Below are 230,686 nucleotides of genomic sequence, written 5' to 3' on the forward strand. Positions count from 1 at the left end.
CAGCACATTGCCGCGCAGCGCCACATAGTCCGGCACCACCAGCGGGATCACCGGCAAATCCTGCATCACCAGACATTCGGCGTCCTTGTAGACCTCCGCCCGCTGGGTGGGATCGGGGATCGCCATTGCCCGCTCGATCAGGCCGTCGAACCGGGCGCTGGTCCAGCCGACGGGATTGAAGCGGCTGCTGCTGCTGAACAGCTCGTCCAGGAAGTTCATCGGGTCGGGATAGGTGGCGGTCCAGCCGAACAGGAAGGCGTCGTAATCGCGGCGGCGCGAGCGCGCGATGAACTCCTGCCGCGGCGCCATCACCAGCTTCGCCGGGATGCCGGCATTGTTCCACTGCGAGACGTAATAGACGAATTCCCGCCGGTATTCCGGCACGACGGTAACCTGGAAGGGCTCGATGCCGCGCCCCTCCGGATAGCCGGCCTCCTCCAACAGGCGCTTGGCCAGCATCGGGTCGTAGACCAGCGGCTCCAGCTTCTCGTTGGACAGCAGCGCCGGCGGGACGATGCCGTTGTGGACGCTCGCCACGCCGCGGAAGAAGCGCTCCACCATGGCGCTGCGGTCGATCAGCAGCGACATCGCCCGGCGCACCCGCAGATCGCCGAACGCCTTGACCCGCCGCGGGTCGAGCGCCACCACCCGCATCTGCATGCGCGGCACATTCGACAGCGAGCGCTTGAAGCCGGGATCGTCCATCACCCCGCGCAGCGCATCGGTGTCGACGAAAGTGAAGTCGATCTGGCTGTCGTTGAACAGCGTGATGCCGTCGTTGCCGATGCCGGTGGCGAGGAAGGACACCCGCTCGAACGGCACAGCACCGCCGCGCCAGCCGGGGTTGGCCTCCACATCCATGCGGATGCCGTCGCTCGACCGCACCAGCCGGTAGGGGCCGGTTCCCGCCGACAGGCTGCGGAACCAGTCGGGGCCGGCCTGTTCGGCCGCCTCGACATCGACGATGTTCAGCCGGGCGAAGGGGAAGACGGCGCAGGGCTCGTCGCAGACCACCTCCAGCGTCCGGTCGTCGATCACGGTGATGCCGGACAGCTCGGCGGCGGTCTTCGCCCGCAGCTCGCGAAAGCCCCGCACCTTCGACAGCGCCAGCACGGCGAAGTTGGCGCCGTCGCCGCTGAGCGCCGCCTCGAAGCTGCGCTTGACGTCGCGCGCGATCAGCGGCCGGCCGGTGTGGAAGGTGACGCCGTCGCGGATGGTCAGCCGCCAGCGACGGGCATCGGCCGACGCCTCCCAGGCGGTGGCGAGGCCGGGCAGGATGCGGCCCTTGGGATCGACCGTGGTCAGGCTCTCATACATCGAGCCGAGGACCTGACGCGCGACCAGATCGCTGACGGTCAGCGGATTGAGTCCGCCGGGCAGGGACTTGAAACCGATGCGCAGGGTGCCGGCGGCCATCGCCGGCCGGGGCAGGGCCGCGGCAAGACTGGCGCCCCCGAGCAGGCCGCCGAGCAGGCTCAAGAAATGTCGTCTCCGCACCGCCTGCATCGCTGACCCGTACCCCCGATAGTCTTGCAGGCAATCCTTAACACGGGGCGGGGCAGGCGGTCACCCTGGCCGAGCGCCAGATGCTTTCGCAATCGAAAGCAACTTTAACGCGCCTTCTGATTGAAGGACAACCGGAGCGGGCTTTCGTAATCGAAATTGGATCCCCTCTCCCCGCTATCGGCGGACCTATGGTCCGCCTGTCGCGTCAGCGCAAACGAAGTTTGCGCGTGAGCGGGGGGAGAGGGAGGAAACCTCAGCCGTTCAGCAGGGCGTCGATGCGGTCGCGCAGAGCCTGCAGCCGCTCGCGGTGCTCGCGCTGCAAGGCCTGGGCGACGGTGTCGATGGCGGCCAGATCCTTGTCCATCCGGTTGATCGCCTTGCCCAGCACCCGCATCGGTTCCGCCGTGCTGGACGCCGCCGGGCGGGCGGCCCGAACCGCACCCACCGTCAGTCCGCCGGTGCGCGCCGTCTGCCACAGCCGGCGCAGCTCCGCCTCGTCCTCGACGAAGGCCAGCTCGACCAGGGCGGAGCGCGACACCGCGTCGGGGTTGGCGCGGTAATCGGCCAGGATGTCGTCGGGCAGGCGCAGCACCTTCAGGCGCTTCGACACCTCGGCCTCCGAACAGCCGACCGCCGCCGCCACCTCCGACTGGGTGTAGCCGTGCGCCTCGATCAGCTGGGACAGGCCGCGGGCGAGGTCGATGGCGTCGAGATCGACGCGCTGGACATTCTCGATCAGCGCGATCTCTTCGGGCCGGCCCTTGGTGATGATGGCGGCGATGGTGCCGCGGCCGAGCAGCCGGTGGGCGCGCAGCCGCCGCTCGCCGGCCACCAGCCGGTAGCGGCCCTTCTGCTCCGCCTCCTGGACGAGGACAGGTTGCTGCAACCCGTGGCGGGCGATGGAGTCGGCCAGCGAGCGCAGGGACTCGTCGTCGAACACCGTGCGGGGCTGGCCGGGATTGGTCTCGACGGCGTCCAGATCGACCTCGACCAGCCGGGGCAGCATGCCGCTCAGCCCGAACATGCGGTCGGTCTCGGCGGCGAAGCCGGCCTCCTTGGCCTGGAGCACGGTGGCGGCGGTCTGCCGGGTCAGCTTCTTAGGCGGCATCGACGGTCTCCTGCAGGCGGCCCATGGCGGTCAGCAGCGCCGAGGCGATGGCGGCATAGCTCTCCACCCCCGGTGCGCCGATGTCGGCATCCAGCGTGATGACGTTGGCGCCCGCGGCCTGGGCGTAGATGGTTGCGCGCGGCACCGGCGGGAACACCCGGCGGCTCTCGCCCCACAGGCGCTGGATGTCGTCGAGCGACGAGCGGTCCTGGGTCTGGCGCGGGTTGACCATGGTCGGCAGGATGCCCAGCACCTCCAGCCGCGGGTTCAGCCGCCGCTGGATCTTGGCGACGGTGTCGAGGAAGGCGCTGACGCCGAGGATGGCGTGCGGCTCCGCCTGGCAGGGCACCAGCACATAGTCGGCGGCGGTCAGCGCGTTGATGGTGACGGCACCCAGGTTGGGGGCGCAGTCGATGACGATCACGTCATAGCGGTCCCGCACCCCGTCCAGCATCTCGGCCAGTGCCGTCTGGGCGTTGGTCAGGTTGCCCGGCAGCTCGGTGTCGGCACTGGCCAGCGCGATGCTGGAGGGCACGACGTCCAGCCCCTCGACGCTCGTGGGGCGGATCACCGCGTCGAGCGGCGTCTTGCCCATCAGCGCATGGTAGAGGACCCTGCCCGCCTCCGTCAGCGCGACGATGTCGGTCTGCGGCACGCCGACATGGACGGTGGCGTTGCCCTGCGGGTCGGCATCGACCAGCAGCACGCGGTTGCCGGCACGGGCCAGGATGAAGGCCAGATTGATCGAGGTCGCCGTCTTGGCGGTGCCGCCCTTCTGCAAACCGACGGCGACGGTGGTGCCGCGGCGGGGCAGGGGGCTTTCCGGCCGTTCGAGATCCAGTAGAAGCAACCGGCCCAGCACGTCGCGCGGCAGGGCCTCCTTGCCGGTTTCCCATTTGCTGAGCCGCTGCTTGTCGTATTTGCGGCCCGTCAGTTCATTGACGAACGCCGCCATCTGCGTCTGGGTCAGGCCGCGCCGTTCCCGCAACGCCTTCAACTGTTCCCCTGTCACGCCCCGTCCTCCTGCCCCGGCACCGGTCGGCAGCGACCCTAGCAAGTCGTCGCGACTCCGGCAACGGGTGTCTACCGGATGGGGAGGGGATCAGCGCGCCATGGGCATCGACCGGCGGGTTCACACCGTCTCGTCGTATTCCACCTTGGGAACGTCGATCCAGTTTTCCGGCTGGCCCTGGCTCTTCTTCCAGAACAGCACCGGCAGGTCGGCGTTCAGCACGCGGCCCAGCACGGCACCGCGCGCCTTCATCGTCTCCTTGTATTCCGCCGTCTCGACGATGCGGACGCCGTAGCCGGGGATGCGGTCGGCGGCCAGGACGGGATTCAGCGCGTTCTTGAACTTGCGCAGGTCGTTGTCGGAGCCGACGCGCTTGCGCAGCGGCTCCAGCGCCATCCAGAAGGCATGGCCGCGGGCGAGGTGGGCGCGCGCGATCTCGTACAGGCGCTTCTCCACCGGCTTCAGCGCGAAATACTGGTCGTCGTAGCTCAGCAGATTGTGGCCCAGCGCCGCGCGGGTGACCCAGCCCGACAGCGTCAGCTTCAGCCCGCGCACCGCCCGCTCGCCGTCCTTCTTGCGCTGGTAGAGCAGCTTGTAGTCGGAAATCCACGAGAAGGCGCCGCTCTCGCCCTCGCCGCCGGTTTCCAGGTTGGTCTTGATCTGCGTGCCCTGGAGCCGTTCCAGCGCGCCTTCGATCTTGTCGTAGGCGCTGCCGCCGGCGGTCTTGCCGACGATGCGCTGGAGGTCGCTGGTGGTGAAGTGCAGCTCGCCCAGCTTGGAGCCCTTGCCGGAGTCCATCTTCTCGCGCAGCAGCGAGATGGCGTAGAGCAGCACCGCCTTGTCCCAGATCGTCGCAACGCCGACATTCTTCGGCGCCCGCACCTCGATCCGCACCTTCCCGTCATCGTAGGTCGGCAGCGATTCCGCCTTGTCCTTCGACAGGCCGAACAGGCTGTAGACCATCATGTGGCGGTCGTTCTGCACATCGCCGGTCAGCGGTGAATCGAGCCGCAGAGCCAATTGCAGCGGCCGGTCGAGCAGCTCGGCGTTGATGGTCTGGGTCATGCGATCTCTCCGCTGGTCCCGGGCGGCCTCAAGTGGGTTGAACCCATAATCCACAAGCCTGCCGCCCGGTTCCACACTGCCGGGCCAAACGTCGCCGTTCTGCCGAAAGATTCCCGCGGGCGGCGCCGAATGCCCGGTCGAATGTCGCCGTTCTGCCAGTTTTTGCCGCCGGTGGCGGGGGAGGGCCGTCGGACGGGAGCCGGACGCGGATTCGGCGGGGGCCGGAGCCGCTCCGGCCGGCCCGCGGTGGCGGCAACGTCTGCGTTCTGCCGTGCCGGGGAGGAACGGGGCAGGGGAGCATCAGATCAACATATTGATTTTCCTTGGTTATTACATGGCTTGGGGTCGAGGGATCGGGCGGGAAGGCCCCTGGGGAGGGCATCGACTGGCAGAACGGCGACGTTCGGACGATCCGCCGAAGGGCCGATTCCCACCCGATTCTCCGCCGATTCCATAGCGGGGAGGGGAGGGGAGGGGTGGAATCCGCTCCATCATTCGGCAGAACGGCGACGTTCGGCTGGGCCATCCCATCCGCCCAAGCCGCCGACGGCCAAGAATCTTTCGGCACAACGGCGACGTTTGGAGCCGAATCTTTCGGCACAACGGCGACACTTCGACCCGGACGGACGGAGGAACGGTGCTGCAAGTGCTTGATTCCTCCGCAAGAATCCAGGCAGGCGTCCGCGAAATGCCGTCCCCCGGCGATTCTTCCAAGACCGTGGACAGACGCGCAACGCCACGTACACATTTCAAAAAACGGGCGAAAACCGCCCTCATGCCGTCGTCGTGCGCCCATGCCAGCTCCTGGCCGGCGCCACGCGCCGGTGTGACGGGCGGTATTCGGTCCAGGCAACGTCAATCTCAGACAACCTGAATCTCAGGCAATCCGAAGAGGGCATCGTGACGGAGAGCATCATGACGTAGCGGAGGACCGACCTCCGGAAACACGAAGGGCCCGGATTGCTCCGGGCCCTTCGTGTCGGACGGAGGAGACCGAGGAAGACCCCGGGCACCCCACATCTGGCGGTTTGGCGACTCCATGATGGCAGGGCAGGCCCGCAAAGCCAAGCGGATTCACTGCGAATCCGTTGACGCTCTTCCTTTGTCTTCACCCGTCCCAGGGATCGACCGACAGACGGGTAATGCAATGAAGCCATACATCGACATGTACAGGCGCTGGATTGCCGTGCCCGGCATCCAGGCCGCCGACATCGCGGTGTTGTCCGCGCTCTACGCCCATGCCGACCGCGACGGTGTCTGCACCGCCACGCAAGGCGAGCTGGCCGAGGAGCTTGGGCAAAGCCGCGCCTGGTTCAATGCCGTGCTGAAGGGCCTGCAGGAGAAAGCCGCGCAGGACGCTCCTTCGGACTCCGCGGCGGCGCTGGTCTGCGCCAAGCCGCGGCGGGGCCTGCGCGGATTCGCCTATCAGCTGGCGGGGATGGAGGGCTTTACCGCCGGCATGTCCTGTCAGCCGGCTGACAGCAGCGGTTCGCCGGCCGACATCTCCATAGACTTCCAGAATCCTGAATCCTCCTCCTCCCTCCAGGGCGGGGGCCTCCAGAGCGGGGGGATGGGTCGGCAGGACGAGGCGTTGCCGGCCGACTGGCAGCCCGATGCCGCCGATCTGGCCTGGGCGGCCCTGGAGCGTCCGGAGGTCGATGCCGGCCGGGTGACGGCGAAGTTCGTGTCCTGGTGCCGCAAGGCCCACCGCCGCAACGGCTACCGCCCACCGGATCCGGGGGCCGCATGGCGCCGCTGGATCGCCCGGGAGCTGGTGGCCCCGGTGGAGCAGCCGGTGGAGCAGCCAGCCGAACAGCCTTTCGTCCAGTCCTCCACCGCCCAACCCCGCCGGGAGCCCCGCAATGACCGTCGCCCCGAACTCCGTGCCGAACTCCGAAGCGGTGGCCTGCGTGCCGGCCCTGCGTCCGATGCCGCCGGCCGCAACCGCGACACCCTCGCAGCCTTGCGGCTTCGCCTCGCTGGCCAGGCTTGACGCCGCGGATCTGCGGTTCGAGACCCAGGATCTGGCGCCGGACGAGATCGGTGCGCTCGCCGACCGGGTCGAGCAGGCCATCGGCACGCTGACCCCGCCGATCGGCATCGAGAATGTGCTGATCGGGCTGGAGAAGCTGGCCGACCGCTTCGCGCTGGAGCTGCCCGACGCCGACCTGCTGGAGGCCGATGTGCGGGCGATGGCGGACTGGCCGGCCGACCGCTGGATGGCGGCCTTCGATGCGGTGTGGGCGGCTTTCCGCAGCGGCTGGAGCCGCTTTCCGACGCTGGGCGACTTCCGCGAGGCGCTGGGCGCCCTGCCGCCGGCGGTGGAAAGCCGCGCCGCCGACGATCTGCGGCGGCTGGCGGGCCGGCTGCGCCAGGAACAGCAGCTGCGCGCCCGCACCGAGGAGCAGCGCCGCCGCACCCGCGCCCGCGAAGCCGCCCTGGCCGACCGGCAGCGTGAACTGGCGCTTCAGCGCGCAGCCGAACCCCTGCCCGAACTCCCGCTTGTCCGGGGGCCGGTCGACCAGCATTATCCGCCGGACCACCAGAGAGTGCCGCCAGCGGATGAAACCGAACCATCGCCCGCCACATCGCCCGGCCGGGACCGCCGACGCACAGGCGCTGCTGACCCGTGCCGTCACCCATCATCAGGCTGGGCAGCTGGCCGAGGCGGCGACGCTCTACGAACAGGTGCTGAAGCGGCTGCCGCAGCAGGCGGACGCGCTGCACCTGTCGGGGCTGATCAAGGCGCAGACCGGTGCGGTGATGGAGGGGATCGAGCGGATCCGGCAGGCGGTGAAGGCCGACCCGAGCCAGCCGCTCTTCCATGCCAATCTGGGCCGTCTGCTGGAGGCGGCGGAGCAATGGGAGGATGCGGCGACTGCCTTCCGCTCGGCGGGCCGTCTGGCGCCGCTCGATCCGTCGCTGCCGCGGCTGGAGGCGGCGGGCTGGACGCGGCTGGGCCGGCAGGAGCCGGCGGCGCAGGCGCTGCTGCGGGCGATGGCGCTGGAACCGGCGGATGCCGGCACCGCGGCGGATCTGGGCGACGCGCTCTACGATTGCGGGCGCTTCCTGCCGGCCGCCGACTGGTACGGGCGGGCGGCGGCGCTGGAGCCGCACCGGATCCTGGCGGCCTTCAACCGGGGAGCGGCCCTGCGCGACGGCGGCCGGATCGCCGGGGCGGCGGCGGCCTTCCGGGCGCTGGCGGGACGGGCGCCGGAGATGGCGGAGCCGCTGGAGCAATACATGCAGCTGTCCCGGCAGCTGGGCGGCAACGGAGCCGCTTGGGCGGCGACCCGCCGGCTGCTGGCGCTGGTGCCGGCGCAGGCGGCGGCGGTCCGCAGCCTGGGCGGTTCCGGGACCGGGCCGGCGCAGGAGCTGGTCTGGCTCACACGGCTGGCGCGGCTGGACCCGCTGGCCGAGGATGTGGTGCTGGCGCTGGCCGGCCGGCTCTATGGCCGGCGGCGGATCGCGGCGGCGGAGCGGGCATACCGCCACGCGCTGGCGCTGAGGCCGGACTCCGGCCTTGCGCTGTCGGGGCTGGGACTAGCGCGGGCGACGCTGGGGATGGCGGGGGCCGTGCCGGCGGTGCTGCGTGCGGTGCGGGTGGCGTCCGACGATGCGGCACTCGCCGCCAATGCCGGATCCGCCTTCCAGCTGGCCTTGCAGCCGGAGGCGGCGCTGTCCTGGCACCGGCGGGCGCTGGTGCTGACGCCCGACGATGTGGCGGCCTGGGTCAACATCGGCACCCTGTTGCTGGAGGCCAACGCGGCGGAGGAGGCGATCCCGCCCCTCGACCGCGCCAGACGGCTCGGCGAAATCGCGCAGGACATGGACCAGCTGGCGCTCGCCAACTCCAATCTCGGGGTCGCCCGGATGGCGCTGGGGCTGCATGGGGAGGCGGTGGCGGCCTTCCGCGCGGCGCTCGACCGGACGCCGGACGACGCGGCGATCCGCTCCAACATGCTGTTCTGCCTGTGCTTCGACGACCGGGCCGATCCGGTCGAGGTCTTCCGCGAGCATCGCGCCTTCCAACGCCATCTGCCGGCGGTCCCGGCCGTTCCCCATGCGGTGGAGAGCCGCGACCCGGAGAGGCGCTTGCGCGTCGGCTACCTGTCGCCGGATTTCCAGCGCTATCCGGGGCCGGGCTATCACTTCCTGCTGCCGCTGATCGAGGGGCACGACCGCGGGAGGGTCGAGGTCACCTGCTACCACAACGACCGCAGCCGCGATGCCACCACCGAGCGTTTCCAGGCGGCAGCCGACCGCTGGCGCGACGTGGCGGTGCTGACCGACGAGGAACTCGACCGCCGGAATCCGGGAGGACCGCATCGACCTGCTGGTCGATGCCGGCGGCCACATGTCGCGCAACCGCATGGCCCTGATGGCGCGCCGCCCGGCGCCGGTTCAGGTCAGCCTGCCGCTCTATCCCAACACCACCGGCCTCGACGCCGTCGATTACCAGCTCGCCGATCCCCGCCTGGCGCCGCCGGGGGCGGACACGCTGCATGCGGAAAAGCTGATCCGGCTGCCGGGCTGCGTGCTGTGCTACCGCCCGGCGGAACTCCGCCTTCGCGCCGCCGATCCAGCCGCCGCTGGAGCGCCGCGGCCACATCACCTTCGGGTCCTTCAACAACATCACCAAGGTGAACGCCGCCACCATCGCGCTGTGGGCGCGGCTGCTGGCGCTGGTGCCGACGGCGAAGCTGGTGCTGAAATGGCGGGGCTTGGGCAGCGGCGGCGGTGCCGACCGGCGCCTGCTGGCCGCCTTCGCCCGGCACGGCATCGCGGCGGAGCGGCTTGAACTGCGCGGCATCACCCCGGATCCCTATCAGGACTACGTCACCATCGACGTGGCGCTCGACCCCGTCTTCGCCAATGGCGGAACGACGATCTGCGACGCGCTGTGGATGGGCGTGCCGGTGCTGAACCGGACCGGGCCGACCCTGATCGGCCATTGGGGGGCGACCCTGATCGATGCCGTCGGGATGGCGGCGTTGGTGACGAGGGACGATGAGGCCTATCTGGCGCAGGGTGTCCGGCTGGCGACCGACCGCGCCTTCCTCGACGCGCAGCGAGAGGGCCTGCGCGAGCGGATGCGGCGGTCGGTCCTGATGGACGAGCCCGGCTATGCCCGCGCGGTGGAGGCCGGCTATCGCACCGCATGGCGCCGCTGGTGCGCCGGGCTGCCGGCGGTCGCCTTCGATGTGGCGGCCTTCGACGTTTCAGTAGGGGAGGGGCGGTGATGAGCGTCTGCGATCTGGCGGCCGTCCGCAGCATCCTGGTCGTCAAGCTGGACGAGGCCGGCGACTTCGTGATGGCGACCCCCTTCCTGCGGGCCTTGCGCGCCGCCGCCCCGCAGGCGCGCATCCTGCTGGCGGTGCGCGAGGCGGTGGCGGAATCTGGCGCTGACCTGCCGCTGGGTCGACGGGGTGGTGGCGCCGCGGCCGAAGGAGGGCGGCGGCATCGATTTCCGCGGCATCACCCCCGGCGGGCTGAAACTGTTTGCCGAGTGCTACCGCGCCGGCTTCGATCTGGCGCTGGTGCCGCGCTACGACTTCGACCGCCATGGCGCGACGACGCTGGCCGCCAACAGCCGGGCAAAGCTGGTCGCCGGTTTCTCCGAGCGGGTCACGCCGTGGAAGGCCGACGGCAACCAGGGCTTCGACCGTGCCTATGGGCTGGCGCTGGCCCCGCCGCCGGGGCGGCACGAGGTGGAGCAGAACGCGGCGCTGCTGGAGGCGCTGGGCGCGGGAGCGGATCTGGGGCCGCTGGAACTGGCGCTGACGGCGGAGGACAGGGCGGCGGCGCGGCGGCTTCTCGGGTCCGGCGACCGCCCTGGGGATGGCCGGCCGCTGATCGTGGTGGCGCCGGGCGCGGCCAGCCTGCGCCGTGTCTATCCGGCCGAGCGGCTGGCCTCGGTGGTCTCCGCCGTCGCGGGCGCGCTCGATGCGCGGGTCGCCGTGCTGGGCACCATGGAGGAACGGCCGGCTGCCGGCGCGCTTCTGGCGGCACTGCCGGGACGGGCCATCGACCTGACCGGCGCCACCCCGCTGCGCGTTGCCGCGGCGGCGATGGCGGAGGCGGCACTGGCGATCACCATGGATTCCGCCCCGGCCCATCTGGCGGCGGCGGCCGGGGTGCCGGTGGCGGTGTTCTCCTGCCATCCCATCGGCGGCGATCCCAACCATTTCCACGCGCCGGAGCGCTTCCGGCCCTGGACCGGCGGGCGAGAGGAGCGGGCGCTGGTCCTGCGGCCCGAGGCGGCGGTGCCGCCCTGCACCGTGTCCTGTCTGGCGGCCGAGGCGCACTGCATCGCCGACATCGATCCGGCCGACGCCACGCGGCGCATTCTGGACATGCTGGCTGCGACCATGGGAGAGCGGGGATGAGCGATCCCATCATCCATGTCAGTTTCCCGTAGCCGCCGGACGCCTATCCGAAGCCGCATGCACTGGCATGCCCAGCTCAGCCGCGATGTGTTCGATGCGCGGGCGGGCTTCTCGCCCTGGCGCGTGCCGCTGGAGCTTGGTCTATCACGGCGGTCCGCGGAAGAACTCGGCGGAGCTGATCCAGACCCTGCGCGACATCGGCTTGCAGGAGAACACTGACTTCAGCGTCGCCGCCCATGTGCCGAAGGGACGGGCCGACCTGATGGCCTTCCTGCGCCAGAATTTCCTGATCGTCGGCAACACCTCCTACTTGGAGACCGGGCCGATCAACATGATCGAGTATCTGCTGTCGGGCTTCGCCATCTACGGCCATGGCGACTGGTGGGACGGGGCGGGCAACCCGCGCTTCGGCTGGTCCTACGACCCGGCGGCGCAGGAGACGAACCGGGAGAACCTGCGCCACATCTTCCACGAGCTGGGGCCGGCCGGTCTGGCCGCCGAACGCGACCGCGTGCGCACGGCGTTCCTGGAGCGCACCGACAATGAGTGGCCGGCGCTGCTCGGCCCGCTCTGCCGGCATGTGGAGGCGCTGCTGGACAGCGACCATCCTGGGCGCATCGGCGGTTGAGTCGGCTGCGACAGGCCAAATCGTTAAAGTTGCTTTCGAGTTGGAAAGCCTGCCACGGTTCAGAGAGCTGTCGCATATGCCTCCCTGTCCCGGGGCTTTCAGCGGATCTTCGATCCGCCTGACGCCGTCAGTACAAACTTCGTTTGTGCGAGAGGCGGGAGAGGGCATTTCCCCGCCGCAAGTGGGAGATAGGGGTCTGAGTAGCAGCGGAACAGAAAACCTACATAAGGATTTCACGGTTTGTCGTCTGGATTGGCAGTTGTTTCGGGATTTTTAGGATTGGCCGTGCTGCGTAACATCAAACCGGGGTTTGTCGGACCATATGTGACCGGTAGCCGCCATCGTAGTGATAGGCCGAGCGGTGAAGCCGCAAAGCCGTCGTCAGCTCGGGCACAGACGTAACTGGTCGATATGAGAGGATTGAAAATGGCCGAAGATGCTGGCGTGATAGCTGTGGACCATACGGGATTCTCGGTCGCCTCGTTGGAGGAGGCGATCCAGTTTTGGACTGAGGCGATGGGTTTCGACCTTGCTCGCCGAGGAGAGATGGGTGGGGAGTTTCTACGGGAGGCCACGGGGGTTGACGATCCGCGCTGCCGAATGGCGCTGGTGACGGCTCCAAACGGTTACCCTGTCGAACTCCTCGAATATTCGACAGGCCGTACGCTGGGCCAGACACCTCGTAGCGCAGGTGCGATCGGTGCCGCGCACATCGCCATCACGGTTGCGGATATCCGCAAGGCGATCGCGCGGGTTGAGACGGCGGGGTGGGCAGTGAAAGGTTCGCCGCAGCCGATACCAGCCGGCCCCCGATGCGGAACAATGGTCGCGTACATCTCCGGTCCGGATGGTATCACCATCGAACTGATGCAGCCGCCCGTTCAACATTCCCGCGTCGTGTAACGCCCCTTCGGTCCGGGAAAGCTCCTTGTGCAGGTTTTCTGTTCCGTTGCTACCCAACCCCCGAGATACGCAGGAGAAAAGAAAATCGGCAGATCCACGATCAGGTGGATCCGCCCGAGGCGAGGAGACTGAAAGCCGGTACCCGAACGTGCCTGTAAAGGCACCGGCACTCCGAAAGGCCCGGCTGCGCAGGACAGTGCAGCCAAGCCATCCGAACCGAGCGTCTCCTATCTCTGTGACAGGGTTACCCGGCGATCAGGCCGCGCAGCTGCCGATTTGCGACAGCCAGCATGGCGAGATCGACCGCCGGCTGGGCGCGCAGTTCGGCCAGAAGCTGTTCGACCCGCTCGACCACCAGATTGCGGGTGGCGATCCGGCCATCGACCGCCGCGGCCTCGCGTCGCCTTCGCTTTCCAGCACGCGCACGGTCAAGGCGCTCTGGTGGGCGAACAGGTCGTCGACGATGGCGGCGACCGCCTGACGCTGCCAGTGGTTGTCGACCTTCGCCGTGCTGGCGCGGTCGCGCAGCCATTCCAGGCCGAAGCGGCGGCCAAGGCCGAAATAGACCGAGGCGACGCCCTCCACCGCGCGGCCGGTGCGCTCGGCGATCCGCACCAGATCGGGGGCGGCGGCGAGAACCGGCAAGGCGGCGATGCGGCGGGCCGAGATCCTCCGGCACGCCCTGGGCAATGGCGTCGGCGATGCGGGTGGCGAGGCGCGAGGACTCCTCCTCGTCGAGGAAGCGGTCCAGCCCGGCGGCCGAGCACTCCACCCCGGACGGAAGGCGGCGGACTCGCGGCCCAGATCCAGCGGGTGCGGGCTGTGGGCCAGGAACCAGGCCACCGCGCGGTCCAGCAGGTGGATGGTCTCCAGCATCAGCGCCGTCTGCAAGGCCGCCGGCACGACGGTGTCGAGCGCGTCGATGGCGTCCCACAGCGGGCGCAGCTGGAACACGTCGCGGGCGATGGCATAGGCGCGGGCGACATCCGCCGGGCCGAGGCCGGTCTTCTCCACCATGTCGCGGACGAAGGTGGGACCGACGCGGTTGACCAGGCTGTTGGTGACGGCGGTGGCGATGATCTCGCGGCGCAGGCGGTGGCGCGAGATCGCCTCGCCCTGGCCGTCCCGCAGCGGCTGCGGGAAGTAGCGCAGCAGATCCTCGACCGTCGCCGGATCGTCCGGCAGCTCCGAGGCCAGCAGATCGTCGTACAGCGTGATCTTGGCATAGGCCAGCAGCACCGCCAGCTCCGGCCGGGTCAGGCCGCGGCGCTCGGCCATCCGCTGGGCCAGCTCCTCGTCGGTCGGCAGATACTCGATGGCGCGGTTCAGCCGGCCGTTGCGCTCCAGATTGCGGATGAAGCGCAGCTGGGCTTCCAGCAGGCCGGCCCCTTGCGCCTCGGCGATGGTCAGGGCCTGGGTCTGGCGGTAGTTGTCGGCCAGCACCAGCCCCGCCACCTCGTCGGTCATGGCGGCCAGCAGGGTGTCGCGCTGCTTCAGCGTCATGTCGCCGCGCGCCATGACGTCGCCCAGCAGCGATCTTGATGTTCACCTCATGGTCGGAGGTGTCGACGCCGGCCGAATTGTCGATGGCGTCGGTGTTCAGGCGGACGCCCTTGCCGTCGCGGCCCTTCTGCGCGGCCTCGATGCGGCCGCGCTGGGTGACGCCCAGGTTGGCGCCTTCGCCGACCACCTTGGCGCGGATTCTGGCCGCCATCGATGCGCAGCGCGTCGTTGGCCTTGTCGCCGGCCTCGGCGTTGGTCTCGGTCGCGGCCTTGATGTAGGTGCCGATGCCGCCGAACCACAGCAGATCGACCTCGGCGGTGAGCAGGCGGCGCATCAGCTCGACCGGCGACAGATGGGCCTGCTCGATGCCGAAGCGGGCGCGGACCTCCGCCGTGCAGCTTCCACCGTCTTGGCGCTGCGCTCGACGATCATGGCGCCGGCGGAGAGCTTGGAGCGGTCGTAATCGGCCCAGGAGGAGCGGGGCAGGGCGAACAGCCGGTTGCGCTCCTCCCAGCTGGTCGCCGCATCGGGATCGGGGTCGAGGAAGATGTGGCGGTGGTCGAAGGCGGCCAGCAGGCGGATGTGTTTCGACAGCAGCATGCCGTTGCCGAACACGTCTCCCGACATGTCGCCGACGCCGACCACGGTGAAGTCGGTGGTCTGGATGTCGGTGCCCATCTCGCGGAAATGGCGCTTCACCGATTCCCAGGCGCCGCGGGCGGTGATGCCCATCACCTTGTGGTCGTACACCGGCCGAGCCGCGCGGACGCTGAAGGCGTCGCCCAGCCAGAAGCCGTGGTCGATGGAAACGCCGTTGGCGATGTCGGAGAAGGTGGCCGTGCCCTTGTCGGCGGCGACCACCAGATAGGGATCGTCGGCGTCATGGCGCACCACATCCTTCGCCGGCACGACGGACCCGTCGGCGGCGAAGTTGTCGGTGATGTCCAAAAGGCCGCGCATCAGAATCTTGTAGCACTCGATGCCTTCGGCGAGCGCCGCCTCTCGGCCGGCGCTGACGGGCGGGGGACGCTTGACGACGAAGCCGCCCTTCGAGCCGACCGGCACGATGACGGTGTTCTTCACCATCTGCGCCTTCATCAGGCCGAGGATCTCGGTGCGGAAATCCTCGCGGCGGTCGGACCAGCGGATGCCGCCGCGGGCGACCTTGCCACCGCGCAGATGGACGCCCTCCATGCGCGGGCTGTAGACGAAGACCTCCACCCACGGGCGGGGCAGCGGCAGCTCCTCGATGGAGCCGCTGTCCAGCTTGAAGGACAGGTGCGGCTTGGGCGCCCCGTCCGGCCCGGTCTGATAGGCGTTGGTGCGGAGCGTGGCGCGGATCAGGTTGACGAAGCGGCGCAGGATGCGGTCGTCGTCGAGGTTGGTGACGGCGTCCAGCGCGGTCTCGATCTGCTCCAGGATCGGCGCCTCTTCGACAAGGTTCTTCGGATCGAAGCGGGCGGCGAACAGGCGGGACAGCAGGCGGGCGGTCTGCGGGTGGGCGGCCAGCGTCGTCTCGATGGTGTCCTGGGCGTAGGCGAAGCGGGCCTGCTTCAGGTACTTGGCGTAGGCGCGCAGGATCGTGACCTCGCGGCCGGCCAGACCGGCGCGCAGCACCAGACGGTTGAAGCCGTCATCCTCCATCCGGCCGTCCCAGATGTCGGCGAAGGCGTCCTGGAAGGTCTGCTTGACCTTGACGCAGTCGACCGGCAGACCGTTCTGGGTGCGGGCGGCGAAGTCGTGGATCCAGACCGACTGGGCCGGAGTGGAACCGCCGGCCGGGCGGACCTCGTAGGGCTGCTCGGTGATCACCTTCAGGTCCATGTGCTCCAGCATCGGCAGCACGTCGGACAGCGGCACCGGCCGGCCCTGGTGGTAGATCTTGACGTGCAGCTCGTCGCCGTCGGCCTCCAGCGGGTGGAACAGCACGATGCCGAGCCGCTGTTCGGTCAGGGCCCGTTCGATGCGGTCGATGTCGTGGACCGCGGTTTCCGCCGGGAAGGTCTCGCGGTAGCCGGCCGGGAAGGCGTCGGCGTAGCGGCGCAGGCGGGCGTTGCCGGTCTCCTCGCCATGGGCCTCGACCAGCGCGTCGCGCATGCGGTCGGCCCAGCTGCGGGAAACCTGCACCAGCCGCGCTTCGATCTCGCCGATGTCGACGGGGGAAGCTTGCCCGGCTCCGTCTTCACCATCAGGTGCAGGCGGGCGAGCGCGCTGTCCGACAGCTGGGTGAAGTAGGAGGTGCAGGTGCCGTGGAAGGCGGATTCGAGGACCGACTGGATCTTGCGGCGCAGCGCGGTGTCGTAGCGGTCGCGCGGCACGAAGACCAGCGCGGAGACGAAGCGCTCGAACGGGTCGCGGCGGACGAACAGAGCGAGGCGCTGGCGTTCCTGCAGGTAGAGGATGCCGACCGCCGTCTCGAACAGCTCGTCCGACGGGGTCTGGAACAGCTCGTCGCGCGGGTAGGTCTCAAGGATGTTCAGCAGCGCCTTGCCGTCATGGCCCGACGGGTCGAAGCCGGCGCGGGTCATCACGCGGGCGACCTTGCGGCGCAGGAACGGGATCTCGCGCGGGCTGCGGTTGTAGGCGACCGAGGTGAAGAGGCCGACCGCCAGCGTGACGCCGACCACCTTGCCCTCGCCGTCGAAGCGCTTGACCAGGATGGCGTCGAGCGGGACCGAGCGGTGGACGGTGGCCTGCCGGGTGCCCTTGGTCACCAGCAGGGCGCGCGGCTGGTGCAGGAAGGCACGGATTTCCTCCGGCAGCACGGCGGCGTGGCCGTGCTCGTCGAACACGGTGATCTCCGGGGCGCGCAGCACGCCCAGCCCGCTGCCCTCGACCAGCTCCAGCCAGGGCTCCTGGCCGGCGCCGCCGATGGTGGCGGTGTAGAGGCGGCTGCCCAGCAGGGTCATGTTGCCGTCGTCGATCCAGCTCAGGAAATCGGCCGCCTCCTGCAATTCCTCGGCGTCGGGGGCGTGGGCGATGTCGTCGCGGGCGGCGCGCACGCGCTCGCGCATCGGCATCCAGTCCTCGACCGCGGCGCGGACGTCGGCCAGCACCCGCTCGATGCCCTCGCGCAGGCGGGCCTGGGCGGCCGGGTCCGACAGCGGGTCGATGGAGCAGTGCATGAAGGATTCGTCAGTGCGCGCCGTCGGCTTCCTCGCCGGGTTCCAGCAGCTCGACGATGCGGCCGTCGGCGTCGCGGACGACGCGGGTGACGGGATGGATGATGAGGTGGACGGTGACGCCCTGCCGGTTCAGCTCCGCCGTGACGGAATCGACCAGGAAGGGCATGTCGTCGTTGACGATCTCCACCACCGAGCGTTCGGCCTGCCACCCGTGCTCGTCCAGACGCGGCGCGTAGACGCGCACCTTGGGCCGGCCTGCGGTGCGCTGCTGGCCCCATTGCCACATGGCCAGTGCCGCGCCGTAAAGCTGTTCCGGCGTGCTGCGCAGCAGGTCGTCGGGGGCACGTTGGCGTAGAAGCGCTTCACGAAGCGCTCCGCCCGCGCGTTCGGAACCCGGCTGCGCACCAGTTCGGCCAGCTGCTGCCGCAAGTCGCCTGCCAGATCCTTCGTCGCCGTACGCATGATGGTGGTTTTCTCCTCTCGGGTTTTTCGGGCGTGTCTGCTTTGAACGCGTTTTTCTTTTGATTGGTAGTACCACCCCCCGACGACTTTTCGACGGCAAATAAACGGCAGGATTTCTGACCAAGCGGCGATTCGCACTCCTTTTGGGGTATTTGTCCAAAGATTCGGACAACCCAGTCACATGTTCGCCGAATTTATCCATAGCGCATTCACATCCCCGCCATGGCTCCGCCATCGCCGATGCCGCGGCAAAGGCGCACAGCGCCCATCCGCCGCATCCGGCGGTGGACGGATCGGTGCGCCGGGAGGGAGAAGCCGACTCGAAGTGGGCGGGAGGGGGCGGAACCGGCAAACCGGCGGAAATTCAGGAAAACCGACGGGAAAAAAGGTAAGCTATACTGTCCTAACGGCGTTTCAGATCGGCGCCGGGGCGTTTTCGGACAAGCTATCGACAAGCCGGCGGGCGTGGGCGGGAAGATCGGCAAAATTCCGGGCGCACAGCACCAGCAGGCGGGGCGCCCAGGGGTCGCTCAGCGGCATGACCCGCAGGCCGCCGCTGTCGAGCGCCCGCAGGGCTGCGGTCTCCGGCACGATGCCGACCCCGACCCCGCGTTCGACCAGCCGGCAGAGCGCCACCGGTCCGCGCACCCGCACGCGGTAGGACAGGCTGCGGCCGGCGCGGGTGGCGTGGCCGTTCAGATCGTCCTGCAGGGCGCTGCCGGCGCTGAGGCCGACGAAGGGTTCGTCCAGCAGGTCGGCGAAGGAAATCCGCTCGTGCCCGGCCAGCCGGTGCGACAGCGGCAGCACGGCGACCAGCCGGTCGCTGCGGAAGGGGCGGGTTTCCGAGCCCGCCGAGATCGACCATGTCGGCGACCACGCCGAGGTCGGCCAGCCCGGCGGCCACCGCCTCGACGATGGCGTGGCTCGGCCGCTCCTCCAGATCGATGTCGATGCTGGGATTGTCGGCGAGGAAGCCGGCGAGCGCGTCGGGCAGGAATTCGTTGATCGCCGCGGTGTTGGACAGCAGCCGGACATGGCCCTTCAGTCCCTTGGCGTATTCCGCCAGCTCGCCGCGCATGCGTTCCAGCTGGTGGAGGACGAGGCGGGCATGGTGGACCACCGCGCGGCCGGCCGGTGTGGGGCGAGACGCCGCGGCGGAAGCGTTCCAGCAGCGGGATGCCCAGCGCCTCCTCCATCCCGCGCACCCGCGCGCTGGCCGACGCAAGCGCCATCGCGCTGCGCTCCGCCCCGGCGGTGATGCTGCCGGTCTCGACAATGTGCAGGAACAGCCGCAGGTCGGTCAGGTCGAAGCGCATGGTCTGTCTGGATGGAACCATAAAACCTTACGAGAGCACCCATATAACGCACTCGCTGGAACCATAAAATAGTTCGCCACAACCGTGCTCGGAATGGACTAGCGAAGTGTTTTTGGTTCTGTGGAAATCCACATAAAGACAATCTTGTTTTGTAAAATTACCGCTGCGACCAGCACCCTGTTCTTGAATTTCAGTCTTCCAGTTTTGGCTCACCTATGTTTCGAAGGCCATGGAAGAAAATTTAACTGCATTTGAATGTTATAATAATAAATTTGAGTCGATAATAGTTTTTCTGAGAGAAAATTCACCAAAATTCCGTGATCTTAATTACTATATCCCCCATCGCAAAATCTGAAAGTTAGAATATTCTGGACCCGTTATGCCAAATTCTGGTGATAATTCCCATAAGTATATCGCTGATGACCAGTTTTTTTCGGAGGAAAATCAACTATCCTTCCGATAAATGCTTTTTGTGGGAGGCTGCTATGGGATGTGACGCCACATTGCGTGTCTCTGGTGCTCGCGCTTGCTTTTCATGCGCGGAGTTCAAGACTGAGCGTTCCTCCTATCCGGTCATCACGCCATCTGCCGCCCGCGGAATTTTTGAAGCTGTTTATTGGCGCCCCAGACTGCGTTGGGTCATCGACCGAATTCATGTGCTCAAACCGATTCGCTTCCAGTCGCTAACGCGCAACGAAGTCGGCGAGCGCATTTCGGCTATTTCCGTACGCCATGCAAAGCAGAGCGGTGACATTCAAAGTCTGCCGCGGAACGCCGCGGACATCCGGCAGCGCCGAGCCACGACTTTTTTGGTTGACGTCGATTATTTGATCTCCGCTCGCCTTCGTCTGACGGATGATGCGCCAAGCAGTGACAGGCTGGATGAACCCCTTACTATCTTTCGTCGTCGAGCCCGGCGCGGTCAGTATTTCCGCTCGCCCTATCTTGGCACCCGCGAGTTTCCAGCCGATGTCGCGTTGTGGGAGGGGCCATTGCCTGAGCACCAATTGCCCGATGACCAGCGCGACCGCGATCTCGGCCCGATGCTGCTCGACATCGACTACGCCAACAATCACGCCGCCCGGTTTTTCCACGCCATTCTGCGCGACGGCGTTATCAGCGTTCCACCCTTTGTTACGGCGGTGCGGCCATGACGGTCCTCGCCTCTCTTACCTCCCATTATGGCCGGCTGGAACGTCGTCGCGATGTCCCGTCCTTCGGTTTCACGCGTGAGCGCATTGCCTTCGGGCTGGTGCTATCGGCAGACGGCGAGCCCGTCGCCTGTGACGACCTCCGGCTTCCCGCTGGAGAACAGAACCGCGGCGGCGGGCAGTCGATGGCGGTTCCGCGGTCGTTCACGCGATCCGGCATCAAGCCCCGGCCCTTCTTCCTCTGGGACAACAGCCACTTCGTTCTCGGGCTCGGCAGCTCGCCGGAGGGCACGGAACCATCCGCTCATCCTGCCCGTGCCGAGGCCTTCCGTGATTGGCACGAGCGGCTGCTGGATGGCACAGAGGATCCCGGCCTCCTGGCGGTCTTGCGCTTTCTGCGCAGCTGGACGCCAAGTCGCTTCCGGCGAGCGCCATTCTCGCCGGCGATGCTCGATCGCACACTTGTTTTTCGCCTGCTCGACGATGTCGATGCCGCCGGTCGGCCGCGCTTTTTGCATGATCGGCCGGCAGCCCAGGCCGCGTGGGAACCCCATGCCACTGAGGGTGACCGACCCAAGGCAATGTGCTTGGTCACAGGCCAGGTTGCCCCGGTTGCTCGTCTGCACCCTGCGATCAAGGGTGTGTGGGGAGCCCCGACAACCGGCGCATCACTGGTGTCTTTCCACCAGCCTGCTTTCAGATCCCATGGCAAGGTCCAGGGTGATAACGCTCCCGTCTCGGAAGCTGCTGCCTTCCAGTACGGCGCGGCGCTCAACGCGCTGCTGGCACCGGGCAGCCGATCCAAACTCCGGATCGGGGACATCACCATGGTGTTCTGGGCTGACGCCGCCGTCCGTGGTGAGGCGGCGGCCCGTCGGATCGAGGCGCTGGTGGGCAGCCTGTTAGCGCCTACCGGACCACCCGCTCCTGCCATCAATGAAGAGGGGTGCCCGGTTTTTCGCCGTCGCTGGGAATGGCTGGATAAGCCTGCCGCTGCGCAAGCCGCCGCTATTGGCGTAGAGCCCAGCGTCCGCGTGTCTATCCTCGGCCTCATGCCGAACGGTCCACGCCTGTCGGTGCGGTTCTGGCAGGAGGTGACCGCGGGGGAGCTGATCGATCGACTGACCGCTCATTGGCACGATCTGCGGATCGAGCCACTAGCTTGGAAAATACCTCCCTCACCGGCGGCGCTGCTCTATGCCGTAGCACGGCAGGGTCGCTCCGGATCCGTTCCGCAGCAACTCGCCGGCGACCTGATGAGGGCGATCCTGACGGGAGAGCGTTATCCGTCGACCCTGTTGGCGGCGGTCCTCCAGTGTTTGCGTGCCGGCGAACCTGTCGATGGCCCGCGTGCTGCCCTGTGCAAAGCGATCCTCCAGCGTGCTGCCCACCGGCACCGGCGTGGCAGTGCCAATCCACACACCGATCCGGCCATGGAGGTGTCAGTGAGCCTCGATCGTAAGGAGTTCGATCAAGCCTACCGGCTCGGACGGCTGTTCGCTGTTCTTGAGAATGTCCAGCGTGCCGCCCTGGGACGGCTCAACGCCAGTGTCCGGGACCGTTATTACGGTGCGGCCTCGGCCACGCCGGCCAATGTCTTTCCTCTGCTGCTGCGCACCACCCCCCATCATCTGAAGGTGCTGCACAGGGAGCGCGTGACCCGCGGCCTCGCTGTCTGGTTCGAGCGCGAAATCGACGAGATCATGCGCGATCTGGACATGAATCTTCCGCGCCAACTGCAGCCGATGGCACAGGGCCGCTTCGCTGTCGGCTATTACCACCAACGCCATGCTCGCAAACCCGATTCAGAGGTTGCCGATACGGTTGCTTAACCGGAGGAATGAGCCCATGCCTGCTGTCTCAAACCGCTACGAGTGCGTCCTGTTTTTCGAGGTGAAGAACGGCAACCCCAACGGCGACCCCGACCTTGGCAACCAGCCTCGCCTCGATCCAGAAACCAGTCATGGGCTGGTGACCGATGTTTGTCTGAAGCGTAAAATCCGCAATTACGTCAGCCTGTTTCACGGTGATGATCCTCGCTTTGGAATCTACCTGCGCGATGGTGCCATTCTCAACCGGACGCACCGTGACGCCTATCGGGCGGTACGTCCTGGCGAAGCAGCGGTGGCAACGGCCGCCCGGCTGTCACCGCGGGACGATGACGAGGCGGCAGCTCTGCGTCGGTTTATGTGCGATCATTTCTTCGACGTGCGCACCTTTGGCGCTGTGATGGGCTTCGGGGTGAACTGCGGTCAGGTTCTCGGCCCAGTACAACTGTGCTTCGCCGAATCGGTCGAGCCGATCCTGCCGCAAGAGATCACGATCACCCGCATGGCAGCCACCGCAGAACCGGAAGAGCGGAACCGGAAGACGCAGAGAGCAAAGCGGCCCGGTCAGGACCTAAGGACCAACTTGGATAGTCTCACGCCGCTGCAGGAAGGAGAGGCAGCTTCTGACGACGAGCGCATTGAAAACCGGACAATGGGACGCAAGTACCGGGTGCCTTACGCCCTTTATCGTGTCCATGGCTATATCTCGGCCAAACAAGCAGAGGGCATCAGTTTCGATGAGAGTGACCTCGAGCTGCTGTGGACGGCGTTGGAGCGGATGTTCGACCATGACCACTCGGCTGCGCGTGGGGAAATGGCCAGCCGGCGGCTGATCGTCTTCCGTCACGATAGTGCCCTCGGCAATGCATCTCCCGCCAGCCTATTTCGGCGTGTCACGGTTCGGCGCCGGGTACAGGGGGCAACGTATGACCTTGCCAGCTCCGAGCTGGATACTCTACCGCCAGCACGGCGGTTCGAGGATTACGAGATCGACCTCGATCTCACCAACATGCCGGCCGGTGTAGAAGCGATCGTCCGGTTTTGAAGAAGCTTGTGGTTTGGTGGCTTGTCCTTGTTCCGCGCGAACCTCAAGCGCACAGCCGAATGTCGGAAGGTTCGTAATTGGTCAAAAGTGCTGAATATCTGTGTGTTAAAGGAGCTCGTAAAGCGATTGGATTTCCAGTCGCCGAGTCCTCATGAGACGGTTCGCAGATTTGGTACGGATTCAGTTGTTGGAACACGGATTTATGGTTAAGCAATTGCATCCCCTGCGGATGCGCGGATTGAAACACGATTGGACCAGGTGCCGACCCCGCGCCCTTATTGCATCACCTGTGGATGCGCCGATTGAAACATGGCCAGCAGACGCTGGTAAAGATGATGCTTAAGGTCTTGCAGCGTGGATGCCGCTTGCCTGTTCAACTCGGAAAGTCTGCATCTCTTGCGGGTGCGCGGATTGAAAACTGCATATCTTAGAGGCTGGCCTTATCACCGCATCGTTCATGTCGCGTGCGGGTGTGCAGTCTAAAGGTGATCTTCGCGATCATTGACCACTTGTGCTTCCTTTTAGTCAGATTCGGTTTGTTGCGAGCGTACGCTTTAGCGACATCAAACGGAGGAAATCAGCGGTTTAATCTCCAGTCCCATTGAGGAACCCAAGCCATGAAACCGTTGGATGAGGTCGTTTTCCGCTGGGAGGTTGCGCCTGTTCGCGCTCAAACCTCTTTTCGCCTCTCTTACCGATCTTGTTCCGGTTGGTACCAGTCAATCAAGTGTGGCGTCCAATTGCCCTTCGGGAGCTTGCTCGAACGCGATCTGATGGTGCTTCAGGACATCGACCCGGAGATTGATGCCTTCGCCCTCAAACCCGAAACCGTGATTTGGGCGGATGGAGGGAGTGAGCGGCGCTACATGCCCGACTTCAAGGTGATCACTCGAAACAACCGGGTCGTCTATCGCGAAGCCTTGCCCCAGCGGAAACTCGACGCCGACCCTAGCCTGAAGGGGCGACGGTCAAGGATCATCGATGCTTGTGCGGCGCGGGGGGCAAGTTTCGAGATCTGGACTGAAGCGGAAATCCGCAGACAGCCGCGGTTGACAAACTGCAGCCGTATCCGTGCCGCCGTGGCTTTCCTGACCCCGACCAATCTTTCCGTTGTTCGAAATGGGCTCGCGGCCGGCTGTCCGGTCAGCCTTGGCAGTCTGCAGATCGCACTCGGCCCGAACCCGGAATTCGTCGGCGCGTTACTTGGCCTCGTCGCTGTTGGCGAGCTCGCGCTCGACCTCAATGCCGCGATCACACCTGACACCGAGCTGCATCTTGGGAGGACCCCATGGCCACTTGCCGGCCCCTGGAAAAGCCGCTCAGGCACCCTGCTTTGAAGGCCACCGAGACCGCCCGGCTTTGGCCCGCCCACTTCCCAACCTTTCGGTCCTTTGTGGGTGCTCCTCCCAAGCATCGGGAGTTCGAGTATTGGCAGGGTAGGGTCACACTTGATCCGTCTGCGCGCGTCAGCTGCGCCGTGTGCTTGGAGCGGGGAATGGCGAAAGCTGAGTTCGAGCAGCGTCAAATCGATCTCATCGTGGTGCATCCGTTTACCGGCCGGTCCCTGGGTCGGCCCTGGCTGACAGTGCATTTGCATCGTGTCAGCCGCATCGTTTTGGACGTGCGCCTGAATTCCGAGGATTGTCTTCGGTCTTGAAGACCTCGCCTATTGCTAAGAGCGCGGATTCTGGACCGGTCGAGGTCGAAGGAAATCAACCGCCTCAGCGCATCGGGACAAGGTTTTGATAGGCGCTCTTAAGCCTGGAGCGAGCCTTTCGCAACAAGAAAGGGATCTTCTGTCCCGCTCGGATCGCACGGAGGTTTGCAGTTTTGGGAGGACCGTATGAGCGCAGTGCCGCTTAGGTTCCAACCGGGAGATAGCCTGACCATTCGTGATGACGCCGCTGGGTCGGCCCTTTGGGTGGTGGTCGAACGCAAACGTGGCGGCTATTTACTCAAGCCGTTGGCAGGTTCCGATCCACGGACATGGTCGGACGATGAGCTTGACGACGCCTACGCCAGCCGCCGGCTAACTTATTACCCTTGCGACGTCAGGGGCCTGCCAGAGCATCTTGCCGAGATTCTGGATAAGACCTGGGAATACTGGCCAGAGGAGGTCCGGCGAGACGCTCAACGCCGTTTGGCCTATGTGATGATGGCGGATGCTCTGCGTTCCGCACACTCGACATGGCTGGATACCTTCACAGCTGCGGCCGAGGCCGTTTATTCCGCTCACCACGAGGAATGGGAAGCTGAAGACCGTGAACTCATCGCCAAGCGTGCTGGTGAGGCCATCGGCCGTCGTCGGAAGCCAGACTGGGGTAGTGCAGACTCGGTCGCTCGTTCTCCCATCCGTAAGCCGCATCCGTTGACCGTTCGGGGTTGGTACCAACTGTGGGACCATTACGGCCGCGATATCCGCATACTGATTTCTCAACAACATCGCCGTGGTAAACGTCGGCCGGGGCTGCCGCATGTTCCTGGTGCTGCTGACCATTATATGCTGATGAAAGAGGCCGTCCAAAAGCACTACCTCAGCATGCCACGTAAGCGGAAGACCTATGCTTTTCGAAAATATGAGGACGCCTGCAGGGCGGTCCAACTGCATCCGGCCAGCTATCGAACGTTCCGCTTGTTCATTGAGCGCAGCTATACCGATTACGAAGAGTACCAAAGGCGGTATGGGCGACGCGCAGCTTACCTGAAGTTTGGGATTTTTGAGCGCACCGAGCTTCCGGAACGACCATTGGAGGAGGTCGAACTCGATCATTGCCTGATCGATCTGATCGCAACGCATCCAATCACCGGCCGTCCCCTCGGCAGGCCGTGGCTGACAGCGCTTCTCGACCGTGCCACCCGTGTGATCCTGGGCGTTCACCTGAGCTTTGAGGTTCCCTCTTACGCTTCCCTGCAACGCGCATTGGCTCACGCTTTTTGGAAAAAAGACCTGTCTGGCATTGAGGGGCTTGAGCATGACTGGCCATGCCATGGGATCCCCGAGTGGATTTTCACCGATAATGGCCGGGAGTTGCGCTCCGATAGTCTGCGGCTGAGCGAAGCGATGCTGGATTTCGGTGTTGTCAATCTGCCGGTCAAATCACCCTGGCTCAAAGGGGCAGTCGAGCGGCTGTTCGGCTCGATTGGCGTCCAGGTCTTCAGTCACCAGGAAGGTACCGTGCTTTCTCGCACGAAGGATTTTTACAATCCAGTGGCGCGGGCTCGCCGGTCTCTGTTCGAAATCAACCAAATATTGCTAAAATGGATTGTAGATGAGTATCATGTCACGGAACATCCTGCGCTTGGCGTCACACCTCTTGAGAAATGGCTCCAATTAACTCTGCTTTACCCAGTCCGGCCTGTTCCCAGCTTCGACCAAATTATCCGCATGACCGGTGACCTTATTACCGGCTCCATTTCAAACGTCGGTGTTCACTACGAAGGTCTTCTCTATGCAGATAAAAAGGTACTGGAAGAGCTTAGGGCGCGACGTGGAGGATTGAATAAGAAGTGGACATTGCGGATAGATCCGTATGATTTGGGAGAAATTGCGATCCTTGATGACGAAAACGGCCAGTGGCATGTGTTGCCCTGTACCGACCAGGATATTTCCCGTCATATTAGCAAGTATCAGCATCGTGTCCATAAACTGATGGCCAAGCGCAACCTTGCCGCAGGTATGCCGATCACGATCGAGCATCTGCGAAAGGCGAAAGCCCTGGCAGAGGAGACCGTTCGCATCCAGTTCGAACACGGGACTCGCACTAGGACGGCGGCCCGGGCAGCCCGCTACGATTCAAATGGTGAAACCTTCACACCTCTGGCTGGTGGTTCGCTGACAGCCAACCGTAAGTATTCCTCGCTGGCAACAGCGGCGCTCCCATCGCCCGTTAGTATTTCTGTTCAATCTGAAATGCCAGCCGCTCGAGCCCCTGTTCCGCTTCCATCACTTCCGACACCGCCCTCTCCATCATCCATCCACTCTGATTTGGAGGATGAGGTTGAAAGGATTAGCGAGTCATGGTTCAAAAGCATGCGATGAATGCTGTCCACCTTCAAGGTATCGATCCCATCGTTTCCTTGGAAACGGCGGTGATGCCTCATCCCAGTCACGTTGAAGCTAAGGCTGCCATTGCTCGATTGCACAGTCGCTTTCAACCAGCAGGGAGCAGGTCATTGAAAGCCCGGGCTTTGTTGATTGTCGGTGGAACAGGAGCTGGAAAGACAACTGCTTTGGAAGACTACCACAGCGGGTATCGGGATCGCAGTCTGGAGAACACGATCAACGGCGCCGCGATCGTCTCGGATGCTGCTCTGCAGGACGCTGACGAACGTCGCATCATCTATGTCGAGGCCGCTAAAGGAACCACCCAGCGTGCGCTTGTTGCTGCGCTGCTCGGTGCGTTCGGCTATAGGGCGTCTGACCACTGGAACACCAGCGATATCATTACGAAGATTGAGTTCTATGCGGAGCAAATGCATACCGAAATGATCTTTATTGACGAGGGGCATCATTTGGTAAGCAGCACAAATCCCGAGCAGACAGAGGATGTCGCTGAATTCATAAAATCATTGCTCAATCGGACAAAGCGTCAGATCGTCATCGCAGGGTCTCCAACTCTTCTTCAGATCACCCGCTACCAGCAGCTCCATCGTCGTTTGCAGCCATCGGTCATTCTCACCCCCTATCATTGGGGCACGCTCACGGGACGCCGTAATTTCCTGCTCATTCTTAGTACCTTTGAAAAGTTGCTCCATCTACCGGAGCCCTCCGGCTTGGCGAAGCATGATTTTGCACGACGCATTTATGTGGCCACCGGCGGCGAGATTGGCATTGTATCGAAGTACCTCAGTGAAGCTCTATCCCGTGTGAAGGCTGAGAACCTCCGCACCATCGATATGAAGCTGATGGCTGAGGTCCATGACAGCTGGCATCGGAGTTATGCGCCTGATCAGATTCTGGACTTCGATATCCTTCTTGATGATGCTGATTTGCTGGAAAAGGCTTCGGCTAGTCGAGAAATTGATAATCCATTCCTTTGTAGCAATTCGGAGTTGAAATGCCTATGGAACAAACTGCAGGCTGACCGTGACACGCTCCTGGCTTCTGTGCGTGTTGGTGCGGACGGCTCACGTGTCACCAAGCTCAAGGCGACGGGGCGCGCGCCTTATACGCCTTTCACTCGGTCATGAAAAGGCCACCCCCTCACCTTCAGCCCATTCCTCTGCGGGTAAGACCGGCTCTGTTCGAGCCGGCCTACGGGCTTCTTGGGCGCTTGGCTGTCCGTCACGGCCACTCCATAAGCCAAGCCTTTGTCACTGAGATGGCCTTTGGCATCCCAGACTTTCTGCATGAAGTCGAATGTGGCCGTCGTTTGGCTGAACTCGCACGCCTGACCAGAACGGCTGAGGCGAATGTCGTCGCGTCCACGCTGGTCACGGATCCGACAGGAACTCTGTGGATTGGTACTGAGCGAGTCAGCGCGACGGCAAACCATCGTGCCGTCAGTGCTGCTGGACGCGTTTGTCCGCACTGTTTGCGCGCTGATATCGAGATGCGGGATGGGCCAGTGACCTGCCGCCCGCACCGAAGGGTTTGGTGGGACTTGGTCGGAGTGGTGAGTTGCCCGCTCCACAAAGTGCTGTTGCTTCACGTCTGCCCCAATTGCGGGATGCATCCGTCACGTGCTCCGGCGTCACCGCGCTATTGCCGGTGCGGTCAGGATCTCATCGGGCTGACTAGTTCCTCCCTCGACGACACGGATCTTGCGGCGGACCGGTATCTGATCGGGCGCCTCGGTGTCGTTGCAGCGTCGAGGCATTCGTTTCTTGATCGCTTGCCCCTGCACGACGCTGCCGTAGCAATGTTACGAATTGGGCAGGCAGCTGTGCTTGGAGCGAGAGTGACGCGCTTCAAGAACCATAAGATCGAACCGACATTGCAGGCCAAATTGGCCTCGATAGGGTTCCGAGAAGCCCTATCGTAGACAGGCGGTACGGCCTCCCGCGCACCTCTTTATCCAGTCAGCGTCCGGGGGGCAGGAAGCTGAGGTCGCAGGCCCAGACTCGTTCACCGCCGCGGTCAGCGATGTCGCGGACCACGCCAGCCTTGCCGAGCTGCTCCACCAATAGATGCACCCCACGCAGCGACAGGCCGCAGCGCCCCTTCAGCTCGCCCGCCACCCGGCTGATGGTGAAGGCGGGACGGTCGTGCAGCCAGTCCAGCACGTCGGGCAGCCGCGAGCTGCTGCGCCGCGGCGTGGTGGCCAGCCGCGCCTCCCAGTGTTCCTGGACCAGATCGAGGTGGTGCAGCCGTTCCAGCTCATGCGCCACCAGCTCGGGCATGCTGTCGAGGACCCAGCGGGTCCAGGCGCCCTCGGTTCCGGCCAGGGCAAGCCGGTAGCCGGTGACGTCGCGGGCAAGCGCCGCCGTCAATGGTGGCCAAGCATGGTATAGGTGACAGGCACTGCGGATCAGCTCGGGGGCGCCGAGCCACACCACCACGCTCCACCACGAGGTCGGCGGCCGCTCTGCCGCAACCGCAGCCCGCAAGGCCGCGCTCTCGGCATCATCGTCCGGATTGCGGCGGTCCGGCGCACCTGGGTCGGGGCGCAGCGCCAGGGCGCGGATCGCCGCCGCCGCCCCGAGCAGGCCGGGGGCGGCCTCCAGGGCCTCGGCCACCGCCTCCAGCGCCGGACCGGCATCGGCGGCGCGGGCCGCGCCAAGGCCGACCGGACGGCCGCCCTGGGCAACACTCCAGCGCCGGTGCAGCTCGTCCAGCCAGGGTTGGGTCCAGGGCGTCAGCGGCGGCGGGAGGGCAGCGGCCTCGTCGCCTTCCTCGTCGTCCAGGTCTTCGCTGCCCCCGAGGTCGACCGCCTCCAGGGCAGCGATCGAGGCGCGCACCGCGGCCACGACATCGGTCGGGGCCTCCTCTGCGGATAGAAGCACCTTAGGCTGGACGGTTCCACACTCCGGCGGCAAAGTGGTGGTCAGGCCGGCCGGCAACTGGGCGAACAGCGGCACCAGCAAGGCGGCGCGGGCGGCCTCGCCCCGGGCATGCTCCGGGGCAGCCAAGGCACGCTGGAAGTCATGGGCGTCGAGGCGGTGGCCGTCGAGGCGGATCACGGCGGCGGCCGAGCGGCGGGCGGCATCGGCGGCGAGGCGCCGGCGCCGCGCCGGGTCGGCGAGCGCCTGATCGAGGCGGCCGAGCGCGCGTTCGGCGGCGAGTAGGGTGGGGAGGAGAGAGAGGATCATCATCCTCGGCACCGAAAGTTCCATGAGAGTTCAGTCGATTGCAGTGAATGTAGGTAGCTACATCGACATCGCCAACGCGGAAATCCTCAAAACGATAACGACTTGATAATGACACTTATCGAGGGGTTATCATTGACGGATTCAAAAAAGGGCACCATCCTGGCGCCTGATCTGGCCGTTCCCACCGTCCTTCCGGCGGGGCGCGGCCCCCGGCGGATCGTCCCTCGCCAGTCATTGCGACAGCAATGGCCAGCGGGTGCTCCGCCCTCACGCCGCAAGGATGTGCCCGCGATGAGCGACCGTCAAGATACTCCCGACGCGGTCCTTCCCGAGCACCGGCCCGACCGGCCGATCACCACCGCCGGCGAGGACACGCTCGGCCGCGGCGAGTTCGTCCGTCGCCTCGCTCGCGCCCTGGTGACCCCGGCTGGCCGGGCTAGCGGCGTGGTCGTCGGGCTGACCGGGCCGTGGGGCAGCGGCAAATCGTCGATCCTCAACCTGCTCGAGACTGAGATCAAGACTGCCCATGAATCGGCGGTGGTGGTGCGCTTCGACCCCTGGCTGGTCAGCGGGCGCGACGATATTATTACGCAATTCTTCGCCGAGCTTCTGGCCACGATCAAGACGGTGGGCACCAACAATCCGCAAACCGGCAAGGTCGCGGCTCAACTGACTGGCCGCCTGACCAAGTACGCGGCGAACTTAGCACCGGCGACCGCACTACTGGGCCTGCCCATCCCTGGTCTGCGGGAGGCGCTGAAAGCGGTCGGAGAGGCGTTGGATCGGACGGAAAGCCTTGCCGCTCAGCATAAAGATTTGAAAGCCTGCCTTGAGGGTGTCGAAGTACCAATCGTCGTTCTTATCGACGAACTCGACCGCGTCGAGGATGCCGAGGTCCGCGCGGTCGCTCAACTGGTTCGTGCCGTTGCCGACTTTCCCGGCATTTCGTACCTGCTGGCTTACGACCGCGACCGTGTCGTCGAAGCGTTGGGTGCAGGGGCGGCTGACGAGAGGGAGGCGCGTGGCAACGCCTATCTGGAGAAGATCGTCCAGTTGGAGCTGCCGTTGCCCGTCACTCTGACGGGCGAGATCATGGCCCTAGTGATCGCAGAGCTGGAAGCGGCGGCGCCGGCGGGGCTCCTGCCGGTCGGTTGGCGCAATGACCCGCGCTTTGACCAACTCGTGTCGACTGCCGCCGGCACGCTGATGGCCACGCCGCGCGACATCCGTCGGGTCTGCGGCATGTACGCGGCTCTGGCGCCGATGGTCGCCGGCGAGGTCGACTGGGCGGACCTGCTCGGATTCATCATCCTGCGCGCCAAGGCGCCCGAAGTGATCGAAGCCATCCGCCGGCAGCCGGCGCTGGTCGTGCAGGATCCCCCATCCATCGGGAAGGCACCGACTGGCAAGAGGTGCTCAAGGGCGGGCGAGCCAATCCGGGAGAGCTGATGCTTCGGTTGGGCGTGGACGTAGCGTCGCCGGCGGCGCGCCTGCTGGGGGTGCTGTTCCCACGTCTGAACCCCGGCGAGATCCGGGAGGATCGCGAACCGCCAGACGGTCTGCGCCGGTATGGCGCGCTGATGACCCTGTTGCGCCTTGGTCTGATGCCCGGCGCCATTTCCCGACAGGATGTCATGGCGTTTCTCAAGCTTGGTGATGAGGCCATGCTGGAGCATGTTCGGTCCGCCGCGATGAAGCAGCGGCTCTGGGCCTTGCTCGACCGCTTGGCGGGAATTTACGACGATGTCGGGGATGGCGATCCGACGCGAACCCTTCGGGTGCTCGGCGCGATGCCCCGTGTGGTCGTCTCGACGGCCAGCGTCGCCAGCGGTACTGGGATCGGCACCGTCACCGCGCTCTGCCGCTGGTTCGATCGGTTTGCCGAGATTGTGTACCGTCGTGGTGACGGGGCGCGGCTAGAAATGGTCCGAATCGCCCTGTCAACTCTCATCGGCGCCGGTGAGTTCGATGCCCCGAGTTGGCTCCTGCGCCACCATTTTTTTGCCCATGGGCTCTTCGGCCAGCCCGCGCGGGAGCCCAGCGGGTGGCTTCCGGCCGCGATCGTGCGGGAGTTGGCCCATGACTTGGGCGCCGCCGTCGTGGCCGCCCATATCGGTGATCGGCTGCTTGCCAGCGTCGAAAGCGCAGAGCCCCTGCTGCTGGCCCATGAGGTTGATGTCTGGGGAGCGGAGCACCGAGAAGCGATGACTCGGCAGATTCAGCACGACGATGCCGCGCTGGTCAGGTTTGTCCGGGCCTTCCACGGGGAAGGTTATGTCGAAGATGATGTCCTCGAGCGGTTTGTTGACACCGCGATCTTGCGGTGGCGACTCAATACCGTCGATGAGCAGGCTCCCGCATGGAGCGAGTTCCGATTCCAACGATCCCGGCTGAGGGCCATTCAACGTCTGGGAGCCGCGTAATGTCCACCAGCCCATGGTCTGGGGCACCTGACAGCCACGTCTTGGCCGCATGCTCCGAAAACCCGTTCGCGATACTATAGTCATGACCCCGGTGAAGCGGCAAGGAGGGGCGGCCATGGATGAGGCGGACGCTGCTGCAGCAGTCATCGCCATTCCCTTCGCCTTCGTGCCGTCGCTATCCCGCAGCGATGTCGAGGCCCTGCGCGCGGCCTTTGCAGCCCGGACTATGGCGGCGTCTACCCGGCGCGCGCTGGTCGGTGATGGCAAGCTGTTCGTGACCTGGTGCGGTCAGGCCAAGCGCCAAGCGATGCCGGCCAGCCGGGAGACGGTAGACGCTTTCCTGGCCGCGGCTTCGGCCGATGGGCGGTCGCTCGCTACCCTGCGGCGCTACCGCAGCTCAATCGCCTGGTGGCACGCCGCCGGCGGCTTCGCCAACCCCTGCGCCGGGTCGGCCGTGGCGGTGCCGGTGCCAGTGCCCGACTTGACCGACACCGCGATGGCGGCGCTGCACAGCTTCATGGACGTTGCCCAGCGCGGCTATGCCAAGGCGACGCTGCGCGCCACCGAGGCCGACATCCGCCTCTTTGCCGGCTGGTGCGGGCAGCAGGGGTTGTCCTGGCTGCCGGCCGAGCCGATGACCGTCGGGCGCTACATCCGAGAACTCGGTGGCTCTCGCAAGCCGGCGACCGTGGCGCGCTATCTCGCGTCGATCAGCCTGATCCACCGCGCCGCCGGGCACACCGACCCCTGCCGGCACTGGAGCGTGACGCTGGAGCGGCGCGGCCACGCGCGCGAGGTGGGTTCCGAGCGGCTGCAGGCGGCGGCGCTGACCGACGCCGTTCTGGCGCCGATCCTCGACCGTCTCGATCCCGCCCAGCTCGACCGGCCGAAACCGCTGAAGCCGATCGATCTCCGCGACCGCGCGCTGTTGCTGGTCGGCCGCGACACCCTGGCCCGCGCCGACGAGCTGGTGGCGCTGCGCTGGGCGGACCTCCTCCCGGTCGATCTTGCCCTGAACCCAGATGCGCGGCCGGGCGAGGCGACCATTCGCATCCGTCGTTCCAAGACCGACCAGGACGGGCAGGGCGCCGAGGCCTGGCTGTCGGCCGAGGCGGTGGCGGCTCTCGCCGCCTGGCGGGCGGTGGCACCACGGTGGCCGGCCGACGCGGACGGGGAGGGGCCGCACACCCGGGACGGGGCTTTTCTGTTCTGCCACCTGTCGCGCAGCGGCGCCGGCGAACGGATGAGCACGGCGGCGGTGCGCCGCGTGGTGGAGCGGCGCACCGGCGAAGCCAACCCGCTGGCCGTCGGCTTCAGCGGCCACAGCTTGCGTGTCGGTGCCGCCCAGGACCTGCTGGCCGCCGGCGTCGATCTGCCCGGGCTAATGCAGGCGGGGCGCTGGTCCTCGCCGGTGATGCCGGCGCGCTACACCGAGCGCTTGCGGGCAACAAGGGGAGCGGTGGCCCGGGTCCGCAGAGCGCGAGGATCGGCTGACACCTGATTGCCCATCCAAGATGGAGTCTGCCGGGTCGGCTCTATTACGAGGAATAAAGTCCGGACGGATGCTTTGTCCGCTGCTTTCTCTTGTGCATCCTTGAATTCCAGGACGAGTGCCCCACGACATCGTCCGGTCTTGATCAGAAGCCGGCACCGATTCGGGCAGCACCCTCAACTTCACTCACTTGACGACGGCGTGTTTCATAACGAGCATACGTCGAAGCCCAATCGATTTAGGCGGGAGGAATGGGCGGCAAAAAGGAGCCGTGACATGGCAATGCAGATGCTCGATCACCCTGAGGTGCAGGAGGCAGGTATTCCTGATCGCCAAGGGATTGAACGGGCATTGCTGTCTGGCAAACCCTTTGCAGGCATCACTCTGGAAATTCCAGCTCAGAGGCGATTGTTTCGTTATCTGCTCGACCAGCCAGACCTTCCCTCGTCACCCTTTCCTCTGCCTTATCTGGACGGCCTGAAGGCCGCCTTTCTCGGGGATGACGCAACTGAGCGAGACGGTCATGAGGTGCCTGGCGTTTCGGCAATGGACGCGGCGGACAAGGCGACAAAAGTCCAGTGGCTGTCCCGCATTGAAACCCGGTCCTTTGGTGGCCTCAACGCTCTGAACGGCGAACCCTTCATTCTCAACATCAGCCGCGAAGGAGTATGTGTCGAGGGTTACAACGGCCGGGGTAAGACGTCACTGGTCAGCGCCATCGTGTGGGCCTTGACCGGCCATCGGCTCATTCCCCAGGCCGGCCCGGTCAAGGATGTCAATGACGCCCATCCGCTTTATGAGCCCGCCGTCCCCGAAGGGCAACTCAAGGAGACCCGCCTCAAGGTGGCGCGCCGCTGGCCGCCGGTGATCGCGTATCCTTGGAGCACCCCGTCCGAGGACATCACCGCGGTCAAAGGCCGAGCCGAGGTGATTCTGACCTTCACGGACGACGCCGGCAATACGACGGAACTCCACCGCTCTCTTTCCGAAGATGGCGTCATGGAAGAGCCGGATTTCACCGCACTGGGCGTCCCTGACATCGCCGTCGAGATCGCCGTGATGATGCCCAACCGCATCCCATTCATCGGCGTGAACACGAGCGAGAACGAAATTGCCGCTCTGGTAAAGCTGCTTGGGCTTGAACCCCTGGGTAGGCTCGCCGATCACGTCAGCGCCCTGATCCATGGCAACTCCACCTTCATGAGGTCGCCGAGCGCCAAGGATATCACGGACGCGGAGCGGCGCTTCCAGGAGCACGTCGGGCGTGCCGACGAGGCATTGCGCGGGCTTTCGATCCATGTTCCGCCGAAGGCTGCGCTGTCCGCTACGGTTCGGCATGAGCGGGAAGCGCAGGCACGGCAGTTCGCCCAGGAACTCGCCGGACAAGCTGCGAAGATGCTTCAAGCCGTTGCCGGCATCATTGCCGATGCTATTGATTTGAGCGTGGAGGGCAATCGCAAATCCGTTGCCGGGGCCATCGCTCGTCTGCACGGCTGCTTCGACGGTGACCGGCTGCCAGAAGTTCCCCTGGTCATCTTGTTCGAGGCTCTCCGTCAGGCGGAAGAATCGGAACAGCTCGCACGCATTCGGCAGATCTTGGTGGAGGTTCGTGACAAGTACGGCCGTGCCCAGGTGATCCGCGAACGGCAACTGGCCGATCACGCCTTGCGGCTCAAGGCCGTGGCCGCGCGTTTTCACCACGAGACGCATGGGGAAAGCGTACCGGTCACCCATTGTCCGTTGTGCCGCAAACCGCTCTCGGACGCCGACGGGCAAGCCTTGGCCCAAGAGCTCGAGCAACTGCGGGAGGAAGCAGGACGCGTTGAAAAGACCTTCAGTGAGTGCTGCCGTGAGCTATCGGACGAGGTAGTTGCCTCCATTCCGGAAACGATCAGGAAGCACAGGGGCACGGACCCCGGAGCCGATCCAGCGCGTAGTGTGGCCGAAGCCTTACGGCGCGTTCTCGAAGACAACATGGATCTTGGCATCGTTGCCCAAAAGGCACGAACGACCGCCGTCCGCCGACTGACCAGCGCTCTGGCTGACCTGCCGACCTGCAACAGTCATCAGGCTCGCACTCTCGATGGGCCCCCACTTGTCGGAGAAGACGATCGGTTGCGCAAAGCGTTCGATCGTGCGGGTTGGCTGTTGATCTGGGCGGAGTGGTGGTCTGCGGCCAAGCCTGCCGTTGCTGCGGCTTGGAAAGCCGCAATGGGGACGGCAGACGATCCCAAAACCCTTCTGGGCGCTTGTGCGGCAGTGGACGACGCCGTTGATCGGGCGAAGCCATTCGAGACCGCCGCAAAAGCACTGGAGGATGCGGCCACCGCGGCGAAGCGCCACGATGACCTGGGTCGGGAGCGTGACCTGAAGGACGCCATCAAGGAAGCCCTCTTGCCGCTCCGTGAATTACGGACCTACGTGAACCAGGAGGCGGAGGCGGCACTGGCATCGGTTTCCGATCGGGCGGCAACCATATTCGAAAGCGTATACGACGGCCGCATGCTGGTCGCCCCGGAGGCTGTGGCAGGTCAGAGAGGCCAGACCCAATTCATCGGCGCTTTCGGTCATGGCGGACATCGGGTCGACGCCCGATACTTGGCCAATACGTCGTGGCTCCGTGCATTTCTATGGTCGTTCTACCTCGCTTTCCGCGAGCGTGCGATCCAGCGGTTCGGTGGCATCCCCCTGCCTTTGCTGCTGGCCGATGATCCTCAGGTGAGTTTCGACAGCGCGCACGCCAAACGCTGGGTACAGCATTTCCGCGGCATGGCGCAGGTGGGGTTGGCTCAATTCATCATTACGAGCCACGACGAAAATTTCCTCAAATGCTTGCGCCTCAACAATTTTCCTGCCCGGCCCATCATGGTTCTGGGGCTTAATTTGAACTCTACTAAGCCGAACCTGATTTTCGATGGGGATGCATTGAAGCGGTGTTGGGAAGAGTTTCAAGGGGCTAAGACATCGAATTGCGATGTGGAGCGCCATGCACAGAATTACATCAAGGCCCTTCGCGAGCATGTCGAGGCCGTGTGTGAGGGGCTGCTTCGCAATGCTGGCGTACGTGTCACCGACACGACGGTAGGCGGACTGTTGAAAGAATTCAAGAAGGCGGACATTCCGGGGTCCTTGCGGCTGGGAGGAGTTCAGGAATTTGCGGATGAACTGGAAAATCAGTCCGTGTTCCGCCGCACCATGAATGAAGCCCATCATGAGGCCGGGCTTCGCCAGCTCGACAGCAAGGATGCCGAGCTGGTTCACCAAGTTTGGCAACATGCGTTAGAAAGTCGGCTCTTTGTTGCGTGTCGGGAAGTCGAACTGCATCAGGCCGGCAACGGCACGGTCGCCCGCGGCGCCTTGGGGCCGCCGGCTAAAGTGATTCCGCTGCGCGGGAAAGACCATTTCCTGGCCCGACCGTTGCTTTTCGCCGGGCGTGTTGCAGCACTAACCGGCGGTCGGGTGGTGATCGAAGCGCCGGAAGTCGAGCAGAAGCCGCGGAAGCTGGCTCCTTTCGGCGCGGTGATGGCAACCACCGACAGCTTGGCGCCCTTGGTTCGGGCTGGCGATACGATCCTGGTGCATATGGTAAAGCGGCCGGCTGACGGCGATCTGGTCGTTGCGGCCGCCGGCGACCGTCTGCTGTTGGGCCGGTTGCATGAGGATTCCCCTCAGGCTCCGGTTGTCAGTCTCGCAGCCATGTCGCAGACAGTGGACCGACCGGTGGCGCCGGTCCGCTTTCCCCGCGGAAGTGCGGAACTGAAAGCCGTGACGGGCGTGATCTGGCGTTCCCGTATTGCCCTTGGGGCACTCGGTGTAGCCGACGATATCGCTGAACTGGGCAGCGACGATGCCATCGGTCTGCCGGCCGATGCCTACTTATTCGAGGTCGACGGCGTCAGCGCCGAACCACGGGCCTTGGACGGGCACTCGGTCATTGCCGGAGCTTGGGTAGACGGGATGGGGATGCTCGACCTGGAGGGGAGGATCGTCATCGCTGCGTGCGAGGGCGAAGATGACACGGAGCAGTTCTATCTAAAACGTATTCACTTCGACGGTGAAACGGCGTGGCTGGTCAACATCAACCCCGATCACAACTCTCTGCCAGTGCGTGTCTGCTGCAGCTTGACGTTTCTGCCACGCCTGAAGCGGTTGGCTCCGGTGATCGGGGTGCTGTTCGATCGTCGGAAATGTTGAGGGGCAATCGTCCATTTACCCTGGATAATTCACCAGGTTTGAAGCTGGGGCGGTGGGCGCGAGTTTAAACCGCTGAATTCGTGTATGATTCTGGTGCTGAAACAGCCTCACCACGGATCAACTGTAAAACAGCACGCGGTCGAGGCCCCAGAGTTCCCATCTTTACCAACACGTTCCCACGCCGATCGGCGTCAGAACCCTACGCCGATTCACAGCCTCAGACCTCCACGCCGGTTTGCCGGCCGTGCCGCATCCCGGACTGGTTCGTCATTGTGTCTGCCGCCGCAGAGCCCCTTTCCCTTTGCCTGGACCGGAGCCGGATTATTCCGACCCCGGTGGAGGGCGCTATCAGTGCAGCAGCTGGATCAATGGGGGGCTCGAGCGGGCAGCAAGGTGGCCGATGCGGGATCGCCGAAATCGGGCGCCGACCGGCTGCCGTCCTTTATCCAACCCCGTTGATCGTAGCCGATCATCAGGAACTCTTGTCAGAGGTAGATAGGGCCTTTCGAGCGGACAGAAATTCTTCTAGGCCGGGATGTCGCAGGCTCTTCTTCAATTGTTGGAGTGATACCCGGCCGGCGGACAGCAGTTCCACGGCTTGGTCCTGCCATCGTAAGAGCCTGTGATGAAGCAGTTGATCGGAAAACTCGTCGCCCATGATAGAGCTGGCGCCCGGTAGTCCTCCCCCGATGTAAGCATCGCAGATCGCGAGTGTTTCCCTCTTCGTTTTGACAAACTGCACCGCCAGCAGGGCAACAATGGCATCCGGTGGGCATGAATTGGCCCAATGCTCGACGTACAGGCGCGACCATACGGTTTCGACATCGCAGGCGGCGGACGCCTCAACCAGAAAGCAGGTGTCACGGGTATAAGGGGCCATGGCCTGGACGGAGCTGAGGTCGGGCCGCTCGATGATGATCCGACGATAGCCATGGGCATGGGCGCTCTCGATGGAGGGCAACACAGGCAGGCCTCGGAAGTACTCCGACAGCGGGGCCTCCCCGCCGTAGCCGATGCGGTCGTTGGCGATCACGCGGGCGGCGGGGCCAGCGTGATCCGTCAGCGGCATCGTCGCTTCCAGCAACCCCTTGGCTTCTGTTTCGAAGAATCCGGTTCCCAGGACCACGCAGCCGAAGGGGCGGCGCCGGACGCCTTCCTCCAACGCCCTGGAGAGGGCCTCGGGCAGTTGCTGCGTGGTTGTGAACGTTTGCGCCGCCGGCAGCAAGGCGTGGCTATCGACGAACGGTTCTTTGACCAGCATCTCGCCATCCTCTGTTACGATGCCGAGCACATCGGTCACCACCTCTTGCGGATCGTCGATGTCCAGGCGCAGCAGGAGGTCGATATCCCTGTGGAGATTGGTCGGCTGGGGGGTCTCCACCAGGACGATGACGCGAACCGACGCGTCCTGGACCAGGTTGCTGGCACAGATCATTCGGTCACTGTGGTCCCGCCAGGATTCCTGCACGAGGAGTAACGGCCCGAGCACGAGCAATGTACCGCTCGGAAGGCGGCTCAAACCCGGCGAGAAAAGACCGCTGTCGCCAAGGTTGATCGCCGAGCCAGAATCGGCTCCCAAGCCTTCGGTGTAGGTCAGCGCGCTATCGGTTGCGGCTTGGTACCGGCGAATCGCCGCATCAACAGCCTCTTCCGAGGTGGCCACGTACAACCCGGGCATGGGACCATCCGGCCAGATCGTCGTCGCCATGCGCTCCGGTGCCCGCTCGCTGAGAAGCGCCCGCTCGAGCGCTTTCGGGGCGACGGCAACGCCGTGTTTCACCTCCAGGCGTCCGGTCAGCCGGGCGATGGCCCGGTCATCGAGACGGGCTTCCGCAACTCGGGCCGGAAAGGCAAGAACCTCGGGCCAATTGCGCAGCCCTGGGAGGGCTGCGAGCAAATCGAGTGCATGGCCATGCTTGATCGTCAAATCATGGGAAGCGAGATAGGCACGCAGGGGCTCAGCCAATCCTTTGAGGATCTGGGCGTCCATGATGATCTCCATCGGGCATCGAACCGGTGCACGCGTTGCGGAAAGCCCTTGGGGATCACAGTGGATGATCGGCAGGAACTTGTTTGCACCGTCTTCGTCAAACCCATGAGGGCGCGTGCGGCTGGCGACGGCAACCGGAGGGAATCATGCCACCAGCCAAGCAGATTTTCAACCGCGCATCGTTTGGGATGATGTTCAAGCATCTCAGCAGCGAAGGCCCGAACTGTAAAACAGCACGCGGTCGGGGCCCAGAGTTTCCATCTTTACCAACATGTTCCCATACCAATCGGCGTCAGAACCCTACGCCAATTCACAGGCTGTCGCGAAAGGGAGAGGTTACGCGCCCGGATTCTTGCACTTCAAACCTTTCCTAGACCTCAGACAGTTGACTTCGTTGAATCTTGTGGGGCTCGCAACTGCATTCTTGTTATGCGACCAAAGCTGTTTGATGCTGAAAATTTTCAATGAAAAGTCTCAGGTGAAAGCGACAGGGGTGGTCATCCAAGACACCAGCGCCGCGGCGTGGGCCAACGCCCGGAGGTCGCTGCCGCGCTCGGCCAGAGCCAGATCGCGGTTCACCGTCAGCGGCAGGCCTTCGAGGAAGGCGGCGAGGCGGTGTGGATTGGTGGCGTGGCCGTCGGTGACGGCCTGACGGCAGGCGGCGCCCAACACACTCCACTGCGTCCAGGCCGCGCGCAGCGGATGGGCGGCGAGGGCGGCGTCCAGGCGGCCCAGCGCCAACGCGGTGCGCTCCAGGGCGCGGGCGGCAGGGTCGGGGACCGGCATCAGCATGGGGGGATCGTCCGCGCGGAGAAGGGGAGGGGACCGAATTAAAGCAAACCGGCCTGTTTCTTCCAAGGTCCCTATTTCTGCCGGGCGGAGGCGTAGCTTCCGATAAGGCCACATTATCGGAAGCTATGTCTTGCCGCCCTCCATTCAGGTCGTTACAGTAGCGAGCCGCTCGCCCCCGGTTTGACACCAGTGGCAACCGGCGCCTCGTTTCGGCCCTTCCAGAGTATCCTCCGCATGCAGATCGACTGCCCGGTGTGCCGGTCCAGCGCCACTCTTGAGCCCAAAACCGGTGACTTCAGCCGGATCACGTGCCCGCGCTGCGGCGCCTTCCAAATCAGCGGTTCTGCCGAAGCGATGCTGCCCAGTCGTTTGGATCGAGATGACGTGGCTTGGGCGCGTCTGAGTCACGCTCTCCGGATCGGTGCCGCGGCGGGCACGCCGCAGATGGTGACGAGCGGAAACCTTGATGAACTGGTGACGCGCCGCCTTCCGGGTATGGCGGAAACGCTGCCGCGCCTCCTGAGGATCATTGGTGGCCGCTTGGCGGATCATCATCATGGCACGGTGGTACTCGACCCGGCCGCCGTCGCGTCGTTGGTCGGCGTGGTTAATGAACGGGACGTTGCCGAACTGGTCGCGGACGGGATCAGGAAGGAGTTGATCAAACCTGGCGCGCGGGATCTTGAGGTGGGCCTGACCGGTCAGGGCTGGGCGGCGATCGACGGAGGCAATCACGGTACGCAGGGAGGAGGTGCGTACCGGCCGCCAGCAAGCGATACCCGGGAACGTCAACATCCTCCTGCTCCGAAACAGCGCGCGATGGTCCTTGCTGATTGCAACAACTGCGGGCCGGGACGACGGGCTGATGTTCTCTCCCGGACCGAACACGAGCGTCCGTTGGGTGAGGATTCTTGGATCAAGGAAGTCTTCACCGTTCTGGAGTGCCGTGGTTGTGGGATCCCTTTCGTGAAGCGGGAGATCACCTGCTCAGAGTGGGAAGACGTGCAGCATGACCCCTTCACCGGTGAAGAAGTCTCTACATTCCGGTGGAAATCGCCTACTGGCCGGCACGCTCTGCACGCCAAAAGCCGACGTGGGTCGCAACTCTTGAGGACGAAGCATTGAGGCAAGCCGTCGAAGAGGTCTACGAGGCCCTCGATCATGACCTCCTGATGCTTGCGGCCATCGGGGTGCGGACGGCCTTTGATCGTGCTTCTGTAATCCTGTTGGAGCGGGATGCGGGCAGCTTCAGAAGGAAGTTGGAAGAAACCGAGAAAGCCGGCCACCTCACTGCTCAGCAAAGGCAGGCCCTGGAAATCGTGACGGACGCCGGCAACGCGGCGGCACATCGTGCCTTCCGACCGACGGCTGAGAGCGTCAACACTTGCGTGATAGTCATCGAGCGCTTTCTTGAACAAGCCTTCGTCCTCGCTGCAGCGGCCACAAAGGTTAAGCGTGAAACGCCGCAGCGTTAGACGGATAGATTATGCAATATGGGAAAGGATTGATGAGCTTGCTGCTCTCAGGTAGCGTTCCTGATGTTGCTGGTCTCAAAGTACCCCGAATGTCGTCTTTCGACTATATTTCTTGGCCAGACCGCCAGAATGCGACCTGCATTCGCACACTGCTGAAGGAAGGCCCTCGGTCAATTGCACAGACCCCAGCATGGCCGGTATCGGCATGACCAGGAGACCAAAAGCCTCGCCGACTATTAGAACGGCCGACGCTGTCACGGTGACGATGGGCACCGCCCTTGAGCGTCTGACCGCGACGGCGGAAAAGGCGAAGCAGTTCGCCGATCAATCGCGCTCGACCAGCACCAAGCGCGCCTACAAGGCCGACTGGAGCGACTTCAGCCGCTATTGCGACGCACATGAGGTGGCCTCCCTGCCGGCAACGCCAGAAACCGTCGGGCTATACATCACGCATTTGGCGGAGACCGGCTTCAAGGCGTCCACCATCCAGCGCCGGCTCTCTGCGCTCCGTGAAGCCCACCGCATCCAAGGCCTCCCGCTCGACACCAACCATCCGGCCGTGCGCGATGTTTGGCGGGGCATCCGCCGCGCCATTGGCGCGCTTCGCAAAGCGAAAACGCCAGCAGTGGCCGATGACCTCCTGGCCATGGTCGGTGCGCTCAGCGACGATCTGAAGGGCAAGCGCGACAAGGCCCTGCTGCTGTTCGGCTTTGCCTCGGCGCTCCGCCGCTCGGAGTTGGTCGGCCTTGATCACGGGCCGGGTGAAACGGCGGATGGCACGGGCTGGATCGAGGTGCACACCGAGGGCATTAAAATCCGCCTGACCTCGTCCAAGACCGACCAGGAGGGGCATGGACGCTCCATCGGTGTCCCTTATGGCGAGCGCCCGGAAACCTGCCCGGTGCTGGCCCTGCGCCACTGGATGATGGCTGCCGGGATCGTCCATGGACCGGTGTTCCGCTCCGTGAACCGCGGGGGCTATGTCCAACCGGACCGGCTGTCCGACCGCGCCGTCTCCTTGATTGTCAAACAGGCTGCCAAGAATGCTGGCCTTGATCCGGCTGAGTACGCCGGCCACAGCCTTCGCAGCGGCCATGCCACCACCGTCGCCATGAATGACGGCGACGAGCGCACGATCCAGGCTCAGCTCGGGCACCACAACCCGGAAATGACGCGACGGTACATCCGGGAAGCGAACGTGTTCCGGCGCAGTTCGGCCGGCAAGCTCGGGCTCTAACTCCCGGTGGCTGAGGAGGCCCGCCCTTGAGGCCTGAACGGAGCCTCCCTCTTCGCCGCGCAGGAGCAGGCGCCGCCCGCCCTCCTGCATCTGGACTAAACCAGCTTCCACTTGCGTTTGGCGATTCTGCTGCGGTGGACCGAGTAGTTCTCAGTCGTGAAGGTGACGCCTTTGATATGATGCGCGGTGATCTCGTCGGCCACGACGCGTAGCGTGTTCTCGCGGGTGTCCTCGCTCGGATCATACCGCACGGGTTTGAACATGCTGAACAGGCTGTTTTTGGGCTTCCGCTCTTCGACCTTCTCAGGCGGTGGCGGAACCTCTTCCCACAGCCGGTAGTCGTATTCCTCGCCGTCCTCGGTAGACAGGCACTGCATCGCCGACAGCTCTGCGCCCTCCGGAAGCACCATCATCTCCACGCGGGAGGCGTGATGGAAAAGTGCAACGTTGCGATGCTCTCCAGGGCACTGGACGGACGGAAACAGGATGCCGTCGAGCCCCGGCGCGGGCCGCCGCGCCAGATAGTCCGCGATCATCTGGGTGACGAGGTATTCGGTCGGTTCGTCGTCGGGCGTCACGGGCATTGTGATCCGCTCGCTGAGCCCCTCCACGAACTTGGCGAGCACCAGCCGGTCAAGGTAGTTCTGGTCGAAAATGCTGCCGGTGACATCCACGGACTGTAGCGCTTTCACATCGAGCAGGCGGACCGGGCGGATCAATTGGAACTCGCCGATGAGTGCTCGGCTGCCGACGGGCGGTCGCACCTCCGCGAGGGCGACGGCCTTTTCGGACGCGCCGTAGAACATGGAGATGCCGTTTGCATTCATGCGGCCCGCGCGCGCGAGCTTTCCTGGCGGCGGCCCGATGTGGATATCCGGCCGCTTCATCGCCTCTTCGAGGTCTTCAGGCCTGTGGAACACGCGTGCACGGAAGAACGATCGGTGCTCGGTGTTGGGTCCCGCTGTGATGACCACCGGACGACCCTCACGCGTGACGCTGCTGTCCATGTCGGAGAACAGGCGGAATAGGAACGTTTCCGCGCTTTGGTTGAAGAAACGGGACTTCGACTTTCAGGGAGTGTTCGATGCTTTGCCATTCGAAGGCGAACTCCTGGTCATCGACGCCCTTCTCCTCATACCGGCTTTCCTTGGAGAACTCCCACTTCTCGCCCATCTGAGCCATCTCGATATCGCAATTGCGGAGGTCGAGGAAGTCGAGGACATCGCGTGCGATGTCCTCCTCGATCATCGCAGCGCCCTGGATGACGTACAGGACGGGTTCGCCGGGGGGGCCCACTCGTAGTCGCTTTCCTTGTCCCACTGGAGCATCCGCTCGTAGTCGTCACGCTGGTTGGACGTGCGTTGGTAGTGCCGTTCGAAAGCGCCTTCGATGTGATCGGCCAAATCCTCGATCGTTATGCAGGGTTCTTCTTCGTCGTTGCAGTAGTCGCAGGTGGCAACCTCTCCTTCCTTTACGACGCGTTCGCGCAGGAAGGGCTCGCCGATGCAGCCGCAACAGATTTTTCGATTGGAATTGTCTGGCAAGAGAACCGTTCCAGCTTTGCCTGAAGATTGAGCGGACAGGTCTGCGCCCCGTCACTTTCTAAACGGCAGACTACCCTCTCCGATAGGGCGCCGGAAAGCGTCAAACCTAGGGTTTTTGGTTGCCTGCGGCACCCGTAAGAGCGATAGGCCGCGAGGGCGCAACGGGCTTTCCCACCGGCGATCCGCACGCCTGCGCCGACTATGAGGACGTCGGCGGGCAAACCGCCGAACCACGACAGCTGCAGGGCAACGGTGACCACGTTAGCGAAGGCTGCCGTCTCCAGCATTGTTGGCCGCGGGCGCAGGACCCGGCTAACCGGTGGTGGCGACGGCCGGGCGCCTCGGACCATTGGCGCCCGCTCTGCGGTCCACCAGTTCGGCGCAGACGACAGAGAGGGCGACGCCGGCAAGTGACCCGGGCGCCACCATGAACTCCGCGGAGTTGAGGACCGGCGCAAGCCACTCCGTCCGATCGACTTGCGCGACCGATCGCTGCTCCCGGTGAGCCGCGACACCCTGGCCGGCACCGAAGAGTTGTTGGCGCTGCGCTAGGCCGACCTCAACGTAGTGGAAATTGCCTTGAATCCGGCCGCGCAACCAGGCGAGGCGACCATTCGGATCCGCCGTTCCGGAATGGACCAGGAGGGGCAGGGCGCCGTGGCCTGGCTATCCGCTGAGGTCGTGGCGGCGCTCACAGCTTGGCGGGCGACGGCGCCGCGGAGGAGTACAGATTCAGGAGGGGAGGGTTGAGCCGACCGCGCTTTGGTCTGAGCACCAAGTTGCCGAGAAGCCGATTAGCATGAATTAAGTATAGCACGAAGACAGGCCTCGTCATACCGCAACCGGTAGGCCAGACGCATTAAGAGCAATCCTTTAAGATGAAGTTCAGGGGAGAGTTACGCCCATCGCCTGAGTAATACGCAAATATATATTTAGGTATTGGCGTCTCCGGATACCACTGATGGAGGAGGTTTTCCTCAATGCTTGCTGATAACGCTAGTCGGTCCTACCTCTCAGGTCTGGGCAAGTCTGGGCGTGAGCGCAACGGGATTTAGGGAGGGTGATGCATGATCGAAGTACCCCCTGGCGTCGAAGGAACTGGCGGTGGATTCTTTGCCAGATTGAGCACAACGCTGACCAGATGGAGAGACCCGCTCCAGGCAACTGGCGCGATCATTGGTATCGGAATTGCGCTCTTACCGATTGCGAACGCTTTATGGGTCCGGATCAAGCGTGTCTTCCTCGCCGCGTTCAGCCGGCCTGGTGTTGCGATTGAAGTGGACCAAGAGCCTGTCAAGAGCTTGTCGGTCGAAGACCCTCAAGTGAACCCTAGCAAAGACGAAGATGGTGGCAAGAAGCCAACCAAGAGATTGCCGGCTGAGGCACTTGCGACAATTCTTAGTCTCTACGAAAACGGTCGTGAGATGATGGGCGACGATTTCACCATGGAAGCACAGCAGAGGGGGAGAGTGGAAGAGAAGGTGTTCCCATAAGTTGATTGCTCGCCTTTGGCTACCGTTTACCTAAATCGGAGGAAACTATGATTGTCGATTCTCGTGATCCTGACGTGAACACTCAGGTGGTGCTGAGCCGGCCAGCAGCCGCAAGGTCAGTAAGTCTATCGATCCTCCGGGCGTTTCCTGCGGAATGCCAAAACCCTACAATCGAAGCTACGGTCAGTCGGGGGTTCGCCAAACAAGTTTTGTGTTCAACGACAATCTTCATGCATGGCGGGAATGGTGATCTCATTGGCAAAATCACCATTGGGGTTGATTACAAGCTTATGGAGCAGCAGGTTAATCAAGGCGTGATAATCAAAATAGATCCCGCTTTGCCGCTAACCTCCCAGCTTTCAGGTCGTCTGGATGACCTGATCTCCCATATCAGAATTGTCTCCAAAAATCTTGATCTTCAGTCGATCTCTGCGGTATTCTACTACCGTCCTGAGGTGGCCGCCAATCCGACGCTTTTGGAGAAGGCTCGACAAGCATGTGGCACTGCCCCGTTGTCCAAAAAGGACAGCGACACCCTAACGCAAAAGGTTCAACAGCTTCAGGCAAAGCTGAACGAACTCGAAGATGCGGAATACCTGAAGGTGCATTTGGTGCCGCATGCGCTTCCTGAAATGTGCATAGATTTTATTCATAGACTTTAGGCTGCGGAGTTGCTCCTGCGTCCGCAGGAGCAATTCACCCATGGCAGCGAAGTGTTGTAGTGTCTAAGTCGACCAGGGGCCGCTGTTCCGGTCGATCTACCTCTCCGGTCGGGTGCGCGATGCCTCTTTGCCAACCAGTGTGGTGTCGGTAAGCCTCAAGCAATTCGCCGCTGCGGCGGGGATGGAGCCGGAGGCCGTGGCGGATGTGCGGCCATTCGACCCATGTCGGCGCCGCCCAGGACCTACAACAAGCGGGGACCATCCTGCTCAATCTGCAGACTAAGAGACTGCTTTCAGAGTGAACCGTGGCGGTTTGCGGCGGAGAAGACCGCACCCTACAGTCGGCAGGAGGAGGATAATCCGCTTCATCCCGGTCCTATAGGCAGTCGAACCACTCACTGGCCTGGATCGATTGGTCCCCGCCTGTTGCATGGGCAGTGCGAGCGCATCTGCCCCCCTGCTCACGTCGCCTTGTTGGGCCAGGGCCAGGGTATCGCCCCGGACACACTCTCGACCGTCTGAGCGGTGTGACCGATCTCGATCGCCTGCAGCCGCAGGCCGACCGCCTCGGGCAGCTGTCCAACCAACTGTTCCGCTCGCTCCGGAGTCTTCGCGCGGGTGTGCCAGACCTGCACCGGTATGACACTAGCAGGTCGCGGAAAAACGAACATATTTCGGCTTTTTGCCTCTGCTGAGGCTTGGAAATGGCGTTTCCACCGCCCGTTTTTGTCAGAATGGAGCGCCTTTTCGCGCTCCGAGACGCTCGGAGCCGCCGTTCAGGCGGACTCCGGGCGTCATTATGCCGCCGCCAGCAGCTTGGGCCGGCGGATCAGGTTGTAGGCGGTAGCGGTCAGGGTGAACATCCAGCCGACGCGGGCCGTGCCGAGATGACGCGTTTTGCGCAAGCCAGCTCCCTTGATCCAGCCGAACAGCTCCTCAATCCGTTTGCGGATTCTCAGGCTGACGGCGTAGCCGGGGTGACGGGTGGTCCGGCCGTCGACCGCCGAGCGGCGGTTGCTCGTGTTCTGCGCGACGTGCGCAGCGGCGCCCAGGCTGCGCATGTTCGCCACGAAATCCTTGGTGTCATAAGCCTTGTCGGCGCCCACCGTGATGCGGTGGCGGTCGGGGATCGCCTCGACCATGGACACCGCCGCTTCGCGTTCAGCCAGACCGGTGGCCGCGGTGAGCCGGACATTCACCACCAGGGCGTGACGGTTCTCCATCAATGCATGGCCCATGAAGGCCAGCTTCGCCGGCTGCCCGTTGCCCTTGCGGTACAACCGCGCCTCAGGATCGCTGGTCGAGGCATGGGTCTCGTTGGACCGCTTCTCACCATGGAAGTCGCGGTCGCCGTTGCGTCCCGGCCCCGGCGGCTCGCCACTGCCATCTTTGGGCCGGAAGCTCTTCACCGACGCCCAGGCTTCGATCAGCGTTCCATCCACCGAGAAGTGCTCGTCCGACAGCAGCGCCTTGACCCGGGGTTGACCCAGAACGGCGGCCAGGAACTTGGCCGCCACATCGCCGGCCAGCAGGCGCTCACGGTTCTTGGTGAACACCGTCACGTCCCACACCGGGGCGTCCATCGACAAGCCGACGAACCAGCGGAACAGCAGGTTGTAGTCAAGCTGTTCCATCAACTGGCGTTCCGAGCGCACCGAGTAGAAGGCCTGGAGTAGCAGCGCCCGCAGCAGCTTCTCCGGCGGGATCGATGGTCGGCCGATCGTCGAGTACAGTCCCTCGAACGCCGGCGACATCACCTCCAGCGCTTCATCAACGATGGCACGGATCGGTCGTAGAGGATGGCTCGCCGGAACACGGGCCTCACAGCTCACATAGCTGAACAGCCCCTCGCTGTGTTCGTCCAATCCCCGCATCGTCACCTCACCGGCCGCAGTCTCTTCAAACGGAGAGAATCACGACCGGCAAGCCGGGCATAGCCTTTTTCCGCGGCCTGCTAGAGCCTACGGAAGGCGGCAGAACGGCGACGGAGGGAAGCAATGACCGACATTAACGACACACTCGACGTCAATGCTCCGTATTCCAGAGCATCTTCAGCCTGCCATTGAGAGCTTTTGGAGCCATCAGGTGGCGCTTCTTCAAACTGCTGCCACATTATCATAGAATAGGATCTGGGATAGCTTTTGCGTTAGAAATGGTATCTATGTATACAATTTCGCTATAACGGTTGTTGGGGGGCGTGATGGCTCATAAAATTCATGCGATCCGATTTAAGCAGTGGCTTTCAGAATGGGACGAATTCGCATTTGATTTGGAGCATCATCGGCGTAAGCCCGATGAGCATATCCTGCTTTTCTCCATGCCCGCAGTCCAACTGCGTGCCCTGAGCGGTGTGTACCGGCGAGTTCGAAGTAACAAAGGCGGTGAAGGGCTTCAACGCCTCCATGACCCTAAGCGATCGGCGGCAATTCGTGACTTTGTTCGATTTGGACACCCTTATAGCAGCTTGCCCATGGCTGCCCGTGATAAAACCTCAGCTGCGATGCGGAAACCTGGTTGGTTGCCAACGGCTATTGTTGTCAATATCCTCACGGCAGATGACGAGCGGCGCGGGCGTAAAGTCGCGGCCAGTGATATAGTCGAGATTAATGTTGAGGATGAAAATCGTGCTGAACTAACTCTGCCATATTCTAACCGCCTTGAGCAATGGTCTCCTTCCGACTTGGAACCGTTCGAAGTCATTGATGGCCAGCATCGGTTATGGGCCTTCGATGAGGCGCTCAGGGATGGCAGTTTACCCGGAGATTTCGAGTTACCGGTAGTTGCCTTCACCGGCCTTGATGTAGGCTGGCAGGCGTATTTGTTCTGGTCAATTAATGTCTCTCCAAAACGTATTAACCCTAGCCATGCATTTGATCTCTTTCCGTTGCTGCGTTCAGCAGAATGGTTGGAAACTCTTTCTGATTTGCGGATATACCGCCAGGCGCGAGCGCAAGAGCTAACGGAAATCCTTTATAGTCAGCCAGAGAGCCCGTTTCATAATCGCATTAACATGTTGGGAGAATCTTCAAAAACGGCGCCACTTGGTGCAGGTGTAACTCAAGCTGGCTGGGTACAGGCAATTACTATAAGTTTTCTTTCAACGGGTAGCGGGCGATCAGTTAGCGGCCTTTTTGCTGCTAATATCACACCTGCAAGCGGACCTCTTCGCTGGTCACGTCCTCAGCAGGCGGCATTTCTGATCGCTATATGGAATGCAATTTATGAACACGTTACTTGTTCTACGCATGAATGGGTTGACCAACTTATTCGCCCAAAAGGGCAAGAAACCTTGGATTATGACCCCGCACAAGCATTTATCGGTAACAGGACAATGCTTAATCAGGAGCAGGGTGTGCGCGGTATATTGGCTGTAGCAAATGATATATTCTTTTCACTTGCCCAGCGAAAACCAGGGTTATTTGAATTGGATACTGCTTTAACGCCTGGAACAGCGACCAATTCTGAAGATGTAACAATTGCACTAGATGAGCTAAAGCAATCCGAGATCTTTAAAAAGATTAGCGATTTCGGGATGGCTATTTCTCATTTCGACTGGCGGTCTGCGGATGCGCCAGGAATCACTGAGGAGCAGCGCATGCTTAAGCGTGCATTTCGCGGCAGTAGCGGTTATGTGGCACTGCGCGAGCAACTCTTTCGTCATCTCACTAACGGTCCCGAGGATATCGCGGAGGTGGCGGGCGAAGTTTTGAAACGGCTATCCTAATATGAATGCCCCATTAGAAGTGACCGACAAATCGATTCTGGCCCTTGCTGATCCAAGCGCCGTTGTCAATGCTTTGAGCCGATTTCGTACGCAAGCCTGCCCACCCTGGCTGCCGGCCGCGCACCCATATCAAGATGGCATGCTTCCGACAGGAAAAGCCGCTTTCGCTGCGGTATCCGATTCTGACATGCTAGAGGTAATCGCTATACGGGGGCCTCTCCACGCTATTGACGGCTGGAGTTACCTTGGAAGGGCTTTTTCTGCCTTGCTAAGTGGGCAAGCTCACGCTGTACGACATCTATCTTATTATGCAGAACTGCGAGCTGCTCTCTCAATACTTGCGAGTTCCAGTATCGGAATATTCAATCGACGAAATGCGGTTATCGACGCATTAGGCAAATCCCATATAATGTCCGATATATCTACCCATGAAATGGCTTGGCTTGCGCTGGCCGAGTGGTCGACGGGGCCATCGAGCATGGAGCGACTAATCAGTCCAGTTCAGTTGGCTGGCGCGTCTCTGCTTAAGTCTTTCCGGGAATTTTTTCCTGCGCAGACTTTAGCTGGTGCGCGTGAGTTAATGTATAACTGGGGCTTCGATCTTCGGCTGGGTGCGGATGACCGCGACCAGCGAAATTGGTCAAGCTATCAACCGACCGCACTTCGTCCTATTTCAACTACTCCGGCTCAGGATGTAGCATTTCTTTCAATGTTTTGGAGGACACTCCGGCCGAATGGCGTGGAGATTGAGCGACATTTGTTGCGCATTCTTCTTGAGACCGAGGCAAGAAACCATGGCCTTGAGGTGTCAGATTATGCGCACAGCTATTCCCGATTAGATGAAATAACTAAGTCCATCGTATCCTTCGATTTTCTGACTCGGGTTAGTGATCCTTATGACCACCAATTCAATTCCTGGCTGGCGAACACTTCATATCCGGCACACCCTTATGCAATGATGTGTCGGGCTGGTCTTCTTCTTAGATTGGCAACGGGAATGGCTGAAGAGAATCTGCGCGCTTCAGGCGTCCATCCTTCGCATCATTTTAATGATTGGTGGCAGGATTTTGGTGCTTGCCATGGTCTATGGGATCCGAATTTCCCACCTTTGGCCACTGCTGACCTTTGGGAGGATATTGATCTTGCCCTTGAGGAAAGTGCTACTGCGCCTAACAGTCATCGATATGCATGGCTCTCAGCACTGCAGGGTAACGCCATGCGGATATGTGAAGCAGAACGTGCTGCCCTATGGAGTCTCTTCCGATAAAATACATGGGAACTAAACTTTAGTGCCTGTTTAAGAATCGGCGGAAAACCCAATACGTGATGGAAACGCAGGAACTCTTCCCCCCGCCGGCATGCTTTCTATTAGCCGCATTCTCTAACAGGCTCTTAAATGTTCAGTGAGCTGATGTGGTGGACGGCCCTTCCACCTTGTAGGATCGGCGGCAAGCTGATGCCGTTGAAGAAACCAACTCAGAAGGGCCGTCCATGGGAGAGGTGGTGACGATCGATCTGGACTAGGCGAAGAATGTTTTCCAGATCCATGGAATTGCCGCGAATGGAAAGATCCTGATCCGTCGGCAACTGCGGCGAGGCGAGGTTCTGAAGTTCTTTCAGAGCGTGTCGCCTTGCCTGGTCGGGATAGAGGCCTGTGGCACGGCGCATTTCTGGGCGCGCAAGATTGCGGCTTTCGGGCATACGGTGAGGCTGATGCCGCCCGCCTACGTCAAACCGTATGTGAAGCGGGGCAAGACCGACACGGCTGATGCCGAAGGCGATTTGCGAAGCGGTCACGCGGCCGACCATGCGCTTTGTGGCCGTCAAGAGCGTGAACCAGCAGGCCGCGCTGATGCTGCACAAGACCCGCGACTTGCTGGTGCGGCAGGGAACGATGCTGACCAACGGGTTGCGCGGGCACCTTGCAGAGTTCGGGATCATTGCGGTCAAGGAGCCCGGCGGCGTGAAGGCAGTGACCGTGGCCCTCCATGAGGCGCAGGATCGCTTTCCGGAGCTGGCGCGCTTGGCGTTGCACGGCATCGTCGAGCAACTCCGGCAGCTTGAGGCCGAGATCGAACGGCTTGAGAAACACATCCTCGCCTGGCATAGGGCCAACGATGCCAGCCGGCGTTTGGCGACCATTCCCGGCATCGGACCGATCACTGCAAGCGCCATCACCGCGGCCGTGCCGGACAGTACGCTGTTTCGCTCCGGCCGGCAGTTCGCCGCATGGCTCGGCCTGACGCCGAAGGCCCAAAGCAGCGGTGGCAAGGAGCGCCAGGTCGGCATCAGCAAGCAGGGCGACGGCTATGTTCGCGGCCTGCTCGTCGTCGGCGCAACCGCAGTGATGCAGTTGGCCCGCAAGGACAACGCCAGCCGCAGTTGCGCGACGAAGCTGCTGGAGCGCAAGCCGGCGAAGCTGGCCGCCGTGGCTCTGGCCAACAAGACCGCGCGCATCGCCTGGGTGGTGATGACGCAGGGAGTGACCTACGCTGCGCCGAGCGTAGCGTAGACAGCATCCATCTCGCGGGCGTCGGATGGCTCGGCGGGGTGGGGGCAAGGGTGGTGAGACGTCATGACGAACCGGCAGGACCGGCGATCAGCCAAACCCATGGGGACCAAGCGCCACCGAGCACGATGAGCTGATTTGGGCGTCGATCCGCGGAATTCATCAAGGCCAGCAGCCAGCGGCTGCAACAACAGACCGGACACATGGATGCATCCTTCTCGGCCCGTCAACGCGGATTTCCCTCTTTCGCCGGAGGTGCCGTCCACACATGGTCGAGCAAGCCGTTCTGATCGAAGGCCGTCTTGGCGTCAGCTCCAGCCAAAAGCTGGTCGGGGATCGCATCCGGGATAACAGGCTCTTTGCATCGGGCCATGGTGGGCCTCCTTCCGTTCTAGGATAACCCCGCCAAGTACGAAATTCCTGACACTCTCACTCAAGTTGTGAGTTTGACTCAACATCGTGATATTGAAGGGTAAAGATCCATCTCCTCGACGGAGACGACCCGTGGCTCTGACTACTTTCGATGTCCGATACGCCGGAACCCTTTACCTAAGCCCGGACGGTGCTTGCAAGCTGACGGTGGCTTTCGAGCCGAGCGCGCTCGCATATCAACACGCAACCGGGCAGTCGCCAGCGCCGGGCACGGATCTACCGCGCCGGGACGTGATCCGGTTCGATGCTGACGCCAGGGAAATTGAAATCACACCGATCATAATTTATCCACCGAAGGATCGATTCCTCCGACCCCGCTTCAATAATATCCGGACGATACTCTTCGAAGGGTATGAAGTCGTTCTGCCGCAAACGCCCGATGAAGTAAAAAACGCACTGGCGGTCCTGCCGGAGGGCTTTTATAAGCGCGCTGAATACGGACTAGGCCTGCCTAAGGTCTACCTCCCGTTCATCAAGCAGATTGAACATCTGACGAATGTTACGCGCCTCGTGGTTTCCAAGGTGCGTGATCCGGCACTGAATGGTGACACCCTAACTCTTGGGCATGACCAAGTTGATGCCGCACTTACCTACCTCAGCCGTATTGCCGATCGCCACCAACGACGGAGCCTTCAGGAACGTAACGCCCACGTCTGGAACCATCTGATCTCGCCACTAAATCCCGACACCTATCCTGAAGAGGTGCCGCCATACACGGAAGATACCATCTTCGAGACTCTGAACGTGGTTCGTAGCTCGAAGCTGAAACTTTCGAGCAAGGATGAGACCGCCCTTGTGTCGGAAGTTCAAAAGCGGGTCAATGATCTCAAGCGCGCGGCGCCAGAGAAGCTGTTCCAACTCCATCGCAATATCGAACTGGTCAATCTCGATACCCTCATCGTGAATTTCAAGAAATTGTTAGATCAGCCGAAGAAGACTGAGAAGCGGTGGCAGAAAATCTTCGATCTGAACCCGTTCATACTGTCGATGATATTTGGATACCCCGTGGTAAAGGTCTTGAGGGAAGCGAGCGTTGGCGCTCCGCATCTTGATGGCAGCGGGGCCAAGATCGCCGATTTTCTGGCGAAGAATCCAGTCACCAGTAACGCGGCACTTGTCGAACTGAAGACGCCGCAAGCAGAGCTGCTCGCGGCCAAGCCCTATCGTGGGGCGACAAATGCCAATCCGGTCTACCAGCCGCACGCCGACCTATCGGGCGCTGTGGCCCAGGTCCTTGATCAGCGCTACCGCCTACAGAAGGATATAGCGACTCACCGGAGCAACAATCGTGGGCTTGAGCTCACAACCTATCACGTGGATTGCGTCGTCGTGGCGGGCCGGACGCCAGAGGACGAGGATTGCAGGCAGTCGTTCGAGATTTACCGCCAGAGTCTAAAGGACGTGCGTATCGTCACCTTTGACGAACTTCTGATTAAGCTAGAATCGCTTCGCGAGTTCCTAGCCACGACCGCGCGGCCGGCCGCAGAAGCGGACGAGGCCGCAAAAGCGCACGAACTTATTAGGCCGGAGGACCGCTCAAAGTATGAGGCCGAGGACGACTTCTACGACCTGGAAGAAGACGAAGAAGACATTGTTCTCGACGACGAACTCGATCCCGACGATGTGCTTGATCCTGACGAAGCTTGATCTTGCAAAGTGTGATGTCGATAAGACGCTGGCCGACGGGGGAACGGGCTGATGCCTACTCCCCGCCGACCGTGCCCTTCAGAGCAGCCCAGCCTTGGACTTCGACTGTTTGCCCACCACGACGGCGATCTCCTCGTCGGTGGCTACAGCAATCCCGATCCCGTTGCATACCGGCTGCTCATGTCCGCTCCTGACCGATAGTGTTGAAAAAGTCGGTGTTGCCGGCCGCTTGAAGCCCTGATTCAATCCTCCTTGGCAGAAGGAGGACGCAGCGGTGATGGGCGAGCGGACGGTGATGCAGGAGGCACTGTTCTACGAGTTCAGCCTCGAGCGGCACGTGCCGTCAGATCACCTGCTTCGCTCGATCGACCGGTTCGTCGATCTGTCCGGCATCCGCGTGCATCTGCGGCCGTTCTACAGTGAGATGGGACGGCCCTCGATCGACCCGGAGCTGATGGTCCGGATGCTCATCATCGGTTACTGCTTCGGCTTCTGCTCGGAGCGCCGGCTGTGCGAAGAGGTGCATCTGAACTTCGCCTACCGCTGGTTCTGCCGGCTTGGCCTGGAGGGGGCCGTTCCCGATCACTCGACCTTTTCCAAGAACCGTCACGGCCGCTTCCGCGAGAGCGACCTCCTGCGGAAGCTGTTCGAAACCACGGTGCGGCGCTGCATGGAGGCTGGGCTTGTTAGCGGTGACGGCTTCGCAGTCGATGCCAGCCTGATCCGGGCGGACGCGAACAAGCAGCGCTCGGCGGCGGGATCGGAGGAGGTCGACTGGGAGGCGCTGGCGGCGACCCGGCGCTCGGTCCGGGAGTATCTCGACACGTTGGACGAGGCGGCCTGGGGCGCCGCCAGCGAGGTGAAGCCCAAGTTCGTCTCGCGCTCGGATCCGGCCGCGCAGTGGACGGGGGCGCACAAGGGGCATGCCTTCTTCGCCTATGCTACCAACTATCTGATCGACCTCGACCACGCCGTCATCGTCGATGTCGAGGCGAGCCGTGCCATCCGCCAGGCGGAGGTCGGCGCCGCCCGCACCATGCTTGACCGCACCCAAGACGGCTTCGGGCTCTATCCCGAGCGGATGGCGGCCGACAGCGCCTACGGTTCGGCCGAAATGCTGGGCTGGCTGGTCCATGAGCGCGGGATCGAGCCGCATATCCCGGTCTTCGACAAATCCGAGCGCCGCGACGGGACCTTCGAACGGGCCGATTTCACCTACGATCACGAGGCCGACGCCTATGTCTGCCCCACCGGCAAGGAGCTTCGGCCGAGGCGGAAGACCTATCGGACGCCGCGCCCGCTTGCCGATGAGGACGGCGTGATCCGCTACCGCGCCAGCACGCTTGACTGCGCGCCCTGTCCGCTCAAGCCGCGCTGCTGCCCGAACACGCCCGCGCGCAAGGTTCCGCGCTCCATCCATGAAGGGGCCCGCGATTTGGCGCGCGCTATCGCCACCACGGACGCCTACGCCACCTCGCGGCGCGAGCGGAAGAAGGTCGAGATGCTGTTCGCCCACCTCAAACGCATCCTGAGGCTGGACCGCCTGCGATTGCGGGGGCCGAACGGGGCGCGCGACGAATTCCACCTCGCAGCCGCCGCTCAGAACCTCCGCAAGCTCGCCAAGCTCATCCCGATGTCGGAACTCAGGCCAGCATGAGGGGCATTTCCCCGCTGACCCTTCGCTGACGCCACAGCGGCTCGCTGCCGACAACCGACTTTTTCAACACTATCGGTCAGAAGCAGATGCTTGAAGCCATCGCGAAAAGGACGGATAGCGAGCGCTGATAGCGTCGATCAGTCTGCTGTATTGGCTTGGCCGGTCGGCCGCGCCCCCGATATCGATCAGCGCACCAGCAGACGTGCGTGCCACCGCGGCACCGGAGAAAACTCACGCATCGTGGCGCTGCGCAGCGTAGACTCTGCCGGCTTACAGCGTGACCCTCCACTCCATCTAAGGAAGTCGGGGGCCGAATACGACCGATGGGAGAAGCGGGGGACCGTCCGCCACCCCAGGGCCGCCAAACAGGAGACCGATCCGATGGGACGTTGGTGCAAAAAGCCGGACTGGTGGTGGTCTGCGGGGCGAGCGGGTATAGAGGCGCCTCCGCTGAAGCCGAGAGCCGGATGCCGTACAAGGCCAACGAGAGCCGTCGTCACAAGATCCCAAAGGCCCGGTACCGGGTGGAGAACTGGGCAGCTTACGATGCGGCGCTTCGCCGTCGTGGCGATCTGACGGTCTGGGTGACACCTGAGGCGATCGCCGCCTGGACGCCGGCGAGGACGGGCCAGCGTGGTCGGCCTGCGCACTACTCCGACATTGCGATCGAAGCCGGGCTGATGCTGCGCTTGGCCTTTGGCCGGCCGTGGCGGCAGACGGAAGGCCTGCTAGGTTCGCTCATGCGCCTGCTCGGCCTGGAATTGCCGGTCCCGGATCACACAACGCTTTCCCGGCGCAGCGCCGATCTGGAGGTCGCGTCCGCGCTGTCCAGGACGGACGGCCCGGTGAGCGTGGTGATCGACTCCACCGGACTGAAGGTGTTCGGGAAGGGCGAGTGGCACCAGGAAGAGTACGGCGGTCAGGCACGCCGATCCTGGCGCAAACTGCACTTGGCTGTCAGCCCAGACATTGGCGAGATCCTTGCCTCCGACCTGACGAGCAACGAGGAGGGCGACGCCTCCCTGGTCGGCCCGTTGCTGGACCAGATCACGCGACCAATCGGCGCGGTCCTTGCTGACGGCGCCTACGATGGCGAACCCGTCTATCGTGCCATTGCCGAGCGTGCACCGGACGCCGAGGTGATCATCCCGCCGCGCGCCACCGCGGTGACCAGCGACACTGCCGACACGGCTCCCACTCAGCGCGACCGCCACATCCAGATGATCAAGGAGCGTGGTCGGCTGGGCTGGCAACGAGCGGTCCACTACGGACGGCGCTCTCTCGTCGAGGTGGCGATGCTCAGGTACAAGGTTCTCATCGGACGCAGCCTGCGCGCCCGGACTCTGCCCGCGCAGAAGGTCGAAGCGGCCATCGGCTGCAAGGTCATGAACAGGATGACCAGTCTTGGCATGCCGGCCTCCCGCAAAATCACCTGATCACCGCCGGCCGCCGGCCGCCGGCAGAATCCGCCCTCACGCCGATTTATGCGCTCAAGTCGTGCCACTCGCCTTTCCCGAACACCTTCAGCCCGGTCGAATCGATCACCACGTTGACCGGCCCATGTGTCGTGGACAGCGCTGACGCGACCTCCAGATTCGCGCTGCGCCGGGAGAAGGTCGTGTGATCCGGAACCGGCAGGTCCAGGCCGAGCAGGCGCATCAGCGAGCCCAGCAAACCCTCGGTCTGCCGCCATGGCCGGCCGAACGCCAAGCGCAGCATCAGCCCGGCTTCGATCGCCACGTCCGAGTAGCGCGCTGGCCGGCCGCGTCGGTCCGAAGCCAGCGGCGTCCAGGTGGCGACCGCCTCCGGCGTCACCCAGATCGTCAGGTCACCGCGCCGGCGCAGCGCCGCATCGTAGACAGGCCAGTTCTCCACACGGTACCGGGCCTTTGGGATCTTGTGGCGGTGGGGCTCATTGACCTTGTACGGCATCAGCGGCTCGACTTCAGCGGGGGGCGCCTCTATACCCGCTCGCCCTCCCGACCACCACCGGCCCGGGCTTTGTGCACCAACGTCGCCTGGTGCGCGACACGGCCGGAAGCGACGACTGAAAGCTGCCGGGCGGACATCGGGACTGCCGTTCCCGCATGGCGCGGCTGCCTGCCCGGCGTTCCCGTGGGCTGCCGAACCCACGCGGCTCAGGTCGGCGGCAGCAACACCGTCCGATCCAGGACATCCGCTACGGGAATGACGGTCTCCGGGAGTCTCTCCAAATCAAGCGACACCTTCGTGTCGAACCAGGAGAGCCTCCGCTGCTCCGCGGAGGTTTCCTGGGTAAGCGTTGCGGCGTGGAAGTCGCCATGGACCAAGGCCAGCACCCGCCATTCCGGCGGAAGAATTCTCAGGATCTGTGCCAGCGCCCGGCTTGCGGTGGCGGCCGATTGCTCGTCCATCGCATGCCACGGATCGTCGAGGACCAGCAGGCGCGCGTCGTTGTCCATGCGGGGGGCCAGCAGGAGAAACAGCGCTAGGGTGAGGACATTGAGTTCCGCCGTGTTCAGGATCGCCTCAACCCCGATGCCCAACCCTTCCGACCGCTCGATCGCGATCGGAAGGCCCGTCCCCTGTTCGTTTACCGTCAGGCGCAGCGGGTCGTAGGCCCACCGCGCCGTGGTCATCAGCGCGACGATTTCGTTGACCGCTTCGGCGAATGGATCGAGTTTCCGCATGAAGGAACTGCTCAGTTCCATTTCCTTCCTGCCGTAGTCCTCCAGGCTTTCGGAAAGTTCGGCCAGGTCGGCCAGGCGTTGCGAGGGTTCGATGCCGGGGGTCCGGCCATCCTCGACGCTCCGCAGCACATGCTGCACCCGGTCGGTGATCTGCAAGGGCAGATTGGCCCAGCCCGGCGAACCGATGTCGACGTCGCCGAAGGCGATCCGACGATAGGGCGGCTCCATGGCCCGGACGATGGCTGTTCCGAACCCTTCCATTGCGGAAGGCGCATCGATGGAACCTGCCAGGATGGGGGTCAGAGTGTCCAGCGCCTCCTGCCCCTTGCGCGTGAGCGTCCGGACACGGCGGTCCCCTCCGGACGGCGCGTTGTCGTCTTGCGGGTAGACGTAGGCGGCACGCTCCACATAACGGAGCAGGTCGGCTTCGATATCGTTCGCGAGCAGCCGGAAATTGATCCGTCCATCGAGTTCGGCCAATCCCTTCAACCCTTCCAGGGCATGGGCCTCGCTATCGTCTTCCGCCGCGGAATGACCGTCCGGCTGGTGTTCGGCCGCTTCCAGCATCGCGTCCGCCGCCGCCGCGAGAGAGGACAGGGACGAGACGACCTCATGGAGGGCGACAAAGCGCTGCAACTTTCCCATTGTGGCGTTGCGGTCCCTTATGGCGGCCCGGCGGTTTCCGTCACGTCGGGAATGCCAATCGGACACGCTCCGAAGCGCCTCCGCTGCGGCGGGAAGGTAACGGCGTGCCACCTCCATGCGCTCATGGAATTCCTTCACCACCTTGTCCAGATGCTTAGCCAGCTCGTCCGGCGGGAGCGGAGCGATCTCGATGCCGAGGGTTTCAAGATCCTCCGGACGAAGGGGATGGAGCAGCAAGGATGCCAAGATCCTGTGCGCGCCCGCGCCATCGGCGTGGATGAGCGAGGATATATGGCGCCGAAGCTTGACGCGATCCGTTCCCGGCAGCTCTCCGCCCGTTCCCTCCGCCGCTCTCTCCGGAAAAAAATGGCCGATGACATGCGTGTTCTTGCCGAGCGCCTCGGCCAGCCTGTCCCGTGCCTGGGCGAAGCGCCGCTCCTGGTCGGCGCCGAGGTCGAATGCCTCGTCGAGGGTTGCGAGCCGGCGCACCGGGTCGACCGCCGACAGACGCTGCATGTCCTGGATGTCCAGACGGAAGGCGAGTGTCGCCGGCCGGGATTGCCCAACCGGCAGAGGTTCACCTGACCAACGCCGCGAGATCGGACCGCGACGCAGGGTGACTCCGACATCGGCATCGGGATCGTCAATCGGCCGCAACGCACGCATCACATCGGCGTAGGATCCGGCCGACAGGCTGCGCAGGCGCACGGAGTCTCCGGTCAGCGCGAGTTCGACCGCCTCTGCTATGGTCGATTTGCCGGTCCCGTTCTGTCCGCGGATAACCGTGACCCGTTCCGAAAGGGTCAGCGTGAGGTCGCGCATGCTGCGCAAGGTGCGGATCTCAAGCGTGACGGGGACATCCACGCCGCCTTGCTCTCCCGCATAGGACTCGTAAAGGCGCCGGGTTGCCGGCAGCAGCCAGCAGAAGGCACGTGCGAGACTGCGCGGCCCGAGAGACTCCACATCGAGGAGATTCAATCCGATGCCGTGCAGAAGGTGGGTCTCCCGGTTGATACGTCCGAGCTGGTGGCGGAGATCGGCGATTTCCCCCTTCGGCCGTCCGAGCACCAGTTCCACGGCCGGTGCCGGCCGCGCATGGCCATACAGCTCGGCGGCCAGAAAACGCAGGTAGCCGGCCTGCTGGATCAGCGCTTCCGCAGCCGTCGCGCGCGATGCGCCCTCCTCCGGCGCGGACGCGATCTGGACGATACCGAGGACGTTGAGCACCGGGTCGATCACCAAGGCATCCAAATCCGCGATGTCCAGATGGCCGAAGCAGCGAAGGACGGTGCCCTTGTTCAACAGCACGACGCTGCGTCTGTGCGGATCGCCGGCGGCGGCAAGCCGCGGCCCGTCCTCGGCCACGGTCAGCCAATGGGCGATGGAGCTGCGGATCGTGTTGCGGTCGGGGATCATGATCGGGCCGTTCCCTTGCTCAAACCAGGCTCAGAGACCTGCGCGCCAATGCGGGGAGAGACGATCCGGCACCGAGTGCGAGGTCGAGAAGGATCCGGTCGGCGGAGCGCGCGCCCCCCCGAGACGCGGTGGCCGACAGGACCATTGTGTGCACGGTGTAGCCGGTGATGGCCCGCGACGGGGCGACGGTCAGCCCGGCGGCGACGAACGCCAGCAGGTTGACCACCGGCGCCGTCGCTCCGGGGGCCATTGTCGGGACTATCGCGGTCGCGGTAAGGGCTGGCTCGTACACGCTGGCTCCTGTCGGCGCGCCGGCGGCCAGCGCATGTATCGCAAGCTCCACCACCGCGAACCAGGCGGTGGTGGCCGGTTGCTCGGTGTAGGCGACGAACGCATCGGGCGGGACCACGCCGCGCGCCCACCGGCGGACCCGCTCCGCCAAGGCGAGAAGCTTGGGGTGGAAGGTCCAGGTCCAGGCGGTGTGCCGGGTTACGGCCACCCCCACGGCGTTCCAGGTGGCGGTTGCAGCCTGCCGGTCGACATCCGCTTTTTCCCTGGCGACGAGACCGTCGAAGGCGGCGAGCAGCCGGTCACGGTCCAACAGCGGCGCGGGCGTTCCTTGAATCATCCGGTAAACGGTGTCCAAGTGGGTTTCCAGCGCCCGTCTTTGCAGACGGCGGACGACGCCGTGATACAGCCAACGGAGCATCACGTCGTAGTCCGCGGTGACCGCGCCGCCCGGCAACCGGAAAGGCAGGTGGATGCGATGCGGATCCTCGACCAGCGCCGCGTGATCCTGTCCCGCCGCCAGCCTTGCCTGCCGCAGCAGCGCGCCGGAGTGGAAGCTCGGACTCTCCCCCGGAGCACTGCTTGCCTCGAAGAAATAGGCGCAGGTCTCCCGCGTGCTGCGGGGTCCCCCGGCGCGTCCCATCTCCTCGTAGACGCTGCGGAACGTGTCATGAATCACCGGATCCCGGGCGGAATATCCCATGAACACCACGTCATGCGTGCGGATCAGCGACCGCAGCAGGTCGCGTGACCAGGCATCGTCGCGCCAATGCTGGATTTCGCGGTAGGTATAGACGATCGCCGCGAGCGCGCGCCGCATCTGCCGCGCCGACTCCCGCTGGCTATCGAGCACCGGAGCGCCCGCCGGCGATCCGCACAACAGCCTCAGATCGGGTTCGGCGCTGGCGCGCACCTTTCCGTAACCACGCACGCATCCATGGATTTTCAGGACACGGGCGCCATCCGGTCCGGCTCCCCAGTCGAAATACTGCCGCCGCTGGGTGATGACGTAAACGGTCGGCCCCTCCTCCAGACAGGCCGGATCGTTGGCCCGGAAGCCGTTCAGCCGGTAAGCGCCTTCGACCAGCGTGTCGAAGTTGGTAGTGAGCAGAACAGGAAGCAGCCCCTCGCGCGCCAGACGGGCCAGGGCATGCTGGCGGGGAAGGAGACGGTCGGCGCCGCCGCCCCTCAGATAGCTGTTGCGAACCATGGTCCGGTCGGTGCCGCCCGGTTCTCCACCCATGATGTCGGAGCCGGCGAAACCAAGCGTATCGAGGAACAGCGCCTTTCCGGCCGTCGTGTAGGGCTGAACGCCCTCATGCTTCATCGCGCAAAGCGCGTGCGCGAAGCCGACGTAAAACGCAAGCGAGAGTTGTTGCGGATTCCCAAGGGTGATCGTGCCGCCGGCAAGCTTGGCATGCAGCGTCGCGGACAATCGGCGCTCTTCGACTGCCACGAGGACGGAGAGGAGTCCCACCGTTGTGTCGGTGACCCCGTCCAAGGCCTTGATCAATTCGCCGAACGCTTCACAGAACCACTCGTTCACCTCGTAATACTGATCGGCCATTCCCGACAGGCTGCTGGCGACCAGAACGTCATCGGCGGCGGCGGCGGCGATGGCGGACGGCTTCATCCAAAGGAAGCCCGCAAAGGACTTCCAGATCTGGTCCATCGCGTCCGTGGCCGCCGTCACCCCCAGCACGGCGCGGGAGACGCACAGAACCTCGCGGAACGCGGTCAGGCGCAACAGAAGCGCGCCCATCAGCATGCGGGCATCAGTGCCTTCGTTGTCGATCGACACTCCCGAGCCGACGAACATCAGCGTCCGCCCGGCGGACACGGTCTCCACCACGCTCGCCAAGGCGTTCAGCGAGGCTTGCTGGATCGTCGGGGAGGCAGGAAGGGGCGGGGGCGACGGGACGGCACCCATGCTTATTGACCTCTGCCCTTCAGCATGGCGCTGCGGTACCCCTCGGTCGCCGCCTGGCGGATGCGGTCGATCATGTCGGGGCGACGGGCCTCCACCCAGGCGGCCCACACCTCGTCCAGCGGCACGCGCTGGAAAAGCGGGGATTTGAGCTGTCCGTTCAAGAGCAATTTGGGCGCATAGGTGGCGCGCAGCGCCCGATCCAGTTCCAGCAGCCCGGCGCTGCTCGGTTCGGTCAGGGATGCCGGGCTCGGCTCCGCCTGCACGCTTGCATAGGCACGCAGAAGCAGGCCGGCCTCCGCGGTCAATTCACCCGGCAGTTCCATCTCGTCGAGATATCGCTTGGCGTCCTTGGGAGCGAAGATCAAGGCGTCGCGCACACTGCCGACAGCCGGCAATCCCCTGTAAATTCGGACGAGGAGGTCGTGCAGTTTCAGCTTTGTAGAACTTATTTCCTCGCCGGGGAGACTCTCATAAAATCTGAGAAATGCAATTGATAGGGATTCATCGCCTTCCTTTTGAATGGCTGCGAGACCATTGAAGAAATCTTGCATTTCCTTCCGATTTCTATGGACATTCATAAAGAAGGCAAAAGGTCCATAGACAACAAGATGACCGTAAAGCCGGCTTGCGGAGGAACCAGAAAGCGACGGCTCGCGGGCAAGGTTGTAGCCCGGCAAGGGATTTTCCTTATTGAACGAGAAATGGTGCTTGCGATAGCTCAACAGGCTTTCCGGATTGCCGGAGTCGGTCTGCCATTCTTTCAATAGAAGGCCGATGACGATGCTGGAGCAGAGGATGCCGAGCGCAATCCGCATTTCATATTCGGCCGCCATGGCCAGCGGTATGTGCCTGCGCCCGATATGGATGCCCAACTGGTCGACAAAAGACGCCAGTGCCGGGGAAGCCTGATCGAGGGAGAGGCCGACCATGTCGGCATGATTGCGCAAATCGCGAATCCGTCTCTGCGCTTTCGGCGGCAGGTCCAAATCCCGCGACAGCAGCAGGACCACCGCATCGTATGGGCGTGCGGCAAGGGCGCGGAGATCGCGATCGCGGTGCGGATCGAGCACGTCGGCGCGGAACTGCCGGCGATCCGTGCGATGCAGGTCGAGGTCATTGGCAATCAGGCGGGCATGACGCCGCGCCGATGGCGCGGAAACAACGGCAATTCGGAGGAGTTCCATGGGGCGCCTTTGCCATTCCCGGTCGCAAGTCCTTCAGCAAGATCAGCTTATGAAAGGTCGCATTCTTTCTGTCAACTCGCCGCCGTGTTGCATGGATGCGGTCGGTGTCGTAGGTCCATGCCCCGTCTCCGCTCTGGTCGCCCGCTATGCCGTACAAGGCCAATGCCGCTCGTCGCCATACATTTCCCGGCCGAATCGCACAGTGACGAATTGGTCCGAGTACGATGCCGCCCTGCGCCAGCGTGGCAGCCTTACACTCTGGGTCAGCGAGACGGCGATCGAGCAGTGGAAAGCGGCGCCGCGCCGAACGCCGGGTGGACAGGCGAGCTATTCGGACCTGGCGATCACCACAGCGCTGATGCTGAGAGCGGTGTTCCGGCTGGCGCTGCGGCAGACCGAGGGGCTGCTCGCCTCTATTCTCCATCTGCTCGGTGTGGATCTGGCGGTTCCGGATCACTCTACCATCGCCCGCCGTGCCCGGACGGTGACGCTGCCCTCGGCGCCGCGCTCGAGCGGTGGGCCCGTCCACCTGCTGCTGAACGGCACCGGGCTGAAGCTGTGCGGACCGGGCGGATGGCTGATTGAGAAGCACGGCACCAAGCGGCGGCGCTCCTGGCGCGTCCTGCACCTTGGGATGGACATGGGCAGCGGGCGGATCGTCGCGACCATGCTGACCGACCGCGATGTCGATGATGCCTCGCAGGTTGCTCCTTTGCTCGACCAAGTCGCCGAGCCGGTCGCCTCGATTGCGGGCGACGGCGTCTACGACCGAACCGGGGTCTATGCGGCGGTCCACGGGCGCAATCCCGAAGCCGCGGTGGTGGCGCCACCGCGCCGCGATGCCGTGCTCAGCGACACGGCCGAGACCGCTCCCACCCAACGCGACCGTCACATCCAGATGATCACCGAGACCGGACGGATGACGTGGCAGCAGACCAGCGGCTACAACAAGAGGGCTGGCGTGGAGAGCCAAATGGCGCGCTGGAAGGGCGTCTTCGGCGAGGCGCAGCGCTTCCATTCCGATCAGGCGCAGGTCACCGAAGTCGCCATTGGCGTCATCTTCCTCAACCGCATGCTCGACCTCGGACGCCCGAACTCCGTACGCGTTGCCTGATCACCAACGGAGCTGGGGCGTCTCTTGCACCGCTCGCCTCGCTGCAACACGCCGGCGCAGTTCGTCAACGCACCGAGATTTGCACCAACTGTAAAGGCCGAATGAAGTTTGGCCCATCCGCATTCTCGGTGCATCCCCGATGCAGATCGACGCGAGGATGAGCACATAGAGGGAACTCCTTTCCCTGCAGAGCACCGGTTTCCTTGTCCAAATCACTGCTTTCGTTGCTCCCAGCCGGCCTTGTCGTCGACCGGGTTTCGGTCGACGCTGATCGCATAGCCATTACGGCCCACATGCGGGCCACAAAGGCGACCTGTCCGCTGTGCCGTCGCCCCTCCGCACGCGTCCACAGTCGGTACTCCCGACATCTGGGCGACCCGCCGTGGCAGGGCCGGATTGGCGAACTCCACCTGCAGGTTCGCCGCTTCCGGTGTGCGGCGGCGGACTGTGCCCGCCGCATCTTCGCCGAGCCGCTGCCCACAGTGGCGGCCCCTCGGGTCCGGCGCACCCGGCGGCTTGCCGAGGCGCAGCGCGCCATTGCACTGAGTGCTGGCGGAAATCCTGGCGCCCGTCTGTCCTCCCGGCTCGCCATGCCGGTCAGTGGTGACACACTGCTGCGCCTGATCCGAGCAGAGCCGATGGCGCCGATTGTGAATCGGCTCGCAAGCGGGACCCCATCAGAAGCGATGTAGCCCTTTATAAATGAATGAATTTTAATCACCGAGGTAGGATCCTGATCGGCGCCGATCAAGACCGCACCCCAGCAGAATTTTTCTCAACCACTTCAAGTGACTGTGGTGCGTCGGTTCGTGGTCCCGGTTGGCTGCTGGTTCACACCTGAACCCGCAGAACGATCTGACGTCCCTGCCACGGCAAGTCAGCGATGGTGCACCAATAGTGGCTGTGAACGTGGTCCGATCCCGTTCCGCAGGTCGGACAAGTTGCCACCGTTCCAATCGTTCCGGCGGTGACGACGATGCGATCTTGCTCAATCATAACCGCCGTCGCCTGAAGGCCGGCCGGCACCAGCGGCAGGGCGTGATCCGAGATCTGCATCATGTGAATCTCCCCGCTTCACATGTGCACCAATAGCTACGAGCCGTCCGTCTCAGCACCGAATGCGCGGATGAACCCCTATCTCAAGCCGATTGACACTCCTGTTTGCATATGAAAACGAGATCTCCATTCGGGGGAACTTAAACGCCCGTTGCGGCACTTTCGACCGGGATAACGTCGGACAATCCGAGCAGGCTCACTTGCGCTTCGGGGAGCCGATTCAAGATTGGCATGCTCACTGCGGCGGGGAGGGGGGTTGTGTCGGTTCCAAACAACCAGTCGAAATCGAACGCGTCTGGAGCCTCCGGATCGAAAGGCATCCTGCTTTGCAAGATGGAGATATCGACCCAGCGCTCCGATGCCGTGTTGTCGATCAGTCGAAGTCCAAGCGTTTCCAGATGACACAAGTCCGACCACTTGGTAATATGCGGACTCCCGTCCACCGCTTCCAGCGTCATTTTCCGATACCGGCTCTCGCCTTTTGCGTTGCGCCAGCAGGCATGCAGCGACGCCGCGCCATCGGCCTCGCGGTAAATGATCAGATCGACGCCCTCAACCTTGTCGTCGTCGTCGTCAATTCCGGCCGAACCGACTTTCTTGAAGAGCGGCACGGCGTTCCCGGGGTCGCTGATTTCGAATTGCAGACGGTTCAGGTCGAGCGGTGTGTTCGCCGCGCGGACATGCAGCCGCAGCTGCTTTATTCCAGAACTATGGCTGGCGAAAAGATCGAATTTCGCGGTCTTGTAGCGATCGCCGACATCGGCGTCCGGGGCCTGGTTCTTTACTTGGTGGATCTCGGCGCGCAGCTCGATTTCACCGACCTTCACCGAGAGGTCGTCTCCGGCACGGATGGTTGCCGCGCCCCACTCGTCGGCAAGGACGGCGTCGTGGAAGAGGTCGACCTGATGGCCGACCTGTTCGGACGCCTTAGTGAAGACCAGCATCAGGCGACGATGCACGTGAAGCGGATTAGGCCGCCGCGAAACGGGACTGCCCACGCGCACGAGGCCCTTGCCGCGTTTGTGAAATACGAACAGACCCCGTCCAGACATGGTCGACTGTCCGGCCGCGGCTGCGGGTGTGAAAAAGCCTTTCAGTGCAGAAACCAATGTCATCTGCGGTTCGGTTTCTTGCGGCTGGGAGACCATGAGTTGCCGCATGTCGCGAGACGTGCGCGCCCATTCGATGATCGTCGCTTCGGATTGCCGCGTCGGCCGGGTCGAAACCTTCCCCGACAATACGACGGGGCCGGCGGCCGCGAAGATCACCGACGAGACAAGCCGCGGCTGGTCGACGCCGGCGCCGGCAAGACTATCGCTCTCCTTGCAGAAGAGACTGAGACGGAACCGATTGTCGCCCATAGGCTTGAGCAAGACGGCGACGACGGGTTTGCGCCATAAGGTCACGTATCCGTCGCCACCATCCTTGAACAGCGCCGCCCTAAGCACCTCGACGCCTTGGTCACCGACCTTGACGTAGGTGTCGGACTGCCCCGGCGCCTTTTCGGCGGACCGGATCTCGAAGGGTAATGCGGCGTCGATCCACGTGTCTGTTGCGACGTTCGACGTTCGGGGCGTTTTCGGATCCATCCAGCACCAGCCGGGATCCGCGAACCGAGTGAGCTGGATCCCGAGGAAGCTTTCCTCCATTTCTTCAGGCGACGCACCGTCCCCCTCCTGTGAAGCGTCCACGTGGATGACGTACTGACTGTTCGACCAGGCCGGATCCGGGGCATTCGGCGCATCGAAATGCAGCCCGATTGGCCCTTCGGTCCGCAAGGTTGCCGCCTTCGATCGTTCCGCGGGCACGCTGTAGTAGCTGAGGCGAGGATCCGGGCTGAACTGCTTGCGAACGTCCTCCAGCCTCAGGCGTCGTGTCCCGGAGCCGTCGTCCTTGAGGACGAACCTGTTGGTGATGGACAGTTCCGCGCAGACGCGCCCCGCCAATCCGAGGAAGGCGAAGGGTTGTTCCGAAAGGACGCATGTCAGCGATGTCCGTGTTGCCTCTTCGATGCTTCCAAGCAAGGGGATGAAGGCCCGTAACTGGGGACGCGCCAGCGGTGCCGCGTCGAGATCCGCCAGCACGGCCACGCGCGCGGCCCAGTCCGCGGTCGCCAGCCACGTCCGCCGGCCATCCATCAACGGGCCGTAGCGCGATACCATTTCGAGCTTGAAGCGATAGTAGGTCGCGGATCGCTCCGGCCATTGATAGTCCATCAACGGGGTGGTTTCCTCAGCCGGGCGCAACCGGAACAAGCGCGGATTCCCCTCGGCGCCTCGTGTCCCGAACGCGTCGGTTTCAAAGTCGCCAACCTCGATGGGAACCACTTGGCTTGGCACGCTTGACCGTGTTCTGCCGAGGGGGACGACAGGCCCAGGCTGCGGCCTGCCATCCGTCGGATCAATCCAGTGATAGATTGGCCGGCCGGTGAAGGACCATTGCTGGGTGGAAAGCCTGGCGCGCGAGAACAATCGCAGCGAGAGAGCGGGGGCAGCGTCGACCGAGAAGCTTCGCGACGTGCCGTGGAGGCGTATGGACACCACGTCTGAAGGGAGATGCCCGAGCTTCGAGCCGCTCTCCTTTCCAACGAGGCCGGTCACGTCGGCCAATTCGGCCATCGCCTCGACGACCAGGCGAACACCGTCGAAGAGGAAATAGCCAGTCGACGCCTGCGACGTCGATCCGACCGCAAGTTGTCTCATCCGTGGGTCGAAGATCCCTCGGATCTTCCCCGTCTCCGGCGACGTCTCGAACAATTCCCGATCCACGGCCGGGGTGATCCAAAGGTGTGTCGCGGTGCCGACGGGAACCCTGAGCTGGTGGTCTTCGAACTCGAGGTCGGGGCCCTTTGCGACGATACTCAATTTGTGCTCGGCGGCCTGGAAGATTGCGTTCACGAAGGCCTTCACTCTCAGGACGGCGCGGCGGAACGAGGATTGGTCCTTGTGGTCATCGTCGGTCAAGATAGGCTTGTATGTGTCGAGAAAGCTTGGATCATAGGGCCGCACCGGAATGAACTGTTCCTGCGCTTCCCGTCGTCCGGACTTGGGTTCGACCGTCCAGTCCGCAAAGGCCGCGCCGATGAGGAAGCCGCTGACCGCCGGGTCGGGCAGCTTGTGCATCATGCTTTTCATCGGATCGCCGATCACTTCGAAAAGAGCTCGCGCCTCGCGCAGGGCCCTGAGAAGATCCTGGGTCTTCTTCTTGTCGCCGGAACCACATGTTTGAGACCACAACGCCGTGTTCCGGCCCCAACGTTCGACGTCTTCGATGGACGCCAACGGCACCGAAAACCTGATCGTTCGCTCGGATGGACGCGTCCAGCCCGCACCGGGGGCAAGCAAAAGCAGATTGGCCTTCCGGTCGCTGTTCGCCTGCCCCTTCTCGTTCATCGGGTCGGCGAAGCTCAATGCCTGTGCCCCGCCCGAAGCCAGTTTCAGGCGAAGCCAGTACCTCTCCTGCGGAGGATGGAAGCGAAGCGATATCGTTCGCGTCCCGGGATTGAATGCCGCTTCCACCAGACCGTGTTCTCCATCTGGATGAGTCTTGATGACGACGATGAGATCGTGGATATCAAAGGCTTGGTCGACCATCACCTCATGAAGTTCGACAGTCACGCGATCGTCCTTGGCCAGCGGAAGTCCGTCATCCTTGCCCAAGGCCCCAAGACGATCGCCGGCGCGATAAATGTCCCGCCACCGCGACGATCGAGGCAAGCCTTCCAACGCGATCCGAGGGTCATCGAAACTGATCGGATGCACGTCGCCGGGTAGGCTGTCTTCTCGAAGCTCGGTCCCGTCGGTGGCGGCAAGCGGCGTTTCCGAGATCGCCGTTCGCCGCAGGCATGCCCAACCCGAGCCGGACGGCCAAAACATGCGATCGTCGGGTCCGGGCGCTTTGGGGAGAAAAGGTGCGATTGCGGTTGCGGAACCGGAACCGATCCGCGTGCTGACGGCGCTCGGCAATAGTCCCGAAGACGGTACCCAGAAGGCCGACAACCCGTAGACCAGGCCGTAGGCGAGCGTCGGCACCGGTTCATGTTTCGTGTAGATCGCCTCTTTCATGGCAAAGGCCGACATCGCCGTGGACGCTTCAGTGAAGGGCGCCATGGCGGCGGGGTGCTCCTCCGAGCCGGGCTTCAACTGCCCAGGGCTCGAAAGCGGCGACCCGGAATAGGGAATGAACATGCCCCAACTGCCTGGAGCGGCGGTCGGGATGGTGGCATCCACGGTGACGTCGACGTTGTAGGCTTTTGGACCGTCGACCTCCAGGCCGACAAGGCTGACGTGAATGGGCGCGTTCGTCTTGTCCGCCTCCTCGTTCGGGTGATATGCGCGAACGAGAAAGCCAAGCCCGGAAATTCGGGCGCCCAAGGACTGGATCTCCGGCGTGCCCAAGTCTTCCGAATGGTCGAGCGGCGCGGAGGCGATCGGCATCATGAGCGCCTGGGGCTTGTCGTCCGGGCGAAAGACCGTCTTTTCGGATTCGTCGGGGTCTGCGACGAGGGCATCCAGCCTGGACGCCATCTCCCTCTCGAGAAGGGGCCCCAACCCCTGGCGCAAGCTGTCTTCGCCCTTGACGGCGAGCTTCGGCGCCACAAGCCACAGCCGGTCCAAGGCCCCAGGAGGACCCGGGATACTCGTCGCGTCGTCCAGCCTGCGCCAAAGTGTGTTGCTCGATCGAATGGCCTCGCGAATCTTGCGTGTCCGATCGGCGATGACCGGCGTATCCTTGACGCCGTCGTAGTCCAGCACCGCCGTGAGTGCCTCCGTGCCGAAGTCCCTGCGCATGGCGGCGGCGGCGTCGAAGTCCTTGTTCAACTGGATACGGAAGGCCGCGAATGCCTTTTCCAGCGCGTCGTCGAGGTCGGGAACGTGGTCCAGGTTGGTGCCGTCGGTATAGGCGGTCTTTGCCACCGAAGGTCTCAGCGTCTCGTCAAGGATAGTCCAGAGCCATCCTTCGACGCCCTCTTCGCTTTCGAGCTTCTGGGTGATCTTGGCCAATTCGGCGGACAGCAGGTCGAGCTCCGCCATCCACCTATCCCGGGATATCAGCGGAGCATCCATTTTGGGACCAAGCGACGCCTTTATCCGCCCCAGTTCATCCGGGTCGGGAAACATCTTCACGATCTCGGGAAGGAGCGTCTCCGGCGTTGCCCACGTCGCAAACTTTTCCCAAAGGCGTTCGTGAAGATTGAGATAGAGCTTGCGCTCGTCGACATCCAGGCGCGTATCGGCGGCCTCGAACGTGCCGGCAACGAGCCGCGTCAACCGGCCAAGCACTTCTCCGAAGCGCCGCACCCGCGATCGCTCGTTCGAGACCGGCAGAAGAAGACCGGTGATGCTCGGGTCGAAGAGTGTAGCCACCGAGGCTCGGATAAACCAGCGGAGACCGTCGGGCGAGAATAGTTCCTGGCCCTTGGGTTGGAACTCCTTCATGACTTCATCGATGCCCGCGATAGTCCCCAAAATGGTCGTGGGCCAGAGCAGGGATGACGCCCTATCCTCGATCCGTACGACAAGGCGATGCAAGGGATCGGCATGCGGCACGATGTCGACGCTTCCGTCGGGCCGCAATCCGTTCGACAGCTGGGCGTCTTCGTACTGCTTCAGAAGCGGGGTCTTCGTTTCGAAAGTCTCGACGATCGTACCGGCGGGGTCTTCCCACTCCATCGCAAGGTGATACAGCGCCGTCTGGCTTCCTTCGTGGAGCTTGCCCACCACCTTGACCTTGGTCGGCATTCCTCGTTCGACCGGGATAAAGACGATCACCTCGTCGCCGGGACCTGCCGCCTTTGCGACGAGCGCACTTGTCAAGCCCGCGTGCTGCGCCACCGGCGCCGGCCAGCGCGCAGAGGCCCGAAGCAGATCGACGGCCCTGGCGTTGCGCATATCGGCCGTTTCGCGCTGCGGGGTCACGAAAAATCTTGGCTTGGACGCCGGGGCGACGCCTGCTGACTCTTGCCCGTTCAGCGTCTGCAACGCGTCGCGGCACTTCAGCAGCCACTTCATGACGTCTAGGCGACCGGGAGGATTGCCGGGCATCAGGTGATTTCGTGGGAGGAGGGCGACGTGGTGGGCATCGCCGGCCTCGATGCGATAGAGATGAAACTCGCCGAGCGGCGCCCGAACGGCGAACTCTTCGAACGTTTGCTCGGCGTCCCGTTCCATTTCGTCGCTGACATCCTCGTCGGACGTCACTTCAAGCGCGAGGTGGACCCCGAAAACGCGCAACGGATCGGCGAGACCATGCAGGGCAGGGGGCTCGGGTTCGGCGACAATGTGGATGACATTGATCATAGCGACTTTCTCGCCTCATCGAGTTTGCGGAGCTTTTCGAGGGCATCCCTCGCGCGGTCGGGCGCCTCGCCGGTGACGCTCGACTGGCTGGCCACCTCCGTGCTCGAGCGCCCGTCGCGCAGCTTGTAGCGGACCTGGGTCGAATATTTGAGCTTGAACCAGCGCGAGATCCTGACCTCGACGCTGAGCTGCCCGGTGGCGTCTATCCGCCCGCTCTCATGGTAAGACATGGACAGCATCAGTCCGAGATAGACCGTGACCATGCCCCAAAGCGAAACGTTGCCGGCGATGACGAGCACCATCGATACCGAAAGCCCGTCATCGGGCTGTGAGGGCGGGCCGATCCGCTTCTGGTATCGAAGGACGATGCTGAGCGTGATGTAGACGCCGCCGCTGACCGGCCCGAACGAGAACGCCAGCGACGCCGAACCGCCGACGCCGGCCTCCACCACCACCAGCAAGGTCTTGTCGAAGGGCCGGTATTCCGTGTCGACCTGCAAATAGCCTGTCCCACCTATCACGAAGATCGAGAAAATGAAGGGAAGGTCGCGGCGGGAAAGGTTGAATTGGTTTGCGATCACGAAATCGGGAAACGCCCTGAGCGAAAATCGATTCGCGATCTGGATGTTCGATACGCCCGACGTCCCGAAGTTGAAGGACAGCGGCGGAAGCGCGAACTGATGCTCGACGCCGACGATCTGCTTATTCTCACGCAGATACTTTAGGGGGCCGACGCCATCTCCGCCCAAGATGGAACCGAACATGTCCTGGATGAAGCGCATGCTTTGATGGATCCGGATCTTGGTCGGATCGATCTTGAAGTCGAGGTCGGATTTGCTTGAGTAGCTGATCCTGACGTCGGCAAGCGTCAGCATGACCTGGCCGGCGACGACGGCCTCGAGATCGGTTCGCAGTTCCGCCATGTCGGTGACATCGGCATTGAGACGGTCCTTGCTGGCCTCGGCGCGCATGAAGGCGGTGAACTGGCTCCTAACCATGAACAGCGTGAACGGACCAATTGAAAACATGCGCTGGCGATCCGGGAGCGCTGCATTGACGTCGACCCTCACCCATGCGCGGCCGGCCTTGGTATCCAGGTCGTGCGTGACCTTCACGGCGTCGCGAATGCCGTCCGACACCGGAGTGTCGGACATCAGGTGGCTCAGGTCGATGCCGCCTATCCTTGAGACGATGTCCTTGAACTTGCAGCCTTCCGGAATCGAGACTTTGAGCGAGTCGGCGATCTGCTTGACGTTGAAGTCGAGGCCTAGGGCCTTCAGCGCATCCCCGAGATAGTTGAGCGTGGCCCGCACTTCGGGCGTCTCCAGCACGCGCCTAGCCTGGTCGCCATACATTCGGATGCGGTCGGCATTGGTCTGCAGCCCTGCGATCTCCGGGCTATGGGCGAGGAAACTGACGAGATTAAGCGCCTTGCCCGGCAATCCAGACGGATCGCCCTTGAGGAGTTCGTGAAATCGTTCGACCCCGCCGTCGACATACGCGCGGGCGTGGTCTCCGGCGGAGGCCACCTCCATCGCCACGCCGTCGAGCGCGGCGAGGACAGTGCGGGCGGATCGCTGGAGCTCATCGACTGCGTCCTTCGCGCACTTCCAATTGGCCTCAAGCTCGGCGATCCGTTTCTCGAGCGGGCCGAGCTTTAGTTGCTCGGTCAAATCGGCGACGATCGCGTCCTTGTACTCCTTTGCCCCCTCGAAAAGCTTGTCCCTTGTGCCGACCAGCTTTTTGCAGAGATCCATGGCCTTCTCGGCCATCCCGTCCGAAAGCCCCTCGAAGTCGTCGATCGCATCGGTCAGCTGCAACGAAAAACCGTTGACCGCGGCGCGAACTGCGGTCCGCGCCTGGGCCAGCCAAATTTCGGCGTCCGACGAAGAGGGCCACGCCACGCGCTGGAGCATGGCATCGAGCGCCGGATCGACGACACGCATGGTGAAGCTTTCGACCAGCGCCTTCGGCAGCGCCGAGCGGACCTCGCCGACCTGCCCCTCGAAACGGGCAAGCCATCGGTCCACCGAACCGAGCGCGGTGCCGGCCGCGCTATCGATCGTGGAAAGTTGCGCGTCGAGCCGGGCAACCACATCCTCGACCACTTGGTCGAGGACATCGGACGCAAACTCCCACAATGTCGAAAGCTCGTTCGCGCGCTCTTCGACGGACCGCACCGCTTGGCTCATCGTCCCGGCGAACGTACCGGCAAGCTCGCGGATGTCTTCGACCTCGAACTCCTCCGCCGCCTCGGCGAAGGCCGATATGAAACCGGTCGCGCCGCCGAGGACCTCGACCGCGCTGGTGCTCGCTTCGTCGAGGCTCTTTTTCACGAGGTCGAGCGAATCGGAAGCGGAGATGGTCGCTTCGTCGATCTTCCGTGTTGCGTCGGCCTTCAACTTGTCGATGTCGGGAGGGAAGATCGCTCCCTTCAAGGCGGCTAGCGTCACCTTCGCCTTTTCCTTGGGCGCGCCTTCCGTCAGCTTGTCGATTTGCGCCTCGATCTTTCCTACTTCCGCGGCGATCTCCGCGGAGTTGGGCAGGGTTTCGATCCTTGAGACAAGTTGCGACCTCTGATCCGCCAGCAGGTCCTGGACCGATGCCAGCCTTGCCTGCGCCGCCGCCTCTTTCTTGACGATGCTTGCAATGACGGTGGTGAGCTGCGCGCCTAGGCCACGGGCACTATGGGCTATTTCGGACGCCACGCGGCGACGAGCTTCGTCGAGCGCCTGCTCGATGTCCTTTCCGACGGATCCGACGACTTCGTCCAGTTGGCCAATCGCTCGGTCGAGTCGGTCGCGCGAAAACGGCTTATCGCGGTCGATCGCCGAAGACGCCGCATGCAGGCGGCTGCGGGCGCGCGCGATGCCGGCGTCCGCGTCCACCTTCCAATCGGCGACGATCGCGCGGGCGGTCGCCACGCCTTCGCACAGGCCGCCGATCACTTGGCTGGCTTCATTCGCCAAGCCGGAGATCTCGTTTTTGATCGCGTCTGACAACGTCGCGCGGATCCACGCCTCTGCCCCCGGCACGTCCGGCGGTAACTTGTCGAGTTGGGCGATCGTCTTCTGCTGCGCTTCCTCGACCGCGCGCAAGACCATCAGCTTGCGCCGACGCAGGCCGTCGGTCGCCGCCTTCGCCAGCGCGCCGCAATCCGATTTCTCCGCCTTCAACATGACCTGGGCAATATCCTTGCCCCGGCCTCCGACAAGCTCGGCAGCCTTCGAGATCAGCTCCGGCCCAAGATGCTTCAGCAGCTTGTCGACCGCGACATCCGGATGCTCCAATCCACCGATCGTCTTCTTGAGTTCAGCGAGCACGTGCAAGGTTGCATGCTCGTCCTTGGCCGCCTCCAGCTCTGCCCGGAGCGATTCAAACTTCGATTTGAACGTTGCGAAGCCGCCGAGATTGTCCTGGTCCAGGCGGATCGGCAGAGCTGCCTGGATAAGCCCGATCGGCAACCTGTCCGGCGCGGTCTCCCTGATGGTGTCGGCAAGGGCCGCTATCGGCGCGACCATGTCCTTTGCTTTGAGCTCGAAGCCTCGCATGAAGCTTACGCTTTCGACGCCGGCATAGACCGGTTTGTCACCCATGCCGGTGTTGATCCGTGTCCGCACGGGGGAGGGTGCCAAGCGCCATGTGAACTGGCGCAGACCGGGTACCAGGCGGGAATCGGTGGGACGCCTTTCCTTGCGGTCCACGATGTTCGAGTCCTGGATCGCTCGAAACACTTCCCGCTGAACGGACGGATGGCCGGCCTGGCAAAAATCGACATGCTCCCGCGCGGGCCAGACGTCCGTATCGATATTGCCTGCCTTACCCTCTTCGGTATCCGTGAAGAAGTATAGCAGCTGCGTGTCCCGGCATTCCTGCGCACTGATCGGGTCGTCGATACGTCCCTCCGCGCGGGTCAGGAAGGCGACATCCGGCTCCGGAAAGACCTGTGGCCTAATCTCGGCTTCGCCGCGGTTCCAAAGCGGGACTATCCAACCGAAACGCCCGAGGTCGCGCCCCCAGGCGCTGTTGACGGCGATCTTGCGGGAGTTGAATCGAACGCCTTCCAGAAAACCGGTGCAAATCGGATCGACGCCCGGCACGTCGGGATAGCGCCGCTCCGGTTCAAGGATTTCGACGAATTCGTCGAGCTTTCGAATCACCGCGCGTTGGCTGCGCGTTTCGGTATCCTCCGAGACGAACTGCGCCGATTCGGACGTGTCTCGAAGGAAGGTCACGATATGGCGGGCTCGATGCCATAGCCCGGCAATGCGGCCGAGGACCTCGACCCGATGCTCCTGCAGGTGCTTTTCCCGGGTGACGGTGGCGATCGTCACATAGCCGTTGAGAAAGCTAGCCTTCTGGTCGGCGCTCAGGCCGGTCGGAGAAATCGCCACCTTGTCGAGTTCGCCTCCCGTGGCGGTCACGGCGCTTGCGACGACACGCGCGACATTGGCGGACTCGATCGGCCAGAGAGCACCACCCGCGAGACCGTGCTCGGCAAATCGCGGCGGCTTGATCGGTGCGTCACACGCGACCGGATCCGGGAGGACGCGCGGATCGTCGACGGGCGGAGCCAGGAGCGCCGTGTGACGGAGCGAGATATTCAGTCCGGCCTTGAGATGGGCAGGAACGAAGGGATTGGTCGACGTACGGTCCAGAGTCCAGATTTCCAATCTTTCCGGACGTTTCTGCAATGCCTTGTGGAGCTTGCGCCACCGTTTCTCCTGTTTGTCGGCGGCGCTGTTGTCGACCGGCAGGGGCGTGATGCCGGTCACCGCGCTCAGCTCGGCGACCCGCGGCCCGATGCCTCCGTCGGTGATCGGAGGGACGAGAAGCCCCGATGCAAGGCCGTAGACGGCTTCCGAACGCAGGGCCACAAGTCCAACGCCGATGCCGAAGTCGCCACGCTGGCGGAAAAGGTCGCGCGCCGCATATTCCGGAAGCAGGTAGTTCCTTTGCAGGTCGCTCGGACGCACCCATAAAGTCGTGGGCGGCGAATAGCGCATATCGACGGCCAGCCGCCGCACCACGCCGTTGACGGATTTCAACGCCGGGCGCAACGGTTGGCCGCGGGTCACCGCATCATGCAATTCTAGTCGCCCGGGCTTGTCCGCGTCTTCTCCCACCGCGCCGGCCGGCCGGTCGAACCGATAGACCTCCTCGCTCTTGCGCAGCTGCCAAACGCCGCTGTCGGAGTCAAAGACCGCGACGATGAGAGATTCGTCCGTTCCGCTCGCGTTGAATGGTCGCCTGCTGAACCGGTACGCCGAGAACGGCGCGTCGGTGAGGACCGTGAAGCGGATCGGATAGGACGGTTTCGCCGACATGTCCTTCAATTCGGCGACCAGGTGGCGATCCTGGTCGTCCCTCACCGCCTCGACAAGTCGCATTTCGAGTGGTGACTTGCCCGTGTCGTCGTCATGCGCTCCACCGTGGCTGTCCTCCCGGATCAAGATATCGGCGGGGCGCTCGTCGCGATCGCCATGCGCTATGTCCGCCGTGACCGACCAGGAGTCGTTGAGCGCCAGGCGCAGGCTCAGTTCCAAGCTGATCGTCGGAGCGGCTTGCGCAGCCGCTCGCTGATCCGGCCGCGAACGGTGCGGGGGCCTGATACGGAGCGTTCCCGACGGCTCTTCGCCTTGCCCGGCATCGACGAGAAGCCTGGCGTGGCCGGCCATGGCCACGGAACCCAGTCGAGCGGTCGATAGGCCAAGGGATTGAGCCTTGTTGTCGTTCCAAATTGTATAGGAAGACCCGCCACGCTCGCGCAACTCCTCCATACGCGGGTCGTAGGCGAGTATAAGCGGGAAGCCTGCCGCCGACGGGTCGGACTGATGCCCATCATCGAAGCCGGGCATTTGCATCGTGACCGTGAGCGGATCGTCGTGCTCGGCATGTCTTTGCCAGCGGACGCGATCCATGGCATTGATCCCGTCTTCATCGGCTGGCAAGTGGTGACGGTCTTCGGGCTGGCGTCGGCCGACCGCGGCCTTTGTGTCGAGGGTAACGCCGAAGGGCAGAGGTGCCGCTGTATTGTAGTCTCCAAGCAAAAGATCGACGCCGGTACCGAGCAAGCCCTTGGTTTCGATCTTCGCTAGGGCGATCAGCGGGACGGCGATCTTCGCGGCTTTGGGCCGAAAGGCGATTACCGGCAGCACCGACTGCGGCAGGCGCCGGCTTGCTGCCAATCCTTGGCGCACGGATGTCGATATGCGCGAAACTTCCTGCAATCCACCACCCAGGAGGTCGTCGACGGCCGCATTGCCGCCCTGGGGTACCCCCTCGGGCGACAACTGCGCCTCGGGCCTTGCCCGCACGACGACGTGCAATTCCCAGGCAATCTCTACTTTTCCGGTCTTAAGTCCGGTCTTAAGAGCGAGGCCTATCGTCTCGTCCGAAATCTTGCAGGTGGCTACCGTTTCCGCACGGATCTGCTTCGTGACGAAACGTGGATAAGGCCGGCCCATCAGCGCCAGCACGTTCCCTTGCGGCATGTGCGTCGATGTGTGGGTTACCGCGTAGACGTGTCCGTCGGCGCTTCGCTCGGAGAGGACTTCCAGGGTGCGGGAGCTTGCCTTGCCGAGCGATCCAATACCGCTCCTCAACGCTAACTCGCGGTGATCCGGCCAAAGGCCGGAATTACCGTTCAGGATGGTGAACCGACCGGAAGTTTCGGCCTTGTCGGAATAGCCGAAGTGTCCCAACGGTTCCCCGCGATCCCCATCATAGGAAGCGCCGCCGGGACGCCCGGAAAAAGCGCCGTCCGAGCTGGTGAAGTCGGAATCCACGTCCCGGCTCGTGGGAACCAGGACCCCGGACGCGAGCGCGCCGGGTTCCCCCTCACCGAGGCGCGGCAACGCGAATGCGATTTCGATGCGAAGATAATGACGTGCGGCGTAGTTTTTGTCGTTTGCCGTTCCAAAGCAGACGATTGAACCGGCTGTCTGCTTCTTCACCTTATAGGTGGCGACGAGGGGAAAGCGCTCGGTCGGCACGTCCGCCTTGCGATCTCGATACTGGTCGAGAACGATCGCGTCGTGGATGACGAGCGTGCGTCCACGTGTACCGGACCCGTCTTCGGGCTCGCAGATCCAGAAAGACACGGCCTCCTTTTCGAGAAGCTCCTGGATAATTTCGTCCGTCTTCGAAAAGACGTTCCACTCTTCCGCAGGGGGTGTCGCCGGCGGATCGGGCAGGGCCGAGCCTCGCCATTTGCCGACGCGTGCAAACGCCCTAGCCTTCTTATCCTCCGGGCCGGCGACGTAGAAGATCTCCAGTAAGTTCCCGACGACCTTAAATCGGCTTTTCCATCCAAACTCGTCAGAGTCCGACGACTTGTGCAGCCGGAAATTTCCGAAAAACCGGAAAGTGCGTGTAATCATCGGCTATCCCCCTCGGCTTCCCTGGGTGTCGGACATGCGGGAAACGTTATCCTCCGGCTGCGGGAGGCTTCGATTCTGCTGCCTTGGCGGCAAGGTCTGTTGCATGGCTGACGGCAAGCATCAGCGCCATCGTCGCCCCGACGGGTGGTAGACCGGGAACCAGGACGCCTTCATTGGGTATTGCCAGGACGAGTCCTCGGTCGCGAGATTGCGAATGCTGGCGAAGATCGCGCCGCCATATGCGATGAGCAGTCCGACGGTGATGCCGTCTACCGGCTGCCGGAAATCATGAGCCCGCAGCCTCCAAGGTTGTTGGAAAGCCTTGCCGCAACATCATTGAATTATGGCAGGGACCACAGCTCGACATCGAATCCATCCTTGATGTCGGACATGTTTCCGCTTCCAACGAAGCCTGAGCCGGTCCACAGGTCGAAATGCCCCGTCGCATCGCTCCAAGCCACATGATAAGCTATGATGCCTGATCTGGCCGGAATATCCACGCTCTTGCCGGGTTCCTTGCTGATTCCCCAGTAACTTTTGCCAATCAATGCGTTGACAACCTGACCCATAGTCTTCACCTTAATTGCAAGTGGTTCGCCATTCCCTGTGATCGCCTCCTTGTATTGCTGCGGAATGGCGAGACCCGACCTCATGAATGCAACGGACAGCCGTATCGCACAAGTGTTGGCGTATTTCGGATCGTTGACGAGGTTCGGCCATTGCCCGCCGAGACTTTGATAGAATTCCGCCTTCGGAGCCGCCGGATAGTTCTGCCGGAGTTTCGAGAAGCTTACGCTCATCCTATCGTGCTCCCTTTGGTTCGTGGCGGCAGTTTCCGCTGGCCCAGATCAAGTCAGAGCGTCACCGACAGGTTGACGATCGCGCCGGGCGCAAGCACCAGCGGCCCGCCCCCGGCTTGTACCTTTACGATCGCACCCTGATCCGTTTCGGCGGTGACCCAAACCTCGTAGAGCTGGTTCGGTTGGAGCGTGTACCCCCCATTCTGAGGGAAACGGTTGTTGTTCCGCAGCATCAGGGCCAGCACGCTCGGTCGCCGGAAACTGACGGTGCCGGCAATGGGCAGCGGATCGGTGCCGTCGCCCCTTGGCGGCATCGGCCCTCCTCTATGCACGATTGCCGGGCCCACGGTGCCAGTCTTCAGGGTCACGGTGACGGCAAGCCATGCAGCGTTCCCAGGGGGGCGCTTCTCCACCTCCTCGACCGTGCGCTGGTCGCGGTATCCCAGGGTGGACATGATGTTGTGGACACCGGCGCTGCCGCCCGCCAGGATCAGCGCCGTGACGAAGGACGACATGAAACCCGATGCATTGCCCGGGGGAGCTTGGTAGGCATTGATCAGAGCCGCGAGGATATCGAGGTCGAACAGCGTCACAATGATGAAGCTGACGATGATCATGATCGGCGTCTTCACGCCTCTCAGGCTGAAATAGGTCAGAAAGATCCGCCAGTTGAAGATGATGGCGAACGCATTCTCAAGCAGCACCGCGACGACGAACAGCATCGTCAATGCGCGCAGGGACTTGGTGTAGACATCTCCCTCGCCCAACGTCACGGCCGGCAACTCGGCCGCTTCCGCCGGGACGGGCAGCATCATGGACAGGCTCAGGATCAGAACCGAGAGTGCGTTCCTCATGGCCGGTGCCTCCCTCCAGAGTCTGTCAGCGGGATACCGTGTAGTCCAAGAAGAGCGGTTCGCCTCTGGCCCGACTTTGAAAGTCGCTCCAAGCCGCCTCCTGGCCGTTGCCCTCCGGGGCCATGGCTTCGACATCGGTGTCGGTCTGGAACACCCGTCCGGAGGCCTTCTTCCGCAACGCGTCCTTGATCGCCTTCAAGGGGTGATCCCAGCCCTTCTGTGTTTCGGCCCAGGACCGCACCGCGGTGATCATCGCGGTGAATTCCTTCGCGTGCTTGCCCTGTCCCATCCATGCGAGGTTCGGATACTCGTCGTCGGCCGTTCCGTTCAGGGTGGCATTGTGGCTTCCGTGATGCCCGACCTTGTAGAGAACCGTCCGTGCCAGGAGGTCCCTTGCCGTCACCGGCATGCCGTCGTCGTGCCAGTCGCGCTTAGCCCAGGACAGCCAGTTGCCCCGTTGGGCGTCGGCCGCGAACAGCAGGACCTTGCCCCCCTTGCCGAGTTCGAAGGCGAGGACCAAGCTGCTGTTATTGGTCTGGTCGTTCATCGCCAGGGCGAATTGCTCGGAGGAGCCCAGCCAGTCCCGGTCGATGCGCCGCCAGGGCGCGTTACCCGGCGCCTCGAGTTCGGCCTCAGGCGATGTCCTGGGCGGCGGCTCGGCCGGTCCGTAATGCTTGGTGAAGAAAGGGCCGTACTGGCGGTCGGTGAAGGCTGCCTCCAACGGCAGAGCGTAGCGCGTGGCGAACGGCGCGCCCTGTCCATTGCCGTTGCGCGAGGTCACAGCAGCGGCAAAATAGGAGGCGAGGGAGGTCCGCATCGGCGCTACCCCATGAAATTCTTCGCCCGCTTCCGGGTCGAGCAGGTCGAGCAGTTCCTCATCGCGCGGCGGTCCCAGGACGAAAACGCGGACGTCCCTGGTTCCGGGAATGGTCATGATCTCCTCGTGAGGGATGAGATAGCGCGCACCGTGCTTCGCGCGCTCCCGGACCAGCTTCATCGCCTGCTTGTTCATGGAGACCCCGCTCCCGGCGGCTCCAAACAGTTCCTGGCCGACGGCATCGAGATCCAGTGTCTCCTCGTCTCCCCCCAATTCGAAGGCCAGAAGGTCGTCGATCCGCCCGACCTCCTCCTCGTCGCCGCCATCGGCGGCCAGACGGTGGCGTGCTTCGATCAGGGCCAGGATGCGGTCCTTGAACCGGATGCGCAGCTTTTCGGCCAGAGCGTCCTCGGGATCCTCGGTCCACGCCATCCAACAGGTGCCGATCTTCAGATCTTTGAAATTCTTCTTGGTGAAGCCGTTGACGTGGTCCTGGTGCTCATGCGTCATGACGACGACGTCGATGTACCCGCCGGTGCTGTCGACGATGTGCTGCGCGATGTCGGCGATCTTAGTGTTGATTTTACATGGCGACCCGGGTTTGTAGCCGCAGTCGATGAGAACGTAGGCGGGCTCGTCATCGATCTCGCCTGGGAAGGCGAGCAGAAAGCAGTCCCCATGCCCGGTGCGGTACAGCCGCACGACCGCGGTGCCTTGCAGCGGAATAAGCCGGGACGCTTTGGGCGCCGTTGCGGCGGTGGCTGGATCGGCAGTCTGGGTCTGTTCATCGACCGACATGTCACGCTCCCTCACTGTCCCGATGCAGCAGCGCGAAGGGTTCGCGCGTCCTCGACCTCGCCCGCGCGATCGCGAAGGCGTTCGGCGGCTCTAGCCCGCCTTCCGTCAGGAAGCGGCGCTGCCGATCCAGCGCCGCATCGTCGGCGATGGTTGCAGGTGTACGGATGACCCGGCGCACCTGCATGGTCACCGGGTCAATGAGCAGCGTGCAGCCGGACCGGTAGCGGAAATCGCCCTGCTCCGATCGGCTCAGGTCTTTCTCGGCATCCTTGCACCGCTGCAGGGCGGGGTCGAAATAGCCGCGCCGTCGCTGAGTGATCTCGACGACCAGGGTCGGCAGGGTGGAGCCGCGCAGGGTCCGCCTCAATGCCGTGCGGACGGAATGGACCTCAATGGCGACGCCGCCGGACCGAGACCGGAAGACCGTTGCTGGCACGCGCTCCGGCTCCAGTTCGATCCCAAAGGCCGGGGCGAATTCTCGTCCTCTGCCATGAACCAGCCATCGCCAGAGAACCACCGCGTTGGTGCCGATCCCCTCCCATGTCCTGCGGCGATCGCCTTCGAGGTTCCATGGCTGCAGCTTCCTGGATGATTCACGGCCGGCGGACTGCGGATCCTCCTTGTCGGCGGCATCCTCGGCAGCCAGTCCCTCGATGTCCATTTCCTCGTCAGCCAGCGTGTCGAACAGCGTGCTCACCTCCTTAGGGGAGACGCCGATGCCGGCCTCCTCCATCGCCTCCTCGCCGCTCGGCCACAGCAGACCGCCTACCGACATGCTGCGCATCCCGGCCGGATAGATGCCCCACTGCCGGAAGCTCTCGACGAAGGCGAGGCGGTAGCCGTCCAGGTCGTCGGGGTTGAGGTCGTAATCGGCTGTAACGATGCCGCGCAGATAGGAGCCGAAAGTGATCCCCACCGGCGGGCAATAGTCGATGGCGCGGATGCACATCTGCAACGCTTGATTGGCGCAGCGCGACGCCTCGTCGGCAAGGCGGTTGGCGAGATCGGGATGGATCTCGCCTTCACGGAGCACGCCGGTCCCCTCCGTAGCGATCCGGTAGAGGTCGAGCGTACGGGACCGGTAGACCTTCAGGAAGGCGCCGAACACGGCGGCCACGAGGATCGCTCCGCGTGCGTGCGCCTCGCCGACGCTGTCGAGGGCATGGACATCCGGTTTGTGTGGTTCCCACTGGCCAGTATCCGGGTTGATCCGGCCGAGCGCATCGCGTAACGCGCTGCCGCGGCCGGAAGCCCTGCCGAACTGTTGGGCCAGCTGTGCGAGGAGATTCTCTCCAGCCAAGTTGCCGCGCGTGCGAGCGATCTGGTTACGCAGCACGCCCGGATAGGAGAAGCGCTGAAACAGCGCGACGATGTCGGCGAATGCCTCGTGGAATGCGAGGACGTCCTGGTTGACCGGTTCGCCGAAGCGTGGGTGGACGCCATCGAGCAGTGCATGCGTTGTCTCGTGCGCGATGATGTCGTGTGACAGGCTGGTGAAGACCAGAGTGCCTGGCGCGTTGTTGGCATCTCTGCGTCCGACCGGGAAATAGCCGAACAGCAGCGCCTTCTTGGTCGGGCTGTAGTAGGCATTCCTGTCCCGCAGGGCATGCGGATAAATGCGCAGCCGGCGCACGAACTGCACCTCGAAACGCTCGCTACGATGCGCGGACCATAAGGCAATCCGGCCGAGCGCCCGTTCGAAATGCCCGATGGTTGCCATAGCCACCGCATAGACCATCTGCTGATGGAATTGCGGGTTGCTCTCCGACGGCGCCAGCCCGTCCTGGGCGAGGATGCGCGGGTCGTTCAGGTCCACCGGCCGATAGGCGGTGCCGCTCGCCGGGTCGACATCGACCACCTCGATATATTCCCCGACCGGGCCCGGCTGCAAGTCGGGCTCCCAGGGGATGGCGATGGTGATCTCGCCGATGGCCGACGTGTCGAACTGGCTCGACAGGCTCGGGTCGAAGGCGAAGATGCGCAGCTTGCGCCACACTGGGTCGGGAATCAGATCGCTGTGCGTCACGCCTCGTCCTCCCGGTCAATGCGCCTGGGCATGTGCGACTACGGGCCCGCGCGACCACCCGCCCGGCCCACGCTCATAAAGGGAAAAATTGAGAAGGTGGCATCATCTAAACTGGTGATGCCCACTAACGGCACACCATATAACTCAAGTGTCATCACAATCTTTCCTGGAAAACAAGCTCCCATTTGGCGAATTGTCTGGATACCATTCGATAAATGGCAAGCCCATCAGGAGGACTATTTCGACGCAGCCTAAAGCCGTTATACTTAGACTTCAAAATTATTATCTTGCGAGACAATTTCCGAATCGCACGAGAAACTTGGCGTCGCGGCACATCGCAGGGCCTCCAAGTATACGTTTGGCGGTATGGGAAGGCTCAGGACCTCTCGACCGACACCTGGGAAGACGCAATTGCCGGGATGCAGCACATCACGGACGGATGAGCACTCCGATCGGTCTCGCAGACCTCGGAAAACCTGTACCCCCCACCAGCGAATGGGAGAACGACATGACGGAAAAAACGGACGATTCCGTGTCCGGCGCTCCGCCGGAGCCGACTTTGGACGAGCGTGCGGCTTCCTTCCGCTGGGAAGGCAACGGTCTGGAGTCGGGAATCGGTCTCGGGGCGTCCGGTGGCGGCTTCCGTGCCATGCTGTTCCACGCCGGCGCCCTGATGCGGCTGAACGAGCTCGGCCTGCTCTCGAAAGTCAAGCGCGTGTCGTCCGTTTCCGGCGGCTCCATCACCGTCGGCCGGCTGGCCTCGGTGTGGACCGCCATGCATGTTCCCGGAAACCCGGTGCTCCAAGGATTCCGCGAATTGGTCGTCGAGTCTCTGTTCGACTTCTCCGCCCGGCACATCGACGTGGTGGACGCCATCACCGGGCTTCTCCCCTGGACCTCCGCGGCGGAGACGCTGGCGAAAAGCTATGAGCACATCATCGAAGGGAACATCACGCTCGCCGGCATGCCGGACGAGCCGCGGTTCGTGTTCTGTGCCACCAACCTGCAGACTGGTGTGCTCTGGCGGTTCTCGAAACCCTACGCCGGCGATTATCTGGTCGGCCGCATTGAGAAGCCGGACTTCCTGGTCGCCGAAGCGGTGGCGGCGTCCTCCGCCTTCCCGCCTGTCCTCTCTCCGCTGGTGCTCAAGCCACCGATCGGCGCCTTCTCGGACTGGCCAGATGCCCGCCCCACCCCCCCGCTGAAAGACCTGGACGACCTACGTGCCCGCGTCATCCTCACCGATGGCGGCGTATACGACAATCAAGGCATCGAGCCGATCGTCAAACGGTACATGACCCTTTTCGTCAGCGATGGAGGCGCACCATTCACCCGGTCGGCCGCAGTGGCCACGGACTGGTTGGGACAGCTGCGGCGGATTCTCGACGTCACCGACAACCAAATACGCGCCTTGCGCCGCCGCGACCTGATCGACCGAATGAAGCGTGGCAACGCCCGATTCGGCGACGAGAAGCGCCCGGACGGCTGGACGGATCCACGCGACCGCATGGGCGCCTATTGGGGGATCGACACCGATCCGGAGAAGCTCGCACCGCCGGATGCGCTGCCCTGCAGCCAGAAGTTGACGGACGAGCTCGCCCGGGTGCCGACCCGCCTGAGCGATCTGGGTCGGGAGACGTCGAAGCGCCTCGTGAACTGGGGCTACGCCATTTGCGACCGGAGCGTCAGGGCCAGATACCGAGGCCCTGACCAGCCGCTGGCGGCTCCCGCCATATGGCCCTATCCCGACGCCCCGCTCGGCTGATACCCTGCTCGGCTGACAAAGCAGGGACGCCCCGACAGCCTTCGAGGCGAACGCTGCGCCGTCGGGCGCCGAGCCCACTAGCGGCGGCGGACGGCTGCGCCGGCATTGTCACGGGAAGGCTTTGGCACGAAAACTGGGCCGGCGCGCAGCATGCTTCGATTTCCTGACGGGCTCACGCCGCAGCGGTCGCTACCAGCCAGTCGGCCTTGGCCTGCGCCCGGACGGTGCGCAGGGTACGGCGGGATACCAGGTGGCGTTGGAGGTTGAAGCAGTTGTAGACGGCGGCGTGCAGGGAAACGAAGCGCTGAGCGGACGCGGGCGATTTGAACCGCTGCATCTTCCGCTCGCGTCGCCGCACCGGCTGGTGCGAGACTTCGGCGCGGTTGTTCGTTCGCCGCCCCTGTACATGGTGGGCGGTCAGACCGAGTTCGCGGAAAGCGGCCCTGTAGGACCGGAGCTTGTCGGTCGTGACCCGGATGGGGTCGAAGCCATACTTCTTCAGCAGCTTGCGCATCAACTTCAAAGCCGCAGCCTTGTCACGCCGGCGCTGGACGAGCACCTCCAACACCTCGCCTTCATCATCGACGGCCCGCCACAAGTACAGGAGCCGGCCGCTCACCCTGATCACCATCTCGTCCAGATGCCAGCGCGGATTGGGCTTGGTCCGGAGGCGCCGCAGGTTGCCGGCGATGGCCGGCCCAAACTTCAGGACCCAGCGGCGGACGGTCTCGTAGGACACCTCCACGCCGCGTTCAGCCAGTAGCTCCTCGACGTCCCGGTAGCTCAGAACGAACCGGAGATACAGCCAGATCGCATGCTGGATGATCGAGGGCGGAAACTAATGCCGGGCATACGAGAGCGGCGACCTCCGAGCAAGATAATGCCACCACGGTCGCGCCGCCACTGTTCCCGTGACAATGCCACCTGGACGGCTATGGCGGTTCGGCTGTTGCGGGAGCGATTGTCCCTTCCCGACTTCGACCCGACCGTGCCCCGCCTCGAGACGCTGACGGCCGACAAGGCGGCAAAGCGGCTCGGCATCTCCATCCCATCCGTTCACCGCCTCATCCAACGTGGCGTCTTGCCAGCAACGCAGCTTATCCCCTCAGCCCCTTGGCACATCCCAGCCGCCGCCTTGGACACGGATGCCGTACGAACGGGCGTGAACGAGATAAAGGCGCGACGCCCGAAAAACCTCGTTGATTATCATAGAGATGAAATGATGCGGTTGCCGGGACTCTGAAAGGAGGGATGCACTATGTCACGCGCTTCGGCGATCTGGTGAAGATCATCTGGGATGACGGTCAGGGCAGCTGCCTGTTCATGAAGAGGCTGGAGCGGGGGCGTTTCATCTGGCCGACTCCGGCGGACGGCGCTGTCTCGATTTCGGTCGCGCAGATGGGCTATTTGCTCGAAGGCATTGACTGGCGCCACCCGCAGAAAATCTGGCGGCCCACCGCCGTTGGATTAGCGCGGCAAAATGTCTCGTGGGGCGGCTCTGGGTTCGGAAATCCAACAGTTCCCGGGCGTTCCGGGGTAGACTGGTGCCATGCTCGCCATCCTGCCGACTGTCTCTTCTGCCGACGAGATCGCCGACCTGCGCGGCATCGCTCTCGGCCGCAAGGCATGGCTGTTCGCCGGCTCCGACCGTGGCGGCCAGCGGGCGGCGTTCATGTTCAGCCTGATCGTGCGCCAAGCTCAACGACGTCCACCCGCAGGCGTGGTTGGCCGGCGTCCTGGCTTGGACCGCCGACCTGTCCCAGTCCCGGCTGTATGAACTCCTGCCGTGGAATTGGAAGGCCACCCAGGACCGCAGGGCCGCTGCCTGACGGTCGCATTCAGCGGCCACCGCGGCTCCCACCGGATGCTTATCTTACTATCAGTGGAAAGGAGAACCAGAACATGAAGGATGTGGCGCGCGACAGTGTGACGGCCTGGAGCCAGCTCCGCGCCGCAGGCGGCCTCGAGTGCAGCGGGCGCGACGAGGACATCGAAGAAGCACTCCGAACGGCACTGAGACCTTCGGCTGCAACGCTGCGTGACGCATTGCTTGCCTGTTCCACGGACGATCTGGTTCGGGCGTTTTTCGGTGTCGCCGAGCCCTATGTGGTGATGTTCCGCGCCATCTTGGACTTTTTCCAGGCGGCAGGTGCCCGCGAGGGGCGAAGTGCATGGGCGATCCGGATCGAAGATGAACACCTCGATCTTGTGCATTTCCAACGATTCCTCGAACATTGGGACGCTGTAGAGAGCGAGCTGAATGTTCCCGCCATCGACTCCGAGGGTGCATGGGCCGTTCACCGTGGATCGATTGATGTGGCGGGACTGGATAAGGCACTAGAATTCCTGGGTGCGGGCACGACAGGTCATACGGGACTTGATGACGTCGACCAATGGCTTGCGGCGTACGCCCGTGGCGTGTACGGGCCTTTTCCCACATCGCTCCATCCAGGGCGGCTTCCACCGGAGTTGTCCGACGCCGCTGCCATCGCCATGGCGTCGGTTGACATCATCCGCCAGCTTTGGCCGAACCGCAAAAGCATGATCGAAGAGCACCGTGCCCGCGGATATGCGATTGATCGAGCGGACGGCTTCAGCCCACGTACCATCGCTCAGCACGAAACCGACTACCGGCTCGGCAGCACCGTTGCGTGCCTCGGACGGTACCCGATGCTGGACGAAGCCGCCCGTGTGGCCTTCGCGCGGAACCTTGCTGCTGAGTATGCGGTCTATCCACGGCGGCGAATTGGTGTTCGCATCGATCTGCCCGAACTGGAACGCATCCTTTCCTTGCCGCTCTGGCAGAAGCGCCATGAACTTTATGCGGTATGGCTCGCGACAGAGATCGTGAGCGCCCTGGCTGACCACGAGATCGAGCTACACCACGAGGACGGTGCGATCACCTTTGCGTTTCGGGAGACCGTCGTCGCCACCGTCCGCAGTTCTTGGCCTACCGTCAAGCTTTACGCAGAGCGGCGCAGTCCGCTGGCCGCCCCAATCGGCCATGGTCGCAGCGCCAACGTCCAGCCGGACTACAGCCTGTGGCGGGATAGTGGCGGGAGCGAAACCTGCGGGCTCGTAATCGAGGTGAAGCACTACAAGCGGCATTCCACCCGCTTCCGCGAGGTCATGGTCGACTATGCCCGTGCACACCGCGATGCCAAGGTCGTTCTCGTCAGCCACGGGCCGGCCCGCGAGCACTTTTTCGACGTTGATGCTGATGTACGCGATCGTTGCCAAGCCATCGGGGAGCTGACCGCTAGTCATCATGCAGCGCGGGAAAAGCTCCGCACCTTGGTGAAAGAGTATGTAAAGGCTCCAATTTCGCGCGGGATGTGTGTCGCATCGGCCGTTGTTATCGACATTTCGCTGTCGATGGCGTCCGTGCTCGATTCGGACGACTTTCCCACACTGCTGCTGGGACTGGTTAGCGACGACAGAATCGATACTGTGCTGGTGGATAATCAGATACGCCTACGGCGTCCTTTAACGTCGGCTTTGTCCGCCGTGCGCACAACGCCACGTGGAACCTCCACCGATCTGCGAGGTTCCACTCTCGCATTGCTCGACGAACACCCCGTCGTTCTGGTGGTCACCGACGCCGAAGGACTCTATGGTCTCGATGGACTGATCATGGAGCGGCTGAGATCCGAGAGCATCGGCACCGTGGAGGTTGATTTTGTCCTCATCAGGCGCGGTTGAGTCGCAGGATCGTATCCATCCGCCGTGTAGCTCCGCCGCCGCATGCCGCCTGTCAGAACCTCGAACGGCTGGTAAGCCATGACGCTTTCCATTCGCTTGAGGCTGCGCGATGATGTGCGCTACGCAATCCTCCGACGTCGTCATCGCGTTCGCAAGGCGACGCTCACTGGAGTCTTACGAACAACGCTACCAGAGCCGGCTCTGTTGCAAAGTTTGCCGGCAGGCGCGAGATGATGATTACGGGCATTACCGCCGACGCTATGCGTGCTGGAGTTCGAGTTGCTGGCTGATGAACTGCACGGCCTCGGCGAGCACGCAGGGTCCGACGTTGAAGGCGCGTTCGACGAGGCGCGCCTCGCCCCGCATGTCGCGGGTGATGTTGAAGCTGGACGCTTGGCCTTTGCGGAGCGCCCGCATCACCTCAAAGCCCTTGATCGTCGCGTAGGCCGTCTTCAGGGTCTTGAAGCCCCTCACCGGACGGATCAGCTGCTTCAGCTTGCCATGGTCGGCCTCCACCACGTTGTTCAGATATTTGACCTGCCGGTGCTCGGTCTCCTCGGGACACTTGCCCTCGGCCTTCAGTTCCGCCAGGGCTGGCCCATACGTTGGCGCCTTGTCGGTGTTGATGACCGTCGGCGTCTCCCACGCCTTCAAGCCGTTCAGCGCCTTGGCCAGGAAGCGCTTGGCGGCGGTGGTGTTCCGCGTGGAAGAGAGATAGAAGTCGATGGTGTTGCCATGCTTGTCGACAGCTCGGTACAGGTAGGCCCACTTGCCGCCCACCTTCACGTAGGTCTCGTCAACCCGCCAGCTGGTTGACCGTGGGCAGCGCCACTGCCAGCGTAGCCGCTTCTCGATCTCCGGCGCGTACTTCTGGACCCAGCGGTAAATGGTCGAGTGATCGACCGAAACGCCGCGCTCGGCCATCATCTGCTCAAGGTCGCGATAGCTGATGCCGTACCGGCAATACCAGCGCACTGCCCAGAGCACGATTTCACCCTCGAAGTGGCGACCTTTGAAGTCCGACACGGCTTGGCTCCGTCCAACCTCCAGCCATTCCGCCGCCTGCCGGCAAACTTTGCAACAGAGCCGCTTAAAGCATAACAAGAGTGAGAGCTTGTCCGTTGGCTTCAACAATGACCGATATATGAGCTTGGTTTGGATAGGTTTTTTTGAAAGTGACGTATCCACTCGCGGCGCAAAGTGGATTTGGTTAACAGTTCGCTTCGGATCAGAGGCTGTCGCGAAAAGGGCCGCTATCGTCATGTAGAGGCCCACAGCCTTCCTCCCTGAAGGCATTCAGGCTTGTCCGGAAAGCCGTCCGACAATCGATTTGTCCGGAAAGCCGTCGTAGCCGTGGGTTTCCGGACACTGGGGCGGCTGACCGCCAAACGGCGGTTTCCTGGACGAACAGCACCATCTTGCTCAACTCACGCAAGAATTGACTTCATGTGCATTCCATTCGTACAGCTAACTCTCCAATCGCTTGGGGGAGCGCTGTCCGATGTCGATCCAGACGGGTACCAGTGGAAACGATACGATCATCGATGGCCTGACCGATGACGCGCTGTACGGTCTGGATGGCGATGATCGCCTCGATGGTGCCGGGGGCGCCGACAGCCTGTTCGGCGGGGTCGGCAACGACACCCTGAGCGGTGGCCCGGCCGATGCGGTGGTCGGCTCCACCCTGGCCGGCGGCAGCGGCGACGACCTCTACCTGATCGCCAACCTGCTCGACCACATCGTCGAGGCGGCGGGTGAAGGCACCGACGAGGTCCGCACCGACCTTGCGGCCTATACTCTGGCCGATGGGGTCGAACACCTCACCTATACCGGCGCGGCCGCCTTCTCCGGCAGCGGCAACGAGTTGGACAACCGTCTCACCGGTGGCCTCGGGGCCGACAACCTGAGCGGGCTGGACGGCAATGACACGCTCGATGGCGGCCTGGGCGACGACACCCTGGTCGGCGGGCTGGGCGACGACGTCTATCTCGTCGACGACAGCGCCGACGTCGTCACTGAATTGACCGGCGAGGGCAGTGACGAGGTCCGCACCACGCTCACCGCCTATACGCTCGGCGCCAACATCGAGGCGCTGACCTTCACCGGCACCGGCGCCTTCAGCGGCACCGGCAACGAACTGGACAACCGCCTCCAGGGCGGCGCGGGCAACGACACCCTGGCCGGCGGGCTTGGCCTCGACACGCTGGTGGGGGGCGCCGGCAACGACACCTACATCATCGACGATGCCGCCGATCTGGTGGTGGAGGTTGCCGGCGAGGGCACCGACGAGGTGCGGACGGCGCTGTCCGCCTTCACCCTGGCGGCCAATGTCGAGGTGCTGACCTACACCGGCTCCGGCAGCTTCGCCGGTACAGGCAGCGCTGGTAACGACACCCTGCGCGGCGGGGCGGCCGACGACACGTTGGCGGGGGCTGCCGGCAATGACTGGCTCGACGGCGGCGCTGGCGCGGACAGCCTGATCGGCGGTACCGGCAACGACACCTACATCGTCGATCAAGCCAGCGACATGGTGGTCGAACTGTCTGGCGAAGGCAGCGACACGGTGCGTAGCGCCATCGACTACACGCTGGGCGCCAATGTCGAGGCGCTGGTGCTGACCGGTGGCGCCCTCACTGGCACCGGCAACGAACTCGACAACAGCCTGACCGGCACGGCGGCGGACAATGTCCTGATCGGTCTGGAGGGCAACGACACGCTGAACGGCGGGGCTGGGGCAGACACCCTGATCGGCGGCACCGGCAACGACACCTATGTCGTCGACAACGCCGGCGATGTGCTGATCGAACTGCCGGGCGAGGGCATCGACACGGTGCAGAGCTCGATCAGCCACACCCTGCTGGCCGATTTCGAGAACCTCACCCTGACGGGCTCGGCCGCCATCTCCGGCACCGGCAACGCGGCCAATAACCTGCTGATCGGCAACAGCGGCGCCAACCTGCTGACCGGTCTCGAGGGTGACGACACGCTGAATGGTGGCGGCGGGGCCGACACGCTGATCGGCGGCACCGGCAACGACCTCTACGTCGTCGACAACGCCGGCGATGTGGTGATCGAGTTGGAGGGTGAGGGCATCGACACGGTCAGCGCCTCGGTCAGTTGGACGCTGGGCGCCAACATCGAGAACCTGACGTTGACCGGCTCGGCGGCGATCAGCGGCACCGGCAACGAACTGAACAACGTGCTGACCGGCAACAGCGGCGCCAACATCCTGGACGGCGCGCTGGGCGCCGACAGCATGGCCGGTGGGGGCGGCAACGACGTCTACATCGTTGACGATGCCGGCGACGTGGTGACGGAGTTGGCCGGCCAGGGCACCGACGAGGTCCGCACCAGCCTGGCGGTTCTACGCGCTGGGCACCAATGTCGAGCTGCTGACCTACACCGGCAGCGGCCCGTTCACCGGCACTGGCAACGATCTGGCCAACCGTCTGACCGGGGCCGGCGGCGACGACAGCCTGTCGGGTGGCGCCGGCAACGACACGCTGATCGGTGGAGCCGGGGCCGACACGCTGGACGGCGGAACCGGAACCGACACTGCCAGCTATGCGACGGCCGCGGCCGGGGTGGTGGTCGATCTGGCGAGCGGTGCCGGCACGGTGGGCGATGCGACGGGCGACGTGCTGCTGTCGATCGAGAACCTGACCGGCTCGGGCTTCGCCGACACGCTGGCCGGCGACGGCGGGGCCAACCTGCTCGACGGCGGGGCGGGCAACGACAGCCTGTCTGGCGGGGCCGGCAATGACACGCTGATCGGCGGCGCCGGGTCCGACACGCTGGATGGCGGCTCGGGCAGCGACACCGCCAGCTATGTCTCCTCGACCGCAGCGGTGGCGGTGGACCTCGCCAGCGGTAGCGGCACGGTGGGCGACGCCGCGGGCGACGCGCTGCTGTCGATCGAGCATTTGACCGGCGGGGCGGGCAACGACACGCTACGCGGCGATAGCGGGGCAAACCGGCTAGACGGTGGTGCCGGCAACGATGTGCTGGAGGGCCGCGGCGGCAACGACACGCTGGTCGGCGGCTCGGGCAGCGACACCGCAGTCTACTCGGGCAGCGTGCGCGACTATGTGGCGACGAAGGTCGGCTCTGACTGGACGATCCAGGCGACGGCGTCGGGCGAGGGCACCGACACGCTGCAGGGGGTGGAGTGGGTGCAGTTCGCCGATGCGCTGCTGCGGCTGGACGCCAACAACGCACCGCTGCTGCCGGGCAACCTGACGGCGGCCACGGATGAAGACGCGGCGGTGCTGTCGGTGGATTTGCTGCAAGGAGTCTTCGACTTCGAGGGCAGCCCGCTGTCGGTGACGGGGCTGAGCCAGACCGGTGGGCCGGCGGCGGCGGTGAGCCTGAGCAACGGCGTGCTGGGGCTGGACCCGGCCCAGTTCGGCTGGCTGGCGGCGGGGCAGAGTGCCAGCCTGACCTTCGCCTATGGGGTGTCGGACGGCAGCGACGCGACGGCGCGGACGGTGACGGTGACGGTTGCCGGCCGCAACGACGCGCCTCAGATCTCGGTTCCTGCCCCTCAAACCATTGACGAAGATACTAGCCTTGATTTTCCTGGACTCACCATTGCCGATATCGACACAGGCAATGACAAAATGCAGCTGTCGTTGACAGTTAGCCACGGAACCTTAGTTTTTACCGACACTTCCAGCCTGACGATTATAGCGGGCGCACAGGATAGCAATGCCATTACTGTGGAAGGAACACAGTTGGCGTTGAACGGAGCACTGGCTACGCTGCGCTATAAAGGGGCTGCGGACTACAATGGGGCCGACACGCTTCACATCGACGTATCTGATTCCGGTGGCGCAGGCGGGCCTGTTCTGACCGACAGCAAAACGGTCGCTATTTCTATCTTGCCTGTCAACGACGCACCGCAACTTCAGACGCCTGCTTCGCTGTCGGCTTTCACAGGGCATGATCTTAAAGTGCCCACGATTGGCCTCAAGGATGTTGATGCCGGACTCACGCAAATGAGGCTCAGCATTGTTGCCAACAACGCCACCTTATCCTTCGGCGCGACCGGCGGACTGACATTTATAGACGGCACAACCAATGGAGGCACCTCCATGACGGTGGAGGGCAATCTGGCCGCGCTGAGTGCTGCTCTGGGATCGCTCACCTACTGTTCGGCATCGGGTTTCACGGGTAGTGGCACGATCACCCTGTCGGTATCTGACAATGCCGGTACTGGGAAAGGTGGCATCCAGATCGCGCATGCAACTATTCCCGTTACCGTTGTGGCCAATGGGCCATGCTCCAACGATACCATTGTCGGAACCTCAGCTCCCGAAACCTTCGATACCGGATGCGGCAATGACATTGTCGACGGCCGGCGCGGCAATGACACCATTCTTGGTGGTGCCGATAATGATACGCTGATAGGCGGAGCCGGTAACGACCAGCTCTACGGAGGTACCGGGCAGGACACGCTGAATGGCAACGGTGATGTCAACTATACCCTGTCGCTGAACTATTTCCAGGCGACCAGTTGGACGTCACAGAACCTGTATCCTCGACAAATTGGAGATATCAATGGCGATGGGCGGGCCGACATCGTTGGCTTCGGTTCGAATTATCTTGTTTCCGCTTTCGGTCAAGCCGACGGAACCTTTATAATCGCCTCATCCAGCCAGACCATCTTCACTTCAACTTCCGGCTGGGCCAATCAAGATGGTTACCGGCGATTGCTCGGAGACTATAATGGAGATGGAAAGGACGATATCTTCGCTTTCCATCCCGATGGTCTTTATATTGGATTGAGCAACGGAAACGGAACCTTCACCAACATTGGTATGGTGAACAATCTGTTCGGGAAGGCACAGGGCTGGAACAGTCAGGATACCTTTCCACGTCTTGTCGGAGACGTGAACAACGATGGGTACGACGACATCATAGGCTTTGGAGGTGGGGGCGTTTACGTCGGCCTCAACCGGCAGGGTAACGGCTTCAACTATCTAGCGTTGACGGATTCGGAGTTCGGCTACACCGGGTGGAAGAGTGACAACACCTATCCGCGTCGGCTTGCCGATATCGATGGTGACCATAAACTCGATATCGTCGGCTTTGGTTCCAACGGCGTCTATGTGGCCCGTGGCAACGGCGACGGAACGTTCCAGCCGTCGCAGCTGAAGCTCCAGCATTTCTCCACCGGCAGTTCATGGACTTCCCAGCAAGTTTATCCACGGATGCTCGCCGACATCGACGGGGACGGTTGCGACGACATTGTCGGATTCGCTGAACATTGGACCGAAGTCGCCTACGGCATAAAGGGAGGGAATGGAGCCTTCAGCGATGTTGTCACCATCGGCAACGCCTATAATCAGGATTCAGGTTGGAACAGCTACGATCATTATCCTCGTGCTCTGGGAGATGTGGACGGTGATGGTTCCGCTGACATCATTGGATTTGCCGACCAAGGTACTTACACTTGGTTACTTGGTGACAATGATACTCTCCAAGGTGGAGTGGGCGACGATCTGCTGAACGGACAAATGGGAAACGATGTGCTTGATGGCGGACCCGGCAGTGATACTTTGACCGGCGGAGTTGGCAAGGACATCTTCTTGTTCTCCAGTCCCTGGAATGGAGCCGATGTCGTCACCGACTTCCAGTCCGGCACCGACTGGATCGAGGTTGTCGGCTCTGCGTTCGGCAACCTGCCAACCGGCCAGCTTGATGCAGGCCGGTTGGCGTACAACGCACCGGGCGACGCCGATGACCGCTTCGTATTCAACACGACGACAGGTGTATTGTCCTACGATCCCGATGGCAGTGGCGCAATGTCGGCAACCACCATTGCCCTGTTGAACGTCCGCTCGCTGTCGGCAACTGACATCTGGGTGGTGCCATCGGCCTGAGGCTGCAGCCGGGCTGCCGGTTGTCCGTCAAAGGGTGGGAAAGCGGACGCTCTGATCCAGGCGGATCAGAGTGTCGCGAAAAGGAGGCCCCGCGGCATGAGCACCGTACCCATGGTGACGGGCTGGGCGCCGCTGTCGCCACCCCGGTCAATCAGCCCGCCTGCCGGTGCCCACAGCGGCTATCGGGCTTCATTGCCGGCGCGGCGATACCGCGCCGCGTGCGCCATCCTACGGCGGGAAAGGCCGATCTTGATGCCGATCAGCACGGGGGCGGCGATGACGAAGAGCAGGGCGACGGCGATGAACGCCGTGTCGAAGGCGATCACCGTAGACTGACCCGTCACGGACCGGCCCAGAAGGCTCGTCGCGGCCCGGCTCGCCGCCGCCGCCTCCAGCCCCTTCGCCGTCAGCGCGGCTGCGGTGGTCGTCAGCCGCTCGATGAGCATGGGGCCGCCCGCGGTGAGGTGGGCGCCGAGGACCGCGGCGTTGGCCGCGACGTCATGGTCGATCAGGGTCTGGAGCGCCGCGACTCCCATCAGGCCGCCGAGCTGGCGCCCTATGTTGAAGAGGCCGATTCCGGCCGCCAAATTCCGGCGGTCGAGAGTGCCGAAAGCGATCAGGGTGATCGACAGGAACAGCAAGCCAAGGCCTAGGCCGCGCAGCAGGATCGTCGCCATCATATCGCCGGCGCCGCTCTCGGTGGTCGAGCCGGACAGCATCCACATGGCGGCCATGATCGCCAGGATGCCGAAGGGCACCGTCGCGAACGGGGACGCGGCGCACCTGAATCAGAAAGGCGACCATCAGGAGCGAGCCGATGAAAAACGCGCCGCTCGGTAACAGAAGCAGACCGGCCTCGGTGGGGGTGAAGGCGAGAACGGACAGGGCGAAAGACGGAATTCAGGAACGCGCTTCCGAACAGGGCGGCTCCGGCGACGAAGCTGACGATGAAGGCGAAGGAAAAGGCGTCCGATGCGAAGGGGGAGACGTCGAGCAACCCCCGGCCCTTCATCGACGCTTGCTGGGCCAGAAAGACCAGCAGGGCGGCTCCGCCGGTCACGGCCAGCCACAGGAGGCGGGGCTCCTCGAACCAGTCCCACCGGCTGCCCTGGCTGAGGACGCAGGTGACGCAGAAGAACGTGACGGCGATCAAGGCGAAGCCGATCCCATCGAAAAGACGGGGCGCGGTCGCGGCGGGCATCGGCCCGTCGGCGATCAGCAGCAGTCCCGCTGCCGCCAGGGCCAGCGGAAAGACGCTGAAGAAGATCCAGTTCCAGGATTGGCTGTCGAACAGCCACCCCTGGAAGGCGGGGGCGATGGTCGCGGGAGCGACGACGGCTCCCATGGCGAACAGGGCTTGAAGGACCGGCTGACGGGACCGGGGGCAGGCGAGAAAAAGGATCGCCTGTCCCCCGACGAGCAGGATGCCGCCGGCGAAGCCCTGGATGGCGCGAAGGGCGACCAGCAGGTCCAGCCGATCGGTCAGGGCGGCGATGCCGCACGCCATGCCCATGACCAGGGTCGAGGCAACGACCACTCCGCGCGGAGGGATGCGGGCCGTCAGCCAGGGGGCGGCCATGAAGCCGATGAGCTTGAGCGTGGTGTATCCGATGTCCAGCCAGGCAAACTCGTCGGGGGTCGCATGCGTGTCGCCCATGATGTCGCCGCGCCCGAGCGACAGGACGGTACCGGCGACAGCCTCCGTCAGTGTGGCGAGCAGGATGCCGGCGACGAGGAAAACTTCGGCCGCAGCCCCCTCGCGGACCGGCATGGCGGCGGGAGCCGTGGTGGGGGCGGCGGTCATCGGTCGCCTCCCTGGGCAACTCCCTTGGCGATCTCGACACGCGCCGACAGGCCGGGCACGAGGCGGCCGGGCAGCCGGTTGCCGACGAGCCGGATCTTCACCGGCACGCGTTGGACGACGCGAACGAAGTTCCCCGTCGCGTTGTCCGCGGGCAGCAGGCTGAAGGCGGACCCGCTGCCGGGCGCGAGGCTGTCGACCACGCCGTCGAGCGTCCCGTCCGGATAACCGTCAACGGTGACGCGGGCGCGCTGACCGGGCCGGATGTGTTCGAGCTGGGTTTCCTTGTAGTTCGCCACCACCCACACATCGTCGACCGGAACGATGTCGAGCAGGGAGGCGCCCGGCGCGACGAGGCGGCCGACGCGGACCTGGCGGTTGCCGATGATGCCGCCGACCGGCGCGCGCACCACGGTGCTCTCGAGATCGATCCGGGCGAGGTCGCGCGCCGCCTCAGCCTGGGCCACGGCGGCGGCGGCGGCGTCGCGCTGCGCCGCCAGGACGGCGAGGCGCTGCTGCTGGGCATCGACCGCCGCCGAGGCGGCCGACACGCCTGCCTCGGCTTTCAAGCGCGCCGCGTCGCTTTCATCGAGGTTGGCTTGGCTGACGGCGTTGCCGCGGATCAGTTCGCGGCGGCGGTCGTAGGCCTTGGCCGCGAGAGTCATCTCGGCCATGGCCGACCGTCCCTGGGCTTCGGCCTGCCGGATCAGGACGTACTGAAGCCGGGTCTCCGCATCGACGTCGGCAAGCCGGGCCCAGGCGGCGTCAAGGTTGGCCAACGCCTGGGCAAGCCGCGCGCGGTAATCGCGGTCATCGATCCGGAACAGGATGTCGCCCGCCCTGACGGTCTGGTTGTCCTCGACCTCGACGGTCATGACGTAGCCGGCAACCTTGGGGGCGAGCGAGGTCACGTCGCCGCGGATATAGGCGTTGTCGGTCGCCGTCCCGCCGTTCGAACCAGCCCAGAACCATCCGCCCGTCGCGGCCAGCACGGCTCCGAGGCACAGCAGCACGCCCGCGGTCCTTCTTTTGCCGGGGGGCGCCGCGGCGGCGCCGACCGCGGAACGGTCGCCGGTGACGCTTGCGTCAGCGACGGCGGCCCCCCTGCCCTCGATCCTGTCCATTCCCTTATTCCCTGTTGGGTGTGACCGGCCGCCACCGCCGCGTCGGAGTGTCGCCGGAGGGGAGCGGCGGCCGATCGCTGCCGCTCCCCTCCGCATCCGCTCAGGCCTTGGCGGCCACCGGGAGACGGAAGGGGGCACCCATCCGGTTGAAGGCGTTCATCGCGGCGATGGCGATGGTGAGATCAACCATATCCTTCGGTTCGAACGCCTCCGATGCCGCCGCATAGGCGGCGTCCGACGCGTGGGTTTCGCTGACGCGGGTCACCTCCTCGGCCCAGGCCAGGGCCGCGCGCTCCGTATCGGAGAACAAATGCGGGACCTCTTCCCACACCGGCACCAGCGTGACCTTGTCGACCGACATCGTCTTGCGGAGGTCGCGGCTGTGCAGATCGATGCAGTGGGCGCAGCCGTTGATCTGCGAAACCCTGAGGAACACCAAATGGATGAGTTCCTCGGGCAGGTTGGTGCTCTTCGTGACGTACTGATGAACGCCGAACAGAGCCTTCGCGCCATTGGGCGCGACCTCGTGCCAAGCCAAGCGTGCCATGTTCTTTACCTTTCCTGGATATGATCGATTGCGATAGCCGCTTCGCCGGCCCATGGCCGCCGCAGGGGTGTTTTTGAAGTCCGTCAGCGCTCGGTCTGCTGGCCGAGCCAGTCCTCGAACCGGATGGTGCCGAGGCGGGGATTCCGGCCGGGGGTCAGCGATTGATCGTTGAGAACGTCGCCGAAGTAGCGCGCGTGGATGTCCGGCACGACCTTGCGCGTGTCCTTCGTCGCCAGCAGGAAGCGCCGGACCAGATCGTCGAGCGGGATCGCCTCCGGACCGGCGACCTCGAGCGTGCCGCCGACCGGCGGCGCGAGGGTGACGTCGGCGAGCGCCGCCACCACGTCGTCGGAGGCCATCGGTTGGATCAGCGCCGGCGACAGGCGGATTTCCCCGCCGACGGTGGCCGACTGCGCGATCCCGCCGACGAATTCGAAGAACTGCGTGGCGCGCAGAATGGTGTGGGGAATGCCGGACGCCTTGACGAGGCTTTCCTGGGCGAGCTTCGCCCGGAAATAGCCGTTGTCGGGAAGCCGTTCACTGCCGACGATCGAGAGGGCGACGTGGTGGCGGACGCCGGCGGCCGCTTCGGCGGCGAGCAGGTTGCGGCCCGAGGTCTCGAAGAAGTCGAGGACGGCCTCGTCCTCCCACACCGGCGCATTCGCCACGTCGACGACAACGGCGGCTCCGTCGATCGCCTGGGCCAGACCCTCGCGGGTGATGGTGTTCACCCCCGTCTTCGGGGAGGCTGCGAGCGCATCGTGGCCGCGTTCGCGCAGCGTCTTCACCAGCTTCGATCCGATGAGGCCGGTGCCTCCGATGACGACGATCTTCATGGGTTTCTCCGCTTCTCTCGACGGGAACCAGCGCCGCCGATGGGATGGAGAATGCCTGGGCGTACCGGGGAAGTCCTTGCGGCGGGCTTGGATTGCCGTTCAAGAACGCTTGCTTTTCCGTCCAAGGAAGCCATGCGGCGCGCCTTGACGCGAACGGTGCAGCCGGCAATGCGCCGCTGTGCTATCACTGGCATGGAGCGTTCACCCGTCGCCCCGGACAGGGAGCCGAGGGGGATCGGCCCGGGGGAGATGGCGACCTTGCGGTTCATGTTCGGAGAGTGCGTGCTCGATCAGGAGCGCCGGGAACTGACGCTGCGCGGGCAGGTCGTGGGCGTCGGCCCGCAGGTCTTCGACCTGCTGTTGCATCTCGTCCGCAACCACGACCGCGTCGTCAGCAAGGACGACCTGCTGGAGGCGGTGTGGAACGGACGGATCGTCTCGGAATCGACCATCACCAGCCACATCAACGCGGTCCGCAAGGCCATCGGCGACAGCGGCGATGAGCAGCGCCTGGTCCGCACGGTCCCCCGCAAGGGGTTCCGCTTCGTCGGGGCGATCGAAGGCGGCGCGACCGGGGAGACACGGCAGCCCAGCGGATCGGAAATCGCCAGCCACGCGTCCGGCGAAGACAGGGAGACACCGTCCGGTCCGGCCCTGCCGGGCAAGCCCTCGATCACCGTGCTGCCTTTCCAGAACCTGAGCGGCGACGCCGAGCAGGACTATTTCGCTGACGGGGTGGTGGAAGACATCATCGCCGCCCTGTCGCGCATCCGCTGGCTGTTCGTCATCGCGCGCAACTCAAGCTTTGCCTACAAGGGCCGGGCGGTGGACGTGACGGAGGTCGGCCGTGAACTGGGCGTCCGCTACGTGCTCGAAGGCAGCATCCGCAAGGCCGGGAACAGGGTGCGCATCACCGGACAGCTCATCGACGCGACGAGCGGGACGCATCTCTGGGCGGAGCGTTTCGAGGGCATGCTCGACGACCTTTTCGAATTGCAGGACCGGATCGCCGAAAGCGTCGTCGGCGCGATCTCGCCGCAGATCGAGCGGGCGGAGATCGAGCGCGCCAAGCGCAAGCCGACGGAAAGCCTGGACGCCTACGATTACTATCTCCGCGGCACGGCGAAGCTGCACAGCGGAACCCGCGAGGCGATCGACGCGGCGCTGCCCCTGTTCCACAAGGCGACCGAACTCGATCCGGAATTCGCATCGGCCTATGGCGGGGCGGCCTGGTGCCAACTCTGGCGCAAGGTGAACGGTTGGATGACCGATCGGCCTCGGGAAATCGCCGAGGGGGTCCGGCTGGCGCGGCTGGCGGTGGAGTTCGGCCGCGACGACGCGGTCGCCCTGACGAGAGCCGGGCACGCGCTCGGTCACTTCGTTGCCGATCTCGATGGCGGCATCGCGCTCATCGACCGCGCCGTGTTGCTCAACCCAAATTTCGCCCCGGCTTGGTTCCTCGGCGGCTACCTGCGCGCTTTCCGCGGTGAAACGGAAAGCGCGAGCGAGCATTTCGCCCATGCCGCCCGCCTGAGCCCGCTGGATCCGGAGATGTTCCGGATGCAGACAGGAACGGCGCTCGCGCATTTCTTCGCCGGGCGCTACGATTGCGCCGCAGCCTGGGCGGACAAGGCGTTGGGTAACCTGCCCGGCCTCTTGGTCGCTATCGCCCTGACGGCGGCGAGCCACGCGCTCGCCGGGCGGATGGAGGACGCGCGGCAAGCGATGCGGGGGCTGCGCGCACTCGACCCGACCTTGCGCGTTTCCACGCTCAAGGAGTGGCTGCCGATCCACCGTCCCGAGGATATCAGGCGGCTTGCGGAGGGGCTGAGACTGGCTGGGTTGCCGGAGTGAACCCGGCCCTCGCCTGAAGCTTCGACGGATGCCGTTTTGCCTCACAAGCCGCCGCCCCCGGCCGGCCGCTGCTTCCTCCAGGTCCTGCACATCCCGGCGTCGACCGCCCCGCCCCGGGGATCACCGCGCCGGCATGCCGTTGAGGATCGGATTTTGCACGCATGCGGGCATACGCGCTGCAGGATCCTCCCGCTGAAAGGATGTTGCGAAAGGGAGCGGTCGGGGGGGGGGGGGGGGTGCATGACCAATGTGTAAAGCTATGCCTTACAGAATTCCATTGACACACCGAGTGTAAACCACCACTTTACACCCATGATCCGTACCATCCAAGACAAGGCGCTCCGGCGCTTCTTCGAGACCGGCAAGGCGGATAAGCTGCCAATCCAGGGGGCAGCCAACATTGCCCGCCTTGGCCGCATCCTGCTGGCGCTCGATGCCGCCGGAAAGCCGGAGGAATCTGAATCTGCCCGGCTTTTACTTCCATGGGCTGGAAGGCGCTCCGCCACGCTGGTCCGTGCGGGTCACTGCCAACTGGCGCGTCACCTTCGCATGGGACGCTCCCGACGCCATCGCTGTCGATCTGGAGGATTATCACTGATGACTGAAACCCCTCTGCGGCGCGGCCTTGCCCCGCTCCACCCCGGCGCTCTCCTGCGCGAGGACGTACTCCCGGCTTTGGATCGGCCCGTTACTGAGGTTGCCAAGCTCTTGCGCGTGTCGCGCCAGACCTTGCATGCCCTTCTGAGGGAAGAACAGCCAGTCACCCCGGCCATGGCCCTGCGGCTGGGCAAGCTGTGCGGCAACGGGCCGGAGCTGTGGCTCAACCTTCAAGCCAAGCATGACCTTGATCGGCTTGGCCGCGAGATGGCCGCCGATCTCGCCGAGATTCCCACCCTCAACGCCGCCTGAAACCTGGGGGGGCGGCGTCGGCCGCCCTTGTCGCGAAAAGGGCGCATGTGCCACCGTGGTGCATCGAGGTGAGCGGGGACGGACGGAACCCGTGTTCCGGTCTTTTCAAGAGACGCGGACATAGCTCGGGCGTGCTAAACCGAACATGCAGTTGAGCAGGTTGGCCGCAATCATGAGCTCGGTACGCCGCCCGTCGTCGCTGTGGGCGCGCAGGCGATCGCCAATGACCTGTTTGTAGCGCGCGATCGCCGCCTCCGCTTTGGCCCGCGCGTTGTAGCCGGACGTTCGCTGCCAAGCCATGCGGCCGGTCTCGGCAATCGCCAGAAGATGGCGGTCGCGCTGGGTCGGCGCCGCCTCCGCGGTGGCGCTGAGGGCCGCATCGCGCCGCGGCGGGGCGATCACCGCCGCTTCCGGGTGGCGGGCGGACACGACTGCGCACACGTCGGTTCGGTCGTAGCCGCCGTCGCCGATCAGCACCTCTACCGGAGCGTTGACCTGATCAAGCAAGGGGCCGACTTGCGAGGCGTCGTCGACATCGGGCGTCGTCAACGCCAGAGCGACAATTTGCCCCGTGCCGGCATCGACGCCGACATGGAATTTGCGCCAGGATCGGCGCGTCTTGGAACCGTGCTTCTCGACCAGCCACTCCCCGGGTCCGCTGAGTTTCAGCCCCGTACTGTCGACCAGCAGGTGCCATGGGCCAGCGGTCCACGGACGAATTGGCACGGCCAGAGTGCGGGCGCGGCGGCTCAGGGTGGTGTGGTCCGGCACCGGCAGGTCGAGCTGGAGCAACTGCATCAGCGAGCCAATCAGCCCCTCAGTCTGGCGGAAGGCCATATGGAAGAGCGCCCGCAGCGTCAGCGCCGTCTCGATTGCCACGGCTGAATAGCGCGGCTGTCCGCCACGAGTAGTCCGCGGGGCGGCGCGCCAAGCCTGAATGGCCTCATCACAGAACCAGATCGTCAGGCTGCCACGCTGGCGCAGACTGGCCTCATAGGCCGACCAATTCGTCACGCGGAACTTGGCACGGGGGAACTGGTGGCGTCAGCAGTCTTAGCAGGGAGACCATATCGCCACCGGAGTGGCGAAGGCTTATCGGGAAAGGTCTAGCTTGTCGGCATCATGCTCAAGCACAGCGATCAGCCGCTCCAGATCACCAGCGACCGATACCGCATCAATCGGTCGACCGGACTCGGCCAATGATCGGTAATGCAGCCATAGGCGCCGTGCCTGCGCTAATCCCGCCCGAGGCGTGGGTTCGTTCATCTCGCTCATTCTCCTTTTCGTGACACTCTGATCCCTCAGGACCAGATTGTCCATTTTGCCGCCGGTTGTGCAACTCCGCGGGAGGTGAGTTTCAGCGTGCCGGCTACGCTGACCAGCCGACGCTCTTCTGCGCCACCACGGCGGCCACCAGTTCCGGCTCTCGCTCAATCACCAGAAGCAGAAATCTGAGTGGAGGCGTCAGGCTGAGTCCGGCTCCGCTCCCAATCGTGCAGGTGATTAACCGAAAATCCGAAGCGGACGGCGAATTCTTCCTGAGTCAGGTCAAGCTTCAGCGCGGATTCCGCGAACGTTGACACCGCCAGGGGGGTGAATGACGCGCACCAGTTCGGGCGGGGCGCCGGATAGATCACGGGGAACGTCAGGGTCCTCGGCGATTTGGTGGGCTATGTCCTTGTCAGTCATGGCATCGATAGCTTCCCAGTCAATATCAGCGAGGGCTGCGGCAATCTGCTCAGAAGTGAGGGGTAGATTGGTCATCGCGCCTTTACCTCTTGTGATTCGAGGCCAAGCCATTTCCCTGTTCTTCTTGCGATGGATCAGGTTGTCGGTATGGTCACCGCGCTACACTCCAGCCCCTGTTGTTATGAATGTAACATGGACCGTCTATACTAACATCAAGGGGGAACTACAAACATACCGTATGAAGTGGGATGCAGGTGAAACCATGTGATGACGGATGCAATCTAGCCGCAGGTAACGAAAGCATTGGCATGATCAAATCCACAAGAATTGATAAAATAATGGAGATATGAAATTCCCTCTATCATTGTATCAAAAAATAAATTTAATCTACTTCATATGTTCTTCAATCAGACGAATTGCTTCACACGCGTCGAACCCCAGTGCTTTGCTAAGAGAAAGGAACTCTATTACATCGAGACGCCTCTCTCGGTTCTCGTACTTTGCCACAAAGGATTGAGACCTGCCCAAGCGCTTTGCCAACTGATCCTGTGTCAATCCGGCGTTGTGTCTGGCGTCCACCAGAACCGTGATCAGAGCACGGTAAGCAGAGGTGTGGATGGACTTCACGAGCGGGCGCCGAAGGAGAAAAAGCCGGCACCTCCGCTAAACCCATTTCCGGATTATCCCAAAATCGGATATTGCTCTCTTCCCTTTCCGTGGCTCATGACCACCTCGCTATGACCATGCCATTGCAATCAGATGCCTCACATGTGACCTCAGCTACGAGCAGGGACAATGTTCTAGCTGTTCTTGACGCCAAACGTGCGGAGTTGGACGCACATCGTCAGAAGCTCATGGAGCAGTTGGCCAACACCGAGAAAGAGATGGAATTGCTTCAAGGCACCATCCAATTACTTTCGAGAGATATGTTATCTCCAAGCATCCCCCAGTTCTTTTCGTCACCTCTCCGGATGCTTCCAGATTTTCGACGTGGTGAAATTAGGGACTCGGCATTGAGAGTGTTGAGAGAGAAATCTTATCCATTGTCAACGCAAGAAATTGGGCAAATTATATGCTCACAGAAATCTTTGGATATGCACAAAAGCAATTTCAAGACGTTTTGTCTGAGAATAAGCGGCAGCCTGCGCAATGCTGAAAAGGAGTGTCTGGTTTATGCTGTGGGTCGAACTGAAACCGGCGCAATTCTCTGGTTTGCGCCTGCGATGGAATGAGTATCGTAGCATGATGAAACCGTCATGCTGATTTTGATATTACTCAAGCATCAGATTAAAAAGCGGCAGGAAATATATAAATAGATCACTTCGTTAGAATTAGATTAATCTGGGGGACGGGTTGGAAAAGGGCATGCATCATGACCACTGTGAGCCTCTCCGATGCCAAGGCGCACCTATCGCAGCTCTTGGAGCGTGCTGCAGCAGGCGAGGAAATCATCATTTCCAAAGCTGGTCGTCCGATGGCACGGCTGGTTGCGTTACGCCGTCGCACCACACCCCGGCCCCTCGGTCTCCTGCATGGCCAAATAAGCATGGGCAATGACTTCGACGCACCTTTGCCATACGAAATGATGCGCTCGTTCCTGGGCAAGACGCCGTGAACTTTGCGAGCGGTGCCATCGCTCGTAGGGCACTATCGACTTCACTCCTAGGAGGTGTTCGCAATCGACCTCGTCGGTCCCACCGGAAGAACCTGAGTTGGCAGCAGCGCCAGGGCGGCGGCTTCCGCGCCGTCGATTTCTGGATCGACTGGGAAGCGAGCTGCGCCATCTGCCCAAGCGACAAACAAAGCCAGAGTTGGCGCGATTATAGGGACAAGTCGGGGAGCCCCTACGTCAAGGTCCGGTTCAATCCCGCCGACTGTCGGGCCTGCGAGGTGCGCGCGCAATGCACCCGAGTGACCGGTGAGAAGTGGGGGCGCAATCTCAGGCTATGCCCGCGCGACGAGCACGAGGCGTTGACGGCCGCCCGAGCGCGGAAGGAGGCAGACAGCGAACAGCCACTTTACTCCTTGCGCCAGTTAGTGGAAGGCACCTTGTCCCAAGCGGTGCGCGGCTTCGGACTGCGCCGCGCCCGGTACAGGGGCATCGCCAAAGCACCTGCAGCACGTGGCCATCGCGGCGGCCCTCAACCTCGACTGGATCGCCGCGTGGCTGCGAGGGCGGCCACTCGCCCCGAGCCGCCGCTCTCGCTTTGCCGCACTGGCCGCTTGAGCAACCGACCCTGCCTTATTCGTGTACAGTTTCCTACTCAATTCGTTTCAAATGATTCGCCAACAGTATCGGGTGATAGAGCGAACATTCTGATCTGGAAAGAGCAGAATGTCGCGGAGGTGAGAGACAAGTGCCTGAAGCGGCAAGCTCGCCATCAATCAGAAATGTGGGAGCCTGTAGCTGAAATGCTCCGCTTGGTCATATCGGCTCGCAGTGGTTCGGCATCACTGAACTTACGAGTGGTCATCACGTTGGAGACGGGGACAAGGTCATTGCCTGCGCTGGACTCATTCTGGAATGAAATGGCAAAGTTCCGACATGCTGATCAATGATTTTGTGCCTTTACAGCCATCAACGCTCGAGACAAAACTCGCGCTTCAAGTGTATAAAAACACGCGCATGATATACAGATTATCATTGTTATTCCCAAGATTTTACTGAACTAATTTATGGTTCCAAAACAGCCTTCAGAAACCATTTTATGGTTCCAGCGTTGCGTTTTATGGTTCCAGATTTCGGCGATTTCCCAATGAAATCAAAGGGTAGCAATTGCACTTTATGGTTCCTTCCAGATCTGGTCTGGATGGAACCATAAAACGGCTCTGTTGCAAAGTTTGGACGAAGGTACCTGAGGCCGGTCGCCGGCATCACTGCCGGGGTCAAGCGGCCTGGAGCTCCAGTTGCGTGGTGACGAATTGCACGACCTCAGCAAGCGCGCAAGGGCCGAGCCCGAAGGCGCGCTCGATCAGGCGAGCCTCACCACGCATGTCACGGGTTAGATTGAAGGCGGCCGCCTGTCCCTTGCGGAACGCGCGCATCACCTCGAACCCCTTGATGGTGGCGTAAGCCGTCTTCAACGTTTTGAAGCCCCGCACCGGGCGGATCAGCTGCTTCAGCTTGCCATGGTCGGCCTCGACGACGTTGTTCAGATATTTGACTTGCCGGTGCTCCGTGTCCTCAGGACACTTGCCTTCGGTCTTCAGTTCCGCCAAAGCCGCCCCATAGGTCGGCGCCTTGTCGGTGTTGATGATTGTCGGTTTTTCCCATTCCTTCAGGCCGTTCAGCGTCTTGGCGAGAAAGCGTTTGGCGGCGGCGGTGTTCCGGGTCGGCGAAAGGTAGAAGTCGATCGTGTTGCCGTGCTTGTCGACCGCCCGGTACAGGTAGGCCCACTTGCCCCCGACCTTTACGTAGGTCTCGTCCACCCGCCAGCTCGTTGACTGCGGGCAACGCCATTGCCAGCGCAGCCGCTTCTCAATCTCGGGAGCGTACTTCTGGACCCACCGGTAAATGGTCGTGTGGTCGACACAGACGCCGCGCTCGGCCATCATCTGCTCGAGGTCGCGGTAGCTGATCCCGTACCGGCAGTACCAGCGGACCGCCCAGAGCACAATCTCGCCCCCGAAGTGGCGACCCTTGAAATCCGTCACGGCCCGGCTCCCTCTCTCGTTCGGGCCATTCCGCCGGATGCCGACCAGCTTTGCAACAGAGCCGGCTGATTGACCGGGGTGGCGCCAGCGGCGCCCAGCCCGTCACCATGGGTACGGTGCTCATGCCGCGGGCCCTCCTTTTCGCGACACTCCGATCCGTCTGGATCAGAGCGTCCGCTTTCCCACCCTTTGACGGACAGGAATGTGAGGGTTGCTGATACTCGGAATTAAAAGCCTCAGTGCGCCACCGCAAAGCCAACGCCCATAGACGTGGCGGAGAGACACTCACGAAGGATCGGCCAGGAGTGGTTTGATCGCCCCCCCCGCTGCCGATCCTTGTTCACAAGGCGGCATGCTCCTTGACCGCCTCCTCGAGGCGAGCCTTGAGATTGAGGAACCGCGCGTCGATGGCCAGCGGGTCGTCGCGGTTGAGCGTGATCATCGCCGCCCTTGCTTCGCCGCCGCGGATCACCTCCAGTGCCTCGGCTTCGATCCCCGCCACGATGGCGGCGGCCACGGCCTCGGCGCTTTCGCGGGTGAAGCCCAACTCCGGGCCGGCGGTGTTCGACGCCATCATCGGGGTGTCCGTGGCGCCGGGATAGACGGTCAGCACATGGACGCCCTCGCCCTTCAGTTCGCGGCGCAAGGCTTCGCCGAACCGGGCCAGACCGGCCTTGGCGCCGGCATAAGTGGCATAGAACGGCGCGCCGACGAGCCCCAGGCCCGACGAAATATTCACCACCATCCCCTCGCCGCTGGCGCGCAGCACCGGAAGAGCGGTCCGCGTCAGCAGGATGGGCGCGGCCAGATCGACGGCGATCATCGCGAGGATGTCCTCCTCGGTGACCTGCTCCAGCCGTCCGGCGCGGACGCCGCCGGCGTTGTTGACCAGGATGTCGAGCCCGCTCAGTGCGCCGAGCGCGTGGTCGAGCGTCTGCCGGCGCCCCTCGGTGGTCGCGACATCGGCCACGATGCCGGTCACCGATGTTCCAGCCCTTTGCAGGGCCTCGACCGCACCGGCCAACTGGTCGGTGCGCCGACCGGTGATGGCAAGGGCCACCCCCTTCTCGCCGAGCGCCCGGGCAGTGGCAAAGCCGATGCCGCTGGAGCCGCCGGTGATCAGCGCGCGTTTTCCAGAAGAATCATGTCAGCTCCGTATGGATCGATTGTGGAATGGGACCTGTCGGATGGGGACGAGAACAGCATTTCGCCTTGCGTCAGGCGACGGCGGGCTTGCTCCACTCGTTGCCCTTCATGAAGGCGTCGAGCGGCGTGTGGGTGATGTGGTTGGTGTAGTTGCTCATCACCTTGGTGGCGACGCCGAGCACCACCTCCAGGACGTTGCGGCGGGTGAAGCCGGCCGCCAGGAAGGCATCGACATCTGCGTCGGCGACCCAGCCGCGATTGCGCACCACCAGCGTGGCGAAGCGGTGCAGCGCCTCCAGCCGGGCGTCGGGCAGTTCGCTGCCGGCGCGCAGCGCGGCGATCACGTCCTCGCCCATCTTCTGCATCCGGGCGAGCGTGGTGTGGCCGGCCATGCAGTAGTGGCACTCGTTCTCGAAATTGGCGGTCAGATAGACGACCTGCTGCTCATGGGCGCTGAGCGTGGTCTTGGCGAACAGGTCCCACAGCGCCGTGTAGCCGGCCAGCAGTTCCGGCGATTCCGCCATATAGGACTGCAGGTTGGGCACGAAGCCGAAAGCGGCCTTCACGCCCTCGAAAATCGGCTTTGCGGCCTCCGGGGCGGTGTCGAGGGTATGGCTGGTGAACTGGGTCATGGTGGCGGGTCCTTGTTCCGTCGGTTGCGTTCGACGGATCGGACCTTGACCCATTCCAGAGACAGCGCGTAGGCGGGCCGCGCGACTAATGCCTATGCCTTCTGGGAATGATCCTGCTGGGAATGACGTCCACACAAGTCTGCGTCCTCCGCTGGCGCGCCTTCGCCGTTCACGATGGTGCCGACGAACTCCGCGAAGGCGCGTGCCTTGGTGCTGGCCAGCCGGCCGGTGGGGAACACCGCCCACAGGTCGATCGGCGGCAGCGTCCAATCCTCCAGCACGCGCCGCACTGAACCATTCGCAAGCTCGGGACCGAACATCCAATCCGACGCGACCGCCAGCCCCAGATCGGCCAGCACCGCCGCCCGAATGCCCTCCGCCGCGCTGACCCGCAGCCGGCCGCGCACCACCACCGACGCTTCGGTCCCGCCCCGCCGGAACGCCCAGCCGTTGCTGAGCTGGCTGTAGACCACCGCGTCATGATCGGCGAGATCGGCCGGGGTGCGCGGCACGCCCGCGCGGGCCAGATAGGCGGGCGTCGCCACGACCGAGCGGCCACCGCTGGCGATCCGCCGCGCCACCGCCGTCGAGTCCGACAGCATGCCCATGCGCAGGGCGACGTCGATCCCCTCCGACACCAGATCGATCACCCGGTCGTCCAGAATCACCTCCATGTCCAATTCCGGATGCCGGCTCAGGAATTCGGGCAGGCGCGGCACGATCATCAGCCGGGCGAAGGTGGTCGCGGCGGAGATGCGTAGCCGGCCCGACAGCCCGGCCCCGGCGCCCCGTGCCTCCAGCTCCGCTTCATCGGCCTCCCGGATGGCGAGACGCGCGCGCTCGTAAAAGCGCAGCCCCGCTTCGGTTGGCATCAGTCCATGGGTTGACCGCAGCAGCAGGCGCACCTGCAGCCGCTCCTCCAGCTGCGCGATCGTCTTGGAAATGGCCGGCTGGCCCACCCCCAGCTGCCGGGCCGCGCCTGAGAAGGATTCCGTCTCCACCACCCGCACGAAGCTGGCCATCGCCTGCAATCGGTCCATCGTTATTCCTGACAGGAATTGCCGTTATCGCTCCGGCCGGTCTGCCGCCCGGAGATTGGAATGGCGATAACTCTCCCATCGGCGGCGACGCTGCAAGGGAGAAGCGAACCATGATCGAGCTTTATGCATTTGCGACGCCGAACAGCGTCAAGGTTCCGATCGCCCTTGAGGAGATGAGCCTTTCCTATGACCTGAAGCCCGTCAACATCCGCCAGGGCGAACAGAAGGCCGCGGACTTCCTCGCGCTGAACCCGAACGGCAAGGTGCCGGTGCTCGTGGACGGGGCTCTGGTGCTGACGGAAAGCGCCGCCATCCTCGTCCACCTTGCCGAGAAGACCGGCAGGCTGCTTCCGCAAGACGGCACTGACCGGGCACGGGTGTTCGAGCAGCTGTTCTTTCACGCCTCTGCACTCAGCCCGGCCTTCGGTAACGCGGGGTTCTTCAAGCGCCTCGCCGCCGAGCCGCAGCCGCTCGCCGAAGCGCGCTTCACCGCCGAGGCCAACCGCGTGCTCGACCGGCTCGACGCGCTGCTCGGGGAGCGCCGCTTCGTCTCCGGCGACGACTTCACCATCGCCGACATCGCCCATTTCGGCTGGCTGTGGCGCCGGGAGTTCCCAGGCATGACGCTCGATAGCCGCCCGAACCTCGTCCGCTGGTTCGACGCCGTCGCCGCCCGGCCCGCCGTTCGACGCGCGATCGCCCGCGTCGAGGCTCTCATCCCCCAGGTTGCCTGACACCGCCGATCCGAACCAAGCCAATCCAAGGAGTGACCCTGATGTCCCGTTTCGAGAGCTACCGGAACGCCTTCGCCAATGCACGCCTGACCCGTTCGGACAGCGGCGTTCTGGAAGTGAAGCTGCACACCGACGGCGGCAAGCTCGTCTTCAACGGCCATACCCACGAGCAGTTCGTCGACCTGTTCCATCAGATCGGGTCGGATCCTGAAAACCGGGTGGTGATCCTCACCGGATCGGGCGATGCCTTCATGGACGCCATCAGCCCTGAGGGCTTCGATTTCTTCAGTCCGCGCGGTTACGACAAGATCTTCCGCGAAGGCAAGAAAGTGCTGATGAACATCCTCGACATCGAGGTGCCGGTGATCGCCGCCCTCAACGGGCCGGTGCTGCTGCATTCCGAATATGCGCTGCTCGCGGACATCGTGCTGGCCACGCCGGAAACGGTCTTTCAGGACAAGCCGCATTTCGATTTCGGCATCGTCCCGGGCGACGGCGTCAACCTGCTCTGGCCGGAGGTGATCGGCAGCATCCGCGGCCGCCATTTCATCCTGACCCGTCAAATCCTCGAAGCCCAGACCGCCAAGGACTGGGGCGCCGTCAACGAGATCGTGCCCTCCGGCCAGCTGCTCGCCCGGGCGCATGAGATCGCCGAAGGACTGGCCGCCCTGCCGCCGCTCACCAGTCGCTACACGCGCATCGCGCTGACGCAGAAGCTGCGCCGGATCGTCGACGAAGGCGCCGGCTACGGCCTGGCGCTGGAAGGCATCAGCGCGGCCGAGGTCGCCCGCTCCGCCGCCGCGAACGGCTGATCCGCATTTTTCCCTCCACTCCCTACGACCACGGAGATCCCCATGTCGCTCCAGGAAGAGCTCGACGCCTTCAAGGCCGATTTCGAAGCGGGCAAGCCGCCCTACAACGTGCCCCGCTCGGTGATCGACACGATGCACCGCGCCACCGCCGAACTGATCGCCTCGGGCGCTGCCGGCCGTGCGCTCAAGGCCGGGGACAAGGCTCCCGCTTTCACGCTCAACGACCCCGACGGCAAGGCGGTGTCGTCCGCCGCCCTGCTGGCGGAGGGGCCGCTGGTGGTCAGCTTTTACCGCGGCGTCTGGTGCCCCTACTGCAACATGGAACTGCAGGCGTTGCAGGCGGCACTGCCGACCTTCCAGTCCCTCGGAGCAAACCTGCTGGCCATTTCGCCCCAGACGGCCCCGAACAGCCGCAAGTCGGTGCGTCAGAATGCGCTCGATTTCCCGATCCTGTCGGACCCGCGCAACGACGTCGCCGCCGCTTTCGGCCTGCGCTTCGAGTTGCCCGACTATCTGGTCGAGCTTTACAAGGGGCTGAAGAACGACCTGCCGGCGTTCAACGGCGATCCGAGCTGGACCCTGCCGATGCCGGCCCGCTTCGTCATCGAGCAGGACGGCACGATCCTCTACGCCGAGGTCAATCCGGACTACACCCGCCGCCCCGAACCCGAGGACATGCTGCCGGCCCTGCGCAGCGCCAGCCGGATGGCGGCCGCCTGATCTACACTCATCCCCCTCGCTTCAACAATGCCCCCCGCCCCTCAGCGGAGCGGAGGCTGGAGGTCAACGATGAAACGCAGCTTCCTGATCACCGGCGCGAGCAAGGGCATCGGCCTGGCCCTGGCCCACCGGCTCGCCGCACACGGACACACGGTTATCGGCATCGCACGTACCCCGACCGATGATTTTCCAGGTACGCTTTACCCACTCGATGTGGCCGGCGAAACGGCAACCAGCGCTCTTGCCGACCTCGTCGCCCGCCACGCTGTCGACGGCGTGGTCAACAACGTCGGCCTCGTGCGTCCGCAGCCGCTCGGCGCAGTCGAGTTGCCAGTGCTGGAGGAGGTGATGCGGGTCAATCTTCACCCGGCGCTGACGGTGGTGCAGGCGGCATTGCCGGGAATGAAGGCGCGCGGCTGGGGGCGGATCATCAATGTGTCGAGTCTCACCGTGCTCGGCGCCGTGGAGCGCACCGCCTATGCCGCTGCCAAGGCCGCTTTGGTGAGTTTCGCGCGCGGCTGGGCACTGGAGTTGGCGGGCGACGGGATCACCGTGAACGCCGTGTCGCCGGGGCCGACCGAAACGGAGTTGTTCCGCGCCAACAATCCGCCCGGCAGCGTTGGCGAGGCGCGCTACCTTGCAGGCGTACCGATGCGCCGCTTCGCCAAGCCGGATGACATCGCGGCGGCGATCGCCTTTCTCTTGTCCGACGAGGCGGGCTTCATCACCGGCCAGACGATTCATGTCGATGGTGGGGCTTCGATCGGAAAGGCGGGGTTCTAAACGAGGGTGGCATGAACCGGCCCGGTTACCGACCTTCCGAAAGACGGACCCGGCACGCCTTTGCGGATCTTCCGGTGCAGCCGTTCGGGGTTCTCGCGAACGGCGCCCTTGATGCCCTCCACTTCGTTGCCGGCCGGTCAGGGGGCAAGCTTCACGCCGGAGAGACGTTCGCAGATCGCGATCAACCGCTCCTGAAGCCTGCGGTCTCGGCTGGCTGGATGAACCTCGCGGGGCTGCATGTGATAGAAATAGCGCCCCGTCACCGACGCGGCCGGATCGTTGCTGACCGCAAGCCAAGCCTGTGTCCGGTGCGCCTGGTCGAGGTCGTCGGGAGCCCCGGGACCGCCCATGCGCGTCGCCACCCAGCCCGGTTCGAGCGCATTCGACAGGACATCCGGCCAATATCCGGCAACGGCAAAGGCCAGCAGCACATCGTGCAGCTTGCTCTCCGAATAGGCCTGGGTTCCATCCCAGCGGCGCGTCTCCCAGGTGATGTCGTCCAGACCCGCGGATGCGGTGCGATGCAGCCCGGAACTCAAATAGACCAGCCGTTTCGGCTGTTCGATCAACGCGGTCAGGATGAACGGCGCCAGCGTGTTGATGGCGAAGACATGCGGCAGGCCATCGGCGGTTTCGATGCGCCGCGGCTCGCGATAGCCGATGGCGACATTGTGGATGACCGCGTCATAGGGGCCATGCCGGTTGGCTTTCTCGGCAAGCCGCCTGGTGGCGCGAATGGTCGAGACGTCACCCTCGACCACCGCATGGGCCGCAGGCAGAGAGCCCGCGGCAGCTTTGGCCCGCTCGCTGTTTCGTGCGTGCAGGACGAGCTCATGCCCGCTCTCCGCCAGCAAGGAGGCTGTCATGAGCCCAAGACCCGTCGAGGAGCCGGTGATGAATATGCGTGCCAATGATCCTCTCCTTCTGTTGGGAAGTCTTCCGCAATGCCCTCTCATTCCGGTGCGTGTTTCAGCGCGATCAGCAATGCGGGAATGCCGATGACCGCGGAGATCGGCATGATCGACCACGGCCCGGCGTGATCGACGATCACCCCTCCAACAAAGGCGCCGGCCGCAATGGCGCCGTTGTAGGCGGCCACGTAAAGCGAGGACGGCGCCTCGGGTCCGTTCAGATGGGCCGCCGCCTTGAATACCCAGGTCTGCATAAGAACCGGCAAAGCGGTATAGGCGGCACCCCAGACCAGGAGAAGCGCGATGACAAGCCCACGGTTCGTGCCGGCAAAGCTCAGTGCGGCGAGGCTGGCGATCAGGACGATCATCGTGACGAAGAGCGTCGGCCGGTATGCGCGCGCCATGATCGGCCCGATGCCGAAATTGCTCACCAGACCCGCGGCGCCATAGGCCAGCAGCATGCCGCCGATCCATGACGTCCCGAAGCCCGTGATCTGCTCAAGGAACGGCGCGATATAGGTGAAGGCAAGGAAATTCGCCGTCATGATGAGTGCGGTTACATAGACCGCCGCACGCAGGGGCGGTTCCCGCCATGCCTGCGCGACCGTGCTGTGGTTGCCGTCATGGGCCGCGCCGAGATTGGGCAGGGTCAGCCACATCTTGATGAAGACGGCGAAAGAAAGGACCGCGAGCGCGACGAAGACGATGCGCCAGCCGGCGTAATTGCCAAGGAAGGTGCCAGCGGGAATGCCGAGCACGGAGGCGAGAGCCAAGCCGCCATAGACCGCTGACGTGGCCCGGACGGCGTGTTTTCCGGGAACGATCCGCACCGCCATGCTGGCCGCGGTCGACCAGAAAATTCCGATGGCGGCGGCAACGATCAGCCGGCTTGCCAACAGCACGGCATAGGTCTGCGCGAAACAGGTCAGAACATTGCCGAGCGTGCAGGCCAGAAGAAGGCTGAGCATCAGCCACTTGCGGTTCCAGCGGCGTGTCGCCGCCGTGAGCGGAGTTGCCGCAATCGCCACGAGCAAGGCAAACCCCGTGACCAGGAACCCGGCCTGACCGAGCGATACGCCGACGCCATCCGCCATCTGAGGCAAAATGCCGATGGGCATCAGTTCAGTGCTGACGAAGGCGAATGTTCCGAGCGACAGGGCAACGACCGCAAGCGCTTCGGCCAGTGGCGAGCGCCGTTTGACTTCTTCGATGAAGGCATCTCTTGGGGCGGATTCACCATGATGCTGATGAAGGGCGTTTTCAGTCATGCCAAATCTCCGGCTTTGGGGTTCGACGACCATGCCGGAAATTGATTGCTGCGCGTAACGTCGATTTGTCGTTTAACTCATGACTGAAAATCACATATTGCGTGACGAGGAAAAGCAGGACATCCGGAGTGTCGGGGATGAATTTCGACGGTCGTATCCTGTCCGGCGTTGGCGTGCTGGCCGCTGTCGTCGAAAGAGGAACGTTTGCCGGTGCAAGCGAGATGCTCGGCCTCACCCCTTCCGGGGTCAGTCGCTCGATTTCACGGCTGGAGAACCGGCTGGGTATCCGGCTTTTCGATAGGACGACCCGATCGCTGCACCTGACCGATGAGGGCGCGCGCTTCTATGAGGCCGTCGTTTCGCATCTGGAAGGCATTGAAGAAGCGGCTGGCGCTGCATCGGGGGCTGCCGGTTCGGTGCGCGGCCGTTTGCGGGTCAATGTCGATCCGTTCTTTTCCGGGCTGGTGCTGGCACCGCATCTGCGCGGTTTCACAGAGCGTTATCCCGAGCTTCAGATCGAGATTCACACCCGCGACGATGTGGGTGATCTGGTCTCGGAAGGTATGGACGTCGCCGTCCGCTTCGGGCCGCAGCCGTCGTCGTCGCTGATTTCACGGCACCTGCTGGAGACGCGCATCCTGACGGTGGCGGCGCCTTCTTATCTCGCGGCTCACGGCAAGCCGAAAAGTCCGGAGGAATCTCTCCCGCCACGCCTGCATCCAGTTCCGCGATCCCCTGACGGGACGGCCATTCGAGTGGGAATTCCAGCGCGGCAAACAGGTCCTCCCTGTCCCGACGACAGGGCCGCTCCTGCTGACCGATGTCAACACCATGCTGCAGGCCTGTCTTGCAGGAGCCGGCGTGGCACAGGTTATGTCCCTGGGCATCGGGCACTGGATCGCAAGCGGTGCGCTGATCGATCTCTTTCCGGACTGGCCTGACGAAACCTTTCCACTTTACGCCATTCAACCGTCCCGCCGCCACCCGGCGGCCAAAGTCCGTGCCTTCCTGGATTTCTGCGCTGAGCTCACGAGGAATGAGCCGCCTGACGGCTGCTAGGGTCCGGACTCATAACCAGTATGCGACGGTTGCGGCGATACAGACGGCGGCCATGATGTTGGTCGCGGATCGGTCGTAGCGTGTGGCGATGCGTCGGAAATCCTTGAGGCGTCCGAACATACGCTCGATCACGTTTCGGTTCCGGTAGAGGTAGGGAGAGAAACAGTTTTTCCAGCGTTTGTTGGCACGCGGCGGAATGTTGGGGGCGGCACCCGCGTCCTCGATCTTGCGGCGGACGGCGGCGCTGTCGTAGCCCTTGTCACCGTGCAGGAGATCGGTGGCGGGCATCCGGTCGAGCAGACGGTCGGCGGCGGTGCAGTCGGCGACGTGGCCTCCCGTCAGCAGGAAGGCGAGCGGCCGACCGCGCTCATCGCTCAGGGCGTGGATTTTGGTGGTTCGACCGCCCCGCGACCGGCCAATGGCCTGGGCGGACGTTGGTGCACAAAGCCCGAGCTGGTGGTGGTCGGGAGGGCGATCGGTTATAGAGGCGGCCCGCTGAAGTCGAGTCGCTGATGCCGTACAAGGCCAATGAGCCCCCGCCGCCACAAGATCCCGAAAGCCCGCTATCGTGTAGAGAACTGGGCGGCTTACGATGCGGCGCTGCGCCGGCGCGGTGACCTGACGATCTGGGTGACGCCGGAGGCGATCGCTGCGTGGACGCCGCCGGCTTCGGGCCGCCGCGGTCGGCAAGCGCGCTACTCGGACGTGGCGATCGAAGCCGGGCTGATGTTGCGGTTGGCGTTCGGCCGGCCGTGGCGGCAGACCGAGGGTTTGCTGGGTTCGCTCATGGGCCTGTTCGGCCTGAACCTGCCGGTTCCAGATCACACGACCTTCTCCCGGCGCAGCGCCAATCTGGAGGTCGCGTCAGCGCTGGTCAGGACAGACGGGCCGGTCAGCGTAGTGATCGATTCGACCGGGTTGAAGATGTTCGGCACTGGCGAGTGGCACCTGGCAAAGCATGGTGGCCAAGCGCGTCGGAGCTGGAGAAAGCTCCACTTGGCAGTCGATCCCGATACCGGCGAGATCCTCGCCGCGGAACTGACGACCACGCAGGACGGCGATGCCTCGTTGGTCGGCCCGCTGCTCGACCAGATCAAGCGCCCGATCGACACGATGCTGGCCGACGGTGCGTACGATGGTGAGCCGGTCTACCGCGCCGTCGCCGCCCACACCCTCGACGCCGAGGTGATCATCCCGCCGCGCTCCACCGCGGTGCCGAGCGAGACTGCTACCGGCGCACCCAGCCAACGCGACCGCCACATCCGGAGGATTGCCGAGCGTGGCCGGCAGGGCTGGCAGCGGGACGTCCGCTACGGCCGCCGCTCCTTGGGCGAGGTCGCGATGATGCGCTACAAGCAGCTGATCGGGCGCACTTTGCGCGCCCGGAACTCTGCCTGCCCAGAAAGTCGAGGCGGCGGTCGGCTGCAAGGTCATGAACAGGATGACCGGCCTCGGCATGCCGGCCACCCGCAAGGTCGCCTGAACGACAACTTTTCAGAGCGGTGTCCGTCAACGCGCCGAGTTCTGCACCAACGTCCCCGAGCAGGCTATTTCAGGCGACTTCGTAGTGGGTTATGGAGCATGCCAGATCCGGTTTCCTCGAACAGTTTCCTTCGGTGCGACGACGCCGATAGACTGCAAGTGGTTGAAAACTGCATCTGTGAAAGCCGTTGGCTGTTCAACACACGGCAAATGCCCTGCTCCGGTGATAACCTTTAGTTGAGAATTGGAGATGGCGTGTCTGAGTGCCTCTGCTTGAGGCAGTGGAGTTGCCTGATCCTGCTCGCCCACGACCACCAACGTCGGACAAGCAATCCGCGCGCAGTCACCACGAAGATCAGCATCACTGATCGCCATGGCGCATCCGATGTAACCGGCATCAGAGGTCCGTGCGACCATGTTCACATACCCACGCACACGCTCAGTTTCTTTTTCCAGGAAGGCGGATGTGAACCAGCGAGGCATCACGCCGGCAGCAATGCTTGCCATGCCCCCGGCCCGAATGGCCTCGATGCGGCTTTGCCAAATCTCCGGCGGACCAATCACGCTTGCCGTATCGGCCAGCACCAGCGAGAGGACACGGTCCGGTGCCTTGACGGCCAGTCTTTGCGCCATCATTCCGCCGATACTGAGACCACAGACATGAGCCTGCTCAATGCCAAGTGCATCCAGCAGGCACAGCGCATCGCCAGCCAGCATGTCCATGCTGTAAGCCCCCGGCGTCGCATCTGTCAGTCCATGACCCCTCATATCGTAGCGCAGAGTTCGAACGTGGCTACCAAGGGCTTTCACCTGTTCGTCCCAGATGTGGAAGTTCGTGCCAATTGAATTGGCGAACAGAACCACCGGGGCATCTGATGGACCAGCCAGTTCAAAGTGAACTGTAATATCGCCTGCCGGAACAAACGCCATCTTTCTTCCTCCTCACATGTCGTCATTTCCGCTCAGCAAACGGAGCGTGCATGGTTGTTCTCCTGTGACCCTCACACCCGCTCGATCATCACCGCGATCCCCTGGCCGACGCCGATGCACATGGTGCAGAGCGCCGTCCGGCCGCCGGACTGTTCGAGCTGGTGGAGTGCGGTGGTCGCCAGACGGGCGCCGCTCATGCCGAGCGGGTGGCCGAGCGCGATGCCGCCGCCGTTCGGGTTCACATGGGCGGCGTCGTCCGGCAGGCCAAGCTCGCGCAGGACGGCCAGCGCCTGGGCGGCGAAGGCCTCGTTCAACTCGATCAGGTCGATGTCGCCGACGCTGCGCCCGACCCGCTCCAGCAGCTTGCGGGTGGCAGGCACCGGGCCGATGCCCATCACGCGGGGCGGCACGCCGGCGGTGGCGCCGCCGAGGATGCGGGCGCGCGGGGTCAGGCCATGGCGCTTCACCGCCGCTTCGGAGGCCACCAGCAGGGCGGCGGCGCCGTCATTGACGCCCGACGCGTTGCCGGCGGTGATCGTGCCGCCGGGGCGGACGATGGGCTTCAGCGCCGACAGCGCCTCGATGGTGGTGGCGCGGGGATGCTCGTCCGTCGTCACCACCGTCTCGCCCTTGCGGGTGCGGATGGTGACGGGGACGATCTCGCGGGCCAGGCTGCCGTCGGCGATGGCGCGGGCGGCGCGCTCCTGGCTGCGCAGCGCGAAGGCGTCCTGGTCGGCGCGGGCGATCTTCCAGTTGTCGGCGACATTCTCCGCCGTCTCCGGCATCGAATCGACACCGTAGGCCGCCTTCATCGCCGGGTTAACGAAGCGCCAGCCGATGGTGGTGTCGAAGATCTCGGCCTGACGGGAGAAGGGGGCGTCGGCCTTGCCCATCACGAAGGGGGCGCGGCTCATGCTCTCCACCCCGCCCGCGATCATCAGATCGGCCTCTCCCGCCATGATGGCGCGGGCGGCGGTGGCGAGCGCGTCGAGGCCGGAGCCGCAGAGCCGGTTCATCGTCGTGCCCGGCACCGCGTCGGGCAATCCCGCCAGCAGCGCCGACATGCGGGCGACGTTGCGGTTGTCCTCGCCGGCCTGATTGGCGCAGCCATAGATGACGTCGTCCACCGCGGCCCAGTCGACCGAGGGGTTGCGCTGCATCAGGGCGCGGATCGGCACGGCGCCGAGATCGTCGGCGCGCACCGACGCCAGGGATCCGGCATAGCGGCCGATGGGGGTGCGGATGGCGTCGCAGATATAGGCGTCACGCATGATGTCATCCTTCCCCGCCGACCTGCCCGTGGGCGGCGGCGGTGCGGGCCTGGAGGTCGCGCAGCGCGGCCAGCGCACCGGCGTCCGGGATTTCGGTGGTCTTCAGGTCGGGCGAGATCTTCAGGTCCCAGCCGGTGGCCGCCTTGACCTGCTCCACCGTCACGCCGGGATGGATGCTGGTCAGGGTCAGTTCCTTGGTCACCGGGTCGGGGGTGAGTATGCCGAGGTCGGTGATCACCGCGGTCGGTCCGGCGCCGGGGATGCCGGCCTTGGCGCGGGCATCCCCGCCGTCGAGATAGCCCGCCGAGGTGACGAAGGGCAGCGTGGCGACGAAGGCCTTGGGGCTCTGCTTGAGGACGATGAAGACCTCCTTGGCCTGGGAGGCGATCTCCGGCGCGCCGCCGGCACCGGGCAGTCGCACCTTGGGCGCGTCATAGGGGCCGATGACGGTGGTGTTGATGTTGGCGAAGCGGTCGACCTGGGCGGCGCCGAGGAAGCCGACGTCGATTCGCCCGCCCTGCAGCCAGTAGCGGAAGATCTCCGGCGTGCCGACCACGGTGTCGGCGGTCAGCGCGAGGTCGCCGTCGCCGATCGACAGCGGCAGCACCGTCGGCTTGGCGCCGATGGGGCCCGATTCATAGATCAGCACGACGTCCGGCGCATGGGTCAGCCGGGCGAGGTTGGCGGCGGTGGAGGGCAGGCCGATGCCGACGAAGCAGACGGTGCCGTCCTTCAGCAGGCGGCTGGCCGCCACCGTCATGATCTCGGTCGCGGTGAAGTCTTCGGAACCCATCACACGGCCTCCTTCATGATCTGGGCCATGCTTTCGGCCAGCACGCGGCGGAAGCCGGCGAAATCGTCGGTGTCCAGCACATGGCGCTGCATCCAGGCCTGGAAGGTCTCGCGCGAGCGGGCGATGGGATCCCAGGCCTTGTAGAAGCGGTTGTCGCGCTCCGAATAGCCCTGCGCGTAGGACGGATAGGCGCCGCCGGGGACAGGGCAGACGGCCGACAGCGCCCAGTAGGGCAGCACGCAGGCGTTGGGCGGAGCCTCGAGGTCGTCGACGATCTCCTCCACCGTGACGATGGAGCGCTTGGCGGCCAGCACGGCTTCCTTCTGGACGCCGAGGATGCCCCAGAGCAGCACATTGCCGCGGCGGTCGGCCTTCTGGGCGTGGATCACCGTCACGTCCGGCCGGACCGACGGGATGGCGGCCAGCTTTTCGCCGGTGAAGGGGCACTCGACGAAGCGGATGTTGGGGTTGACCTTCGGCAGGTCGGAGCCGGTGTAGCCGCGCAGCAGGGCGAAGGGCAGGTTGGAGGCGCCGGCGACATAGGCGTTCGCCATGCCGGCATGGCTGTGCTCCTCGGTCTCCAGCCGGTGGGGCCAGCCCTGCTCGACCGCATCGCGGAAGCGGTGGAGGGAGCCGACGCCGGGGTTGCCGCCCCAGGAGAAGATCAGCTTCGCGGCGCAGCCCATGCCGATCAGCTGGTCGTAGATCAGGTCCGGCGTCATGCGCACCAGCGTCAGGCTGCGACGGCCCTGCCGGATGATCTCATGCCCGGCGGCATGGGGGATCAGGTGGGTGAATCCTTCCAGGGCGACCGTGTCGCCGTCATGGATCAGGTCGCGAACCGCCTCGTGCAGAGACGACAAGTTCGCCATTGTTTGCTTCCTTTCTTGCTCAGGTCTGATGAAACCTCAGAAGACCGATTGGCCGGTCCGACGCAGATCAGTGCGCCGCGGACAAAGCTTCTCGCCCGACGGGCTCCTTACGGGTGCGGATCAGCCCAACGGCCAGCGCTGCAACCAGCAGTGGGATGGCTATGGCGACGTAGTAGCCGGTGATCCCCCCAGCTTGGAGGAACCAGCCGCCGGCTGCTGAACCGATGATCGAGCCCACGCGCCCCATGCCGATCGCCCAGCCCGTGCCAGTGGCACGCAAACTGGTCGGGTAAACGTTGGCAATCAGATAGTTGAGCGCGATCTGTTGGCCGCCGACACCAAACCCGGTTGCCCCAACCAGCACGAACACCAGTGCCCAGTTGTCGCCGGCGGCGAAAGCCAGAGCCAAGCAGGTGGCAACACCGCAGGCAAACATGGCGAGGAGGATGCGTCGGACATCAAGCCGCGCCAGCGCGATCGACAGCGGAATGGCGCAGGCGATGAAGACGCCATTGACCGTCACCGTCCCAAGAGCAGCCCGTTCGGTCGCCAAACCGGCGGAGATCAGCACGGTCGGCAGCCACAGCAGCAACATGTACCAGGCGATCCAATTGAAGAAATACGTCGCCCAGATGGCCAACGTCCGCAGCCGCCATTCCGGCGCCAGCAGGGCTGACACACGCGATTTCTCCAGGCGCGCCGGAACGACAAAGCTGGTGTCCGGCGCAGGCCGCTCACCGGTCGTCCTCTCCAGCAGCCGCAGGATTTGCTCACGGTTCCGCTCCTGATCCTGGGCCACCAGGAAGTGCGGCGATTCCGGGAGAAGAAGGCCTGCAACCACCAGAAGCGCAAGGGGGGCCGCTCCGCCGGCAAAGAAGATACCTTCCCAACCGATCGCCGGCAGCCAGGAGGAAGCCAACAGCCCACCCAGCATCGCCCCGGCCGGGAGGCCCAGCAGAATACCGGTCATCACGGTTCCGCGCCGGCGAACCGGGCTGTATTCGGCAACCAGCGACAGCAGAACCGGCGTCATTCCGCCCATTCCGAGGCCGGCGAGGAAGCGCAGGACGACGACGTGCTCGGGAGCGGTGGCAAAGCCAGTGGCCAGTGAGCTGATGCCGAATAGAAACAGCGCGGAGAGAATGGCAGGCTTGCGGCCGAGACGATCACCGATCGGACCCAGCGTCATCGCTCCCACCATCATTCCGATGGTGCCGGCCATCAGAATGCCGGCCAACCCGCCTTTGGGGGCAAGCCCGAACGTTTTGGCAATCGACGGGCCGGTATAGGCAATCGCCTGTGTATCGAACCCGTCCAACAGCGCACAGAGAAAGCAGAGAAGATAAAGGCGCCATTGGAAGAAGCCGATCGGCGCCGCGTCGATGTAATCCTGTAGGTTCTTTTGCAACGATCTCGTTCCTCAACAAGAGAGGGACGACGTCCCGCACCGCTAAGGCCGGGACGCCGCTGTTGTGGTTGGCGGGAGCAGCAGCCCGGTCAGTCGATGCTGCTCGCGGCCGGCAGCGGGCCGGCGAAGGACGAGGAGGCAGCCGTCCGATGAGCTGGCTGCGGAGCCAACCTGCCTTTCACCACCATGAACAGCCCGGCCAGGATGACCGGGATACCGACGATGGCGAAGGCGGTCGGCAAGCCGAGGCCGCTGGACAGAACGGTGCCGCCGACCATGGAGCCGAGAACCGATCCGCTGCGCCCGACGGCGTTGGCCCAGGCCACGCCGGTTGCCCGGTTCGCCGTCGGGTAGAAGCCCGCCGCCAGCGCATTCACGCCAACCTGCGCACCGGCCAGGCAGAAGCCGGCGCCGAACACGGCGGTGGCAAGCAGGGCAGGGGAGGTGGTGGCGCTGCCGATCAGCGCGATGAACAGGGCGGCGGTCGCGTACGCGATTCCCAAAACCTTGTGCGGGTCGACACGATCCATCGATGCGCCGATCACCAAAGCGCCGACGGTGCCGCCGAACTGCAGCATCATGGTCATCAGCGAAGCATCCTTCAGGGTCATGCCTGCGCTGCTGATCACCGTCGGCAGCCAGCTCGACAGCAGGTAGAAGACGAGCAGACTCATAAAGAAGGTCAGCCACAGCAGCAGCGTGCCGGCGACCAGCCCTGGCTGGAACAACTGCCCCACCGGCGAGCCTGCCGGCCTGTGCACGCCGATGAACCGCGTGCCGGCCAGTTCCGCCTCCGGAGCGATCCGCTTCAGGATTGCTGCCACCCGCTCTGCCGGGGCATTCCGCAGTACGAGAAAGCGCACCGATTCAGGCAAGGTCAACAGCAGAACCGGCACCAGCAGCAACGGCACGACGCCGCCGAGCAGCAGAACCGACGACCAGCCGTAGCCGGCCACCAGCTGTGCCGCCGCCAACCCGCCCAGCGCCGAGCCGAGCGTGAAGCCGCAGAACATCAACTTGGTCAGGAAAGACCGCCGCTTGTCCGGGCAAAACTCTGAAGTCAAGGTGATGGCGTTGGGCATCGCTCCGCCCAACCCCATGCCTGTCAGGAAACGCAGTACCGTCAGTTCGGTGATGTTCGTCGCCCAGGCGGACGCCAAGCTGGTCAGCCCGAAGAACAGGACGGTGAGGATCAGCGCGCGCTTGCGCCCGATCTTGTCGGCCAGAGGCCCAAAGATGAACGCCCCGATCATCAGCCCGAACAAGCCGGCACCGAACAGTGGCGCCAGTTGGGCCGGCGCCAGCTGCCATTCGGCGCGCAGCGCCGGAGCGATGAAGCCGATCGCCGCCGTGTCGAAGCCGTCGATGGCGACGATCAGGAAACAAAGGCCGATCAACGTGACCTGGAATGCGGAAACCTTGTGGGCATTGATGAAGTCCTGGACGTCGATGACGCGTGATGTCGATGACACGGGCGTTCCTCCCTGTTGACGCGATGGACCGGAAAAAAAGGCTGCGTCGTTGCGCAGTGGACCCACCCGCGTGCTCCCGCGGAGCAGGGCAACGCTTTAGGGTTGATGGGCCTGGATGCCGACGGTTCGGCCGACGCCCACTTGGCAGTGGGCGCCCCTCACGTCATTTGGCGATGGGTTTGTCTTCCGCTCTCGGCGGTCAGCCGAGGGTGTTCAGCCGATGCTGCCACCGGCAACGAAGCAGGTTTGGCCGGTAATGTACGATGCGTCGTTTGACGCGTAGAAGCAGATCGCAGCGGCGATTTCCTCTTGGGTGCCCATCCGTCCCATCATCGTGTCGCGCATGACCTGGTCGTAGGTTTCCCGTTGCCAGATCGTCTCCTGTTCGCTCATCGGCTTTGGATTGCGCGGGATGGCACGCTGTCCATTGTCGACGGCCCCCGGGGAGACCGCGTTGACGCGGATCCCCTTGTCCGCCAGTTCCATCGCCATACAGGTGGTCATGGCATGCACCCCGCCCTTCGCGGCGGAGTAGGGAACACGGTAAATTCCGCGGGTGGCGTTGCTGCCGACATTGACGATGCTGCCACCGCCTTGCGCGATCATCACCGGGACCACCGCCCGGCAAGACCAGAGGGTCGGCCAGAGTGAACGGTTAATCTCCTTCACCATCTCCTCCTCCTGGTATTCCCAGAAGGGCTTCATCCAGATGGTGCCGCCGACATTGTGGACGGAGATGTCGATGCGCCCGAACGCCTCGATCGCGGCATCGACCATGGCTTGAGCGCCGGCATAGGTTTCCAGATCGGCGGTGAGCGCCAGCGCCGGGGCGCCCTGGCCCAACAACTCCTCCGCCACCTGATGCACCAATTCGGAACGGTCGACCAGCAGCAGCCTGGCTCCTTCACCTGCCGCCCGTGCGGCAACCGCTCGCCCGATGCCCTGGGCGGCACCGGTGACAATCATCACCTGATTATCGAAGCGTCCGCTCATGGTCATCGGCCATTCCCTTCGCTGGCGGCGAATTTCTCATAATGGAAGCTTGCCGGGGTCAGGCCGCAGTCGCGGAAATGGGTGCGCACGGCCTCAACCATCGGCGGTGGGCCACAGAGGTACACGTCGACATTCCCGCCGTTCAGATGCTCCGGCTGGAGATGGTGGGTGACGTATCCCTTCAACGGATGGCTGCTGCCCTGGTCGGCCACGCAGGTGGTGAAGGTAAAGCCTGGGATTCGCTCTGCAAATCTCTGCAGCGCCTCGACCTCAACGAGATCGTGGTCCAGGGTGACACCGTAGATGAGGTGAACCGGGTGCGAATTGCTGCCTTCCACCGCAGCGATGCGGTCCAGCATCGACAGGAAGGGCGCCAACCCTGTACCTCCGGCCAACATCAGTACCGGCCGTCGGACCTCGCGCAAATAGAAGCTGCCGAGCGGTCCGGTCAGGGTCAGACGGTCCCCCGGCTTGGCCCTGCCTGTCAGGTAGCCGCTCATCAGCCCGCCCGGCACGTTGCGGATCAGGAAGGTCGCAAGCTCTGCCCCTGGCGGCGAACTGAAGGAGTAGGAGCGCGTCTGTCCCGTGCCAGGCACCTCGATGTTGACGTACTGTCCGGGCAGGAAGGCCAGGCGCGCGGCATTGTCCAAGGCCAGGGACAGTCCGATGCTGCTGTCCGACAGGCGGGTGACGGACACCACCTCGGCCGAGACGTTCATCGCCCTTGTTTTGCAGATGTCCGACGATGCGGCGATGCGCAGGACGATGTCGGATGCCGGACGCATCTGACAGGTCAGACAGTAGCCCTCCTCCGCCTCCGCGTCTGTCAGGGCATCCTCGATGTAAGAGCCGCCGTCATAGCGCCCGGCCTCGCAAAAGCTCTTGCAGGTGCCGCAGGCGCCGTCGCGGCAGTCGAGCGGGATGTTGATGCCTTGCCGATAAGCGGCATCCGCGACCGTTTCACCGAGGTTGGCATCGATGAAGCGGGTCAGTCCGTCCTCAAAGGTCAGCGCGATGTGAAAGCTCATGAGTTCGTCTCCCTGGCTTTGAGACGCACAGAAGGGCGTCGGGCCAGTTGTCGCCCGTCCGGGATGATCGATCCCGCCCGGCCGATCAGATGTGGTAGATGTCGATGACGTGGTGGATGTAGTCGTTTTTCAGAACCACCGTCTTCTCTTTGATCAGTGGTGTCTCACCCGAAACATCCAGCGTGTAGAAGGACGTGCCGAAATAGGTGTCGGTCGCCTTGTAACGGAAGCTCAGCGTGAACCAGTTAAAGCGCAGCTTGCAGACACCGTCACGCTGCTCGATGACTTCGAGGTTGCTGATATTGTGCGAGGTGCGCGGTTCCGGCAGACTGGTGGCGCTCGACCGTTCCGTCTTGATGCGGAACACGCGATCCTCAAGGCCGCCGCGGTTGCCATAATAGATCAGGGAGATCTCGCGCTGCGGGTCGGTGGTCAGCGCGCCGTCATCATCCCAGGCGGGCATCCAGAACACAGCGTCCGGTGCGTAAAGCTGCACCCAGTCGTCCCATTGTTTTTCATCGAGCAGGCGGGCCTCGCGGTGGAGGAAGGCCTGCAGAGTCTCAGGAGTGATGGTCATGCGTTCCCCCGTCAAGCCAGCGTCTTCAGGCCGGACGATGCCTCTTCCACCGCCACGGCGCGGCGCATGGTGTCGAGCCAGTGCTGGTGCTGGACGACGAACAGCCCCTCGTCTTCGGTGCGCAGGCCGCTCATCAGCGGCTGCAGGTCGATGGCCTTGGCCGCCTCGTCGGCACCCTCCACCCAATGGGCCGCTCCGCGTGACAGGTCGTTCCAGGGGGCGGCGCTGCCGAGATAGCCGGTTTGGCAGGAGCGGAACTCCTCCAGGTCATCGGGGGTGGCCATGCCGCTGGCGTTGAAGAAATCCTCATACTGGCGGATGCGGCGGGCGCGGGCCTCCGCACTCTCGTTCTTCGGCGCGATGCAGTAGATCGTGACCTCAGTCTTGTCGACAGACAGCGGCCGATAGGTGCGGATCTGCGAGCTGAACTGGTCCATCAAGTAGACGTTGGGGTAGAGGCACAGGTTGCGCGAATTGCCGATCATCCAGTCGGCCCGCGCGGCCCCGTACTGTGCCGCCAACTCGTCCCGGCGCTCATAGAGAGGGCGGTCTTCGGGATTGGCCCAGCGGCTCCACAGCAGCAGATGACCATTCTCGAAGGAATAGAAGCCGCCGCCCTGCTTGGCCCAGCTTCCGGCGTCCATCGCCCGCACGCTGTCGCCGGCGGCGGCCGTCTTGCGGTGGTTGGTGGTTGCCGCATAGTTCCAGTGCACGGCGCTGACGTGATAGCCGTCGGCTCCATTCTCGGTCTGGAGTTTCCAGTTGCCGTCATAAATGTAGGACGAGGAGCCGCGCAGCACCTCCAGCCCATCCGGCGACTGGTCGACGATCATGTCGATGATCTTGGCGGCCTCACCCAGATGCTCGGTGAGCGGTGCCACATCGGCGTTCAGGCTGCCGAACAGGAAGCCGCGGTAGGATGCGAACCGGGCAACCTTTGTCAGGTTGTGCGATCCCTCCCGATTGAAGGCGTCAGGGTAGCCGGCGGACTCCGGGTCCTTGACCTTCAGCAGCTTACCAGAGTTGTTGAAAGTCCATCCGTGGAACGGACAGGTGTAAGTTGCCTTGTTGCCGCGCTTGTGCCGGCACAGCATCGCGCCACGGTGGCTGCAGGCGTTGATGAAGGCGTTGAGCTCGTTGTCCTTGTTGCGGGCGATGATGATCGGCTGCCGGCCGATGAAGGTGGTGAAGTAGTCGTTCTTGCCGGGGATTTGGCTTTCGTGGGCGAGGTAGATCCAGTTCCCCTCAAAGATGTGCGTCATCTCCAGTTCGAACAGCTCAGGGTCGGTGAAAATGTCGCGCCTGCACCGATAAATGCCCTGCTCTTTGTCCTCAACGACAGCGCCGTCCAGCCGCGCCATGAGATTGGCAGTCATGATCTGGTCCTCCACAAGATGGCGGGAATGGGGCCGGGCATGGCCCCCCGGAAGATCAGGCGGCCGTGGCGCGCGGACGCTCAGGAAGCGTGTTCAACACGCCATCCAGTGCGGACGGGAGAACGAAGTCGAAGGTGATGGTGGCGAAGGGCCGGTTCACGCCCATGTCGTGGAGGGCGGTCGGGTCCGTGTGGTGCTCGACCCCGGGGATCAGGCCGTCGCGGGTGGCGAAGGCGAAGTCGTCATGGACGTAGGGATCGTCCTTGATGTTGATCTGCGTCGTCAGCGTCCGATAGCCCGGTGCCGACACGAAGAAGTGAATGTGCGCCGGACGATGACCGTGGCGGCCCAGTAGGGTCAGGAGTTTTTGGGTCGGCCCGTTGGGCGGGCAGCTGTAGCCCGACGGCATGATGCTGCGGAAGCGGTAGCGCCCCTCGGCATCGGTGACGACGGTGCGGCGCAGGTTGAAGTCGCTCTGCGACTGGTCGAAGTAGGAGTAGTTGCCACGGCTGTTGGCGTGCCAGACCTCGACCTGCGCACCGGCAACCGGGTTGCCACGGGTGTCGAGGACCCGGCCATCCATGAACAGGATTTCGCCGTCGTCAGTGTCGTCGTCGAGCCGGGCTTCGCCCTGGCAGACGGGAGCACCGGCCACATAGAGCGGACCCTCGATGGTGCGCGGGGTGCCGCCGTCCATTCCGGCAGCACGCTCCTTCTCATCCTGGCGCAGGTCAAGGAAATGCTCGACACCAAGACCCGGCACCAGCAGTCCGACTTCATTGGACTTCCCGAGCTCGGTGACATAGCTGCAGGCCGACCAGAATTCTTCGGGCGTGACGTCCATCTCGTCGATCAGCACGAAGAGATCGAGCAGCATGCGGTCGACGACCGCTTTCACCCGCTCGTTAGCCGGAGCAATTTGGGTGCCGGAGATGCGCTTCGCGAACTCTTGGATCTGGTTCTTGTTCATCGTTTTCTCCCTAAACTTCGGTTATGGCTGCCTCAGCGGCGGGTAGGCGGCGACCGGCTCAGCGGTCATCGTCGCGGATGGACGAGGGATGGCGACACAAGGCGGTAACCGTCATCGCCATGTAGGGGAAAAGCGGCAGCGAGGTGAGCAGCGCGTGAAGTTCGTCCGCGCTTTCGACATCGAAGATGCTGACATTGGCGTAGCGGCCAGCGACACGCCAAAGGTGCCGCCACTTGCCCTCGTGCTGCATCTGTTGGGCGCGTTCGCGCTCGACCCGCTTCAACTCGTCTGCCACCTGTGGCGCCATGTCAGGCGGCAGGCGGACATCCATTTCGACCTGGAACAGCATGGTCTTGGCCTCGATCAAGGGGGGTGTGCGAGTGTTACCGGCCGTCACGCCGGAAGAAGGCGATGCGGTCCTCGTCCAAGTCGATGCCGAGGCCCGGCTTGTTGGGGATCTGAAGGCTGAAATCGCCATAAGCCAGGGGTTCGGTCAGGATTTCCTCGGTCAGCAGCAGCGGACCGAACAGCTCCGTGCCCCAGGCGAGCCGCGGGAACGTGGCGAAGAGGTGAGCGGAGGCGATGGTGCCGATCCCCCCTTCCAGCATGGTGCCGCCGTAAAGCCCGATCCCCGCCGCATCCGCAATGGCACCGACGCGGGCCGCAGCCTGGAGACCGCCGGACTGGGCGATCTTGACGGCGAAGACATCGGCTGCCGCCTGCGATGCGATGGTGAAGGCATCCTCTGGCCCGTGAAGACTTTCGTCGGCCATGATCGGCACGATGAAGCGTGCGGCCAAGCGTGCCAGTGCCGAGCGATTGCTGCGCGCCACCGGCTGTTCGATCAGATCGACGCCTGCGTCCTCCAACATTGCAATTCCGCGCGACGCGGTGGCTTCATCCCAGGCTTGGTTGACGTCGACGCGCACGCTTGCTCGGTCGCCCAACGCGCGTTTGATCTGAGCAACATGCGCGACATCGTCAGCCACCGGACGCTTGCCGATCTTCAGCTTGAAGATGTTGTGCCGCCGCAAAGACAGCATGCGCTCGGCTTCGTCGATGTCCTTGGCCGTGTTGCCGCTGGCGAGCGTCCAAGCGACCGGCAGCGTGTCACGGTGACGCCCGCCCAGCAGTTCGGAAACCGGGAGGCCGAGCCGCTTTCCCATGGCGTCCAAGAGCGCCGTCTCGACCGCCGCCTTGGCAAAGTGGTTGCCAACAACGGCTCTGCCGACCTGTGCCATGGTTGCGGCAACGCGGGTGGGGTCGCTGGTTCGCAGCACCGGGGCTATGTAAGTGTCAATCGCCAGCTTGATACCTTCGGGGCATTCTTCGCCGTAGCTCAATCCCCCGATCGTTGTCCCCTCACCGATGCCCACAACGCCGTCGGAACAGCGAAGCCGGACTACGACGATGGTCTGCCGGTGCATGGTGGCCATCGAGAGCACATGCGGCCGAATGGTCGGCACATCGACAATGAGGGTCTCGATGCCGTCAATTCTGGTCATCCTGCGGCTGTCCTCGGCAAAACTTTGTTGTGCCACCACGCTATCTGTTGCCATGCGTATTGTGAAAGACCGTGTTGGTCTGGTTTGATACCCTCCAGGTATGGTATGGCGCGGCGGCCTTATCTCACGGCCGCCGTGCTCAATGAGGGAGAGGCTCGTTCATGGAACTTCGGCATCTCCGCTACTTCATGGCAGTCGTGAACGAGCGGAACTTCACGCGTGCGGCAGAGCGCCTGAACATGGCGCAGCCGCCGTTGAGCCGACAGATACAGCAATTGGAAGAGGAGCTTGGCCTTCAACTCATCGAACGGGACAGCCGTCCCCTGCGTCTGACGGAGCCAGGGCGCTTGATCTATGAACAGGCGGTCCACGTGCTGGAGCGCGTCGATGAAATCAAGGCGTTGGCTCGCCGCCTGCGCCACGCCGAGCATAGCCGCTTCACCATCGGCTTTGTGGCGTCCACACTCTATGGCTGGCTGCCAGAGATGATCCGCCGTTACCGCTCGATCCGTCCGAATGTGGAAGTCTCGTTGGTGGAGTTGACAACGGTCGAGCAGGTCGCGGCGCTCAAAGAGGGTCGCATCGACGTCGGCTTCGGCCGCATTCCGCTGGAGGACGCCGCCATCACGCGGACTCTGCTCCGCTACGAAGCCATCATTGCCGCCATTCCGTCAGGGCACCGACTGCTGGAGCAGGAGCGCCCGCTCCGTCTCGACGACCTGACAGCCGGAACACTGGTTGTTTACCCCAAAACTCCGCGACCGAGCTTTGCCGATCAGGTGCTCGCGCTCTATCGCTTCCGAGGGTTAAAGCCAGACACCATTCTGGAAGTGCGGGATGTGCAGACGGCGTTGGGTTTGGTGGCAGCCGATGTCGGGTTTAGTTTGGTGACCGCTTCCGTACAGCATTTGCGGCGGGACAAAGTCGAGTATCGTCCACTTGAAGAAGCACATGCTGTCTCGCCGCTTTTCATGAGCCACCGGGTCAACGACACGTCTCCAGAAATTGCAATAATGCTCGATGCGATCCGCGATGTTTATCGCGCCAACCACGTTGAAAACGAACTTGGTGTCTGAGTGTGAAGTTGCTCAGTGCAGAATGTTGTGCCGGACATCAGGTGTACATCGCCCATCAAGCGGCCGATCAGCCGCTCGATGTGACCGCCAACATGCGGAATCTTAAGGGGCTGCGGCACCGTCCTGATCCCATGCCGCATCAACCTCCGAGCGGGAGCCGGGCCGATGAGGGCGGTACCGCGCGGCGGTGTCATTTGGCGCTCGGCATCTCGAACAACTTCGGAATCGGCACGCCGGCCCGGATGTTCCGGATCCAGCCTTCCTCCTTGAGCAGGTGGGCTTGCGCGGCCGCCAGCACCGTAGCGGCCTGCTCAAGGGGGACGACGACCACGCCGTCGTCGTTGCCCAGCACGATGTCGCCGGAGCGCACCGGGACGCCCGCCACCGAAATCGTCCCATCGATGATACCGCCGAAGCCGTGATGCGGCCCGCGCGGCACGACCGACCGGCAGAACATCGTGAAACCGGCTTTGCGCATGTCCGCGACATCGCGGATGGCACCGTCGATGACGGCGCCCCCCAGCCGGCGATGGATGGCTTCCTCCGCCATGACGCCGCCCCATACCGCCGTGTCCTCGACACCGCCGGCATCGACCATCACGATCTCGCCCGGCCGGGCGCTGCTGATGAGCGCGCAGATCGGGCCGCAATCCCCGACCATGGTCGTCACCGTCCGGGCTTGCCCGCACAGGACCTGACCATCCGCGATCGGCTTGATCGTGGCGTTCATCACCTGGGTGCGGTTCATGCAGTCGGAGGCGACCGCCGGCGGAATCGCCCGCCAAGCGTCGAGTTCCTCGTCGCTCAGGACCCGGAATTGGGTTTCGTGCTGCTGGAAGGCCATGGCTCGTTCCTGATGATGGAGGGCGGGGTCCGGCGGTTAGGAAGCCTTTGCGTCCCAGCCCGGGTTGACGTTGTTCCGCAGCCGTCCCTCGAACAGGAAGTCGAGCAGGATCTCGGCGGAGAAAACGCGCATGTCGCGATAGCCGGCCTCGGAGTAGAAGGCGGCGTGCGGCGTCAGGACGAGACGTCCGGCAAGCCAAGCCTCCTCCGCCTGCCACGCCGCGATCAGCGGCGGCGGCGGCATGGGCGGTTCCTTGGGCAGCACGTCGAGACCGGCGGCGGCGAGATGCCCGCTCTTCAGCGCGTCGTGGACCGCGTCCACGTCGACGAGGCCGCCGCGCGCGATGTTGAGCAGGATGCCGCCGGGCTTCATCGACGCCAGTTCCGGCTTGCCGATGATGTTGCGGGTCTGTTCGGACAAAGGCACGTGCAGGCTGACCACGTCGGAGCGCGACAGCAGTTCCGGCAGGGTCTTGACCCGCTCGATCCCGAGGCCGAGTTCGTGGCCCTCCGGGAGATAGGGATCGACGTAGATCACCTTCATGTCGAAGGCGGCGGCCCGGCGCATGATCGCGGTGCCGATGCGGCCCATGCCGATCGCGCCAAAGGTGGCGCCCCGGATGCGGCGCACCACGGGGACGTCTTCGGCCAGGAAGCCGGCCACGAGATCGGCCCTCAGCCGCGCCTCGTAGGAGCCGAGCCCGCGCACGAGGTGCAGCAGCATGGCCAGGGCGTGGTCGGCGACCTCCGAGGTGCCGTAATTGGGCACGTTGCAGACCGGAATGCCGCGCGCCCGGCACGCCGCGCCGTCGACGTTGTCGAACCCGACGCCGACCCGCACGATCACGCGGCATTTGTCGAGCTTCGCGACAACCTCCGGCGTGATCCGCATGCGGTGCCAGACCAGGATCGCGTCGCAGGAGCGCCAAGCCTCGTCCGGGATGGCCGCCGGGTCGGTCTCGTCGAACACAAGGTAGTCCAGCCGGTCTCCCGATACGCCGCGCTCGATGTCGAGGTCGCGGAGATGAACGTCGGGGACCAGGACCTTGAGAGGGTGGGTCATGGGGTTTCCTTGAGGAAAGGGCCGTCACAGGACCTTTTCGAGAAAGGCTTTCAGCCGTGGGTCGGTCGGATTCTGGAAGAGCGTCCCGGGAGGGCCGTGCTCGACGATCACGCCACGGTCGGTGAAGAAGACCTCGTCCGCGACCTCCTGGGCGAAGCGCATCTCGTGGGTGACCAGCACGCAGGTCATGCCCTCGCGCGCCAGATCGCGGATGACGTTCAGGACCTCGCTGACCATCTCGGGGTCGAGCGCGGCGGTGACCTCGTCGAACAGGATGACCTTGGGCTGCATGGCGAGCGCGCGGGCGATGGCGACGCGCTGCTGCTGGCCGCCGGACAGTTCGCCGGGATAGGCGTCCTGCTTTCCGGTCAGCCGGACCTTGGCGAGCAGGGCGAGCGCCCGCTCGCGCACAGCGGCCGGGTTCTCGCCCAGCACCTGCACCGGCGCCATGGTCAGGTTCTGCAGCACCGTGCGGTGCGGGAACAGGTTGTACTGCTGGAAGACCATGGCGACCTGATGCCGCAGCGGCACCAGCGCCTTGTCGCTCGTCAGCGTCTCGACCGCGAAGGGGCCGACGCGGATCGTTCCCCGGTCGATCGACATCAGGCCGTTGATGCAGCGCAGGATCGTCGATTTGCCCGAGCCGGACGGCCCGATGATGCAAACCACGCCGCCGTCGCGGACGGACAGCGACACGCCCCTGAGGACCGTGACGGGGCCGAAGGATTTGTGGACGTCCCGGATCTCGATGAGCGGGGCGGATTGCTGGGAATGCCGGTGATGGGTCATTGGCGAACTCGCACCCGTTGCTCCAGCCACCGCGTCAGGATGGCGATCGGGAAGCAGAAGAGGAAGAAGAGGAACAGCACGTAGAGATAGATTGCCGTCGCGTAATGCGCGCCGTCGCTGGCGATGACGGTGCGGGCGACCGAGAGGATGTCGTTGGCGCCCGTCACCACGACCAGGCTGGTGCCGATGAACAGCATGGCGTAGGTCGTCATCAGGTTCGGGGTCATGAACTGGATCGCCTGGGGCACCACCACGCGGCGCAGGATCTGCAGCCGGCGATAGCCCAGCGAGCGGGCCGATTCCCATTGGCCGGTCGGAACCGCCTCAACGCCGCCGCGGAACACCTCGGCGATGTTGGCCGTCACCGGCAGCGCCAGCCCGATGATCGCCTTGATCACGGGCGAGAACGAGAAGATCGTCCCGAACGCCTCGATCTCGAACGGCAGCAGATAGAGCATCGCGTAGAGCACGACGAGCCACGGCGAGTTCCTGAGCACGTTCATGAGCAGGACCGACGGGGCCCGGACCAGGAGGGATTGGGAGATCATCCCGATGCCGAGCGCGGTGCCGGCGACGGCGGCGATCATCATCGCCCAGATGCTGATGACGATGTTGGCGGCGAAGCCGCCCTCGAACCGGCTGAAGTCCGGGGAGCCGCTGAGAAGCAACGGCGTCCGCGCGGCGAGCGCCTGGAGGACGCGTCCGGTCTCCGCGCCGTAGACGGTGACGAGAAGCGCCGCGAGGACCAGCGTGACACCGGCGGTGCCCAGCGCGAAGAGCTTGAGTTCCGCGTTCATGGCCGTCACGACCCGTAGCCGGGGATGCGGAAGGCGGCGGCGATACGGCGCACCACCAGCACGGCGAGGCTGGCGATCACGAGGTAGATGACCCAGATCAGCAGCATGACCTCCAGGTTGCGGAAGGTTTCCAGCATGATCTGCGTCGCGCCGTACATGATGTCCGCCACGGCCACGAGCACGGCCTGGGACGAGGTCTTGATCAGGCTGACGATGTTGCTGGTCATGGGCGGGATGCTCATCCTGAGGCCGATGGGCAGTTCGACGTGGCGGAAGGTCTGCAGCCGCGAATACCCCAGCGAGCGGGCGCCCTCGACGGTCTGGGCGGGCACGGCGAGCAGCCCTGAGCGGATGATCTCGACGGCGATCGCGCCGTTGTAGAGGCCGAGCGAAAGCACCACGCAGGTGAAGCCGGTGAACAGCGGGATCCGTCCGCCCGTCACCGGATCGGTGAGCGTCAGGCCGATCTCCGACAGCATGAAGTACAGGAAGAACAGCTGGACGAGCGGCGGCGTGTTGCGGAACAGTTCGACGAAGATCGTGACCGGCGATTGCAGGAACCGCACCTTCAGGTGAAGAAGGGCGGCGCCGGCGATGCCGATGGCGAACATCAGGACCATGCCCAGCAGACTGAGCAGGATCGTCGTGCCGATGCCGCGCAGCAACCATGTCTGATAGAGGGGATCGAACAGCCAACTGAAATCGAGCGTCATGCCGGAATCCTCACGGTCTGACGTTTGGCGGGTTTCTGCATGCGTTCAGTCCCGGCCGTTACGGATGAGCGGAACCGCGTCGAACTCGTCGAGCCGGTTGATGCCCAGCAGCGCCATGGTCCGGGTGATCTCGTCCTTCATCAGGGACAGGGCATGCTCCACGCCGACCCGGTCGCCAGCCGCCGCCGCCAGCAGGAACGGCCGCCCGACGAAAACCAGTTGGGCGCCCAGCTTGACCGCCTTCAGGACGTCGCTGCCACGCCGGACGCCGCCGTCGAACATCACGGTCAAGCGGTCAACCTGATCGGCGATGCGCTCCAGCAGGTCGAGCGAGCCTTGGGCGCAGTCGATCTGCCGGCCGCCATGGTTGGAGACGATGACGCCGTCGACGCCGATCTTTTCCGCCATTCGCGCGTCCGGAGCGGACATCACCCCCTTGAGGACGAGCTTGCCCTTCCAGCGCTGCCGAAGCCGTTCGATGTGCGTCCAGGACAGGCTCGACCGCCGGCCGATGTCGCGGACGAGCGTCCGGGAGAACACGGGCGGCCCCCGCTCCGCATCCATGTTCTCGAAATGCGGCGCGTTGCGCGTCAGCAGGCTGCGCAGCAGCACGCGCCACAGCCAGACCGGCCGCGTCACCCCCTGCCACGCCAGATCGGCGGTCGGCCGCACCGGCGAGCGGAAGCCGTGGCGCGCGGCGAGTTCGTGCTGACCATGCACCGCCGTATCGACGGTCACCACCAGCGTGTCGAAGCCGGCGCGCTCCACCCGCTCGACCAGCGGAAGGATGCGCGCCTCGTCGCCGGGAATGTAAGCCTGGAACCAGCTCGTCGCGCCGGCTTGGCGCACCTCCTCCAACCGGGTCAGCGAGGCCCCGCTCAGGATGAACGGAAGCTTCGCCCTCGCCGCCTCCTGGGCGAAGAGCACGTCGCAGTCCGGCGCCACCAGCCGGCTGAACCCCATGGGCGCGATGCCGAACGGGCTGGCGTAATCGACCCCGAAGATGCGCGTCGACGCGTCGGTCCGGGAGACGTCGACGAGAACGTTCGGGATGAAGGACCGCTCGGCGAAGCTTTGCAGGTTCCGGCGATGCGTCGCGCCGTCCTCGGCGTGGCCGGAGACGTATTTGAAGATCGCCCGTGGCAGCCTCCGTTCCGCCATCGGTTCGAAGTCGTTCAGGCACAGGGCCTGCTCCACGACCCGTGGCGTTCGCCGCGACGTGACCTCGATCTTGTGCATGCTGTCTTTCCGATCATGCGGACGAGCCGGCCGCGGTGGAGGGCCTCAGTTCGCCGCGGCGGCCTTCACCTTCGCGTCGGCGGCCCGCTTGGTCACGTAGTCGCTGACGCCGAGCTTGTACTTCTTCTCGCCCTCGACCATCAGCCCCGACGCCTCGGCCCGGATGATGGCCTTGTTGACGGCGTTCAGGAAGGCGGGTTCGTTCTTGCGGACGCCGCCGCCGATGGGGATGTAGTCGAAGGTGTCGAGCGCGATCTTGTACTTGTCGCTCCAACCCTCCTCGGCGACCTTCATGTGAAGGTTCGGGCCATCATACGCGATCGCGTCGCACCGGTTGTCCTGGAAGGCCTTGTAGATCTCCGAGGTTCCGGTGAACAGGACCAGATCGGCGCCGTATTTCTCGATCAGCGTCCGGTTGTAGACGTTGCCCTGGCTTCCACAGAGCTTGTGTCCCTTGACGTCTTCCCAGGATTTGTACTCCGCGCTCTTCGGCGTCAGCAGCACCATCCCGGCCATCAGATAGTATTCCGCCGTGTAGTCGATGATCTTCTCGCGCTCGGCCGTCTTGCCCAGCGTCGCGAAGATCACGTCGATGCGCCCGGCGTTCAGCAGCTCGATGCGGTTCGAGGCCACGACCGGAACCAGTTCGATCGCGGTCTCCGAGCCGAACATGTCCTTGGCGACGGCGCGCGCGAGATCGATCTCGAAGCCGGTCAGTTCGCCCTTCTGGTCGAGGAAGCCGAAGGGCACGTAATCGTTCCGGATGCCGGCGATCAGCTTGCCGCGCTGCTTGACGCGGTCGAGCTGATCGGCCTTTGCCTCGGCGCAAAAGACGAGGCTGGTCGCCAGCAGGGAGAGGAGGGCAAGCGGCTTGGCGAAACGAGGCGTCATGAAGATCCCCTTTTGCTTGAGCGCACGAAAAATCGATGGGATCGGCGCTTCGGAGCCTATGATCGCGTTGTCTTTCATAATGTCATAATAGATAATTTGCCCCTGAGAATAAGCTGAACTTATGGCTGAGGCCGATGAACGTCCGACAGATCGAGGCCTTCCAGGCAGTCATGGCGAGCGGCAGCGTGACGCGTGCGGGGGAGCGGTTGAGCATCTCGCAGCCCGCCGTCAGCCAGTTGATCGCGCAATTCGAACGGAGCTGCGGCTTCCGCCTGTTCAACCGCCAGGGCAGCAAGATCACGCCGACCCGCGAGGCCGAAGCGCTCTACAACGAGGTCCAGCGCATGTTCATCGGTGTCGGCCAGATCGCACGGGTGGCGACGGCGCTGCGCGACCAGAACTGGGGCTCCGTCAGCGTCGGCGCCTTCCCGGCTATCGCCCGGCGTGTGCTGCCAGAGATCGTGTGGAGCTTCTGCGAGGCGCATCCAGACATGCGCTTCCGTCTGGAAAGCATGCGCTCACGCAGCCTGATCGACGCGGTCGCGGCCCAGCATGTGGATTTCGGCCTGAGCATCCTGCCGGGCGACCGTCCCGAGGTGGTCAGCGCGCATCTGCACCGCCTGCGCGGGGTCTGCATCCTGCCGGCCGGGCATCCTCTGGCCGAGCGGCACACCATCCGCGCCCACGACCTCGCGAACGAGGATTTCATCTCGCTCGGTCCGCAGGATCATTCGCGCTTCATGATCGACCGTGTGTTCGACGAACTCAAGGTGCCCCGGCGCAGCCGCATCGAGGCCGGCCAATCGGAGACGGCCTTTTCCTTCGTTGCGGCCAAGGCCGGCGTCGCCGTGGTCGACCCGATCAGCGCCTTCAACAACGACGACACGCGCATCGCCGTCCGCCGGTTCGAGCCCACCGTCGAATTCGACATTTGGCTGATCCGGCCGAAGGCGGCGCGCTCGTTCAATCTGGTGGACAGCTTCGTCTCGTTCACGCTGGAGCGGCTGGCGGTGTTCGCGTCGACCCTCAACGCAGCTTGAAGGCCGCTCCAGCGCCCGTCCGTTCGGCGGCACTACGACCTTTTCCGCCCCGGGGACCGCGACCTGCACCCCCGCTGGTCGCGGTCCGGGACCGGCTGCTGGAGGTGACCGCGCCGGACCGGTAGCGGACCCTCATTCCCCACCGGAATGGGCTGGCTTACGGTGCCGGACGGGCGCCGCGTTCGAAACAGAGTGCAGACCCCTTCATCAAGGCGGACAATCGGCAGCGGTCAGCCCACCGGGACGGCGATGAGCATCAGCGGGACATGATGCTGGCAGCCGTACATGTCGCCATCGCCGGACGAACCCTGGGCGCGCGCGCGCCTGATGGTGATCTTGATCGCGTTGGCCATGTCGATCTCGAAGAAGGACGACACCTGCGAGACGTCGATGCCGTAGGCCCTGGCGACCGACTCCGCGCTGATCGCACCGGTCGCGCGAACGGCCTCGTAGCGATCCTTGTCCTTGAACAGGATGTCGAAGGTGATCCGGTAGGGGCCCGCATTCTTGCTGCGGACGATGTCGGCCAGATCCTTGAGCGGGCGCGTGTTCATCTCAGAGATCCTCGTAGCGGACAGGGAACAGCTCGGTCGGGGTGTCGACCTTCATCAGGTGGTAGGCGCTGAACTCGTAGACCGGTCCCAGATCCAGGTCCGAAGGGGAATAGGGGAAGGCGAGGTTGCCGGATGTGTTGATGATGCCCGGGTAATGGTAATGCAGCATCGCGCCGCTGATCTGGTGGCACGCCGCATGGGCCAGTTCCTGGTCGGCGGCCGTCACCTCGATCACGAGGCCGATTTCGCGCTGGGGCGCCGTCTCCGGCTCCAATTCCTTCATCACGCCGTTGCCGCCGTAGACGTGGAAGGCCACGGCGACCGGCGCCGGGGCGAAGTAGTCCAGGGCCTTCCGGCGGACGTCGTCCAGGATCGCGTCGAGCGCCCGGATCGTGGTCGGGCAGCGGATGCCGGCGATGGCAATGGAGCGGTAGCCGGCAAGCCTGGCCCCTTCGAGCTTCACGTAGTAATCGGTCGTTTCCGTCAACGTGGCGCCGCGCACCCGGACCTGACGCTCCCCGACCTGCTCGAACGAGCAGCCGGACAGATCGATCTCATGGCCAGGGCCGGATTGCTTGAAGGGGTTCTCGCGTTCGTACAGCGAATGGGCGGCGACGGATTTGACCGAGGCGCGCCTCGCCGTGCTGCCGGGCTCCAGCAGGAAGCTGTCCTCCTCCACCGTGCCGAGCATCACGTCCATGGCGAAGGGCTCGGCCGAGAAGGCTCCGCATTCGAGGATCTTCCCCATATGGATCGCCAGCGCCGGATCGGCCCCGCGCCAGATCGGGAAGGCGGCGATCACCGAATTGTCGCAGGCCCGGCCGGCGATGACGACGTCCGCGCCGCCGTCGAGCGCTTCGCAGATCGGCTCGTGCCCCATCTGCGCGACCAGCGTCACCGTCTCGTCCAGAAGCTCCGCGGTCAGGGGGGTACCGGCTTCGAAATCGACGATCTCGCCCGCCGCGACCGCCCGTTTGGCCCGCTCGATCGGGATGTCCGAGCGGATGGTCGCGAGCCTGAAGTTCAGGCCCTGCTCCTGGGCGATCTCGCGGACCAGCCGGGCCGTCCGCTCGACCTGGACGCCCGACCCGGCACCGCCGACGCTGCCGACGATGACCGGGATGCCGGCCGTGCGGCCGGCGCGGATGAGCATGGTCAGTTCCCGCTTGATGCTGACGTCCGACACCAGCGGCTTGCCGGAGCCGAGATAATGCGGTCCCGGATCGGTCGATCCGGCGTCCACCGCAATGACGGCCGGTCCCAGCGACATGCCGCGGGCCAAAGCGTCGTCGCCGAAACCGTATCCTAGCGTCCCCGTCGGGGTGAGCACTGTAATTGCGGCCATCAACCACCTCGAATCGTCAACGAAGGGGGGATCGGGCAGGCACTTCGTTCCTGCCGGCGATCCGGTTGCTCCGCTGGAATTGAGGGCTCGGGCGCCGGTCGGGTCAAATCGCTTATGGCGGCTCAGCCATAACCAGGGGATATGCCCCTCGCGGTGCCTATTCCGGCGCGCCGATCAGCTTCGCGAGCTCCGCGATCCTGGCCGCCAGCCGGGTGCGGACATGCGCGATCAGTGCTTGCGAACTTAGCGAGATGTCGCGGAAGCTCGGCGTGACGACCCAGATGTCGTAGGTCACCAGCGGCCGGAATGGGCGCACGACAAGCTGGGACGGAGCGAAATCGACCGTGCTCAACGGATCCACGATGGCGACGCCGACTCCGGCGGCCACGAAGGAGCAGCAGGCTTCGGTCAACTGCGCCTTCAGGACGATGTCGCGTGCGGCGCCGCATTCGGAGAAGGCCTGATCGACCTTGAGCTGGGCCCGGTCCTCCTCGGCCATCGCGACGAAACGCTCGCCATGCAGATCCCCGGCTTCGATCACCGGGCGACCGGCCAGCCTGTGACCGGCCGGCAGGATGCAAACCGCGTCCATCGAGCACAGCCTGTCGAAACGGACCCCGGGACGCTCGGACGCGACCATGCCGAAGCCGACATCGACCCCCTGCGAGGCGACCCGGTCGACGAGAAGCCAGGAATTACGGCTCGACAGCGTCACCCGCAGCCCCGGCTTCGACCGCAGGAAGTCCGCCAGGATCGGCGGCAGGACGCGGGTCGCGAGCGACGGAAAGGCGACGATCTCGATCTCGCCATAGTTGAACTGCCGGATGGCGCGGGCCCGTGCCGACACGGAATCGACGCCGAGAAAGACCCGTTCGACCTCGGAGTACAGCATCTCGCCTTCGGCGGTCGGAATGACGCCGTTCTTCTGCCGATGGAACAGGGAGAAGCCGCAGGAGCGCTCCAGCAGCAGGATCAGCTTGCTCACCGCAGGCTGGGACAGATGCAGCTTTTCCGCCGCCCGCGTGAAGCTTCCCAATTCGACGATGGCCTTGAACGCTTCGAGCTGCCGGATGTTCATAACCGGAGGTTATCGTGGATCGCCGCGCGGCACGAGCGTCCCTTTGGGTAGCGTCGAGCGGTTGTTCCGGTGCTCCGTAGGGCACCATGGGGGGCTCTGTTGCAAAGTTTGCCGGCAGGCGCGAGACGAGGCGTTGGTGCACGGATGGCAGCGGGGGCACACTGGGCCACTCTGCGACCTTGGTTCAGGTGGGGCGGACGGAGTTCGGGCGCGCTTGATCGATCATCCGATTCAGGATGGTGGCCTCGGCTTGCTGGCCAGGCAACATGCGGGCACGAAGCTGGTTGCCAAGGATGCGCTTGTAGCGCGCCATCGCGGTTTCCGCCTTGCTCCGCTTCCCATAGCCGGTGTGCCCTTGCTATCCCAGGCGACCGTGCTCGGCGATGCTCTGGATGTGGCGGTCCCGCTGTGTCGGCTCGGTGGCGGCTGTTACCCTGGGCACCGCCGTAGCGCGCGGAGGGATGACGACCGTGGCGCCGGCATCCCGGGCGGCGATGGTGCCGCTGGTCTGGCCAAGCAACGGGCCGACCTGGGAGGCGTCGCCGTCGTCGGTGGTCGTCAGCGTAGCGGCGACGATGGTGTTGGTGGTCGCATCGACGGCCAGATGGAGCTTCCTTCAGCTCCGGTGCCCGCGCACGCCATGCTTGTCGCGGTGCCACTCGCCGGCCCCATAGACTTTGGGCCCGGTGCTGTCGATCACCAGGGTGACCGGACCCGCCGGCAAAGCCGTCGCCAACACCGATTTCCGGCGGGCCGCCCGCCGGCTGATCGTGGTGTGGTCAGGCACCGGCAGGTCCAAGCCCATGAGAGCAAGTAGCGAACTGAGCAGCCCTTCGGTTTGGCGCAGCGGCTGATGGAAAACCAGGCGCACCATGACCGCAGTGTCGATCGCGGTCTGCGAATAGCGTGCCTGACCGCTTGGCGTCTTCCGCGGTGGCGCTCGCCACGCGGCGATCGCCGCGTCGCTGACCCACTGCGTCAGGCTGCCGCGCCGCCGCAGGCCGGCCTCATACGCCGCCCAGTTCGTCACCTGGAACCGCATCTTCGGGATGTGGTGCCGCCGGTCATCGTTGTGTATGTTCGGCATGCCGAGGATGACCAATTCACGGGAGATCGTGGAGACACCCTTTTACAGGACTACCCGCGATCAGCAAATCCACCCTTCGCCGCCTCCGTGCACCAACGCCGGTTAGAGCTTCAAACCTTCAAAAAAGGTCTTGAGTTCCCGAGCAAGGGCATCGGGTTGCTCTTCCGGAATATAGTGGCCGCTCTTCGCTATGACACCACCTCTAACATCCTTGCCCAATGGTTGCATGGCCTCGAAGATGTTTGGCGCACTGCCCACATCTCCGCCAAGCGCCAAAATTGGAAGTTGGAGTTTGTGAGCGAACAGTTGCTTGTTCTGCTCCATATCCTCAATGACCGCCCGGTAATAGCCCAGCATACCGCGCATGCCGCCAAGCATCCCGTAGACACGTTCATATTCCTCAATGTCGGTGGCATCGAAAGTTGCCATGGCGTTTGCCGTTTTCCGATTGAAGAACCATTCGATGAGGACACGTTCCCGACCCGCCAACAACGCTTCCGGCAGGTCCTCGATCATGTTGAACAGGAAATGCCAATTCCGCCAGTAATCGGGATCAGCGACCTTGATCGTCGGCTGCAGGGTGACGCCGGGAATGTTCGCATCAAGGAACACGACACCGCCCAGTTCTTTTTCAAATTCATGCGCATAGGGATAGGCAACCCAGGATCCGACGTCATGGCCGACGAGAAAATGTCGTTCGACGCCCAACGTCTTCAACAGGGAATTGACGCGACGGGCCGTCGTTTGGGTGTCGTAACCCCCAATGGGTTTGTCGGAATCTCCTTGTCCGGGAAGATCGAGTGCGATGACGTGAAAATCCGACGCAAGCAGCGGCATGACCCGGCGCCACGCGTACCAGCTCTGCGGGAAGCCTGCGATCAGCACCACCGTTGGTCCCGATCCGCCGACCACGCAGTGGAAACGCAATCCCGATGCCGCGATCAGCTTGCGCTGGAACGGCACCCCTCCCAATTCCATAGTCCTCGACATGATGGCCCTTCGTTGGTTGGAACTCACAGCGGGTCGCACCCGTTCTGTGGCGGGGCAGGTTGATCAGACCGACTGAACGATTGCGATCAGTTCGACCTCGACGGGAGCGTTGTGCGGCAACTCCGCGACGCCGACGGCGCTTCGCGCATGAGCACCTGCCAGTGAGCCGAAGCGCTCCAGGAACACATCAGACGCCGCGTCGATGACGGCACCCTGGCTGTTGAAGCCTGGAGCGGAGGCGACAAATCCCGTCAGTTTGATGACACGCTGGATGTTCGCCTCGCCCACACTGTCCGAAAGCGCGGCGATGCACGCCTCGGCGCAAAGCCGAGCGGCAAGGCGGGCGGTGTCCAGATCGACTTCCGCCCCGACCTTTCCACGAACCTGCAATTCTCCGGCGATGCGGGGCAATTGTCCGCTCACATACGCGACACCAGCATGGACGACGACGGGCGTGACGCGTGCGCTCGGTGTGGCGGTTGCGGCACCGGTTGTCTTGTTCATGACCATGTTCCGTGTGACTTGGAGTGCATCAGTCGAAATGGGTCATATCGGCTGGAAGAGGTTGGCCGAACCATTTGACGAAGATGGTGTTGAGCTTGCCGTTCTCGATGTTCTTGCGAACCCAGTCATTCACCCAGCCAAGAAGTTCCGGCTCTCCCTTGCGCACGCCGACACCCATCGGGTAGGTTTTCATGGTGAATTTAAAGTCGAGATCGAGCGACTTGTTCTGCTCCTTGATCACGGCAAGATCGGAGAGCGTCGATGCCAGGTATTTCTGTTGACCGGTTAGCATGGCGGTCTTCGTCGTCGCCTCATCGGCGTATCTCACAACGGTGACGTTCGGGACGCCCTTCGTAATCCGCGCAAGCTCAATGTCCGCGGTGACGCCGCTGGCGACGGCAATCGCCTTGCCTTCGAGGTCGGCCGGATTGCGAATGGTCTCCTTGCTCGGTCCGGCAATGTTCAGGGGTATGGTGCCGTAGGGTGCGGAAATGTCGATTACCTTTTTCCGATCCTCGGTGATGGAAACCGCGGCAACGACGATATCGACCTTGTTGCTGATCAGGAAGGGGATGCGGTTGGGCCCGGAGACATTGACCGTCTCCAGCTTCACTCCAAGATCTTTCGCCAACAACTCAGCGGTTTCAAGGTCGGAGCCGATGGGTTCGGCCTTGTCGTTGATCGAGCCGAACGGCGGGTGTGAAAAATCAATTCCAACGATGATGCTGCCACGGCTTTTGATCATGTCCAGTTTGCCGGCGGCCGACGCTGGCAGCGCGGCGACCAGCAGAGCCGCCATTCCCACGCCCATGCAGGAAAACCATTTCAACATCTTACTCTCCTGTTCGTAGGTTGTTGTTGCAAGCCGTCTCCAAAACAGCGGGAAGAGCTTGCTTGTTTTTCGAGATACAGAGTATCTGGCCGATGATGTGGCCGGAAAGGCAGGAATCACTCAAATCGTTGATTAAAGATCGCTCTCGACGAATTGCGTAAGTTCTTGAGTCTGTGGGTTGGCGAGCAGACTTCTGTCTCCCGTTTCCCAGACCCGTCCCTGATGCATGAACACGATCTGGTCGGCGACCTTCCGCGCAAACCCCATTTCGTGCGTCACCAGAATCATGGTCATCCGTTCGCGTGCGAGCGATTCAATCACCCGCAAAACCTCGCCGGTCAGTTCGGGATCAAGCGCCGAAGTAACCTCGTCGAGCAGCAACACACGTGGCTGCATCGCCAGGGATCGCGCAATCGCGACACGCTGCTGTTGCCCTCCGGACAGCTGCTCCGGATAACAGGACAGCTTGTCGGACAGACCGACACGATCCAACACATGCTCCGCCAATTTCCCGGCATCGCTCTTGGAGAGCTTGCGCACCCGGATCGGCGCCAACATGACGTTCTGAGCAACGGTGAGATGGGGGAAGAGGTTGTAACTTTGGAAGACGATGCCGACGTCTTGCCGAAGCCGACGGAGATCGACGTTCATCTTCCCCAGCTCCCGTCCGCAGACGGTCAACGAGCCGCTGGCGATTTTTTCAAGCCCGTTGACGCAGCGCAAGGCCGTGCTCTTCCCCGACCCTGAGCGACCAAGCAAGGCGACAACTTTGCCCTCTTCGACCGACAGCGAGATGCCCTTCAGAACTTCGAGGGTGCCGAAACGCTTGTGAACGTCTTCAAACTTGACAATCGGATCCGTCATTTCGCAGCCTCTCGTGTTTTCCCAAAAGAGCGTTCCAGTCGTCTGCTGAGTTTGGAAAGAGGAAAGCAAATAAGGAAGTAAAGGGCTCCCGCGATTGTGAATACAACAAACGGTTCATTGCTGTTGTTGTTCACGATGCGGGCTGAGTAGGTTAGTTCCATGAAGGCCAACACCACTGCATAAGAGGTGTTTTTCACGATTTGGACAAAAAATCCGATGGTCGGAGGCGTAGCGATCCGTACCGCTTGCGGCAATATGACGAGGCGCAGGGTGTCGAGGCTGGTCAGAGCAAGGCAATCCGCCGCTTCCCATTGCAGACGCGGCACTGCGCGGATGCAGCCCTTCCAGATCTCGGCAAGAAACGCTGCCGAGTAGGCCGTCATGGCCAAGGCGGCGGCTGCCAAGGTTGGCGGGTCGAAACCGGCGAGCCCCGCACCGAAATAGACGGCAAACATCAAAATCGGCAATGGGATGCCTTGCACGACGTTGATGCCGAAGCCGGTGGCCAGGCGTGTCGCCATCGATTTTGCGGTCAGGCCGAGAGCCAAGGGAAGCCCCAGCAGAGAACCGCCGACAAAGCCGATCAAGGAGAGCAGGATCGTCCAGCCAGCGCCTTGCAGGATGAAGAGTGATTGTTGCGTGGTCAGGTTGAGCATTGCAGCCTCACAAGGGGGTTCGCAGGCGGCGGTAACGTGTGAAAACCAAAAGACCAACACTGGACAGCGCCGCACGCATCAGGCCCGTCATTCCGATGTAGAGCGCGGCAACGATCATGTAGATCTCAAAACTTCTGAATGTGAACGACTGGATGTACCAAGCAACACCCGTCAATTCCTCAGCCGAAATTTGATACATGATTGATGTTGAAAGCATCATCAGGATCGATTGTCCGACCAACGCCGGAAACACCCGTTCAATCGCCTGAGGCAACTCGATCGCTGTGATCCGCTGCAGAGGCGACAGCCCAAGGCAGTCCGCCGCTTCGATCTCTCCATGTGGCGTCGCTTCCAACCCGGCCCGGATGATCTCTCCAACATAGGCGGCAAAGTTGATGCTCAGCGCCAGGACGGCGGCCATGAAGGGAGACAACCGCAGTCCGAGGGATGCGAGCCCGAAAAAGAGCCAGAATGCTTGAATAAGGGATGGAGTGTTGCGGATGACCTCCACATACACGGCCGCGATGCGGGCGATTGTTGGGGATCCATAGACGCGGGCCAAGGCGCACAACACGCCAAACGCGGCCCCAGGGATCAACGACGCGACCGTCATCACGAATGTCCAGACGACACCCCAGGCGATTGCCGGCCAATAGTCGCTGAGGAAGCTGAAATCAAGCTCTCCAGCCATCGGAGCCTCCCGGTGATGAGCCGGAATGGCGCGCGGAACCCAACCGTCCGAGCGGTTCCAATCCGGCCGCCAGGAAGGCTTCGGCGGCCGGTTCACCCGTCAGATGATCGAGGAAGCGATGAGCCAGCTCGGGCTGGTCGGTCTGCGCGAACACCGCTGCGGCGAAATGGGTGTAGGCACCGTAGGGTTCCGGAAAGGGGCCGACGATGTCGGCCCCGGCGACCACCATAAGCTCGCTCATCTGCTGCACGGCCAGTTCAGCCTCACCGGAAATCAACAGTTCGGCCGTGAAGCCCTTGGGTATGACGATCGCCTTCCGACCGATTTCCCAGGAGATGCCAAGTCTCTCGACAAGAGATTTGAAGAAAATGCCGCTGGCACCGGATTGCGAGTAGACGATCGACTTTGCCGCGAGCAGCGCGTTGACGAAGGCGTCCGGTGTCGAAACATCGATGGCCTCGGTGCCGGCCCGCTTGGCCAAACCCACTGCCGTTCGCGCGACGATCACGCGGCTGTCCGGCAGCAGGGTTCGATTCCCGGTGAGTGCGTCGAGCGCCGTGTCGATCGCGACAATGACATCCGCCCTCCGCCCCGCCGCGATTGTCTGAAGAAGGACGGTGGTGGGATCGTATATCATGGCCAACCGGTGGCCGGACTGCGCTTCAAAGGCGGGCCCGATCCTCTCCTTGAGCGGACCGAGGATTCCAAGTGTGCTCATCACCGAGAGTGACCGGTTGTTCATGGTGAATCATCACCTTCCAATGTGGTGGGTGTGCCGGTGCATTGCGCAGGTCGATGCGCGGAATGGACTGAAGACGCAGCTGGTTGCCGGATGGAGCGAAGACCCGTTTCGCCCGTCGGCGTTGCCATCACCGGTTAAATATCCATGACATATACGAGTCCGTCAAGACGGAAGATCATGGTCGATAAGAATCTTAAGTAGACGCATGGATCACACAGGCTGAATGCCCGCAGAAGGCTGCTCGGGACAAGGCTGATGTCGCGTCCCCGCCGCGCCGGAAACGGAGGGACGCGTTGAAGCGCCAACGTGCAAATGCGTACGAAACGCAGTACGCGACGTGGATCGGCGACGTGGGTCGGCCGTCCCCGGAGGCTGGGTTCGGCGGAAAGGCCGATCGATCGTCGGGACCCGGCCCGTCAGGCCAGGGGTGATCTCAACTCGGACAGGTTGGGGCGCAGTGGACCAACCGACTTGTTTTGCAGCAGCCGAACCAGGCGACGTTGGGTGTATTTGGCATGATCCGGCAGCAATTCGATGAGCGCGGGCCGGTCACGCCTGGCGACAGCTTCGATGATCTGATTGTGCTGGTCGAGATTGGCGGCGAACTGTTCGGACTGGAATTCGGGATCCGCTTGTTCTGCTTGGTAAATATACACATTCAACCTGCGGACATGCCGATGCGTCGATTCGGCGAAGTCGTAAAACAGCGCGTTGCCGATGGTGTCATGCATCCGCAGATGAAAATCCTGGTTGAGCTGCGTGATCGCGAGAAAATCCCGACGCTTCACGCTGTCGGTATATCGGCGCTGGATCGCCATCAGGTCAGGAGCCAGCGACGGATCGTCCAGACGGCACATCTGACCGAGAATGGACTCGGCAAGCTGGTGCGCGACGACGATCTCGCCCATTTCGTCGAAGTCGAGTTTGCGCACATAAGTACCGCCGCGCTGCGGCATGATCTTCACGAAACCCTCCGCCACCAAGCGGTTGATGGCTTCCCGGGCCGGCGTCCTGCCCAGTTTGAAGCGGTCGATCAGGATGCGCTCGTCGATGCGGCTCCCCGGTTCAAGCGTCATGTCGATGATTCGCGAGCGGATCACATCCAACGCGGCGTCGGTCTGCGATATCAGGCGTGCGTCATCGGATGCGCTGCTGAACACCGTCCGGTGAGAGTCCTCGGTCACCGGTATGTCGGCCATCACCTTCCGCCCCCCTTGCCCGCGCCGTTTCGTGGTCGATTTCGGAGTTATTTCTTTGGTCATGCCTGCCTCTTAGGGGCGCGTATATGTGAGCATCGCAAACGCCGGTCAAATACGGCAATTGCCACCATTCCTGTTGTGCCCGAGCCATCCCTGTTTGTCGATCATCAGTTTATTGCCTCCGCCCAACGGTGCGGGACGCGCTTGACGCTATCGCCACAGAGTAATATACGTCGCATATACGAACCACATTCCGAGGCGAACATGCAAACCGCTTTCGAGTTGTTGGAAGCCGCAGCCGGGCGGACGGTCCGGCGCGATATCGGACGTCTTGTCGCTTTTTCGCAGGGCAACCTGGAGAAAGCCGCCAAATCCATTGCCGAGCATCCAGCGCCACATGTCGGAATCATCGCCGGCTTCTTCGTCCGTCATGCGGAACCGCCGTCGCCGGAAACCGACGGGCTCAATGGGCTGGGCCAATTGGCCGCCGGGTTGACGGAAGCCGGCATCAAGGTGACGGCCATTTCCGACGCTCCCTGCGCCAAGGCTGTGTGGGCGGTAACCAAGGTCCTGCCGCACGATGTCGGGCTTGAGATCGTGTCGGTGAGTCCCCAGTCCGTTCGTCAGCTCCGCCACAAGCTGGAGGCGGACGAGTCACCGATCACCCATCTGATCGCCATTGAGCGTTGCTCCCTTGGTTCGGATGGCAAGCCGCACCGCGAGCATGGTTGGGATATATCGGGCGACACCGCGCCGCTCGACTATCTGTTCGAAGATGCCGGATGGAAGGCGCCCTGGAAGACCATCGGCATCGGCGATGGCGGCAACGAGATCGGCATGGGTGTCCTGCCCGCCGACATCGTGGAAAAGGACATTCCCAACGGGGCCTTGATCGCGGCGCGCACCGGCGCCGATTTTCTCATCGTGGCCGGTGTCGCCAACTGGGGCGCCTATGCGTTGCTGGCAGCAGTCGCCGCTGCACGTCCGGATCTCGCTCCCGCCCTGCTCAAGCATTTCAACGGGAAGACCGAACACGATATTCTGGACGCCGCCGTCAACATTGGCCAAGCCATCGACGACAGCCGCGTCGACCGCCCCGGTCAGCTCCAGATGACGATTGACCGCCTGCCGCTCGCCGATCACGTCGCGGTGGTGGAGGAGATGGCAGCGATCGTCAGGCCGTCCTAAGGCAAACCGCCGTCTGGCACCCGTCCACGCCGGCCCTTGGGATCGGAATGGACGGAGCTGGACCCACCAAGCCGGAGTTGCGCATGTCCATCCCCTGCCTTCGTTCCTTCGACGGGCGTCTCAGCGCGCACATTGGATTTCTGTTCACGGAACAAGCGTTCGCCGAGCGCCCGGAGGCGGCCCGCCGCGTCGGCTTTGGCGCCGTGGAGCATCCGAACCCGTTCGACACTCCGGCGCCGGAATTGGCGCGTCGCTTGTCGGATGCCGGGCTGCGCTTCGCGCAGACGGGGTTTCCCGCCGGTGACGTGACACGTGGCGAGAAAGGGTTCGCGGCGCTTCCCGAACACGTCGCCCGGTTCCGCTCGAGCGTCCAGCCGACCTTGGATTATGCCGAAGCCATCGGTTGTCGCCTTGTTCATGCAATGGCCGGCGTCAGGCCCGCCGACGTGGCGAACCCGTTGCTTTGGGAAACCTATCTCGAAAACCTGGCCTTCGCGGCCGACGCGGCGGCCACCAGAGGGATCGATATTCTGATCGAGCCAATCGGCCCGGGCTCCATCGCCAATTACATCATCGACGATCCCCGTTTGGCGATCACGGCGATCCATGACCTCCGGCGCCCCAACGTGGGGCTGCTGATGGACGTCTATCATTGCGTGTCCCTCGGTCACGACCCGGTTCGGCTGATCACCGAACACGCGGCGATCATCAAGCATGTCCAGATCGCCGATTTTCCCGGCCGGCACGAGCCTGGTTCCGGCACCATCGCCTTCGATCCGATTTTCGAGGCGCTGAAGGCCGTTGGCTACATCGGCTACATCGGCTGCGAATATCACCCATCGCTGACGACGGCCGCCAGTTTTTCATGGTTGCCGACCGCTCCCGGCGATGCGGGAGCTCAATTCACAGGAGTGCGATGATGAGTTCCCCCCGCATTGCGTTGCTGCACGCGACCCCGGTGGCCATGGAACCGGTCCATGACGCGTTCGCCCGTCTGTGGCCCGACGCCGAATTGGTCAACCTGCTTGATGACGGGCTGAGCGTCGATCGAGCGAGGATGAACGAACTTACGGAACCGATGACCGAACGGTTTGTCAGCCTCTGCCGGTACGCCGAGAGCACCGGAGCGGACGGACTGCTCGTGACCTGCTCGGCCTTCGGCCCGGCGATCGAGCGTGCCGCGCGCGACATGAGCATTCCTGTCCTGAAACCCAACGAGGCCATGTTCCAGGCGGCGATCAAGGCCGGGAACCGGATCGGCATGATCGCGACCTTTCCGCCTGCCCTGGCGACGATGCAGGAGGAATTCGCCGAGGAATCACAACGGCTGGGAGCATCGGCCCAACTCACGTCCATCGTCATTCCCGAAGCGATCGAGGCACTTCGCCACCATGACGTCGAGACGCACAACGGGCTGATCGCGGAGCGCGGGAAGCAGTTCGAGGGGTACGATGCCGTGATGCTGGCGCATTTCTCGACCTCGCGGGCGGCACCGCTCCTGCGAACGAAGATCGGTGCGCCCGTCCTGACCGCCCCGGACGCGGCCGTGGCCAGGATGCGTCAGCGCGTGCTTGGAACGTCGCCTCAAACCTTGGGAGGCCGGTGATGCTTCTTGGCGTGATTGCCGACGACTTCACCGGTGCCACCGACATCGCCAACACGTTGACCAAGGGGCTCCCCGGGTCATGTGGCCTGATGACGACCTTGTTCCTGGGAGTTCCGTCGAAGTCCGCCGATCCGGCCTGCCAAGCCGGCGTGGTGGCGCTGAAAAGCCGATCGATTGGTGCTGCGGATTCGGTTCGGCAATCCGTGGACGCATTGCGGTGGTTGCAGGCGCAAGGGTGCCGTCAGATCTTTTTCAAATATTGCTCGACTTTCGATTCCACCCCAGCCGGCAACATCGGGCCGGTCGCGGACGCTCTCAGCGATGCGCTCAACGTCTCGGGGATCGTTGTCTGCCCTGCCTTTCCTACAGCCGGACGCACGCTCTATAACGGGAACCTCTTCGTCGATGGGGTTCCGTTGGCCGAGTCCAGCATGCGCGCCCATCCGCTCACCCCGATGACCGACAGCAATCTGTGCCGCTGGCTTGGTTTGCAAACGGAGCATCCGGTCGGCCTAGTGCCATGGGAGATCGTGCGGCGTGGCTCTGGAGCAATCCGCAACGCGTTGGACGCCGCCGCTGCCCGTGGTGAGAGATTGATCGTCGTTGACGCGATCACGGACGAAGACCTTGTCGCAATTGGGCGATCCTGCGCCGACGCGCCGCTCCTGACCGGCGGCTCCGGGTTGGCGCTTGGGTTGCCGGACAACATCCTTCGGTGGTCGGAGGCCGTGACGGACAGGCGGGATTTCCCGTTGGTGAGTGGCCCGGAGGCAATCCTTGCCGGCAGTTGCTCGAAGGCGACGTTGGCGCAGATTGCGCGGCATCGGATCAGCCATCCCGCCGTCAATGTGTCCGTGGCCGACGTCATGACGGGCAAGGTCGACGTGGAGCGCCTTGCTGCGTTCGTGCGCGAGAATTCCGGTCGGGCGCCCCTGATTTACTCGTCCAGCGAGCCGGAACAGGTCGTGGCGGCGCAGACGTGTTACGGCACGGACGCCGTGGCGAAATCGCTTGATGCGTTGTTTGCCGATTTGGCGTGCCGATTGGTCGAGGGCGGTCTCGCCCGTCTTGTCGTTGCGGGTGGTGAGACATCGGGGGCGGTGGTGTCGGCACTTCATCTCGATGCCCTGAGGGTTGGACCCGAGATTGCCCCAGGTGTTCCCGTCGTCGCGACCCACACCGGTCCAACGCTGGCGCTTGCCCTCAAATCCGGAAATTTTGGCGGACCCGACTTTTTCGAACAGGCGCTGCGGATGATGGACGTGGGTCCAGCGGTATCATTGACATCTCCAGGGAGCATGAGATGAGGGAGAGCGGATGGCGGGAAGAAATTTGTCGGTTTGGCCGATCTCTGTTTGAGCGCGGCCTGACGCCCGGCTCCTCGGGCAACATATCCTTGCGGTTGGACGACGGGGGCTGGTTGGTGACACCGACCAACGCGTCATTGGGCTTTCTTGATCCGGCCCGTTTGTCGCGGCTGGACTCCGGCGGCCGGTTGCTTTCCGGTGATCCGGCGACGAAAGAGATTCCACTGCACAGCGCCGTCTATGAGACCCGCCGGGAGAGCCGAGCGGTCGTGCACCTGCATTCCACACACGCCGTTGCCGTAACGATGTTGCCCGAGATAGACCCCTCGGCGGTTTTACCGGCGATGACACCCTATTGTTTGATGAAAGCGGGCCAAGTCGCGCTAATCCCCTACCATCGGCCTGGAGACCCCGCCGTCGCCGACGCCATCCGCGGGCTGGCAGGGCGGTATTCATCCGTTCTTCTGGCCAACCATGGCCCTGTGGTGGCCGGAGAGTCGCTGGAGGCGGCGGTTTCCGCCGTCGAGGAGTTGGAAGAAACGGCGAAGCTTTATCTCATGCTGAGGGGGCTAAATCCGCGCTATCTTACTCCGCAACAGGTAGAAGATTTGGTGTCCAGCTTTGCGTTGGACCTTCCCGTGCATGATCATTCTCCTCACACATTGACTTGATACTTAGATTTTTAGTCGGCGCCGTCAAGTTCGAGTTGGCAAGGTGGCCGGGGTGACGGTACAGGGCGGGGATGACGACGCGCCCCGATCCGATGTACGCTGGCTACCGCTTCCCTGCCGAGGTAATCAGCTTTGCGGTGTACCTGTACTTCCGCTTTCCGCTGAGTCTGCGCATGGTGGAGGAGTTGCTGGCCTTGCGCAGGATCACGGTCAGCCATGAATCCGTGCGCCAGTGGGGCCTGAAAATCGGCCGAACGATTGCCAGCCGCATCCGGCAACGGCGCCTCGCCCGCGGTGACAAGTGGCATTTGGATGAGGTCGTCATCAGCATCGCCGGCAAGAAGCATTACCTGTGGCGGGCCGTCGACCAGGACGGCTTCGTGCTCGACGCGCTCGTCCAGAGCCGGCGCGACACCAAGGCGGCCAAGCGTCTGCTGCGCAAGCTGCTCAAGAAGCAGGGCCGCGCTCCCCGTGTCATAGTGACCGACAAGCTGAAGTCCTACGCCGCCGCCAAGAGGGACCTGAAGCTGCGCTGCGAGCACCGCCAGCACAAGGGCCTTAACAATCGTGCCGAGAACAGTCATCAGCCGACCCGACGACGCGAGCGGCAGATGAAGCGCTTCAAATCACCACGGCAGGTGCAGCGCTTTCTGTCCATCCACGACCCGATCAACAACCTCGTCCATCTCCGCCGCGATCATCGCTCAGCCTCCGAGTACCGCGCCGCCCGAATCTACGCGTTCGCCGCCTGGGCTGAGGTGGCCGGCGCGCCGCTGGCCGCGTAATCGTCCCGCCCAACGCACATTCCTGCTCAAACCGCGCCCGCCCTCATCACCAGCGCCAACAACTTGACGGTGCCGCCAAAGTCAACGGAACCCCTTTACGCTCCCGCATCCTGCCGCTTGTAGAGGAGTTCCAGGCAATCAAGGCTCTCGTGCAACTGGCGAAACAGATTGCCGGGATCGCTGGCCGCCTTGCGCTGATCGTCCGTCCGCAAAAGGCCATGCACTGCCAGATCCGCCAGAATCCCAGCGACCTCCCTGGCCGTCTTGCGCCCGCCATCGTGAAACCACCAGGTCGTCCAACTGCACATGCCGATCAGCGCGAAAGCGGCGACGCGGGCGTCGACAGGACGGAACACGCCCTGCTGGATCCCTCGCGCGATCTGCGTCGTGAAATGGTCGAGCACGGCCCGTTTGGAGCGCTCGTGCACCGCGCGCAGGTCGGGGGGCAGTTCCACCTCGGTCCGATCCACGACCCGGAAATGAAGGGCGTGCGAGAGGAGAAGCTCGACATGGCCGCTCACCATGGAGCGCAGGACCTCGACCGGATCGTCGTCGGTCCGGGCCGAGAGCATGGCGGATTGCCGATCGCTGACGACGGTGACCTCCTCCACCAGCGAAGCCAGGATCTCTTCCTTGCTTTTGAAATAATAGTAGAGCGCCGTGCGTCCGACATTCAGCGCGTCGGCGATATCCTGGAAGCTGGTGCCGGCGAAGCCGCGTTCTGCGAACAGCTTTGCCGCCGCGTCGAGCACGCTCTGGCGCAGCAGCGCCTTCCGGCCGGTTTCCGCTTTGGCCGATGTTCTGCCCACCCCGTCCTCCTATCCGGTTTCTCCATGCCGCAGGATGGGAGGTTTTGACGCGAACGTCAAATTTTTGAAGCGTTGATTGACGGGGGCTTCCCAATCCCAAAGGGCATCGAAGGCTTTGAAAACGTTGCCTTGAACGGCAATGACCACAATGCAGGTGCGACAAAGCGCGCCTTGACAGGAATTTCCACCTATTGACGGTACCGTCAATTATTCGTCACCATGTCAAATATGCAGGGCGGGCAGCATCGATGAATGGCCGTGCCGGCCTGCCTCAAGACCAACATACGGGCGGATCGCGCCGCCCTTCGTAAGGGAGACGATGGACATGCCGGTTTCGGGCACACCCGCGCCTGCCGCACATCAGTCGGCGGATCAGGCGGCGACGGCGGGATTTCTCAACACCGATTGGAACCCGCGCGACCTTCCCGACGGCACGCTGACGCGCAACGTGGCGCTGCGCACGGCCGACCGGGCGGCGACGGGGGGCACACTCTATGTCAGCGGGCGCAGCGACACGGTCGTGTGCATCATGCACCCGCGGGAATTCATGGCCTGCCATTACCTTGTCCCGGACATCGTGGAAGCCGGCTTCGCCGCCTGGTCCCAGTCGCCGCGCTCCGTCGGCAACGACAGCCGGCTTGAGCACGAGACGGCTCTGTTCGATGTCGCCGCAGGGCTGTCCTTCCTGCGCGCCCAGGGCTTCCGCCGCATCGTCCTGCTCGGCAACTCCGGCGGCGGCAGTCTCTACGCCTTCTACATGCAGCAGTCGCAGTTGACGCCGGATCGGCGGATCGCCCGCACGCCCGGCGGGCGGCCGACCAATCTTGCGTCGCTTGAGATGCCGGTGGCGGATGGGCTGGTGCTGGTTGCGCCACACCCCGGCCAGGGCATGCTGCTGATGGGATGCATCGACCCGTCGGTGACCGACGAGGATGACGCGCTGTCGGTGGATCCGGCGCTCGATCCCTTCAGTCCGGCGAACGGCTTCGCGGAGCCTCCGGGACCGTCCCGCTACTCCCCGGACTTCGTCGAACGCTACCGCTCCGCGCAGCAGGCCCGGGTCGCGCGCCTGGACGAACGGGCGCATGCCCTGATCGGGGAACGGCTGGCGGCGCGCAAGCGCGCCAAGGAGACCGGCGGCATCGACGACCGGCGGCGCGGCGCCCACACGCCACTCATGACCGTTTGGCGGACCGATGCCGACCTGCACTGTTTCGACCCCAGCCTCGATCCGTCCGACCGCGGCTATGGCTCCCTGTGGGGGCGGGATCCCTTTGCCTCCAACTACGGCGCGGTCGGCTTCGCCCGCGTCTGCTCCCCTGAGGCGTGGCTGTCGACCTGGTCGGGCCTGTCGTCGAACGCTTCCCTGCACAAGACCGCGGCAGCCGTCGAACAGCCGTTGCTGCTGGTCGAATACACCGGCGACGTCTCGACCTTCCCGTCGAGGGTCGCGTCTCTGTTCGACGGCTTCGCCACAGGACGCAAAACGCATCTGCGCATCCGCGGCGATCACCACGGCCGCGCACTGACCCCGGATGAGGAGCCGGGGCGCTACGCCGCAGGCCGGGCGGTCGGCGGGTGGCTGCGCGACCATTTCGGCGGCTGAGCGCCGCGAACGAATAGGAATTCAAGGAGACCAGCATGCTTGACCAATCTGCGACCAGGCTCCGCCTGCGCGGCGTGGACCATAGCGCCCGCCCGACCTGGAAACTGCGCGAAACCGTGGAGTTCTACCGCGACAAGCTGGGCCTGCCGCTCGTCCATGTCATCTCGGCGCGCGGCTGGGGCCCGGCCACCCATCCCGACTTCCTGCATTTCTTCTTCGACAGCGGCAACGGCAGCACGATCGCCTTCTTCTATTATCTCGGGTCCGACCAGCCGGAGGCGCTGGAAGGGCGCGCCGCGATGCCGCCGCTGCCGGACGACCACGTCTTCGATGCGACCCACACCGCCTGGCTCGTCGACAGCGAAGAGGAACTGAAGGACTGGAAGCGGCGCCTGGAAGCCGAGGGTCTGACCGTTTCGGTGGAGACCACGCACGAGGTGATCGAGTCCATCTACGTGCGCGATCCCAACGGTTATTTCGTTGAGATCACCCGCAAGCTGCGGCCGCTGAACGCCATCGATGCCACCGACGCCGCCCTGACCCTGCGGGCCGCCCTGGATGCCGAAGACGCGGCATCCGCCGAAGGCCGGCGCGTCGCCGCCATCGACGAGATCTGGACAAGAAAGTCCAGGTTGCTCGATGCGGACGGCGGCCCCTCCGCGGCGGTCAGCATCTTCGTGCCGCGGCTGGAGGAGTTCGCCAGCCTGACCCGCGCGGCCCGCGGGCGCGGCGACTGCACCGTCACCGCGCTGGACACCCACGACCGTATCGACGCCGCCGGGCCGGTCGAGTTCCAGCGTCGTGCGCTCGGGCTGAAGCCGGCGGTCTGGTACGGACTTTTCACCGGCGGCATCCGCGGCCGGATCGAGATCTTCGACCGCGACCGCGTCGTCATCGCCCCCGCTGCTTAAGGCGGCCCGCGCATCGAAACGCATCAAGGGGAGGACAGAGATGACAGGAATCCGCAATCCCATAAGCGGAGTCGTCTACATGCCGGCCGATCAGGCCGAGCGATACCTTGCCGACGGAGCCTGGATCCCGTCCACCGTCGGGGACGCGCTGCGTGCCACCGCGGCGCGCCATCCTGACAAGCCGGCCCTGATCGGCGACGAGCGGACCGTCACCTTCGCCGAACTGGACGGGGCGAGCGACCGTTTGGCCGCGGCGCTGCTGGCGCTGGGCCTTGCCGCCGGCGACCGCGCGATATTCCAGATGGGCACGACGGTCGAGACCGTCATCGCGCTCGCCGCCTGCTTCAAGGCGGGGATCGTCCCCGTCTGCACGCTGCCGCAGCACCGCGAGGTGGAGATCGGCGAGCTGGCCCGTCAGAGCGGCGCCCGCGGCTACTTCGTCCAGGCGGACTTCAGCCGCTTCGATCTCGTCGGTTTCGCCATGTCCATGATGGAACGGCACACCGGCTTGCAGCATCTCGTGGTTGCGCGGGGCGGGAGGTCCGCCGGACTGGCGCTGGAGGATCTGATCGCTGCCGTTCCGGCGGAAACCGCGCGCGCCCGGCTGGCCGGCCTGCCCTTCGGTCCGCAGGACGTCCTGGCCTTCCAGCTGTCCGGCGGCACGACCGGACTGCCCAAGATCATTCCGCGCTTCCATGCCGAATATCTCGGCCATGTGCGGCACCTGATGGGGCTCTACGGGATGACGGCCGACAGCCGCATCCTGTGGTCGCTGCCCCTGCTGCACAACGCCGCCCAGGTCTATGCGCTGATGCCGATGATGCTCGGCGGCGCGACCGTCGTCCTGATGCCGAAGGTCGACATCCGGCGCATGCTGGAGCTGATCGAGGCGCACCGCGTCACCCACGCGCTGTCGGTCGGCCCCATCGCGCCGCAGCTGATGGGCTATGCGGACATCCGGCGGCACGACCTGTCCTCCCTCCGGCTGTTCGCGACGATGAGCCGCGCCGACAAGCTGGAGGAGCACATCGGCGTGCCCTGCTCCAACCTTTACGGCATCACCGAGGGGTTGCTTCTCGGCTCGCCGGCGGACGCCCCGACTGAGCGGCGGCACCGCACGCAGGGCACATCCGGCTGTCCGTTCGACGAGATCCGGCTGCTCGAACCGGGAAGCGAGACCCCGGTGCCGCCCGGCCAGATGGGCGAGCTGTGCTTCCGCGGCCCGTCCAGCCTGCGCGGCTATCTCGACAACCCGGCGGCGAATGCCGGGGCCTTCACGTCCGATGGCTTCTACCGCACGGGCGACATCATGACGGCCCATGTCGTGGAGGGACAGACCTGCTACGCCTTTGAAGGGCGCCTGCGCGACAACGTCAACCGCGGTGGCGAGAAGATCGGCTGCGAAGAGGTGGAGGCCTATGTCAGCCGCCATCCCAGCGTCGCCGACGCCAAGCTGGTCGCCATGCCCGATCCGGTCTATGGCGAGAAGGGCTGCATCTTCATCATCACGCGGCCAGGCATGCCGGCTCCGAACGTGCAGGAGCTGGGCGCCTTCCTGACCGGTTGCGGGCTTGCGAAATACAAATGCCCGGAACGCGTCGAGGTGCTGGACGAGTTCCCCCTCACCCGCGTCGGCAAGCTGAACAAGCCGGCGCTGAAAACACTGATCGCCGACATCTTGGCGGCTGAATCCACGGCAGGTGCGGCATGACTCCCAACGACTTCACAGCAACCGAATACATCGTCGGCGCCAACCCCCTGGTGATCCGCCGCCGGGTGAAATGGGGGGAATGCGACCCGGCCGGCGTCGTCTACACCGTCACCTTCAGCGAATACGTCATCTCGGCCGCGGAGCTGTTCTACGGCAGCCTGTTCGGCACCACCCCGCAGCGCGCCAAGGACGAGCAGGGGTTCGGCACGCCCACCCGCGCGCTCGACTTCGACTTCCGCCGGTCGCTGCGGCCGGACGAGGAGTTCGAGATGACCGTTACGGTCGCGGAAATCCGGAGCCGCACCTACGTGCTGCGGATCTGCGCCCGCACGCTCGATGGCGACATCGCGTTCCTGGCACATCTGACCCCGGTCTGCGTCGCCCGCGGCGAACGCCGCTCCATCGACATCCCCCCGGCATTCCGGCAGGCGCTGGAACGCTACCAAGGCGCCTGTGCGGCAGAAGGCCGTGCGGCGGAAGGAGGCCCGGCATGAAGATCACCATCATTGGAGGCGGGCCGGCCGGCCTTTATTTCGCCCTGCTCGCCAAGAAGCACGACCCGGCGCACGACATCCAAATCCTGGAACAGAACCCGCGGGGCGCCACCTACGGCTGGGGTGTCGTCTTTTCCGACGTCGGCCTTTCCTTTCTGAAGGAGGCGGACCCGGACTTCTTCGCCGAATTCACCGCCGGGCATGAATGCTGCGATTACATGGAGATCGTGCACCGCGACACCCGCGTGCAGATCCACGGCAATCACTTCTCCCGCACCGCCCGGCTCGCCATGCTTGAAACACTGGAGCAGGCTTGCCTGCGGGTGGGTGTGGAGATCCGCCACGGCGAACGCATCACCGACATCGACGCGCTGGCGCAGGACGCCGACCTGCTGGTCGGGGCCGACGGCGCCAACAGCGCGGTGCGCCTGCACTACGCCGAACAGTTCCGCCCCAGCTTTGAACGGCGACGCAACAAGTTCGCCTGGTACGGCACGCGCCAGCGCTTCCATCCCGTCTCGCTGATCTTCCGCGAAACCGCGGCTGGCGTCTTCATCGCCCACAGCTACCAGTACAGCCCGGAGTTCAGCACCTTCCTGGTCGAGGTCGATCCGGAGACGTGGCTGCGCGCCGGCTTCGACCGGATGAGCGAGGAGGAGAGCAGCCGCGCCTGCACGGAGATATTCCAAGCCGACCTTGGCAGCAACCCGTTGCTGACCAACCGGTCGCACTGGTTCGAGGCGAACATCGTACGCAACGAGCGCTGGCATCACGGAAACGTCGTGCTGCTGGGCGACGCGCTGCGCACTGTGCACTTCTCGCTGGGGTCCGGCACCCGCATGGCCATGCAGGACGCCATCGCGCTTCACCGCGGGATCGTCGACCATCCCGGCGACCTGACCGCCGCCTTCGCCGTCTTCGAGGCGCAGCGCCGCCGGTCCTCCTCCAGCTTCCAGGGCGCCGCCGCGCGCAGCCTGGACTGGTACGAGACGGTCGCCGGCAAGCTCCACCTCGACCCCGTCGGCTTCGCCTACGACTACATGCGGCGCACCGGGCAGGTCAGCCACGAGGATTTGCGCCGCCGCGATCCGCATTTCACCGCCGCCTACGAGGCGCAGAACACCGACGAACCCCTGGGGAGGACGGCATGAACATTGTCAGCGTCTCCGACGTTATCGGGCGCAGCCGGCTGGGCGGCTTGCAGTTGCGCGTCGTCGCGCTCTGCACCCTGTGCATGATCGTCGACGGATTCGATGTCCAGGCCATGGGCTATGTGGCTCCGGCGATCATCGGCGACTGGGGCATCCAGAAGGCGGATCTCGGCACCGTATTCGGTGCCGCTTTGCTGGGCATGACCCTGGGTGCCCTGGTCATGGGCATGATCGCCGACCGGTTCGGCCGCCGCCCGGTGCTGATCGCCGCCATGCTGTGTCTGGCACTCACCAGCTTCGCGACCGCGCAGGCCGCCAGCGTCGAGGAGTTGCGATGGATGCGCTTCCTGACCGGCCTGTGCATGGGTGCGATCGTGCCCAATGCCGTGGCGCTGGCCGGGGAGTTCAGCCCGGCGCGGGTGCGCATCACGCTGATGATGGTCGCCTCATCCGGCTTCATCCTCGGCGGAGCCTTGGGCGGGGTCGTCGCCGGCCTGCTCATCCCGGCCTATGGCTGGCATGCGGTGTTCCTCGCCGGTGCGGCCGCCCCGCTGCTGCTGGGCGTGGCGATGCTGGCCCTGCTGCCGGAATCCCTGCAATACCTGACGGTGAGGGGGCGGACGCTGGAGCAGGTGCGGCGCTGGCTTGCCCGGATCGAGCCGGACCTGACCATGCGCGACGACACGGTTCTGGTCGCAGACGACCGTCCGGCGCGCGGTGCGCCGATCCTGGAGCTGTTCCGCGGCACGATGGCGGTGGCAACGCCGCTGCTGTGGCTGCTGAACTTCATGAACCTGCTTGCGGCCTATTTCCTCGCCAACTGGCTGCCGGTGATCATGACGGAGGCCGGTCATCCCGCCTCGGCAGCGGTGATGGTGGGAACGATCTTCTGGGTCGGCGGGCTGGTCGGCAACCTGCTGCTCGGCTGGCTGGTCGACCGGCACGGCTTCGGCCCGACGCTGGCGATCAATCTGCTGGCCGGCGCACTCGGCGTGGCGCTGATCGGACAGGTCTCCGGCTCGCTGGGGATCGCGGGCGCGGTGATCGCGGTGGCCGGCTTCTGCATCCTGGGGGGACAGTCCGCGTTGAACGCGCTCGCCGCCGCCTTCTACCCGACACCGGTTCGTTCGACGGGGGCGGGCTGGGCGCTCGGCATCGGCCGGCTGGGATCGATCTTCGGGCCGGTCATCGGCGGGGAACTGATGCGGCTGAACTGGTCCACCGCCGACCTTCTGGTGGTGGCCGCCATTCCCTGCCTGATCGCGCTGGCCGGCAACCTGCTGCTCTGGGCGCTTGGCCGGCTGCCGCGCACGGCCGGCAGCACGGCCGGCGCTCTTGCCCCGCAACCCGCCCGATCCCGCAGCTGAGGAGCCCGCATCATGACCCGCACCTACCGCATCGGGCAGATCGTGCCCAGTTCCAACACGACCATGGAAACTGAAATCCCGGCCATGCTGCGCGCCCGCGAGGCGATGCTGCCGGAACGCTTCACCTTCCATTCCAGCCGGATGCGCATGCACCGGGTGGTGAAGGAGGAGCTGGAGGCGATGAACCGCGAGGGGCTGCGTTGTGCCGCCGAACTCGCCGACGCCCGCGTCGACGTGATGAGCACGGCCTGCCTCGTCGCCATCATGGCGATGGGCCTCGGCCACCACCGCATAGTGGAGCGCGAACTGGCTGAAATCGCCCACGCGAACCACTGCGCGGCGCCGGTGATGACCTCGGCCGGCGCGCTGGTCGAGGGGCTGAAGGCGCTCGGCGCGCGCCGCATCGCCCTGATGGCACCCTACACCCGTCCCCTGACCGAACTGGTGGTGGCTTACATCGAGCATGAAGGGATCGAGGTGATCGACTGGCGCTGTTTCGAGATCGCCGACAACCTGGAGGTCGGCCGCCGAGACCCCATGCGGCTGGTCGAGGACGTGCGTTCGCTGAAGACGGCCGGGGCGGACGTCGTCGTTGCCTCGGCCTGCGTGCAGATGCCATCCCTGCCGGCGATCCGCCCCATCGAGGAGATGCTTGGCATTCCTACCGTTTCCACGGCGGTCTGCACCGTGTACGGCATGCTCTCCCGTCTGGGTCTGACCCCCGCAGTTCCTGGCGCCGGGGCGTTGCTGGCGGAAGGCCTGCCAGTCTTGCGCTGACTGCCAAGGGCAACGTCAATCGAGGGGAGCGCGACAGGTGACGTTGCAGCATCGAGGCAGTGGAGCTTCTGACGGCGTGGCCGACGCTGTTGATTACTCGATGCGGATGGAGTCCGGGCGTCCGAGGTCGAGCATGCGGTTCAGGACCGGGACGGCGACGCCGATCCCGGTCTGCCGCCGGTCGTCGGTATGGAAGCGCGGAGGTATGGAAGCGCGGACCATCCCCGATCACGTGTTTGTAGCGGCTGAAGATGGCCTCCACGAGCGCGCGCAAGTTTTAGCCGGATGTTGCCTGCCATGCCCCGCGACCACCGTCAGCGATGGCCTGCGGATGCCGGTCCCGCGGTGTCGGATCGCTCTGCGCGCTATCGCTCGGCACCGTGGTGGAGCGCGGCGGCACGGCCTCGTCGCTGAACCACACGGTCAGGCTGCCACGCGCTCGCAGCGCAGCATCATGCTTCTGCCAGTTGCGAACCCTGTATCGCTGCTTGGGGATGTGATGACGGCGCGCGGCGTTGCCTTTGAACGGCATCGGCTGGATCAGAACAGGGAAAGGTCAACGACGCCTCCCCTACGATGCCACCCCGCCATCCGCAATCCTCACCTCGCTGCAACAACGTCGCGGCGCGGGCCAGTCAGGCGTCGCACCAGGTCTGAGCCGACGGCAGCACCCGGTTCGACCGCCGGGAGGATCTGAGGCCGGATCAGCGCCACGGTCTCGAGATCCTCCCGGCGGCGCACGGATCAGACCTGCGCCATGCCGCCATCGACCGGCAGCTCGGCCCCGGTGATGAAGCTGCTTTGGTCGCTGACGAGAAACAGTGCGGCCGAGGCCACTTCGTCGGCACGACCCATACGGCCGAGCGGGATCAGCGTCGTCAGCGTCTCGCGCACCTCGTCTGACGCCGCCGCCATCATGGCGGTGTCGGTTGGCCCCGGTGCCACGACGTTGACGCGGATGTTGCGGGGCGCCAGCTCGTTGGCCCAGGTCCGCGCGAACGAGCGTACGGCGGCCTTGGTGGCCCCGTAGACGCCATAGCCTTTGGTGCCGATCGCGCCGGCGATCGAGCCCACCAGCACGATCGAGCCGCCATCCGGCATGATCGCCGCCGCAGCCTTGGCGGCAAACAGCAGCGTGCGCACGTTGAGGCCGAAGGTCCGGTCGAAATGATCCTCGCCGATGCCGTCGAGGGTCGCGAACTCGGAGATGCCGGCGTTGACGGCGAGCACGTCCACCCGCCCGGCCTCGCTGCCCACCGCCTCGAAGAAGGCGGCGAGCGCCGTCAGATCGGAAGCATCGACGCGGCGCGAGTGCAGCCTGCCGGCCCCAAGCTCGACCTCTCCCTCTTCGGCGCGACGGCTGGTGGCGTAAACCGTGGCGCCTTCCGCCGCGAACCGCTCTGCGATGGCGCCACCGATGCCGCCATGGCCACCGACCACGATGGCGATTTTTCCTGAAAGCCCGCTCATGCGTCCTCACATCGCTGGTGATGACGAACAGCTATCATTCCTATATCTAATTACAAGAAGGCACCTGATGGTGCTCAGATACCAGATAGTGCCTAGATATTGAGGTGTATACCCATGGCCAGAGACGTGCTCGATCTGCCGCTCGATGTCACCGCGACGCGGCCCATCCTCGAACATATCGCCAACAAGTGGACGGTGCTGATCCTGAGCGTCCTCTGCACGCAGCCGGCGCGGTTCAACGACCTCAAGCGCCGTCTCGACGGCATCACCCACAAGGCTTTGTCCGAGGCATTGAAGCGTCTGGAGCGCAACGGCCTCGTCAGTCGCAAAGTCCTGCCGACGCAGCCGATCGGCGTCGAGTACACGATTACCGATCTTGGCTGCTCGCTGCGCGAACCCTTCGCCGCCCTTTACAACTGGTCGCTCGCCAACGGCTCCGCGATGGAAAGAGCACAGCGAGCCTATGACGCATCGAGAGGGGAGGGAGGGTTGGAGGAGGAGATCTAACAGGCTGCGGGAAAAGGGCTGCTCCCGGCCGGCGGGTCGTGATTCTTTGTGGTTGTTGAGAATACGGGTGTCGAGGGGACGATGCGGGGCACGGATGAGCGGAGCGAGGGTCTTTTCAGCCACGTGAGCTGTGAGGCTCGGGTTCCGGCCGATCATCCTCTGCGGGCGATCCGGGCCATCGTGGACGAGGCGCTGGAGGTGATGTCGTCGGCGTTCGAGAGGCTGTACTCCAAGATCGGGCGGCCGTCGATCGCGCCGGAGAAGCTGCTGCGGCCTTCTATGGACGCCCCGGTGTGTGACGTTACCGTGTTCACCAACAACCGCGAGCGCCTGCTGGCCGGCGATGTGGCGGCCAAGTTTCTGGCCACCCTGCTGGGCCGGCCGAAGGTCCAGGCACTGCTGTCGGACGAGCATTTCTCGGTGGACGGCACGCTGATCGGTGAGCCATCGAGACGCCACCGGTTCGAGCCCGATGGCGAACGGGGCGTCGGTGAAGAGTTTCCGGCCCAAGGACGGCAGCGGCGAGCCGCCGGGGCCGGGGCGCAACAGCGACCGCGACTTCCATGGCGAGAAGCGGTCCAACGAGACCCATGCCTCGACCAGCGATCCCGAGGCGCGGCTGTACCGCAAGGGAAACGGGCAACCGGCGAAGCTGGCCTTCATGGACCATGCGTTGATGGAGAACCGCCACGCCCTGGTGGTGGATGTCCGGCTCACCGCGGCCACCGGCCTGGCTGAACGCGAAGCGGCGGTGTCCATGGTCGAGGCCATCCCCGGCCGCCACCGCATCACGGTGGGTGCCGACAAGGCTTACGACACCAAGGATTTCGTGGCCGACCTGCGCCAACTGGGCGCCGCTCCGCATGTCGCCCAGAACACTCGCAACCGCCGCTCGCCCATCGACGGCCGGACTGCGCAAGACCCGCCATCGCGGCACGGGCCGTGTCGGCTGGATGTTCACGCTGACCGCCGCCGCCTACAACCTGATCCGCCTGCCCAAGCTGCTGGCGGCGGCATAATCATGCCCGGAGTCCGCCTAAGCGGCGGTTCCGGGGGCCTCGGAGCGCGAAAAGGCGCCCAATTCCGATAAAAACGGCCGTCAGAAACGCCATTTTTAAGCCTCAACGGAGGAAAAAGGCCAGAATATGTTCGTTTTTCCGCAGCCTGCCAGGTGGGGCAGTGCCAACGCGCGGTCCCAGGCTTTGAAATCGCACCACCCCAAGCGCGACAACACGTCAGCCCAAGGCCTGAGGCATCGTATAAGCTCTGCTACGGTCAAAACCGGTTCGAATGCCGGCAATGAGCGGACATGGCTCAGCAGAGCGAGGTGGTCTGTGGCGTCCATGATCCGATCAGGTTCATGGTGCTCGGCGATGATGATCGTGCCGTTTCGGATCGATCGCACAGCGGCCATACGATCAAACTCCTGTCTTCCGCAACCGACGGCACGCGGGCTCACTCAGTGCTCGTGCTCACCGCTTCAGCATTCTACCCGATGCGTTCAAGCTCTGCGCCGACGCAACCAGTCGCAGGACCGTTCACCCCACGTACGTGGGGCCGTGGCGCCTGGACCTGTTCATACACGTGGACAATTTCGCTGAGATGAACGCGGTCGATGCAGGCCTGTACGTAATGGCCTGGGCCACGCCACTGCATCTCCTCCGGCGAGCGCGGGTGGCCGGTCTCGAAAACCCGCAGCCAACTTTTCCGCCGCTGCGACGTCGTTGCCCCGCCGGCCGCTTCCACCTCGTTATCTTCCGCTTCCGTCCGGCTAAGGTACCAGTCGTTCAACACAGCGTGCCAGTCGTCGAAGTCAGAGAGGAGGATGCGATGGCGAGGAACAATGGCGCTGACCAGGACCGTCGCCTCACCCGCCGCTTTCCCCCAGATCGACGGCCGTGTGGACGGCCTCTTCAGCCACCCCCAGACGGGATAATCACCCGAGAAACGGGGCATCAACTCCGCCAATCTTTCACGCATCCAATCATAAGGGCTGGGGTGATCGGGATCGTCGGCTGGTCCTCTGGCGTCAGTGTGTCGGCCAAAAGCAAACTGGTGATTACCGGACAGCCAGCCGGTCTGTCGTGCCACGCTCAGCGCGTCACGGTGTTGTGCCGACCAGACCCGGACGGGTGCCATCGGATCAGCGCTCAGCACCGCAAGTAACCGTGAGCGGCTAATGGGTTTCAGCAACTGATCCTCCTGGCCGCGCGAAGCTTCCGGTTGGCAAACCGGATTGATAGGATTATAGGCGCATCCGGCGGTGATTTACGACTTGGGTTCGTGTTCAATCCGGCCTTGCAGGTTCCTCATCTTCGTAACAGATGTTTGGGCATTGTCACAGGAGTAGTGGCGGATCGCAGGTCTTGACATCATCTTCTTCGGATGCAGCAGCTCTCGTTTGCCCGCCATTGGTTTCCGCCTGATCTCTCGCTGCACCCCGCGTACAGGCCGTGGCCGGCTGCGAAGCCGCAACCACCGCAGCGTGAGCGAAACTGCAAATTTGGGGGGTCTACGCGCCGGCTCTATTCCCGTGACAACGCCACAAGGACGATTGTGTCACAGGACGGCCAGCCAGCCGCCATCCACATAGATGATCTGTCCGTTGACGTAGTTCGACGCCGAAGACGCCAGATACACCGCGGTCCCGGCCAGTTCCTCCGGTTGGCCCCAACGCTGGGCCGGGTTGCTGTTCTTCACCCAGGCATCGAAGGCGGCGTCCTGAAGCAGGGCCGCGTTCATGTCGGTGGCGATGTAGCCCGGCCCGATGGCGTTCGCCTGGATGTCGAAGCGCGCCCATTCGGCAGCCATCGCCCGGGTCAGCATCTTGATACCGCCCTTGGCGGCGGTGTAGGGCGCCACCGTCGCCCGCGCCGCCTCGCTGGTCAGCGACCCGATGTTGATGATCTTGCCGCCACTCCCACGCGCGATCATCCGCCGCGCCGCCTCGCGGGCGACGATGAAGGCGCCGGTCAGGTTGGTGTCGATGACGCGCTGCCAGTCCGCAAGCGCCAGATCGACCATCGGCTTGCGGAACTGGATACCGGCGTTGTTGATCAGGATGTCGACGGCAATTCCCCGCTCGTCGAGCGCGGTGAAGGCGGCGGCGACCGCCGCCTCGTCCACCACGTCGAACAGGCTGCCGTCCGCCGCATGGCCCAGATCGGTCAGCCGCGTCACCGCCCCGGCGAGCGTCTCCTCGTTGCGTCCGTTCAGGATGACGCGGGCGCCGGCCTCCGCCAGTCCCTGGGCGAAGGCGAAACCAATTCCGCGGACGGAGCCGGTGATCAGGGCCGTGCGGCCGGAAAGGTCGAACGGGGATGTCTTCATGGGGTGGGTCTCCATCGGGCGGCGGGGCCTCAATCCAGGGAGCTGACGCGACGGGTCAGGTCGGACCGTTCAAACACCGAGGGCAGCAGGTCTGTGCCCAGTCCCGGCCCTTCCATCGGATAGACATAACCGCCCTCGATGCGGGGGACCTCGGTGACCAGTTCCTTGTACCATCCGGTGTAGAAAGCGCGCACCGATTCCTGGATCAGCGTGTTGGGCTGCGACAGCGAGGAATGGACCGCGGCGGCATAGGCCACCGGGCCGGTGCAGTCGTGCGGCGCATAGGGGCGGTGGTAGGTGTCGGCGAGAGCGGCGATCTTGCGTCCTTCGGTCAGCCCACCCGTCCAGGCCAAGTCGGTCATCACCACGCCGACGGCGCCGGCCTCCAGCATGTCCTTGTAGGGGAAGCGCGATCCCAGCGTTTCGGAAGCGCAGATCGGCACGCTGGTCGAGGCAGCCAGTTCGGTCAGCGCATTGACCGAATTCATGCGGATCGGATCCTCGTACCAGGTCGGCTCGTAGTCTTCCAGGACGCGGGCGATCCGCTTGATCGTCGGCAGGTTCCACAGGCAGTGGAACTCCACCATGATCTGCATCCGGTCGCCGACCGCCTTGCGGATCTTCTCGAACGGCTCGACGGCGCGCTTCATCTGCTCCGCGGTGATGAAGCGACCGTCATTCTCGATCGCCGCGGGATCGAACGGCCAGATCTTCATCGCCGAGATGCCCTGCTCCAGCAGGCTTTCGGCCAGTCCGCCGGCGTCCGACATGAAGGCGTTCAGATCCTCGTACGGACCCGGGCTGGCGCCCAGGTTCCAGGTGTCGACCGGCTTGATGCGATGGGAGCGGACATAGCCGTAGCCGGCGCAGGTGTTGTAGACCGGCACCCGGTCATGGCAGAGGCCGCCCAGCATCTGGTGGACCGGCTGGTTGCAGGCCTTGCCGAACAGGTCCCACAGCGCGATGTCGACGGCCGAAGCCGCCCGGTATTCCGTGCCGGTCGAAGACTGCGCCAAAGGCAGGTTGACCATGTCGCGGTTGATCGCCTCGATGCGCAGCGGGTCCCGGCCCAGCAGCCGCGTGGACAGCGTGTCGTGCAGATGGGCTTCAACCGCACCGGCCCCGTAGAACGTCTCGCCCAGCCCGACGATCCCGGCATCGGTGTGGACCCGCACCCACAGGACGTTGGCGAACTCTTCGGTGCGAAGGGTTTCGATGGCGGTGATTTTCATGAGCCGTCCCGCGATGAATGAGGAAAGAAGTTTCGGGAAATCAAAGGCATGGCAGAGGATCAGGGCAGGATGCGACCCCCGCGTGCCCATGGCCATGCATGCTAGGGCATCCTATTTCCGTTTGTGATATTTCACAACATGTTTTAATGTACCACTGTTCGCATGCCGAGCACGAGCGATGGCGGGCAGCTTACGGTAAAGGAGGACGGCGTTATGGGACGTGGACGCAGCAAGCCGGTGCTGATCGGGCCGGGGGACGCGATCGACCGCAAGCAGGCGCGGGCCAATCAAGCCAACCTGCTGGAGCTGGCTTACGGCAAGCTCGAGGAGCTGCTGGTCAACTGCACGCTGGCGCCCGGCCGGTTGCTGTCGATCCAGGATCTGCAGGACATCACCGGTCTCAGCCGCACGCCTGTCCATCAGGCGGTCAGCATGCTGGCCCGCGACACGCTGGTGATCGTCAACCCGCGCAACGGCATCCAGATCGCTCCCATCGATCTTGCGCGCGACCGGCTGTTGCTGGAGTTGCGCCGCGACATCGAGCGCTTCGTCGTGCGCCTCGCCGCCGAACGGTCGGGGCCGACGCAGCGCAACCAGATGATGCACCTGTCACGGGTGCTGCGGGAACGGCGGGCGACGATCACCATCGACCAGTTCAACGAATTCGACCGCAGCATCGACAACCTGATCCTGGCGGCCGGCAACGAGCCCTTCGTCGGCAATGCGCTGCGTCCGCTGCACACGATCTTCCGGCGCATCGGCTTCCTGCACCAGAACCACATCGGCGGCGAGGCGACGCTCCACCGCAGCGTGGACTGCCATCTGGCACTGACCGACGCCATCGCCAACCGCCGCGCCGACGATGCGGTCAAGGCTTCCGACGAAATCGTCCAGTTCGTCGACGCCATGTTCGACGAGCTGGAAGCCCGCATCGACCCGCGTCTGCTCGATTGCAGCGTCGAGCCGCTCTTCACCTTGTGACCGGAACCACTTCCCGGCGGGCAGGTCGCGTTGCCGACGGAACTCCGGTCGCGACCAGTCGCGCTCAAAACAATCCCAAAAGGAGGAAAACCATGAAGAAGGCTCTGTTGGCAGGGCTGGCTCTGACAGCCGTCGCCCTCGGCATCTCGATGCCGGCCGTCGCCGCCACCACTGCACGCATGTCGCTCGACGTTCAGGAGGGCAACCCCAAGCATATCGCCGCGACCCGCTTCGCCGACGCGGTGTCGGACGCCACCAAGGGGGCGGTCAAGAATCCGTATATTCCCGAACAGCCTGCTGGGTGCCGAGTCGGAATCGGCGGAAGGCATCCGGCTCGGGTCGATCCAGATGGGAATCATCACCAGCTCGGTGTTCACGACCTGGGTTCCGCAGGTGCAGGTGCTCGACCTGCCCTTCCTGTTCCGCGACGACCAGCATGCGGTCGCAGCCAACGCGGTGCTGACCAAGGCGCTGTCCGAGAGCTTCCGCGAGAAGGGCTTCCATCTGCTGGGCTTCTCGGTCAACGGCGCCCGCCAGCTGATGAGCAAGAACCCCATCGTCACCCCGGCCGATGCGGCGGGCAAGAAGATGCGGGTGATCCAGAGCCCGATCCATGTGGCGCTGTGGAAGGCCGTCAGTGCCAATCCCGTGCCGATCCCGGCGCCGGAGGTATACAACGCCATGCAGACCGGGGTCGTCGATTTCTTCGACAACACGGCCACCAATTATCTGACCTTCCGCTTTTATGAAGTGGCACCGCACTACACCAAGCTGAGCCACATCTACGCGATGGGCGCCTGGGTGGTGTCCGAGCCGTGGTGGCAGAAGCTGACCGCCGACCAGCAGGCCGCCATCGAAAAGGCGGCGCATGACGCGCAGGCGGACATCGTGCCGCTGCAGGCCAAGCAGGACGAGGAGGCGCTCGCCAAGACCGTCGCCCAGGGCGCCACCATCCACGAGGTGAAGGACAAGGCGGCATGGCGTGAACTGATGAAGCCGGTCTGGGCGGAGTTCACGCCGAAGATTCCGGGTTCCGACACGCTGATCCCGGCAATCGAAGCGGTGAAGTGACGGGGCGGGGTATCGCTTGCGCGGACGGTGTTCTGCACCGCCGCGCTTCCCGCAGGGACGTTAGGCCAAGGATTTGGCCAATCGGAAAGGTCCGATCATGTCGGAAGTCCAAGCCACCAGTTCTGAAACAATGCCCGGCCGGTCGTCTCCGGCCTGGGGAGAAACGGTCTGCCGCCTGATCGAAAACGCCGTCGGAGCCGTCAACTTTGTGGTTCTGATCGCGCTGACGCTCGTCGTCTTCACCGGCGTGATCGCACGCTACATCTTCAACAGCGGCTTCACCTGGACCGAGGAGTTCTCGATCTGGGCCTTCACCTGGCTGATCTTCCTGGGTGCCGCGACCGGGATTCGGCAAAAACGGCATGTGCATGTCGATCTGCTGGTCGACCATCTGCCGGCATCGGCGCGGCCGGCGGTGGATTTCCTGCGCGACAGTCTGGTGGCGCTGACGCTCCTCTTGTTCACCTTCAGCGGTTACGAGCTGGCCGACCGGATCGGCGGCGTCAGCACCACGCTGCAATGGCCGAATGCCCTGCGCTATGGTGTCGTGCCGGCGGCCGGCGGCATCGGGCTGCTGTTCCTCCTGCTGGGCGAGACGACGATGGCCGGGCTGCTGCGGCGGGCCGGGTCGGTCCTGCTGGCCGGCGCCATGTATCTGGTCGTGCAGGATACGGCGCTGTCGCCGTTCCAGGATGTGTCGCCCAGCCTGCTGATGACGCTGGTGTTCTTCCTCACCATGCTGATCGGTGTGCCAATCGCCTTCTGCATGATGCTGGGCGTGTTCATCACGACCTGGAGCGCCGATCTGCTGCCGGCTCCGGCGATCCTGCAGAACATGATCGCCGGGTCGACCAAGTTCATCCTGCTGGCGATCCCGTTCTTCCTGACCTCCGGCTATCTTCTGAATCTCGGACGCCTGTCGGAGCGGCTGATCGATTTCGCCGAATCGCTGTTCGGCCATTTCCGGGGCGGTCTGGCCCAGGTCGTGGTGGTCAACAGCGTGCTGATCGGCGGCATTTCCGGGTCTTCCGGAGCCGACGCGGCCAGCACCACCAAGGTCGCGGTGCCGGAGATGATCAAGCGCGGCTATTCGCCGGCCTTCTCCTGCGCGATCACGGCTGTCTCGTCGATCCTGCCGAACATCATTCCGCCGGCCATCGCCATGCTGGTGTATGCCTCTGTCTCCAATGTGTCGATTTCCCGCCTGTTCGCCGCCGGCATCGTTCCCGGCCTGCTGGTTGCCATTGCCCTGATGGTGGTCGTCTACATCCTTGCCGTCCGCCGCGGCTATGAGGGAGGCAAGAAACGGGCGCCCGCCAGCGTGGTCTGGAGCAGCTTCCTGCAGGCAGCCCCGACCCTGGCCATTGCCGTGCTGATCCTGGGCTGCATCCGCCTGGGCATCACCACCGCGACCGAAGCCGGCGTCATGGCTCTGGTCTGGGCCTTCATCCTGGGAAAATTCGTCTATCGTGCCTATGGTTGGCGCAGCTTCTACCGGGCCATCATCGACTGCGCGACGGACTCCGCACTGATCGGCTTCCTGATCGCGACATCGGTTCCCTTCGCCTGGATCCTGATCGCCGAGGGTGTGCCGCAGGAGTTGATCGGCTGGGCGCGGGAGACCGCGCAAGGGCAGTTCGGCCTGCTGCTGATCATGAACATCACGCTGTTCGTGGCGGGCATGTTCCTGGACCTGACGCCGGCCATGCTGATCGCGGCACCGCTGTTCCTGCCGCTGATGACCCAGGCGGGCATCGATCCGATCCAGCTCGGCCTCATCATGATCATCAACCTCCAGCTCGGCGGCGTGACCCCGCCGGTCGGTATCCTGGTCTTCATCTCGGCGCAGATCGCCAAGGTCCAGCCCTATGCCGTGTTCCGCGAGGTCGGCGTGTTCGTCGCGGCCGTGCTGGTGGTCCTGGCGGCAGTGTGCGCCTTCCCGTTCCTGACGGTGGGGATCTGGGACCTTTTCGGCTGAAGCTATGCCGATTGCATCAAGCCTCATAACGGCAGCCCGGGAGCAGGCAGCGGCGCCCCCACTTGCTCGATCACGTCGCCGAGCCCATGGCCTCGGTAACCGACAACGGCGGCTATGACCGAAGCGGGGTCTATGCGGCGGTCCACGAACGCCATCTTGAGGCCGCGGTGGTGGCGCCGCCGCACCGCGATGCCGTGCTCAGCAACATGGCTGAAACCGCGCCCACCCAACGCGACTGCCACATCCAGTTGATTGCCGAGACCGGGTGGATGACGGGGCGGCACCGTCAAGTTGTTGGCGCTGGTGATGAGGGCGGGGCGCGGTTTGACCAGGAATGTGCGTTGGGCGGGACGATTACGCGGCCAGCGGCGCGCCGGACACCTCAGCCCAGGCGGCGAACGCGTAAATTCGGGCGGCGCGGTACTCGGAGGCTGAGCGATGATCGCGGCGGAGATGGACGAGGTTGTTGATCGGGTCGTGGATGGACAGAAAGCGCTGCACCTGCCATGGTGATTTGAAGCGCTTCATCTGCCGCTCGCGTCGTCGGGTCGGCTGATGACTGTTCTCGGCACGATTGTTAAGGCCCTTGTGCTGGCGGTGCTCGCAGCGCAGCTTCAGGTCCCTCTTGGCGGCGGCGTAGGACTTCAGCTTGTCGGTCACTATGACACGGGGAGCGCGGCCCTGCTTCTTGAGCAGCTTGCGCAGCAGACGCTTGGCCGCCTTGGTGTCGCGCCGGCTCTGGACGAGCGCGTCGAGCACGAAGCCGTCCTGGTCGACGGCCCGCCACAGGTAATGCTTCTTGCCGGCGATGCTGATGACGACCTCATCCAAATGCCACTTGTCACCGCGGGCGAGGCGCCGTTGCCGGATGCGGCTGGCAATCGTTCGGCCGATTTTCAGGCCCCACTGGCGCACGGATTCATGGCTGACCGTGATCCCGCGCAAGGCCAGCAACTCCTCCACCATGCGCAGACTCAGCGGAAAGCGGAAGTACAGGTACACCGCAAAGCTGATTACCTCGGCAGGGAAGCGGTAGCCGGCGTACATCGGATCGGGGCGCGTCGTCATCCCCGCCCTGTACCGTCACCCCGGCCACCTTGCCAACTCGAACTTGACGGTGCCTGGCAAACTTTGCAACGGAGCGCCTCATATCACCGTTCCGCGTGCCGGCGCAGCAGAACAGTGACCCAGAATTCTGCGGATGCATCGGGCGCATAAAGCCACGTGTCCCGTCGCCCCGTACAGCGCTCCACCATGGCGTCGATGGCCGACCCACAGACCGGCAGCATGCACCACATGGCAATGTCCAACTCCCACAGCCAATCCCTCTGTTCTCGGTAGGGGAGCCATGCCAGATGGGGTGCGATGCCTCCAATCGCGCTCCAGGCCCCGCCGCCATCCACGGCTGGATGGCAATGAAGCGGACCGCTGCCAGATAAGCCGGCGATATCGCCCAGCGCATGAAACTCGATAGGCAGGCTGCGCCGGTTGACGATGTCCACCACCTCGGCAATCACCCCGCTCCATTCCGCTTGGCCCGCATCGCCGATCAGGAGCACTCGCAGGGGGTCCCCGGCTCTATGAACGAAAGGCTGTACGCTCCTGTGTTCCAGGGGATAGCGCTGGGTAAGCGGCTCGCACTGGACCGGGGTTCCTGGGAAGCGGCCGCGCAGCAGGGTGGCCAGAGCCGGCGAGGGGGTCAAGATACGCCGTGATCGATGGATTGCTTCGTCGACCGGAACCATCGAATGGTCGGCCACCACCATGTCGAAAGAAACGCGTAATTGCCCTGCGAGGATGGGCACAAGGGCTTCAACGCCCCGCACGTCATGAGCCTGGATGACGGACACGCCGACGCGAAGCAGGGCCTGCTGCAAGCCGGCGAATGAGTCCGGAAGCGGAAAACGCAGGCGCAAAACCCCTTTGTCAGCCGCCGGGAACAGCGATAGCGCTGGCGCATCCCCGCTTTCGATCACGGCCACCAGCTTGTTCGGGTCACGTCCGGCCGACTCGATCCACCGCATCAGGTACGAGAGGGCGACGGTGCTGTCCATGCGTGTGATCAGCAGGATGGCGGGTCGGTCCGCAGCCATCCGGTCCCGCCATTTGTCGAGCAAGGAGAGTTGGTCGCCTTCCCACGTAAAATCCCAGCCATGCGGAGGCAGAAGTGCGCGACGGGGAGGCGGGCTTCTTTCCGGTTCCTGTAACGGGTACTCAACCAATCCGGTTTTCACGGGGACGGAACCGACCATCTCGACAAGTCCGGCCAGCGATCCGTCGGCATCGCGCCGGAATGCGTGGCGGTCGATGGACAAAGCCGCAAGCTTCCGCTCCCGAGGACGAGCCACCCTGGCGTCGGTGCACAGAAGGGCCTTCAGAGCCTCGGCGATCTGATCCTCTTCAGGAACGGCTGTGGCGGTTATGACGATCCCGTTGCAGGCTAAGGACGCGATGGTTTCCAGAAATCCGGAGAGTGTCGGAGAGACCGGTGCCGCGACGGTGGAGTCGGACCACGGCGCGAGCATCCGTTCGACCAGCCCGCGCTCACCTGTGATGCCAAGGTCGATAACCAGAACCTGCTGCGGCCGGATCCGTCGGGCATCCAACCGAGCCAATTGCCGGGCAAGGTCCGAGGCCGGAGCGGCACAGATCAATGCGAGAGTGAAGGGGTGCCGTTGCAGCGCCCCGTCGACCCGGTGCCGAACATAGGGAAAGATGCCGGGATAATCGGGCAACGTTTCCATCGACTTCCAGAAATAGGCAGGCTCAGAACCGCCATAGGCGAACACTGTCTCCTGAGTCAGCCTGTCCAGCGCGTGGACGAAGCACATCCCCGCCTCGTCCAGCATCACATCGTCCCGCGACCCCTGCCCCGGATGCATCCGGTTGCTGACGCCGATTCCCTTGCAACGGACAAATGGAATGACACCGAGCAACTTGAACCACAGGAAATTATCCTGGGTCCGCGGCAAGCCGGGATCGAAACTGTTATCCGACAGCACCGAACGGGGGATCAGCATGGCGCAGCCGTTGAAGGCGCCGTGGAAGAAGGCCTCGAAGGGGCGCGCCGTCATGTCGAGATGCGAGAGGTCGGGCAGAACATCGGGACGGGGCGTGCCGTTCTCCTCCATAAGGGTCCAGTCGCTTACCACCACGCAGGGCCGGCCGAAGCGGCGCCAGACGGCGATCTGCGATGCGATCCGGTCCGGCAGATAGATGTCGTCATGGCTGAGCCAGCTGAAAAAAGACCCCCGCATCAATGCGATGCCGAGGTTCAGCGCGGTCGACACGCCCCCGTTGGGTTTCTGGACGTAGCGTATCCGCGTCCCATACCCCATAGCGACGGCGCGCGTCGCCCCCTTATCGTCAGACCCATCGTCAACAACGATGATCTCGATGTTGCCGTAGGTCTGCGCCAACGCACTGTCGATCGCTTCGCCCAGGAAGCGGGCGCCGTTGTAGACGGGAATGATGATCGAGACGAGAGGTTCGGCGTTCATCGTGGCAGGGTCCGGGAGCAGGGACGGGCCATCAGGCGCCGTTTTCGTTGATGACGGGCGTCAGGCGGGCGGAGACGAGAGCGGCACCGGCTGGACCCGCGAGCAGGCCGGGATCGATGGCGGCGACGCGCGTACAATTCATGGCGCGCACGAGGTGGAATGCGTCGTCCAGTGTCATCGTCACTGAAACGGCATTTTCCTCCATCCGGTCGCGAAACTCGATCCGGTCGGCGGCACGCATCACCATGAACAGTGCCGTCTCATGCAACGGGAGCGCCCGCGCCGCATCGCGTGCACGCGCCACCGCATCACTGGCGTCCGGAGCAAGCAGCAGCACAGCTTGGGTGGCAGGCGGCTTGCGGCGCAGCAGAAGCAACGCCCAGTCCTCGACCATATCGATACCAGTAACGGGTGCATGGCTCCTGCCGGAGTTATGCAACGCCCACAGCCGCCGGATCAGCGCCGCGCGCTCGCTTGCCGGTGTTTCCCGAAGCACCGAGCGCAACCCCGCCCCGTCGAGAGCCGGGTCGGGGACCAGCCCTTCGGCCAGACCGGATGTCACGAAATGGCGTAAGGCCTCGGCGCTGGGGTGGCGCAGACCGAGATACCGTTGCGAATACCAAACGGTATCGAATTCGGGCGTCGGGCGAAGTCCGGCAGTGGCTCCGTCGACGATGAAATGCTCTAACGGCGAAACGTCCCGAAGCTGACCACCCATGGCGGTGTCGCGATACCAGTGAGCAGAGAACCAGGGACCAGGCGAGCGGTTCTCCTTCCAGCCATGGGACAAGTAGTGCCAGAAGGGATCCACTCCCGCCTGGACCACATCCGGATACTGGGCAAGGTACCAATCCCGATCCACCAGCATCTTGGCAGTTTCAGCAACCTGTCTGATTCGCGCTTCGCGCAGGCGGCCAAATTCCTCCGCGCTGCGGCGGAGGTTCGGCAAGCGCTGAAATCGTACGCCGTACCCATGGGTCGTTCATCAACGGCTCCGGAGCAGCGCCACTGTAACGGCCGATGTCCAGGAAATGCCGCAGGGCTCGATGGTCTGGCTTCGAAGCCAGATACCGGCTTGCGTACCAGACCAGATCGAAGTGAGGGTGAGGCTGTCGCCCCTCTCCGGCTCCGTTCTCGATGAAATGCAGAAGCGGGCAGCGGTCCCCACCTTCCAATTGGTTGGCCGCAGAGTACCAGGCTGTCAGGAACCATGGGTTAGGGTTAAGCCCCTCCTTCCATCCGAAGCTGAGATAATGTGCTGCCGGATCGATATCGGAGCGCAATCGGTCGGGATACTCCTGCGCGTACCAATCCTCATCGACGAGTGTCTTGGCCTCCCGCAGCAGGCCTCTCGGTGTCAAGCCATCTCCTGCCCGCTCGGCCGCGGACTGACATGGACCGACAGTCAGAACGCCTCTGCGCTGCAACGCATACCAGAAGGCACCTTCGCCCCGCTGCAAATGCCCGAGAACGTCACGGGTGAGGGCGTCGCGGCGGAACAGTGTGCCAACGACGAGGGAGGTCGAGGCAGTCAGATGGTTCAGTGACGCAGGCGGGAAGCAGGCGACGCTGCGCAGCGCCATTTGCTGGAGCAGTTGGCCGGCAAGGGTGGGAACCGCCGGGGGGGCGCCCGATTCGACCGCAACGACATATGGAGAGTCGCAGGAGGCCAAGCCGGCCATCAGATCGACCGTCGATGCCACTCCGCGGATCATCCGCGCGCCCGGCACCCCAAGTTCCGACGCAGCAATGTCAGACGGCCCGAGGATGGCGACGGTCAGTTCCCCCGGTTCGATCAGACGGCTCATCCGCCATGCGAGCAGCGCCGACAGATCCGGCGACGGCGACGGCTGGAAGCTGCGCTGAAGCTCGATCAGCGCTGCGCGCTCAGAGCGCGGGGCCTTGTCATCGGATTGTGCGAGCCATGCGGCGGCAATCCTTTCGCGGTCCTCCCGCCACAAACGCGGCTCCGCCGCGGGGGGGACGGAGGGAGGGACGGGGCGGTATCCGGCTGCGGGCACATGGCGGACCGTCAGCCGCCGCGACAGCCGCGCCAGCATGTCAACCTCCGGCAGAAGGCAATCGGACCGGAATCCACCGGCCAACTGGATTTCTGCGTGTGGAACCAAGAGACCTCCCGACTGCGCCCGGCCTCCCAGAATGCGTCCAAGGAGTGACTGCACGTCGGCATCGGAACCGCCGCTGTCGGCCGCATCGCCATCATCCGGCACCTGGGCGCATAGGCTCAGCGCCGGGGAAGCCTGCTGGGCCTGCGCCTCGAGAAGGTAAAACAGCGCCAGCGGGTCGAGACTGTCGCCCGCCTGCAGCCAGCCGACCCAGCGGCAGTCCGTCAGCGCCAACGCCCGCGCCATGGTCCGGCCCGCCGGCTCGCGATCCTCCGCCGCGACCCAGTGGACGCTGTCGCCGAAGCCGTCCGGCAGGCTGGCCGGTCTCGCCTTCTCGCCCGCCATGGCCAGCAGCAGAACGGACTCGATGTCCACCCTCCGCTGCAACAACAGGCTCTGGATGGTTGATGCCGCGGCGGCTGCATCGCCGTTGCCCAACACCATCATTGCGATGCCGTGCCGTTTCATGGAAAGCCTCCCATGTCGTCATGCGAGCCGGTCACGGTCCGATCGCAGAAGGCGACCAACACCGCACGGTAGGCATTCGCGGCGAGGACCGCATTCGTCTCCTGGTTCCAACGCTCCTCGACGAGCCGGCGGTTCCGTTCGACGCAGCCGTCCACCAGGGCGTCGTCGGTCGCGGCACGGACGATGCGTTCCGCCAGCCCGGCGATGTCATGGGGCGAGACGATGAAGCCGGTTTCCCCGGAGACAAGCCACTCCGTCGCCGCCGACGTGTCGCTCTGAATGGGAAAGGCCCCGACACTCATTGCCTCCAGCATGACGGTGGGGGTGCCGTCGGAAATTCCCAACCCGATGATCGTGCGTGCACGGCCCATCCGCATTATCACGTCGCGGTAGGTCGGGAGCGAGGGAAGACACGCGATCCGGAGATCGTCCCATTCGCCGAGCGTCCGCGCGGTCTCGGCCACCACCGCAGGCGCATTCAACAGGCTGATTGAAAATCCCCGCAATTCCGGCGCCGCAAGGTGAATCGCATTGAGGATGTTCAGCGCGCGACCGGACCAGCCATGCAGGCCCTTGACCATGATTTCCCGACGCTGAGACGGGGGGGCCAGGTTTTCAAGCCTGGGCAGTGCGTCAATGTTCACCCCGCCCGACGCCGGCATCGCCGGAAATGTCATGCCCTTGAATCCGAACTCCCGGAACAGGGTCACATCGCGCTCGCCGTCCGCCATGTATGCATCCACCGATCCGGCAATTTCGCGAAGCCGGTCGATCTGGTCGGGTACCTTGCGATAGAGGTAGAAATCGCTTCCCCAACTGGAGAGCATCCAGGTTGGCATGGCAGCACCCAGGAAGCGCTTGACCTCCATGCAGAGATAGCCGGCGAATTGAGTTTCCAGCGCGTGGACGATGCTGGGCCGCAGGGAGGCGATGGCCTGAGCCACATGGGCCGGCCTAGCGAGCAACTCGCCGCTGTCCAGGAAACTCGGCAGCCAGGGCGAATAGCCCAGATAGGCGTCCAGACCGGCCACCCTGGCCGGCTCTACAGCCGCGAGCGGGAACACAGCGACCTGATTCTCCGGCAGCGCGTCCAGTTCGCTCCGGCTCCGCACCTCGGGCAGGCCGACAAGCTCGCGGCAGGGTGCGGCGTCGATGACGGGGAGCAGGACGAACCTCATGCCACGTCCACGGACCATGTCGAGCCAGCGCGCCGTGTGGACGCTGTTGATCATGCCCACGACCAGGACCACCGGCTGCGCCGTCTTTGCGCGATTTGTCGGATTGGCAGGCATTCTATCCCCAGGAGCGGACGGCATCGCGGAGCCGTTCACCGAAAAGCTTCGGATCGAAGGCGGCGTTGCCCAAAGCAAGAATCGGCGCGCTCATCCATTCCGGAGCCGGGAACTGGATGGCGACCAGCGTCGGCACATCGTGCCTTGCCGCTTCTGACAGCCGGAGATGCGCCGCCGACCGGAAAGCTATTCCGCCATAGAGCGCGGCGTCCTCCAGTCCTTCGGCATCGGGCCGCACAGTCAACCTGACGCCCGTATCCCATTGGAACACGTCCAAAGCCAACTGCACGTCACGACTGGTGACGTCCAGAATGCGGACATCAATGCCCTCAAGGGCCTCGACACACCAGTAAAGACTGGAAACGACGAGGAAACCGCGCCCATGGATGGATTCCGAACCGTCGAGTGCCAGAATTTTCGTCATGACCAGTCCGGTGGCAGGGGGCGGCGGGGTGGATCGGCAGGATGCGAAATCGCGAAAAGCCGCGGCTGAAGCCTTTTGGCAGCTTGGGCCGATTGGATAGCGTACCGGTGAAAGCCAGACCAGCCAATTTTCGAGCGCGCCTCCTGAAGAAAATCATCGTCAAGTTGCGTCTCGGCAACGGTCGAAATCGAAAGGCAGAGTTTCGTCGATGTCGAAAGCCGCTGGCAGCGTCCGCAGGCGTCTCGATACAATTCCCAGCGAGTCGCATCATGAAGAAATTTCGGCCAAATCCCATAGTCACGGTCAAGTAGATTCTCTGCAATGAAACGTCAGCTCCCAGCGCGTCACCAGTATCAACCATAGGGCTTTTATGTTGCAGAAACGGGATGAAACAAAAATCACCAAAAGGTGACTTCTGCCGGACCGTACATCCGTTGGGACGCGACCAGCTTGCCACCTCTCATGGGTCTCCGGTAGGATCGCCGCCGAACACGTTTCATGATGGCGTACCTGATGCTTGACCAAACATCAAATGAGACATTGTCCGGAAAAGCAGAAAGCGACGGACAGTGTTCGACGTTGTCTGCATTGCAAAAGGTTGCGCAGTCACACGGCGTGCATATTGCAGTCGATCAGATCATCCGAGACTATGGGCTCGATGGCCGGGAAACTCCGATACGCACACTCATGAAGATTGCGGATGAGAACGGCTTGGTGGCGCGTTCCACGCGATTGTCCTGGCGGCAACTTTCGCAACTTGGCCAATCGCTCCCGATCATCCTGCAATTGCGCAACGGCGCGGCCATGGTGCTGGTCGGCTATCGGCCGGGAGAAAAGGGCCAAGCCGACGTCGCCCTGCTGCGTCCTGCCAACCAGTCCGACGAATCCTGTCTGGCCATCGACGAGATCCGGTTGGCCGCCGCCTGGGACGGGCAGGCCATCTTCATCAAGCGCCGCCATAAGCCGAGCATCGACGAAAAGCCGTTCGGCTTCCCCTGGCTTCTCCAGCAGGTCGCCCGCGAACGGCGGATCTTCCGCGATGTCGGCATCGCCGCCCTCATCATGAGCCTGTTCGCGATCGTTCCGCCCTTCACCTACCTGATCATCGTTGACCGGGTCTTGGTTTACCAGCGGCTCTCGACCCTCTATGTGCTGGTCGTCGGGGTTCTCTTCGTCATCCTGTTCGACACGGTCTTCGGCTATCTGCGCCGCTATCTGGTGGTGACGGGCACGGCACGGGTGGATGCGCGGATCAACACCTACATATTCAACCGCATGGTCCGGCTGCCGCTGGACTTCTTCGAGCAGACGCCTGCCGGAACGATCAGCTACAAGCTGAACGAGATCTGGCGGGTGCGCCAGTTCCTCACCGAACAGATGTTCGGGATGATGCTGGACATGCTAACTCTGCTGGCGATCATACCGGCAATGTTCCTGCTGAACAGCACCCTGACTTTCATGGTGCTTGGTATCGGGCTTGTGATGTGTGTGATCGTGCTCGCCTACATGCGCCCGCTCGGGCGCCTCCAGCAGCGCGTGATCGCGGCCGAGGTGGAGAAGGGCAGTTTCATGATCGAGGTGCTTCACGGAATGCGGACCGTGAAGTCGCTGGCGCTGGAAAACCGCAAGCAGATGGGATGGGATGTCCGCGTCGCCGAGGCCGTGCGTGCAAAGACGGCTTTCATGCTTTTCGGCAACCAGCCGCAGACCATTCTCCAGCCGCTGGAGAAGCTGATCTATGCCGGCGTTCTGATGACGGGTTCCTATATGGCGATTACCCAGCAGGTGGAGATGTTCGCCGGCACGCTGATCGCCTTTACCATGCTGTCGGGCCGCGCCACCGCGCCCCTCGTCCAGATTTCCGCCATGATCCAGCACACCGAGGAAATCCGTTCGGCGATCGCCCAGGTGGCATCGGTCGTCAACATTCCGCCGGAGCAGTCCGTGAAGAACGGGGTGCGCCCGGTCATCAACGGGACGCTCAGCCTGTCCGACGTCCGCTTCCGCTATCCGGGAGCGGTGACCTTCGCGCTCGACGGCATTTCGCTGGACATCGAAGCTGGCACGCTGGTTGGCATCATGGGGCGGAGCGGCTCGGGCAAGACCACCGTCACCCGCCTTCTCCAGGGTCTACATCAGTCCTACGAAGGGCTGATCAAGATCAACGGTATCGATCTGCGCCAGTTCGACCTGCATCATCTCCGCTCGAACCTCGGCGTCGTGCTTCAGGACAATTTCCTGTTCCGCGGGACGATCAGGGAGAACATTCTGGTGACCCGGCCGAACGCTTCCTTCGAGGAGGTCACGGAAGCCGCCAGACTGAGCGGGGCGGAGGAGTTCATCGACCGTCTTCCCCAAGGCTACGAGACGCCCATCGAGGAAGGCGGGACGAACCTGTCCGGCGGTCAGCGCCAGCGCATCGCCATCGCGCGGGCTCTGCTCGGCAAGCCGTCGGTCCTGATCTTCGACGAGGCAACCAGCGCGCTCGACCCCGACAGCGAAGCGATCATCAACAACAACCTCAAGCGGATCGCACGCGGACGTACGGTCATCGTCATTTCGCATCGTCTCGCGTCGCTGGTCGACTGCGACAAGATCGTCGTTCTCGAACGTGGTCGCCTCTACGACAGCGGCGCGCACCAGGAACTGATGGGCCGTTGCGACATCTACCGCCATCTCTGGTTCCAGCAGAACCGGCATCTGGCCGCCGATCCCTCGATGCATGTGGCAAATCATTCCGTGACGGCGATCAATGGCTAAGTCCCATTCCGAACAGACGATCAACGACTTTCAGTCGGAAACCGCGGAGCTGACCGGTGCCGCCGATCCGCTGGCCGCCCGTCTGACCGTGTGGCTGCTGGCCACCCTCGTCATCGTCGCCGTGGGACTTGCCAGCGTTGCCCGACTGGAACGGGTGGTCAGCGCGCGTGGCCAAGTCGTCTCGCAAAGCCCGACGATTGTCATCCAGCCACTGGAAACCTCCATCGTTCGCAGCACGCTGGTGCGCGAAGGGCAGATCGTGAGGAAGGGGGACATGCTGGCGTCGCTCGATCCAACCTTCTCCGCCGCCGATGTGGCGCGCTTCGAACGCCAGCGCGACAGTCTTGCTGCGGAGATCGAGCGGCTCCAGATGGAACTGGACGGCAAGACCTACGTGGAGCGACCGGGCGACGCGGACAGCATGCTCCAGGCCGCGATCTGGAAGGCTCGAAAGACCGAATACGCGTCCAGCATGGTGAATTTCAGCCAGAAACAGGATGCCGCGCGTGCGACCCTCGCCCGCAGCCGCGATGACGCCGACCATTACAAAACGCGCCTGCGCCTTATCAGCGACATCGAAAGCATGCGGCGCACCCTGGAGGAGAATAAGACCGGCAGCCGCCTGAACTCGCTCCTCGCCAGTGACGCTCGGGTCGAGGCCTCCCGCAACATGGCAGCCAGCGAGAGCGCCATCCAGTCCGCCAGGCACGAACTGGAGGCGCTGCAGTCGGAGCAGGAGGTATATGTCCAGCAGTGGCGCTCGCGCATCATGCAGGAGCTTGTCGCGAAGCGTGTCGAGCACGACCGCGTTAGCGAGGAGTACGCCAAGGCGGTCAAGCGTCACGATCTGGTGGAGATGCGGGCCGTCGAGGATGCCGTCGTGCTGGATGTTGCGCCGCTTTCCGTCGGCTCGGTCATTCAGACGGCCGAAAAGATCATGACGCTCGTCCCGCTGAACACCGCCTTGGAGGTCGAGGCGGAGATCGATGCCGCCGACCAGGGCTTCGTCAAGGCGGGCGACATCGTGCAGCTCAAGTTCGACGCCTACAAATACGTCGAACATGGCATGGGCCGGGGGATCGTCCGCACCATCAGCGAGGATTCCTTTACCCGGCGCGACGGGGTGGGATCGGGCAAGCCGTTCTACCGGGCCCGCATCGAATTGACGGACATCAAACTGCACAATGTGCCGTCCGATTTCCGCCTTGTCCCTGGTATGCCCCTTACCACCGACATCGTGGTCGGCTCGCGCACCATCCTGTCCTACCTCGTCGAAAAGGCCATCGTCAGCATCTCCGAAGGAATGCGTGAGCCGTGACCGGGAAGGGATCATGGAGCGAGACCGTTCGATGAAGGGCGTCCTGGAAATCGCCAAGGGAACTGTCGGCCTTCTGCGGTCGGGCGCACTGGCGCGCCAAGTCGCAAGCGGACTCAAACGGTACGAGAAGGGCGACGTGAAGGGTGCCCTGACCTGCTGGCTCGCCGCGGCAAAAGAAGGAAACGCGGAGGCGCAGTATCGCATAGGTCTGCTTTACGAACAGGGCAAGGGCGTGGTGGGTAGCGCGATCGACGCCCTGAGCTGGTACAGCAGGGCCGCTGGAAGCGGGCATGCGCAGGCTCAGGAAAGGCTGGCGATCATCCACGCCAACGGTTGCATCCGCCCTCCCGGCATGAGTGACCGGGATCCCGCCATGCTTGCCCTGTTCCCTGCCGGTCTGGAGGTCAAGGCGGATCCGGAAGCCTCGCTCCGCTGGGCACTCGCCGCTGCCGAACAGGGACTTCCCACCGCCCAGGCGCTGGCCGGCAGCCACTATGCCTTTGGCGAGAGAATCGATTACCTCGAAGCGGAACGCTGGTACCGCAAAGCTGCGGAAGCCGGCAATCCTCAAGGTCAGCTTGGGCTTGGGACGCTGCTGGCCGGCGGCTACCTGGGAATGGCGGATTACGGGCAAGCCTTCGACTGGTTCGAACGCGCGGCCCGGCAGGACGTTGCCACCGCTTGGTTTTATCTTGGCCAGCTGTGGGCACATGGGTTTGGTCGGGAAGCCTCGCTCGCCGAAGCCGCGGCCTGCTACGAGAAGGGAGCGCTGCTCGGCAGTGCCGCCGCCCAGCGACATTTTGGATTGCTGCTATTGCACGGCCTGTCCGTGGTGAAGCACATCCAGAATGGCGAGACTTGGCTACGCCGCGCCGCGCTGCAAGGCGACGGCGAAGCCATGACCCTTCTCGGAGACTTGCACACGCAGGGGACGGAGGAATTCGAACCCAACCTGTACGAAGCGGCGAATTGGTATCGCGCGGCGGCGGAAGCCGGACATCGCAACGCCCAGAACATCCTGGGACAGCTCTATCTCTCGGGCCGGGGGCTGCCGGTCGACCCGCAGGAGAGCCGGGTTTGGATGGAGCGGGCCGCACAACAGGGGGACCGGCAAGCCCAACTGACGATCGGGCGTTTTTACGCCGAGGGGATCGGCGGTGAATCCTCCTTAGAACGCGCCATGGAATGGTTCACAAAGGCGGCCGACCAGGGGGACGACCATGCCCTGCACAACATCGGACAGCTCCACTTGGCCGGCTATGGCGGCAAGGTCGATTTCGCGGCGGCGGTGGCGGCTCACCGCGACGCCGCGACGGCTGGCAACGCCGCGTCCCAACTCTGGTTGAGCGCCATCTACGCCACCGGCGACGCAGGGGTGGAGCAGGATTATGGCGAAGCGGTCCGCTGGGCCCGCATGGCTGCGGAGCAGGGGGTCGTGGGCGCGCAGATCAATCTTGGCCGCTTCCTCATGCAGGGGTTGGGTGTCGAGCAGGATTTCGCCGAAGCTGAACGTTGGTTGACGGCGGGAGCGGAGGCAGGCGAGATCGCAGCGGTCACCGCATTGGGCGAGTTGCACGCAGGAATTTGGGGCTCTCCATGCAATCCGGGTCGCGCCCGCGAACTGTTGAGCAAGGCTGTCGATGCCGGCGAACCTCGTGCCATTGAGGTTATGCGTGAAATCGACAAGGACGTGCCATAGGAGGCTCTGTCAAAAATCCCACTGTAGGCGAGAGATGATGGTCACCGGCATCCCTGCCGATGCTAACGGCCTAGAGTTCGAACTGCGGGCCGATGAACTGCACGACTTCGGCCAGCATGCAGAGGCCGACGTTGAAGGCGCGTCCGACAAGGCGCGCTTCGCCTTTCATGTCATGGGTGAATGTGACGCTGGACGCTTCTTGGCCTTTGCTGAGGGCCCGCATCACCGCAAAATCCCTTGATCGTCGCAGTGGCCGTTTTCAGGGTCTTGATGAGGCCCCGTGCCGGGCGGATCAACTGCTTCAGCTCGCGGTGGTCGGCCTCTGCGCGAGATCGTGGCAGCCGATGCCATATCGCCGGTACCAGCGCGCCGCGCAGAGCATGATCTCACCTTCGGGGTGATGTCCCTTCAAGTCCGACACCGCTTGGTTCTATTTAACATCCAGCCATTCCGCCGCCGGCCTGTCAACTTTGCAACAGAGCCTTTTCCTGCGTCAGGCTGCGGCAGTGACCCGCGATCCGTTTTCCCCCAGAAGATGCCAGCAGAAATCGAGAGCCTCATCCCACAAACCATTGTACCCCTGCCAGTTACCAGGAATTCAGCGGTATGCTGCGGTACACGATGTTGCCTTCCACGCTGTTCTCATCGATCAGTTCCGAGGCGACGAGCAGTACGAAGGTCAAACCGGGAAATGCGCGTTCGATGGTGGATGCGATCTCCCTGGCGCCGTGGCCGGAGTAGCGGGTTTGCCGGACAAAGACGATTTTCTTTCCACTGTGCAGGGTTTCCCGCCAGTTCTTTAGAGATTTTTCGAACTTCGCGGAAACTATTTCATAATCTTTCAGGAAGTTCTCATTTCTATCAAAAAAATGATAGAAAATGGTCCCGTATCCTTTGTCGAGAATATAGGGTGCCGGTTCAGCGTCCACGAATTCGAGATTGTCGCGAAGCAGGAAGCCGCTGAAATCGCTGTCGATCGCCTGCAGCAGGGACTGCAGGGGGGTTATCAGCCAATCCAGCGGAAAGGGAATGAAGCCCTGGGGTGCGCTCTCCGACGCGGTATCGATCCAGCCACTTGGAACGGGAACATGTTCCTTCAGATAGCGCCTGATCTGGAAGGTGCTCTGGCAATCCTCGCCCAGACTGACGGCTGTGATCCTGGGGGACATGGTGCTCTGGGCGGGCATGTGCTGTGAGGGAAGCAATCCGGGGACACGCCGGTAGGCGTCCCTGAAGGCGGACCAGCTGTGGCGCGTCATCAGCAGATCCTGTGCCCTCGAGACTTTCAGGCGCACCAGATCGGGCTTGGCTTCGATCTCGCGCAGGGCGGCCACATATTCGTCGACGGCGTCTGGGCCCGAGACAAGCCAGCCGGTATCGGATGTGATCATGTCCGAGATCCCGCCGACGTCCGGGGCGATGATCGGCAATCCCATGGCTGTCGCCTCGATCAGCGCAAGCGGTAGACCGTCGGCATCGGAGGTGTAGACGAAGGCGTCGCAGTTCTGGAACGCGACGGCCGTCAGGTCACGGAAATATCCATGGACCGTGACATTCGGAAGCTCCCGCAGGAAGTCGATGTCGACTGGCGGCAGAAATGGGTTCTGCGCACCATAGACCGCGTATTCGCGGTCCGGCGTTGCGGCGGCGATCCGTCCGAGAACGTCCATGCGCTTTTCGCTGGAGAAGCGGCTCATCCACAGAGCCCGCCGGAGCCGTCTTCTCGGGTTGGGGGCGTGCAGGTCGAGGTCGGTGGAGCGGGGGGTAAAGATCGTGTGGATTTTGGCCGCGTCCGCCGGCAGCATCGGCAGCAGTCTCGGCAGCAGGCCGGGAAAGCGCGTGTTGTCGGTGATCAGCGCGGTCATGGCGTCCAGGCATTTTCCGAGCCGGTTGTGGAAGCCGACCGGTCCGGCATCCTCGCTGAAGCCCGCTCCGAACAGGAAGGCATACAGCGCGGTTACGGAACGCAGGCGCTCGGCGCGTTCCGCCAGCAGCGTCCAGGCAACATCCGAATTCTGGACGAAGGTGACCTTCGGCCGCCGCTCCACGATCAGGCGCTCGATGATCTCAACGCGCTCGGTCACCGTGAGCGTGGCGTCATAATCCATGAGCGAGAGGATCGTCACACCGGCAGGCAGCGGGAAACCGTCCTGGCCCGGACGGTCCGTGCCGATGGCGACCACCTTTCGCGGACCCAGCTCTTCGGCGAGCAGACGCAGGAACATGGGTGCTGACGCGGTCGGCCCCGCCCGGATGGGCGACCCATGGCACCAGCACGAGATGGGTGAAGCCGTCGGGAAGATCCCGGTCGAGGCGTCCGTAGACCTCTCCCTGCCGCTTGGCCGCGATGAGGAAAGCGGGTGGGGCGGTGTCCTGGCCGATCAGCCAATCCTGGGGAAACAGCGTTCTGTCGTACAGAGACAGCGCCTTCATGCCGGTCAGGACATGCTCGGGCAGCGCGCCGAAATAGCCTCGGCTGTCGGCGTCCTGCGCGAGGAATTCGTTCAGCGGATTGGCTGTGCTTCCCTGCAGGTCTGGCCGCTGCCGCAAGAAACGGTCGCTCTCGAAATGCGGTCCGGGATCGATGCCGTTCGGTGCGCCGTCCAGGACGTAATGGACCAGCGGGTCCAGGTGGCCCATGTCGGTGCGGGCCATGTGATGGGTGTAGAAGCCGTTGTTGAAATAGCGGTTGGCCTCGCCGTCCGGCCGGCGGCTGCCGATCCTGATGTAATGCTCGACCGCCGACAGGCCGCTTCTCGGGAGGTCGGCACAGCGGCGGCTGTAATGGTCGGCGTCGAACAGATGGGGATAGGTCTCCAGAACCTTGCGCAGCAGGTCGCGGCGCAAAGTTTCCATGGCCGTCGCGGTTTCCTCGGCCAGCCGCCGCAATTCGCCGTCTGCGACCACCCGGCGGGGCGGGCTGCCTGCGGAAGCGGGGGGCTGGACCGACAGCCAGCTGCGCGGCTTGTTCAGTCCCGCCAATTTACCGGCGATGTCGTAACCGCCGTCTTCGACGCCCTCCAACTCGTCGAGAACGGCCAGCGCGAACTTGGTGGCGTTCGCATGGGTGAGGCTGTCCACCAGTGCGTCGAGCAACCAGTTGCGCGTGCTGCCAGGTGGCGTGGTGGCGACGATGGCGCGTCCGGCATGCAGGACCGGGTCGACATCATGATGCATGACGCTGAGCCGCCCCAACTCATGCAGATAGGACGCGTCCTGGACGCCGTGTTCCATCCCGTCCCTGAGGGCCGCCAATGCGTCTTCCGGAGCGTGACGGCGCAGATGGATGTCGGCAAGCAGGCTGCTGCGCTCCGTGCCGCGGGAAACCGGCTCCAGCAGCGCCGCCGCCGCCTCAATGCTTCCGGCTTCCAGATGGATCCGCGCCAGGTCCAGCCGCAGAGCCGGCATCCGTCCGGCTTGGCCGGCTTCGCCATTCTCGATCACGTTCTCGATCTGAAGAACGGCGACGCTCCGGTTTCCCATCATAAGCTGGATCCGGCTATCTACCAGGAACCAGAAGGGTTTGAAATACAGTGAGCCGCTTTTGTGCCGTTCGACAGAGGCGTGGGGCGGCCTGCCGATGGCCGCCGGATCGGTATCGTAGCCGAACACCGAAAAATCCCTGCCATAAAGGCGCAGGATGGCGTCCCGTGTCGGCGTCGGGCAGGAGAAACCCGCATCGAATCCGTAGCGCACCGTGTGATCCGCCGCGTCAGGGGCGGAGATGCGGGCGGTGATTGCCGCATAGTCGGCGTCGTAACGCTCGAGCGCGCCGATCAGGTGATAGGGAATGTCGTCGGTGAGCAGCCAGTCCGACTGCGGCGCGAAGGCCGGGAAGCGCTGGTGCTCGGGCATGGCTTCCAGCAGTGCGACGAAAAGGTCGAATCCGATCTCTTCCGTCGCCGCCCGCCCGGCAATCCTGCGGAAGGCGCGGCCGACGACGGTATCGGTTGCGATGTGCGCGCGATAAGCGGACAGCAGGCGCTGATAGGGATTGCGAACGAAGGCGAAGCGCACCCCTCCCTCGCATCGTTCGACGAAGCGGTGCGGCTCGCCTCCGACGATGCTGGTCCAGGGCTGCATCCCGGCATTCCGGTCCTGCAGGCTGCGGTAATCCGCCGGCGCCGGCGCTCCTACCAAGCCGTAACGGTGTTCCAGCGACCACAGACGCCGCATCGTGCCCGAGGAGGCGGCATGGGGGACGGCGGCGTAGAGATAGGGAGCTGCCTTGCTCGCAAGGAACGCCGTCTTCAAATGCCCAAAGCCGAAAAAGGAAGGGACACGCATCATCGATCCTGTTGCACCCGCTGTGCCGCCCATTGCAAGACGTGCGGCGTCGTTGTCATTGCTTCCGCGACGCGGCTTCAGTCCCGCCGCACCGGACCCAGGCGCATTCCCTCCGGCGGCGGCCCGAAATTGATGCGGTCCGGAGGCGCGTCGGGGAGAAGAGCGACCATGCTGCGTGGAATGGTCAGATGTGGCACGTCGGCGCGGATGGTCTCGCTCATCCACAGCCAGTCGCCCCCAAGATAGCCGTTGACCAAGTCATGAGGGCGGAAGGGGAACTGCAGATGGAGGCCGCGCGGGGCGATCATCGCATAAGGATAGGGCGGCGCCCAGAAATAGGTCGCCGGCTCCCGGCTGGCGTCCACACGGTCGCGGCAGGCCGTCACCGCGAAGCTCTCCGCCAGCAGGACGCAGTGCTCGGGATGCCACACGATGCCCCGGTCGTCGTGGATCGTTCGTTCTGCGGCGGCGCGGAGCCAGCCGCTCGAGCAGACATCGCCCGCATCCAGCCAGGCGATTGAGTAACCGGTGGCGGCCTGCACGGCGGCGTTCCGGGCTTCGGTCCGGTCGACGGCGCCGAGATCGATCACCCTGGCTGTCGTGTCTCTGCGGTCATGGGCCAGGGCTGCCGTCCGTTCGTCCGCCCTGTGCAGGGCGATCAGCAATTCGCACCGGAAACCGCCCAGCGTCGCATCGGCCATGGCATCGGACAGGGTGGCCAATGTGCGGTGCAGCAGGTTGCCCTCGCGGCTGGCGCAGACCACGATGCTGAGATGGTGATCGTGAATGGCGGAAGGAAACATTCGGCTGCCTTCGGCTCGCGTGGTTTCAGGGCGTCGGCTGGAAGGGAATGGCGCTGGACTGCAGCACCGGCACCGGGGCATCCTCCTCGCCGTTGCCAAGCGGGCATCCGTGCTCACGCATCACCGCCAGAAGGTCGGCGTCGCGCAGCGGCGGAGCCCGCCATCCGGTCAGCGAGGCGGCGAGACTTGGATCGCCGTAAGCGATGTCGGTCATGCCGTCGCAACTGTTCGAGATGTCGGCGTTGACCGCTTTGCCGCTCAGGTGGATCATGCGGTCGACCACGTCACCGATCCGGTAGGGCCGTCCACCGCAAAGATTGACGACACGGCCATGGACGCCCGGGCATTCCAGTAGGGTCGCCAGGGCCTCGGCCGTGCTTTGGACGGAGATGAAATCGCGAACCGCGTTCAGGTTGCCGGCCGGCAGCGGCCGTCCCATCGTGTCCGCCGCCGCGATCCGCTGGGCAAAACTGGGCAGGCTCAACATACTTGGCATTCCGGCGCCAATTACATTGAACGGACGCGCTACCACCACGGGCTGCCCACATCTGGCGGCGGCAAGCCCGATCCGGCTCTGTGCCAGCTTGCTGATGCCGTAAAGGCTGCGGGGCTCTGTGGGCGCCGTCTCATCCAGGGGGACGAGGCTGTTCGGCAAGGGCCCATACTCGGCCGCGCTGCCGACCAGGACGAGCGGGCACCGGCGAAATTCCGACCGGGCCAGCGCCTCGAGCAGAATAGCTGCATAGCCGGCATTGAGTGCGAACAACTTTTCCGGTTTGGAGGCATCAACGGTGCCGGCCAGATGAAGGATGCCGTCCGGCCGCCAGTCCGCCAATAGGACGGCAAAATCCTCCCCTGGCCGGTCTATGGACAGGATGCCGTCATAGCGCGCCTCCGGTCGGGGCATACGGCTCGGAGTGTTGATGCCAACCGTCAGAACCCCATGGCCGCGGCGCCGGAGTTCCGCCGTCGCCCATGTCCCGATAAAACCGTGCGCACCGGTTACGATCAAACGCATCCGTCACATCCGAAGCGATATGGAACGGGAAAATCCCAGAAGTGTGGGGCAGGCGGGCAGCATCAGCGCGCGGCGGTGTCGACGGTCCATTGCTCGGCCAATGTCTGGGCAAACTCGTAATCGTCCGGCCGACCGATGTCGAGCCACATTCCGTTGGCCTTGTAGCAATGGACGATCTCACCCCGCTCCGCAAGGGCGCGCACGAGATCCGGCATGTCCAGATAATGGCCTGAGATCAGCAGCGGACGGATCTTCTCGCGCTGGAGAATGTAGATGCCCATGCTGATGCGATGATGGTAGACGGGCTTCTCCTGATACTCGACGAGCCTGTCATTTTCATCGGTCAGCAGGACGCCGAAATCGACTTTGGTTTCACGTTCGAAGGTGGCGATCGAGGCCGCCGCGCCCACCCGCTGGTGGCAGTTGAAAAGATCGATGTAGCTGATGTCGCTCAGCACATCGCCGTTCATCACCAGGAACGTTTCCGGTAGGGTGTTCAGAATGTTTGCAAGCGGTCCGGCTGTGCCGAGCGCCTCGGTTTCCTCGCTGTAAACGAGGTCGAGTCCCAGCCGCTCTCCGTCACCGAAATAAGCTCTGATGAGGTGGCGCAGATAGCCGACCGCGAGCGTTACGTCGCTGAATCCGTGGGAACGCAGTTGCCGGAGAATAAGTTCCAGGATGGGCATCTGGCCGACCGGCATGAGCGGCTTCGGCAGAATCGTGGTGTAGGGAGCCAGCCGCGTTCCCCGCCCGCCCGCTAGGATGACTGCATGCATCGATGTCTCACTGTACCGCTAATTGTCTGACAAGAAGGCTGTGATGCTCAAACCACATAGTGTCCAGTGGAGTAGAGGGCAGAATTGCGACGGATGAAGTCGATGGTCAGCGACAATCCCTGGTCCAGATCGTACCGTGGGGTCCAGTCCAGCATGGTGCGCGCCTTCGAATTGTCCGAGATCAGCTTGTTCACCTCGCTGGCGGCCGGCCGGATGCGCGCCTCTTCCTCTTGGAGGCTGTTCTCTCCGCGTCCGGACAGCGCCAGGATGCGCAGGGCGATCTCACGCATGGTGTAGCCCGTACCAGTGCCGAGATTGATCTCTTCCCCCTCCACCCCGGCGGCCGTCGCTGCGGCGATGAAGCCGGCCGCGGTGTCTTCGACGAAGGTCATGTCGCGGACCGTGTCCAGCGAGCCGACCCGCACCGATGAGAGATCGCTCAGCGCCTGGGAGGCTACCGATGGAATGAAGGCGCGCGCCGATTGGCGGGGGCCGAATGTATTGAAAGGCCGAATTGTCACCACAGGCAGGTTGAAGGAGCGGAAATAGCTTTCGGCGAAACGGTCCGCACCGATCTTGGATGCCGAGTAGGGGGATTGGCCCCGGCATGGATGCTGTTCGTCCATTGGGGTGCGGATGGCGGAGCCGTAAACCTCGGAGGTGCTGGTGTGGATCAGGCGGCGGGTGCCGTGCCGTCGGGCCGCCTCCAGGATGTTCAGCGTTCCTTCGACATTGGTGCGCAGATAGCTGCGCGGCGCCGCATAGGAATAGGGGATGCCGATCAGGGCGGCCAAATGGAACACGATGTCCGCATCGCGCACCAAGCCATCGACGAATTCGGAATCTTCGACATTGCCGAAAACGATCCGCATGTCGCGGACCGTATCGGCCGCCGCGTGCGACAGGTTGCCGATCGCGCCCTGCGCATTGTAGCGAACCAGGGCGGTCACTGATGCCCCCTCCCGCACCAACGCCTCGGCAAGGTGGCTTCCGATGAAGCCGCCGGCGCCTGTCACTAGACATTTGATCGTGCTAAGAGATGGCATCTCTTGTTTTCCGTATTGTGAGCCAAAAAGACGAGAATAACCCTAATAACAATACGAAAAACAAAATATAAAATATAATCCACATCGCATTGCGCCGCTCCTATCTTTTTTCATTACGCCCATTTATGATTGTTGTTTGGATTTTTCATTCGGTCGGCGAAAGAGCAGCGGAAGCTATAAGAATTTCGTTGTATCATACCCTGATAGATTGCCAACAGAAACATTTTGTATCAGTTCTAGTTGTCGTGGAAGCGTTACGAGCTTCACGTCGTAATTTTGGACCGCATATTGACGCGCGCGGTCGCGCATATCCCGCATGCGGTCCTCGTGGCCCAGCACTTCGCCGACCCGCCCGGCAAGAGCATCGGGGTCGAAAAAATTGAACAGCAGGCCAGTCTCGCCATCGACCACGGCCTCCTCGACCGGGATGGTCGCTGAACCGATTACCGCGCATCCAGCCGCCATCGCTTCCAGGCAGGACCAGGACAGCACGAACGGATAGGACAGGTAGACATGGGCCGCAGAAATCTGGAGCACGTTCAGATAGCGTGCGTAGGGCAGGCTGCCGACGAAATGGACGCGTGAGAGGTCGATCGAACCCAGTTCGCCCAGCATGAGTTCACGGAACGTCTTGCCCGGGGGAGGGGGGGGACCATAGCTGACGCCGTCGCCGCCGACGATCAGGACCTGCGCGTCCGGCCAGTCGTGCAGGATCCGGGGCAGGGCGCGCATGAAGATATGGAAGCCGCGATAGGGCTCCAGGTTGCGGGCGACATAGGTGACGATCCGGTCGGACCGCGTCAGCCGCCGTCCGTCAGCGAGCATGATCCAGGCGTCCGGTTCGGGGCGGACGATATCGGTGTCGACCCCCTCATGAATGATGCTGATGCGTCTGCGCATGCGGTCCGGATAAAGCGACCATTGCCAGCGGGTGGGGGTGAGTCCCCAATCGACGCTGTCGAAACTCAGGTGGTTGATGGCGTTCTTGGTTCGGATCCGGGGGGCGTCGTTGATATGGATCGGTGTGGTGGGGTCGAAGCCTATGTCGCCCCCGCTGAACAGATAGTAGAACTCGAAATAGCCCAGCACTGGCACGTCGGGCCAGACGTCCTTGACGTACAAGGTCTCGCCCAGCCGCAATGTCCGATCACAACGTCAGGCCGGTACCCGTTCTTCTTCAGGCCAAGCCCGATCTCATAGACGGCTTGGCCAGCGATGACGCCCCGTTCGAGGTCGGACAGGTAATGGTGGGTCTGCGGCGAGGATTCGCGGAAGGTCTGATAGACGATCAGGTCGACGCCGTTGATGCGATTGCCGTTGGACTGCGTGATGAAGGTGACACGGTGGTCCTCCTGCTGAACCAGGTGCCTCACGAGATGAAGGAACTGCCCGGGGAAATTCTGGTGGATGAAAAGGAAATTCATGCGGCGCCGGAAGCCGAGGAGAATGGACCATTGATGTACCGCCCGTCGGAGGACGGACGGTAGGCGACGGCATAGAGTTCCAGGATGGACTGGCGGCGCACCAGGATCGGATCGAAGCCGGCGCCCTGCAGGTCCCGGCACAGCACGGTCGGCGTGAAGCCGCAGCGATGAGCCATGAAGCTGTTTCCGGTTGAGATGGCGGTGCCGAAGCCGAAAATGATGTCGTGCGCCGTGATCGGACCGGCCGGGACGGTGTAGATCGTTTCCTCCAGCCGGTCGGCCGCCACCAGTTCACAGACGCGTTGCAGATCCGGAACCGCCGCGACCAGGGCGCCGCCGGGCATCAACACCCGCCAGCACTGGCGCAGCGCCCCGAGGATCTCGTGACGGTACAGATGTTCGAGCAGATGCGAGGCCCAGACCGCATCATATGAACAATCCGGAAGCATCGACAGGTCGGTGATCGAGCCTACGATGTCCGGACCAGTCCGCCGGTCCAGGTCCATGCGGGTTTCCTGCCAGTCCGGAGCGGGAAACAGACGGTCGACGCGCGAAGGCCCAGGGGGACCGCAACCGATGTTCAGCAGCCTCATCACCGGAGCCCCGCGTTTGTCGTGCTTCGGGGCCTTGCCTGTGCCTTCGCGGTCGTCCCATGCATCAGGAAAAGCTCGGCGCTGGCAGGGCAGGCGCCCGTTCGACGATCCGAAGCGTGAAAGCCAGGATGGGGTCCGCGCTGATATCCGACCGATAGGGCTGGCCATTGGTCAGGACCGGGCTGCGGGCGCCGCTCAGGAAGACGATCTCATAGGCGCAGTCGAAGCGTTCAGCGAACATACCCTTCAGGCGGATGGCCAGCCCGGTCAGCGGAATGCCCAAGCCACGGCTGCCGCACAGGCTGCCGCCGCCGACCCAGGGGGTTTCCTGCCCATTGAGGTTCAGGCTCTTGTATTCGATGAAGTCGGCCGGCATCCCATCAAGAGGCGTGATGGAGAATCCTTCGATGGCGAACTTCTGATCCGGCGCGCCGGCCCATCCGCCGTCCGGTGCCTCGATGTCGCCACGGTTCTGCACATGGGCCAGCATTTTTGTGCGGATCACCGCAGGGGGCTTCGGCTGCGTTTGCGGTGCCTTGGACGGGCTGCTGTCGATCCGAGTGATCTGCACGCCCAAACTGCGACCGTCGCCCGTCCTCTGATAGGAGGTGAGAAGAACATCCGAAGGCGAGCCGGAAACCTTAATCGCGACCGCGTCGGCGGTTTTAAACAACCATCCGTCTCCAAGCATCTGGACGTTCGCGGCCGTGGCCGGAAGCGGAGTCAGGTGGATGCTGGGAATCGGCAGCATACCGTTCTCGCCGATCCCCGTGGCTTCCCCGCGCACCACCGTGACGGCATAGACGCCAGGATGGAAGGTGATCAACTGGGCCGAGGCCGCATACTGTGCCGGTGCCTGGGTATCGGAAGTCTGGAACGGTGGCATGCTCGCTAAATCCTTCGCGCTTGAAAAAATGATGCGGATGTCCTGCACAAGTGATGACTCGCCGGAGAAGGAATGGAGCCCGGCAGCATCCAAGGCAGCGTTCTCGGCGATCTTGCCAATGGAATTTCGATTGTCCATTCGGCCGGGCAGCAGCGGAACGGCTTCCGCCAGGATCGCCATCAGCCGGTCATTGATTGCCTCGGCGGTCAGGTCATAAGGCATGACATAGCCGTCTAACTCCCTGATACGCTCCGCTATGGTGCCGATATCGAAACCCACCGCCGTCAGGCCGGAGGCCCACGCATGGGACAGCGCGTAGCTCCAGGTTTCCGGGCACAGGGACGGGAAGAGGGCCAGATGCACGCGCTCGCGACGGACGAGGTCCGTCACCTCTTCTTCGGAGAAGGGGCCCGTGACGAATACGCGTTCCGTTTCAAAAAGCGCCGTATCGTCCAGGGTATAGCCGACGACGACGAATTCGAGGGGAAGGTCGCGCCTTGCCGCATCCCAGGCACAATCGAGCAGCACCGAGTGGCCCTTGTGAGCGCCGATGGCGCCGATGACACAGACCCGCCACCGACCGTTGACGGCCGATGCCTGGACCGGAGCGGGGCATGTTGGCGGACGCACCGCATCCCAGGGCAACACCGACAGACGCGCGGCGGGGGCGTGGCGGCGGACGCGGCCGGCGACGTCGTGGCTCGGCACGACAACGCGCCGGGCACCGTGCAGGACATGCGCGGACCGCTTGCGCAACGCCGCTACGGAAATCCTCTCGCCGGTCGCGGGTGGTGTCGTCAGGGCGCAATTTTCGCAGGCCGCCAGGTCCGGCTCGCCGCAATAGCGGTTAGATGCGTCGATCATGACGATCTGCGGACAGAACCAGCTGTAGTCGTGAACATAGACGTCGTAGGGAACTCCCAGCCGACCCAGCAGGTCCAGCACGGCAGGGTCGTGGTCCAGGTAGTGCTGCACCTCGACGGAGTCCAGGCGAAGTCCTTTGAGAAAGTCGGTCAGCAGGTCGAATTCGTTGCTGGTTTGGAAGACCGAATCCTGGAGGTCGGGCTGGTCCCGATCCTCTACGCGGCACCGCCGCACATCTCCGGGCAGACTGCTGGCAGTGGTCAAAACCACGACGCGCCGCCCCTCGTTCTTGAGGGTCTCAATCCTGCGAGAAACGAAATGCGCCACGCCCCCGGCTCTGCCGAAGGTGACGATCAGGACCGTGGGCTTAGCGGGAGGGCTTTCCCTAAGGCGGGCACGATGACGGGCGAGATCCAGGCGGCGGCGGACCCCAGACAGAGGATCGTCGCGGTGGAATTGCCGGATCAGCCCGTCATAGCCCGGATGTAGCCGGTTGAGCGTGTCCAGGTTCGTTTCGGACAGGACCGCCTTCCGCCGCCCGAAGGAACGGCCGCCGACATGGGCGACGAAGACATCGGCTGCGGCCAAATGGCGCCATCCAAGCGCGCTGGCGCGGAGGCAGAAATCGTTCTCCTCGCCATAGCCCCGGCCAAACAGCGCGACGTCCAGCAACCCGGTCGCGGCGAGGCAGTCGTGACGAATGTAGGTGCAGAACCCCACCGCGGTCGGGACTTCGATCCTGATGGCATCATTCTGGCTGCGGGCGAGGCGATGCAGCGCCGCAGCTTCTTCTGTGTCGGGAACGCGGCGGTGGGCCGGCGCCGATGGATAGCTCAGGATCTCCGCATCGTTCGACAGCGGCGTGACCGTTCCGATGTCGTGGCGGGAATAGGCGGCGAGACGAAGGCGCGCCAGCCAGTCGCCGCTGACCGCCGTGTCGCTGTTCAACAGCACAACGTCGTGTCCGCGATGCAGCGACAATGCCCGATTGACGGATCTCGGAAAGCCGAGATTCCGGTCATTCACCAAGAGATGGATGATGCCATCTCCAGCCAGGCGCCTCAAATCGTCCGACAGCGCCGCGTCCGGGCTGGCATCGTCGACGACGATGATCTGCACCGGTCCGGTCACGCTGCCTCGAACCAACTCGATGCAGGCCAGCGTCTCTTCCCGCCCTCGGTAAACCGGAATGATGACGTCGATGTGCACGGCAGGCGGCGGCGCCATCCGGTCGGCGTGCCGGGCCGGACCTGCTGTCACCTCTGGGCGGGGCGTCAGTGCAATCCTTGCCGGGCGAGCCGGCGTGGCGCTCCATGGCAGAGCGTCGCCGATCGCCATGCCGGCAGCCCCTCCGGACCATTTTCCGGAACCCGGCGTCAGGCCATCGATGCCTGCGCAGGCGGTGATCTGGCCCGGTCGCAGCCCGGCCTGACGCAGGTCCAGGGAGAAGCCGTATCTCCCGTCACCGATGTTGTTGCGGCGCAAAAGCGGGTTCAGGCGGTCGGCCTGAATCGTGACTTGCCGTCCTCCCTGGTCCGAAACCCGGACTGCCAGCCGCTTGTCCGGCAAGGACGGCAGCCAAACCCAGCCTGAAAGCAGAATCCTCGACGATCGAGCAGTCGCCTTCCGGCCGAACGTGATCGGGAGCCTCACCTGAACCGAGCAAGCGCCGCCCGTCGAAAAACAGCGCAAATCTGCTTCCTGGATCAACCCGGTGATCGGCAATGTGGAAGGGCAGGGCGGAGCCCGGCGGACCCATGTCGCCGAAGCGGCTGGCGAATTCGTCCGTTGGCAGATCGAAGGCGACTGTTCCCTCGATCACGAGCCGCAAGATGGCGAATCGTTCCGACGGTGAAAAGACGGACGGGTGCAAGGTTCCCTTCAGCCTACCGTCAAGATCGGGCGTTACCCAGCCGGGAGAAGCGCAGGCGACGGTGACCTCGTTCAGCAGGTCGACGCACAAGGGAGTCTGGAAAGCAGGAAAACGCTGCAGGATCAGCGCCGCGTGGTCGAGTGCCTCGTCTTGTTTGCCGAGAAGCATCAATGCCCGCGTGCGCGCAACCACAGCTTCCGCGCTCAGGCACTCTGCCGGGAAATCGTCGAGCGCCTGGAGGGCCGCGGCGGCGTTTCCGCGCGCCAGTTCGATCACGCTGAGGAAGCAGGCGAAAGACAGGCGCTTGGGCTCAAGGCGCCGGTTACGGTCGGCGAATGATAAGGCGGCTTCGTAATTTCCACGGGCCAGCGCGCAGCGCGCCAGGACGGTCAAAGCCTCTTCATGCCAGCGATTCTGTCCCAAACGGCGGGTCGCCAGGGATTCAGCGTCGGCCAGACGGCATTCGGCGAACAGTCTCTCGAAATCCACCATCTTCTATAAAACGGTCGCACAAGTCTCAAGACAAACAAGGCTGCCGGACGCTCACGTGGACGCTTCCTGCCAAGGGCGGTCCTTTGCCGGCAACGACTGAAGGACCGCTACAGTGGACTTACTGTACGATGATCGAATTCTGGGACAGGTTGGTCACGCCGGCGACGGTGATGGTGGTGTTATCCGTCAGCGTAATGACGGTGTTGCCGCCGGTGACGGTCGCGTTCGACAGAAGCGACGCTGATGTCACACCCGAATAACCCTGGATCAGAATCTTGTTGTTGGCGCCGCTGGCGTTGAAATCGCCAATGACCGTCTGCCCGCCGCCGAACACGGTGCTGAAGGCAAAGAGATTCTCACCGCCGCCGCCGAACATCACGCTCTTGCCGGTTCCGCCGAACAGCGTGTCGTTGGCATTGCCGCCGACGATCGTGGCCGTGTTGGTGGACGAACTGCCGCCGACTGCGTAAAGGGCATTGTTGTCGATCCCGAAGACCTGGTTGACGCCGGAGCCGGCGAAGACCGTCGACTGGCCGCCTTGAGCGAAGATGTTGCTGGTGCCGTTGCCGCCGAAAATTGTGTTGGTGCCGGACGACGCGACGATGGTGCTGTTGCCGGTGCCTCCGCCGATCAGGTTGGTGCCGCCAGTAGCAAACACAGTGTCGTTGCCGGCCGCGTAAACGGCGTTGTTGCCGCCAGCCAGGCCGAAGACATTGGAACCAGCGCCGCCGGTGATCGTGTTGCTGCCGGAGGAGGCGAGGACGGTGTCATTCTGCGGTCCGCCATAAACGACGTAGCTGCCGCCATTCCCGTTCTGGTCGCCGACCAGACCGACCTGCGTGCTGGCATTGCCAGCGATCACGGTGCCGGTCCCGGTCGTCGTGTTGATCGTGGTTCCGGTGACGTCGTTGCCGGCGATGATTTGGTTCGTCGCCGCCGACCCCGTGACAGTAACAGCGAGGACTCGCTCCGTCACGACGAAGGCGGAGCCGTCGATGTTGGTGGAGGTGACGCTGCCCTGTCCGGTCGCGACGTAGATGGGACCCTGCTGGGTCTGTGGAATCAAGGCGGGGTTCGACAGCACGGCTCCGATGACGGAGGAACTCACCCCAATGGTTTCGGGGTTCGAGACATTGCCGCCAGAGAGGGTAACATCCACCGCCATGCTATCTTACTCCCCTTGGATCAAAATCAACTCGGTTCAACGCGTCTTCAAAACTATATAGCGTCCAATGGGTATCAGCGCTCCCTCGTATCTGCAAGAAAAATGATCGTTTTGCAAGAAAGTCGCACCGCATAAGAAATTGATCAAGTTGTAACAATTGTAAATTATATAGCATCTCGCATGAATATCTGATTGGGTAGATATAATAAATTTGGGAGAAATTTTGAGATACTGAACGAAAACGAAATGTATTCAGATTAATTTCTTGGTGGTGAACTATGAATTCATGAGGCCAGGAGGGCTGAGCCTCCCCGATCGTTTAACGGCATGCCCACCGCATATTAAGTGCATTGAAATCGGGAGGTGCATAAGTTTGACTGACGCATCCTCAAGCAACACTACCGGACGTTCGAATAGCGCTTGCGTGGCACCATGCGCGGCGCTGACCGAACGGCGCCTCTTCAATCTGCCCAATGTGTTCAAACTCAACATAAGCCAGGCGATTATAACCGATTGGTCAAGGTCACGCTGGAATTCTTCGAGCTAAAATGGGTTTTAGCTCTACCTGCCGAGGCTCTCATGTCGTATAGTCCGCCCACAATTCGCGGAGGTCATGCATTGTTACTTAATGTCATGGAATATTGAGCTGAGTATCGATTGTGCTTTCTCCGATGGTTCCAAGTTTATTCCGTGTATCTCAGTAAAGAATTTTGCGAGATTGTGGGTGACGTCAAGAAATGGCGCGTGTATTTGCTCTAAATAAATTTCATCTAGGTTTGTGCGGCGCAAGAAGACGTTTTGGAGTTGAATTTTCCCTAGGTTCGCTTTTTGTGTTCCGTCACTACATCGGCCGCTGGGGAAAAAGCTTTAAGAAACCACCCTCCCTATTACGCGGAATGAGGGGAACTGTGGTAGGAAACGGAACTTAATTTGTAGGGGTTTGATGATAGTCCAACCGAGAAAATTGTGAAGGAAAGGACATCCGGCATCGGATGGCAAGGATGAACAATAATCGTATGGAAGAAAAAGGAGTGGTGAGGAAATGAATATACTGATTCTCGGTGGAAACGGAATGTTGGGACACCGAATGGTATTGCATTTTCTTAAAAATCATAATGTCGCGTATACCGTTCGCGGCAATGCCCCGCCCGATGCGCTGCCGTCAGACATGTGTTTTCCGAATGTCGATGTATGCAACTTGACGGATGTCATGGACGTCTTCATTCGGTTCAAGCCGGATGCCGTCCTAAACTGCGCGGGCTTGGTGAAGCAGAAGCCGATGGGGCAGTCGGTCGTGGCGTCTAGCATCGTCAACAGCGTAGCCCCCCATCAGCTCGCCAGTCTTTGCCGGACGGCCGGCGCGCGATTCGTGCATATCAGCACCGACTGCGTCTTCTCAGGTCGTCGCGGCAACTATACCGAAGATGACCAGCCCGATCCGGTCGACGTCTATGGCATGACCAAGCTGCTGGGCGAAGTCAACGCTCCTGGGTGTTTGACGCTGCGGACCTCGATCATCGGGCGCGAACTCAACACCAGGCATGGGCTTCTTGAATGGTTCCTCCACCAAAAGGAGGCGGTAAAAGGCTTCAGCTCTGCGATATTCTCCGGCGTGACCACAGTCGAATTGGCGCGGATCGTCGAAAATCTGCTGGTCGGGTACCCGCAGGCGGAGGGCCTTTACCATGTGTCTGCGGCTCCGATAAGCAAATATGATCTGCTGCGGCTCGTTTCTGCAAACTATGACCACTCAATTCCGATCATGCCTGACGATTCGTTCCTCTTGGACCGATCGCTCAATTCCAGCCTCTTCCGCCGGACCTTCAACTATGCCCCTCCCGGATGGAGCGATATGATACAGCAGGCCCGCGCCGAGGAGAACAAGTCATGCCGTTGACTGGCAAGGCGGTCCTGATCACGGGCGGCACCGGATCGCTCGGCAAGACCCTGGTCCGCCGCCTGCTCGAGGATGTGGACCGGCGGCCGCGCAAGATCGTCGTCTTCTCCCGCGACGAGGCGAAGCATCACTCCATGCGCGTGCATTACGCAACGGCACGGACCCCAGGCGAAGCGGCGCTGGCTCTCGCCGCCCGTGAATGCCTGCAGTTCCGCATCGGCGATGTGCGCGACTTTCACAGCGTTGCCGGGGCCTTGCACGGAATCGATGTGGTGATCCACACGGCTGCGCTGAAGCAGGTGCCGAGTTGTGAGTACTTCCCGTCCGAGGCTATTGCCACCAATGTCGGCGGCGCCGAGAATATTGTGCGGGCGATCCGCGATCTGCGCCTCGACGTGGAGGCGGTGGTTGGGGTGTCCACCGACAAGGCGGTCAAGCCAGTCAACGTCATGGGCATGACCAAATCGCTGCAGGAGCGCGTGTTCATTGCGGCCAATCTCAGCTGTCCCAGCACCCGTTTCGTCATCGTTCGCTATGGCAATGTTCTAGCTTCGCGCGGCTCGGTCGTTCCCCTGTTCCATCATCAGATCCTCACCGGAGGCCCGCTGACCGTCACCAGTGCGGAGATGACACGTTTCCTCCTGAGCCTCGACGATGCCGTCGATATCGTCTTCTCTGCTATCGAGCACGCGAAGGCCGGCGAAATCTATGTGCCCGAGGTAGCGTCGGCCAGGGTTGTCGATCTGGCGGAACAGCTGATCGACGGCCGTGAGGTCGAGATCGAGGTCATTGGTGTGCGGCCCGGCGAGAAGATTCATGAAATCCTCGTGTCCGAGGAGGAAGGGATGCGCGCCTTTCGACACAGCAACGGCAAGATCGTCATTCGTCCCGACATTCCGGAGATCCCCTCCAGCGGGGTGGGCCAAGAGCCTGCCTTGGGCGAATACAGTTCGGCAGGGGCGCTGATGGATGCCGCTCAGGTCAGAAAACTCCTCCTCAGCCGCGGGTTGATGGTCGGAAACGACTCGGCAATGAAAGGTGAGCTGCTGCGATGAAGGTCATCACCGTCCTTGGCACTCGTCCTGAAATCATCCGCCTCAGCCTGATCATCCCGAAGCTCGATCGGCTGTGCGATCATGTTCTCGTCCATACCGGGCAGAACTCCGATCCCGGACTGAGCGATATCTTTTTCGAGCAGCTCGGGCTCAGGCAGCCCGATCTCTATCTCGGGGTTCAGGGAAAATCGCCGGCCGACCAGATTGCCCAGATCCTGACGGGGTGCGAACGCGCATTTCTCGAACACCGCCCCGACCGCCTCCTCATCCTGGGCGACACCAACTCGGCCTTGTCCGCGATGGTGGCGAAGCGCATGGGCATCGCCGTCTTCCATATGGAGGCTGGCAACCGCTGTTTCGACAGCCGGGTACCGGAGGAGGTGAACCGGCGCATCGTCGATCATTCCAGCGATGTGTTGCTGCCCTATACCGAACACAGCCGTGCCTATCTGCTGCGCGAGGGCATCCAGCAAAACCGCATCTTCGTCACGGGAAATCCGATCTGCGAAGTGCTTGAGCACTGGCGTCCCCGGTTCGAACAGGCCGAAGCGCTTGGTCAGCTCGGGCTGGAGCGCGGCCGCTACATGCTGGCGACCATGCATCGTGCCGAGAACGTCGACCGCGAGGAGAGGCTCGGCATCCTCATGAATGCGCTCGCAGCGCTGCGCGAGCGGCATGGAATGCCAATCGTTGTCAGCACCCATCCACGAACCAGAGCCCGGATGACGGCTTTCGGATTGAAGGAGGAGGACAGCGGTGTTCGCTACCTGCCGCCCTTCAACTTCGTGGATTTCTTGGCGCTTCAGAAGAACGCCAGATGCGTGCTCAGCGACAGCGGAACCGTCCAGGAGGAATGTGCGATCCTTGGCACGCCGAACGTCACGCTTCGCGACACCACCGAGCGACCGGAGACCCTGGATTGCGGCAGCAACATGATCAGCGGCCTGACCCGAGACGGAATCCTCCAGGCTGTCGACGTCGTCCTGGCGCTTGCTCCGGCCTGGGAGGTTCCCGAACCTTACAGGCGCAGGAATGTGAGTGATGCCGTTGCCCGCATACTATTGAGCCACCATGATTTTCCTCCGCAATCCGGCGTCGTCGCGAGAGGATGATGCATAACCCGGAGGCCGAGGACGCCGGAACCGGAACGGGCGCTTGGTTGCGCGGTTCTGCGCAATCTTCGGCGTTGTCATTTTTTTTGGCGATCCTCGGATAGGGCAAACCATTTCGGAAAGAAGCCGGTCGATTTATGCAGAGTGTTCATGCAGTGCAGAGCGAAGCGGAGATCCGGTCGCAGTTGGATGTCTTTCGGAATACGGGCGATGCCGCGCCGGCGCATGAGGCCATCACGCGCCTGCTCGGCGAAAATGAAACCCGGCTGGCCGAGCGTCTCTGCAAGGCGCTTCTTGCCGATTCTCCTGAGGACGTGGTGGCGCTCGACGCGCTCAGCCAGATCGCTGAACGGGCGGGAGACATCCCGGAGACAATCCGATGGATCGAGCGGCTTATCGCGACCCCGAAGCCCCCTGCTTTCGCTTTCACGCGCTGCATGTATCTTTACCGGTCGCTCGGCGACTCCGACAAGGCGCTGCGGACCATTTTTCATGGCCGGGCCCATCATCCCAACTCGGAGGATCTGCGTCTGCAGACCCTGAGCTTGCTGATCGAACGGGGTGCTCTGAACTGGGCCAGGGCCGAAGCGGAGCTTGTTCTGCTCCTTGGCATCACCATGCCGCCGCTCGCGCGTCTTGTGACGCATGCGCTTATCGAGGGAGGAGCACCCAACCATGTGCTGGCCGCGGCTGCGTCCGTTGTCCAGGGCGTTTCCGACCCGGCGGGGGCGCTGTGCGGCTACCGCCTCTTGATCAAGGCGGAACTGCCGAAGGAGGCCGTAGCTGTGCTCATAGCCGGCCTTGCAGCATTTCCGGGGAATGTGGACCTGATCAAGGACGCACTCGATGCCGTGCGTCGTGACCCCCAGCTGCTCGCACCTTTCGGACTGTCCGGAATGGACGGTGCCGAAAGCTTGAGCCTGTTGGGCAGTATGACCGACGTGGGCACGCTGGGCGATGCCCTTGCGCTGGTCATGGTCGATCCGGCACAACCCGCCACGACTCCCGACGTGAAGGTGCTTGAACAGATCGTACGCAACAGTCCCCTCGCTGTACCGAGACCGGACGGGCCGATTGTATTCGTCAGCTGGACTTTGGCGCGCGGCGGTGCCGAGCGGCTGGTGGCCATGGCGTTCAAGCGCCTGCGTGCCCGCCTTGCACCGCGTCCTGTGGAACTCCTGCTTTTCGATTGCTCGGACGAACGGGGCAGCAGCTTCTATCTGCGGGAAGCCGGGCTCACGCGTGCGGACGTGATCGTTCAGCCGGAACTGCAGAACATCGACGCCCCTTATACCTGGCTTCAAATGCCCAACGCCCAGCAATGGCTGATCAATCATTTCCGCAATAGGAAGCCATCGGTCGTCTATGCCCATCTCGAGGTGCCGAACCTTCTCGCCGGTTTAGCTGGGGTTCTGACCGGCGTTCCCCGCCTGCTGATCGGCACCTACAATATGAAACCGCCGGACTTCATCGACGATGAGGACGCCTGTCATTGGTACCGCGAGGGCTATCGGCAGCTTCTGACGCGGCCGGAGGTCCATCTCACCGGATTGGCCCAGACCTGTATCGACGATTACCAGGAATGGCTGGGCGTAGATCTGTCCACCAGAATCTTCCGTCATTCCCAGCGGGTTCGACATGTCCGGCTTCCGCTCCGCCCTCGATCCGGACGACCGTGAGCGGGCCCGCCGAATCCTCGGGATCGCAGGCGATACTCCCGTGGTCGGTGTGATGATGCGCATCGTGCCGCCGAAGGACCCTTTGCTTTGGGTGAAGGTGGCATCTGCCGTTCACCGGAATCGGAAGGACACCCGCTTCGTCGTCATCGGTGACGGTCCGCTGGCGCAAGCCATGAAGGACGCGGTCGAGGAGGCCGGACTGACTCCGGCATTCCTGTTTCCCGGAGTGGTCGCCGACGCCTATTCGGTTCTGCCTGCGTTCGACGTGTTCCTGATGACATCCCACAGCGAAGGCGTGCCGAACGTCGTCATCGAGGCTCAGGCGAGCGGCCTTCCGGTCGTTGCCCGGCGAGCCGGCGCTGTGGCGGATGCCATGCTTCCGGAGCAAAGCGGTGTGGTGCTCGACACGGCACATCCGGATCAGCTTGCCGCCGCGGTGCTCACCTTCCTCAACGACAGCATTCTGGCCCGCAAGGCCGGTGCGGTGGCTCAGGCTTTCGCACGGCAGAATTTCGACATCGAACGCATGATCGATGAGATCGCGGCGTTGATGGACACCTGAATGGCATTCCGGTGAAGGCTGCCGGAATCCTGCCCCCGGTGGTGGAGCGGGAAACGTGTCAAAAAATAACAAGTCTATGATCGCAAGCGTCGGGGTGGTTGATTATCCTGTCGCGCCTGTGCGTTTCGTCAGGCGTATATTATTCGATATGAAACGTTTCATCCGACTCCTGCCCGGATGCCGAATGCCGAGGATTTTCCATGCTGATTGATTGGACTGCAGGGGCGGACGTGACGACGGCCTGTCCGTTGTGTCGGGCTGACGGGCCGAAGCCCCGCCGTCTGGTGGCATACGACCGCGCCAATGGCGGAGCTGCCCATGCCCTGTATGGCTGTCCCTCCTGCGGCGGCGCCTTCTTCGATCCGCTGCCACAGCCGCGCTACGAAGAAGGCGGCAATCCGGAGGCGGCGATCAAGTTCTATGTCGAGCAGGGCGCCGGTCCAGACGTCATGCTGGAGCCGACCGCCATCCTCGACCAGCTGCCGGTGCGGCGCTATCTGGAGATCGGCTGCGGTTTCGGGTTTTCGCTGGACTATGCGCAGCGGTCGCGCGGCTGGCAGTGCCGCGGCTACGATCCAGGGCTGCTGGCGCAGGCCGGCCGGACGGCGCTGGGGCTCGACATCCGCTCGGAATATCTGACGGCCCACACTCCTCTGGAGGACGGGGCCTGGGACGCCATGCTCTGTTCGGAGGTGATCGAGCATGTCCATGACCCGGATGCTTTTCTTTCCGTAATCCGCCGCGCGCTGGCGCCCGACGGCGTGCTGGTGATAACGACGCCGAACGCTGCCGGCATCGACCCGTCGACCGATTTCGGCGCGCTTCTGCCGCTGCTCAGCGCCGGCTTCCACACGATGCTGTTTTCCGCAGCCGCGCTTGAAGGCGCGCTGCGGCGAGCGGGTTTCACCGAGATCCGCATTGGCGGCACGACTCACCAACTCCAGGCGGTGGCATCCCGCCGGCCTCTGCCCGCGCCGGCGCCCCTCGACCGAGCCCGCTATCGCGCCTATCTCGCGGACCGGGTGATGCTGCACGATGCCGATACACCGCTCGGCACGGGCTTCCGCCACCGTCTCATCAAGGAATATGTCAACGCCGGCGACTATGATGCGGCACGCGCGCCGCTGGCATCGCTGGCGGAAGGCTGGTCGAAGGCGTACGGAATCGACCTCTCGGCGCCGCAGGATATCCGGTTTCCGGAACCGGGGGCTTTGGACTTCGAAACGCTGGCGATGCATTTTCCGCTGGATCTGTGCAGTGTCCTCTACGCGCAGGGGATTCTCCAATTGAATGCATCCGGCGACGCAGCGCATGCGGCACACTGCTTCGCCGCAGCTTCCGCTTTCGGTGCGATCCTCCGCAAGGCGCTCCAGGCGATGGGCACGGACGACGGTGAAACCGCGGACCTCGGCGCCCGCGCCCTCTGCGAGGAGGTTATTGCACTGGCGCGCTTCGACGCGGAAAAGGCTATTGGTCTCCATGCACGCCTCGGCACCGGTCCCTGGGACAAATCGGTCAGCCTGTCGGCTGCGTTGCTGGAGCAGACCCGGCAGCGGCTGATCGTCACGCTGGTGAACGCCGGTTCCTATGATGCCGCGCAATCGTTGGTCATGGAAACCGACGGTGATCCGATACCTCAGGACGCCGACGCCATCGCTTTCGCCGACCGGCTCTCACTCCTTTTCGTCGTTGGCGTGCTGGCGCTCAACTATCAATCCGACCATGGGCGTGCGGCGCAGGTTTTCAGGCGCCTGTACGACGCGTGCCGGATGCGGCCCGGAACGTCTGGCGCTCGGACTCTGCTATGGCCTGCCCGTTACCATGAGGCGCTGGCCCTCAGCCAAGCCGGGCGGAGCGATTCGGCGCAGAACGCCGCCATCGATCTGCTGGCTCCGGTGAAGGAGGGTCAACCCGAGGTTCCCGCTCCCTACAGGGCCTGGGCGGCCCAGCTGTTGGGAGTGCAGTAATGACCGGCGGTTCTTCCATTCTGGGGCAAGTCGGCCGCTTGGCATCCGCCGGATGGTGGTGGCTCCGGCGCACTGCGCCGCGGGCGGTAGCCTATGCCGCTTACGGTCTGAGCTGGTTGCGGCGGCGAGACAACTACATAGCGGAGCGTTGGGAGGGCGAACGGTCGCTGGAGGGTACGAAGAAGATAGCACTGTTCGTCCATTACGACCGCGCAGGCATCGTCCATGACTATGTGGTCTATTATCTGCGTCAGCTGCGCCTTGCCGGGTTCGAGGTGATTTTCGTCAGCAACGCCCCGACGCTGGCCGAGCGGTCGCTCGCCAATCTGCGGGAACTGTGCGTCACCGTCATCCGGCGCCGCAACATCGGCTATGATTTCGGGGCTTTCAAAGACGGGCTGGGTGTGCTCGGCCCGCTCGACCGTTTCGATGAACTGCTGCTGGCGAACGACAGCGTCTACGGCCCCTTCCACAATCTGGATGCGATCCTGAAGCGGACCGACTCCGGACGGGCGGCGGTGTGGGGCATCACCGACAGCTGGCAGTTCGGCTATCACCTGCAAAGCTATTTCCTGCTGTTCAAGCGCCCGGCGCTGCTCAGCCCGGCCTTCGTGCAGTTCTGGCAGCGTCTGCGGTATGTCCAGTCCAAGACCTGGGTGGTGCTGCGCTATGAGGTCGGCCTGTCGCGGGCGTTGATCAAGTCCGGCCTGCGCTGCGCGGCGCTCTATCCCTACAGGCAGGCTGCGTCCGGCATCAGCGAGGCGGTGCGAGACCGCGACATGCTTTCCTCACCATCGCTGGGCCGGCGACACAAGGACTATCTGGACATGCTCACCGGGGCGGTCGACCGTGGCGACCCGCTCAACGGCAGCCATTATTTCTGGGACTACCTGATTGCCGACATGGGATGCCCGTTCATCAAGCGCGAGCTACTGCAGAAGAACCCGGCCCGTGTGCCGTTCGTGAACTGTTGGGACACGGTTATCGAGCGTTCCAGCACCTATGATCCCGACCTGATCCTCCGTCACCTTGAGGTGTCGCAGAAAGATCATTGCGTTTAAGGCCGTGCTGCCACCAGCCCAGTTGTTTCCGAGAGCCCGCGAGGGATGACGATGCACGCCCCTGTGATTGAGGCGCAAATGCTAGGCAAAGCCTATGCGATCTTCAAACGGCCGCAGGACCGGTTGAAGCAGATGCTTATGGGCCACCGGCGCAAATATTACGACGAGTACTGGGCGTTGCGGGATGTCTCGCTGGAGGTTCGCCCCGGCGAGGCGGTCGGGCTGATCGGCCGCAACGGCTCCGGCAAGTCGACTTTCCTGCAGCTTCTCTGCGGCACGCTGACGCCGACCTCCGGCCGCATCGCGGTAAATGGGCGCATCGCCGCACTGCTGGAACTGGGTGCCGGCTTCAACCCCGAATTCACCGGCCGCGAGAACGTTCATCTCGCCGCCTCGGTGCTGGGCCTGTCGAGCGAGCAGATCGCCGAGCGCTATGACTCGATTGCCGAGTTTGCAGGTATTGGCGACTTCATCGAACAGCCGGTGAAGCTCTATTCCAGCGGCATGTACGCCCGCCTTGCCTTCGCGGTGATGGCCCATGTCGATGCCGACATCCTGGTCGTCGACGAGATCCTCGCGGTCGGTGACGCTGCCTTCACTCAGAAATGCATGCGCTTCATCCACCGCTTCAAGGAGCACGGCACCCTGTTCTTCGTCTCGCACGATATCGGTCAGGTCAGCGCTCTCTGCGACACCGCCGTGTGGCTCGACCAGGGAAGCGTGCGGGCGGCGGGGCCAGCCAAGGAGGTCTGCCACGACTATCTGGCCGACCTGTACCGGCAACAGGACGACGCTGGCCGGTTCCAGATCGGCGGACGTCGGGCACCGCCACCCTCGCTGCCTCAGCGACAGGCGGAGCGGTCTCCCGGACGGGACATCCGGCACGAGCGGCTTCAGGCATCGGAGTGGTCGAACAGGATCGAGTTGTTCGATTTCAATCCGAACGCCCCGTGGTTCGGCAACCGTGGCGCAACCGTGGAGGGCGTGCAGGTCACGACGCCCGAAGGCGTGGTGCTGTCGAGTTTCCATGGTGGAGAGGATGTGGTGCTTCGCATCGTCTGCCAAAGCCACGTTGCCCTGACCCAGCCCATCGTCGGATTCCTGGTGAAAGACCGGCTGGGCCAGCCCTTGTTCGGCGACAATACATTCATCACGTTCCAGGAGGACCCGCCCGTTATTCCTCCCGGCCGTACTTTTTGCGCAGCCTTCCAGTTCCAGTTACCGTATCTGCCTGTCGGCGACTATGCGGTGACAGTGGCTATCGCCGAGGGAACTCAGAGCGATTGTGTCCAGCATCACTGGCTGGATGAGGCGTTTTTCCTTAAAGTGGTGTCAAGCCATGTTGCCCGCGGGCTGGTTGGCGTGCCTATGCAGCGCATCGAACTGAAACTGATGTAGGGAGCAACTTTTTGAGTGTCTGTTTGTAGCAGTCACACGCTGACTCCTGAGGAACGAGCCGCTTCAGGCGTCTGGAGAGGATCGAGATGAAGGCGATTTGAAGGATGGCGAGGAGATGCTCCTTCGTCCGCTCGACGATGGTGTTCAATCGGCAATATCGACTGATCGGCCATCCGATCCCGGAAACCCTCCGCCCGATCCTGAGCCACCGCCCGCCGCGTCCGGAGGGGAGCGCGACCGGAAGCCCCGCCTATTCCGCCACTTGCGCCAAGGCGAAGCACTGGCGCTCGAATTCCCGCGCGAAGGCGGCGGCGTCGCACAGGCGGGAGGTGCGCATCAGCGGACGCAAGCCCTTGCGCTGGGCCGCCAGCCCTTCCCGGTCGGCGGCGAGCGCTGCGGCCTTCCGGATGTAGTCCTCGGGGTCGGCGGCGATCAGGTCCGGCCGGCCCAGTGCCGTCAGCAGCGAGGCGCCGACGCGGGCGGCGTGACGGTCGCCCCGCAGGGTCAGCAGCGGCACGCCCATCCACAGCGCCTCGCAACTCGTCGTCGTCCCGTTGTAGGGAAAGGGGTCGAGCGCGATGTCCATCCGGCCGTAGGCCTTCAGGTGCCCGTCATTGTCGGGGACCCGCGCCAGCAGTTCGATCCGGTCGGCGGCGATGCCGTGGGCGGTGAACAGCCCGCGCACCCGCTTGCGCACCGCAGCGTCGATCAGCGGCCCGGCCTTCAGCACCAGCCGGCTGTCCGGCACCGCGTGCAGCACCCGTGCCCACAGCGCCGCGACGGGGGGATTCACCTTGTTCAGCGTGTTGAAGGACCCGAAGGTGACGAACCCGGCCTCCAGGCAGGGCGGCGGCGCCGGATCGGGGGTCGGCCCCAGCGGGCGATAGCACAGGAAGCCGCCGTCCAGCCGGACAAGACGCTCGGCGTGGTGACGGTCAGCCTCGCCCGGCGGATCGGCGACGGCGTCGGTGAAACGGGCGCCGATCGCCGGCAGCCCGGTGGTCGCCGGATAGCCGAGCCACGAGATCTGCACCGGTGCCGGTCGAAGGGCAAAGACACCCAGCCGGTTGCGGGCGGTATGTCCGGTCAGGTCGACCAGCACGTCGATCCCGTCGGCCCGAATCCGCTCCCCCACCGCGGCGTCCGATGCGGCCTGGATGTCGCGCCAGCCGTCGACCGACCGCCGGACATGGTCGGTGATCACGTCCGGCATCTCGACGTTCGAATAGGCGAACAGCTCGACCCGTGTCCGGTCATGCGCCTCCAGCAGGGGCAGCAGGAACATCGCCACCGAATGCAGCCGGAAATCCGGCGAGACGTAGCCGATGCGCAGCCGCCGGCCGTCCAGCGGGCGTGGTACCGGCGCCGGCAGGGGAGACAGTGCGCGCTCGAACCGTTCGCCCCAGCGCCGGTGGGCGGCGCACAGCTCGGCCGGCGCCAGCGGTTCGCGGTAGTTCAGCGCCATCAGCCGGTTGCTGTCGGCGCCGGGATCGTCGGGGCGCAGCTCCGCCACCTTGCGATAAGCCTCCAGCGCCTCGTCGGCATCCCCCTGTGCCTCCAGCGCCGCGGCCAGACCGAACCATGCCTCAACGTAATCGCTCCTGATGGCGACTGCCTGCCGGAAGCTGTGCACCGCCTCGCCGACCCTGCCCAGCCGTCCCAGGACCAGACCCAGATTGTTCAGGACGCCCGCGTCGCGGGGGGCGCGCAGCAGGGCTTGGCGCAGCAGCCGGTCGGCCTCCTCCAGGAAATCGGCGCTGAGCGCGGCGGTCCCGGCCAGGAAGAGGAAATGTCCGTTCTGCGGCTGTCGGGCCGACAGGTCGCGGTAGACCTCGAAGGCCGCCTGCGGCTGGCGGTGGTTGGAGAGCACGGCGGCGAGGTTGAGGCGGGCGTCGATCCAGTCGGGCCGCTCCTCCACCGCCCGGCGGAAGGCGGCGGCGGCGTCCTCGCCATCGCCGCGCGCCGCCAGCGTCACCCCAAGCCCGTGATAGGCCTCGGCGAAGCGTGGCGCGCGCAGGATGGCGGCGAAGAAGCTCCGCTCGGCCTCGGCGAGCGCGCCGCTCTGGTGCAGCGCCAGCGCGAGGTTGTAGAGCCGCTCCGGCGTCGCCCCGCCGGCCTCGATGCTGCGGCGGAACAGCGGCACCGCCTCGGCCGCCGCCCCGGCCATCGCGGTGGCGCTGGCCAGGATGAACAGCGCCTCGGGGTGGCCGGACGCATCGGCGAGCAAGGATTCGGCGAGGGCCTGTGCGCGGGCCAGATCGCCCTTGGCCAGGGCGTCGCCGGCCTCCGCCAGCTTGTCCGCCAACCTGTCCGCCGTCATGCGCCGGTTCTCTTCGTCTGCCCGTTTTCGACGAATGCCGCGAGCCGCGCGGCCACCGCCGCCACCATCTCCTCCCAGTCGCCGGCCCGTCTCTGGCGGAACAGGGTCATGGACGGGTACCAGGGGCTGTCGTCACGGTCGAGCAGCCAGCGCCAGTCCGGGCTGAAAGGCAGCAGCAGCCAGACCGGCCGTCCCAGCGCGCCGGCCAGATGCGCGACGGCGGTGTCGACGGTGATGACGAGATCGAGTGTCGCCACCGCGGCCGCAGTCTCGGCGAAATCATGCAGCAGCCCGTCCAGCGGTACGATGCCGGCCGGCAGGGCTTCCGCCTCGCCTCCCGGCCCGTCTCCAGGCCCGATGCCGCCCGTCAGGGCATCGGCCTTCTGCAGGGCGAAGAACTGGATGTCCGGCAGGGCGAGCAGCGGGGCGAGGGCGGCGGCCGGCATCGACCGCTCGCGGTCGCGGGCATGGGCGGGACGGCCCTTCCACACCAGCCCGACCTTGCGCCGCGGGCCGGCGGCGGCGGCCAGACGGTCGGCCCACAGCGCCTGCCGGGTCGGTTCGGCGAACAGGTAGGGAAGGGCGTCGGGGATGGTCGTCAGCGTCGTGCCGAAGCGGGCGGGCAGGCTCAGCAGCGGCACATGGCGGGCGAAGGGTAGGTCGTCGTGGACGCGGGCCGGGCTGTCGGCTCGCGGCACCACCCGCACCCCGAAGCGGCCCAGGCTGTGCCACAGCAGGGTGAAAAGCGGCAGTTGCGCCTCGAAGACCACCGTGAAGCCGCGCTCCACCAGCAGGGGGAGGTAGCGCACGAATTGCAGCGTGTCGCCGAACCCCTGCTCGGCGGTGACCAGCAGCGGACCGCCGACGGCCAGCGGCCCTTCGCCCTGCCACACCGGCTGGGCGAAGGGCCGGACCTGCTCGCCGAAGCCCTCCCAGCGCCAGCGCCATTCGTACTCCGCCCAGCCCCGGGCGAAATCGCCTTGCAGCAACAGGCACAAAGCGAGGTTCCAGTGGGCGGCCGGGAAGTCCGGGCGCAGTTCCAGCGCCTTCTCGTAGCAGCTCCGCACGCTCAGCGCCGGGTCCAGGCTGCCGCGGGCATTGCCGAGATTGACCAGCGCGCCGGCCACGTCCTGGCTGGACGGGACAGGCGATGCGTCGTCTCCGGCCTCACCCCCGTCAGGTCCGTGCTCCCCGGTCGCGGGCGGACGCTGCATCGCCAGGGCGAGGCCGAGGTTGCTGTAGGCTTCGAAGTAATCGAGCCGCAGGGCGATGGCCCGGCGGTAGCTGGCGATGGCTGCCTCCAGATCGCCGGCTCCCATCTGGGCGTTGCCCAGATTGTTGTGCGCCTCGGCCTCGTCGGGGTTCCCCTCCAGCAGGGCGCCCAGCCGCTCCACCGCTTCGGCGTGGCGGCCCAGCGCCTGAAGCGTCGCGCCCAGATTGGCGTTGGCCCCCAGATGACCGGGAACCAGGACCAGCGCCTTGCCGAAGATGCCGAGCGCGTCCTCGTAGCGTCGCGCGGTGTAGAACAGGCTGCCGAGGCGGTTCCAGCCGTCGGCAGCCTCCCGGGTCCGGCCGGCCTGCTCCAGCGCCATCGCCAGATTGTTCACCGTCTCCGGATTGCCGGGAGCCAGCCGCTCCGCCTGCGCCAGGAAGGCGAGCGCCTCCTCCAGCCGGCCCAGCTGCGCCAGGACGGTGCCGAGCAGGGCGTTCACCTCCGGATCGGCCGGACGGGCCGCCTGCACCGGTCCGTAGAGGGCGAGCGCCTCCTCCAGCCGGCCTTCCCGGTGATGGGCCGCGGCCAGGGCGACCGCCTCCTCGATGCGCAGCGTCTGCGTTTGCGGGGACGGGGGCGGGATCGGCGTGCCGGACATGCTGTCGCTCCGCGGGAAGGCTCAGTAGGCGATGGACAGGCCGAGATGGGGGCGGCCGAAGCGGTTCTCCCCCATGTTGGTCTGGCGGAGCTGGAAACCCCAGTCGAGCTTCAGCGTCACGTAGGGCGGCAGGCTGTAGCGGAGCCCGGGCCCCACCCCCAGCACAACCGTGTGCCGGTCGTCCCCGGCCTGGCGGTGGCGCTGCGACGCCACGCCGTAATCGGCGAAAACCAATCCCTGCAGGCTGTCGCCAAGGTCGCGCTCGCCGAACAGCCGCGCCAGGCTCGTCTCCGGAGAGCGCAGCTCGGTCGACAGCAGCAGCCCCTGGTCGCCCAGCACCTCGGACTCCGCATAGCCGCGCACGCTGGCGTTGCCGCCCAGGCTCAGCTGTTCCGACGGCAGCAGGTTGCCGCTCGACAGCTGCGCCTGCCCCCGCACCAGCCAGGAGAGGTCGGCCGGCAGCCGGGTCAGCCGGTCAACCCCCAGCCGGGCGTAGCTGTAGCGCGCGTCCGCCCCGGCCCGGCTGGTGCGGAACACCCTGTCGCTGTTGCGGTCGCCGATGCCGCCGGGGCTGTGGAACAGGCTGGCGTTGAGCGCCGTCGCACCGGACTCGTCGGGGCGCGAGGCGCTGTAGGCCAGCACCGCCTGGGCGATGTCGGTGCTGCTGCGGAACACCGAACTGCCGCCGAAATCCAGGTTGTTGTTCGACCGTTTCCAATCGACGCCGCCCTGAAGCTCATGGCGGATCGTTCCCAGGTTGGGCAGCGGCACCGCGTAGCGGGCCGAGATCTGCGAGGAGCGACCGGTCTGGTCGAAGCCGCTGCCGAGGTCGGGGTGGGTCTCGGTGTAGCTGCCGAAGACGGTCAGCGTGTGGCGCCAGGGCAGCGGCACGAACCAGCTGCCGGCATGGGTGACGGAGCGCGGGTCGCCGCCCGGCCCGCGCAGGCCGCGGTCGAGCAGGTCGGGGCTGGCCGAGATCTGGTAGGAGATCTGCTGGTCGGCCCAGAAAGCGTTGCCCCAGTTGAAGCCGGCGAACAGGCGGTCGCGGCCGGTGGCGGCGGTGCCGGTGTTCTCGTAGCCGCCGAAGACGCGGACGGGGAAGCGGTCGGCGGTGCGCAGGACCACGTCGGTGGTGCCGGGCTCGGCGCCTCGCTGGTAGACGAGGTCGGTGTGGCGGAAGGGGTTGCGGTTCAGCCAGTCGATGTCCTCCAGCATGGTGGAGGCGCGGACCCGCTCGCCGGGACGGGTGCGGATCTGCGAGGTCAGCAGGTCGTCGGAAAACCAGCGGTTGCCCTCGGCGGCGACGGCGCCCACCCGGAACTCGACGACGACGATCTGGACGGTGCCGGAGGTGACGTCCTGTTCGGGAACGACGACGTCGACCAGCGGGCGGTCGTGCTCGCGGAACCACAGCACCGTGGTGCGGACGATGTCGTTGAGCCCGTCCAGGGTCAGCGGCCGGCCGAGACGGGAGGCCAGCGCCGCGCGGAAGGCCGGGTCGTCGGGGATGTCGAGGCCGGCGGCGGCGACACCGCGGCGGTCGCTCCCGCCGCGCCGGACGTCGGAGCCGGCGGGGACGAAGAGCAGGCCCTTCAGGTCGGCGGTGACGACGCTGTCGCCGGCGGGGACCGCCGGTGCCGGGGCCGGCAGGGCCGGGGCCTCGGCCGGCGGGTTGGCCGGCGGCTGCTTGGGCGCCACCCGCTCCCAGTCCTGGGCCGCTGCCGGGGCCGCCGCCAGCAGAAGGGCGAGGGAGAGGGAGACGGGGGTGGCGGCGGAACGGCGGGTCATGGGGCGGTCTTCTTGTCGTCGGCGGTGCCGGTGGACGCGCTGGCGCCGTCGATGATGGCGACGGCCGGCTTGTCGTCGGCGCGGAAGGTGGAGAAGCTGGAGGCGGTGGCGAGCGCATTGCCCGTGCCGTCCGTGCCGGCGATGGAGGCCGATCCGCCTCCCGCGCCGGGGCCAGCGCCGGGCCGGGCGTTGGCCGGCTGGCTGTAGACGACCTGGAAGCCGCCGGCGCTGACCGACGCCTCGACCCGGCCGGCCGGTTGCCCGTTCGGCGGCGGGGCGGCGGGCGGCGGCGGGGCGACGAAGGACGTCACCGGAGCCATGACCACGCTTCCCGAACCGGCATTGCCGACCGTGCCGGACGCCGTGCCGCCGATGACCGTGGTCTGCGGCACCAGGGCCGGCGGAACCGGGGCGGGAGCCGGCGGAGGCGGAGCGACCACGACGGGCGTGGTGGGCGTGACGGGCGGCGCCACCACGACCGGCGGGGAAACCACGACGGGGGGAGACACCACCACCGGAGGCGAGACCGGCGTCACCACCACGGGCGGCGGCGAGACCACCACCGGGGGCGAGACCGGCGTCTCCACGACGGGCGGCGAGACCACCACCGGAGGGGAAACCACCACCGGCGGAGGCGGCGGAGATACCGGAGGCGGCGGCGGGGGAGGAGGCGGCGGCGGGGGCGGCGAAGACGTGCCGTTGCCGTAGAGGATCTGGTCGCCGGTCTCGGTGACCGAGCCCGGTGCGTAGGTCGCGTAGGTCTTGCCGGTGAGGACGCCCGGCGTCAGGCCGCCCAGCGTCGTGGTGGGCTGGTCGGCGGAATAGATCAGGAAGCGGCCGCTGGCGGTGCTGAGCGTTGCCGAGCCGCTGTTGTTGAAGACGCCGTTGTCGGCGGCCAGCACCAGCGCGTTGCCGGTCCCCGAGGCCGTGAGCGTGCCGCCGTTCAGCGTGATCCCGCTGTTGACGGACAGGCCCTGGTTGAGGACGCTGATCGTGCCGCCGGTGACGGTGTCCAGCGTGATGTCGCCCGACGCGCTGTTTGTCTTGCCGGCGCCCGTGCGCAGCTCGACCGACACGGCCCCGGTGCCGGCGTCGATCGCCGTGCCGCTCGCCATGGTGATGACGGCGTTGCCGGCGTCGCGCTGGGAGTCGACGACGCCATTGGCCGTCAGGTCGTTGCCGATCAGCGTCAGGGTGCCGTTGTCGGTGGTGATGTTGGCATTGACCAGGATCGAGCGCCCGGCCTGGAGCGTCAGCGCCCCGCCGTTGCCCGACGGGTTGTTCGCCGTGATCGCGCTGTTGATCGTGATGTCGTTGTTGGCCTGCAGCGTCACTGCCGTCCCGGTGTTCAGCACGCTGGTGATGCGCGAGGGCGCCAGCGTCACCGTCTGGCCGGCCGCCATGGCGTATCCCATCGACGACGGCGTCAGCATGACATAGACCCGGCCGCCGGTCCCGTCGCGGGGCGACGAGATGATGAGGGAGCCGTCGGCGGCGACGATGGGGCTATCGCTCCCCAGCCAGGCGCTGGCTTGGGAGCCGATGATGCTGTTGACCTCCGAGATCGTGCCGGAGAGGCCGCTCGTCCCGTTGCCCCAGGTCACAGCACCCGCGCTCGTCGCCGTGCCGTTGGCCCATTGATAGCTGGAGACGGCGTAATTTCCGTTGGCGAGCGTGGTCACCTGATAGCCGACACCGTCATAGGCGGAGGTGCCGACGAGGCTGTTGGCCGCGCTGATCGTGCCGCTCACCCCGGCCGTGCCGCTGCCCAGGTCGCCGCACCCGCGCCGCTCGCGGTGCCGTTGGCCCAGTTGGTGGACTGGATCACGTAATTGCCGTTCGACAATGTGGTCAGGTTTGCACCGACATAATCGCCGCTGGAGGTGCCGACGAGGCTGTTGGCGGCCGACACCGCGCCGGTGACGCCGGCCGTGCCGTTGCCCCAGGTGACGAAGCCGGCGTTGCTCGCCGTGCCGTTGTCCCAGAAGGTGCCGCGGACCACGTAATTGCCGTTGCTCAGCGGGTTGAGGATGAGGTTGAGGAAATCGCCGCTGGAGGTGCCGACGAGGCTGTTGGCGCTGGACACCGTGCCGGTCACCCCGGTCGATCCGTTGCCCCAGGTCACAGCACCTGCGCTGGTCGCGGTGCCGTTCTTCCAGGAGAGGCTCTTGACCAGATAATTGCCGTTGGACAGCACGGTGATGCCGTCGCCGACCTTGTCGTTGGCGGATGTTCCGATCAGGCTGTTGGCGGCCGAGAGTGTGCCGGTCATGGCGGCGGTGCCGCTGCCCCAGGTGACCGCCCCGACATAGGTCACGGTGCCGTTCGACCAGCCGGTGGATTGCAGCACGTAGGCGCCATTGGCGAGCTGCGTCGCCTGTCCGCCCACCCCGGCGAATCTGCTGGTTCCGATCAGGCTGTTGCTGGCGGACACGACCCCGGTGACGCCGGCCGTGCCGCTGCCCCAGGCGATCGCCCCGGCAGCCATCACGGTCCCGTAATTCCAGTTGCTGGAGCCTGCCAGATAATTGCCGTTCGACAGGGTGTAGACGCTGGACCCGACACTATCGTTGGCGGAAGATCCCACCAGGCTGTTGCTGGACGAGACGCTTCCCGTCATGCCCGTCGATCCGTTGGCCCAGGTCACCGCGCCGGCATTGGTGGCCGTGCCGCTCTTCCAGAACCGGCTGATGAGCAGGTAATTGCCGTTCGCAAGGGCTTTCGCCTCGCCGATCTGATCGCCGGCACTGGTGCCGACGAAGCTGTTGGCGGCGGACACCACGCCGGTCACGCCCGCCGTGCCGCTGCTCCAGGTTGCTGCGCCCGCCGAGGTCATCGTGCCGTTGCTCCAACCATAGGCGGCGACGACGTAGTTTCCGTTGGACAGCGGGGTGATGAGCGAACCGACCTTGTCGCCGGCGGAGCTTCCCACCAAGCTGTTTGTGGCCGATACCACGCCGCTCACGCCGGCCGTGCCGTTGCCCCAGGTCACCGCCCCCGCGCTGGTCGCGGTGCCATTGCGCCAGCTCCCGGCCATCATCACGTAGTTTCCATTGGTCAGGGGCACCATGTTGGTCCCGACCCTGTCGCCGGTGGAGCTTCCCACCAGGCTGTTGGTGGCCGACACCACGCCGGTCACGCCGGCGGTGCCGCTGCCCCAGGTCGCCGCACCCGCCGTGGCCGCCGTGCCGTTCGCCCAGCCCGTGGACATCACGATGTAATTGCCGTTGGACAGGGTGTTTATGAGCGAACCGACGGCATCGTTGGCGGTGGTTCCGACGAGGCTGTTGGCGGCGGACACCGCGCCGGTCACGCCGGCCGTGCCGTTGCCCCAGGTCACCGCACCCGCGCTGGTCGCGGTGCCGTTTGCCCAAGACGCGGACTTGACCAGGTAGTTGCCGTTGGACAGCGTTATATAGCTGATCCCGACGTAATCGCCGCTGGCGGTGCCGACGAGGCTGTTGGCGGCGGACACCGAACCGGTGATGCCGGTGCTGCCGTTGGCCCAGGTCACCGCACCCGCGGCGGTCGCGGTGCCGTTGCTCCAGTTGTAGGACACGACCAGATAGTTGCTGTTGGACAGCGTGGTCCAGCTCGAACCGATCGAGTCGTCGGCGGCGGTGCCGACTAGGCTGTTGGCGGCGGAGATGACGCCGCTGACCCCCGTCACGCCGCTGCCCCAGGTGATGAACCCGGCGTTGGTGATCGTCCCGTTGTTCCAATAGGGATTGTTGAGGAGGAAATTGCCGTTGGCGAGCAGGGTTATGTCGGAGGGATTCTGTCCGATCCTGTCGTTGCTGTAGGCACCGGTCAGGGTGGAGATCAGCGCCCCGGTCAGGCCGTTGAACAGATAGACCGCCCCGGCGTCGGTCGCCGCGAAATCGTCCTGCGACGCGCTGACGACGATGTTGCCGGTCGACAGCGCCTTGACCACGGCGCCGAACTTGTTGCCGGCCGCCGGATTGGGGTCGTTGAGCTGGAACTGCGGGTAGCCGTTGGCGGTGCTGTCGATCACGATGTTCTTGGGATCGAGCAGCAGCGAGCCGGCGCGCCCGGCCGCCGCCGAGGCGTCGCCGGTCCCGGCGAAGGTCAATGTGTCGTGCGACGACACCTCGATCAGGCCGCCGTCCCCGCCATTCAGGCCGGCCTTGGCCGACGCGGCGCCGTAATAATCGGTCCGCGTCTCCGACCACACGATGATCCGGCCGCCGTCGCCGGCAGCGCCCGTCGCGTCGGCGCGCAGGCTGGTGGTCGGGCTGATGCGGGTGGAGCCCGCCTTCAGCATCGCGCCCGACCCCTGATAGTCGCCGCCGACCCGGATCGACCCGCCCTTGCCGCCGCCCGACGCGTCGGCCGACGCGTCCACCATCGTGACGGCGCCGGCGAACAGATCGACCGCACCGCCGGTTTGACCGCCCGTCGCATCGTGCCGGCCCGAGGTGAACAGCGTCGAGTCCGCCTGCGCGCCCGTCACCGACACCTGCCCGCCGTCGGTCGCGCCGCGTGCCGACAGCGTCGAATTCGACGGCGCGATGTAGGTCTTGCCGAATTCAACCGCGACGCTGCCGCCCTTGCCGGCGGTGCCGTCGGCCGACAGCCGGCCCTGGTTCGACACCCGCTCGGCCTTCACCGTCACCGAACCGCCGCGGCGGCCGTTGGCCGACAGCGTGCCGGTGTGCATCGCCAGCCCGCCCGTCTTCACGGCTCCGGCCCCGGTGCCGGTGGTGACGGCGGTGGCCGCCACGCTGACGGTCCCGCCGTCGCCGGCCGCCGTCTTCGCCTCCACCGTGCCCGCCGTCGTGACGTTGCCGCCCGCCGCCGACAGCACCACCCGGCCACCGCGCGTCTCCACCCCGGTGGCGCGGACCAGCCCGCCATTGTTGCCGGCCAGCGCATAGACGTTGCCGCCGGCCGCCTTCAGCTCCGCCGTCGCCGCCTCGATCATCCCCGACGTTTCGACTTTGCCGCCGGCCGTCCCGACCCGCACCAGGACCCGCTCGCCGTCGGCCCCGCTCTCGCTGAGCAGCACCTCGGTCCCCGACGCCAGCGCCGCCGTTCCCTTCGGCGCGCTGATCCTGCCGGAATTCACCACCTCACGCGCGATCAGGACCACGTCGCCGCCGGTCGAGCTGATCTTGCCCAGGTTGGTGACCGTCGCGTTGCTGTCGCCCCGGAACACCAGGCTGCCGCCGGCCATGAAATGCTCGTTCAGCACGTCCATGGTGGAGGCGACGAAGCTGCCGCCGGTCACCACCACGCCGCTGTCGCCGATCACCACGCCCTGCGGGTTGATCAGGTAGAGCGAGCCGGTCGCCTTCAGCGTGCCCAGGATCTGCGACAGGTTGCCGCCGGTCACCCGGTTCAGCGTGGCGCCCGCGCCGTTGTTGACCTGGACGGTGGCGCCCTGGCCGATCGAGAAGTCCTTCCACTCGATGATGCCGCGCGCGGTCGTCTGGTCGACGGTCATGGTGGCGCCGGAGCGGCTGATGCCGCCGCGCCCCGCCACGAAGGCGCCCTCCACCGGCAGCATCGGCGCGGTCTGCGCCAGGACGGCGCTGGTGGGGAGGATGGCGACCGTGGAGAACAGCAGCACCCGCAGGGATCCGTAACGCATCGCACGCACCTTGTTCCAGGAAGATTTGCCGGTTGACTTGAGGGATATGAAGGCTTTGCCGGAGGTTCGGGACAGGCCCGGAACCCCGGCGCGGCGTGCCAGACCATGGCGGTCCTTTAGGGGGTGCAACCTAATGGTTGCTCATCACCATGTTCCATCGTCGAACCTTCGCCCGCAGTGGTTCCCGTGCCGCCGATCCGGTCGGGTTCCGGA

The 230,686-nt window shown here is 64.1% G+C and carries 173 protein-coding genes and 21 pseudogenes; 83 read left to right on the top strand and 111 right to left on the bottom strand.

Features of this window, described 5'->3' with window-relative positions; genetic code table 11:
* From ACWPN3_RS00005 to ACWPN3_RS00020, 4 genes are all read right to left on the bottom strand, one after another.
* Nucleotides 1–1,479: ABC transporter substrate-binding protein (locus ACWPN3_RS00005; RefSeq protein WP_492260959.1), on the bottom strand; the 1,479-nt coding region annotated here is incomplete at its 3' end.
* A gap of 280 nt (nucleotides 1,480–1,759) precedes the next feature.
* Nucleotides 1,760–2,614, bottom strand: coding sequence for a ParB/RepB/Spo0J family partition protein (locus tag ACWPN3_RS00010; RefSeq protein ID WP_492242400.1), 855 nt, complete (start codon nucleotides 2,612–2,614; stop codon nucleotides 1,760–1,762).
* Nucleotides 2,604–3,626 (bottom strand): AAA family ATPase, encoded by a 1,023-nt coding sequence (locus tag ACWPN3_RS00015; protein WP_109451912.1) that lies wholly within the window; start codon nucleotides 3,624–3,626, stop codon nucleotides 2,604–2,606. Before ACWPN3_RS00015 ends, ACWPN3_RS00010 begins: the two co-directional genes overlap by 11 nt.
* A gap of 120 nt (nucleotides 3,627–3,746) precedes the next feature.
* The gene (locus ACWPN3_RS00020) at nucleotides 3,747–4,691 is read right to left on the bottom strand and encodes a replication initiator protein A (protein WP_109451914.1); all 945 of its coding nucleotides are present in this window, start codon (nucleotides 4,689–4,691) and stop codon (nucleotides 3,747–3,749) included.
* Between the two features lie 1,147 nt (nucleotides 4,692–5,838).
* Between ACWPN3_RS00020 and ACWPN3_RS00025 the strand changes: the two genes are divergently transcribed.
* The 7 genes and pseudogenes from ACWPN3_RS00025 to ACWPN3_RS00055 all read left to right on the top strand — a co-directional run bounded on the left by ACWPN3_RS00025 (nucleotide 5,839) and on the right by ACWPN3_RS00055 (nucleotide 12,611).
* On the top strand, nucleotides 5,839–6,684 hold the full coding sequence (locus ACWPN3_RS00025; RefSeq protein ID WP_492260960.1) for a MarR family transcriptional regulator: 846 nt from the start codon (nucleotides 5,839–5,841) through the stop codon (nucleotides 6,682–6,684).
* A gap of 770 nt (nucleotides 6,685–7,454) precedes the next feature.
* Nucleotides 7,455–8,576, top strand: a pseudogene (locus tag ACWPN3_RS00030) (tetratricopeptide repeat protein); the annotation flags it as partial.
* A 472-nt stretch (nucleotides 8,577–9,048) separates the two neighbouring features.
* Nucleotides 9,049–9,162, top strand: a pseudogene (locus ACWPN3_RS00035) (hypothetical protein); the annotation flags it as partial.
* A gap of 172 nt (nucleotides 9,163–9,334) precedes the next feature.
* Nucleotides 9,335–9,934, top strand: a complete 600-nt coding sequence (locus ACWPN3_RS00040) for an O-linked N-acetylglucosamine transferase family protein (RefSeq protein WP_492260961.1) — start codon at nucleotides 9,335–9,337, stop codon at nucleotides 9,932–9,934.
* A gap of 189 nt (nucleotides 9,935–10,123) precedes the next feature.
* Nucleotides 10,124–11,080 (top strand): glycosyltransferase family 9 protein, encoded by a 957-nt coding sequence (locus ACWPN3_RS00045; RefSeq protein WP_492260962.1) that lies wholly within the window; start codon nucleotides 10,124–10,126, stop codon nucleotides 11,078–11,080.
* A 136-nt stretch (nucleotides 11,081–11,216) separates the two neighbouring features.
* Nucleotides 11,217–11,708 (top strand): hypothetical protein, encoded by a 492-nt coding sequence (locus tag ACWPN3_RS00050; protein ID WP_492242396.1) that lies wholly within the window; start codon nucleotides 11,217–11,219, stop codon nucleotides 11,706–11,708.
* A 426-nt stretch (nucleotides 11,709–12,134) separates the two neighbouring features.
* Entirely contained in the window at nucleotides 12,135–12,611 is a 477-nt protein-coding gene (locus tag ACWPN3_RS00055) for a VOC family protein (RefSeq protein WP_109451923.1), read from the top strand.
* A gap of 255 nt (nucleotides 12,612–12,866) precedes the next feature.
* Here ACWPN3_RS00055 and ACWPN3_RS00060 read toward each other — a convergent pair whose 3' ends face one another.
* The 9 genes and pseudogenes from ACWPN3_RS00060 to ACWPN3_RS00100 all read right to left on the bottom strand — a co-directional run.
* Nucleotides 12,867–14,129 (bottom strand): NAD-glutamate dehydrogenase domain-containing protein, encoded by a 1,263-nt coding sequence (locus ACWPN3_RS00060; RefSeq protein WP_492260963.1) that lies wholly within the window; start codon nucleotides 14,127–14,129, stop codon nucleotides 12,867–12,869.
* Nucleotides 14,130–14,199: 70 nt separating this feature from the next.
* A pseudogene (locus ACWPN3_RS00065) lies at nucleotides 14,200–14,325 on the bottom strand (NAD-glutamate dehydrogenase domain-containing protein); the annotation flags it as partial.
* A 49-nt stretch (nucleotides 14,326–14,374) separates the two neighbouring features.
* Nucleotides 14,375–14,449 (bottom strand): annotated as a pseudogene (locus ACWPN3_RS00070) (NAD-glutamate dehydrogenase domain-containing protein); the annotation flags it as partial.
* Nucleotides 14,449–16,161, bottom strand: a complete 1,713-nt coding sequence (locus ACWPN3_RS00075) for an NAD-glutamate dehydrogenase domain-containing protein (protein ID WP_492261121.1) — start codon at nucleotides 16,159–16,161, stop codon at nucleotides 14,449–14,451. The gene ACWPN3_RS00075 and the pseudogene ACWPN3_RS00070, both read right to left, overlap by 1 nt.
* Nucleotides 16,065–17,240, bottom strand: coding sequence for a hypothetical protein (locus ACWPN3_RS00080; RefSeq protein WP_492260964.1), 1,176 nt, complete (start codon nucleotides 17,238–17,240; stop codon nucleotides 16,065–16,067). Before ACWPN3_RS00080 ends, ACWPN3_RS00075 begins: the two co-directional genes overlap by 97 nt.
* Nucleotides 17,241–17,250: 10 nt before the next feature.
* Nucleotides 17,251–17,937: a hypothetical protein gene (locus ACWPN3_RS00085; protein ID WP_492260965.1), complete on the bottom strand. Its 687-nt coding sequence runs from the start codon at nucleotides 17,935–17,937 to the stop codon at nucleotides 17,251–17,253.
* 179 nt (nucleotides 17,938–18,116) lie between these two features.
* The gene (locus ACWPN3_RS00090) at nucleotides 18,117–18,509 is read right to left on the bottom strand and encodes a LysR substrate-binding domain-containing protein (RefSeq protein WP_492260966.1); all 393 of its coding nucleotides are present in this window, start codon (nucleotides 18,507–18,509) and stop codon (nucleotides 18,117–18,119) included.
* 94 nt (nucleotides 18,510–18,603) lie between these two features.
* A pseudogene (locus tag ACWPN3_RS00095) lies at nucleotides 18,604–18,780 on the bottom strand (LysR family transcriptional regulator); the annotation flags it as partial.
* Between the two features lie 121 nt (nucleotides 18,781–18,901).
* Nucleotides 18,902–19,039: pseudogene (locus ACWPN3_RS00100) on the bottom strand (helix-turn-helix domain-containing protein); the annotation flags it as partial.
* A 398-nt stretch (nucleotides 19,040–19,437) separates the two neighbouring features.
* On the opposite strand from ACWPN3_RS00100, the gene cas5c reads away from it, so the two are divergent.
* The 7 genes from cas5c (at nucleotide 19,438) to ACWPN3_RS00135 (ending at nucleotide 29,027) form a co-directional block, all read left to right on the top strand.
* Nucleotides 19,438–20,172, top strand: a complete 735-nt coding sequence (gene cas5c, locus ACWPN3_RS00105) for a type I-C CRISPR-associated protein Cas5c (RefSeq protein ID WP_492242394.1) — start codon at nucleotides 19,438–19,440, stop codon at nucleotides 20,170–20,172.
* Nucleotides 20,169–22,001, top strand: a complete 1,833-nt coding sequence (gene cas8c, locus ACWPN3_RS00110) for a type I-C CRISPR-associated protein Cas8c/Csd1 (RefSeq protein WP_492242393.1) — start codon at nucleotides 20,169–20,171, stop codon at nucleotides 21,999–22,001. Before cas5c ends, cas8c begins: the two co-directional genes overlap by 4 nt.
* Before the next feature lie 16 nt (nucleotides 22,002–22,017).
* Nucleotides 22,018–23,043, top strand: a complete 1,026-nt coding sequence (gene cas7c, locus ACWPN3_RS00115) for a type I-C CRISPR-associated protein Cas7/Csd2 (protein WP_492242392.1) — start codon at nucleotides 22,018–22,020, stop codon at nucleotides 23,041–23,043.
* Between the two features lie 617 nt (nucleotides 23,044–23,660).
* Complete coding sequence (locus ACWPN3_RS00120; protein WP_492242391.1) at nucleotides 23,661–24,380, top strand: hypothetical protein; 720 nt, start codon at nucleotides 23,661–23,663, stop codon at nucleotides 24,378–24,380.
* 506 nt (nucleotides 24,381–24,886) lie between these two features.
* Nucleotides 24,887–27,082 carry a TnsB C-terminal domain-containing protein gene (locus ACWPN3_RS00125; RefSeq protein WP_492260967.1) on the top strand — a complete coding sequence of 732 codons (2,196 nt, stop codon included), beginning with the start codon at nucleotides 24,887–24,889 and terminating at the stop codon, nucleotides 27,080–27,082.
* On the top strand, nucleotides 27,061–28,233 hold the full coding sequence (locus tag ACWPN3_RS00130; protein WP_492242389.1) for a TniB family NTP-binding protein: 1,173 nt from the start codon (nucleotides 27,061–27,063) through the stop codon (nucleotides 28,231–28,233). The genes ACWPN3_RS00125 and ACWPN3_RS00130 overlap by 22 nt, the downstream gene beginning before the upstream one ends.
* Nucleotides 28,230–29,027, top strand: coding sequence for a TniQ family protein (locus ACWPN3_RS00135; protein ID WP_492242388.1), 798 nt, complete (start codon nucleotides 28,230–28,232; stop codon nucleotides 29,025–29,027). The genes ACWPN3_RS00130 and ACWPN3_RS00135 overlap by 4 nt, the downstream gene beginning before the upstream one ends.
* 37 nt (nucleotides 29,028–29,064) lie before the next feature.
* On the opposite strand, the gene ACWPN3_RS00140 is transcribed toward ACWPN3_RS00135, so the two are convergent.
* Nucleotides 29,065–30,297 (bottom strand): hypothetical protein, encoded by a 1,233-nt coding sequence (locus tag ACWPN3_RS00140; RefSeq protein WP_492242387.1) that lies wholly within the window; start codon nucleotides 30,295–30,297, stop codon nucleotides 29,065–29,067.
* A gap of 288 nt (nucleotides 30,298–30,585) precedes the next feature.
* Here ACWPN3_RS00140 and ACWPN3_RS00145 point away from each other — a divergent pair, with 288 nt between their 5' ends.
* From ACWPN3_RS00145 to ACWPN3_RS00160, 4 genes are all read left to right on the top strand, one after another.
* Nucleotides 30,586–31,743 (top strand): KAP family P-loop NTPase fold protein, encoded by a 1,158-nt coding sequence (locus tag ACWPN3_RS00145; protein ID WP_492260968.1) that lies wholly within the window; start codon nucleotides 30,586–30,588, stop codon nucleotides 31,741–31,743.
* Nucleotides 31,743–32,717, top strand: a complete 975-nt coding sequence (locus ACWPN3_RS00150; RefSeq protein WP_492260969.1) for a hypothetical protein — start codon at nucleotides 31,743–31,745, stop codon at nucleotides 32,715–32,717. The genes ACWPN3_RS00145 and ACWPN3_RS00150 overlap by 1 nt, the downstream gene beginning before the upstream one ends.
* Before the next feature lie 115 nt (nucleotides 32,718–32,832).
* The gene (locus tag ACWPN3_RS00155; protein ID WP_492242385.1) at nucleotides 32,833–34,218 is read left to right on the top strand and encodes a tyrosine-type recombinase/integrase; all 1,386 of its coding nucleotides are present in this window, start codon (nucleotides 32,833–32,835) and stop codon (nucleotides 34,216–34,218) included.
* Nucleotides 34,219–34,485: 267 nt separating this feature from the next.
* The gene (locus ACWPN3_RS00160; protein WP_492242384.1) at nucleotides 34,486–38,403 is read left to right on the top strand and encodes a hypothetical protein; all 3,918 of its coding nucleotides are present in this window, start codon (nucleotides 34,486–34,488) and stop codon (nucleotides 38,401–38,403) included.
* Between the two features lie 472 nt (nucleotides 38,404–38,875).
* On the opposite strand, the gene ACWPN3_RS00165 is transcribed toward ACWPN3_RS00160, so the two are convergent.
* The gene (locus ACWPN3_RS00165; RefSeq protein ID WP_492242383.1) at nucleotides 38,876–40,405 is read right to left on the bottom strand and encodes a hypothetical protein; all 1,530 of its coding nucleotides are present in this window, start codon (nucleotides 40,403–40,405) and stop codon (nucleotides 38,876–38,878) included.
* A 462-nt stretch (nucleotides 40,406–40,867) separates the two neighbouring features.
* Entirely contained in the window at nucleotides 40,868–41,185 is a 318-nt protein-coding gene (locus ACWPN3_RS00170; RefSeq protein ID WP_492242382.1) for a hypothetical protein, read from the bottom strand.
* A gap of 234 nt (nucleotides 41,186–41,419) precedes the next feature.
* Between ACWPN3_RS00170 and ACWPN3_RS00175 the strand changes: the two genes are divergently transcribed.
* The 3 genes from ACWPN3_RS00175 (at nucleotide 41,420) to ACWPN3_RS00185 (ending at nucleotide 43,897) form a co-directional block, all read left to right on the top strand.
* The gene (locus tag ACWPN3_RS00175) at nucleotides 41,420–42,310 is read left to right on the top strand and encodes a hypothetical protein (protein ID WP_492260970.1); all 891 of its coding nucleotides are present in this window, start codon (nucleotides 41,420–41,422) and stop codon (nucleotides 42,308–42,310) included.
* Complete coding sequence (locus tag ACWPN3_RS00180) at nucleotides 42,307–42,660, top strand: DUF4145 domain-containing protein (protein WP_492260971.1); 354 nt, start codon at nucleotides 42,307–42,309, stop codon at nucleotides 42,658–42,660. The genes ACWPN3_RS00175 and ACWPN3_RS00180 overlap by 4 nt, the downstream gene beginning before the upstream one ends.
* A gap of 190 nt (nucleotides 42,661–42,850) precedes the next feature.
* Entirely contained in the window at nucleotides 42,851–43,897 is a 1,047-nt protein-coding gene (locus ACWPN3_RS00185; protein ID WP_492242380.1) for a site-specific integrase, read from the top strand.
* Nucleotides 43,898–43,992: 95 nt separating this feature from the next.
* Here the strand turns inward: ACWPN3_RS00185 and ACWPN3_RS00190 are convergent, their stop codons facing one another.
* Both ACWPN3_RS00190 and ACWPN3_RS00195 read right to left on the bottom strand, forming a co-directional pair.
* A complete protein-coding gene (locus ACWPN3_RS00190) occupies nucleotides 43,993–44,904 on the bottom strand; it encodes an RES family NAD+ phosphorylase (RefSeq protein ID WP_492260972.1) in 912 nt (303 codons plus the stop codon).
* Nucleotides 44,882–45,193, bottom strand: a complete 312-nt coding sequence (locus tag ACWPN3_RS00195; RefSeq protein ID WP_492260973.1) for a hypothetical protein — start codon at nucleotides 45,191–45,193, stop codon at nucleotides 44,882–44,884. The genes ACWPN3_RS00190 and ACWPN3_RS00195 overlap by 23 nt, the downstream gene beginning before the upstream one ends.
* 71 nt (nucleotides 45,194–45,264) lie before the next feature.
* On the opposite strand from ACWPN3_RS00195, the gene ACWPN3_RS00200 reads away from it, so the two are divergent.
* The 3 genes from ACWPN3_RS00200 to ACWPN3_RS00210 all read left to right on the top strand — a co-directional run bounded on the left by ACWPN3_RS00200 (nucleotide 45,265) and on the right by ACWPN3_RS00210 (nucleotide 47,596).
* The gene (locus ACWPN3_RS00200) at nucleotides 45,265–45,465 is read left to right on the top strand and encodes a hypothetical protein (protein ID WP_492260974.1); all 201 of its coding nucleotides are present in this window, start codon (nucleotides 45,265–45,267) and stop codon (nucleotides 45,463–45,465) included.
* 1,043 nt (nucleotides 45,466–46,508) lie between these two features.
* A complete protein-coding gene (locus ACWPN3_RS00205; protein WP_492242377.1) occupies nucleotides 46,509–46,934 on the top strand; it encodes a hypothetical protein in 426 nt (141 codons plus the stop codon).
* Nucleotides 46,935–46,981: 47 nt separating this feature from the next.
* Complete coding sequence (locus tag ACWPN3_RS00210) at nucleotides 46,982–47,596, top strand: hypothetical protein (RefSeq protein WP_492242376.1); 615 nt, start codon at nucleotides 46,982–46,984, stop codon at nucleotides 47,594–47,596.
* A gap of 797 nt (nucleotides 47,597–48,393) precedes the next feature.
* Here ACWPN3_RS00210 and ACWPN3_RS00215 read toward each other — a convergent pair.
* A complete protein-coding gene (locus ACWPN3_RS00215) occupies nucleotides 48,394–49,470 on the bottom strand; it encodes an IS5 family transposase (protein WP_492242374.1) in 1,077 nt (358 codons plus the stop codon).
* Nucleotides 49,471–49,796: 326 nt separating this feature from the next.
* On the opposite strand from ACWPN3_RS00215, the gene ACWPN3_RS00220 reads away from it, so the two are divergent.
* The 6 genes and pseudogenes from ACWPN3_RS00220 (at nucleotide 49,797) to ACWPN3_RS00245 (ending at nucleotide 59,001) form a co-directional block, all read left to right on the top strand.
* Nucleotides 49,797–51,320 (top strand): DGQHR domain-containing protein, encoded by a 1,524-nt coding sequence (locus tag ACWPN3_RS00220; protein WP_492242373.1) that lies wholly within the window; start codon nucleotides 49,797–49,799, stop codon nucleotides 51,318–51,320.
* A 19-nt stretch (nucleotides 51,321–51,339) separates the two neighbouring features.
* Nucleotides 51,340–52,587 (top strand): hypothetical protein, encoded by a 1,248-nt coding sequence (locus ACWPN3_RS00225; protein WP_492242372.1) that lies wholly within the window; start codon nucleotides 51,340–51,342, stop codon nucleotides 52,585–52,587.
* Nucleotides 52,588–52,862: 275 nt separating this feature from the next.
* A pseudogene (locus ACWPN3_RS00230) lies at nucleotides 52,863–53,832 on the top strand (IS110 family RNA-guided transposase).
* A 501-nt stretch (nucleotides 53,833–54,333) separates the two neighbouring features.
* A complete protein-coding gene (locus ACWPN3_RS00235) occupies nucleotides 54,334–55,908 on the top strand; it encodes a Shedu immune nuclease family protein (RefSeq protein WP_492260975.1) in 1,575 nt (524 codons plus the stop codon).
* Nucleotides 55,909–56,182: 274 nt separating this feature from the next.
* A complete protein-coding gene (locus ACWPN3_RS00240; protein WP_492242370.1) occupies nucleotides 56,183–57,565 on the top strand; it encodes an IS1182 family transposase in 1,383 nt (460 codons plus the stop codon).
* Between the two features lie 467 nt (nucleotides 57,566–58,032).
* The gene (locus tag ACWPN3_RS00245; protein ID WP_492242369.1) at nucleotides 58,033–59,001 is read left to right on the top strand and encodes an IS5 family transposase; all 969 of its coding nucleotides are present in this window, start codon (nucleotides 58,033–58,035) and stop codon (nucleotides 58,999–59,001) included.
* A gap of 61 nt (nucleotides 59,002–59,062) precedes the next feature.
* Here ACWPN3_RS00245 and ACWPN3_RS00250 read toward each other — a convergent pair.
* From ACWPN3_RS00250 to ACWPN3_RS00265, 4 genes and pseudogenes are all read right to left on the bottom strand, one after another.
* Nucleotides 59,063–59,497, bottom strand: a pseudogene (locus tag ACWPN3_RS00250) (transposase); the annotation flags it as partial.
* A 206-nt stretch (nucleotides 59,498–59,703) separates the two neighbouring features.
* Nucleotides 59,704–62,295, bottom strand: coding sequence for an AAA family ATPase (locus ACWPN3_RS00255; protein ID WP_492242368.1), 2,592 nt, complete (start codon nucleotides 62,293–62,295; stop codon nucleotides 59,704–59,706).
* Between the two features lie 19 nt (nucleotides 62,296–62,314).
* Entirely contained in the window at nucleotides 62,315–64,513 is a 2,199-nt protein-coding gene (locus tag ACWPN3_RS00260) for an SIR2 family protein (RefSeq protein WP_492260976.1), read from the bottom strand.
* A 2-nt stretch (nucleotides 64,514–64,515) separates the two neighbouring features.
* Entirely contained in the window at nucleotides 64,516–65,697 is a 1,182-nt protein-coding gene (locus tag ACWPN3_RS00265; protein ID WP_492242366.1) for a hypothetical protein, read from the bottom strand.
* A gap of 146 nt (nucleotides 65,698–65,843) precedes the next feature.
* On the opposite strand from ACWPN3_RS00265, the pseudogene ACWPN3_RS00270 reads away from it, so the two are divergent.
* Nucleotides 65,844–66,811 (top strand): annotated as a pseudogene (locus ACWPN3_RS00270) (IS5 family transposase).
* A 203-nt stretch (nucleotides 66,812–67,014) separates the two neighbouring features.
* A pseudogene (locus ACWPN3_RS00275) lies at nucleotides 67,015–67,461 on the top strand (transposase family protein); the annotation flags it as partial.
* Between the two features lie 181 nt (nucleotides 67,462–67,642).
* Here the strand turns inward: ACWPN3_RS00275 and ACWPN3_RS00280 are convergent.
* The 7 genes from ACWPN3_RS00280 to ACWPN3_RS00310 all read right to left on the bottom strand — a co-directional run bounded on the left by ACWPN3_RS00280 (nucleotide 67,643) and on the right by ACWPN3_RS00310 (nucleotide 86,843).
* Nucleotides 67,643–67,870 (bottom strand): transposase family protein, encoded by a 228-nt coding sequence (locus ACWPN3_RS00280; protein ID WP_492242365.1) that lies wholly within the window; start codon nucleotides 67,868–67,870, stop codon nucleotides 67,643–67,645.
* 137 nt (nucleotides 67,871–68,007) lie between these two features.
* The gene (locus tag ACWPN3_RS00285; RefSeq protein ID WP_492242364.1) at nucleotides 68,008–74,166 is read right to left on the bottom strand and encodes a hypothetical protein; all 6,159 of its coding nucleotides are present in this window, start codon (nucleotides 74,164–74,166) and stop codon (nucleotides 68,008–68,010) included.
* Complete coding sequence (locus ACWPN3_RS00290; RefSeq protein WP_492260977.1) at nucleotides 74,163–81,548, bottom strand: hypothetical protein; 7,386 nt, start codon at nucleotides 81,546–81,548, stop codon at nucleotides 74,163–74,165. The genes ACWPN3_RS00285 and ACWPN3_RS00290 overlap by 4 nt, the downstream gene beginning before the upstream one ends.
* A gap of 341 nt (nucleotides 81,549–81,889) precedes the next feature.
* On the bottom strand, nucleotides 81,890–82,348 hold the full coding sequence (locus ACWPN3_RS00295) for a T6SS effector amidase Tae4 family protein (RefSeq protein ID WP_492242362.1): 459 nt from the start codon (nucleotides 82,346–82,348) through the stop codon (nucleotides 81,890–81,892).
* Between the two features lie 53 nt (nucleotides 82,349–82,401).
* A complete protein-coding gene (locus tag ACWPN3_RS00300) occupies nucleotides 82,402–83,202 on the bottom strand; it encodes a hypothetical protein (protein WP_492242361.1) in 801 nt (266 codons plus the stop codon).
* A gap of 25 nt (nucleotides 83,203–83,227) precedes the next feature.
* Nucleotides 83,228–84,817 (bottom strand): ComEC/Rec2 family competence protein, encoded by a 1,590-nt coding sequence (locus ACWPN3_RS00305; RefSeq protein WP_492242360.1) that lies wholly within the window; start codon nucleotides 84,815–84,817, stop codon nucleotides 83,228–83,230.
* 1 nt (nucleotide 84,818) lies between these two features.
* A complete protein-coding gene (locus ACWPN3_RS00310) occupies nucleotides 84,819–86,843 on the bottom strand; it encodes a hypothetical protein (RefSeq protein WP_492242359.1) in 2,025 nt (674 codons plus the stop codon).
* A 508-nt stretch (nucleotides 86,844–87,351) separates the two neighbouring features.
* Here ACWPN3_RS00310 and ACWPN3_RS00315 point away from each other — a divergent pair.
* Nucleotides 87,352–88,608, top strand: a complete 1,257-nt coding sequence (locus ACWPN3_RS00315) for a patatin-like phospholipase family protein (RefSeq protein WP_492242358.1) — start codon at nucleotides 87,352–87,354, stop codon at nucleotides 88,606–88,608.
* A gap of 172 nt (nucleotides 88,609–88,780) precedes the next feature.
* Here the strand turns inward: ACWPN3_RS00315 and ACWPN3_RS00320 are convergent, their stop codons facing one another.
* On the bottom strand, nucleotides 88,781–89,434 hold the full coding sequence (locus ACWPN3_RS00320) for an IS6 family transposase (protein WP_492242672.1): 654 nt from the start codon (nucleotides 89,432–89,434) through the stop codon (nucleotides 88,781–88,783).
* 108 nt (nucleotides 89,435–89,542) lie between these two features.
* Here ACWPN3_RS00320 and ACWPN3_RS00325 point away from each other — a divergent pair, with 108 nt between their 5' ends.
* From ACWPN3_RS00325 to ACWPN3_RS00340, 4 genes and pseudogenes are all read left to right on the top strand, one after another.
* A complete protein-coding gene (locus tag ACWPN3_RS00325; protein WP_492260978.1) occupies nucleotides 89,543–89,851 on the top strand; it encodes a helix-turn-helix domain-containing protein in 309 nt (102 codons plus the stop codon).
* 8 nt (nucleotides 89,852–89,859) lie between these two features.
* Nucleotides 89,860–90,036: pseudogene (gene tnpB, locus ACWPN3_RS00330) on the top strand (IS66 family insertion sequence element accessory protein TnpB); the annotation flags it as partial.
* Between the two features lie 169 nt (nucleotides 90,037–90,205).
* Nucleotides 90,206–90,437, top strand: a pseudogene (locus ACWPN3_RS00335) (transposase domain-containing protein); the annotation flags it as partial.
* Between the two features lie 73 nt (nucleotides 90,438–90,510).
* Nucleotides 90,511–92,310, top strand: a complete 1,800-nt coding sequence (locus tag ACWPN3_RS00340) for a hypothetical protein (RefSeq protein ID WP_492242356.1) — start codon at nucleotides 90,511–90,513, stop codon at nucleotides 92,308–92,310.
* A 258-nt stretch (nucleotides 92,311–92,568) separates the two neighbouring features.
* On the opposite strand, the gene ACWPN3_RS00345 is transcribed toward ACWPN3_RS00340, so the two are convergent.
* A complete protein-coding gene (locus ACWPN3_RS00345; RefSeq protein WP_492242355.1) occupies nucleotides 92,569–93,336 on the bottom strand; it encodes an IS6 family transposase in 768 nt (255 codons plus the stop codon).
* A 475-nt stretch (nucleotides 93,337–93,811) separates the two neighbouring features.
* Here ACWPN3_RS00345 and ACWPN3_RS00350 point away from each other — a divergent pair.
* Both ACWPN3_RS00350 and ACWPN3_RS00355 read left to right on the top strand, forming a co-directional pair.
* Nucleotides 93,812–95,545, top strand: a pseudogene (locus tag ACWPN3_RS00350) (beta strand repeat-containing protein); the annotation flags it as partial.
* Nucleotides 95,546–95,894: 349 nt separating this feature from the next.
* Nucleotides 95,895–99,194, top strand: coding sequence for an FG-GAP-like repeat-containing protein (locus tag ACWPN3_RS00355; protein WP_492260979.1), 3,300 nt, complete (start codon nucleotides 95,895–95,897; stop codon nucleotides 99,192–99,194).
* 179 nt (nucleotides 99,195–99,373) lie between these two features.
* On the opposite strand, the gene ACWPN3_RS00360 is transcribed toward ACWPN3_RS00355, so the two are convergent.
* The 5 genes from ACWPN3_RS00360 to ACWPN3_RS00380 form a co-directional block, all read right to left on the bottom strand.
* The gene (locus tag ACWPN3_RS00360) at nucleotides 99,374–99,919 is read right to left on the bottom strand and encodes a hypothetical protein (protein WP_492260980.1); all 546 of its coding nucleotides are present in this window, start codon (nucleotides 99,917–99,919) and stop codon (nucleotides 99,374–99,376) included.
* Nucleotides 99,871–100,998 carry an MFS transporter gene (locus tag ACWPN3_RS00365; protein ID WP_492260981.1) on the bottom strand — a complete coding sequence of 376 codons (1,128 nt, stop codon included), beginning with the start codon at nucleotides 100,996–100,998 and terminating at the stop codon, nucleotides 99,871–99,873. Before ACWPN3_RS00365 ends, ACWPN3_RS00360 begins: the two co-directional genes overlap by 49 nt.
* The gene (locus ACWPN3_RS00370) at nucleotides 100,995–102,119 is read right to left on the bottom strand and encodes an HlyD family secretion protein (protein WP_492242352.1); all 1,125 of its coding nucleotides are present in this window, start codon (nucleotides 102,117–102,119) and stop codon (nucleotides 100,995–100,997) included. The genes ACWPN3_RS00365 and ACWPN3_RS00370 overlap by 4 nt, the downstream gene beginning before the upstream one ends.
* A 100-nt stretch (nucleotides 102,120–102,219) precedes the next feature.
* Entirely contained in the window at nucleotides 102,220–102,666 is a 447-nt protein-coding gene (locus tag ACWPN3_RS00375) for a carboxymuconolactone decarboxylase family protein (RefSeq protein ID WP_109451938.1), read from the bottom strand.
* Between the two features lie 83 nt (nucleotides 102,667–102,749).
* On the bottom strand, nucleotides 102,750–103,502 hold the full coding sequence (locus ACWPN3_RS00380; protein ID WP_109451936.1) for an SDR family oxidoreductase: 753 nt from the start codon (nucleotides 103,500–103,502) through the stop codon (nucleotides 102,750–102,752).
* 132 nt (nucleotides 103,503–103,634) lie between these two features.
* Between ACWPN3_RS00380 and ACWPN3_RS00385 the strand changes: the two genes are divergently transcribed.
* A complete protein-coding gene (locus tag ACWPN3_RS00385) occupies nucleotides 103,635–105,356 on the top strand; it encodes a winged helix-turn-helix domain-containing tetratricopeptide repeat protein (protein WP_492242351.1) in 1,722 nt (573 codons plus the stop codon).
* A gap of 312 nt (nucleotides 105,357–105,668) precedes the next feature.
* Nucleotides 105,669–106,265, top strand: a complete 597-nt coding sequence (locus ACWPN3_RS00390) for a HigA family addiction module antitoxin (RefSeq protein ID WP_492260982.1) — start codon at nucleotides 105,669–105,671, stop codon at nucleotides 106,263–106,265.
* 105 nt (nucleotides 106,266–106,370) lie between these two features.
* On the opposite strand, the gene ACWPN3_RS00395 is transcribed toward ACWPN3_RS00390, so the two are convergent.
* The 5 genes from ACWPN3_RS00395 to ACWPN3_RS00415 form a co-directional block, all read right to left on the bottom strand.
* The gene (locus ACWPN3_RS00395) at nucleotides 106,371–107,279 is read right to left on the bottom strand and encodes an IS5 family transposase (RefSeq protein WP_492242350.1); all 909 of its coding nucleotides are present in this window, start codon (nucleotides 107,277–107,279) and stop codon (nucleotides 106,371–106,373) included.
* A gap of 78 nt (nucleotides 107,280–107,357) precedes the next feature.
* Nucleotides 107,358–107,540 (bottom strand): hypothetical protein, encoded by a 183-nt coding sequence (locus ACWPN3_RS00400; protein ID WP_492242349.1) that lies wholly within the window; start codon nucleotides 107,538–107,540, stop codon nucleotides 107,358–107,360.
* 155 nt (nucleotides 107,541–107,695) lie between these two features.
* Nucleotides 107,696–107,902: a helix-turn-helix domain-containing protein gene (locus tag ACWPN3_RS00405; protein WP_492260983.1), complete on the bottom strand. Its 207-nt coding sequence runs from the start codon at nucleotides 107,900–107,902 to the stop codon at nucleotides 107,696–107,698.
* Nucleotides 107,814–108,029, bottom strand: coding sequence for a hypothetical protein (locus ACWPN3_RS00410; RefSeq protein ID WP_492261137.1), 216 nt, complete (start codon nucleotides 108,027–108,029; stop codon nucleotides 107,814–107,816). The genes ACWPN3_RS00405 and ACWPN3_RS00410 overlap by 89 nt, the downstream gene beginning before the upstream one ends.
* Nucleotides 108,030–108,341: 312 nt before the next feature.
* Entirely contained in the window at nucleotides 108,342–108,581 is a 240-nt protein-coding gene (locus ACWPN3_RS00415; RefSeq protein WP_492260984.1) for a helix-turn-helix domain-containing protein, read from the bottom strand.
* Nucleotides 108,582–108,691: 110 nt separating this feature from the next.
* On the opposite strand from ACWPN3_RS00415, the gene ACWPN3_RS00420 reads away from it, so the two are divergent.
* From ACWPN3_RS00420 to ACWPN3_RS00430, 3 genes are all read left to right on the top strand, one after another.
* Nucleotides 108,692–109,186: a hypothetical protein gene (locus tag ACWPN3_RS00420; RefSeq protein ID WP_492242347.1), complete on the top strand. Its 495-nt coding sequence runs from the start codon at nucleotides 108,692–108,694 to the stop codon at nucleotides 109,184–109,186.
* 140 nt (nucleotides 109,187–109,326) lie between these two features.
* Entirely contained in the window at nucleotides 109,327–109,569 is a 243-nt protein-coding gene (locus ACWPN3_RS00425) for a type II toxin-antitoxin system Phd/YefM family antitoxin (protein WP_492242346.1), read from the top strand.
* Nucleotides 109,566–110,513, top strand: coding sequence for a transposase (locus ACWPN3_RS00430; RefSeq protein WP_492242345.1), 948 nt, complete (start codon nucleotides 109,566–109,568; stop codon nucleotides 110,511–110,513). The genes ACWPN3_RS00425 and ACWPN3_RS00430 overlap by 4 nt, the downstream gene beginning before the upstream one ends.
* Before the next feature lie 327 nt (nucleotides 110,514–110,840).
* Here the strand turns inward: ACWPN3_RS00430 and ACWPN3_RS00435 are convergent, their stop codons facing one another.
* From ACWPN3_RS00435 to ACWPN3_RS00450, 4 genes are all read right to left on the bottom strand, one after another.
* On the bottom strand, nucleotides 110,841–111,608 hold the full coding sequence (locus ACWPN3_RS00435) for an IS6 family transposase (protein ID WP_492242344.1): 768 nt from the start codon (nucleotides 111,606–111,608) through the stop codon (nucleotides 110,841–110,843).
* A 340-nt stretch (nucleotides 111,609–111,948) separates the two neighbouring features.
* Nucleotides 111,949–112,731 carry an SDR family NAD(P)-dependent oxidoreductase gene (locus tag ACWPN3_RS00440; protein ID WP_492261122.1) on the bottom strand — a complete coding sequence of 261 codons (783 nt, stop codon included), beginning with the start codon at nucleotides 112,729–112,731 and terminating at the stop codon, nucleotides 111,949–111,951.
* A gap of 94 nt (nucleotides 112,732–112,825) precedes the next feature.
* The gene (locus ACWPN3_RS00445) at nucleotides 112,826–113,386 is read right to left on the bottom strand and encodes a carboxymuconolactone decarboxylase family protein (protein ID WP_109451944.1); all 561 of its coding nucleotides are present in this window, start codon (nucleotides 113,384–113,386) and stop codon (nucleotides 112,826–112,828) included.
* Between the two features lie 92 nt (nucleotides 113,387–113,478).
* Complete coding sequence (locus tag ACWPN3_RS00450) at nucleotides 113,479–114,426, bottom strand: LysR family transcriptional regulator (RefSeq protein WP_492260985.1); 948 nt, start codon at nucleotides 114,424–114,426, stop codon at nucleotides 113,479–113,481.
* A gap of 110 nt (nucleotides 114,427–114,536) precedes the next feature.
* Between ACWPN3_RS00450 and ACWPN3_RS00455 the strand changes: the two genes are divergently transcribed.
* The 4 genes from ACWPN3_RS00455 to ACWPN3_RS00470 all read left to right on the top strand — a co-directional run bounded on the left by ACWPN3_RS00455 (nucleotide 114,537) and on the right by ACWPN3_RS00470 (nucleotide 117,475).
* Nucleotides 114,537–115,160: a glutathione S-transferase family protein gene (locus tag ACWPN3_RS00455; protein ID WP_492242343.1), complete on the top strand. Its 624-nt coding sequence runs from the start codon at nucleotides 114,537–114,539 to the stop codon at nucleotides 115,158–115,160.
* A 41-nt stretch (nucleotides 115,161–115,201) separates the two neighbouring features.
* Entirely contained in the window at nucleotides 115,202–115,972 is a 771-nt protein-coding gene (locus ACWPN3_RS00460) for an enoyl-CoA hydratase/isomerase family protein (protein WP_109451950.1), read from the top strand.
* A 42-nt stretch (nucleotides 115,973–116,014) separates the two neighbouring features.
* The gene (locus ACWPN3_RS00465) at nucleotides 116,015–116,692 is read left to right on the top strand and encodes a peroxiredoxin-like family protein (RefSeq protein ID WP_492242342.1); all 678 of its coding nucleotides are present in this window, start codon (nucleotides 116,015–116,017) and stop codon (nucleotides 116,690–116,692) included.
* A gap of 69 nt (nucleotides 116,693–116,761) precedes the next feature.
* Complete coding sequence (locus ACWPN3_RS00470) at nucleotides 116,762–117,475, top strand: SDR family oxidoreductase (RefSeq protein WP_492242341.1); 714 nt, start codon at nucleotides 116,762–116,764, stop codon at nucleotides 117,473–117,475.
* Between the two features lie 137 nt (nucleotides 117,476–117,612).
* On the opposite strand, the gene ACWPN3_RS00475 is transcribed toward ACWPN3_RS00470, so the two are convergent.
* On the bottom strand, nucleotides 117,613–118,386 hold the full coding sequence (locus tag ACWPN3_RS00475; RefSeq protein ID WP_492242340.1) for an SDR family NAD(P)-dependent oxidoreductase: 774 nt from the start codon (nucleotides 118,384–118,386) through the stop codon (nucleotides 117,613–117,615).
* A gap of 41 nt (nucleotides 118,387–118,427) precedes the next feature.
* Nucleotides 118,428–119,654 (bottom strand): MFS transporter, encoded by a 1,227-nt coding sequence (locus ACWPN3_RS00480; protein ID WP_492242339.1) that lies wholly within the window; start codon nucleotides 119,652–119,654, stop codon nucleotides 118,428–118,430.
* Between the two features lie 221 nt (nucleotides 119,655–119,875).
* On the opposite strand from ACWPN3_RS00480, the pseudogene ACWPN3_RS00485 reads away from it, so the two are divergent.
* Both ACWPN3_RS00485 and ACWPN3_RS00490 read left to right on the top strand, forming a co-directional pair.
* A pseudogene (locus ACWPN3_RS00485) lies at nucleotides 119,876–120,286 on the top strand (LysR family transcriptional regulator); the annotation flags it as partial.
* A gap of 103 nt (nucleotides 120,287–120,389) precedes the next feature.
* Entirely contained in the window at nucleotides 120,390–120,713 is a 324-nt protein-coding gene (locus tag ACWPN3_RS00490; RefSeq protein ID WP_492261123.1) for a LysR substrate-binding domain-containing protein, read from the top strand.
* 9 nt (nucleotides 120,714–120,722) lie between these two features.
* On the opposite strand, the pseudogene ACWPN3_RS00495 reads toward ACWPN3_RS00490, so the two are convergent.
* Nucleotides 120,723–121,142 (bottom strand): annotated as a pseudogene (locus ACWPN3_RS00495) (IS5 family transposase); the annotation flags it as partial.
* A gap of 83 nt (nucleotides 121,143–121,225) precedes the next feature.
* On the opposite strand from ACWPN3_RS00495, the pseudogene ACWPN3_RS00500 reads away from it, so the two are divergent.
* A pseudogene (locus ACWPN3_RS00500) lies at nucleotides 121,226–122,196 on the top strand (IS5 family transposase).
* An 89-nt stretch (nucleotides 122,197–122,285) separates the two neighbouring features.
* Here ACWPN3_RS00500 and pcaD read toward each other — a convergent pair.
* From pcaD to ACWPN3_RS00565, 13 genes are all read right to left on the bottom strand, one after another.
* Nucleotides 122,286–123,125 (bottom strand): 3-oxoadipate enol-lactonase, encoded by an 840-nt coding sequence (gene pcaD, locus ACWPN3_RS00505; RefSeq protein WP_492260986.1) that lies wholly within the window; start codon nucleotides 123,123–123,125, stop codon nucleotides 122,286–122,288.
* A 71-nt stretch (nucleotides 123,126–123,196) separates the two neighbouring features.
* Nucleotides 123,197–124,396, bottom strand: coding sequence for a 3-oxoadipyl-CoA thiolase (pcaF, locus tag ACWPN3_RS00510; RefSeq protein WP_492242336.1), 1,200 nt, complete (start codon nucleotides 124,394–124,396; stop codon nucleotides 123,197–123,199).
* Nucleotides 124,397–124,400: 4 nt separating this feature from the next.
* Entirely contained in the window at nucleotides 124,401–125,189 is a 789-nt protein-coding gene (locus ACWPN3_RS00515) for a CoA-transferase subunit beta (RefSeq protein ID WP_492242335.1), read from the bottom strand.
* Complete coding sequence (locus tag ACWPN3_RS00520) at nucleotides 125,189–126,061, bottom strand: CoA transferase subunit A (protein ID WP_492242334.1); 873 nt, start codon at nucleotides 126,059–126,061, stop codon at nucleotides 125,189–125,191. The genes ACWPN3_RS00515 and ACWPN3_RS00520 overlap by 1 nt, the downstream gene beginning before the upstream one ends.
* Before the next feature lie 67 nt (nucleotides 126,062–126,128).
* Entirely contained in the window at nucleotides 126,129–127,469 is a 1,341-nt protein-coding gene (locus ACWPN3_RS00525; protein WP_492242333.1) for an MFS transporter, read from the bottom strand.
* Between the two features lie 89 nt (nucleotides 127,470–127,558).
* The gene (locus tag ACWPN3_RS00530; protein WP_492242332.1) at nucleotides 127,559–129,007 is read right to left on the bottom strand and encodes an MFS transporter; all 1,449 of its coding nucleotides are present in this window, start codon (nucleotides 129,005–129,007) and stop codon (nucleotides 127,559–127,561) included.
* 147 nt (nucleotides 129,008–129,154) lie between these two features.
* Nucleotides 129,155–129,940: a 1,6-dihydroxycyclohexa-2,4-diene-1-carboxylate dehydrogenase gene (locus ACWPN3_RS00535; protein WP_492242331.1), complete on the bottom strand. Its 786-nt coding sequence runs from the start codon at nucleotides 129,938–129,940 to the stop codon at nucleotides 129,155–129,157.
* A complete protein-coding gene (benC, locus tag ACWPN3_RS00540) occupies nucleotides 129,937–130,962 on the bottom strand; it encodes a benzoate 1,2-dioxygenase electron transfer component BenC (RefSeq protein ID WP_109450201.1) in 1,026 nt (341 codons plus the stop codon). Before benC ends, ACWPN3_RS00535 begins: the two co-directional genes overlap by 4 nt.
* Before the next feature lie 85 nt (nucleotides 130,963–131,047).
* Entirely contained in the window at nucleotides 131,048–131,539 is a 492-nt protein-coding gene (benB, locus tag ACWPN3_RS00545) for a benzoate 1,2-dioxygenase small subunit (protein WP_109450203.1), read from the bottom strand.
* An 11-nt stretch (nucleotides 131,540–131,550) separates the two neighbouring features.
* Entirely contained in the window at nucleotides 131,551–132,915 is a 1,365-nt protein-coding gene (gene benA / locus ACWPN3_RS00550; RefSeq protein WP_199237685.1) for a benzoate 1,2-dioxygenase large subunit, read from the bottom strand.
* 55 nt (nucleotides 132,916–132,970) lie between these two features.
* Nucleotides 132,971–133,885, bottom strand: a complete 915-nt coding sequence (gene catA / locus ACWPN3_RS00555; RefSeq protein ID WP_492242330.1) for a catechol 1,2-dioxygenase — start codon at nucleotides 133,883–133,885, stop codon at nucleotides 132,971–132,973.
* A 58-nt stretch (nucleotides 133,886–133,943) separates the two neighbouring features.
* Nucleotides 133,944–134,252, bottom strand: coding sequence for a muconolactone Delta-isomerase (catC, locus tag ACWPN3_RS00560; RefSeq protein WP_425486013.1), 309 nt, complete (start codon nucleotides 134,250–134,252; stop codon nucleotides 133,944–133,946).
* Nucleotides 134,253–134,268: 16 nt separating this feature from the next.
* Complete coding sequence (locus ACWPN3_RS00565) at nucleotides 134,269–135,390, bottom strand: muconate/chloromuconate family cycloisomerase (protein WP_492242329.1); 1,122 nt, start codon at nucleotides 135,388–135,390, stop codon at nucleotides 134,269–134,271.
* Nucleotides 135,391–135,551: 161 nt separating this feature from the next.
* On the opposite strand from ACWPN3_RS00565, the gene ACWPN3_RS00570 reads away from it, so the two are divergent.
* Nucleotides 135,552–136,466, top strand: coding sequence for a LysR family transcriptional regulator (locus tag ACWPN3_RS00570; RefSeq protein WP_109450209.1), 915 nt, complete (start codon nucleotides 135,552–135,554; stop codon nucleotides 136,464–136,466).
* Between the two features lie 190 nt (nucleotides 136,467–136,656).
* Here ACWPN3_RS00570 and ACWPN3_RS00575 read toward each other — a convergent pair whose 3' ends face one another.
* The 7 genes from ACWPN3_RS00575 to ACWPN3_RS00605 are packed head-to-tail and all read right to left on the bottom strand — an operon-like array spanning nucleotide 136,657 to nucleotide 142,801.
* Nucleotides 136,657–137,310: an RraA family protein gene (locus ACWPN3_RS00575; protein ID WP_492242328.1), complete on the bottom strand. Its 654-nt coding sequence runs from the start codon at nucleotides 137,308–137,310 to the stop codon at nucleotides 136,657–136,659.
* 36 nt (nucleotides 137,311–137,346) lie between these two features.
* Complete coding sequence (locus ACWPN3_RS00580; protein WP_492242327.1) at nucleotides 137,347–138,372, bottom strand: C-terminal binding protein; 1,026 nt, start codon at nucleotides 138,370–138,372, stop codon at nucleotides 137,347–137,349.
* 24 nt (nucleotides 138,373–138,396) lie between these two features.
* Entirely contained in the window at nucleotides 138,397–139,161 is a 765-nt protein-coding gene (locus tag ACWPN3_RS00585) for an amino acid ABC transporter ATP-binding protein (protein ID WP_109450215.1), read from the bottom strand.
* The gene (locus ACWPN3_RS00590) at nucleotides 139,158–139,958 is read right to left on the bottom strand and encodes an amino acid ABC transporter permease (RefSeq protein ID WP_109450217.1); all 801 of its coding nucleotides are present in this window, start codon (nucleotides 139,956–139,958) and stop codon (nucleotides 139,158–139,160) included. Before ACWPN3_RS00590 ends, ACWPN3_RS00585 begins: the two co-directional genes overlap by 4 nt.
* A 5-nt stretch (nucleotides 139,959–139,963) precedes the next feature.
* Nucleotides 139,964–140,671, bottom strand: a complete 708-nt coding sequence (locus ACWPN3_RS00595; protein WP_492260987.1) for an amino acid ABC transporter permease — start codon at nucleotides 140,669–140,671, stop codon at nucleotides 139,964–139,966.
* Between the two features lie 45 nt (nucleotides 140,672–140,716).
* Complete coding sequence (locus tag ACWPN3_RS00600; RefSeq protein WP_492242325.1) at nucleotides 140,717–141,910, bottom strand: alpha-hydroxy acid oxidase; 1,194 nt, start codon at nucleotides 141,908–141,910, stop codon at nucleotides 140,717–140,719.
* A gap of 45 nt (nucleotides 141,911–141,955) precedes the next feature.
* A complete protein-coding gene (locus ACWPN3_RS00605) occupies nucleotides 141,956–142,801 on the bottom strand; it encodes a transporter substrate-binding domain-containing protein (RefSeq protein ID WP_109450221.1) in 846 nt (281 codons plus the stop codon).
* Between the two features lie 134 nt (nucleotides 142,802–142,935).
* Between ACWPN3_RS00605 and ACWPN3_RS00610 the strand changes: the two genes are divergently transcribed.
* Nucleotides 142,936–143,841 (top strand): LysR substrate-binding domain-containing protein, encoded by a 906-nt coding sequence (locus ACWPN3_RS00610; protein WP_109450223.1) that lies wholly within the window; start codon nucleotides 142,936–142,938, stop codon nucleotides 143,839–143,841.
* Nucleotides 143,842–144,071: 230 nt separating this feature from the next.
* On the opposite strand, the gene ACWPN3_RS00615 is transcribed toward ACWPN3_RS00610, so the two are convergent.
* The 12 genes and pseudogenes from ACWPN3_RS00615 to ACWPN3_RS00670 form a co-directional block, all read right to left on the bottom strand.
* Nucleotides 144,072–144,395: a DUF4387 domain-containing protein gene (locus tag ACWPN3_RS00615; protein WP_492242324.1), complete on the bottom strand. Its 324-nt coding sequence runs from the start codon at nucleotides 144,393–144,395 to the stop codon at nucleotides 144,072–144,074.
* A 1-nt stretch (nucleotide 144,396) separates the two neighbouring features.
* Nucleotides 144,397–145,740, bottom strand: coding sequence for an acyclic terpene utilization AtuA family protein (locus tag ACWPN3_RS00620; protein ID WP_492260988.1), 1,344 nt, complete (start codon nucleotides 145,738–145,740; stop codon nucleotides 144,397–144,399).
* 157 nt (nucleotides 145,741–145,897) lie between these two features.
* Nucleotides 145,898–146,818: a LysR substrate-binding domain-containing protein gene (locus ACWPN3_RS00625; RefSeq protein ID WP_109450227.1), complete on the bottom strand. Its 921-nt coding sequence runs from the start codon at nucleotides 146,816–146,818 to the stop codon at nucleotides 145,898–145,900.
* A gap of 184 nt (nucleotides 146,819–147,002) precedes the next feature.
* Nucleotides 147,003–147,905, bottom strand: a pseudogene (locus ACWPN3_RS00630) (IS5 family transposase).
* Between the two features lie 102 nt (nucleotides 147,906–148,007).
* Nucleotides 148,008–148,868, bottom strand: a complete 861-nt coding sequence (locus tag ACWPN3_RS00635; protein ID WP_247873199.1) for an alpha/beta fold hydrolase — start codon at nucleotides 148,866–148,868, stop codon at nucleotides 148,008–148,010.
* Between the two features lie 90 nt (nucleotides 148,869–148,958).
* A complete protein-coding gene (locus tag ACWPN3_RS00640; RefSeq protein ID WP_109450229.1) occupies nucleotides 148,959–149,399 on the bottom strand; it encodes a RidA family protein in 441 nt (146 codons plus the stop codon).
* 28 nt (nucleotides 149,400–149,427) lie between these two features.
* Nucleotides 149,428–150,231, bottom strand: a complete 804-nt coding sequence (locus ACWPN3_RS00645) for a transporter substrate-binding domain-containing protein (protein WP_199237687.1) — start codon at nucleotides 150,229–150,231, stop codon at nucleotides 149,428–149,430.
* A 132-nt stretch (nucleotides 150,232–150,363) separates the two neighbouring features.
* Nucleotides 150,364–151,095 (bottom strand): amino acid ABC transporter ATP-binding protein, encoded by a 732-nt coding sequence (locus ACWPN3_RS00650; RefSeq protein ID WP_109450233.1) that lies wholly within the window; start codon nucleotides 151,093–151,095, stop codon nucleotides 150,364–150,366.
* Nucleotides 151,092–151,751 carry an amino acid ABC transporter permease gene (locus ACWPN3_RS00655; RefSeq protein ID WP_109450235.1) on the bottom strand — a complete coding sequence of 220 codons (660 nt, stop codon included), beginning with the start codon at nucleotides 151,749–151,751 and terminating at the stop codon, nucleotides 151,092–151,094. Before ACWPN3_RS00655 ends, ACWPN3_RS00650 begins: the two co-directional genes overlap by 4 nt.
* Before the next feature lie 7 nt (nucleotides 151,752–151,758).
* Entirely contained in the window at nucleotides 151,759–152,442 is a 684-nt protein-coding gene (locus tag ACWPN3_RS00660; RefSeq protein WP_492242322.1) for an amino acid ABC transporter permease, read from the bottom strand.
* The gene (locus tag ACWPN3_RS00665) at nucleotides 152,426–153,184 is read right to left on the bottom strand and encodes a molybdate ABC transporter substrate-binding protein (RefSeq protein ID WP_492242321.1); all 759 of its coding nucleotides are present in this window, start codon (nucleotides 153,182–153,184) and stop codon (nucleotides 152,426–152,428) included. The genes ACWPN3_RS00660 and ACWPN3_RS00665 overlap by 17 nt, the downstream gene beginning before the upstream one ends.
* A 416-nt stretch (nucleotides 153,185–153,600) precedes the next feature.
* The gene (locus ACWPN3_RS00670) at nucleotides 153,601–154,383 is read right to left on the bottom strand and encodes a GntR family transcriptional regulator (protein ID WP_109450241.1); all 783 of its coding nucleotides are present in this window, start codon (nucleotides 154,381–154,383) and stop codon (nucleotides 153,601–153,603) included.
* A gap of 264 nt (nucleotides 154,384–154,647) precedes the next feature.
* Between ACWPN3_RS00670 and ACWPN3_RS00675 the strand changes: the two genes are divergently transcribed.
* From ACWPN3_RS00675 to ACWPN3_RS00700, 6 genes are all read left to right on the top strand, one after another.
* Nucleotides 154,648–155,571 (top strand): glutamate cyclase domain-containing protein, encoded by a 924-nt coding sequence (locus ACWPN3_RS00675; RefSeq protein WP_109450243.1) that lies wholly within the window; start codon nucleotides 154,648–154,650, stop codon nucleotides 155,569–155,571.
* 83 nt (nucleotides 155,572–155,654) lie between these two features.
* Nucleotides 155,655–156,491: a hydroxypyruvate isomerase family protein gene (locus ACWPN3_RS00680; protein WP_492242320.1), complete on the top strand. Its 837-nt coding sequence runs from the start codon at nucleotides 155,655–155,657 to the stop codon at nucleotides 156,489–156,491.
* Nucleotides 156,488–157,177, top strand: a complete 690-nt coding sequence (locus tag ACWPN3_RS00685) for an aspartate/glutamate racemase family protein (protein WP_492242319.1) — start codon at nucleotides 156,488–156,490, stop codon at nucleotides 157,175–157,177. Before ACWPN3_RS00680 ends, ACWPN3_RS00685 begins: the two co-directional genes overlap by 4 nt.
* Complete coding sequence (gene otnK, locus ACWPN3_RS00690; RefSeq protein ID WP_492242318.1) at nucleotides 157,177–158,484, top strand: 3-oxo-tetronate kinase; 1,308 nt, start codon at nucleotides 157,177–157,179, stop codon at nucleotides 158,482–158,484. Before ACWPN3_RS00685 ends, otnK begins: the two co-directional genes overlap by 1 nt.
* Entirely contained in the window at nucleotides 158,481–159,155 is a 675-nt protein-coding gene (gene otnC, locus ACWPN3_RS00695) for a 3-oxo-tetronate 4-phosphate decarboxylase (RefSeq protein ID WP_492242317.1), read from the top strand. Before otnK ends, otnC begins: the two co-directional genes overlap by 4 nt.
* A gap of 71 nt (nucleotides 159,156–159,226) precedes the next feature.
* A complete protein-coding gene (locus ACWPN3_RS00700; RefSeq protein WP_492242316.1) occupies nucleotides 159,227–159,940 on the top strand; it encodes an IS6 family transposase in 714 nt (237 codons plus the stop codon).
* Between the two features lie 95 nt (nucleotides 159,941–160,035).
* Here the strand turns inward: ACWPN3_RS00700 and ACWPN3_RS00705 are convergent, their stop codons facing one another.
* A complete protein-coding gene (locus ACWPN3_RS00705) occupies nucleotides 160,036–160,749 on the bottom strand; it encodes a TetR/AcrR family transcriptional regulator (RefSeq protein WP_492242315.1) in 714 nt (237 codons plus the stop codon).
* 325 nt (nucleotides 160,750–161,074) lie between these two features.
* On the opposite strand from ACWPN3_RS00705, the gene ACWPN3_RS00710 reads away from it, so the two are divergent.
* From ACWPN3_RS00710 to ACWPN3_RS00740, 7 genes are all read left to right on the top strand, one after another.
* Nucleotides 161,075–162,355: an alpha/beta fold hydrolase gene (locus ACWPN3_RS00710; RefSeq protein ID WP_492242314.1), complete on the top strand. Its 1,281-nt coding sequence runs from the start codon at nucleotides 161,075–161,077 to the stop codon at nucleotides 162,353–162,355.
* A gap of 35 nt (nucleotides 162,356–162,390) precedes the next feature.
* Entirely contained in the window at nucleotides 162,391–163,266 is an 876-nt protein-coding gene (locus ACWPN3_RS00715; protein WP_492242313.1) for a VOC family protein, read from the top strand.
* 79 nt (nucleotides 163,267–163,345) lie between these two features.
* The gene (locus ACWPN3_RS00720) at nucleotides 163,346–164,977 is read left to right on the top strand and encodes an AMP-binding protein (RefSeq protein ID WP_492260989.1); all 1,632 of its coding nucleotides are present in this window, start codon (nucleotides 163,346–163,348) and stop codon (nucleotides 164,975–164,977) included.
* Nucleotides 164,974–165,471, top strand: a complete 498-nt coding sequence (locus tag ACWPN3_RS00725) for an acyl-CoA thioesterase (protein ID WP_492242311.1) — start codon at nucleotides 164,974–164,976, stop codon at nucleotides 165,469–165,471. Before ACWPN3_RS00720 ends, ACWPN3_RS00725 begins: the two co-directional genes overlap by 4 nt.
* Nucleotides 165,468–166,622 (top strand): FAD-dependent monooxygenase, encoded by a 1,155-nt coding sequence (locus ACWPN3_RS00730; protein ID WP_109450270.1) that lies wholly within the window; start codon nucleotides 165,468–165,470, stop codon nucleotides 166,620–166,622. Before ACWPN3_RS00725 ends, ACWPN3_RS00730 begins: the two co-directional genes overlap by 4 nt.
* On the top strand, nucleotides 166,619–167,989 hold the full coding sequence (locus tag ACWPN3_RS00735) for an MFS transporter (RefSeq protein ID WP_492242310.1): 1,371 nt from the start codon (nucleotides 166,619–166,621) through the stop codon (nucleotides 167,987–167,989). The genes ACWPN3_RS00730 and ACWPN3_RS00735 overlap by 4 nt, the downstream gene beginning before the upstream one ends.
* 12 nt (nucleotides 167,990–168,001) lie before the next feature.
* Nucleotides 168,002–168,766, top strand: coding sequence for a maleate cis-trans isomerase family protein (locus ACWPN3_RS00740; RefSeq protein ID WP_492242309.1), 765 nt, complete (start codon nucleotides 168,002–168,004; stop codon nucleotides 168,764–168,766).
* Nucleotides 168,767–168,859: 93 nt separating this feature from the next.
* On the opposite strand, the gene ACWPN3_RS00745 is transcribed toward ACWPN3_RS00740, so the two are convergent.
* The 3 genes from ACWPN3_RS00745 to ACWPN3_RS00755 all read right to left on the bottom strand — a co-directional run bounded on the left by ACWPN3_RS00745 (nucleotide 168,860) and on the right by ACWPN3_RS00755 (nucleotide 170,236).
* Nucleotides 168,860–168,988, bottom strand: coding sequence for a hypothetical protein (locus ACWPN3_RS00745; protein ID WP_492242308.1), 129 nt, complete (start codon nucleotides 168,986–168,988; stop codon nucleotides 168,860–168,862).
* Between the two features lie 55 nt (nucleotides 168,989–169,043).
* Entirely contained in the window at nucleotides 169,044–169,298 is a 255-nt protein-coding gene (locus tag ACWPN3_RS00750; protein WP_492242307.1) for a hypothetical protein, read from the bottom strand.
* 212 nt (nucleotides 169,299–169,510) lie between these two features.
* Nucleotides 169,511–170,236 carry an SDR family NAD(P)-dependent oxidoreductase gene (locus tag ACWPN3_RS00755; RefSeq protein ID WP_492242306.1) on the bottom strand — a complete coding sequence of 242 codons (726 nt, stop codon included), beginning with the start codon at nucleotides 170,234–170,236 and terminating at the stop codon, nucleotides 169,511–169,513.
* Between the two features lie 114 nt (nucleotides 170,237–170,350).
* Here ACWPN3_RS00755 and ACWPN3_RS00760 point away from each other — a divergent pair, with 114 nt between their 5' ends.
* Both ACWPN3_RS00760 and ACWPN3_RS00765 read left to right on the top strand, forming a co-directional pair.
* Nucleotides 170,351–170,743 carry a winged helix-turn-helix transcriptional regulator gene (locus ACWPN3_RS00760; protein WP_109450266.1) on the top strand — a complete coding sequence of 131 codons (393 nt, stop codon included), beginning with the start codon at nucleotides 170,351–170,353 and terminating at the stop codon, nucleotides 170,741–170,743.
* 81 nt (nucleotides 170,744–170,824) lie between these two features.
* A pseudogene (locus ACWPN3_RS00765) lies at nucleotides 170,825–171,762 on the top strand (transposase).
* A 469-nt stretch (nucleotides 171,763–172,231) separates the two neighbouring features.
* Here ACWPN3_RS00765 and ACWPN3_RS00770 read toward each other — a convergent pair.
* From ACWPN3_RS00770 to ACWPN3_RS00780, 3 genes are all read right to left on the bottom strand, one after another.
* A complete protein-coding gene (locus tag ACWPN3_RS00770) occupies nucleotides 172,232–172,936 on the bottom strand; it encodes a DUF3841 domain-containing protein (RefSeq protein WP_492242305.1) in 705 nt (234 codons plus the stop codon).
* 366 nt (nucleotides 172,937–173,302) lie between these two features.
* Nucleotides 173,303–174,073 carry an SDR family oxidoreductase gene (locus ACWPN3_RS00775; RefSeq protein WP_492242304.1) on the bottom strand — a complete coding sequence of 257 codons (771 nt, stop codon included), beginning with the start codon at nucleotides 174,071–174,073 and terminating at the stop codon, nucleotides 173,303–173,305.
* Between the two features lie 29 nt (nucleotides 174,074–174,102).
* Complete coding sequence (locus ACWPN3_RS00780) at nucleotides 174,103–175,305, bottom strand: mandelate racemase/muconate lactonizing enzyme family protein (RefSeq protein WP_492242303.1); 1,203 nt, start codon at nucleotides 175,303–175,305, stop codon at nucleotides 174,103–174,105.
* A 213-nt stretch (nucleotides 175,306–175,518) separates the two neighbouring features.
* Here ACWPN3_RS00780 and ACWPN3_RS00785 point away from each other — a divergent pair, with 213 nt between their 5' ends.
* From ACWPN3_RS00785 to ACWPN3_RS00795, 3 genes are all read left to right on the top strand, one after another.
* Nucleotides 175,519–176,286 carry a GntR family transcriptional regulator gene (locus tag ACWPN3_RS00785; protein WP_109450259.1) on the top strand — a complete coding sequence of 256 codons (768 nt, stop codon included), beginning with the start codon at nucleotides 175,519–175,521 and terminating at the stop codon, nucleotides 176,284–176,286.
* 273 nt (nucleotides 176,287–176,559) lie between these two features.
* Nucleotides 176,560–177,357 (top strand): TRAP transporter substrate-binding protein, encoded by a 798-nt coding sequence (locus ACWPN3_RS00790; RefSeq protein ID WP_492261124.1) that lies wholly within the window; start codon nucleotides 176,560–176,562, stop codon nucleotides 177,355–177,357.
* A gap of 97 nt (nucleotides 177,358–177,454) precedes the next feature.
* The gene (locus ACWPN3_RS00795) at nucleotides 177,455–179,335 is read left to right on the top strand and encodes a TRAP transporter large permease (RefSeq protein ID WP_492242302.1); all 1,881 of its coding nucleotides are present in this window, start codon (nucleotides 177,455–177,457) and stop codon (nucleotides 179,333–179,335) included.
* A gap of 354 nt (nucleotides 179,336–179,689) precedes the next feature.
* On the opposite strand, the gene ACWPN3_RS00800 is transcribed toward ACWPN3_RS00795, so the two are convergent.
* The 6 genes from ACWPN3_RS00800 to ACWPN3_RS00825 form a co-directional block, all read right to left on the bottom strand.
* Nucleotides 179,690–180,403 (bottom strand): IS6 family transposase, encoded by a 714-nt coding sequence (locus tag ACWPN3_RS00800; RefSeq protein ID WP_492242301.1) that lies wholly within the window; start codon nucleotides 180,401–180,403, stop codon nucleotides 179,690–179,692.
* A gap of 83 nt (nucleotides 180,404–180,486) precedes the next feature.
* Nucleotides 180,487–182,835: a glycosyltransferase family 2 protein gene (locus ACWPN3_RS00805; protein ID WP_492260990.1), complete on the bottom strand. Its 2,349-nt coding sequence runs from the start codon at nucleotides 182,833–182,835 to the stop codon at nucleotides 180,487–180,489.
* 31 nt (nucleotides 182,836–182,866) lie between these two features.
* Complete coding sequence (locus tag ACWPN3_RS00810; RefSeq protein ID WP_492260991.1) at nucleotides 182,867–183,784, bottom strand: hypothetical protein; 918 nt, start codon at nucleotides 183,782–183,784, stop codon at nucleotides 182,867–182,869.
* Nucleotides 183,714–185,429: a hypothetical protein gene (locus tag ACWPN3_RS00815; RefSeq protein WP_492260992.1), complete on the bottom strand. Its 1,716-nt coding sequence runs from the start codon at nucleotides 185,427–185,429 to the stop codon at nucleotides 183,714–183,716. Before ACWPN3_RS00815 ends, ACWPN3_RS00810 begins: the two co-directional genes overlap by 71 nt.
* On the bottom strand, nucleotides 185,426–186,721 hold the full coding sequence (locus tag ACWPN3_RS00820) for a glycosyltransferase (RefSeq protein WP_492242297.1): 1,296 nt from the start codon (nucleotides 186,719–186,721) through the stop codon (nucleotides 185,426–185,428). The genes ACWPN3_RS00815 and ACWPN3_RS00820 overlap by 4 nt, the downstream gene beginning before the upstream one ends.
* Nucleotide 186,722: 1 nt before the next feature.
* A complete protein-coding gene (locus tag ACWPN3_RS00825; protein WP_109450287.1) occupies nucleotides 186,723–187,145 on the bottom strand; it encodes a hypothetical protein in 423 nt (140 codons plus the stop codon).
* Between the two features lie 498 nt (nucleotides 187,146–187,643).
* Here ACWPN3_RS00825 and ACWPN3_RS00830 point away from each other — a divergent pair, with 498 nt between their 5' ends.
* From ACWPN3_RS00830 to ACWPN3_RS00845, 4 genes are read left to right on the top strand one after another with little or no spacing between them, the layout of a single operon-like run.
* Nucleotides 187,644–189,905: a peptidase domain-containing ABC transporter gene (locus tag ACWPN3_RS00830; protein ID WP_247873201.1), complete on the top strand. Its 2,262-nt coding sequence runs from the start codon at nucleotides 187,644–187,646 to the stop codon at nucleotides 189,903–189,905.
* On the top strand, nucleotides 189,898–191,223 hold the full coding sequence (locus tag ACWPN3_RS00835; RefSeq protein ID WP_109450289.1) for an HlyD family type I secretion periplasmic adaptor subunit: 1,326 nt from the start codon (nucleotides 189,898–189,900) through the stop codon (nucleotides 191,221–191,223). The genes ACWPN3_RS00830 and ACWPN3_RS00835 overlap by 8 nt, the downstream gene beginning before the upstream one ends.
* A 31-nt stretch (nucleotides 191,224–191,254) precedes the next feature.
* Nucleotides 191,255–192,922, top strand: a complete 1,668-nt coding sequence (locus tag ACWPN3_RS00840; RefSeq protein WP_492242296.1) for a tetratricopeptide repeat protein — start codon at nucleotides 191,255–191,257, stop codon at nucleotides 192,920–192,922.
* Between the two features lie 34 nt (nucleotides 192,923–192,956).
* Nucleotides 192,957–193,163, top strand: coding sequence for a hypothetical protein (locus ACWPN3_RS00845; RefSeq protein ID WP_492242295.1), 207 nt, complete (start codon nucleotides 192,957–192,959; stop codon nucleotides 193,161–193,163).
* Between the two features lie 346 nt (nucleotides 193,164–193,509).
* Here the strand turns inward: ACWPN3_RS00845 and ACWPN3_RS00850 are convergent, their stop codons facing one another.
* The 12 genes and pseudogenes from ACWPN3_RS00850 to ACWPN3_RS00905 form a co-directional block, all read right to left on the bottom strand.
* Entirely contained in the window at nucleotides 193,510–195,147 is a 1,638-nt protein-coding gene (locus tag ACWPN3_RS00850) for a glycosyltransferase (RefSeq protein ID WP_492260993.1), read from the bottom strand.
* A 1,384-nt stretch (nucleotides 195,148–196,531) separates the two neighbouring features.
* Nucleotides 196,532–197,242, bottom strand: a pseudogene (locus tag ACWPN3_RS00855) (sulfotransferase family 2 domain-containing protein); the annotation flags it as partial.
* A 44-nt stretch (nucleotides 197,243–197,286) separates the two neighbouring features.
* Complete coding sequence (locus ACWPN3_RS00860) at nucleotides 197,287–198,012, bottom strand: glycosyltransferase (RefSeq protein ID WP_492242293.1); 726 nt, start codon at nucleotides 198,010–198,012, stop codon at nucleotides 197,287–197,289.
* Nucleotides 198,013–198,037: 25 nt separating this feature from the next.
* Nucleotides 198,038–199,030 (bottom strand): NAD-dependent epimerase/dehydratase family protein, encoded by a 993-nt coding sequence (locus ACWPN3_RS00865; protein WP_492242292.1) that lies wholly within the window; start codon nucleotides 199,028–199,030, stop codon nucleotides 198,038–198,040.
* A 62-nt stretch (nucleotides 199,031–199,092) separates the two neighbouring features.
* The gene (locus ACWPN3_RS00870) at nucleotides 199,093–199,806 is read right to left on the bottom strand and encodes a nucleotidyltransferase family protein (protein WP_492260994.1); all 714 of its coding nucleotides are present in this window, start codon (nucleotides 199,804–199,806) and stop codon (nucleotides 199,093–199,095) included.
* 47 nt (nucleotides 199,807–199,853) lie between these two features.
* A complete protein-coding gene (locus ACWPN3_RS00875) occupies nucleotides 199,854–200,852 on the bottom strand; it encodes an SDR family NAD(P)-dependent oxidoreductase (RefSeq protein WP_109450301.1) in 999 nt (332 codons plus the stop codon).
* Between the two features lie 174 nt (nucleotides 200,853–201,026).
* Nucleotides 201,027–201,752, bottom strand: coding sequence for a glycosyltransferase (locus ACWPN3_RS00880; protein WP_492261125.1), 726 nt, complete (start codon nucleotides 201,750–201,752; stop codon nucleotides 201,027–201,029).
* A 12-nt stretch (nucleotides 201,753–201,764) separates the two neighbouring features.
* Nucleotides 201,765–202,276 (bottom strand): annotated as a pseudogene (locus ACWPN3_RS00885) (glycosyltransferase family protein); the annotation flags it as partial.
* On the bottom strand, nucleotides 202,273–202,782 hold the full coding sequence (locus tag ACWPN3_RS00890; RefSeq protein WP_492242290.1) for a class I SAM-dependent methyltransferase: 510 nt from the start codon (nucleotides 202,780–202,782) through the stop codon (nucleotides 202,273–202,275). The gene ACWPN3_RS00890 and the pseudogene ACWPN3_RS00885, both read right to left, overlap by 4 nt.
* A 151-nt stretch (nucleotides 202,783–202,933) precedes the next feature.
* Complete coding sequence (locus tag ACWPN3_RS00895) at nucleotides 202,934–206,188, bottom strand: glycosyltransferase (protein WP_492260995.1); 3,255 nt, start codon at nucleotides 206,186–206,188, stop codon at nucleotides 202,934–202,936.
* Nucleotides 206,082–206,984 (bottom strand): tetratricopeptide repeat protein, encoded by a 903-nt coding sequence (locus ACWPN3_RS00900; RefSeq protein ID WP_492260996.1) that lies wholly within the window; start codon nucleotides 206,982–206,984, stop codon nucleotides 206,082–206,084. Before ACWPN3_RS00900 ends, ACWPN3_RS00895 begins: the two co-directional genes overlap by 107 nt.
* Nucleotides 206,985–207,102: 118 nt before the next feature.
* Nucleotides 207,103–208,149 carry a calcium-binding protein gene (locus tag ACWPN3_RS00905; protein ID WP_146208080.1) on the bottom strand — a complete coding sequence of 349 codons (1,047 nt, stop codon included), beginning with the start codon at nucleotides 208,147–208,149 and terminating at the stop codon, nucleotides 207,103–207,105.
* A gap of 1,042 nt (nucleotides 208,150–209,191) precedes the next feature.
* Between ACWPN3_RS00905 and ACWPN3_RS00910 the strand changes: the two genes are divergently transcribed.
* The 8 genes from ACWPN3_RS00910 to ACWPN3_RS00945 all read left to right on the top strand — a co-directional run bounded on the left by ACWPN3_RS00910 (nucleotide 209,192) and on the right by ACWPN3_RS00945 (nucleotide 218,880).
* On the top strand, nucleotides 209,192–210,046 hold the full coding sequence (locus ACWPN3_RS00910) for a dTDP-4-dehydrorhamnose reductase family protein (protein WP_492260997.1): 855 nt from the start codon (nucleotides 209,192–209,194) through the stop codon (nucleotides 210,044–210,046).
* Nucleotides 210,037–211,101 carry a polysaccharide biosynthesis protein gene (locus tag ACWPN3_RS00915; RefSeq protein ID WP_109450313.1) on the top strand — a complete coding sequence of 355 codons (1,065 nt, stop codon included), beginning with the start codon at nucleotides 210,037–210,039 and terminating at the stop codon, nucleotides 211,099–211,101. Before ACWPN3_RS00910 ends, ACWPN3_RS00915 begins: the two co-directional genes overlap by 10 nt.
* On the top strand, nucleotides 211,098–212,213 hold the full coding sequence (gene wecB, locus ACWPN3_RS00920; RefSeq protein ID WP_492242285.1) for a non-hydrolyzing UDP-N-acetylglucosamine 2-epimerase: 1,116 nt from the start codon (nucleotides 211,098–211,100) through the stop codon (nucleotides 212,211–212,213). The genes ACWPN3_RS00915 and wecB overlap by 4 nt, the downstream gene beginning before the upstream one ends.
* Before the next feature lie 137 nt (nucleotides 212,214–212,350).
* Nucleotides 212,351–213,892, top strand: coding sequence for a tetratricopeptide repeat protein (locus tag ACWPN3_RS00925; RefSeq protein ID WP_492260998.1), 1,542 nt, complete (start codon nucleotides 212,351–212,353; stop codon nucleotides 213,890–213,892).
* Nucleotides 213,852–214,454, top strand: coding sequence for a glycosyltransferase (locus ACWPN3_RS00930; RefSeq protein ID WP_492260999.1), 603 nt, complete (start codon nucleotides 213,852–213,854; stop codon nucleotides 214,452–214,454). The genes ACWPN3_RS00925 and ACWPN3_RS00930 overlap by 41 nt, the downstream gene beginning before the upstream one ends.
* A 200-nt stretch (nucleotides 214,455–214,654) precedes the next feature.
* Nucleotides 214,655–216,421 (top strand): class I SAM-dependent methyltransferase, encoded by a 1,767-nt coding sequence (locus ACWPN3_RS00935; RefSeq protein WP_492242283.1) that lies wholly within the window; start codon nucleotides 214,655–214,657, stop codon nucleotides 216,419–216,421.
* A gap of 38 nt (nucleotides 216,422–216,459) precedes the next feature.
* Nucleotides 216,460–217,482, top strand: a complete 1,023-nt coding sequence (locus ACWPN3_RS00940; RefSeq protein WP_492242282.1) for a rhamnan synthesis F family protein — start codon at nucleotides 216,460–216,462, stop codon at nucleotides 217,480–217,482.
* A 45-nt stretch (nucleotides 217,483–217,527) separates the two neighbouring features.
* Nucleotides 217,528–218,880: an ABC transporter ATP-binding protein gene (locus ACWPN3_RS00945; protein ID WP_492242281.1), complete on the top strand. Its 1,353-nt coding sequence runs from the start codon at nucleotides 217,528–217,530 to the stop codon at nucleotides 218,878–218,880.
* Nucleotides 218,881–219,130: 250 nt separating this feature from the next.
* Here the strand turns inward: ACWPN3_RS00945 and ACWPN3_RS00950 are convergent, their stop codons facing one another.
* From ACWPN3_RS00950 to ACWPN3_RS00970, 5 genes and pseudogenes are all read right to left on the bottom strand, one after another.
* Nucleotides 219,131–221,200 (bottom strand): O-linked N-acetylglucosamine transferase, SPINDLY family protein, encoded by a 2,070-nt coding sequence (locus ACWPN3_RS00950; protein WP_492242280.1) that lies wholly within the window; start codon nucleotides 221,198–221,200, stop codon nucleotides 219,131–219,133.
* Nucleotides 221,197–223,071, bottom strand: a complete 1,875-nt coding sequence (locus tag ACWPN3_RS00955; RefSeq protein ID WP_492242279.1) for a tetratricopeptide repeat protein — start codon at nucleotides 223,069–223,071, stop codon at nucleotides 221,197–221,199. Before ACWPN3_RS00955 ends, ACWPN3_RS00950 begins: the two co-directional genes overlap by 4 nt.
* A 21-nt stretch (nucleotides 223,072–223,092) precedes the next feature.
* Nucleotides 223,093–224,859 carry a ShlB/FhaC/HecB family hemolysin secretion/activation protein gene (locus tag ACWPN3_RS00960; RefSeq protein WP_492261000.1) on the bottom strand — a complete coding sequence of 589 codons (1,767 nt, stop codon included), beginning with the start codon at nucleotides 224,857–224,859 and terminating at the stop codon, nucleotides 223,093–223,095.
* Nucleotides 224,856–226,610 (bottom strand): hypothetical protein, encoded by a 1,755-nt coding sequence (locus tag ACWPN3_RS00965; protein WP_492261126.1) that lies wholly within the window; start codon nucleotides 226,608–226,610, stop codon nucleotides 224,856–224,858. The genes ACWPN3_RS00960 and ACWPN3_RS00965 overlap by 4 nt, the downstream gene beginning before the upstream one ends.
* Nucleotides 226,608–230,473: pseudogene (locus tag ACWPN3_RS00970) on the bottom strand (beta strand repeat-containing protein); the annotation flags it as partial. The pseudogene ACWPN3_RS00970 and the gene ACWPN3_RS00965, both read right to left, overlap by 3 nt.
* Nucleotides 230,474–230,686 lie beyond the last annotated feature (213 nt).

The sequence above is a fragment of the Azospirillum sp. UENF 111221 genome (assembly GCF_058780625.1).

Coding starts and splice junctions, on each gene's coding strand:
- ACWPN3_RS00010 (WP_492242400.1), bottom strand. CDS start 2,614: ATGCCGCCTAAGAAGCTGACCCGGCAGACCGCCGCCACCGTGCTCCAG.
- ACWPN3_RS00020 (WP_109451914.1), bottom strand. CDS start 4,691: ATGACCCAGACCATCAACGCCGAGCTGCTCGACCGGCCGCTGCAATTG.
- ACWPN3_RS00025 (WP_492260960.1), top strand. CDS start 5,839: ATGAAGCCATACATCGACATGTACAGGCGCTGGATTGCCGTGCCCGGC.
- ACWPN3_RS00055 (WP_109451923.1), top strand. CDS start 12,135: ATGGCCGAAGATGCTGGCGTGATAGCTGTGGACCATACGGGATTCTCG.
- ACWPN3_RS00060 (WP_492260963.1), bottom strand. CDS start 14,129: ATGGCGCGCGGCGACATGACGCTGAAGCAGCGCGACACCCTGCTGGCC.
- ACWPN3_RS00080 (WP_492260964.1), bottom strand. CDS start 17,240: ATGCACTGCTCCATCGACCCGCTGTCGGACCCGGCCGCCCAGGCCCGC.
- ACWPN3_RS00085 (WP_492260965.1), bottom strand. CDS start 17,937: ATGGCGGAGCCATGGCGGGGATGTGAATGCGCTATGGATAAATTCGGC.
- cas5c (WP_492242394.1), top strand. CDS start 19,438: ATGACCAGTTTTTTTCGGAGGAAAATCAACTATCCTTCCGATAAATGC.
- cas8c (WP_492242393.1), top strand. CDS start 20,169: ATGACGGTCCTCGCCTCTCTTACCTCCCATTATGGCCGGCTGGAACGT.
- cas7c (WP_492242392.1), top strand. CDS start 22,018: ATGCCTGCTGTCTCAAACCGCTACGAGTGCGTCCTGTTTTTCGAGGTG.
- ACWPN3_RS00120 (WP_492242391.1), top strand. CDS start 23,661: ATGAAACCGTTGGATGAGGTCGTTTTCCGCTGGGAGGTTGCGCCTGTT.
- ACWPN3_RS00125 (WP_492260967.1), top strand. CDS start 24,887: ATGAGCGCAGTGCCGCTTAGGTTCCAACCGGGAGATAGCCTGACCATT.
- ACWPN3_RS00130 (WP_492242389.1), top strand. CDS start 27,061: ATGGTTCAAAAGCATGCGATGAATGCTGTCCACCTTCAAGGTATCGAT.
- ACWPN3_RS00135 (WP_492242388.1), top strand. CDS start 28,230: ATGAAAAGGCCACCCCCTCACCTTCAGCCCATTCCTCTGCGGGTAAGA.
- ACWPN3_RS00140 (WP_492242387.1), bottom strand. CDS start 30,297: ATGATGATCCTCTCTCTCCTCCCCACCCTACTCGCCGCCGAACGCGCG.
- ACWPN3_RS00145 (WP_492260968.1), top strand. CDS start 30,586: ATGAGCGACCGTCAAGATACTCCCGACGCGGTCCTTCCCGAGCACCGG.
- ACWPN3_RS00150 (WP_492260969.1), top strand. CDS start 31,743: ATGCTTCGGTTGGGCGTGGACGTAGCGTCGCCGGCGGCGCGCCTGCTG.
- ACWPN3_RS00155 (WP_492242385.1), top strand. CDS start 32,833: ATGGATGAGGCGGACGCTGCTGCAGCAGTCATCGCCATTCCCTTCGCC.
- ACWPN3_RS00160 (WP_492242384.1), top strand. CDS start 34,486: ATGGCAATGCAGATGCTCGATCACCCTGAGGTGCAGGAGGCAGGTATT.
- ACWPN3_RS00165 (WP_492242383.1), bottom strand. CDS start 40,405: ATGGAGATCATCATGGACGCCCAGATCCTCAAAGGATTGGCTGAGCCC.
- ACWPN3_RS00170 (WP_492242382.1), bottom strand. CDS start 41,185: ATGCTGATGCCGGTCCCCGACCCTGCCGCCCGCGCCCTGGAGCGCACC.
- ACWPN3_RS00175 (WP_492260970.1), top strand. CDS start 41,420: ATGCAGATCGACTGCCCGGTGTGCCGGTCCAGCGCCACTCTTGAGCCC.
- ACWPN3_RS00185 (WP_492242380.1), top strand. CDS start 42,851: ATGGCCGGTATCGGCATGACCAGGAGACCAAAAGCCTCGCCGACTATT.
- ACWPN3_RS00190 (WP_492260972.1), bottom strand. CDS start 44,904: ATGGACAGCAGCGTCACGCGTGAGGGTCGTCCGGTGGTCATCACAGCG.
- ACWPN3_RS00205 (WP_492242377.1), top strand. CDS start 46,509: ATGATCGAAGTACCCCCTGGCGTCGAAGGAACTGGCGGTGGATTCTTT.
- ACWPN3_RS00210 (WP_492242376.1), top strand. CDS start 46,982: ATGATTGTCGATTCTCGTGATCCTGACGTGAACACTCAGGTGGTGCTG.
- ACWPN3_RS00215 (WP_492242374.1), bottom strand. CDS start 49,470: ATGCGGGGATTGGACGAACACAGCGAGGGGCTGTTCAGCTATGTGAGC.
- ACWPN3_RS00220 (WP_492242373.1), top strand. CDS start 49,797: ATGGCTCATAAAATTCATGCGATCCGATTTAAGCAGTGGCTTTCAGAA.
- ACWPN3_RS00245 (WP_492242369.1), top strand. CDS start 58,033: ATGCCGTACAAGGCCAACGAGAGCCGTCGTCACAAGATCCCAAAGGCC.
- ACWPN3_RS00255 (WP_492242368.1), bottom strand. CDS start 62,295: ATGATCCCCGACCGCAACACGATCCGCAGCTCCATCGCCCATTGGCTG.
- ACWPN3_RS00260 (WP_492260976.1), bottom strand. CDS start 64,513: ATGGGTGCCGTCCCGTCGCCCCCGCCCCTTCCTGCCTCCCCGACGATC.
- ACWPN3_RS00265 (WP_492242366.1), bottom strand. CDS start 65,697: ATGGAACTCCTCCGAATTGCCGTTGTTTCCGCGCCATCGGCGCGGCGT.
- ACWPN3_RS00280 (WP_492242365.1), bottom strand. CDS start 67,870: ATGATGCAGATCTCGGATCACGCCCTGCCGCTGGTGCCGGCCGGCCTT.
- ACWPN3_RS00285 (WP_492242364.1), bottom strand. CDS start 74,166: ATGATCAATGTCATCCACATTGTCGCCGAACCCGAGCCCCCTGCCCTG.
- ACWPN3_RS00290 (WP_492260977.1), bottom strand. CDS start 81,548: ATGATTACACGCACTTTCCGGTTTTTCGGAAATTTCCGGCTGCACAAG.
- ACWPN3_RS00295 (WP_492242362.1), bottom strand. CDS start 82,348: ATGAGCGTAAGCTTCTCGAAACTCCGGCAGAACTATCCGGCGGCTCCG.
- ACWPN3_RS00300 (WP_492242361.1), bottom strand. CDS start 83,202: ATGAGGAACGCACTCTCGGTTCTGATCCTGAGCCTGTCCATGATGCTG.
- ACWPN3_RS00305 (WP_492242360.1), bottom strand. CDS start 84,817: ATGTCGGTCGATGAACAGACCCAGACTGCCGATCCAGCCACCGCCGCA.
- ACWPN3_RS00315 (WP_492242358.1), top strand. CDS start 87,352: ATGACGGAAAAAACGGACGATTCCGTGTCCGGCGCTCCGCCGGAGCCG.
- ACWPN3_RS00325 (WP_492260978.1), top strand. CDS start 89,543: ATGGCGGTTCGGCTGTTGCGGGAGCGATTGTCCCTTCCCGACTTCGAC.
- ACWPN3_RS00340 (WP_492242356.1), top strand. CDS start 90,511: ATGAAGGATGTGGCGCGCGACAGTGTGACGGCCTGGAGCCAGCTCCGC.
- ACWPN3_RS00360 (WP_492260980.1), bottom strand. CDS start 99,919: ATGTGGATGCTGTCCGGCTCGACCACCGAGAGCGGCGCCGGCGATATG.
- ACWPN3_RS00365 (WP_492260981.1), bottom strand. CDS start 100,998: ATGACCGCCGCCCCCACCACGGCTCCCGCCGCCATGCCGGTCCGCGAG.
- ACWPN3_RS00370 (WP_492242352.1), bottom strand. CDS start 102,119: ATGGACAGGATCGAGGGCAGGGGGGCCGCCGTCGCTGACGCAAGCGTC.
- ACWPN3_RS00375 (WP_109451938.1), bottom strand. CDS start 102,666: ATGGCACGCTTGGCTTGGCACGAGGTCGCGCCCAATGGCGCGAAGGCT.
- ACWPN3_RS00380 (WP_109451936.1), bottom strand. CDS start 103,502: ATGAAGATCGTCGTCATCGGAGGCACCGGCCTCATCGGATCGAAGCTG.
- ACWPN3_RS00385 (WP_492242351.1), top strand. CDS start 103,635: ATGCGGCGCGCCTTGACGCGAACGGTGCAGCCGGCAATGCGCCGCTGT.
- ACWPN3_RS00390 (WP_492260982.1), top strand. CDS start 105,669: ATGATCCGTACCATCCAAGACAAGGCGCTCCGGCGCTTCTTCGAGACC.
- ACWPN3_RS00400 (WP_492242349.1), bottom strand. CDS start 107,540: ATGAGCGAGATGAACGAACCCACGCCTCGGGCGGGATTAGCGCAGGCA.
- ACWPN3_RS00410 (WP_492261137.1), bottom strand. CDS start 108,029: ATGACCAATCTACCCCTCACTTCTGAGCAGATTGCCGCAGCCCTCGCT.
- ACWPN3_RS00420 (WP_492242347.1), top strand. CDS start 108,692: ATGACCATGCCATTGCAATCAGATGCCTCACATGTGACCTCAGCTACG.
- ACWPN3_RS00425 (WP_492242346.1), top strand. CDS start 109,327: ATGACCACTGTGAGCCTCTCCGATGCCAAGGCGCACCTATCGCAGCTC.
- ACWPN3_RS00445 (WP_109451944.1), bottom strand. CDS start 113,386: ATGACCCAGTTCACCAGCCATACCCTCGACACCGCCCCGGAGGCCGCA.
- ACWPN3_RS00450 (WP_492260985.1), bottom strand. CDS start 114,426: ATGGACCGATTGCAGGCGATGGCCAGCTTCGTGCGGGTGGTGGAGACG.
- ACWPN3_RS00455 (WP_492242343.1), top strand. CDS start 114,537: ATGATCGAGCTTTATGCATTTGCGACGCCGAACAGCGTCAAGGTTCCG.
- ACWPN3_RS00460 (WP_109451950.1), top strand. CDS start 115,202: ATGTCCCGTTTCGAGAGCTACCGGAACGCCTTCGCCAATGCACGCCTG.
- ACWPN3_RS00465 (WP_492242342.1), top strand. CDS start 116,015: ATGTCGCTCCAGGAAGAGCTCGACGCCTTCAAGGCCGATTTCGAAGCG.
- ACWPN3_RS00470 (WP_492242341.1), top strand. CDS start 116,762: ATGAAACGCAGCTTCCTGATCACCGGCGCGAGCAAGGGCATCGGCCTG.
- ACWPN3_RS00480 (WP_492242339.1), bottom strand. CDS start 119,654: ATGACTGAAAACGCCCTTCATCAGCATCATGGTGAATCCGCCCCAAGA.
- pcaD (WP_492260986.1), bottom strand. CDS start 123,125: ATGGCGTTTGTTCCGGCAGGCGATATTACAGTTCACTTTGAACTGGCT.
- pcaF (WP_492242336.1), bottom strand. CDS start 124,396: ATGCGTGACGCCTATATCTGCGACGCCATCCGCACCCCCATCGGCCGC.
- ACWPN3_RS00515 (WP_492242335.1), bottom strand. CDS start 125,189: ATGGGTTCCGAAGACTTCACCGCGACCGAGATCATGACGGTGGCGGCC.
- ACWPN3_RS00520 (WP_492242334.1), bottom strand. CDS start 126,061: ATGGCGAACTTGTCGTCTCTGCACGAGGCGGTTCGCGACCTGATCCAT.
- ACWPN3_RS00535 (WP_492242331.1), bottom strand. CDS start 129,940: ATGACCATGAGCGGACGCTTCGATAATCAGGTGATGATTGTCACCGGT.
- benC (WP_109450201.1), bottom strand. CDS start 130,962: ATGAGCTTTCACATCGCGCTGACCTTTGAGGACGGACTGACCCGCTTC.
- benB (WP_109450203.1), bottom strand. CDS start 131,539: ATGACCATCACTCCTGAGACTCTGCAGGCCTTCCTCCACCGCGAGGCC.
- benA (WP_199237685.1), bottom strand. CDS start 132,915: ATGACTGCCAATCTCATGGCGCGGCTGGACGGCGCTGTCGTTGAGGAC.
- catA (WP_492242330.1), bottom strand. CDS start 133,885: ATGAACAAGAACCAGATCCAAGAGTTCGCGAAGCGCATCTCCGGCACC.
- ACWPN3_RS00565 (WP_492242329.1), bottom strand. CDS start 135,390: ATGACCAGAATTGACGGCATCGAGACCCTCATTGTCGATGTGCCGACC.
- ACWPN3_RS00570 (WP_109450209.1), top strand. CDS start 135,552: ATGGAACTTCGGCATCTCCGCTACTTCATGGCAGTCGTGAACGAGCGG.
- ACWPN3_RS00575 (WP_492242328.1), bottom strand. CDS start 137,310: ATGGCCTTCCAGCAGCACGAAACCCAATTCCGGGTCCTGAGCGACGAG.
- ACWPN3_RS00580 (WP_492242327.1), bottom strand. CDS start 138,372: ATGACCCACCCTCTCAAGGTCCTGGTCCCCGACGTTCATCTCCGCGAC.
- ACWPN3_RS00585 (WP_109450215.1), bottom strand. CDS start 139,161: ATGACCCATCACCGGCATTCCCAGCAATCCGCCCCGCTCATCGAGATC.
- ACWPN3_RS00590 (WP_109450217.1), bottom strand. CDS start 139,958: ATGAACGCGGAACTCAAGCTCTTCGCGCTGGGCACCGCCGGTGTCACG.
- ACWPN3_RS00595 (WP_492260987.1), bottom strand. CDS start 140,671: ATGACGCTCGATTTCAGTTGGCTGTTCGATCCCCTCTATCAGACATGG.
- ACWPN3_RS00600 (WP_492242325.1), bottom strand. CDS start 141,910: ATGCACAAGATCGAGGTCACGTCGCGGCGAACGCCACGGGTCGTGGAG.
- ACWPN3_RS00605 (WP_109450221.1), bottom strand. CDS start 142,801: ATGACGCCTCGTTTCGCCAAGCCGCTTGCCCTCCTCTCCCTGCTGGCG.
- ACWPN3_RS00610 (WP_109450223.1), top strand. CDS start 142,936: ATGAACGTCCGACAGATCGAGGCCTTCCAGGCAGTCATGGCGAGCGGC.
- ACWPN3_RS00615 (WP_492242324.1), bottom strand. CDS start 144,395: ATGAACACGCGCCCGCTCAAGGATCTGGCCGACATCGTCCGCAGCAAG.
- ACWPN3_RS00620 (WP_492260988.1), bottom strand. CDS start 145,740: ATGGCCGCAATTACAGTGCTCACCCCGACGGGGACGCTAGGATACGGT.
- ACWPN3_RS00625 (WP_109450227.1), bottom strand. CDS start 146,818: ATGAACATCCGGCAGCTCGAAGCGTTCAAGGCCATCGTCGAATTGGGA.
- ACWPN3_RS00640 (WP_109450229.1), bottom strand. CDS start 149,399: ATGAACAAGACAACCGGTGCCGCAACCGCCACACCGAGCGCACGCGTC.
- ACWPN3_RS00645 (WP_199237687.1), bottom strand. CDS start 150,231: ATGTTGAAATGGTTTTCCTGCATGGGCGTGGGAATGGCGGCTCTGCTG.
- ACWPN3_RS00650 (WP_109450233.1), bottom strand. CDS start 151,095: ATGACGGATCCGATTGTCAAGTTTGAAGACGTTCACAAGCGTTTCGGC.
- ACWPN3_RS00655 (WP_109450235.1), bottom strand. CDS start 151,751: ATGCTCAACCTGACCACGCAACAATCACTCTTCATCCTGCAAGGCGCT.
- ACWPN3_RS00660 (WP_492242322.1), bottom strand. CDS start 152,442: ATGGCTGGAGAGCTTGATTTCAGCTTCCTCAGCGACTATTGGCCGGCA.
- ACWPN3_RS00665 (WP_492242321.1), bottom strand. CDS start 153,184: ATGAACAACCGGTCACTCTCGGTGATGAGCACACTTGGAATCCTCGGT.
- ACWPN3_RS00670 (WP_109450241.1), bottom strand. CDS start 154,383: ATGGCCGACATACCGGTGACCGAGGACTCTCACCGGACGGTGTTCAGC.
- ACWPN3_RS00675 (WP_109450243.1), top strand. CDS start 154,648: ATGCAAACCGCTTTCGAGTTGTTGGAAGCCGCAGCCGGGCGGACGGTC.
- ACWPN3_RS00680 (WP_492242320.1), top strand. CDS start 155,655: ATGTCCATCCCCTGCCTTCGTTCCTTCGACGGGCGTCTCAGCGCGCAC.
- ACWPN3_RS00685 (WP_492242319.1), top strand. CDS start 156,488: ATGATGAGTTCCCCCCGCATTGCGTTGCTGCACGCGACCCCGGTGGCC.
- otnK (WP_492242318.1), top strand. CDS start 157,177: ATGCTTCTTGGCGTGATTGCCGACGACTTCACCGGTGCCACCGACATC.
- otnC (WP_492242317.1), top strand. CDS start 158,481: ATGAGGGAGAGCGGATGGCGGGAAGAAATTTGTCGGTTTGGCCGATCT.
- ACWPN3_RS00700 (WP_492242316.1), top strand. CDS start 159,227: ATGACGACGCGCCCCGATCCGATGTACGCTGGCTACCGCTTCCCTGCC.
- ACWPN3_RS00710 (WP_492242314.1), top strand. CDS start 161,075: ATGCCGGTTTCGGGCACACCCGCGCCTGCCGCACATCAGTCGGCGGAT.
- ACWPN3_RS00715 (WP_492242313.1), top strand. CDS start 162,391: ATGCTTGACCAATCTGCGACCAGGCTCCGCCTGCGCGGCGTGGACCAT.
- ACWPN3_RS00720 (WP_492260989.1), top strand. CDS start 163,346: ATGCCGGCCGATCAGGCCGAGCGATACCTTGCCGACGGAGCCTGGATC.
- ACWPN3_RS00725 (WP_492242311.1), top strand. CDS start 164,974: ATGACTCCCAACGACTTCACAGCAACCGAATACATCGTCGGCGCCAAC.
- ACWPN3_RS00730 (WP_109450270.1), top strand. CDS start 165,468: ATGAAGATCACCATCATTGGAGGCGGGCCGGCCGGCCTTTATTTCGCC.
- ACWPN3_RS00735 (WP_492242310.1), top strand. CDS start 166,619: ATGAACATTGTCAGCGTCTCCGACGTTATCGGGCGCAGCCGGCTGGGC.
- ACWPN3_RS00740 (WP_492242309.1), top strand. CDS start 168,002: ATGACCCGCACCTACCGCATCGGGCAGATCGTGCCCAGTTCCAACACG.
- ACWPN3_RS00745 (WP_492242308.1), bottom strand. CDS start 168,988: ATGGTCCGCGCTTCCATACCTCCGCGCTTCCATACCGACGACCGGCGG.
- ACWPN3_RS00750 (WP_492242307.1), bottom strand. CDS start 169,298: ATGCCGTTCAAAGGCAACGCCGCGCGCCGTCATCACATCCCCAAGCAG.
- ACWPN3_RS00755 (WP_492242306.1), bottom strand. CDS start 170,236: ATGAGCGGGCTTTCAGGAAAAATCGCCATCGTGGTCGGTGGCCATGGC.
- ACWPN3_RS00760 (WP_109450266.1), top strand. CDS start 170,351: ATGGCCAGAGACGTGCTCGATCTGCCGCTCGATGTCACCGCGACGCGG.
- ACWPN3_RS00775 (WP_492242304.1), bottom strand. CDS start 174,073: ATGAAGACATCCCCGTTCGACCTTTCCGGCCGCACGGCCCTGATCACC.
- ACWPN3_RS00780 (WP_492242303.1), bottom strand. CDS start 175,305: ATGAAAATCACCGCCATCGAAACCCTTCGCACCGAAGAGTTCGCCAAC.
- ACWPN3_RS00785 (WP_109450259.1), top strand. CDS start 175,519: ATGGGACGTGGACGCAGCAAGCCGGTGCTGATCGGGCCGGGGGACGCG.
- ACWPN3_RS00795 (WP_492242302.1), top strand. CDS start 177,455: ATGTCGGAAGTCCAAGCCACCAGTTCTGAAACAATGCCCGGCCGGTCG.
- ACWPN3_RS00800 (WP_492242301.1), bottom strand. CDS start 180,403: ATGACGACGCGCCCCGATCCGATGTACGCCGGCTACCGCTTCCCTGCC.
- ACWPN3_RS00805 (WP_492260990.1), bottom strand. CDS start 182,835: ATGAACGCCGAACCTCTCGTCTCGATCATCATTCCCGTCTACAACGGC.
- ACWPN3_RS00815 (WP_492260992.1), bottom strand. CDS start 185,429: ATGAAACGGCACGGCATCGCAATGATGGTGTTGGGCAACGGCGATGCA.
- ACWPN3_RS00820 (WP_492242297.1), bottom strand. CDS start 186,721: ATGCCTGCCAATCCGACAAATCGCGCAAAGACGGCGCAGCCGGTGGTC.
- ACWPN3_RS00825 (WP_109450287.1), bottom strand. CDS start 187,145: ATGACGAAAATTCTGGCACTCGACGGTTCGGAATCCATCCATGGGCGC.
- ACWPN3_RS00830 (WP_247873201.1), top strand. CDS start 187,644: ATGATGGCGTACCTGATGCTTGACCAAACATCAAATGAGACATTGTCC.
- ACWPN3_RS00835 (WP_109450289.1), top strand. CDS start 189,898: ATGGCTAAGTCCCATTCCGAACAGACGATCAACGACTTTCAGTCGGAA.
- ACWPN3_RS00840 (WP_492242296.1), top strand. CDS start 191,255: ATGAAGGGCGTCCTGGAAATCGCCAAGGGAACTGTCGGCCTTCTGCGG.
- ACWPN3_RS00845 (WP_492242295.1), top strand. CDS start 192,957: ATGATGGTCACCGGCATCCCTGCCGATGCTAACGGCCTAGAGTTCGAA.
- ACWPN3_RS00850 (WP_492260993.1), bottom strand. CDS start 195,147: ATGTTCCTGCGTCTGCTCGCCGAAGAGCTGGGTCCGCGAAAGGTGGTC.
- ACWPN3_RS00860 (WP_492242293.1), bottom strand. CDS start 198,012: ATGTTTCCTTCCGCCATTCACGATCACCATCTCAGCATCGTGGTCTGC.
- ACWPN3_RS00865 (WP_492242292.1), bottom strand. CDS start 199,030: ATGCGTTTGATCGTAACCGGTGCGCACGGTTTTATCGGGACATGGGCG.
- ACWPN3_RS00870 (WP_492260994.1), bottom strand. CDS start 199,806: ATGCATGCAGTCATCCTAGCGGGCGGGCGGGGAACGCGGCTGGCTCCC.
- ACWPN3_RS00875 (WP_109450301.1), bottom strand. CDS start 200,852: ATGCCATCTCTTAGCACGATCAAATGTCTAGTGACAGGCGCCGGCGGC.
- ACWPN3_RS00880 (WP_492261125.1), bottom strand. CDS start 201,752: ATGCGCAGACGCATCAGCATCATTCATGAGGGGGTCGACACCGATATC.
- ACWPN3_RS00890 (WP_492242290.1), bottom strand. CDS start 202,782: ATGGACCTGGACCGGCGGACTGGTCCGGACATCGTAGGCTCGATCACC.
- ACWPN3_RS00900 (WP_492260996.1), bottom strand. CDS start 206,984: ATGGTGGATTTCGAGAGACTGTTCGCCGAATGCCGTCTGGCCGACGCT.
- ACWPN3_RS00905 (WP_146208080.1), bottom strand. CDS start 208,149: ATGGCGGTGGATGTTACCCTCTCTGGCGGCAATGTCTCGAACCCCGAA.
- ACWPN3_RS00910 (WP_492260997.1), top strand. CDS start 209,192: ATGAATATACTGATTCTCGGTGGAAACGGAATGTTGGGACACCGAATG.
- ACWPN3_RS00915 (WP_109450313.1), top strand. CDS start 210,037: ATGCCGTTGACTGGCAAGGCGGTCCTGATCACGGGCGGCACCGGATCG.
- wecB (WP_492242285.1), top strand. CDS start 211,098: ATGAAGGTCATCACCGTCCTTGGCACTCGTCCTGAAATCATCCGCCTC.
- ACWPN3_RS00925 (WP_492260998.1), top strand. CDS start 212,351: ATGCAGAGTGTTCATGCAGTGCAGAGCGAAGCGGAGATCCGGTCGCAG.
- ACWPN3_RS00930 (WP_492260999.1), top strand. CDS start 213,852: ATGTCCGGCTTCCGCTCCGCCCTCGATCCGGACGACCGTGAGCGGGCC.
- ACWPN3_RS00935 (WP_492242283.1), top strand. CDS start 214,655: ATGCTGATTGATTGGACTGCAGGGGCGGACGTGACGACGGCCTGTCCG.
- ACWPN3_RS00945 (WP_492242281.1), top strand. CDS start 217,528: ATGACGATGCACGCCCCTGTGATTGAGGCGCAAATGCTAGGCAAAGCC.
- ACWPN3_RS00950 (WP_492242280.1), bottom strand. CDS start 221,200: ATGACGGCGGACAGGTTGGCGGACAAGCTGGCGGAGGCCGGCGACGCC.
- ACWPN3_RS00955 (WP_492242279.1), bottom strand. CDS start 223,071: ATGTCCGGCACGCCGATCCCGCCCCCGTCCCCGCAAACGCAGACGCTG.
- ACWPN3_RS00960 (WP_492261000.1), bottom strand. CDS start 224,859: ATGACCCGCCGTTCCGCCGCCACCCCCGTCTCCCTCTCCCTCGCCCTT.